Source organism: Proteus sp. PR00224 (genome assembly GCF_016238105.1).
In the GTDB taxonomy this organism is placed as follows: Bacteria; Pseudomonadota; Gammaproteobacteria; order Enterobacterales; family Enterobacteriaceae; genus Proteus.
Genome location: NZ_JAEHQU010000001.1, coordinates 288,357 through 519,042, shown reverse-complemented (window position 1 = coordinate 519,042; position 230,686 = coordinate 288,357). Strand labels below are relative to the sequence as shown.

Sequence of the window (230,686 nt, the reverse complement as noted above, 5' to 3'; positions counted from 1 at the left end):
AATCAGTTAACTGGGTCGCATTACTGGCTGTTGCAATTGGTATTGCCGCGGGGCACTGGTTACCAGGTATCGTACCTGTTAACGCAGTATTAGGTGGTGCAATTAGTTACGCTGTGTTAAATCCAATATTAAATCGTCGTACAGCTCGACAAGCGGAGATAAGTCATGCTGGGTAAGAATATCGAACAAATTAATCATGCTCGTCTCGTTGGAAAAGAGGGTTTGTGGCGCATTACGCTTAAAAACAATAAAATTGAAGCGATAGAGCCACAACCTGAGAATAACTTTCATTCTGAAGCATTAGATGCGCAAGGTGGTTTAGTTCATGCTCCTTTTGTTGAGCCTCATATTCATTTAGATACAACACAAACAGCAGGGCAACCGAATTGGAATCAATCGGGAACATTATTTGAGGGTATCGAGCGTTGGGCTGAAAGAAAAGCGCTGTTAACTCATGATGATGTTAAACAACGTGCATGGCAAACGCTTCAATGGCAAATTGCTAATGGTATTCAACATGTTAGAACCCATGTTGATGTTTCGGATCCATCGCTGACAGCATTAAAAGCCATGCTGGAAGTGAAAGAAGAAATTAAACCTTGGATTGATTTGCAAATTGTTGCTTTTCCACAAGAAGGTATTTTGTCTTACCCTAATGGTGAAGCTTTATTAGAAGAAGCATTAAAATTAGGCGCTGATGTTGTCGGTGCTATTCCTCACTTTGAATTTACGCGTGAATATGGTGTTGAATCACTGCATAAAACCTTTGCATTAGCACAAAAATATGATCGCTTAATTGATGTTCATTGTGATGAAATTGATGATGAACAATCTCGCTTTGTTGAAACTGTTGCCGCTTTAGCACATAAAGAAAATATGGGCTCAAAAGTAACAGCAAGTCATACAACCGCAATGCATTCTTATAATGGGGCTTATACTTCGCGTTTATTCCGTTTATTAAGAATGTCTGGTATTAACTTTGTGGCGAATCCTTTAGTTAATATTCACTTGCAAGGTCGTTTTGATACTTATCCAAAGCGTCGCGGTATTACTCGTGTAAAAGAGATGCTAGAAAGTAATATTAATGTTTGCTTTGGTCATGATGATGTTTTTGATCCTTGGTATCCATTAGGCACAGCAAATATGCTTCAAGTCTTACATATGGGACTGCATGTTTGCCAATTAATGGGCTATGGTCAAATTGATAATGGGTTACAGTTAATTAGTCATAATAGTGCGAAAACATTGGTCTTAACGGATTACGGTGTTGAAATAGGAAATAGTGCAAACTTTATTATTTTGCCCGCAGATAATGGATTTGATGCCTTACGCCGTCAAGTACCTGTACGTTATTCAATTCGCCACGGTAAAGTGATTGCACAAACAGAGCCAGCGAAAACAGAAATTATGTTAGATAAGCCAACAGCGATTAATTATAAATAATCTAACAAGTTGGATTTTCGAATAACAGATAAAACGGATAAGTCGATTAATCACTTATCCGTTATTTTTTTATAAAGATTTAATACCTGTTTTCTTTTTATTATCGGCTATTTTTTCTGATCAACGCTGCTAATTGTGCAAGTTCTTCATCACTCGCACGTTCAAAATCATGCGATGAAAGATATCCGGGGTATTTCTCAAAGAAAATCTTTTGTTTATTTTCAATAGGCGCCCATTTTGTCATATCACCTGTGCCGTGCATCGGGCTAAGTTTACTATGAACATGATCAACCCCAAACCCTTCAAAAAACATTCCTGAGCGTGAAACATCGGGGAATGTTTTATCTAAGATTTTTGCTACTTTTTTTGTCGCGATAACCAATAATGCTAAAGCTTCATCGTTTAAATCAAACGCATAACTCGGGTAGTGCTTTTTGGGAATAACAACGGTAAAACCTTTGGTATTGGGAAAAATAGAGAGGAAAGCAAGATGATGATCATCCTCCCAAATTTTATGGCAAGGCGCTTTACCCGCAACGATTTGGCAGAAAATACAGTTATCCATAGTCGTAGCCTCATATCTATATTCTACATACTTCAACTTATTGAATTATTTAGCGTATAAGGTGATTAAAGTAGATTTCTTTCTGCTAAATCAAGTGCGAAGTAAGATAGAATTAAATCTGCACCTGCACGTTTAATTGAGCCTAAAGTCTCCATTACCACACGATCTTCATCGATTGCACCCGCTAATGCCGCAAATTTAATTTGCGCATATTCACCGCTGATTTGATAAGCCGCTAAAGGTAATAAAGTACGTTCACGCACATCGCGAATAATATCTAAATAAGCACCCGCTGGTTTTACCATCAGCATATCAGCGCCTTCTTGCTCATCAATTAATGATTCACGGATCGCTTCACGGCGGTTCATTGGATTCATTTGATAAGTTTTACGATCACCAATTAAGCGAGAGCCTGCTGCATCGCGGAAAGGACCATATAAGGCAGAAGCAAATTTAGTCGAGTAAGAAACAATACCTGTGCCGCTAAATCCTGCTTTATCAAGTGCGGCACGAATAGCAGCAACTTGGCCATCCATTGCCGCTGATGGCGCGATAAAATCAGCACCCGCTTGTGCGGCAGCAACAGCTTGAAGCCCTAAATTATAGATAGTTTCATCATTATCAACATGTTCACCATGTAAAACACCACAGTGACCATGTGATGTGTATTCACAAAAACAGGTATCAGACATGACAATCATTTCTGGTACGGCATCTTTACAAATACGAGACATGCGAGAAACTAAACCGTCACTTTTCCAAGCATCACTTCCTGTTTCATCAAGGTGATGTGATACGCCAAAAGTCATAACAGTTTTAATGCCTGCTTTTGCAATGCGTTCAATTTCATAAGCAAGGCGTTTTTCAGGAATACGAACAACACCTGGCATGCTTTTAATCGGTTGGTAATCATCAAGCCCTTCTTCTACAAAGATAGGCAGAGCGAGATCATTTTTAGTCAGAGTTGTTTCTTGAAAGAGCGCGCGCAGGTTTTCTGACTGGCGTAGTCTTCTTAAACGCTGGATGGATTGTTCGTTGCTCACAATATCTCCTTTTTATGGCCAGTACTAACAAGTATTTACCGAGGTATTATAAACCTTAATATTGATACATAGATACTCTATAATTCATACTCGTCATACTTCAAGCTGTAGCGTTGTTGGCTGCGTAGTCACTACTTATGTATGCTCCTAGCGACTCATTCACTTGTCGCCTAGCTACATCTTGAATTATTTAGAGTATAGAACGTTAATTATAGAGAAAAGAGAAAAGAGAAAAGAGGAGAGGAATAAGTGATAGGTGAGGGGAAAATAAAAAAGAGCAGGATAATTTCTACTCTTTATATTGATTTTTACCCATTCTTTAATGAGAAGATTATTTTTTTGGCTCTTCTAATGCTGCAACCATTTGAACTTTACAAGCCGCAACAATTTGAGTTAAACCATCTTGGAACTCTGCGCGAGAACCAATTTCAGATTTGGCTTCACGTAAAGAATTAACAACCTCAATAGCACCTTCAGTGAATTGTGCTTCAGTTGCTTCCAGTTTTGCAAAATCAAATTTCTTTGCACTCAGAGAGGCCATTGCATCTTTAGCAATTTTCTCTGCTGGCTCTTTTGTATCATAAGCTTTAATTGAGATATCTTTAAAAGTATCGCAGTAATCATCAGCCATTTTTGTTGGGTTTGCAAAAGCAACAGCAGGTAATAATAGCAGAGATAAGAGAAGTGGTTTCATTTTAGCCTCATGTTTATTTTTTAGTACATATTTATTGAGTGTAACATATAAACAGGAGTGACGATAAATCAGAAAAAGTGTAAAAATATAAATAGTTAATATTTTTAATCCTATTGGTTTTAGCTGCTTTCGCTATAATTGTGTTTAGGGACAATAAGCTAGCAAATTTTGACTTAATAAAACCTTACAATTTACAATATATAAAATAACTCAAAATACAATAATATTAGGATTTATCTTTATTTACATTTTATACGATTAATTTTTATTTGTGTTAAAAGTAACAAAATGTGCGCTTTAAATATAAAAAACAGAATAAAAAAGTTAAGTGATTATCAGTTATCATTGAGATAATTTTAATACATTGTATTTAATAAGTTAATTTATGTTCGTGTTGGCAATGATGGCAAGATTTCTAATTCTATTATTTAATCCAAATAACATTAAAAATTTTAAACAAAAATAAGTTTTGATAGTGACTATTGGTTAAATACACCAAAAGAAAACAAACTCATTATCATTTGGATGATATGAAAAGAATTTGAATAGAAATATTGAGGCGGGTAAAAGAAAAAAATCCCCTCTATAAAGATAGAGGGGTAGCTAAATGAATAAAGAATGGTTTATTTCGAGATTGAGTATATAGGAAATTTGAAATCAAAATTTGTTTATTTGTGCAGCACAAAAAGATTAGAAAATAGAATAAAAATATGTGCGAGTACTCAATTCGAAAATAAATGTATTATTGACGATAGGCTGTCTTAATTTGGCTAATCGTATTACGGAATGTTTCTGCTTGTTTTTCATCATCAACTTCTGCAATAGCACGTTCAATGTTTAAAATAACACGTCCAGCATCTGCTTGACCTAATGCTTTTAACATATAGGTGACTAGTGTTTTTAAGCAAGCCACTTCTTCTGCTAATGTTTCTACATCTGCTTGTGTTTTAAACTTCTCGTTCATTATCTACGTTCCTTTGTCTTTAATTTATAAATCATATCAGGCTAGGTCATTAGAATAGCAAAGTCTCAGCAAGGTATGAATAGCGATAATAAAAGCATTTTATCATATTGAATTTGTTAGCATGATAAAAAGACAAAATAGCCAGTGATCCCATTTATTAGTCGAAATCAGGCTATACTTTGAACGTTATGCTTTTAACGTTAATACAAACAAAATGTGGTAGAGCAACCATTGCGAGCAATAAGAAAAATGCAGAAAAAGGGAAAATAATATGAATGAAGAACAATTATTACAGGCTATCACTCATTATCCCGCACTTTATCAGCGCAAATCAGGAAATACACATAAAGGAACATTCGGCACATTAGGTATTGTAGGCAGCTCAGAAGGAATGAGCGGTGCTATTGTGTTAGCAGGCAAAAGTGCATTGAAAGCAGGGTGTGGAAAGGTATTTCTTGGTTTTGCTCAATCGCAACTTCCTATCCCTTTTATTGATAGTGGACCAGAGCTTATGCTTAAAACAGCCCAAGCGTTGATAAATCAGCAAGATATTTCTGCTTGGGCGATTGGGTGTGGATTAGGATTATCTGCAAATTCTGAAGAAATCTTATCAATAGCTTTAGCACAGCGTAATGAAAATAGACCTTATGTTTTTGATGCGGATGCATTAGTGTTAATGGCTAATCTTAAATCAGAACTCTCACTTAATCAGCACTGTGTATTAACACCACACCCTAAAGAAGCGTCTATTTTGCTTAATTGCACGCTAAATGATATTCAAAATAATAGAGAAGAAGCGGCGAAAGAAATTGCGAAGATTTATCATTGCTGGGCAATTATCAAAGGTCAACATACCGTAGTGACTTCTCCGAAAGGGGAAATCACAATTAATACAACTGGTAATAGTGGATTATCAACCGCGGGGAGTGGTGATGTGCTAACAGGCGTTATGGGAAGTTTTTTAGCACAAGGAATGACAATGGCGGATGCGGTGAGAAGTGCTGTTTGGATACATGGAATGTCGGCGGATATTTTAGTTAAAAAAGGTATTGGACCAATCGGATTAACTGCATCAGAATTGATTGATACTATCCGGAATATTCGCAATCAAATATGGACATTATCACAGCAACATAATGCAAACTATTTTGAATAATCGCTTTTATTTTTTAGCTTAACGTATTAATAATTAAAGTAGGTTTATATTAAGATTAGGTTGTTTTTAGTTAATTCACTCACAGTAATCTTTGGGTTATTGCGATAGGATTAAGGCAAATGGAGAGTTAAGAGGAGTTATTATGTATAAAACGATTTTAGTGCCTATTGATATTGTGGAAGAAGAGTTAACCAGTAAAGCGGTACGACATGCTGTGTATTTAGCCAAAGAAACAGGAGCTAATTTACATTTAATTCATGTTCTTCCTATCTCTTCAGCAATCATTAATGCTTATTCATTGGGTTATCCAGAAATTAAAGATAAAGCGACAGTGAAAGCAGAGAATGATATGCAAATGTTGGTAGATTCGGTGGATTTGCCTGCTGAAAAGGTCGCTTATACGGTTACTTTTGGCTCACCTCGTGATGAAATTTTGGTCACAGCAAAAGATATTCAAGCAGACTTAATTGTGATTGGTTCACGTAGACCTAATATTAGTACTCATTTATTAGGTTCAACGGCAGCGGGTGTTGTTCGCTATGCTGAAATTTCAGTGTTAGTTGTTCGTTAATATATTACTAATATGCTATGAGCATCCCTCATAGCATATATTTTAGTTTTTTTGCGTAGCTTATCTTATTTATTCAATAAGCAGTTTATTGAATAAACAGTCTAGAAAGTGGATAAGAATGGAAAAATTTACCGAAGAACTTTTAAGGCTCGATCATTTTATTCTACGCATCTTACGCTATTATGTAATAGGCTCTATTTTCTTTTTCTTAGGATTATTACCTGGTGTATTAGGGTTTTATTTAATTGAAGGGCATACCTTTATGGAATCTTCATTAAATGCAATCTCTATGTTAAGTGGTCAGCCAGTAGAGCCAGCACCTGCAACCCCAACAGGGCGCTTTTTTATTGCAATCTATGGTTTATTTCTTCAGTGTGTTTTTATTTTATCGATTGGGCTTGTAGTGACACCTTTTATTCATCGACAATTGCATAAATGGCATCTTGAGGAAGATTAAATAAGCAAGCTGTGGGTTTAACGCTACAATAATAAACAGACAATAATCTGATAATGAGGAGTTGCTATGTACAAGACAATTCTAGTACCTGTTGATATTTCAGAAGATGAGTTAACGACTAAAGCCTTACAACACGCTGTTTATATTGCTAAATTAGAAGGCGCAAAACTGCATCTTTTCCATGCTATTCCTGATATTTCACGTTTCTCTATTAGTTATAGTTACCATTATGACATGCTCAGTTCTTTTGCAAATAAAGCACTTGAGCGTGTACAAGAACAACTGCAAGAATTAGCTAATGGTATTGATTTGCCAAATGAACAAGTTGAATTTTCAGCTGTATTTGGTTCTGCAAGAGATAAAGTTTTAGAGCTGGCTGAAAAAATTAATGCTGATTTAATCGTGATTGGCTCACGCCGCCCAAGTATTTCGACACACCTATTAGGCTCCAATGCATCAGGTATTGTCGCTTATGCTAAACAATCTGTTTTAGTTGTTCGCTAAAATTTTTTATAAAAGTTAAAAAATAGCCTAAAACCCCTAGATTTTTTATTTAGGGGTTTTTTATTTTTGCATTTAAGCATTGCCATTTTAAATTGATTTGTGCGTGTGATTGCTTATTAAAATAGTGATAGCTATTTGATGATGCGATTTAAAAACAAGAATGGATATTTATCATTGTATTGTACTTTCCTATGCCAATATTTATGGCTATCCATCGATAAAATTGATCTACTTACTGCCTAAAATATTTTATTTGTTCATAATAGTATTGAAAGATAATAGAGCGAGAAACGAGCTATGCTGATAAACTTTATATTAGCAATGGCTCGTTTTTGATTAAAACTAAGGCATAGTATGGATAATGAGATAATGGCAGAGTGCACAGCCATTTCACAAGATAAACAGCGTGAAATTACCAAGTTATGTATTCAAACTGCGTTGTTGCTATTGCAACATGGCGCAGAAAGTATGCTGGTTGAACAGCTTTCAACCCGTCTAGGTTTAGCTTTAGGTGTACATCAAGTCGAAAGCGCAATTTCTGCTAATGCAGTTGTATTAACCACGATTGTTAACGGGCATTGCCAAACATCAACACGAAAGATAGTCGACCGTGGCATTAATATGCATGTTGTGACAGAAGTTCAGCATATTGTTATTTTGGTTGAACATCATCTTGCAGATATTCATGAAGCCAGAAAACGCTTTGAGCATATAAAACCATTACGTTATCCTCGTTGGGCGATTATTTTTATGGTTGCCTTATCTTGTGGTTGTTTCTCTAAATTGAATGGTGGTAACTGGGATGGCTTTTTAGTTTCTGCCATTGGTGGTGGTTTTGGTATGTTTGTACGCCAAGCATTAACACATCGCCAAATGAATCCATTAATTAATTTCTGTATTACGGCATTTGTAGCAACTTCAGTTTCAGGTCTATTATTAAAGCTCTCTTATTTTCAAACTACAGCGACTATTTCAATGGCTGCCAGCGTCTTATTGTTGGTTCCCGGATTTCCTTTAATTAATGCTGTCGCTGATATGTTTAAAGGGCATGTTAATACTGGCTTAGCGCGTTGGGCAATGGCAACAATGTTAACATTGGCAACCTGTCTAGGTGTTATTTTAGCCATGGCAGTATGGGGGTTAAGAGATTGGGCATAATAACGATAATTCTTACCCTGATTGAAGATATGATTTTAGCTGCTATTCCTGCGGTCGGTTTTGCAATGGTATTTAATGTACCTTCAAGGGCATTAAAATATTGCGCATTATTAGGTGCAATAGGCCACGGCTCTCGTACTATTTTAGTGATGAGTGGTATGAACATTGAGTGGTCAAGTTTTTGTGCTGCTATTTTAGTGGGGTGCATAGGTATTCAATGGTCACGCTGGTGGCTTGCACACCCTAAAGTCTTTACTGTTGCAGCGGTTATTCCTATGTTCCCTGGAATAAATGCATATATAGCGATGATCTCAGTGGTGAAGTTAACGCAAATTGGTTATAGCGCGGAAATTTTTGAAGCTTTAGTTACTAATTTCCTTAAAGCTTCATTTATTGTCGGTGCGCTCTCTATCGGGCTATCCTTGCCGGGATTATGGTTGTATCGCAAGCGTCCGAGTGTATAAAAGCTTATACGGCGTGTTGTAGCGAATTTAATGTAATATCTAGCTCATTTTTGTCGGAAATAATAATTTGAATTCGTAATTTATTCTCAGATTCTAAACTGGCATGCGCTTTAACATCTTCGTTATTCGCATGCTTTTTTGTTATCTCGACTAATTCGTCCATCAAATTCAGCATATTCTCATTCATTTTTAAATTTCTCCAAATCATTGATGGAGTAAACCATAGCAAATCCCTTTTGCGTTAATGTCGAGAATAACGGCTTTTTCTATCACCATTCACGCTTATTGTTTTATTTTTTATACAAAAAATAGCAAGAAAGATTGCCCAAAATAAATCAAAAAAAGGTAATATTAGGCAAAATAAAAATAAGATTATCAGTTGGTTATTAAAGATAATTCTTATTGGGTTTAATAAAATAAAGAGTAAGGCAGATACCACTTTGAGAAAAATATTACACTATACCGCGGTTGTGTTGGGTTTATTTGTTATTGCGCTAAATGTTCAAGCACAAGCCCCTGAAAATTTCACCAAAGCGAAAGAGATAGCAAAAGAACGTATTTATTATGATCAAAATCAAAAATCGCAAGGAACGATTTATTGTGGTTGTGATTGGGAATGGGTAGGGAAATCGGGAGGTCGCGTTGATTTAGCCAGTTGTGGTTATCAAGTGAGAACACAGCAAACAAGAGCGGCTCGTATTGAGTGGGAACATATTGTTCCAGCATGGGTTTTTGGGCATCAACGTCAATGTTGGCAAAATGGAGGTCGAACTAACTGTGTGAAAAACGATCCTGTTTTTGGCAAAATCGAAGCCGATTTACATAACTTAGCGCCATCTATTGGTGAAGTTAACGGTGATCGTAGCAATTTTAGTTTTGGACAATTACCCGCTCAAGCACCTTATCAATATGGGCAATGCCGTAGTCGTGTTGACTTTGCTTCTCGCACTTTTGAACCTCGGAATGAAGTCAAAGGCCAAGTGGCAAGAGTTTATTTCTATTTACACGACCGTTATAACCTCTCAATGTCACGTCAGCAACAACAGTTATTAATGGCTTGGGATAATGCTTATCCACCAACCGCATGGGAAAAAGAACGTGATAGCCGTATTGCTCGTATTGTTGGATATCATAATCCTTTTGTAACGGGTGAAATGAAATGGCAATTAGGGCATAAAAATAGTGGTGCAGGATTATCTGCAACAAATAGTACGCCAGTGACTAGAGCCAAAGTGGAAACACCGAAACAAGCCAGTACACCACAATCGGGAGACATTAAGGGTAATGTAAATAGCAAGATCTACCATTTTGCACATTGCTCAGGTTATAAAACAATGTCAGATAAAAATGCGGTTTTATTTAAAACAGAGAGTGAGGCCATTAAGGCAGGTTACCGTTTAGCTAATAACTGTAAACAGCCTTAATCGTAATTATTTAGATTACATCCAACGACGAACGTGGCGACAATATTGTTGCCACGCTTGTGGAAATAATTCACTTAAGATTTTCTCTTCACGCACTATCGTATAGCGATCAGTAATAAAGTAAAACGCAATTGCCGCGCCCAAAAATCCCCAATTACCAAAAATAAAAAATAACCCAATACTAATATCTAAGAAACCGAGATACATAGGATTGCGACTTATTTTATAAGGGCCACTTATTACTAATTGTCGAGGGGTGTGATTGGGGTTAGGAGAGGTTTTTTGTTTAATAAAAAATGAGAGGCAATAAAAAAGCCAGATCCCTGAAGTCGTAATGGTGAGCAAACCGAGGTAAAAAAAGAAGCCCATTTTGAGAGAGCCAGAGTGAAGTTCAAAACCAATAAATGGAATTAGGTTAAGTAATAACCAATAAACAAAAGGTAATCGCAAGAAACTCATTTACTTCCCCCTAAAATAACACTTAATTGTTGTTTTTATGTTAAGTCCATCTCGTTATAAATCATTTCAGTATTGAAAATATTTTTCTTTTGTCATTATACTGTCATAAAGCTTCGTTAATTTTCACTCTAACTCCATGATGGGGAATATGAATGACAGAAGCAATGGAAATATCTCGTTACTCACAGAAAACCGGCAACAACCGTTCATTGATGTTTAATGTTCAGGATTGTGACCGGTTTTTTTGTTTTTTGCGACTAAACAGGGTCTGAAGGGGACTCATCGGTAAGTGAATGGAATATAAACAGAGATGTCGATGACTTTTTGAAGACTAACAAGGATAAATTCCACTATGAGTAGACAAAAAGCAGCAACACGTTTACGCCGAGAAAATAAACGCACCTCACGTAAAGAGCAACGTAATGGGGCACATCGAGATAATGTTATGGTCTTACCAGGATTTGGGGATATCAATACAATTGGTATGGCCAGAGAAAAGCGTGATGAGAGGGTGTTATCTCCTCGCAACGAAGCACAACGCCAATATATAAATGCAATTAAACATCAGAATCTTATTTTTGCCACAGGGGAAGCGGGCTGTGGTAAAACCTTTCTCAGCGCTGCAATGGCTGCCGATGCTTTAATTAATAAAGAAATAGAACGTATCATTGTTACTCGACCTGTGTTGCAAGCTGATGAGGATCTTGGTTTCTTACCTGGTGATATTGCTGAAAAGTTTGCACCCTATTTTCGTCCTGTCTACGACGTATTAGTCAAACGTTTAGGCGCTTCATTTTTACAATACTGTTTAAGACCTGAAATCGGTAAAGTCGAAATTGCGCCTTTCGCTTATATGCGAGGCCGTACTTTTGAAAATGCATTTGTTATTTTAGATGAAGCGCAAAATGTGACGGTAAATCAAATGAAGTTATTTCTAACTCGTATGGGTGAAAATGTTACCGTGATTGTCAATGGAGATATTACCCAGTGTGATTTACCCTCAAATGTAAATTCAGGATTAGCAGATGCTCTTATTCGATTTGAAGCCAATAATCGTGTAGGCGTGATTAAATTTATGCAAGAAGATTGTGTACGCTCTACATTATGCCAACATGTATTAGCTGCTTATAATGATTAAATAGAGCATGGGAATTTTTGTATACATTTAAAAAGGCTGCATACTAATGTGGCCTTTTTATTTGTTGATTTTCCTTGATGTGATTTATCTTTTTTATTAATTGTGGAATATTTAATTTGAATAAAAAATTCCAAAATAAATTAATTCATTTATAGATATTCTTTTTATGACTTGTTATTAATAAATTAATTGTTATTGTTCTTTTGTTTATGATTTTTTAATTAGATAGTAATGCTAAATATTAATACATTTACATATTAACTAAGTATGGTTATGAATCTAATTTGACTTAAGTCACAAATTTAAAAAAGCGGATAAATTCATTTGTTGGTTTTTTAAATTATGGCTAATATCAAATTGACTAGGGTCTAATTTCATCACCTTTAGTTAATGATGGCAATAATAGTAGCTTATTTTTGCTAATTAAATATTTGTCTATTCTTGGGGTTATATATGCTTAAAAATAAACTCCCACTGTCATTATTATCAGTGGCTATATTGTCGACGTCGGCATTTGCTGCAACCAACAGCGCTGGTGGAATAATCTCTTTCTCTGGTGCTATTAGTGATACCACCTGTACAATTAATGGAGGAAATAGTGCGGACTTTTCTATTTTATTAGATCCTATTACCGTAACGGATGCTGGAACAACGGCGAGTACTGTTATTGCCAAAAACCAAAAAGAGTTTGCTTTGACATTCTCTGATTGTGCTCCTGCATCTACGCCAAGTGGAAGTAATTTAAAGATACATTTCTCATCTGCAAATACCATTTCCACCAGTGGATTATATTTAGTCAATGATACCGCTAATGAAAATGATCCATTAGTGGCAAAGAATGTTGGCTTTAGTTTATCAACACCTGCGGCTCCAACAGTTGCTATACCACTGAACGCAACCTTTGATACAGGTATTAAAGGCGATAAAACAGCGCCAGATTCAGATACTCTGCGTTTAATTGCCAGTTACTATAAAACAAATGCGACAGCCGCTAAAACAGGGCCAGTACACTCTAACGTTATCTATACTGTTTCTTATTTATAATATAAAAAAACCAGACTCAATATTGGGTCTGGTTTTTTAGGATGTTTATAATGAAAAAGTTAATCGTTTTTTTAATGGCATTGATATTACCAACGAGTGTATTTGCTAATATTATTATTAATGGTACACGAGTTATTTATTATGAAGGAACCGATAGTGTTAATCTTCAGTTAACCAACAATGGTGATTTAGCTTCACTTGTGCAAAGTTGGATAGATGATGGTGATATAAACTCCACACCTGAAGATGCAAACTCTCCTTTTTATTTATATCCACCAATTGTAAAAATAGCAGGTAGGCAAGGTCAGACATTAAGAATAAAAAATTCTAATGAAAAATTATCAGGAAATGTTGAACGGGTATACTATTTAAATATTCTCGATATTCCAGAAAATGCCGAAGCATTAAAAGGAAAAAGCTATTTGCAATTAGCGATGAAAACACGAATTAAAGTTTTTTATCGTCCTAAAGATTTAACTGATAAGCCAGAACTTGTTAATGAGAAAATAACTTATCAATTAAATGGTGATAAAGTTTTAGTTAAAAATAACTCACAGTATCATTTCACGATAGCCTCGATTTCTACACAAGAGACACCTCGTGTTACGCTTGTCGATTCTGAAATGATCCCTCCGTTATCTTCTCGTGAGTTACCTTTAATTAATAAATTAAAAAGTAATTCCGCTGTTGTTATTTATGTTGATGATTTTGGTGTTTATAAATCACAGAATATTAAACTCTAATAGAGATAACATCGTGAATAATTCAAAATACCTCTCAGTTCTTATTTTTTTAGGAATACAAAATTATACTCAAAATCTGTATGCAGAGGGATTTGACACATCTTTATTAGTTGGAAAATCAAAGCATGGCGATATTTCACGATTTTATATTGATGATAAAGTACCTGAAGGAAAGCAACTTGTTGATGTGTATGTCAATCAGGTGTGGAAAGGGCAATTTGAAGTCAATGTGCTAGGAAATAATACAGGGATTAGTTTTGAGTCGGATGATGTAAATAAGTTAGGTTTAAATCTATCTTTGTCGGCAAAGCAAAAAATAGCACAGCAAAAAACAATTTTATCTAATGAATTGGCGACGGGAGTTGCTTCAACATTAGATATTAATAAATTAAGACTGGATATCACAGCACCTCAGATTTCTGTTAAACAATCAGAAGTGGGATATGTTGATCCCAGTTATTGGGAACAAGGTATTTCAGCACTGATTTTATCTTATAATTTAAATTACTATAACTATAAAGAGAAAAAAGGGAATAAGAGTAATAACGAGAGCTTTTTTGCCAATATTAATTCAGGAATTAACTTTGGGGCATGGCAGTTTAGAGACGAGTCTAACTACACTTATTATTCTCATGGTAAAAGCCAATGGAAAAATAATACTCGCTATATCTATAAAGCATTAAGCCAGATAACAGCAGGATTAACGATAGGTGATTTTTATACACCAGCCGCACTCTTTACCAGTATTTCATTTAGAGGCGCTTCATTGGCAACCGAAATGGGAATGCTACCTAATTCAAGTCAAGGGTTTGCACCTATTATTCGTGGCGTTGCACAAACAAACGCATTAGTGAGTGTTTATCAAAACGAAAACTTAGTTTTTCAAGAGAATGTGCCCCCTGGTGAATTTTCTTTTCGTGATATTCAGCCAACAGCTGGTGGTGGTGATCTGTTAGTGGTGGTTCAAGAAGCGGATGGCAGAAGAGAGTCATTTACTGTGCCATTTTCAGCCGTTCCCGATATGCTAAAAGAAGGTGTATATCGCTATAACGTGATGGTGGGGGAATCACGTATTAATAATACCGATTACCGACCTAAATTTGCGCAAGGTGAATTTCATTATGGACTAAATAACCTTGTTACGCTTTATGCAGGAGGAATTGCCAGTGAAGACTATTATTCGGCATTGATTGGTAGTGGTTGGAATTTCAAATTTGGGGCGATTTCTGCCGATATAACTCATGCAAGTGCAGATCTACAAACAGGCAAAAAAACAGGGCAAAGTTTTCGTCTTGCATATAGCAAATATATGGATGCCACACTAACTAATTTAACACTGGCGGCTTATCGTTACTCTACCCGTGATTATTATAGCTTTGTGGACTCAATTTACTCTCATGATAATTACCAAGCTTGGAAAGATTATCAAAATGATCTTGCTCAACAGCAGGGAAATAATAATGCTGCATCTGATTTAGATCTCACAACATTTGATGCACTACGCGGCTCTAGAGCAAAAAATACGTTTACCATAAACCTTAATCAATATTTAGGCGGCCAGCGAGGTGTTATTTTCCTTTCAGGAACGCATCGAAATTATTGGAATACTGATGAGAGTAATCGAGAGTATCAATTAGGTTATTCAAATAACTATAAAGATATTGCTTATAATCTTTCGGTATCAAAATTAAGAAATTACGATAATAAAGAAGAAACTCGTTATTATTTAAACGTCAGTGTGCCCATTTCATTCTTTGATAAAAGAGCAAATATTAATACTTCGGTTTATGCCACTGATTCACGCTATCAGCAATCTACATTGAGTATGAGCGGAACAGCAGGTAAAGATGACTTGGTTAATTATACCTTAACAGGCTCTAATCAGACGGGTGGGAATAATTTAGTCGGTGCTAATGTGAGCTATCGCCATCCTTATAGCACTTTATCTGCCTCTTATACTGAAGCAAATAATTATCGTCAAGGTGGACTGGGAACCCGAGGAACTATTGTTGCTATACCTAGTCATATTGCGTTTTCTGGGGATACTGGAAAAACTTATACTATTATTGAAGCGCCTATGGCGAATAATATGATGGTTAATGGGAATAAAGCGACATTAACCAATAATCAAGGTGTTGTTTTAGTCGCGAATACGATCCCTTATCGAACGAATACTTATATATTAACAAATACAGAATACCCATCGAATGCAGAAGTTTTAGGAAATATAACGCATGTTACGCCTTATTTAGGTGCTGTTAATCATCTCACATTAACCACGGATCAGCGCAAAACGTTCATTATCAGAGCTTCTTTAGAAAATGATGAAAGCTTACCTTTTGGTACTGAAGTTTTAAATAATAAGAAACAGAGTATCGGTTATGTTGGGCAATCGAGTGTACTTTATTTAAAAAGTGATGCGTTACCTTCTTCTGTCTCGATTAAATTAAATGAGGCAGGAAAAACAGAGTGTGTGATTAATCATTTAGTTAATACGATGGATAAAAATAGTAATATCTGTCGATAAAGGAAAGTCTTATGAAATCATCTGCCTTTATATTTTTAATGCTATTAGGAACAATAAGCCAGCAGGCAATCGCTAACTGTAAACCCGATAGCACTATTACTGCACCCAACGTTAATTTTGATTTATCTGCGGATTTAAATAGTACTTCAACAACGATCACAAAATCGAGTAGAACAACATTTCCAGGTACATATAAATGTACAGCAAGAGGATTATTATTTCCTAATACAGTAGGTATCGCTTCACCTTTTAATGATGGACGGACGGGAACAATTGGTTTTAATGGTGGTAAGCAGTTTGTTTCTATTACGTTAACGTCATTAGAAAAAGATAACGTAACGAATATTCCAGCGGGAACACATCCTGCTTCAGATTTAGATACTAACTTTACATTGAAATTTACGTTATTAAGTAGTAAACCTTCGACCAACTACACTGAAGTCAGTGGCAGTACAGCAATTGTTACACCCGTTATTTTAGCCTCTGATGCATCAAGTTTGGGGCTTGTTCAATGGTTATTGAATATTGTCACTAAATTAGTTCAATTTTTATTAACGTGGCAGTGGCCGGTTGATCAAAACGATATTTTCTTACAACCAATGCAAATTACATATAATCCTGTAATGACAACATGTAATTTTTCTAATGCAGGTTTAATTGTTTCATTGCCGTTAATTAGCGTAAAAGATGCAAAAACGGTAGATAAAGCAGGATATACCCCTTTTACATTAAATTTTACATGCCAAGATTTTTTGAGCGGTTCAAAAGCATCACGTAATATTAATATGTTTTTATCAAGCCAGAATTTATTGGCAACGGATAAAACCGTATTAACCAACACAACAGCACAAGGTGCAGGTGGTGTTGGATTCCGTGTCGTAAAAAGTGATAACACCGCAAGCCCGCTTATTTTATCTGACAATATTAATACACAAGGTAGTGCGACTAGTATTTTTAGTGTTAATCAAGGTGGCACCATATCCTCTGCATTTTCGATAAATATGGGCGCTTATTATTATCCTTATAATATTAATTCAGTCACTCAAGGAAAAATGACAAGTGCGGCAACACTTGTGATGTCTTACGATTAATAAGCCATAAAAAATGGAAGCGAAAATGAAAGGTGTTTTAATTCTATTATCCATGTTGATAACACATTTTACTTATGCAAGTGTGGTGCTTGAGCGCACTCGTTTAATACTTTCTGCCGATAAATCGATAATATCGTTGCAAGTTTTTAATCGAAGTGAACAGCCGACATTAATACAGAGTTGGGTAGATGAAGGGAATATTGCGTCCACACCAGAAACGACAACAGCACCTTTTATTGTTATTCCACCTATGGCAAAAATAACTGCAAATGGTGGATTACAATTAAAAATACAACAATTAGAAAACAGGTTACCCAAAGATAGAGAATCTGTTTTTTATTTAAATGTATTAGATATTGCACCTAAACCAGAAAATAAAGAAAACCTCAGTACATTACAATTAGCATTGCAAACACGAATTAAACTTTTTTATCGTCCAGCACAACTTAAGTTAACCACCGAGGATGTTTTTAAAAAAATAGGGATAACTCATAATGGAGAATATTTAGAAATAAATAACCCTACAGCTTATTACTTTACAATTTCGAAGATGTATTTTAATGATAAAGAAGCACTATTAACAAATGCCATTATGGTTGCTCCTTTTGCAAAACAGCACATTCAATATCAAAAGCAAACTGATATGAACCAAGTAATTACTGTTATCTATATCGATGATGATGGAAACTATCAGCAAGATAAGAAGAATATACATTAATTATATTTGTATAATAAAAAAGGCCGCATATTATTAATGAAATTAATATGCAGCCTGTACAGTCAACGATTAGCCTTTAATTTATCGCTTAGCTTACATCTTCGTTATCCATAACATGGTGACGTTCAGCATGATAGCCTTCTTCGTCATAACCAAAACGCCAATAAGGAACGGCATAAATCAAGCTACGATCGTAACCATTATCACGACGAATATGGCGTCTTAATGCACGAATAATTTTGTCTTCACCTGCAATCCAAAATGCCACATCTTCAGCAGGTAATTCCCACGACATAAATTCATTAATTAAGTTTTGAGTTTGTTCTTCAACAGAACCAATTAACCAGATTATCTCTAAGCCACTAGGACGTTTAATTTCTTGGCGATGCGTTTCGTCTTCTACTCGTATAACGACTTTCCCTTGAACATTAGGCTGCATGGCTTCAATTAAAGCCATTAAAGCAGGTAATGAACTTGGATCTGCTGCCATATAGTAATGTGACGCTGGTGCTAATAAAGGCTCAGGGCCACCTGGATTAGTGATCCCAATATAGTCGCCTTGCTTAGCATTTAGCGCAAAATGAATAGCGGGGCCTGCATCGTTATGTACTGCAAATTCAATATCTAACTCTTTTTGTTCAGGGCGAATAGCGCGAACACTATAAGTACGTACAATCGATCTTGGTTCACCTTCAGGCCATTTAGGGCCTTTTTCAGAAAAGCCTGGGACTGTTGGTTTAACTTGGCCTTCTAAAGGTAAGAATATTTTTAAATGTGCCCCCGCAGTATCTGCTGGGTAAGTATTTAAATCATCACTCGTAAAGGTGATACAACGCATTCCCGGTGTAACATCAGTAATGCGCTTTACTTGAACTAGGCGAGGAGGCGCTGGTTTATAAATACTCTTTTCTTGAGGTGTTTTTTTGTTACTCACGTTTTTTTACCTGACTCATTTAATTGTTTTATTGACGTAGATATTATCATTTTCAATTAATAATGATAGTCATTATCAAAATTAACGTTGATTTAGTAAACGAATGCGTATTTTTTACTTATGTCTAGTGATTAGGTTCAAATTAACAATAAAGAAAAAAACTTAAAAATCAATGTAATAAGCTTAATGTAATAACTCTAAGGCATTAATTAAAAAGTCAGAGATAAATAAAAATACTAAATTACAATACAGAGGGCGGTGAATTGGTGCTCTTTTTTTAACGAAGGAATATTTTCAGATGGTTGTAACAAAGGAAGGAAAATCAATTAATACAGTGAGTAAACTTAATAGTAGGTATACTCACTGTATTGTCATATTAATTCAGCACTAGATTAAGCTTTTGGATCTGGACCAAATCTGTTGTCACCTTTAGTACCCTCAAGGCACATAAAGACAAAAACAATTAATCCACCAACAGCAGGAATAAATGCAAGTAAGAACATCCAACCTGATTTATCTTGATCGTGGAAACGACGAATAGTCACTGCAAGACTAGGTATGATAATTGCTAAAGAATAAATACCTATAATAATACCTGCAATTGAACCTAGTGAACTCATTTCACCTGTATTCATATCTACTGATGAAATTAAAATAGCGTATAGAACAGTAATAATAATGGTATTTACTAGAGTAAACATCCAATATTCTTTTCTGCGAGCTCGGCCTGAAAAGTTAGCGTAATTATTTTTAATGACTTCCAAATACCAATTCATGACTTCATCCTTAATTTAGTAGCAACAATACGTAAGCCTAGTGTAAGAGATCTTTCTTAGCAATTAAGATAAATCTAAATTATCAAAATATGTATTTTGAACAGATATTATCCATATCCACACTTTTAATAGGGTGTGGATTTAATTCTTGAATTAATCATATGAGCATACCTGAATGACACATTCAGCGTGTCTTTATAGAATAATACAGATATGGATCCTCTAGGCGCCGATATCATAATTACTTTGGAAGCCTAATTCAACATTCATTCTATCTTATTTCTAGAGAAGAAGGCTTTTTATAGGATTATTTATATTTTTATTTATCGTAATACATGCATAAAAAAGATTTTATCTCTTATTGTTAATCAAAAATGATGTATTTAAAATGATTTTATCAAGGAGTTTGATTTAAATTTAGTTAATCATGGAAGAATAAAAATATTTGTTTTTGTATTTTCTTTTATAAAAAAATTATTTATATAAAATTAGCTGTTAAAAGAGCATTCTAATAAGAATAGGTTAAGTTTTAATGACATTACACGGTAACCCACTATCTTAAGTAAAGAAAGGGCTGAAGATAACTTCAGCCCTTTCTTTACTTCATTTCTATTTTATAGCTTACCGTATTCGGCGCTAGTTAATTATATTGCTGTATGTACTTTGCCTTTACTTGACTTTCATTCCGGCTAACGTCATTAAAAAACGGAAGAGGGAAGACACAGCAAATAAGGCTAAAACACTACAAAACCAAATTGTAATCAACCATCCCCATTTTTTTAATAATGAGGGTTTACTTTGTATTTGTGGATCAGTGATAACCTTCTTCATAATTTGTTTTTCCTCTGAAAACGTAATAACTCCAGAATGTGTAAACGAGAATAATTGGAATAATAAACAATGCGCCAACTAGCATAAACCCTTGACTTTCTGGTGGTGCAGATGCTTCTACAAAACCAATTGCAGGTGGAATAATGTTAGGCCAAATGCTTATCCCTAATCCTGCAAAGCCTAAGAAAATTAAAGCCAGCGCACCAAAGAAAGGAAGGTAATGTCCTTGTTTTTTCACTGAGCGTAAAATTAACCAAGTGCTGTACAACACTAAAAGAGGAACAGGTAAAAAGAAGAACAGATTTGGTAATGTGAACCAACGTTCAGCAATTGCAGGTTGCGCTAATGGTGTCCATGCACTGACGGCTGCAATGACTGCAAGCATAATGAGTGTGAGAGGTTTAGCGACCTTATATAGACTCTGTTGTAAATGACCTTCGGTTTTCATAATCAGCCAGCCACATCCTAATAATGAATAGGCGATAACTAATCCAAATCCACAAAAGAGTGCAAAAGGGGATAACCAGTCAAAATAGCTACCCGCAAAGGCGCGATTAACAACCGGCAAACCTTGAACAACGCTACCCACGACAACACCTTGCATAAAGGTGGCTAAGATAGAGCCAAAGATAAATGCTTTATTCCAAAAGCCTTTATGACTGTCATCTGCTTTAAAACGAAATTCAAAAGCGACACCACGGAAAATTAATGCGACAAGCATTAAGGTTAAAGGCATTGCCAAGGCATCAAGAATAACCGCGTAAGCTAATGGGAAGGCACCAAATAATGAAGCTCCACCTAGGACTAACCATGTTTCGTTACCATCCCATACAGGGGCAACAGTATTCATCATTAAGTCACGATCTTGGTCACTTTTAATAAATGGATAAAGCATACCGATACCAAGATCGAAACCATCCATTACGATATACATTAACGTACTAAATACGATAATGATGAACCAAATAACTGGTAAATCAATTCCCATGATGAACCTCCGGTGTACCTTTACGGATTAGTTTTAACATATAGGCATATCCAATACCGAATACAGACCCATAAACAACTAAGAAGATCAGCAGGCTTATACTCATATGCATTTCGCCATGTGCAGATACGGCATCTCGTGTTCGTTGTACGCCATAAACAACCCAAGGTTGACGTCCTACTTCTGTTGTAAACCAACCAGCAAGAATAGCGATAAGACCCGAAGGCGCCATTAAGAAAGTTAAGCGTAAGAAAGCTTTAGATTCATAAAGTTTCTTTTTATATCGCAGCCAAGTTCCCCATACACCAACTAAAATCATTAACATCCCAAGGCCAACCATAATGCGGAAAGACCAGAAGACGATAAGTGAGTTTGGTCGATCTTCTTTAGGAAACTCTTTTAATGCCGGAACTTGTTTTTCTAAGCTGTGAGTTAAGATCATGCTGCCAAGATAAGGAATTTCTATCTTATATTTCGTTTCTTCAGCATCCATATCAGGCACACCAAAGAGAATTAACGGTGTTGCTTCTCCTGGTTCATTTTCCCAGTGACCTTCAATAGCGGCGATTTTAGCGGGTTGATGTTTTAAGGTGTTTAAACCATGAACATCTCCAATGAGTGCTTGAATTGGTGCTAAAATTAAAATTATCCATAAAGACATTGAAAGCATTTTTTTCATTGCAGATGTTTTATGGCCTTTGAGCAGATGCCATGAAGCAGATGCAGCAATAAAGAAGGCGGAAGCAAGGAAAGCTGCAACACCCATATGAGCAAGGCGATAAGGGAACGATGGGTTAAAAATAACGGCGATCCAATCTACCGGAACGACTTGATTATTTATAATTTCAAATCCTTGCGGTGTTTGCATCCAGCTATTTGAAGCCAAGATCCAAAACGTAGACATTAATGTACCTAATGCCACCATACAGGTTGCGAAAAAGTGAAGTTTTTCACCTACTTTATTCCAGCCAAACAGCATCACACCTAAGAAACCAGCTTCTAAGAAGAAAGCGGTAAGTACTTCATAAGTGAGTAGAGGGCCTGTAATTGAGCCAGCAAAATCAGAGAAAAAGCTCCAGTTGGTTCCAAATTGATAGGCCATAACCAAACCAGAGACAACGCCCATAGCAAAGTTAACAGCGAATATTTTTGACCAAAAATGGAATAGCGCTAAATAATCCTTATTGCGAGTTTTTAACCATAAACCTTCCAATACGGCTAAAAAGCTAGCCAGTCCGATCGTAATTGCGGGAAAGATAATATGGAAAGAAACTGTGAACGCAAACTGGATACGCGCCAAATCAAAGGCACTTAACCCAAGCATAAAAACCTCGTTTTATTGATATAAAAATGTAAATTGCAGGTAAAACGTGTGGATTAGTAGACCATATGACAGTAAGCTATAATAGTGACAATAAGTTTAAAAATGACTATAACAGTTTTGAGGTAAACAGTTTTATATGACTCGATATGAACAGCTTGCATCGCAAATACGCCAACAAATTGAAGATAATATCTGGCAATCTGGCGACCGTTTACCTTCATTGCGGGATACGGTGAAACAATCAGGTTTAAGTTTAATGACTGTTTTACAATCGTACCAGTTATTAGAAAGCCAAGGATGGATAACAGCGCGACCACAATCAGGTTATTACGTTGCACATCGTAATAACCGTTTCGGTCAAGTAACCGCTAGCAAAGGGCTACACATGAGTGAAAATGTTGAAATTAGCACCTCTATTTTCAATGTACTTCAAGCGTGTAAAGATCCTGAAATTATTCCTTTTGGTTCCGCTTTCCCCGATCCCAGCCTATTTATTCAGCCTAAATTAAGTAGCGCATTGGCTTCTGCTGCAAGGCATTTAGCGCCTCAAAGTTCAGTGATCAATCTACCACCGGGAAATGAAAAGTTACGCCGTAACATTGCGCAACGCTATGCATTACAAGGAATTCATGTCTCTCCAGATGAAATTGTGATTACTGCTGGTGCAATGGAATCACTCAGTTTTAGTTTGCAAGCCGTTACCGAACCGGGTGACTGGGTCGTGATTGAATCACCTGCATTTTATGGTGCATTACAAGCCATCGAGCGTTTACGATTAAAAGCGATTGCCATTAGAACAGATCCAGTAACAGGAATTTGTTTAGATGAACTCGAAAAAGTGGTTGAGCAATACGATATTAAAGCCTGTTGGTTGATGAGTCATTGTCAAAATCCATTAGGTGGAACAATGCCTGATGAAAATAAAATAAAGCTGGTGGATATATTAGCGAAGAAACAGATAACGCTAATCGAAGACGATGTCTATGGCGAACTCTATAACAGCCAGAAAGCACCTATGCCAGTAAAAGGTTTTGATAAAACAAATAGCGTTTTACATTGCGCTTCTTTTTCTAAATGCCTTGCACCGGGATTTCGTGTGGGTTGGGTTGCAGCTGGAAAACATGCAACAAAAATACAGCAGTTGCAAATGATGAGTACAGTATCTGCGAGTATGCCAACACAACAAGCTATTGCCGATTATTTGTCACAAGGTGGCTATGATACGCATCTTCGCCGATTAAGATTATTATTAGAACAAAGGCGTTATCGTATGTTACAAGCGATACAAACGCATTTATCAGAAGATGTAAAAGTGAATATTCCATCAGGAGGATATTTTCTCTGGTTAGAATTTGAATCAACATTTGATGCGAATAAACTCTATCATTTTGCATTAGAGCGAGGTGTCAGTATTGCGCCAGGTTCAATGTTTTCCACCAGCTCTCAATTTAATCATGCATTTCGTTTAAACTCTTCTTTTCAATGGAATAGTCGTACTGAAAAAGGAATGGAAATTATTGGAGAAGGGTGCAGAAAATTACGACGTAAATAGCTGACGCCAGCGCACATTTTTAAAAGTTAACTATTGATTTATTGACGGTAATCTCCAATGATTGATCCCTAACCTCATTATCAGACTGATAGCCAGATATTGAAGGAGGATACAATGAAGCTACGTTGTTTTGATCAACAAGAGTTACCGTTTATATCATGGAATAATCAAAAAGGCACAACGCAAGAAATTGTGTGCTGGCCAGTTAATAATGATTTTTCATGGCGAGCGTGTTTAACCTCTATCGAAGAGAATAGCTCATTAGGACAGTTTCCTGACATTGAACGGCAAATAGTGCTATTAGAAGGTAATGGCATCAATTTAAATAGCCCTGGTTTTCTTAATCATTCCGTTACTGACTCTTATCAGCCTTTTGATTTTTCAGGTGATATTCCTGTTAAATCTGAACTTATTAAAGGCAGCGTAAAGTGTCTAAATATTATGGTGCGTCGGACATGTTGGAAAGCAGAGACGACCTTAATAACACAACCGCTTATTTTACCTAGTTCTCATGCAGGGTTAATTTATGTCACTCAAGGTGAATGGACTTTAATTGGCGCGACTTGCCAGAGTTTATCAAAAGGACAGGGGGCTTGGTGGTTACCTGATATTCGAGAAGGTGAAATAAGACCGTTAACCGCAAACTGTCAATTATTATGGGCAGATATTCGACCACTTAAATAGAGGGCATTCTTGTGGTCAAATTCTGATTAGAATAATAAATAGTGCTTAGGATTAAGGCTAATTTAAAGCCAGATTAATTGCTGCAAATGTGAGTAATCCACCCGCGATGCCATCGTTATAGCGGCGACGTTTTTCACTTAAACCGCCTTTTAAGCCAATATAAGCAAAAAAGGTGCCGAGCAAACCATAAATAATTAAGCAAGTCGTGATAAATATCCCAGATAACAGCAATGATTGTGTTGCGATATCATTATGATTATCAATAAAGTTTGGTAAAATAGCGAGATAAACTAATAGTCCTTTAGGATTAAGAAAACTGGTTAAAAAACCTTTACGAAATAAGTGTGAGGTTTTTGAGGCATTGAGGGCTAATTGACCTTTTTTGCAGGCGGATATCAACATTTTGACTGCAAGATAACTGATATAAAACACACCAACCCATTTGAGTAAATGAAATAAAATGGGTGGTGCTGACACTAAGGCGGCAAGCCCTAATGCGCTTAGTAATGCATGGGTTAAATAGCCTGATATAACGCCAGCGTTGGCAACCCATGCAGATTTCATACCGCCTGATAGCCCTTGAGATGAGATAAAAAGAATATCGGGCCCAGGTGTGCAGATAAGCGGTAGAACCGTTAATGCGAATAATAATAAAGTGTTAAATTCCATCTTTTCACCTGATAGAGATAGTTTAAGAGAAATATCGTTTTTGCTGTGAAATTTAGCGGAAAGATTATATGATGTTTTCGAAAAAATCGGGTTGCTTTGTTGCTAACAAAAAGAATTAATTGGCAATAAAATTCCATAAATAGAATTAAGGTTAATCTTTGATGTCAATAAAATTAGATAAGATAGATAAACATATTTTGCAGGTGCTTCAACGTGATGGCAAAATCCAGAACATTGAGCTGGCAAAAGAGGTTGGACTCTCACCTTCTCCTTGTCTTCGTCGCGTGCGTTTACTTGAAGAATCTGGTGTGATCACTCGTTATGTTGCTGTATTAGATGGTAGTAAGGTTGATGCAGGGTTATCTTTATTTGCAAGAATTTGGTTTAGAGCACAAGATGCTGAAACTATTGAAGAATTTGTAAAGGCTATCAAGGTATTACCTGAAGTGGTTGAGTGTCATTTAATGGCAGGCGAATGCGATGCGCTAATTCGAATTGTGACGAAAGATTTAGCAACGTATCGTCGCTTCCATGCCGATTATTTAACACAAATTCCAAGCATCCAAAGTATAAAAACAGAAGTACCAATGGAAACGGTAAAAGTGAGTTTTGCTTTGCCACTTTAATTTTCTAAACAGTTAGGTTTAGTTGATTTTAAATTATCACACGATATTCTTAGTCGAGAAAGCCTCTAGTTAAAGTTAACGGAGGCTTTTTTATAACTATAAGTTAAATTATCCAGCTTTTAATAAAACGATATATTTCTGGTGTATAAAGCAACATACAAATAAATAATGATGCACCAATAAAATAGATATCAAATGACCAAGTACATAAAGAGACGATAATTAACATTAATATTGTAAGAGTGACGATACAAAGTCTGATCTGTGTAAGAGTTATTTGACCTGCACACGATAATAACTCACCAATTAACTCAAAAAAATCGGACATCTTACTTCCTTAAAATAAATCCATTTAATAGAATTAAGTATATTAGGCTTATTTATTACAGTCTAATTTTTTATCTTTAAGTTATTTTACTTATATTGTTCCGTGTACTCTTGTAATAATAGAGCTAATAAGTAGCTCTATTATATTTAATTTCCTGTTTAGATTATCAATAAAGAAATTTATTTTTTTTGAGATAAATTGGAAAATTCTTTTGTTACAATCTCTGTGGCTTTCACAATAATATCTTTACGGTATTTTGCATCTTGTTCTTGTTGTGTGAAATAGACCACTAAAATTAATGGTGCATGGTTTTTAGGCCAAATAACGGCGATATCATTAGTCGTACCATAATCACCACTGCCAGTTTTATCCCCAACAATCCAGTGTTTTGGTAAACCCGCTTTAATACTGTGATCACCTGTTGTATTGCCTTTTAACCAAGTAACAAGCTGTTGACGTTGAGATTGACCTAATGCGTCACCTAATGTCAATGCTTGAAGGCTTTTAGCCATAGCAATTGGAGAAGTCGTATCACGAGGATCACCATGAATTGCTGTATTTAATTCAGGCTCTTTACGATCTAGGCGATAAGTTACATCATTAATTGAACGTGCAAATTGAGTGACTTTGGCTGGACCACCTAAATAATCTAAGATTTTATTCATTGCTGTATTATCGCTATATTGCAACGTAGCAGCACTTAATTGAGCTAAAGACATTCCTGTTACTAAATGTTTTTCTGTAATAGGGCTGTAAGCAACTAAGTCGGATTTTTTAATTGTAATATTCTTATCTAATAATCCCGCTTGTTTTTCACTCTCTTTTAAAACTGCCGCAACAGCCATAACCTTACTTGTACTTGCCATCGCAAAACGTTCTTCACCGCGATATGTTATTTGTGAATTATCTTCCGTGTTGATTAAAGCAACACCTAAACGACCTTGGCTATATTTTTCAAGCGTACTTAATTGCTCTTCAATCGTATTATTGGTGTTAGCCCATAACATTGGAGATGCCAATAGAGATATTAATGAAACTGCAATCGTCGCTGTTTGGCGAAATGTTGTTTTAAACATAGTCATTGTTGCTCATATTAAGTTAATAAAGAAAATATCAATATAAATAGACAGTTATTGAGTAGATATAGAGCCGTTTATTTATGAGGTGCAATATCCTATTTAATTGATTTATTGACAATCGATAATAAATCACCTTAGCCTATAGAAAATCTAATGGCTAAAAATATTATGCGAACTCATCTTCCCCTAAATGCATTACGTGCATTTGAAGCTTCAGCAAGGCACCTTAATTTCACCAAAGCGGCATTAGAGCTGTATGTCACTCAAGGTGCTGTTAGCCAACAAGTGAGAATGTTAGAAGAGCGACTTGGCGTTATTCTTTTTAAGCGTTTACCCCGTGGCTTAGAAATGACGGATGATGCCCAGATTTTATTTTCTGTGTTAACAACGGCTTTTAGTGATATTGAGCGTGTATTTAAGCAATTTGAACGTGGTGAATATCGCGATGTTGTTTCAATTGCGGCTGTTGGCACATTTGCGGTGGGATGGTTATTACCTAGATTAGCTGAATTTAGGCAGTTATATCCAAGAATCGAATTAAATTTAAGAACAAATAATAATGTGGTTAATTTGGCTACTGAAGGATTAGATTTTGCGATTCGATTCGGTGAAGGTTTATGGCCATTGACACATAATAAAGCGTTATTTTCTGCGCCATTAACGGTGTTATGTTCATCAGATACAGCGAAACGTTTACAACATCCGACAGATTTAATAAATGAAAACTTATATCGCTCTTATCGAGAAGATGAGTGGTTACAATGGTTTGAAAAAGCAAAGATGCCGCCGATAAAAATAACAGGCTCTATTTTTGACTCTTCACGCTTAATGATTGAAAGCGCAATTTATGAAGGGGGTGTTGCATTAGCACCCGCAAAAATGTTTTCAAGAGAAATTAAAAATGGTCAGTTAGTACAACCCTTTAACATAGAAGTTGAATTGGGAAAATATTGGCTAACATATTTAAAATCAAAGCCAATGACAGCATCAATGGAAATATTTCAGCAATGGCTAATGAATGAAGCGCTAAAAGAAATCAGTGAATGATATAAAAATAAAAAAGCACTGATTAATCTCAGTGCCATTTGTTGTTTTTACTTGCATATATTTTTTCAATTACAAAGAAAAATGCTCTTTTACTATTTCTCTGCCTATTTCAATAGATGCGGTTGCAGCAGGTGATGGAGCATTACAAACATGCAGCGAGCGTTTGCCTTTTACAAAATGAAAATCATCTACTAATTTCCCTTCACGAGTTAACGCTTGGGCTCTAACACCCGCAGGACCTGGATGAATATCTGCTTCACGTAAATCAGGAATGAGTTTCTGTGCATTTGCAGTAAATAATTTACGTGAATATGAGCGGCGAAGCTCTGCCATTCCTTCACCTAAATAATTTCCAGCAATTTTCCAAAATCCTTTATAAGTCAGCACTTCAGTGAGATCTTTTAAGTTAATATCACTTTTTTTATAGCCTTCACGCTTAAATGCTAATACTGCGTTAGGTCCAACATCACGATGCCCGTTATACATACGCGTAAAGTGTACACCTAAGAAAGGAAAATCAGGATTAGGAACAGGGTAGATAAGATGGTTTACTAAGTAGTTTTTATTAGCATTAATCATAAAATATTCACCACGGAATGGGACTATTTTCATTCCTGTGTCATAACCTGCCATTTTAGCAATACGATCACTAAATAAGCCGGCGCAATTAATCAACCATTTACCTGTAAATTGATTATTGAATGTTGTGGCAGTAACAGTATCATCGGTTTCATTAATTGCTGTCACCGTTTGTCCAAATGCAAATTCACCGCCTCGTGATTGAATAATTTCAACGTGTTTTGCTGCAATTTCAGGGTAATTCACAATACCTGCATCAGGAACTAATAGAGCCGCGATACCATTGACATAAGGTTCTCTGACTTTAAGTTCAGATTCAGTCATTTTGATAACTTCAAGCCCGTTTTCAATGCCACGTTGATAGATATTTTCTAACGCTTTTAACTCTTTTTCATTGGTAGCAACAATAACTTTGCCACAACGATCATAATAGAGATTATGTTGTTGGCAAAACGCATATGTCGTAATGTTGCCTTGTTTTGCCAGCCTTGCTTTAAGGCTCCCTGGTGTGTAATAAATACCGGAATGAACAACATTACTGTTATGCCCACTTTGGTGAGCAGCAGGGCCTGACTCTTTATCAATCACTAGCAATTTCAGCTCAGGTTGACTCTCTTGTAGCGCACTTGCAACCCCTAATCCAACTAATCCCGCACCAATAATAATCACGTCATAAGCCATAATATTATCCATTTTATAAATTTTAAATTAACAGGGTTCTTGTTGTAATCGCTTTAATTTGCCACGTACATTGGTTAAATGAAGACGCATTCTATGGCTTGTTTCATCGTGATCTTGTTGGCGTATTGATTCGACAATTGCCTCATGTTCCGCAATCACTCGCTCAATTTCAGTATCTCGTCCTTTGTTTTTACTTAGCGAATACATTAATACGCCAAGGTAGAGTTCGTGTAAGTTATCTAAGATCTGGACAAAAAAAGAATTATGAGAGGCAACCATAATAGAACGATGAAATTGATAGTCCTCTTTATGACCAATACTTTTGTTCTGTCTTGTTGCTAAAACAAAGGCATCGTGGGCGTTTTCGATAGCGCGTAATTCTTCTGGTGTTCGACGTAAAGCGGCAATAGCTGCCGCTTCATGTTCAATGACCTCACGCATTTCGAGCAGTGAATCTATCTCTTCAGGGCAAGCAATTTCCATTACCAATGGTTCATATTTACTGAGTATAGAATGGTCAATTACACGGCGACCACCCCCTTGGCGTGAAGTTACTATGCCACTGGCTTCTAAGACACCTAATGCTTCTCTGATGGGAACTCGACTGACACCAAAGGCGTCAGCAAGTACATTTTCAGAGGGTAACTTTTCACCAATAGGGTAAGTCCCGTTACTAATATTTTGCTTTATCTGCTCAAGAATTTGATGCGACGCTTTTTGGCGTGAGATCTTTTGTATCATCTAGTTTTCTCCAGATGCATGCTCCATATTGGCTAACTGTTTTTTAGACCGTAATAAATGGAATGCACCCGTTAATAGGATCAAGGCGACACCTAAAAGGTCGGTATATAAGCCCGGTTTAATCATTAGAATTGCCGCTGCTGCAAATGCAATACGCTCAAACCATGTTGTTTTAATCATCCAGAAGTTTGCCGTTGCGATACTGAGTGCATAAATTCCGATTAATGCACTAATAATCATTAATCCAATTGAAAGTACACCTAAATTATCACCTTGCATCAGTAAAGCAGGGTTATAGACTAAAATAAACGGAATAATAAAACCGGGAAGTGCTAAACGAACCGCATCCCATGATGTTTGCATTGGATCAGCTCTAGCAATACTGGCCGCGGTATAACTTGCTAATGCTACGGGTGGTGTAATATTGGATAAAGCTCCGAACCAGAAAACAAAGAAGTGAGCCGCTAAAGGCATAACACCCGCTTTAATTAAGATAGGTGACACTGTAACGGCTACGACAATATATAACGCCGTTGAAGGTAAACCCATACTTAATACAATGCACACTAGCATAACGACTAATAAGATCATCCATAATGTGTTATCTGTCATTGAGACGATATTGAATGCCAATGTTGCACCGATACCTGTCATTGTCACAACACAGATGATGACACCGATTGCAGCACAAGCGACAGTCACTTGAACAGATCCACGAGCCGCTTCCGCTAAGGCGTCAGCTACTTTAGTTAATGTCATACGGACTGATTTATCAGGCGTTATCCAACTTGCGACAATAATGGTCAGAATACCTAAGAAGCCTGCATAAATAGGTGTTTTACCCACTAATAAAGTGCCAATAACAATAACTAAAGGTAGTAATAATAAACCACGCGCTTTTAATACCGCTTTAACTTGTGGAATATTCTCTTTACTTAAACCTTTTAATCCTTGTTTTTTGGCTTCGATATCAATCGCCATAATTAAAGCTGCGTAATATAACAACGCTGGAATAATCGCTGCAATAACAATAGTGGTATAAGAAATGCCTAAAAAGCCCGCCATAATAAATGCGGCAGCACCCATAATAGGTGGCATTATCATACCGCCTGTTGATGCTGTTGCTTCTACGGCACCCGCAAAGCGAGGCGTTAATCCAATGCTTTTCATTAAAGGAATGGTAAAAGTCCCCGTTGTTGCTACGTTGGCGACAGCACTTCCACTTAATGAACCTGTTAATGCGGATGAAATAACAGCGACTTGAGCAGGACCACCTCGGCGACGACCCGCAAGAGCAAGTGCTAAGTCATTAAACAGGGCTGTTGCGCCACTGACACTTAAGAACGATCCAAAAAGAATAAAGACAACAATCGCTGTCGAGGCTGTTGAAAGGGTGATCCCAAAAATACCTTCACTGGTCATAAATAAACGGTATAACAATCTTTCTACAGAAAATCCGGCATGACCGAAAATACCCATAAAATACTGACCAAATAAAGCATAGATAATGGCAAAAGTTGCAAGCCCTGGAATGAAATACCCAGTGGTTCTTCTTGCTGCTTCAAACAGTACAATAATACCCAGTATTGCCATGACATAATCGGTAGTGTTGGGAATACTTTTTCTTACAACATGAAGATCGACGTAATTAAAGAAAAAATATCCATAACTGATTAATGTTAAAGCAATAAAAAGATAATCCCATCCATTAAATTTAGGCGTTGAAAAACGCTTAGAGAATGGAAACAGAATAAAGCCTAAAATTAAAATACCACTAAGAAAAATAGTATTACGGTAAAATTCTTGAGTATTTGATAATGCGTTGGAATAAATAGCGTAAAGCGAAATTAATATTGCAAGAGTCGTGGTAATTTTCAGGTAAATACCTGCAAGTTGGCGATTGCCGGAGCTTGCTTCTTTATCTAATGCAGGTGGCTCTACCGGAGTTAGGTGGTCATTATTAGTCATAACTCACTCCTGTTATTTATTATTAGTCTGCGTTTGAGCTTCTGGTGGAATAAGATAATCAGGGATCTCTAATCCGATTTCTTTGTAGTAGCGGTAAGCCCCTAAATGTAATGGTACAGAAACACCTTTTAATGCATTTTCTGTGGTGATGTACTTGGCTGCGCTGTGAACTTGGTGAACCTCTGGAAGGTTCTCAAACATAGTTTTTGTCAACTCATAAACCAGATCATTATCAATGCTGGTTGTGGTCATTAAGATATTAGGTTGAGCAATCGTATTGACCATTTCAGTTTGACGAGGGTAGGTGTTGGCGGGGATTTCAAAACGAAACCATGAATTCGCTACATGATTGATATCATCAAGTTGCTTATCCGTGACTTCGAGTAATTTTGCACTGACACCACTTGCGTACATATCAGTTACCGCAGAAGCTGGCACCCCAGCAGGTAATGCACCACCATCAAGGCGGCCATCTCGCATGGCAGAAACGGTATCGCCATATCCAAGATATTCAGGTGTGATATCTTTTTTAGTTAAATTCACGCCTTGAAGAATAATAATCGTGGATTGTTCAGTACCACTGGCTTGAGGACCCACAGAAAAGCTAGTCGCGCGAATATCTTCTAATGTGCCCGTTTTTACTTTGTTATCCATTAAAACAAAGTGCTCAACATTAGGCCATAACATAGAAATTGAACGCAGATCTTTTTCTGGTTTGCCTTCAAAATTACGCACCCCTTCATAAGCCTCTACGGCTAAAAGGCTTTGTAAAATTGAAAGTTGAGCTTCATTTTTCTGCATTAAATAGATATTTTCTATTGATCCCGCTGAAGATTGTCCTGTTACTTGAACACCTCTGTCCTTAAGATGTGTACTCCATACGTTTGCTAAACCCACTCCCATCGGATAATACGTTCCTCCTGTTGAAGCGGTTGCTACAGAGAGAAATTGTTTATTCGCATTCTCTTTTTTGCCGATTACTGCTAATGAGACAACAGCAATAACAGCAACAATACCGATGGCAAGCTTTGTTTTTCTTATTCTCATGATGTTGTTCCTGTACATAAAAACGCAGGTGAATGTTTCACACTAACTTGTATACAACATGACAACTTTTATAGAAAACAAGAAAGTTAAAGAATTGTGAGGTGGCGTAATGAAATTTAAACAAGAAAATAACAATTTGTGATCAACATAGTAATTATGCAATTTTTAATCATAATTATGGTGATAGTCATAAAACACAAAAGAAAATATCAATAACTTGCTAGGGAAACGATAAATGAGCTAAAAAATAGCCTATTTATCGATAATAAAAAATAAAATGAAAAAAAGAGAAGTTGGTAGAAATTTAAACAATTTTGCGAAAAAAAGTGAAAATAGATGAGTTTGAGAATTAAGAAAATAAGTAAAATTAAGGATTAATCAGTATTCCTATAATGCAATAGAGAGCACTCCTGTTGCAATTAGAATAAACATTGCAGACCACACCAATGCAGAAATAGCGCTAGTGATATAAATACCATAAGCAGGTAATTTTAATAAGCCTGCACTAAAGGGTGTTAAATAACGAAAGACAGCTAAGAATCGAGAAATAAACAAAATATAGTACGTTTTATTTTTTAATAACTGTTGAACTCGATTTATTTTTGATTGATAACGCTTAACCCACAATTTAAGACGAGGAAAACGATAAATTGAACACCCCAATTCATAGCTTAAAATTGAACCTAATAAGGCACCAAGACTGGTTGCTAACCAAAGAAATATCGGGGAGTAAAGTGGTAAACAGGCACCGAAAATAAAGAACAACATCAAAGATGCTGGTGGCAAAAATGAAGAAATACCGATGGTCGATTTTCCAGCCGTGATTAAGATAATAGATAAGAATAGGGTAATAGGAGATAAGTGACTCAATGAGTCTAATACCATGTGAAAGATTTCCATTTAATTATCTCCAGCAGCAAAATAAATGATAATAATAGAGATAAGTCTTAAGATTATTATGAGCTAATATTATGATTTCTATTTATTCTTAATTAACATTTTAGCCCATTCAACAGGGCTGTTTTTTATTGGTAATTTTAATTTCTGACTTAATGAGTATAACGTAGGTGCGGGTATATCTGAAAGGGATTGCAACGTTGAGCTCATTAATACACTTTCAGGAGCACCATCAGCAATTAATTTTCCTGATGATAAATGGATAACCCGCTGAAAATGACGTGCCGTAAAATCAAGATCATGGCTAATCGCAAGAACAGATGTACCTAATGTTTTTTGTATCTGAAGCCAGTTCTCAAAACATGTTAGCCAATGTGCATCGAAATCGCGAGTCGGCTCATCAAGTAGTAATATTTTGGGGGATAGAATACTCAAACTTGCAACGGCAACCATTCTACGTTGACCTGCGTGTAAATCTAAAGGATGAACATCAGCGACATTGCTTAAACCGCAAAGCATTAATGTTTCATCCAAACGTTTTTTAATCTCTTCTTTAGAAAACTTGCGTTGTTTCAAGCCAAAAGAAACTTCTTTTTCTACGGTGTTATGAAATATTTGTCGTTCAGGCTCTTGGAATAATACACCAATATATTGAGCACGTTGCTGTGCTTTCATTTGAGATAATAACTGATTATTGAGTTTTATCTCACCTTCATTAGGCGTTAACAATCCTGCAATTAAACGTAATAGTGTTGATTTACCCGCACCATTATCACCAACGAGTGTTATCCATTCACCTTGATTTAATGTTAAAGATAATTGAGAAATACACGGTGGAACATCTTCACTCCAACGATAAGTCACTTTATCAAGCTGTAACATAAAACTCCTTAAAAGCCTTAAGTAAGGCCTTATCGTTATTTACAATATTTTTTTTCCAATGATGGTTTTCGACTAACCAATTTAAAGCTAACCATGCATCAGGAGCATTAATTGTTGTAAATAAGAAAGGAAATATATCTTTTAAAGCACCTGCTGCTTTTATTGTTCCTGCTTCTAACAATAAAAATTGTTCACTAAGTGTTATTGCAGGCAATAAATTGCGTTCAAAAATAATCACACTACATGTGTGCTCTTGTGCGTACCGTTTAATGCGTTGCTGTAATTGTTGTGTTGCATTTGGTGTTAAACGACTAAATGCTTCATCAAGCAATAATAATTTAGGGTGCATGGCAAGAGCGCTTGCAATGACTACACGCTGCGCTTCTCCGCCTGACAGTGTAGAAGGGTGGCGGAAACGAAGGCTGTCACATTGCGTTAATATCATTGCTTCTTTTACGCGAAATCGAACTTCATTATCACTTAACCCCAAATTTTCAGGGCCAAAAGCAATCTCTTGCTCTACTGTAAAAGCACAACCTGAAAGTTGTAATTGAGGAGATTGTTGAACGAGTTGTCTACCGGGGGCTAGTGATACTAATCGGCTTTTATCCAGAGCAATATTTTGTACAATTCCCAAGCCTTGCACTGAGCCTGTTAATAAATCGGGATGCCAACCTGCTAGTAGTTGGGCAAGAAGGCTTTTTCCACTGCCATTTCCTCCCAAAACAACAAGCCATTCTCCTTGCTTTAATTGTAGATCAATAGGGCCAATAATAGGTTGCTCATCGTCTTTAGGAGTAAAACTAAATTGCTGAAGATTTATTACCATAGCCAAATAGCTCCTTCAACAAAGATAAGCAGTAAAATAAAATAGCGTAACATCTCTTGTAGTGGTGTATCGACAGGGGGAGAAAGCGTGGTACGTTTTGCAATAATACGAAATCCTCGCATATCTAATGCAGCGCTACGAATAGTTAAATCACTTAATACATGGCTAATAAGTGGCAAGACAATAGCAGGCAATGTTATTAGACGTTGCCAGAATGAACCATCAAGAGGTACACCTCGTGCTAATTGTGCTTCTCTTATATTGTGTAACTGTTGGCGTAATTGTTCTACAAGTAACAAAGGCCCTGCTAATAAATAGGAAAGACTCATAGGTAGACGGCTAGCAAATAAGGCTCTAATAAATTGTTCGGTTGAAGTGTACTGCAACCACAATTGAGCACCGCTTATTATTGCTAATAATCTTAGCCATAGCGTTATTGCCATAGCTTGTTTACTGGTATCTAAAATGCCACCTGTTAACCAATAAGCAAACCAACCGCTATGAACTAACCATAGGCCTATCGCCATAGGGATCATCAACCATGCAATAAGGCGCCAACGCCAGCGAGAGGCTTTCCAAAGTAATAAGCTAATAAAAGTACCACTGCTAATTATCAGCAGTGGTAAGCTTAATGATAAAAACAGCACACTGGCACTTAGCCAAAGCCATAATGCCAATGAGGTAAAGGGATGCATTATTAGCGAACCTTAGCCATTGCAGGGAAGTTGCGTTGTGTTTTTTGTGGTAATTGACGTACTAATAACCAAGCAATAATTGCTGATAATATTTTATCGGCGAGATTTGCACCTAAAACAGTAATTGCAACAGATTCAATAAGCCCTTCACCAACCGCATGAAAATAAGCGACAAAGAAATCTGCGCCACTGCCTGTGGCACCACCAAATAAATAAGTCCGAATTGGAACAGCGACAATCATTAACGCTAAAGTAATAATAATACCTGAGCCAATAACTCGAGTTAATGAACGAAAACCACCAGCACGCGCTAATAAACCTGCACTTAATCCTATCATCATGGCAACAGGTGCAAATGCAGCAGCCATTGGGCCACTAATTAATCCCCATAACAGGTTGGTTAATAATCCAGTAAATAATGCAACCCATGGACCACCTAATAAGGCACAGATAAGCGTGCCGATGGAGTCTAAAAAGATAGGAAGTTTGACCATTGAGGTGATTTGACCACCGATCATATTTATTGCAATAGAAACAACAATGAGCACAAGAGTACGGCTCGAAATTAGAGGAGTTGTAGACATAGTTTAAAAACCTTTACAAAGGATAGTGACTATTGGTTTTATTATTCTGCATCAATAACGCTCTTTTTATAAAAAGGCTATTTACGCGGTGTGATGACCAACTCCTCATAACCAGAGTGTTCACAAGGCTGACGGCTAAAAGTCACTTGCTCTAACTCACCAATAACGAGTTCTAGCGTTGTGCGCACTGTACAACCTGGCATCATATGTCCACCACACATTAATCCATTTTCATCTGAAACCGCTAAATGCAAATGTTCACCTTGGTCATCTAATGTTCCAATTAGTGAAACAATTTCAAATTTACCCGTAAGATAGCGATTTTCTTCACGTCCTGCAAAGCGTAATACCACATCTGTTAAACTGCCCACACAACCTGCAATAAATGCCGATTTCAGGTTTTGTTCTTTAATCATCTGTCGTAATGCCATAATCACATCTTCATTAGGGAGAAGGCGAAGTGGAATAAATCGAGAATTGGAATAAAGTAATGAGGTGTGTGGCATGGTGATTATCCTAATAACTGAATGTCTATATTTAATTTATTATGGTTATTGTAAGCACTAAAATGACCGTTTCAGATAAGATAAGACTTAGTTTATTTTTATTATCTACTTTCATTTTTATGCACAAAACTCGCATAATGTATTATTAATAAAAAAAACGAAAGAGGAAATAGATAATAACTTTTTATTAACAATGAAATTGTTTTGTATCAAAAGAATAAAATATGGAAAAACAAAGAAGGGCATAAGGATGAAAGGAGAATGTTCATCCTTATTTTTCTAAATAGGGCGTTTAAGTAAGATAACTAAATAATCAAATTATAATCAATATGTTCCATTAATTTAGCGTTATCACTATAATCGACAGGAATAGCAAGAACAGCAGGGCCATCAACAGCCATTGCTTCATGTAAAACGCTACGTAATTGAGAAGCACATTCAACAGAAAACCCTTTAGCTCCGAAGGATTCCGCGTAACGTTTAAAATCAATTGCGCCAAATTTCACGCCAGAATAACGACCATATTTTTCCTTTTCTTGCATTTCGACCATATTATAAGCGTTATCCACCCAGATTATATGTAGGATATTTGTATTTAAACGAACCGCAGTTTCTAATTCCATTGAAGATTGCATAAAGCCACCATCACCAGAAACAGAAATAATTTTGTCAGAAGGACGAACAAAAGAGGCACCAATTCCCCACGGCAATGCAACACCCATAGTTTGTTGACCATTAGAAATCAGCATTTGTCTTGCTCTAAAACTATAAAGATAACGAGCTAACCAGATATGAAAACTCCCCATATCAATACACAGTGTTACATCGTTATCAATAATATCTTGCATCTCATGAATAATGGTTAAAGGGTGAATAGGACTACCTTGCCTAAAATAACTATTTTGTTGCAGCGTTTCTCTTTGCTGGCGAATTTTTTCTAAAACCTGACGAGTGTTATTTGAGAGTGTAATTTGAGATGTGGATTGTTTAGCGAAACGCTGAGTTAAATTATCAAGAGTTAATTTGATATTGCCGGTTAATTCTAAATCAGGGCAATAAGCTAGATCTATTTCAGCTGGAATTTCATCAATATGAATAATATTGGCATTGTTGTGATTCCATAATGAAGGTTCATATTCGATTGGACTATAACCTAACGTAATGACTAAATCAGCATGGGAAAGTAATTCATCGCCTGGCTGATTATTAAATAAACCTATGCGACCAGCAAATAAAGGAAAATGGCGTTGAGCGATAGCGCCTGCTGATTGATAAGTTCCCACAATTGGGAGAGGGCAAATATCGAGTAGTTTTTGCAGTGATAATGCATTATCAGGATAACTCGCCTGCAAACCTAATAAAATGACAGGGTTTTTTGCCATTAATAATAAGGTAACCGCTTCTTTTATTGCATCATTGTTTGCTCCACCCAGATTAGATTTAGATTTAGGCACTAATATTGGGCTATCAACAGCATTATTTAAAATGTCCATTGGAAATGTTAAGAAAGCAGAGCCAGGTCTTCCTGATTCTGCATGACGAAACGCATTGACCATTGTTTCAGAGATTGATTTTGAGGAATCAATTTCAGCACAAAATTTAGTGATAGGATTAAACATGGTAACGGTATCCATGCTTTGATGAACCAATTTTAATCTATCCGCCGATTTTACTGAACCGCCTAATGCCACTAATGGATCACCTTCAGATGTTGCTGTTGCGATGCCAGTTGCAAGATTAGAACATCCTGGCCCTGATGTAGCGATAGCGACTCCCGCTTTACCCGTTAAGCGTCCGACTGCCGCAGCCATAAATGCCGCATTCGCTTCATGACGAACAACCACAGTTTCAATATTTGAATCAACAAGCGAATCGAATACACGATCGATTTTTGCACCTGGAATACCAAATACTTGTTTGATGCCATGTTGCTCTAATTGTTTGACGACTAAATCTGCACCACATTTCCAATGATGAGTGTTCATATAACCTTCTTTGAGTTTGCAAGTGAATAAAATACAAGCGGGTAATAAAGCTAAGAGGCTTCTAGATTAATTTTCAGCTTTTTCTATTGCCTGATGCAGATTGTCTGGCATTAAGTTAGCTTGCAGAAACGTAGCTTGGCAGGGTAAGTCGATGGTAAGGCGAGAAATAACACCGATTTTTAAGGTGCCATATTTTAAATAGTAATCAAGAACATGACCACCACCTTGACGTTGTTGATTAATATAATGTTCATGAAATCCAGCAACATTCATGCCTTGCGTAAATTGTGGTGAACGAAAGCCTGCAATAATACCGGTTTCGTTATGAAACGTGAAAATAGGTTGATTTTTTATTGCCTCTAACATGGGAAGGTAAGGAGGCTCTTGGCGAGGAACAGTACGTGTTTTGACTAATTCAAATTCGCCTTCAATTTTAATTGCACAAAAAAGATTATCGGAAGGAACATACTGATTGATTGTATTATGTATTTCTTGTTGTGAGGCGCTGTAAGAAAACGAATGTTCAATATCAGAATTAAAAAAGGTCATCACAGCAAAAGGGGATTTTTGAGAGTCTAATGCCTTACGGGCACTGCCATCAGAACGTAATTGGAAAACGTTGTTATCAAAAGCAACTAATTCACCATCAAGTTGATTAAAGGTGCCCAAACCAAAATCACCCTGTTTTAATAAATCAGTAATAGTAACATCACTATCATAAACGCCGGCAATTAAGCTGCTCATTAATGAATTCTGATAAATAGTACATTCGGGATGATTATTAATATAATTATTTAGATTGGTTACTATCTCTTGGCTACATTGACAACTACTATTTTTATTATGGGCTATATCGCTATTATCTCGCATATTATGGCTTAAATTATAATTCATAATGCAACTGATCCTTATTTGATAAAGATGGTCATTAATTGACTATCAATTTAATTATTAGTCTCGTGAATAAAAAATTCAAATGTTTTTATTGTTATTAAAATATTAATGATAATTTACTATTTTTTAGATGTGTGTGGTGATTATTTTATAAAGTTATTTGAATGGTTTTTTTTAAGTTATTTGAATGGTGGTTACTTTATTAAAGTAGAAATCATAAATGCTTGTTATCGTCACTTACGATACATAGTTAATTATATAGGCTACTATTATGAATATAGTTTTTACATATCTAAAGGCTCATTTAGCTAAGGATACTACAGCCGCTGTTGATCTGGCAGATTATCATCCTTCTTTTAAGAACTTATCTTTCGCAAGAAAGATATTGAATATAAAGTTAACAACTGTTGAGTGTAATTTCTGTTATAAAAAGAAGGATCAAGAACTTAATATAAATAAAGCCATTAAATACAAAAAACTGCTTGGAAAATTAGCTGGAATTGAGCAAAGAAAAACATATCAAGATAAAGATATTAGGCATAAAGGTTTTGAAACTTTAAAAAAATTTCATTATGAATTCTCTAAAGTAAATATGGATTTTTCAAATTATGATCTTTCCAATGTTGATTTAAGTAGTTATTTTTTGGAGGGATCGAAATTTACAAATAGTGATTTGAGTGGAACTAAAATCAAGGCAAATGATGCTGATTTTTCGAATGCCAAGCTTGATGGTGCGCAAATAAAATTTAAAAAAATAAAATATATGGATAGAGCGTGTGTAGGTGAAAAAATAATTGATGATCCGGCTAAGAAAGCAATACTTAATACTCTCAGAAGTATTGATGATAAATATTCTGATATTAAAATAAATCTCGTCAAGAAATTAATCAAAGCAGTGCATTTTTGGGATAAAAATTATGTAAATGTACAACATATTGACTCATTTCTGGATTACATTTTTTCAAAAGAATATTATTTGGAAGATAAAGAGATTAGAGATTCTGTTAAATCTTTGCTTGATCAATTAACTCTAACTAATAATAATGAAAAACATATAGCACTAAAGCACGTATCGTTATATCTGGATATTATTTCCAAGTTTTTTAATGATCAAGAACAGGATGATTTCCTATTGAAAAATAATAAAAAATTTATTAATTTAATGGCAGTCGCTCTTTATCATAAAGAATTAGATATTCAAGAAAAATCTAGAACTTTATATGATAAATATCTTAAATTAGAAAGGGTAAGATCCTTTTATGAAAAGCATAAAACTGTTAATGATGAAAAGGTTGATTGGGATAATAAAGACGCTAATAATATAATTATTATTAATGAAAATAAAACGATGGTGACAAGCTATAACGAATTAAATAAAATGCTATTTGCCGACCTTAAAAAAGCGGATACACAGTGGAATTCATTTTATCTTTATAACGATAAAATATTGCAGAAGGTTAACGAAAGCAATCTTTATGTTTTATTTAATAAAGATTTTAAGATCTTTAAAGAGAATTATTATGATTTTGCTCTGAGTGAGAAATTTAAGAAACTAGCATCAAATTTTGATAGTTACGCTGAAGGATTCAATTCTGCTTTCATTGGTAATCATATTCAGGTTAATGACAAATTAATTGAACGTGATCAGAAAGAGCAAACTAAAATATATTTGGTTTTAAAAGAATTAATAGATATCCCAGAAACCAATATTTCAATGACATCACTCAAAAATAAACATTATCAACAAATATGTGACATTTTTGAATTGAACGGGTTAAAGGATAAAGAAAAGTCTAAATACTTACTGTGCCTTGCAATTATATTTGTTAAATATGCATCTAACGATGTATTTGGCTTGGGAAATAAGTCACCTCAAGTATTGAAACTTTATGCTTATGCATTAATAGATAAAGCTAATAAATTAAATGCAGAATTAATGGGCTATGATTATTATGATTTTATGTCTGATTTAGTGGGAAGCGGTAAAGAGACCACTGAAACAACTGGTCTTTATTTCCGAATGAGTGCATATGGAAAAATGCGCTGTGCTTCTATTTTTAATAAGATGATACCACCACAGTGGAGATAATACTTATTTAATGCAAAAGCATAAAAAACCCCAAAAGCTGGAGATCAACTTTTGGGGCTTAATTAAGAAAATGTATTTTTTGTAATAACGAGAATTACACGTTAAACAAGAAGTTCATCACATCGCCGTCTTGAACAATATACTCTTTACCTTCTGCACGCATTTTACCCGCTTCTTTTGCACCTTGCTCACCACCGTAAGTGATAAAATCGTTATAAGCGATAGTTTGAGCGCGAATAAAGCCTTTTTCAAAGTCAGTGTGGATTTTACCTGCGGCTTGTGGCGCAGTTGCACCTACTGGTATTGTCCATGCACGTACTTCTTTAACGCCCGCAGTGAAGTAAGTTTGTAAGTTCAGTAATGCGTAACCCGCACGGATAACACGGTTTAAACCGGGCTCTTCGATGCCTAAATCTTGCATAAACTCTTCACGCTCAGCATCTTCTAATTCAGCAATGTCTGCTTCAATCGCAGCACAAACAGGAACAACCACAGAGCCTTCTGCTTCTGCGATTTTGCGAACGGTTTCAAGGTAAGGGTTATTTTCAAAACCATCTTCATTAACGTTTGCAATATACATTGTTGGTTTTAACGTTAAGAAGCTTAAATAACGAATAGTCGCTTTTTCTTCTTCAGTTAAATCTAAAGCACGTAACATGCCCGCGTTTTCTAAATGCGGTAAGCATTTTTCTAACACTTCCATTTCTGCTTTAGCAATTTTATCGCCACCTTTCGCTTTTTTCTGATTACGGTGCATTGCACGTTCACAGGTATCTAAGTCAGAAAGGGCAAGTTCAGTATTGATAGTTTCGATATCTTCAGCAGGATCAACTTTGCCCGCAACGTGAATGATATTGTCGTTTTCAAAACAACGAACCACATGGCCAATCGCTTCAGTTTCACGAATATTAGTTAGGAATTGGTTACCTAAACCTTCGCCTTTAGATGCGCCTTTTACTAAACCCGCAATATCAACGAATTCCATTGTTGTAGGTAAAATACGCTGTGGCTTAACAATTTCAGCTAATTTATCTAAGCGAGGATCAGGCATTGGAACAACACCTGTGTTTGGCTCAATAGTACAGAATGGGAAGTTGGCTGCCTCAATACCTGCCTTAGTTAAGGCATTAAACAGTGTAGATTTCCCTACGTTAGGCAGACCGACGATACCACATTTAAATCCCATAAACGTTCACCTTGTCACATAAAAACAACAGGAGGGAGTGTTCCTGTTGTGTGCTGTTAAAAAAATTTGGCGCTATTATAGAGCAAATCCCCGATTGATTAAATCATCAGGGATTAATCGCGCAAAAGAAGAGGGTGATTTACCCACTTAATAACTTGAAAGTAATTGAGTTTGCTTACTAATGCTGATTAAGCTTTAAAACTATGTAAGCGGTTTATGGCTTTTTCATAGCCGTCACGCATGAGAATCTCTGTGCATGAAAGTGCTTCATCAATAGCGTCATCAATTAATTTTTGTTCACTCATGGGTGGTTTGCCTAATACAAAACCAACCACTTTATTTTTATCACCAGGGTGACCAATACCAATGCGTAAACGATAGAAGTTCGGATTATTAGCAAACTTACTTTGAATATCTTTTAATCCGTTATGACCGCCATTGCCACCACCTAGCTTCATTTTGACAACACCGGGTGGTAAATCGAGTTCATCATGTGCAACTAAAATTTCATCAAGCTCAATGCGATAGAAATTTGCCATTGCTTGTACCGCTTTACCACTTAAATTCATAAAAGTGGTAGGCACTAATAATCGAACATCATTACCATTCAAATTAATACGCGCAGTGTAACCAAAGAATTTACTCTCTTCTTTTAGAGATTGTTGATGGCGTTGAGCCAATAAATCAACATACCAAGCACCCGCATTATGACGAGTCTGGGCATAATCTGCACCGGGGTTTGCTAACCCGACGATAAGTTTAATTTTACTCACAATAGCCTTTCACTGTTATCGTCTTAAAAGAAAGCCCATAGTTTACCTGTCTAAGCTCAGAAGCACAAAATAGATTACATAGAATGTTTTTTGAAATGATAAGCAGAGGAAATGTTAATTTTTTGATTTAACAAAAAGAGCGAAAATAACAAAATCGGCGCTGTTTTATTCTTTTGAAAGAAAAAAACACATTTTTTGTTAAGAATTGTCAATAAATTTCGGAGCGATGTGATCCCTTCGACAATAACTTCTTAGTATTTATGGCTATAATAACTGCAAAGAATAAAAGGTTATTCGATGTATTTTGTTGTTGAATCGTCTGACGACGCGCTTGGAGGTGCAACATGAAATATAAACATGCATTTGCAGTCGGTAATTTATGTATGGCTACGGGGATGGTTGTGATGCTCGGTAGTCTTGGTTATACGCTTCTTAGCCATATTTTCCCATTAGGGCTCCCTGAATTTCTAGCGGATATCTCTTTAATGGGGATCTTTATTGGTGCTCTAGTTTGGTTAGCTGGCGCCCGTATTGGTGGTAGAGAAACAATAGCAGAAAGATATTGGTGGTTACGTAACCATGATGAACGTTATCGTCGTCATGACAATCACCGTTATCCATAATGTTATTATTACAAATGAATATCAGAATAGATAAAAATAACAAGAAATTAAAAACTGATGTTAAGTGAATAATAGTTGTCATTATGCGTTGTAATACACACCTATAGACCCGTTTAATGATAACGGGTTTTTTGTTGCCTAAAATTCTCTTAATCTAGAAAAAAACATCAAAAAACCCGCTATAACAAATGCTATAGCGGGTTTAGTTATCTCAAATTGCAATGAATGTTATAACAAATTAATGTTCAAACATCGCAGAGATTGACTCTTCATTGCTAATGCGACGAATTGCTTCAGCCAGCATGCCAGAAAGGGTCAATGAGCGGACTTTATTTAATGCTTTGATTTCTGCTGATAACGGAATTGTATCGCAGACAACCACTTCATCAATAACAGAGCTTTTGATGTTCTCAACAGCATTACCAGAGAAGATTGGGTGAGTCGCGTAAGCAAATACACGTTTAGCACCACGTTCTTTCAGCGCTTCAGCTGCTTTACACAATGTACCGCCTGTGTCGATCATATCGTCAACAAGGATACAGTCGCGGTTAGCAACGTCACCAATAATGTGCATAACTTGAGAAACGTTAGCGCGAGGGCGACGTTTATCAATGATAGCCATATCAGTGTCATTCAGAAGTTTAGCGATAGCACGAGCGCGAACAACACCGCCAATATCTGGAGAAACAACAATAGGGTTGTCCAAATCTTTTTGAAGCATATCTTCTAAAAGAATTGGGCTGCCGAAGACATTGTCAACCGGTACATCAAAGAACCCTTGGATTTGTTCTGCGTGTAAGTCACAGGTTAAAACACGATCTACGCCTACACTAGATAAGAAATCCGCAACAACTTTTGCCGTAATAGGAACACGGGCTGAACGAACACGGCGATCCTGACGGGCATAACCGAAGTAAGGAATAACAGCAGTGATACGACCAGCGGAAGCTCGACGTAATGCGTCAACCATGACCACTAATTCCATTAAATTATCATTAGTAGGTGCGCAGGTTGATTGAATGATAAATACATCACCACCACGTACGTTTTCGTTGATTTGCACACTGACTTCACCGTCGCTAAAACGACCTACAGCCGCGTCTCCTAGGCTAGTGTAGAGTCGGTTGGCAACACGTTGAGCCAGTTCCGGGGTTGCGTTACCAGCAAAAAGCTTCATATCGGGCACGAGAAAAACCTCAGGCTTGCGTCCAGAGAGAGATATTGTTGACCTGTAAAGAACGTGTTTATGAACATAGGGTTTGTAAACATCATCTTACGGGTGCAATAACACAGGTATCCTTGAGCGGAATAAATGCAGAGGAGAAATGTTGACGCCTTGCGCTACAAATCCATGCACCCACTCAGGGGCGTTAATTAACGCTTCACTGGCGGCAACTTGTGAGTCGAACTCGCCGAACACACAGGCACCTGTCCCAGTTAAGCGTGACGGTGCATATTCTAACAGCCACGAAAGCAGATATTCAACCTCACGAAAACGTTTTCTTGCGATCATTTCACAGTCATTTGCAAACGGAGCCTTTAATAATGCGCCAAGAGAGCGAATAGGAGAATTACGTTTTAATTCTGGATCTGTGAAGATTGTCGGTGTTGGAATGGAAATTCCGGGATGTGCGACTAAATACCATTGCTCTTTTGGCTCTGCGGGGGTCAAAATTTCACCAACGCCTTCGGCGAACGCTGCATGACCTTTTACAAAAACAGGGACGTCTGCACCTAAACTAACGCCTAATTCAGCTAACGTTTCATCACTTAAACCGGCTTGCCAATGGTAATTAAGTGCAATTAATGTGGTTGCCGCGTTAGAGGAGCCTCCACCTAAACCACCTCCCATAGGCAGTTTTTTATCAACACTGATATCTGCACCGTGATACTGCAAAGAAATATTATGTTGTTGACAATAATCACGCAGTAATTTAGCGGCTTTAATAATTAAATTATCTTTATCTTCTACGCCATCAATCGGCGTCAAGATAGTTAACTGGGTATCATCACGAGGTGTAATGGTTAATGTATCGCCATAATCTAAAAACTGAAATAACGTTTGCAGATTGTGATAACCATCAGGGCGTTTTCCCGTAATGTAGAGAAAAAGATTTAATTTGGCAGGAGAAGGCCAACTTAGTGTCATTGCTGTATATCCCAGTTATCCATTTTTAATTTGATAGTGCGTTCACCTTGTTTTAGTTCAAGGCGTTGTGGCAGGTTGGGTGTGGTACTTGAATCATAAGCTTGGTAAGTCACAATCCAATCGCCTTCAGGTGCAGGTAATGTGACAGATTTTAATAAATGATTAGCATCTAACTCGAAATCAGTTGCATCACCTGGTAAACCCACAAGCCAAGCACGCAGATTTTTCAGTGGAATAACCATTCCTGTAAGTTGGTAGATCATTTCAGCAGGGTTATCGCTATAATATTTTTTTCCTTTATTATCAGTAACTTCAATTACACCAGGCATAACATTTAAATCGAGTTCTGTTGTACCTAAAGGATTGGTTAACAATAAGCGATAACGCTCATCCGCTTTGTCTTGCCAATAGAATCGGGCATAGGTTTTATTGGTATCTTCAATATAGGCAAAAGCGCCTCGGGTTTCGTATTGTGAAATTTTCTTTAATGCTTGTTGGCGAGCTTGCCATTGCACATCATTATCAGATGCCGAACCTTGAGTCTTTATCTGATTTAGATTACAGGCACTCAGCAACAACGCCGTTAGCGGGATAAGGCGCAGGAGTTGTTTGGTTGAAAAAAAGCGTGAACGCATAGCTGAGACATTCCTTTAATTCGTTATTAGTTAAAAAAAAGAGTATCATAAACCTTATGATATAACGATATTTCGTTAAATTGTGTATAGAAATCTCCTATCACTCAAGTAAGCTCTTTTATTGAATCTGTTCATCAAGTAGAATGTCGGAAATGAAGAGTCCATACTAAATGCGCTGTTTTAGGTTTACACTAAGTCAAGTCGCGAGGCGGTATTTATTCATAACTCGATATAGTTGATATGACGTTATTAGCATTAGGTATTAATCATAAAACAGCCCCCGTTGCTTTACGCGAGAAAGTCTCTTTTTCTCCCGATACCATGGGTGATGCCTTAAATAACCTCTTACAGCAACCCGCTGTTAGAGGCGGTGTTGTGCTGTCTACTTGTAACCGTACTGAGCTCTATCTTAGTATGGAAGACAAAGAAAATAGTCATGAACAGCTTATTCGCTGGTTATGTCAATATCACCAAATAGAGCCAAATGAACTGAAAAGCAGTGTTTATTGGCATCAAGATAATCAAGCTGTCAGCCATTTAATGCGAGTGGCAAGTGGCTTAGATTCTCTAGTATTAGGTGAACCTCAAATATTAGGGCAAGTTAAAAAAGCCTTTGCCGATTCTCAAAGCTATCACTCGCTCTCTTCAGAGCTGGAACGTTTGTTTCAGAAATCTTTTTCAGTTGCGAAAAGAGTGAGAACAGAGACACAAATCGGTGCCAATGCGGTTTCTGTCGCTTTTGCAGCTTGTACGCTAGCGCGTCAAATCTTTGAATCGTTATCTTCTTTGACTATTTTGTTAGTGGGCGCTGGCGAGACAATAGAGTTAGTCGCTCGTCATCTGCGTGAACATCAAGTCAAAAAAATCATCATTGCGAATCGAACAAAAGAGCGTGCTCAACGTTTAGCTAATGAAGTTGATGCCGAAGTGATTACATTATCAGAGATTGATGAATGTCTTTCACAAGCGGATATTGTCATTAGTTCTACGGCAAGCCCATTACCCATTATTGGTAAAGGAATGGTTGAAAGGGCGCTTAAAAAACGTCGTAATCAGCCAATGTTGCTGGTGGATATTGCAGTTCCTCGTGATATTGAACAAGATGTTGAAAAGCTAAATAACGTTTATCTTTATAGCGTTGATGATTTAGAAGCGATTATTCAACATAACCGAGAACAACGCCAAGCAGCAGCAATTCAAGCAGAACATATTGTCCAGCAAGAAAGTGGGCAATTTATGGATTGGCTACGGGCACAAGGTGCCGTGGGTGCGATTCGAGAATATCGAGACAGCGCTGAAATGTTACGTGCAGAAATGACAGAAAAAGCTATCACATTGATACAAAACGGAGCGGATGCAGAAAAAGTTATCCAACAGCTCTCTCATCAATTGATGAATCGCCTTATTCACACACCAACAAAATCTCTTCAACAGGCTGCCAGTGATGGTGATATTGAACGCCTGAATCTATTACGTGAAAGTTTGGGTATTACCCATAATTAACTTTGTCTAACAGGATCTTAATCTACGAATGAAGCCTTCTATTGTCGCTAAGTTGGAAGCTCTACAAGAGCGTTATGAAGAAATTCAGGCACTTCTGTCAGAAGCTGATGTTATTGCCTCTCAGGAGCGTTTTCGTGCGCTTTCAAAAGAATACTCTCAATTAACTGACGTCACGGCTTGTTTTAGCCAATGGCGACAAGTGCAAGACGACATCGAAGCAGCAGAAATGATGCTTGATGATCCTGAAATGAAAGAGATGGCACAAGAAGAGCTGAAAGAAGCGCGAGCATTAAATGATGATTTAGAACAACAGTTACAAGTACTGTTGTTACCTAAAGATCCTGATGATGAATTTAACTGTTTCCTTGAAATTCGTGCAGGAACAGGCGGCGATGAAGCTGCATTATTTGCGGGTGATTTATTCCGTATGTATAGCCGTTATGCAGAATCACGTCGCTGGCGTATTGAAGTCATGAATGCTAACGAAGGTGAGCATGGTGGCTATAAAGAAGTTATTGCAAAAGTCGTGGGTGATGGCGCTTATGGTGTATTGAAATTTGAATCAGGCGGTCACCGTGTTCAACGTGTACCAGAAACAGAATCTCAAGGCCGTATTCATACTTCTGCTTGTACGGTTGCCGTATTAGCTGAAGTGCCAGAAGCTGAATTACCTGAAATCAGTCCAAGTGACTTACGTATAGATACATTCCGTTCTTCAGGGGCGGGTGGTCAGCACGTTAACACCACTGATTCTGCTATCCGTATTACGCATATTCCAACAGGAATTGTGGTGGAATGTCAGGATGAACGTTCACAGCACAAAAATAAAGCTAAAGCGATGTCTGTATTAGGTGCACGTATTCGTGCGGCTGAAATGCAAAAACGCCAAGAAGCAGAAGCTTCTGAACGTCGTAACTTATTGGGTTCTGGTGACCGTTCTGACCGAATCAGAACGTACAACTTCCCGCAAGGTCGTGTAACTGATCACCGTATCAACCTCACATTTTATCGCTTAGATGAAGTGATGGAAGGAAAGTTAGATCCATTAATTCAGCCTATCGTGACCGAATATCAAGCGGATCAGCTTTCTGCACTTTCTGAGTTGAATTAATGAATTATGAACAATGGTTGCGTGAAGCAGCCTTGCAATTAATTGAAAGTGACAGCCCTAAACGCGATGCTGAGATTTTACTTGGGTACGTAACACAACGTACCCGTACTTATTTAATTGCCTTTAATGAAACGGTACTTTCGTCAGACGAGTTAGCGCAATTGTCACAATTACTTGCTCGACGCATTAAAGGTGAGCCCATCGCGTATTTAGTGGGTGAAAGAGAGTTTTGGTCATTGCCGTTAAAAGTGTCACCCGCAACATTAATCCCCCGTCCTGATACCGAATGTCTTGTTGAAAAAGCGTTAGAAAAACTCCCATTGGAACCAACAAAAATTCTTGATTTAGGAACAGGAACAGGTGCTATTGCGCTCGCAATGGCATCTGAGCGCCCAGATTGTCATATTATTGGTGTGGATTTTCAAACTGAAGCCGTGGCATTAGCACAAGAGAATGCGACCAATTTAGCATTAACCAACACAGAATTTATGGAAAGTTGTTGGTTTAGTTCACTCTCTGGGTATCAATTTGGTATGATAATCAGTAATCCTCCTTACATAGATGAAAATGATGAGCATATTCATCAAGGGGATGTTCGTTTTGAACCTTTAACTGCATTAGTTGCTGGCAAAAATGGGTTTGCTGATATCGAAATTATCATTGAAACTGCTCGACAGTTTTTAACTGATAATGGATGGGTATTACTGGAACACGGTTGGCAACAAGGCGAAGGTGTACGCAATATTTTTATTGATAAGGGTTACTGCTGTGTGGAAACTTTCCGTGATTATGGCGGTAATGAGCGAGTGACAGTAGGTCGTTGGAATTATGATAGAAACCATAGCTGATTACGAATTTAATAAAGCCCCTTTAGTTAAGGGCATGATCCTTATCTCTCAGGCTATTCGACCTGATTTTCCAACCACTTCTGTTGGTTATCAACTGGAGCAGTTAGTTGAACAAGCAGAAGCTGAAATTCCTCAACAAGGAAATACTAAAGAGCAGATAGAAGCACTGCTAAAACTGTTTTATAAGCAGTGGCACTTTAGTGGTGCAAGTGGCAAATATTGCCTTTCTGATACTTTATGGTTAGATAAAGTATTAGCGACTCATGTAGGCTCTCCTGTTTCACTGGGTTCGATTCTTATTTATATCGCACAAGCGTTAAATTTACCGTTAGTACCAGTTATCTTTCCTACACAACTTATTATCAGAATAGATATTCCTAATGAACAACCGCTATTTTTAAACCCAATAAATGGTGAATATCTATCGCAACATACCTTAGAAGTTTGGTTAAAAGGGAATGTAGGTAGCTCTTCTGTACTATTAGAGGCAGATTTAGAAGAATCAGAATACAGTTCTATTATTCGTAAACTTTTGGATACATTGAAAGTTTCTTTAATGGAAGAAAAGAATATGGAGCAAGCATTAAAAGCCAGTGAAACGGTATTAATGTTTGATCCTGAAGATCCTTACGAAATACGTGATCGCGGACTTATTTTTGCTCAGTTAGAGTGCAACCATGTGGCAATATCTGACCTAAACTATTTTGTTGAGCAATGCCCTGAAGATCCTATTTCAGAGATGATCAAAATCCAAATTCATTCGATAGAACAAAATCCTATTGTTCTCCATTAAAAATTTAAGAAACGTACTTAATTAACACAGTACATTACAAACAGTATAGGGATAAATATGCAACATAAAGTGGTGAATATTGGTGATATCAAGGTAGCAAACGACCTGCCATTTGTGCTTTTTGGTGGCATGAATGTATTAGAATCGCGCGATTTAGCCATGCGTATTTGTGAGCATTACGTCACTGTCACTCAAAAACTGAATATTCCTTATGTATTCAAAGCCTCTTTTGATAAAGCAAACCGTTCTTCAATCCACTCTTACCGTGGTCCGGGCTTAGAAGAAGGGATGAAAATTTTCCAAGAGTTAAAAGAAACTTTTGGCGTTAAAATTATTACTGACGTTCATGAAGTGGCACAAGCTCAGCCTGTATCAGAAGTTGTCGATGTTATTCAATTACCTGCATTTTTAGCTCGTCAAACTGATCTTGTTGAAGCGATGGCAAAAACGGGTGCTGTGATTAACGTGAAAAAACCTCAGTTTGTAAGCCCTGGTCAAATGGGGAATATCGTCGATAAATTTAAAGAAGGCGGCAACGACCAAGTTATTCTATGTGATCGCGGCAGTAACTTTGGCTACGATAACTTAGTAGTTGATATGTTAGGTTTCCACGTTATGATGCAGGCTTCTCAAGGCGCACCCGTTATTTTTGACGTAACACATTCACTGCAATGCCGTGACCCATTTGGTGCAGCATCAGGTGGACGCCGTGCACAAGTTGCAGAACTAGCTCGTGCAGGTATGGCGGTTGGTCTTGCAGGTCTATTCCTTGAAGCTCATCCAGATCCAGATAATGCTCGTTGTGATGGCCCATCAGCGTTACCACTGGCTAAATTAGAGCCTTTCCTAGCGCAAATTAAAGCGATTGATGAAGTGGTAAAAAGTTTCCCAGAGCTAGATACCAGCAAATAAAATGCATTATGCAACTTCATACGGTTGTTAATATGTTCGGCGCTGATCTTCAGCGCCGTTATCACGAAAAAATTCATAAAATCACCCTTCATGGCGGTTTCAACTGTCCTAATCGAGATGGCACATTGGGGCGAGGTGGCTGTACTTTTTGTAATGTCTCTTCTTTTGCTGATGAGCAAACGCAATATCACTCTCCATTGAAGAACAAATTGCATTACAAGCTAAAAATATTAACCGCGCACACCGTTATCTTGCTTATTTTCAAGCCTATACCAGTACTTATGCCGAAGTAGAATACTTACGTACCTTATATGAAACCGCATTATTACAAGCAGATATGGTGGGGTTATGTGTGGGAACTCGACCAGATTGTGTTCCTGTTAGCGTATTAGATTTATTACAAGGTTATCGTGATAAAGGCTATGAAGTATGGTTAGAACTCGGTTTACAAACGGCTCATGATAAAACATTAAAGCATATTAATCGTGGACATGATTTTCAATGTTATCAAGCGACGACTCGCGAAGCTCGCCGTCGTGGTTTAAAAGTATGCACACATCTTATTGTTGGACTGCCACGAGAAGATCATCTGCTTAATATGCAAACATTAGAGCGTGTGGTTGAGACAGGTACTGATGGGCTTAAATTGCATCCTTTACATATTGTCGAAGGCAGTACGATAGCTAAAGCGTGGAAAGCGGGGCGAATAAACGCATTAACACAAGAACAATATGTTTATACCGCGGGTGAGATGATCCGCCATACTCCTCCTGAGATTATTTATCACCGCGTATGTGCCAGTGCCAGAAAACCCACTTTATTAGCCCCAGAGTGGTGTGAAAACCATTGGTTGGGTATGAATGCACTTTATCAAGATTTATTAAAAAAAGGTGTGCAAGGAAGTGGAATAGGTAAAGCATTTATTCCTTATTAAGTGAATTACTCATAATTAAAAACGCCCTTAATCTTTATTTAATATTGATTAAAGGCGTTAATTTTTTATCTTAAAAATATAAACAACTACTGAATTAATTCCAGATCATCCAATGCTTTTTGCAATGAAGGATAAAAATTCAGTGTACCTTCAATTGGCGTGACTCTTGCTCTAGCCAGTGTCTTTAATGGCTGGAAAGGTATATCACACACAATCACATGGGTATCGTGTTTTACATCAGTAACGAAATGCTGGAACGCATGTAATCCCCCTGCATCTAATACAGGAACAGCATCCCATTGCATAATAACGGTTTTATAACCTTTACTACGTTCACGTAACTCATTAAAGATACGTTCAGCGGCGGCAAAGAATAATGGACCATTAACACGCACAACTAATAACTGCTTATCATCATCAGTATAAGGGGATTCAGTTATTTTGGTCATATTGGCAATACGACGCATAAATAACAGTGACGCCAACACAATACCGATAGTAATTGCAATCACCATGTCAAAGAGAACGGTGAGCGATAAGCATAATACTAAGACAATAATATCGTCTTTAGGGGCATGTCGAATAAGATCAATAACTTTACGTGCTTCGCTCATATTCCATGCAACAATTAACAGCAATGCTGACATTGCGGCTAAAGGTAAATAAGAAAGAAAAGGAGCTAATACAAGTAAAGTTAGCAACACCAACAACGAGTGAACAATAGCAGAAACTGGCGATGTTGCGCCCGCACGCACGTTAGCTGCTGAACGAGCAATAGCGGCAGTCGCTGTAATACCACCAAAGAAAGGTGCGACAATATTACCAATCCCTTGTCCCACTAATTCACCATTAGAGTGATGTTTTTTGCCTGTCATGCCATCAAGTACAACCGCACATAATAACGATTCAATTGCACCTAACATTGCCATTGAAAAGGCTGCGGGTAATAAAGCAGAGACAGTGCTCCAATTTAATTCAAGTGATGAACCTGAGCTTGGTAAATTCCAAGGTAAAACAAATTGGGGCAAAATAGGTGGAATACCTTGCCCTGTTGTACCATTAGGAAGCATATAGCTAAATTGCGAGCCAATTGTTGCAACGTCATGACCGAACATATTCACAATACCCATTACCGCAGTACCTGCGATTAAAGCAGGTAGGTGCCCAGGTAAACGTAAATTCAGCTTAGGCCAATAAATTAAAACAAACAGAGTTGTCAGACCAATAAGCGTATCACCAATATGAATAGTCGGTAATGCAGAGCCTAAAGCAATAACTTTATCTATATAGGTTTCTGGCACATGTGCTAATTCAAGACCAAAAAAGTCTTTTACTTGCATCGTGGCAATTGTAATAGCAATCCCTGAGGTAAATCCAAGTGTTACAGAAACAGGAATATACTCGATAAGCTTACCAAAACGAGCTAATCCCATAACCACTAAGATCACGCCAGACATAAGCGTAGCAATCAATAAGCCACTTAAACCAAATTGTTGTGATACAGGATAAAGGATCACAACAAATGCGGCAGTAGGGCCTGAAACGCTGTATCGTGAGCCACCAGAAACAGCAATAACTATACCGGCAATAGCTGCGGTATAAAGACCGTATTGCGGAGGAACACCGCTACCAATTGCCAGAGCCATGGCTAAAGGTATCGCGATAATTCCGACGGTGATCCCTGCAATAATATCTTTTAATAAACGCGCAAAAGAGTAAGGCTCTTTTACACATGCATCAATAAATGCACTAAAGGGGCGAACCCGGTTAACTTTATGAGTTTTCATTTAGGATTAAACCAAAATAAGAAGTCAGATGCCGAATAACGGCGATAAGGAAAAGAGAGGATATCGCTTTTATTCGCTGATAATAATGTGATACATCAAATTATTAATGCATATCTTAAGGCTTAGTAGAAATAAAATCAATTAAACTAATAAGTTAACATAAATAGATAATGTAATGTATCTTATTGTATTTATTCTGTTGCTTGCTTGAAAATAAAGTTTAAATTTATTTTAAAACTATAAAAAGCGTTTTATTTTAGAATAAATGTCGTTTATAGATAGGATAATAAAAACCTTTTTATGTCATAAAAATCGGATAGACATAAATAACAACTAGATAAGTTGTTTTGATTCATTAAAATTAATTATCAGAGATTATTAAGTGATAAGGAATTATTAAATAAAACGATTAAGCAAAAAAGTAAAATAAAAAATGCTTTGTATACTAACCATAATCTAATCAAAAAAAGAAGAGTGATGGATATAAATAACTCAGTGAAGAAAAACGAGACTAAAAGTGTATGTTTTTAGAACAAAAAAATAGAGCCTAGCTAAAAAACTAGGCTCTATCTTAGAATATGGCGGTGAGAGAGGGATTCGAACCCTCGATACGTTGCCGTATACACACTTTCCAGGCGTGCTCCTTCAGCCTCTCGGACATCTCACCGTATTGTTTGTTGGATATGTACTTAACATCTCTCAACGGGGCGCTACTATAGGGAAAAGGAGCATAAGCGTCAACAGCTAAATGCATTTTTCCTTTAACTTTTCTATTAAGCAGTCAAATAAAAAACAATATGCACAAATGCTAGACAAATTATACAGTAAACCAATACACGTATAGATTGGCGTATTGAAAAAAGAATGGATATTTTCGTTAACTGGTTAACATTCTCAACATTTTTATTAACAACTTATACAAAGAGACTTGAAATAAGAACGCAACCCTCGCACCCTATGATAAAAATGCTGGAGGAAGGCAAAATGAATATTATTTATTATCATCCTTTTTTTGACGCAGAAACATGGATCAACGGTATGAAGGCGCGTTTGCCTGATGCCAATATACGCATTTGGGAACCTAGCGATAATCAACCTGCTGATTACGCCATGGTTTGGCTTCCTCCTTATGAAATGCTTGCAAGTCGTAATCACCTTAAAGGTATTTTTGCGTTAGGGGCAGGTGTTGATGCTATTTTAAAACAAGAACAGCAAAAGCCCGGCACATTGCCAACAGGTGTTCCTGTTATGCGTTTAGAAGACACTGGTATGGGGCTTCAAATGCAAGAATATGCCATTGCTAAAGTGATGTATTACTTTCGCCGTATGGATGATTATAAACGCCAACAATCACAACGTTTATGGAAACAGCTTCCTGCACATTCTTATGATAATTTTGTGATTGGTGTTTTAGGTGCTGGCGCTTTAGGCGGTAGTGTCGCAACTAAACTTGCGGAATTAGGTTTTAAAGTTCGCAGTTGGAGTCGAAGTAAAAAACAGATCAACAATGTTGAAAGTTTTTATGGCAAAGAGCAACTCAGTAATTTTCTCAAAGAGTGTAATTTGCTGATTAACTTATTGCCTTATACGCCTGAAACGCATGGTATCTTGAATTTTTCACTCTTTGAGCAATTAAAACCGTCTTCTTATTTAATTAATCTTGCTCGAGGTGCGCATTTAGTCGATCAAGATTTATTAGAAGCCATAGATCAAGGCTATATTGCTGATGCAACACTTGATGTTTTTGCTCAGGAGCCTTTAGCGGGTATGCACCCATTCTGGACTCATCCTCGTATTTCTATTACGCCACATATTGCGGCTTTCACCATTCCGAATATTGCTATGGATACGATTGTTGAAAATATTCAGAGAATTGAAAATGGAGAAGCACCTTTTGGTGTTGTTGATATGAAGAGTGGTTACTAAGTCTATTTTATTTATATTTTAATTTTAGATAATAGGCAGCAAACTTTAGTTTGTTGCCTATTTTTTTGTCTGAGCTTTCAAAAAAAGTACTTTTTTTGATTATTATATAATGTCATAAAAATCTGGTTGTAAAAAGATATCGTTTGCAGATTATCTTATTAATTATTACCTCATGATTTGAATGTAATGAGGTCGACATGATTAATAAAATAAATGCGATACCCAGTAAATTAATGCCAATGGGTACTTTTTATGGGAAAAAAGAGAAACCTTCAATAAAAGGGCTAGCTAATAGTAATAGTACCTACCACAAAAATCATGATAAACAGAAAAGAGGAAAGCAATTTAGCTTAAATAATGCTAATAACTATGTATATTTAGGATCAACAAATACACCTTTATTTAATAATATGGGGATCACACTTTCAGATGATGGTTCCTTAATTTTAATTAAAGGTAAAACACATGACTTATTTACAGGATTATATCAAAAACACTTTAAAGGAGGGTTTAAATATAATGTTTTTAATATAGAATCTCAAAGTGGTGATAATATGAAGTTCAAAGAGCTTTATGTTGATCCTAATGGTTTTTTGATTGGAAATAAATATAGCAATATAGATAATAGTAGTGACCTTTATAAAATTAAATTTAACAGAGTCGAAAATGAATATAGTTTAAATGATGTCTCATCAAATACTATTGGGAGTAGCTTTATCGTTGAGTATGAAAAATATATAGTTGACGATAACCTAAAGCCAGAATTATCAAGTATAAATAATATTGCGGAATCAAAAGAGAATAATATATTAAAAATTAATCGTGAAGGTCTAAATATTACAATTGAAGTTAAAGATAACCAACTTTTTACATCTGGATTGCCTGCGATATTAAAATCAATAGATGATCAAACTGACAGTGCTAAAACTGAACATGATATTAAAATTGAAAAGCATAAAATAAAAATTCCATTAAAGAATACAGATAAAATATTAGCAATAAAACCAATATTAAATCAAATCCAACTCGTTGTGGATAAAGGTAATAAAATAAAAATATACTACCTTGACCCTTTGAATATTTTTGCGGTTAAAGATTATCAGTATGAGGTTACTCGTTTAAAACAGGAGCCACCTTTATCATTTTACTCAATGGTAGGTGAGAATAATTATAATAATTATCATTCTGGGCAGCCATTTTCTACTCAAACAATAGGTAATTTCAGTAGCCAACATATTCCTTTTTTCTCTTCTTTTATTGATAATTCTAGATTACATATTAGTAAAGCTAAAGAGCAATATGCATTAAAAAAATATAAAGCAATGATGAAAAATATTGCAAAAGCTGTTGATCCTGGTTTTAGAGGATTATTTTGTAATATAAAACAGCTTATTAATTCTTCAACCTCTGCATATAACAGCAAGCCAATGGCATTATATGGTATTAAAGAAAATATAGGAAAAAGCTATGATGTGTTAAATCGTATAGTTAAAGGTGTCAAAAATGGTGTAACACAAGGTGATGTGATTTATTCATTAGTAAAAGACCTTAAAGAGAAAGAAAATATTACAATTAACCACCATAATGATGTTAAAGCTTTTTTTGGTATTAATGCTTTTCAACTGCCAAATAATATAGGGATTAACGCCTTTCTATTAGCTTCTTATGTAAAGTCGCACTCTATCACATTATCAAAAAGTGAAGATAATAAGATCACTTTTTCTTTTATTAATAATAATAAGAATCTTTTTGTTGCAGGCTTATCTGCGGGTATTGGTGGGTATGAAAAAAGATGGGATTTAGAAAATGTTGACTATGGCTTTGTTACTCCAGTCATGGCAAGTGCTTTATTAAGTGCCACTTATACTAAAAAATCTAATTTTTCATTTAGCCTTGATATTAATAATATTTCAGAATTTATTAATCAAGGGTTAAATCAAAGTGAAAATGAATTAATCGATAAATCTACCCTTGAAATTGATCAAGGCATAAGTATCTCAATGGGAGTTGAGGGAAGAAGTGACGTGAGTTTTGATGTTGATGTCATGGTTAATCCCAATATGGAACTAACCGTGCCCAGAAATGCTATTGGTATAAACTTTATTTTCAATTTATTAAAGTTAAATTTAAATATTAATAAATTTATCGATTATGGTAAAACAGATATTACAAAAAAAACAAAAAGACTTGATCTCAACTTATTAGAACTTGGTGTTGATATTTATCGTGATTTGAAGTTTACGCCTTCTACAACGAATGCTGATAATGTTATTCAGTGGTATCCATTAACGTCCGTAAAAGATTTCGAATTAATGGTGAAAAAAAGAATAAATAGCTTATTAAGTTTTACACTTTTTAAAAGCGAAAAATTAATAAGCGCAGAAAAATTGGATCAAGATAAAAAAGATATAAAAGGAATTTATAAAAAAGTATTAAAAATAAATAGATTATTAGAAAAATATCCAGAGGGATATCATCTTTCTAATAGTATATCTAAATTGGATAGCATCTATTTAAATTTATCATCAGATAAAAAAGCAATTAATAAATTAAAAGATGATAGTAATAAAAAATCTATTACTGTTCTATCTCAAAGTAAAGAAGATATTTTTCAGGATCAAATAACAAAAGAAAATAGACAATATAACATTGATCGTTTTTTATCCTCATTAAAGGAAAGAAAAGAGACATTGTCTTCTCAAACAAAAGATAATATGAATGAAAAATTTAAGCCTTATTTTACAGCAAATTATCAGCTAAATAGACAGGGGCGCTCACTGCGTTCTGATTTACAAAATGAAATAAATCAATTTGTTGAAGAGAGTAGAAATTCTGAACAGATTGATTTAAATAAAATCAAAGAAAAACTGGATGATTTATATACTAGATATAAACAGCAGTTTACTCAGGTTGAATATCAAATTGCCTCTACAGATATTATGTCTGTTAGTGAGCTTTCGTACAAAAAGAAGACATTGCCGACAGGGTTTGTGCGATTAGGAAATAAAAAAGCGATTATACATACTCAAGTTAAAGGGAATATTAATTATATTTATAATGAAGATGAAGAGCGAATGGATAAAATATCAACTAGTTATTATTACTAAGTAAATCATTCATTTTGTTTATTATTAGTGTAATGTAACTTATAAAATCACCCTTGAAAAAATGAGGGTTTGAAAAAGATAAGCAGTGTTAAGTTTTGTTTGATCTATTATTTTTGATTTTTATGAGATTTATCTCTAATTAATTGATGTTATCGAAAAGATAAGTTTATTAAATTGTCATTTTGCTTAACTTGGTGATATAAGGTAGTTTCCCATGTTTATCAGACAATATACTTAATGAATATAGCAGAACTTCTTGAGCAAATAGCAGAGAAAGGATGGTGTGTATGGGATGATTTCCTCACACCAGAGGCTGTTCAACAATTGCGCGCTTGTTTTGATGGCAATGCACAACAAGCGCGTATTGGTCGTCATGAGAATCGACTTGCAGAAACAACAATTCGAAGTGATAAAATACGTTGGCTAGAACCTGAAATGGGAATACCCGTTCAGCATTACTTAATGCAAATGGAGTCTATTCAGCGTGCCGTTAACCGAGAGTTTTATTTAGGTCTTTTTGAATACGAAGCACATTTTGCCTGTTATGAGAAAGGCGCTTTTTATAAAAAACACCTCGATGCATTTAAAGAAAATGTCACTCGCCGTTTAACTACCGTGTTGTATCTTAATGAGGCTTGGACAAAAGAAGACGGTGGTGAGTTAGTTATTTATGATTTGGAAGATAAAGAACTGGCAACTGTGGCACCAAAGGGTGGGCGTTTGGTTGTTTTTCTTTCGGAGCAGTTTCCTCATGAAGTCCTTCCTACTAATAAAGAGAGAGTCAGTATTGCTGGTTGGTTTAGAGTAAATGGCGTGCGAGATAACTTTTTAGATATCGCCAGCTAATTAATTGGCAAAATAATTGCTGTTGGAAAATAGCATGGGATTAGGCGCGTTTCTTATATTAAGTAAAAGACTTAATAATAAGAGCGCGCTTTTCTGTTTTAAGTGATTAGAGATAGTAAGATTAATATTAACAATAAAAGAGATATGACGAAAAAAGTTGATTTTCTTACTATTAAAAGCACAATAACGCCAAACTTTATAGGGTAAAAATAAAATGAATGAGTTTTCGATTGTTTGTCGTCTTTTAGGTACATTATTTCAACGTGAACCCAATGATCCAATCTTAGCGCCAATTATAAAAATGATTAGTGAAGGGAAACTGAGTCAGCTGTGGCCATTAGAGCAAGATGAACTCTTTAATACGTTAAAAAATAGCGTCAAAGATTTGGCTATTGTTGAAGCTGATTATCAATCTCTTTTTGGTGGTGAAGCACCAACGGTGTCTGTTTATGCCCATGATTATGAAGAGATCAAAGAAGACGATATTCGCCAATTCTTAGTCACAAGAGGGATGCCTGTTGCTGAAAGTGCAACAGACAGTTTTGGCGCTTTATTGCTTGCTGCTTCATGGCTTGAAGATAACTCTGCGGAAGATGAAGTATTAGCACAAATACAATTATTTGATGAATACCTGCTACCTTGGGCTGGAACATTTTTAGGTAAAGTAGAAGCTCATACAACAAGTGGTTTTTATCGCACATTAGCAGGTATTGCGCGTGGTGCATTATCAGCATTACGCGAAGAACTCTCTGATGATGAAGATAGTGATGAGATAGATGCAGAGTAATATAAATATTTCTTTGTAAAAGTATTTTATTATTCATAAAAAAGGCAAACCATTAGGTTTGCCTTTCTCATTAATCACGATAAATATTTTTAATCAACTCGCGTAACTATTAGAGTTGGATCACAAATTTACCTGGTTTAACTTCAATTCCTTTAGCCAGTTTAAACGCGGCTGCTTCAGCACTGTTTTTTTCTGGATTAAGAACATAAACAGGTTGATTATCAAAGTAAGTTGCGATGGTTGTCTCTAAATAAGGTTTTAATGCTACAACCACTGCATCCATTTTTTCTGGAGAGACTTTGTAACTATCAATAGCCATTGATTTTATGTATATCGCTCCTTTATCAGCTTGATAAGAAGGTTGGCCTGATAACGTAAGCTCAACTTTAGCGTTTGTCTTGCCAAAGAATGAATTAATTGTTAGGTCGGTTGTACCAGAAAGACTAATTTTACCCGGTTCAGTACGACCAATTTGAATGGAAAGATTGCTCAATTTAATATCAGCGGATACAACTTCATCTTCACCAATATGTTTCTGGAGATTTATTTTTTGGCTGATATAGTCATTAATAAGATTTTCACTTACATCAAATTGCTTGAGCTGATCACACCCTGTGACTAAGCTTGTTAATACTAATATAGCTGTTAGAAAAATTACTTTCATAAACACTCCTTGATCATTGATAACTAAGAGTTTACCCGATCTTTAGGGAGTAAGCATGGCTGTTTCTATTTTTTTACGATTAAATTGGCGATGTAATGCATAAAGTGTTATTAAACCTACGGTTCCTAGTAAGAACCAAGGCAATTCAGGCATATCAAATTGATTACCTAAATCATACATCCATCCACCACCGGTATATCCAATTGCACCACCAAATGCTAAGCCTAATCGGCTAAAGCCCATATAACTACCACGAGCGCGAGGATCAGCAAGTGATGCACTTAATGTTTCGCGAGCAGGCTCTGCGGTAATAGTACCAAGATAGAACAGGCCAATAATCAAGAAGATGCTTTGTAATGAATGGATCATACCAACAGGGAACATGCTGATGCTCATTAAAAATAAGCCCGCCATTAAACGTTGTTCTAATTTAAAGCGTTTCTCACTCCAGCGCGCAATAGGATAAAGCAATGTTAAAGAAAGCAGGGCTTCAATAGCATACATCCATTTTACGGCAGTTGGCGTACCCGCAATATCATTGACGATAATAGGAAACATCAACATGACTTGAACGGATAATACAAAATAACCTGTCAGCGTTAAGACATAACTGACAAAGCGTTTATCAAGAAATACGCGTTTTAATCCTTCTTTAATTGGTGTTCGGGTTGTGGATATACGGTAAGCGGGTAATAACCAAGCATTAAATAAGGCGGCGATAACAAAAACACCAGCACCGACCCAGCAGACTAAATGAAAATCATACTGTAATAACCAGCTACCGATGAGTGCACCAATAACGGCACCGGCGCTATCTTGCATTAATAATAAAGAGTAAAAACGACCGCGTTCATAAGGACGGGTTAATTTGATAACTAGCGCTGTGCGAGGTGGATCAAATAAAGTCCCACCTAATGCAGATAAAATGCAAGATAACCAAAGTATCCAAGGTTGATCTGCCATTGCCATTAAAGCAAAACCTGAAGCTCGTAATAACATGCCTGTTATTATCATTGGTTTTGCACCAAAACGGTCTGCAATAGCACCACCAAAAATACCAAGGCCTTGTTGTACTAATTGTCTAAGCCCTAAAGCAAAGCCGACAATAACACCAGCCCAACCTAATTGTTCGACGAAACGAATAGAAATAAGCGGAAAAACGACGAAAAAACCTAAGACAACTAACATATTGTCAACGAGGAGAAAGTATTTACCCAAAGTACGGGCTTGTGTTACCAGCGCCATTACTCACCATCAATAAGCAAATAATTTAAATAAAATAAGGGGGGAATGAAATAATTTATTTCTTCGACTATTCTGTCTCTAAATGTACATAATTCCTAGTAAATTAAAGATGATATTTTTTTATTAAGGTTAGTGGCAGAATAAGAAGAGTTGCTTCAGAATTAGGCTTATTTATATCAAAGGATAATGAGATCGTAATGTTTGGTTATCGTGGCGGAATTCCTAAAATTCGTTTTGAAACACAAAGAATGGTAATTCGTTTAGCATATGAGAGAGATGCTGAAAGACTGGCCGATTATTATACATTAAATCGTCGCTTTTTAATTCCGTGGGAACCCGTAAGAGATAAAACACATTACCTACCCTCTGGTTGGGAACACCGCTTACAATATATGAACGAACTGCACCGACAAGAAAGTGCTTTTCATTTTCTGCTATTAACACAAAATGAAGATGAAATTATTGGTGTTGCTAATTACAGCAATGTTATGCGCGGCGCTTTTAATGCCTGCTTTCTGGGGTATTCAGTGGGTGAAAAATGGCAAGGTCAGGGCTATATGTCGGAAGCCTTAACGGAAACACTTCGTTATATGCAACGACAGCAAGGGATGCATCGTATTATGGCGAATTATATGCCTCATAATTTACGCAGTGGAAACCTATTAGCTAAACATGGTTTTGAACGGGAAGGGTACGCCAAAAACTATCTACAAATTAATCAAGAGTGGCGAGATCACGTATTAACTGCATTAACAACGCGAACTTATTTTAAACGTTAATATTGGTCATCATGGAAGAAAAGCACTGTTTATAATTATATTAAAAATGCCTTATGTCAGTGCTTTTAGCCACTCTTTAATGATAATAGAGATATTTAATAGGTCATTAAGTCGGTTTTTTTCAACATATAGTACCAATGTTGAATATGGAAAATAGACTGTGTTAAGCGTGATGATTCCTCTTTTTCAATATAAAACCCATTCTTTTGATACAAATAAAGTGCACCTTCATGATGAATATCGACATAAAGTGATAAAAACGCTTTTCTCAGAACATCTTTACTATATTGGGTTATCCAATCAAGTATAGCGTAAGCAATACCATGTCCTTGATATGATGATAAAACGGCAATATGAGCCAAATAAGCCTCATTTTCATTTGGTATATAATCAAATAAAGAAAAGAAAATCTTTTGCTTAATATAATGAGCGATACCAAAACGCCAATGATCCAAGAAAGGTGTTTTAATAAAGGGATTTGAAATAAAGTCGTTTTCTTTTATCACCACACAAAATGTTGCAATTATCTTTCCATCATCAGTGACAACAAATTGTTGGCTATTTTTTTTACATGCTAATGAATTCCAAATAGCCTCTAATTGCCGACGTTGGTTAGGATTAGTGCTATCAATATTAAATGCGTTCAATTTAAAACGAAATGCTTGTGCAAATAATTGAATAATTTCAGGAGTATCTGAAGGTTCTGCAACACGAAGCTGATAGTGTTCATTAAGTAATTGCATGATATCGTTACTCTGCAATAATAGGGTTAACTTTTTAGACTGTTTAGTCTAGTTAATTGTAGACTAATCAGTCTAATTTATTTTGTCCAGAGATTTTTAATGTTATGAACAAGACTGTTACTGAAAAACAAAAAGCGAAAATGAAGCATATTATTGATGCTGCAATACGCTGCTTTGCTGTAAAAGGTTTTCACTCCACATCAACAGCAGAAATTTGTCATGAAGCAGGTATGAGCCCTGGGAATGTATTTCATTACTTTCCGAATAAGAATTCGATTATTGAGGCGATTGCATTAGAAGATGCACAACTGTTTGACGATATCTTTTGTCGCTATGAAGCCGAAGAAGAGTGTATTCAAGCAATCATCGATTTAATGAAGGAAATTATAGCGCTTTATAATCACCCCGAATATGCGCGCATTAGTATTGAAATTTTTGCTGAAGCATCGCGTAATGCGAGCATTCACGAGATTTTTATTGAAAATGAAAGAAACAACAAACAGCGTTTGATTGCGATGCTGAAAAACGGTATTAAAAAAGGGCAGATAGATTCAACACTTGAGCCAGAGAAAATTGCAACATGGCTGTTAGTCATCGCAGATGGCTCTATGGGAAGAAATATTATCGATCCTGAATTTAATGAGGGTGAGGATCACGTTATGTTGGAATCGATGTTGAGAAAAATGCTGACAAAGCCATAAATAGCTATTTTTTAATCGCTTGGATTAGTCGAAGATAAGCAGAGTCAGCATATTCTTAGCTAATTGAAGATTGATTTTTCGATGTTAGAGACGGAGTATAGTCCCTTTCTTTTTATTCCATTCAACAAAAATTAGAATGACTTTATGAATTTACTTAAATCACTTGCTGCGGTGAGTTCTATGACCTTATTTTCACGGGTACTGGGATTTATTCGTGATGCAATTATTGCGCGTATTTTTGGCGCAGGTATGGCAACAGATGCCTTTTTTGTTGCTTTTAAATTGCCAAACTTATTGCGGCGTATTTTTGCAGAAGGGGCATTTTCTCAAGCATTTGTTCCAATCTTGGCAGAATATAAAAATCAGCAAGGTGAGGAGGCAACGCGTACCTTTATTGCTTACGTTTCGGGTATGCTGACGCTTATTTTAGCCGTGGTCACCGTGATTGGTATTATTGCTGCGCCTTGGGTGATTTATGTTACAGCACCGGGTTTTAGTAGTTCACCTGATAAATTTCAATTAACGACCGATCTATTACGGATCACCTTTCCTTATATTTTTCTTATTTCACTGGCTTCATTGACGGGCTCTATTTTAAATACTTGGAATCGTTTTTCAGTACCCGCTTTTGCACCAACGCTACTCAATGTCAGCATGATCTTTTTCGCTTTAGTGGTCGCACCTTATTGTAATCCTCCTATTATGGCATTGGCGTGGGCGGTTGTTGCTGGGGGAATATTACAACTGGGTTATCAATTACCGCATTTGAAAAAAATCGGTATGCTTGTTTTGCCACGTATTTCATTTAAAAATAGCGGTGTTTGGCGCGTGATGAAGCTGATGGGACCTGCTATTTTAGGGGTTTCGGTTAGCCAAATATCGTTAATTATCAATACTATTTTTGCTTCCTTCTTAGTCTCTGGTTCAGTTTCTTGGATGTATTACGCAGATCGTTTGATGGAACTACCGACAGGGGTATTAGGCGTTGCATTAGGTACAATCTTACTTCCTTCATTATCTAAGAGTTTTGCCAGTGGTAATACTGAAGAATATAGAAAATTAATGGATTGGGGATTAAGACTGTGCTTCTTATTAGCACTGCCTTGTACTATTGGTTTAGCGATATTATCTGGGCCTTTAACAGCGTCTTTATTCCAGTATGGTAATTTCAATGCTCATGATGCACTAATGACACAACAAGCGCTAATCGCTTACTGTGTTGGGTTAATGGGACTGATTATCATAAAAATCTTAGCACCAGGGTTTTATTCTCGTCAGGATATTAAAACACCAGTAAAAATTGCGATTGCGACATTAATTCTCACACAATTAATGAACCTTGCATTCATTGGTAGCTTGAAACATGTGGGGCTTGCACTTTCAATAGGTATTGCGGCTTGTTTTAATGCCTCTATGTTGTTTTGGCAGATCCGTAAGAAAAATATCTATCAGCCTTTGGCTGGCTGGCCAGTGTTCTTATTAAAACTTGTTATTGCGCTTGCCGTAATGGGGGCAGTATTAGTTGGAATGTTGTGGATCATGCCAAGTTGGGATACTGGCAATATGCTAATGCGCATCTTACGCTTGTTGTTAGTTGTAGTAGCTGGAGCAGGAAGTTATTTTGTTGCGCTGTATGCACTAGGGTTTAGACCTCGCCATTTCTCACTACGTGCTTTATAACTGATAACATGGACTCCTCGTTTTTGTATAAAAGCGAGGAGTTGCAAAATTAACAATATTTTTATCAATGTAATTCTCTTCATTTAGATCCTTTCTCTATTTTTAGACTATTTATAATGTTATATAGATCACACTTCTCGCATTTAGTTACGCGGATCTGGCTACCCTTAAAAAGAAAAAATAGTGAGAAAAAAAGCAAAAATCTTTTTTCTCACTATTTTTTTTATTAAATTTTTTTTCCAATTTCTAAATGATTTATACAGTTTTTCGGCATCTGAAAGTGTTTTTTAATCGTTATTGATAAGTTTATCTAAACATTAATCATATCGAATATCTTTAGACAATTTGTTTACTAGCAGTGGGATTCTACATAAAGTAAAAAAATAGACACTATATTCTAAGCACTTACGGTTTGACGAATTATCTTTTTTTAGATAAACTCTCTTATGTCGTATAGGTTTAAAAATTGACACATCTGTTAAATATTTCTTACTTAATGATGAGATATTGCAAATATTTCAAAATATTGCAGTATATTTTAAAACATTTAATTTTTTTGATTTAAGACATATTATTATTTCTTTATTCAGGTAGATTAACCGTGACTGTAAAGTTATTTGCTTGTTATCGTTCAGTACTACTGAAAGTGATCATATCTATTTTGTCTGCGCTTCAAATAGGTAACACGATTGCTGGGGATAAGCAGTAAACAATAAGTCGCGTGAATAATGAAATTAATGCTAAATCTATTATTAATAGATAATTAGATTACTGAAAATTCAGTATGGTACACTAATTATTATTTTCATTTATCCGCCGTTGTTTTCTGTTTTTCCCTCTCTTTTCTAGTCCTTCTCAATATCTCTTATTTTTTTATTAATAGCTCAATAACTCAAATATTTCTCTATTTATTCGTTATACTCAAAGCAGTTATAAATCATTAGGTATTTCTAGTTTAAAGACCACTAAATAATCACTGCGTGATTTTTGGTAAAAATAAAAATAAGAGTGTCAAGGAGCTACTATGAAAAAAGCAATTATCATTTCTGTATCACTAGCTACGTTATTTCTTGCAGGTTGTACTGCTGACGGAAAAATTAATACCTCAAGACTCACTCCAGTTAACTGTATTGGCGTATTCGACAAAACTAATGAGAAGCTTGCTTTCACCGCTAAAGACGTCAATGACCGCTTATACAGCCCTAGTAAGCCAATAGACAGTGTCGATGGTTGGATTGAGGTAAAAGATATTAGAGGGCTATTGTGTCAGGATGTTATAACTGCTAACGAAGATTAATGATTAAATAGCATTGGAAGTTTTATTAAACCATTGTTTGTAATGTTTTTAGCTATCTTGAATTAAAATTTAACGCATAATAAAAAACCGATGGTTAATACCATCGGTTTTTTTATCACTACTATTTGAAAATAGAGATAAATTACATTCTATCTACTGTTTCAATACCTAAAGTATCCAAACCTTGTTTTAAGGTTCTTGCGGTTAAACGAGCTAGTTTTAGACGACTTTGGCGAGTGTTTTCATCTTCAGCAGATAAGATAGGGCAGTTTTCATAAAAGCCAGAGAAAGCTTGTGCCAGATCGTAAAGATAAGCACACATAACGTGAGGCGTTCCTTCACGAGAAACTTGCATAATCGTCTCATCAAACTGGACTAAACGTAATGCAAGCTGTCTTTCATGAGATTGGGTTAGTGCGATAGGTTGCGTTAACGCATTTTCATCAATTTCTGCACGTTTGAAGATTGAAGCAACACGAGTATAAGCATATTGCATATACGGTGCTGTGTTACCTTCAAAACTTAACATCAGATCCCAATCAAAGATGTAATCTGTGGTACGGTTTTTAGATAAATCAGCGTATTTAACAGCACCAATACCCACAACGCGAGCAACATTATTTAATTCGTCTTTATCCATATCTGGATTTTTTTCAGCGATTAATGCGCGGGCTCTTTCTTGAGCTTCGTCCAGCAAGTCGGTTAAACGAATAGTGCCGCCAGAACGAGTTTTAAACGGACGACCATCTTTACCTAACATCATACCGAACATATGGTGTTCGAGTGACATTGAATCAGGGATGTAGCCTGCTTTACGAACGATTGTCCAAGCTTGCATTAAATGCTGGTGCTGACGAGAGTCGATATAATAAAGCACACGGTCAGCATGTAATGTATCGTGACGGTATTTTGCACAAGCAATATCTGTCGTTGTATATAGGTAGCCACCGTCTTTTTTCTGAACGATAACACCCATAGGTTCGCCTTCCTTGTTTTTATATTCGTCAAGGAAAACAACCGTTGCGCCTTCACTTTCTACTGCAAGACCTTTTGCTTTTAAATCGGCAACAATACCTGCCAACATTGGGTTATAAAGACTTTCACCCATAATGTCGTCTTCGGTTAATGTGACGTTAAGACGTTGATAAGTCACTTGGTTTTGTTGCATGGTGATATCAACTAATTTACGCCACATTGTACGGCAGTATTCATCACCACTTTGTAATTTCACAACGTAATTACGGGCACGCTCTGCGAATACTTCATCTTCATCATAGTGTTTTTTCGCTTCACGATAGAACTCTTCGAGATCAGATAACGCCATATCAGCGGCATTTTCATTCTGTTTTTTTTCTAAATACGCAATCAACATACCAAATTGCGTACCCCAATCACCAAGGTGATTAGCACGAATAACATTATGACCTAAGAAAGATAAAGTACGCGCACTTGCATCACCAATAATGGTTGAGCGTAAGTGACCAACGTGCATCTGTTTTGCAACGTTCGGAGATGAATAGTCGATAACAATAGTTTGAGGTTCGACGGGTGTTACGTTCAGATGTTCATCTGCTAATGCGTCTTCAGCTTGCTTTGCAACCCATTGTGGAGATAAAAAGATATTGATGAAACCTGGGCCTGCGATTTCAACTTTATCTGCAACATCTGTAATATCGAGCTTTTCTAGGATCTTTTCTGCGAGTTGTCGGGGTGGGATCCCCATTTTTTTTGCAGCTCCCATGACACCATTTGCCTGATAGTCACCAAATTGTACTTTGGCTGACTGACGGACAAGAGGTTCGCTATCAGCGGGTGCGCCAGCAGCACACATTGCCACACTGATTTTTTCTGAAAGAAAAGCCTGAATATTCACCGGGTTACCTTAAATTATTGAGAAAATAAAACCTGACGACAAAAGTCTGACAGGTTTCTTATAAAGAATTAGGATTAACCTTGAATTTATAACATATTCCGGCTAGAACATGCTACCATCTAGGCCTTATCTTTAAGGTTTTTTCTCTGTTTTTTCATTAAGGTTATTCAAAATGGTGTTATTTTCTTCAATTCCTCAATTAAATGATTTAACTCACGAGCTTTCTTTGTTTGAAGAAAATATGACACTATTTGTCAATAGTTTGGGCATAGATTTATCCATCTATCACACTGATCACGTATCGTTACGTTGTCACGATTTAGCATTAGCGGAGCAGTGGCGAACAGGATTAAGCCAGTGTGGAAAGTGTATTTCTGATAATGTGATTAATGGGCGTCCAATATATCTATTTCAATTAGAAATACCGCTAACTATTCTAAATCAATCTGTTTCGATTGTTGAATTGCCTTTTCCCACAAATAAAAAATATGAATACCAAGGTTGGGAGCATATTGAGCAAGTGATCTCCGTTGAACCCGCTTTTTTAGTGGATAAAGTGATGTCTTTTTTACCCCAAACGTTACCTGAGAGTGTTAGCCTAAAAATCAGCGAACCTAAAGGTGAGAAAGAACGTTTACCCAATCCAACGGTGGCTATTTCTAATGGAAAAGTCACAGTGAAGTATCATCCTTATTCGTTACTTGAAATCGTTGAAAGTGAGTGTTGTTCGACACTTTCAGAAAATAGTTTGCTTGTGTCAGCACAAAATTCTGATGGCAGAATTGAATGAATTACAAGATTCGACAACTATTGTTAGTAATCGCTAAGAAATGATATTTATTTTCTGATTACTTTCTTTATTAAGGATGGAGAGGGATGATATGGCTACATTGGAGATTTGTTGTTTTGGCGCTGAATGTGCGTTGGTAGCAGAACGAGCAGGCGCAGACAGAATAGAGCTGTGCACGAGTCCAGCAGAAGGTGGTATTACACCAAGCTTTGGAATGCTACGACAAGTCAGGGATCTGGTTCGTATTCCCGTTCATCCTATCGTTCGCCCGCGTGGTGGTGATTTTTGTTATACACAAGCTGATTTTTCAGCAATGAAAAATGATATTAGTTTGATCCGTGATATGGGATTTTCAGGTGCCGTTGTTGGTCTTTTAAATGAAGAAGGGCATATTGATTTGCCTAAAATGGAAATTTTAATGGAGCTTGCAGGTCCATTAGCCATTACTTTTCATCGTGCTTTTGATATGTGCATTAATCCATTATTAGCGCTAGAACAACTGACTCAGCTAGGTGTTGCTCGTATTTTAACCTCAGGACAGCAGGCGAATGCAGAATTAGGTTTGCCATTATTACGCACGTTAAATGAAAAAACACAAGGCCCTATAATTATGGCGGGCGCTGGTGTAAGACTCAGCAATATCCAAAAATTCCTAGATGCAGGATTGAAAGAAATTCATAGCTCAGCAGGAAAAGTGGCACCTTCAACCATGATTTATCGAAAAGCGGGGGTAACTATGAGCTCTGACAGTGAGGTTGATGAGTTTACGCATTACTGTGTGGATGAAGATACAGTTGAAGCGATGAAAGATATTATGAGTATTTATGCGCCATTAGCATCTTGATTGATACGGATTAAATATTTTAAAACTGCGCCTTTTATGGCGCAGTTTTTTTATATAAGTTCGCCTAATAACAGCGTATGTGTAATACCACAGCGTTCAACAAAGGCTTCATCATGCGAAACCAGTAACAATGTGCCTTGATATTCAACAAGTAGATTTTCCAATAGTTGTTTGGATTCGATATCAAGGTGATTATCTGGCTCATCAAGTAATAATACTGCTGGTGGTTTTGGGCTGTGTGTTAAAGCCAATAACGTTGCTTTTAATTGCTCGCCACCACTGAGTTTTTCAAGTGGTAGTAAAGATTTATCACCTCTAATTCTCAACATTCCAAGACGAGTTCGCCATTGCTCGACAGAAATCGCGGGTTGATATTGGTGTAGTGCTTGTGCAACTGGCAATGTTTTATCAAGTAAAGCAAGATGTTGGTCAAGGTAACAATAGTCTTTGTTGAGACGAAACTCACCAGAAAGTGGTACAAATTGTTCGATCAAGCATTTTAGTAATGTTGATTTTCCACAGCCATTTTTACCTTTAATATGCCAATGCTCATTGCCGTAAGCTGAAAATGAAATAGGGTGCTGATAACCATATGGAAGTTGAAGATTATTAACAAATACATTTAAACGATGGCCATCACTTTGATAATTCAATACCATTTTTTGCTGATGAACATGTGCTTTTTCCTCATCGATATCTTGCTTTTGAGATTGCATATCATCAATTACGCGTTGATGTCGTTTTGCTACGGCAGATTGGCGTTGTTCTGCTCTGTTTTTTTGCATATCCAGTAAAAGTAGGCACTGAGAGCCACTTTGCCTAATTGATTCGCCTTGTCGTTTCCGTTGCGCTGTTTTTTGCAATGTTGCTTGTTGCTGGCGTTTCTCATTTTTAATTTGGCTGTTTAGTCGATCACTTGCGGCTTCCAATGATGTTATTTCCGCACTTTTTTGTGCCTCATATAACGTATAATTTCCACCATATTCTGATAAGCCTTTCTCACTTAACTCAAGAATGGTATCAGCATACGAAAGCAGGTTTCGATTGTGGCTAACAATAAGAGAGCCAGCTTTGTGCTGAGCTAATTGTTTTATTAGCCATTGTTGTCCTTGATAATCAAGATGGTTATCTGGCTCATCTAACAGTAGAAAGCTCTCTTCACATAAAAAAGCGCGACAAAGTGCTAAACGTGTTTGTTCTCCACCACTTAGATGCGCAATAGGGGTATCTAATGCGACGGGAAGTTGTGCTGAATCTAATAAATTCTGCCACATGACAGGGAGTTGCCATTTGCCATCGAGTAACTCAATATCTTCTAATGTGGCAATACCGTCATCAACGCGTTGGAATGCTTGATAAATTTCATGAACATCTAACGCTTGAGCAAGTGTATCACCCTGTAATCGCGTTAATTGATCAACGTGAACAAAAGGCATATTCCAATTAATTTGACCCGAAGTCGGTAATATTTTTTGTGCTAATAATCTTAATAGTACAGACTTTCCTTTACCGTTATGGCCAATTAATGCATTTTGCTGACAAGTCAGTGAGCGAGTTAATGGTGGAAAAAGAGCTTGTTGATTAAATTCGACAGTAAGTTGTGAAAAATGACTGGCTATTGTCATCATCGACCTCCTAAGAGAAATAGGTGGCAGACAGCCGAGATCTTTTTTCTAGATGCGACGAAATAAATTATTGTCTGCCAGTAACAGAAAATGAATACCTAAAAGGTATTTGAAATAATTTTCTGGCAGAATTTAGTTCATCGTAGGGAAGTGCCTTCTTAAAAAGAGAAATAATTGGAGTGATAACGCGCGTATTTAAACATGAATAAAGATAAACAACAAGCGCCGAATAAGGTTATCTTTGTGTGGTTCTTATTTTATGTGCTTTTATTCTAAACATTATACGTTTATAAATCGATGATATATTAATATAGGCAATGCAAGCTAAAGGAATACCGTAGAATAATGTGCCGTAAGCCATACCAATATGTGGAACATTAAAATAATCGCTGTGCTGTGGAATTAAATAGAGATAGTTAATTTCATTTAAATATTGGGGCGTTAATCCACCGTAAGGGACTAGAAACTTAAAAATCATGACAGAAAAAAGGCACAGCATAAAATTTAAAACTAATAGTGCAGAATAGAATAAATTCTTTCCCATTTCTTCTTTAGTTTTCACTTGATAACCACTGATAATTCGATTAGCAACAATTACAGCATAAAGCCAAATAATCAGGTTTTCATCACCCATAATCATACTATTGATAATAAGAGCAAATATCCCATAAAAAGGAATAAGAGCAAAAACAAGCTTAGTACGAGCAAATGCAGCCATAAAAACACCTGAATGCACGAGAATAAATTCAAATAAAAATAAAGCGGTTAGATTATAAATTGTTTGAACTGAGAAATGTTCAGGAAACCACCAAACGGTAATAATAAAAGCGATATATAAAAGTTGTGTGGCATAGTCAAATAATGAAAAAAAGAGTTGTACCCCTTGTTGTAATGGAGTTAGTGGAGGGCGTTTTGCTGATGTGGTTTCTATAAAGGACGAAAAAATAGGATCATCATATTGCTGACGCTTATTTTTTTGCAAAAGAGCGTGTTGTTTTTTTTGTGTTATTTCCTTTTGGGTAGCAACTTTGCTCTTTGGTGTCTTTGCCATAATTTTCTTTAATCGTTCATCTGCAAATAAGGGGCGTATAAAGTGTCTTTAATAAAAAACAAGATGAATATTATGAAAGAAAGGGATATTTAATAACTTGATATCCCTTTAAATTTAGATAAAAAATTAAGGCTTAGTGGCAATTAATATGGCACGTTTTGGTGCGGGATAACCTTCAACAGTTTTTGTTTTATCATCAGCATCTAAAAAAGCATCTAATGAATCTGTTACCATCCAATCTGTTTTACGTTGCTCATCAAGTGATGTCGTATTTTCATCAACAATACGCACATCTTTAAAACCACATTTTTCTAGCCAAACCTTTAGCATTTTTGCAGATGGAATAAAGTACACGTTACGCATTTGTGCATAACGCTCACCAGGGATCAGGCATTGAAATTCATCACCATCAACAACAAGGCTTTCTAACACTAATTCGCCACCAGAAACTAATTGGTTTTTTAATTGCCATAAATGATCAAGTGGTGAACGGCGATGATAAAGTACACCCATTGAGAATACAGTATCGAAGGCATTTAATTCTGGCATTTGCTCAATACCAACAGGAATTAAATGTGCGCGTTGGTCATTACCTAATAATTTTCTGACAGCTTCAAATTGGCATAAGAAAAGTTGAGTAGGATCGATCCCTACAACAAATTCTGCGCCTTCACCTAACATCCGCCACATATGATAGCCACTGCCACAACCCACATCTAATACTAAACGGCCTTCAAGCGGTGAAAGATGGGGTAAAACACGATCCCATTTCCAATCAGAGCGCCATTCTGTATCGATATTGACGCCATAAAGTGAAAATGGACCTTTACGCCACGGCATTAAATTTTTTAAAACGTTACTTAATCCTAGTTGCTCGCCAGCACTTAATGCTGGAGTGTGTTGAGCAATCACACCATTTTTCAAATCAATCTCAGTAGGCGTAATTTCTGGCAAACCATCGAGCATTCTTTCCCAAGAAGAAAAGTGACCGTGTAACGCATTTGATCGCCATTCTGATAATTGAGCCGGTAATGTATCTAACCAATGAAATAAGCGCTCATCTTGCGCAATAAGTTGATAAAACGAGCCAAAATTAATCATTAATTATTGCCTTTAATCGCTAAAAGAGAGCCGAAATTAAAACATTGGAACCAAACTTCTGTATGTGGAAAACCTGCATTATGTAAGCGAGCTTTATGCGTTTCAACAGAATCGGTCAGCATAACATTTTCTAACATGCTACGTTTTTGGCTAATTTCTAATTCGCTGTAACCGTTAGCACGTTTGAAATCATGGTGCATATTAAACAACAACTCACCAATTTCTTTATCTTCAAAACTGAATTTTTCAGAAAGCACTAACACGCCACCGGGATTAAGACCTTGGTAAATTCGGTTTAATAATATTTGGCGATCGTTCGGCGCTAAGAATTGTAAGGTGAAATTAAGCACTACCATTGAGGCATTATTAATTTCGATATCAAGAATATCACCTTCAATAATATCAACGGGTGTATCTGCTTTATAGGCATCAATATGGCGCTGACAGCGTTCTACCATGGCAGGTGAATTATCAACACCAATAATTTTACAGCCAGCAGCATCAATATTACGACGCATGGAAAGGGTTGCTGCACCTAAAGAACAGCCTAAATCATAGACTTGGCTATTGGGCGTAACAAAGCGACCTGCAAGCATACCAATCATGGAGATGATATTAGAATAACCTGGTACTGAGCGTTTTATCATATCAGGAAACACTTCAGCGACTTTTTCATCAAAGCGCCAGTCACCAAGGTTAGCAATAGGTGTCGCAAATAAGCTGTCTTGTTGTGATGATTTTGAATTCGACATAACTAAAATAGGTTTAAGGAATAAAAGAAGCAAGCATTCTACCAGAAGCGACGGTGCTCACAAAGTTGCATTATTTAGAAAGAAATTGGAAAAAATAAATAAACCTTTTTGATACCTTGCCGTTATTAGACACAACAGCAAGGATGTCGGTTTTGATCATGGATGATCATGTTATTCCCGCGAGGACTTAGTAATAAAAGGAAAAGATTTGTATCCAAGGAAGGAAATAAATATTAGCAATGATCATCAATACCATCGATAAATAAGTGGCTGCCATACCTGAACGGCGCCAGCGAAGTTCACGGTGTTTTAATCCATAAGAGTGTAAAAAGCGACCTGCGATTAAAATTGAGCCACAGATGTGCACCATCCAAACAAAAGCACCATTCATTTCCATGACCAGTAATAAGATCATGGAAATCGGAATATATTCTACCGCATTGCCGTGAACACGGATGGCTGTTTGTAATTCATAAAAGCCACCATCGCCATAAGCAACCCGATATTGTGTTCTGAGTTTTACGACATTGAGGGACAATTTAATCAATAATAGTGCGCCCAGTACGATGTAAAGCGAGCTAACCATCTTTTCTCCATTGCCAAAGCCAAAAAACGGCGAATTTAATGATAAACCTCAAAGCGACTTCTGTCGCTATAAATAATTATTATTAATTAATTGTTTGGGGATTAGCAAATCCTTGAAAAGATGTATCATATAAACTAGGTCTATACTCTTATCTCCAGGAAGAATTTTCGTTATAATGTCTGCCTTTTTTTTGACACTACTCGAAAAAGACTATTGCCAAAATTTCCGCAGCAGAAAGCACAACAAGCTGAGTAAAAGGATATTGTATGCGTACTAATTATTGTGGGCAGTTGAATAGCGCCCATGTGGGCCAAAAAGTGACTCTTTGTGGTTGGGTTAACCGTCGCCGTGACTTAGGTGGACTTATCTTTATTGATATGCGAGATCGCGAAGGTATTGTTCAAGTCTTCTTTGACCCAGAGCAGAAAGAGGCATTTTCTCAGGCTTCAGAACTGCGTAATGAATTTTGTATTCAAGTCACAGGAACAGTACGCGCTCGTCCTGATAGCCAAGTTAATAAAAATATGGCAACAGGTGAAATTGAGTTAGCGGCAGAATCTCTGTCTATTTTTAACCGTTCAGAGCCATTACCGTTAGATAGCAATCAAACAAATACCGAAGAGCGTCGTTTAACATATCGTTATTTAGACCTGCGTCGCCCTGAAATGTCAGATCGCTTAAAAACCCGTGCTAAAATCACAAGCTTTGTTCGCCGTTTTATGGATGGTGAAGGTTTCCTTGATGTTGAAACCCCTATGCTGACTAAAGCGACACCAGAAGGTGCGCGTGACTATTTAGTGCCAAGTCGTGTACATAAAGGTAAATTCTACGCATTACCTCAATCACCACAGCTTTTTAAACAGCTGTTAATGATGTCTGGCTTTGATCGTTACTATCAAATCGTAAAATGCTTCCGCGATGAAGACTTACGTGCTGACCGTCAGCCTGAATTTACCCAGATCGATGTTGAAACCTCTTTCATGAGTGCAGATCAAGTGCGCGAAGTGATGGAGCGTATGATCCATGCATTATGGTTAGATATTCTTAATGTCGATTTAGGTGCGTTCCCAGTAATGACTTTTGCTGAAGCAATGCGTCGTTATGGTTCAGACAAACCAGATTTACGTAACCCAATGGAACTTAAAGACATCGCTGATTTAGTCAAAGATGTTGAGTTTAGCGTATTTGCACAAGCTGCCAACGATGAAAAATGCCGTGTTATCGCATTGCGTGTACCGGGTGGTGCAGCATTAACCCGTAAAAATATTGACGAATATACACAGTTTGTTGGTATTTACGGCGCTAAAGGTCTTGCGTGGATGAAAGTCAACGAAAGCGCGAAAGGCATTGAAGGTGTACAAAGCCCTATCGCTAAATTCCTGACTAACGATGTTGTTAAGGCTATTTTGGAAACAACTGGCGCAACAGATGGCGATTTAATCTTCTTTGGTGCGGGTCGTAAAGGCACAATGAGTGATGCGATGGGCGCTCTGCGTCTAAAAGTCGGTCGTGATCTTGAACTGACTGATTTAAATGCATGGAAACCATTGTGGGTCATCGACTTCCCAATGTTTGAAGAAGATGAAGAAACTGGTAGCTTAAGTGCGATGCACCATCCATTTACTTCACCAAAAGACTTATCACCAGCTGAATTGACTGCACATCCGGTAGGTGCTGTGGCAAATGCTTATGATATGGTGATTAATGGTTATGAAGTGGGTGGCGGTTCAGTGCGTATTCACCGTAATGAAATGCAGCAAGCGGTATTTAGCATTTTAGGTATTACACCGAATGAGCAACAAGAGAAATTTGGTTTCTTATTAGATGCACTTAAATTTGGTACTCCACCACATGCAGGTTTAGCATTTGGTTTAGACCGTTTAGTGATGTTGTTGACAGGTACTGATAACATCCGTGATGTTATTGCTTTCCCTAAAACAACAGCCGCTGCGTGTTTAATGACTAATGCACCAAGCTTTGCTAATGAAGATTCTTTAAAAGAGTTAGCGATTGCAGTCACTCAAAAAGAAGTTAGCGAAGATAAAGAGTAAATGATGAAATATAAGCGCCCGATATCCGTTTTAGTTGTTATTTATGCAAAAAAGACCAAACGGGTGCTTATGCTAAAGCGTCGAGATGATCCTGATTTCTGGCAATCTGTGACTGGCAGTTTAGAAGAGGGTGAAACGCCTTTTCAAACGGCGTTGCGTGAAGTGCAAGAAGAAGTTGGAATTGATATCATAAAAGAAAATCTTGAGCTGGTGGATTGCCATCGCTCAATTCTTTTTGAAATTTTTGCACATTTTCGGCATCGTTATGCACCAGATGTTACTCATTGTCAGGAACATTGGTTTACGTTAGCACTGCCCGCAGAGCGAGATATTGTGCTAACTGAGCATTCGCAATACCAATGGTTAGACGCGTCACTGGCGGCAAAATTAACAAAATCCGCCAGTAATCAGCAAGCGATTGAAGAATTTGTTATTTAATGATTAGACCACGTTTGGAGATATTTCATGGCAGGTCATAGTAAATGGGCCAATACAAAACACCGTAAAGCAGCGCAAGATGCGAAACGCGGTAAAATTTTCACTAAAATCATCCGTGAACTAGTTACAGCAGCACGTTTAGGTGGTGGTGATCCTGCAACTAACCCGCGTTTACGTGCGGCAGTTGATAAAGCATTATCGAACAACATGACTCGTGACACCTTAAATCGTGCAATTGCACGAGGTGTGGGTAATGATGAAAACGATAATATGGAAACCATCATTTATGAAGGCTATGGCCCAGCAGGTACTGCTGTGATGGTTGAATGCTTAAGTGATAATCGTAACCGTACTGTTTCCGATGTTCGCCATGCATTTACCAAAACAGGTGGTAACTTAGGAACTGATGGTTCTGTATCTTATCTGTTTACCAAAAAAGGTGTAATTTCATACGCACCAGGTGTTGATGAAGATGCCGTTATGGAAGCTGCGTTAGAAGCAGGTGCTGACGACGTTGAAACCTTTGATGATGGCGCTATTGATGTTTACACTACACCAGAATCTTTTGGTGAAGTAAAAGATGCAATGGATGCAGCAGGTTTTGTTGCTGAATCAGCAGAAGTTTCAATGATCCCATCGACTAAAGCTGAATTAGATATTGAAACTGCACCAAAATTAATGCGTCTTATCGATATGTTAGAAGACAGTGATGACGTGCAAGAAGTATATCACAACGGTGATATCTCAGACGAAGTTGCAAAACAACTGGAAGATATCCTGTAATCGTTCTAACGATTATCGAAAATAACGGTGTTTAACGCTGTTATTAAAAGTGCGAAGAGAAGAGCAGAGCAGATTTTTTTGCTCTTTTCTCTCGCCATCGACCATATCGGCAACAGGAATTGATATGGCTATCATTCTAGGTATAGACCCCGGTTCGCGTGTTACAGGCTATGGCGTAATTCGACAGCAAGGGCGTCAACTTATCTATTTGGGAAGCGGTTGTATTCGTACACAAGTTCCCGATCTCCCCAATCGACTTAAGCGCATTTATGCTGGTGTTAGCGAAATTATTACTCAGTTTTCGCCGGATGTGTTTGCCGTTGAACAAGTGTTTATGGCTAAAAATGCTGACTCCGCATTAAAACTGGGGCAAGCGCGAGGTGTAGCGATACTCGCAGCCGTAAACAATGATTTACCTGTTTTTGAATATGCGGCTCGCCAAGTTAAACAAACCGTTGTGGGTACGGGTGCCGCTGAAAAAAGCCAAGTACAACATATGGTGCGCTCAATACTAAAACTATCTGCGGCACCACAATCAGATGCTGCTGATGCTTTGGCGATTGCTATCACGCATTGTCATTTTAACCAAAATTTATTACGTGTGGGTGATCCTCGATTAGTGTTAACACGAGGTCGGTTAAGATAAGTTGTTATCTTGGTAAATGTCTTTGGTTTTTTACAGGCTGGATATACGTCCAGCTTTTTTTATGTTATAAACTTGACGTAATTATATTTGCGGAGGCGTTAGGGTGATAGGTCGTATCAGAGGAATTATTCTTGAAAAACAGCCACCAGTGGTGCTGATCGAGGCAGGTAATGGTGTGGGTTATGAAATCAATATGCCAATGACCTGTTTTTATGAATTGCCTGATATTGGTCAAGAAGCCATTATCTACACGCAATTTATCGTACGTGAAGATGCTCAATTACTCTATGGTTTTAACCAAAAACAAGAGCGCGCACTCTTTCGTGAATTAATTAAAGTGAATGGTGTAGGGCCTAAACTCGCATTAGCCATTCTATCTGGCATGTCTGCTCGCCAATTTGTAACCGCGATTGAAAATGAATCTATCACTTCACTAGTGAAATTACCGGGTGTAGGTAAGAAAACAGCTGAGCGTTTAGTTGTTGAAATGAAAGATCGCTTTAAAGGTCTTAATGGTGATTTATTCGAAAATAATGACATCGAATTACCAGAAAGTACTTCACCTAAAGCACCAAAAGCGGCAGATATTGAAGCCGAAGCCTCTGCTGCATTAATCGCATTAGGCTATAAACCACAAGAAGCTGCAAAAATGATCAGCAAAGTGGCAAAACTGGGTACAGATAGCGAGACGCTTATCAAAGAAGCGTTGCGCGCGGCTATTTAGGAGTAACACATTGTGATTGAAGCAGATCGCCTGATTTCAGCAGAAATTCAACAACCTGAAGAAGAAATTATTGATAGGGCGATACGTCCTAAATCTCTTGCCGAATATGTTGGGCAACCGCAAGTTCGTGAACAAATGGAGATTTTTATTCAGGCGGCTAAATTGCGTCATGATGCGCTCGATCATTTGCTTATCTTTGGACCTCCTGGATTAGGTAAAACCACATTGGCAAATATCATTGCTAATGAAATGGGGGTTAATTTACGCACGACATCAGGTCCTGTGCTTGAAAAAGCGGGTGATCTAGCTGCAATGCTAACTAATCTTGAGCCTCACGACGTATTATTTATTGATGAAATTCATCGTCTTTCACCCGTTGTTGAAGAAATTCTTTATCCAGCAATGGAAGATTATCAACTTGATATCATGATTGGTGAAGGGCCTGCGGCTCGTTCAATTAAAATTGACCTACCTCCATTTACCTTAGTGGGTGCAACCACAAGAGCTGGCTCTTTAACATCGCCATTGCGTGACCGTTTTGGTATTGTTCAACGTCTTGAGTTTTATAATGTTGACGATCTTCAACATATTGTTTCTCGTAGTGCCAGTTTTATGGGATTAGAGATGACAGACGAAGGTGCTCGTCAAATTGCGATGCGTTCACGAGGCACACCGCGTATTACTAACCGATTATTGCGCCGTGTGAGAGACTTTGCCCAAGTAAAGGGTAATGGTGCCATTGATGAAGAGATTGCTTCTAAAGCGCTTGATATGTTGAATGTGGATGCGGCAGGCTTTGATTATTTAGATCGTAAACTCCTTTTTGCCATCATTGATAAATTTATGGGTGGCCCCGTAGGATTAGATAACCTTGCAGCCGCTATTGGTGAAGAGCGTGAAACCATAGAAGATGTATTAGAGCCTTATTTAATTCAGCAAGGTTTTATTCAGCGCACACCACGAGGCCGTGTTGCCACTAATCATGCCTATCGTCATTTTAATCGAATTATGGAAGATTAATTTCTTATCATCATTAGAAAATAGATAAAAAATACCCCTCGGTGAAATAATTAACAACGAGGGGTATTTTTTTATCCAAACTTAATTTGTTATCTTACTGTTTAGTAGGTGAAAATAAACTCAAGATAAATAGGCAACTCGCTGCTAAAACTACAGACGGGCCAGCTGGAGTGTCATAGAAAGCTGAGAAGGTTAAACCGCCTGTAATGGCTAACATACCAACCGCGATTGCAATCAGAGCCATTTGTTCTGGAGAACGAGCAAAACGACGTGCTGTTGCAGCAGGGATGATCAGTAACGAGGTAATGATCAGCGCACCGACAAACTTCATGGCTAAACCAATGGTTAATGCGGTGATCATCATTAGCTTTAAGCGTTCTCGTTGAATATTCACACCATCAACAAATGCCATATCTTGATTAATTGTCATGGAAAGTAGTGGACGCCATGAGCGAATAATCACAAATAAAACAATCACAACACCAATAAAAATACTGATAACGTCTTGATAGTTTACAGACAGCAAATCACCAAACAGATAAGCCATTAAATCAACACGTACATTCGACATTAAACTAACAACCACAAGCCCTAAAGAAAGCGCACTGTGTGCCATGATCCCTAAAAGAGTATCAACAGAAAGTTGAGGTTTTAATTCTAACCAGACCAACAAAATAGCGAGGAGAAGCGTGACTGCAATCACAGCATAAAAAGGCTCGATGTTAAACAGCAAACCAAAAGCAACACCAAGTAGTGAGGCGTGAGCTAAAGTATCACCAAAATAAGACATACGACGCCAAACGACAAAAGAGCCCAAAGGGCCCGCCGCCATTGCTAAGAGCATACCGGCAATCCAACCCGGTAACAGCAACTCAATCATGACGACACTCCTTACTATGCTGGTGATGATGACGATAAATACCAAGTTGTTCAGCACCACGGCTTCCAAACATGGCAATAAATTCAGGGTGAGAAGAAACAACGTCAGGTGTACCCGAACAGCAAATATGACCATTTAAACAGAGGACTTCGTCTGTTTTTGCCATCACAAGATGAAGATCATGAGAAACCATCAATATGGCACAACCTAATTCATGACGAAGCTGATTAATTAAATCATAAAGTGCTAATTGACCATTAACATCAACACCTTGAGTGGGTTCATCTAAAACTAAAAGTTGGGGCTGATTAAGCAACGCTCTTGCTAACAATACACGTTGAGACTCACCACCAGAAAGTTTCTGCATAGGTTGATCGATTAATTTAGCCGCATTAACGCGTTCTAAAGCAGGGAGAATATCTTTATCATGAACACCCGGTTTTAGTGTCATAAACCGTTTAACGGTGAGTGGCATTGTGGGATCAAGATAAAGTTTTTGTGGTACATAGCCCACTCGTAGCGCGTTTTGACGCTCAACTTTTCCTGAGGTTGGATTTAATAAACCAAGAACTAAACGGATAACCGTAGATTTACCTGCACCATTAGGGCCAAGTAAAGTAAGAATACGGCCTGCTTTTAGATCAAAAGAGATATCTTTTAAAATTTCTCTTTCACCAAAAGAAACACAAACCGATTTTAAACAAATCAAGTCAGACATAAAATTAGCACTTGCAGAATCATTGAAACGTTATAATATAACATTTCCAATGATGATTCACGAGAATTCTTCCTATGTTACATAAAAACAACAAATTTGCGCATCGTTTTTTATTGAAATCATTTTTAACGACAGCGATGATAAGCTCATTCAGTGCTTCAGTGCAGGCTGATGTTGTCGTTTCCATCAGACCACTAGGATTTATTGCTGCGGCTATCGCTGATGGAGTAACACCAACGGAGGTTTTATTACCAGATGGGGCATCTCCACACGATTATGCATTAAAACCCTCTGATTTGAAAAAAATTACTTCCGCAGACCTGATGGTATGGGTGGGGCCTGATATGGAAGTATTTTTAGATAAGCCATTAAACAGACTTACTGACAATCATAAGTTGGCTTTAGCGGAAACTGACGAAATAAAGTCACTTTTATTGAAAGATGATGATGACAATGTGCATAAACATGAGGAAAATCACGAACATCATTCTCACGGTGATTATAATATGCACATCTGGTTATCACCAGAAATTGCGTTGTCGTCTGCAAAACAGATCCACCAAAGGTTAATTACACTCTATCCAGATAAAAAAGAACTTCTGGACGTAAACCTAGGTAAATTCAGCGAACAACTCAAGCAAACTGATAAGAATCTTGTTAATATTCTGTCGCCTGTGAGAAATAAGGGTTATTTTGTCTTTCATGATGCTTATGGCTACTTCGAAAAACATTATAATTTAAAGCCGTTAGGTCATTTTACGATCAACCCTGAAATACAGCCAGGTGCGCAGAAATTACATCAAATACGAACACAGTTGGTTGAGCAAAAAGCAACCTGCATTTTTGCTGAGCCACAATTTAGGCCGACAGTAATAGAAACAGTGGCGAAAGGCACTGGGGTTAAAATGGGTGTATTAGACCCCCTAGGAAGTGGGATTGCTCTAACTCAAGAGAGCTATGTAAAATTCCTTACCCAACTAGCTAACCAATATGCGAGCTGCCTGAATGAAACACAATAAGGAATTAAGAGCGTGCAGCAGAAGAAATCCATTGCACAGGTATATTTAAGTTTACCACTCCCACATAAGATCATGCTTGGTTCGTTAACTGCAGCAACCTTGGCCGTCGCAATTTGGCGGCCTGTGGTACTTCAAAATGAGCAAAGCCGAGAAGTTCCAGTCAGCATTCAAATGCCTCTTGCCAATCAAGGCGAAAATACCGATGACATTATCACTGATAGTAGTGATCAGCTTACCAATGAAGGATTAGTTGATACTGATGATGGCACTGATACAAGCACTGCGGTTGCGCAAGTTCCCCATACTTATATTGTTTCTAGTGGCGATTCATTAAGTTCAATTCTGACTCAGTTTGGTATTGATTCTGCGGATATCGCGACTATCTCTAATCAAAATAAAGATCTTAGAAACCTCAAAATAGGGCAACCTATTAGCTGGGAACTTGATGATAATGGATTGCTTCAAGAATTAAGCTGGGGTGTTTCTCGTCGCGAAACTCGCGTTTATACCCGTACCGAAACGGGTTTTAAAGAAACAAAAGAGTTTCAAAAAGGTGAATGGAAGAACAGTGTAACCACAGGTGTTATTCGTGGGAGTTTTTCTGTCAGTGCAACAAATGCAGGTTTAACCAATGCTGAAGCACGCGCCGTTACCAAAGCATTACAGTGGCAAGTGGACTTTAAAAAATTACAAAGTGGTGACCAATTTGCGGCACTATTTTCTCGTGAAGTGCTTGATGGGCGTACCGAGCAAAGTGAGCTAGTTGGTGTCCGTTTACGTAGTGCGGGTAAAGATTATTATGCGTTCCTTGCTGAAGATGGTCGTTTCTACGATAGCCAAGCGGGTGGATTAGAACGTGGATTTATGCGTTTCCCAACTGTGAAGCAATTTAGAGTTTCCTCTCAATTTAACCCTCGTCGTATTAACCCTGTTACGGGGCGTTTAGCTGCACATAAAGGTGTTGATTTTGCGATGCCAGTAGGTACTCCAGTATTAGCAACAGGAGATGGTGAAGTTATTGTGGCTAAATACAGTGGTGCTGCAGGTAACTTTATCGCTATTCGTCATGGTAGCCAATACACAACACGTTATATGCACTTACGTCAATTATTGGTAAAACCAGGACAGCGTGTTAAGCGTGGCGATAGAATTGCGTTATCAGGAAATACAGGGCGTTCTACGGGGCCTCATTTACATTATGAAATGTGGATCAACCAACAAGCAGTCAATCCATTAACGGCAACATTGCCTCGCGCTGACGGTTTAACAGGTAAAGATAAACAAGAATATCTTGCTAAAGTAAAAGAGATTAAACCTCAGTTAGTGCTAGCCGATTGACAATAAACACGATTTTAAAGACATAAAAGCGGATGATTGATATCATCCGTTTTTGTTTTAATGTTTTTTACGCCTATTAGGGGTATCAATTCAGAGAATTATCTGATGAATAAAGAAAAAGATACAGATAGCAAAGCGGGTTATGTGCCCACTTTTCACCGTGCGTATTTGCATCCTCGTCATTGGGGAACTTGGCTAGGTGCAGGTGTATTAAGTGTATTGGCTTATATGCCAGTAAAATGGCGTGATCCCTTTCTTGCTTCTATTGGCCGTTTTGTTGGACGTAAAGCGAAAAGCGCAAGACGTCGTGCAGATATCAACTTGAGATACTGTTTTCCAACATGGAATAAAACGCAACGTGAAAATGTACTCGACAGTATGTTTGAAACTGCCCCCCAATCCTTTGTGATGTTAGCAGAGCTTTGTTTAAGAGGCCCTGAGCGTATATTAAAACGCACATCTTGGCAGGGGCTAGAAATTATTGAGCGTTTTAAAGCGCAAGGCCGTAATGTCATTTTTATGGTGCCTCATGGCTGGGCAGTTGATATCCCTGCAATGCTATTAGCATCAACAGGTCAGAAGATGGCCGCGATGTTTCACCACCAAAAAGATCCTGTTGCTGATTATTTATGGAATAAAGCACGTCATCATTTTGATGGTCGATTACATTCACGCGAAGCAGGTATTAAGCCTTTTATTTCTTCTGTGCGACAAGGTTACTGGGGCTATTATCTGCCCGACCAAGATCACGGTGCAGAGCATAGCCAATTTGTCGATTTTTTCGGTACTTATAAAGCGACATTACCCGCGATTGGGCGGTTAATGAAAGTATGCCGAGCTGCTATCGTACCGTTGTTCCCAGTGTATTGTCATAAAACACATCAGCTTAGTATTATTGTTCGTGAACCAATGGATGATATTGAAGATAAAGATGATGCGTACATTGCACGCAGAATGAATGAAGAGTTAGAAGCACTAGTGACACCAACGCCAGAGCAATATACGTGGATCTTAAAATTACTTAAGACACGTAAAGAGGGTGAAATAGAGCCTTATGCACGTGAGAATATCCTAGACTAGTTCTTGCACAAGAAATAACCAAATAAAAAATGGGCACTTAATAAAGTGCCCATTTTGTTATTAATATTTAAGACTCTGAGTTATTCAACAGTCAAAATACGGCATGTATTGGTGCTACCGACTGTGCCCATTTGGTCACCTTGAGTGACTAGCACTAAATCACCTGAAACTAAGAAACCTTTATCGCGCAAACGACCAATTGCTTCATTAGCAGCGGCAATACCGTCAGTGTGAGTACTGCAATAAACGGGGGTTACGCCACGATAAAGTGCAGTCTGATTCAATGTTTTCTCATGACGAGACATTGAGAAAATAGGTAAGCCTGTACTGATACGAGACATCATGCGTGCAGTACGACCTGATTCAGTCATCGCAATAATCGCATTAACGCCTTTCATATGGTTAGCTGCATACATTGTAGACATTGCAATGGCTTCTTCCACTGTATCAAACACCATATCTAAACGGTGCTTAGAAACATTGGCAGCTGGCATTTTCTCAGCACCTAAGCAGACTTGCGCCATTGAAGCGACTGTTTCTGCTGGATATTGTCCAGCAGCTGTTTCTGCTGAAAGCATAACAGCATCAGTACCATCCAATACGGCGTTAGCAACGTCCATTACTTCGGCACGAGTTGGCATTGGATTTGTTATCATGGACTCCATCATTTGAGTCGCAGTGATAACGACACGATTAAGCTGACGAGCACGACGAATTAATTTTTTCTGTACGCCAACCAACTCAGGATCACCAATTTCAACGCCTAAATCGCCACGAGCAACCATCACCACATCTGAAGCTAGAATGATTTCATCAATGATTTCATCATTAGCAACCGCTTCAGCTCGTTCTACTTTTGAAACAATTTGGCATTCACAGCCAGCATCACGGGCTAAACGGCGGGCAAGGTTAAGATCTTCGCCAGTTCTTGGGAATGAAACGGCAAGGTAATCAACACCAATTTTTGCAGCAGTGATGATATCTTGCTTATCTTTTTCTGTTAACGCATCAGCGGAGAGACCACCACCCAGTTTGTTAATCCCTTTATTGTTAGATAAAGGACCGCCCACAGTCACTTCAGTAAAGACTTTTAAACCATCCACTTTAAGGACTTTTAACTGAACGCGACCATCATCAAGAAGTAAAATATCGCCTGGAACCACATCGGCTGGTAAGCCTTTATAATCAATACCCACTTGATTTTGATTGCCTTCGCCTTTTTCTAGCGCCGCATCAAGCAAGAATTTATCACCGACATTCAGGAAAACTTTTCCGTCTTTAAAGGTAGATACACGGATTTTAGGGCCTTGTAAATCCCCGAGAATAGCAACATGGCGACCTAATCTTGCTGCAATTTCACGCGTACGATTAGCACGAGCAAGATGATCTTCCGCAGAACCATGAGAGAAATTTAATCGAACAACATTCGCGCCAGCAATAATAATTTTTTCTAAGTTATTATCACGATCTGTTGCTGGGCCTAAGGTGGTAACAATTTTTGTTCTTCTGAGCCGTCTGGACATGTATTACTCCGTTGACCTTGAACGAAAGGTGTTGGCAATTGGATAAAACAGAAATTAGACTGTGTTTTACCCAATATGTTAAGTGAAACGCTTCAAGCTAATTGCAACATACACTACTGTTTTCATTATATGCGAGAGTTAGCTCGCAGATATGCTACCATTTTTCAAAAACTTATCTAGTCAGGGGCACAATTGGAAGTGTGACTATACTAACAGAATAATTAAAAACGGTTACTTATCAAACCGTGAATCACGTAAAGCTTCTTTGACGCGCTTCAAGTTATCTCTGAATTTTGGTCCTCGGCGTAAAATAAATCCTGTTGCAAGAACATCAATAATAGTGAGTTGTGCAAGGCGGGAGATCATTGGCATGTAGATATCAGTATCTTCAGGCACATCAAGCAAGATGGGAAGGGTTGCTTCAGAGGCTAAAAGAGAGCCCGGAGTTGTAATAGCAATAACCGCTGCATCGTTTTCGCGTGCGATTTTGGCAATTTCAACTAAATTTTTAGTACGTCCTGTATGTGAAATAATAACGACCACATCACCATCAGTACTATTTATGCAACTCATACGTTGCATAACAACATCATCAAAATAAGTGACAGGAATATTAAAACGAGAAAACTTATTCATGGCATCGTGAGCAACGGCTGCTGATGCACCTAAACCAAAAAAAGAGATTTTTTTAGCTTGCGTCAAAATATCAACTGCACGATTGATCGCTGCGATATCAATATTGTTTTTAACGTTTTCAAGTCCTGCCATTGCGGATTCAAAAATTTTATTGGTATAAGAAGAGACAGTATCGGAATCATCAATATTACGATTTACATAAGGCGTACCGTTGGCAATGCTTTGTGCTAATTGTAATTTGAAATCAGGAAATCCTTTTGTTGCCATACGTCGGCAAAATCGATTAACAGTCGGCTCACTGACATCAGCCGTTTTAGCCATTAAGGCAATGCTTGAATGGATAACTGTTTGTGGCGCAGTTAAAACAGCCTCTGCGACTTTTTTTTCTGATTTACTCAAGATGTCCAGATTAGACTGAACCCTTTCCAATATATTCATTAAATATACAGATCCTTGGCTTTGCCAATTTCAATAAAAGGAGAAATCTATAACGGTTTTATGAAAATATACTACGCAAAGAACAAGGCTTGCAGTGTAAACCATCGGTAAACAGGGCTTTTTTCGTTAAAGTATGACGTGTGTCTAACTTTCAAAGCTGAAAACAAGAAACAAAACTGTTGTAAAGTTACAAGAAAGGATAAAACGCTAGGCATAAAATGAAGCATTACAATATGTGTGGTAAGTTAAAGACTAATATGTGCAAGTGTATTTACTGAATACATCCAAAAGAGTACATTAATACAAAATTCTGTAACAAAATTACAAAATCTCATCATGAGGAGACGTTCTATGGCAGCGATATCGACTGCTCAGGCCTGTGATCTGGTTATCTTCGGTACGAAAGGGGATCTAGCACGCCGTAAGCTCATTCCATCATTATATCAATTGGAGAAAGCAGGATATATTCACCCTGACTCTCGCATTATTGGTGTCGGTCGTGCTGATTGGGATGTTGAGGCATATAAAAATGTCGCTCATGAAGCGTTAAAAACCTTTTTAAAAGAAGAAATTAACCCTGAAATTTGGCAGCGTTTAAGTGATCGCTTAGATTTTTGTAATCTTGATGTTAATGAAACCGACCATTTCATTGAGTTATCAAAGCATCTAAAACAAGATAAATTACCCGCTATCTATTATTTTGCTATGCCTCCAAGTACCTTTAGCGCAATGTGTCAGGGACTAGGTCATGCAAAATTAAATAAAGAGCCTAATCGTGTCGTAATGGAAAAACCATTAGGGACAGATTTAGCGTCTTCTGTTTCTATTAACGATAGCGTGGCGAAATACTTTAAAGAGACTCAAATTTATCGTATTGACCACTATTTAGGTAAAGAAACCGTTTTAAACCTATTAGCATTGCGCTTTGCAAACTCACTGTTTGTTAACAACTGGGACAATAAAACGATTGATCATGTCCAAATTACGGTTGCAGAAGAAGTGGGCATTGAAGGGCGTTGGGGATACTTCGATCAAGCAGGTCAAATGCGAGATATGGTGCAAAATCACCTATTACAAATCCTGACTATGATTGCAATGTCCCCGCCAGCTGACTTAACAGCTGACAGTATTCGTCAAGAAAAAGTGAAAGTTTTACGTTCACTGCGTCGTATTGATAACACAAATATTCGCGAAAAAACAGTTCGTGGACAATATACGGGTGGTTTTGTACAAGGTAAAAAAGTACCTGGTTATCTTGATGAAGAAGGTGCCAATAAAACCAGCAATACAGAAACATTTGTGGCAATCCGCGCTGATATCGATAATTGGCGTTGGGCAGGTGTTCCGTTCTATTTAAGAACAGGTAAACGCCTACCAAGTAAATGTTCAGAAGTTGTGGTTTATTTTAAAAAGCCTGCGCTGAATATTTTCAGTGAGACTTATCAAGAGTTACCTCAAAATAAGCTGACTATCCGTTTACAGCCAGATGAAGGTATCGATATTGAAGTGCTAAACAAAGCACCTGGTCTTGATCATAAACACCGTTTACAAACAACTAAGCTGGACTTGAGTTTCTCTGAAACATTCAACCAAACGCATTTAGCGGATGCTTATGAGCGTTTATTGTTAGAAGCCATGCGTGGCATTCAAGCGCTATTCGTGCGTCGTGACGAAGTGGAAGAAGCATGGAAATGGGTTGATTCAATTATCAATGCATGGGAATGCGATAATGAGCTACCTAAACCCTATCAAGCTGGTACATGGGGGCCTGTTGCATCTGTTGCAATGATCACTCGTGATGGTCGTTCTTGGAATGAAATTGAATAATCAATAATGTCTTTATTGTTTATTCGACGATTAAGATACCCAGCTTTGCTGGGTATTTTTTACCTCTAAGCATAGATACAGCGCTTTAGATGAATAAAACCGCTGAAGGATCGTAAAACTACTGATTAACTATGCAATCTAATTTAAGTTGGAAATTAAAACTTAAACAAAACCAACCAATTAACTAAAAAATTTTCCTCAAAAGCATTGCTTTAAATAATTTGGCGTGATAGAAATATCATGTAACATTTAACCATCTTATATGAGGGTTCGGAGTATATCGTGCGGATGGTCTGTGCGATGAAAGAATAAATAATCATGACTAGCGCCAAAAGCGTCAAAGTTAAACGTTCTACCTATAAGTTATTCCTTTCTGCTATTTTATCCAGCGAACACTACTGGTGTGGCGCATTATAGAAATCTCTCATCTTAATTCCTGAGTTATCAGGAAATGACGTTGCCTTAACGTTTGGCTACTATTGCCGCCAGAAAGACTATCTACATATTCTCTATCTTCTGCGCAAGAAACGTTTCGGCGTATTTCAAATGTGTATGAGAGATGAAAAAATGATTTATTGGATATTTTTAGCATTAGCTATTGTTTGTGAAGTTATCGGTACTTTATCGATGAAGTACGCCAGTGTAAGCGGTGGTTACACCGGTATGATAGTGATGTGGTTAATGATTGCCACTTCCTATATCTTTTTAGCCATAGCCGTTAAAAAAGTGGCATTAGGTGTAGCATATGCACTGTGGGAAGGTATTGGAATTGTCATTATTACGACATTCAGCGTTCTGTGGTTTGGTGAATCACTTTCACCATTAAAATTAGGTGGTCTAGCAATGTTAATTGCAGGGATCACGCTTATAAAATCAGGTACTAAAAAATCGGCTGTTGCTAAGAAAACAACAGAATCGGTAAAAAGTATTGCCGGTAAAGCCAAGCACGTTGCCAGTGCTGTAAAAGGAGCGAATAAGCCAATTCCTGCCAATATCAAGGAGGCTTAATTATGTTAGCTCAATTTGAATGGTGGCATGGTGCGTTTCTGATACTTGCCGTAGTGCTCGAGATTGTCGCGAATATATTCTTAAAAATGTCTAACGGTTTTAGCCGAATGGGATTAGGAATATTATCACTGTTTTGTGTATTAGGTGCCTTTAGTGCACTGGCAATGGCAGTCAAAGGGATAGAGCTTTCTGTTGCTTATGCACTTTGGGGAGCATTCGGAATTATTGCAACCATTGCCGCGGGTTGGATCTTATTTAATCAACGACTCAATTATAAAGGATGGGGTGGAATTATATTATTACTGGTTGGTATGATAATGATTAAATTTGCCTAAATCTAATTAACTTAATAAATGAGATATTGATAAAACAAAAAATCTAATTATTACAGCAAATAAGTGACATTAAAAAGCTGAGTTCTTATGAATTCAGCTTTTTTATATAAACGTAACAGGTCAATAAATAATACCTATTTACATAGCCGCAATAATCTTAATTTCAACTTTATATTCAGGGTGCATTAATTGTGCTTGTACAGTACAACGCACTGGTGCACTACCTTTGGCAACCCATGCATCCCACGCTTGATTCATTCCTGCAAAATCCTCTTTATTAGCTAAAAAAATTGTTGCATCAAGAATTTTAGTTTTATCAGAACCTACACGTTGTAACAAAACGTCAATTGCCGCTAATGTGTTTGCTGTTTGTTCAATAATATCGCCCGATAAATTTTCTGGCACCGCAGTGTAATAAATTGTGTCGTTATGAATAACAGCTTCAGACCAGCGATCTTCAGGGTCGATACGTTTAATTGTCATTATGAGTTCTCCTTTGTATTAACGGCATAGGTGGTACTTTTGGTTATCCACTGGCATAATTTACGTCTTATTTTATAAAAAGAGTATGCCTGTGTCAGACGATTTTGCAGAAAACGGGATTTTAACCCGAACTATTCCAGGATTTCATCCCCGTGAAGCTCAACGACAAATGGCGAAATCAATAGAGGAAACTATTGATAAGCAAGGTGTACTTATCGCTGAAGCGGGTACAGGGACAGGAAAAACGTATGCTTATCTTGTGCCCGCGTTGCGTTCGGGTAAAAAAACGATTATTTCAACAGGCTCTAAAGCCTTGCAAGATCAATTATATAGTCGAGATTTACCCACGATCATTGAAGCGATTAATTATGATGGTAATACGGCGTTATTAAAAGGGCGTTCTAACTATCTTTGCTTGGAAAGGCTTGATCAGCAAATGCTGAGCGGTGGTGATCTCGAGGCTGAAGTTTTGTCTGATGTAATGTATGTGCGTCAATGGTCAACGCAGACAGAAGATGGTGATGTGAGCCGTTGTCATAGCGTGGCTGAAGACAGTCGTGTTTGGCCTTTAGTCACAAGTACTAACGATAACTGTTTAGGCAGTGATTGCCCTCGCTATAAAGAGTGTTATGTTTTAAGTGCACGTAAAAAAGCAATGGATGCGGATATTGTGGTGGTTAATCACCATTTATTTATGGCGGATACTGTCGTTAAAGATACTGGTTTTGGTGAGCTAATTCCGGAAGCTGAAATTATGATCTTTGATGAAGCCCATCAAATTCCAGATATCGCTAGTCACTATTTTGGTCAACAACTTACCAGTAGACAGCTTTTTGATCTCGCCAGAGACATGACAGTTGCTTATCGCACAGAAGTCCGTGATCAAGTTCAGTTGCAAAAAAGCGCTGATAGATTAACGCAAATGGTGATGGATTTTCGCTTAGCGTTAGGTGATACGGGGTATCGTGGAAATTTACGTGAGCTATTGCAAGGTGGTGAAACAAAACGTTTTCTTACGTTACTGGATGATGCCTTAGAACTGAGTTATGACGTAATGAAACTTTCGTTAGGGCGAAGCCAATTACTTGATAGTGCTTTTGAACGCGCCACCGTTTATCGCAATCGCTTAAAACGCCTGATTGATACCACAATTCCGGGTTATAGCTACTGGTTTGAAAGTTATGGTCGCCATTTTTTACTGGCCATTACGCCACTTTCTGTGGCCGATAAATTTCGTGAGCTTATCAAATCACATAAAAGTAGTTGGGTGTTTACCTCTGCAACACTTTCTGTAAATGAACAGATGTCTTATTACACAGACAGGCTCGGTTTAGAAAATGCGACAACACTGATTTTAAACAGTCCGTTTGATTATCAACATCAGACATTACTCTGTGTACCACGTTATTTGCCACCATTAAATCAATCTTATACGGCGAAACGTTTAGCTACTATGCTCACGCCTGTTATTTTAAAAAACCAAGGTCGCTGTTTTTTCCTCTGTACTTCACATGCCATGATGCGTGGACTTGCCGAAGAATTCAAAGCCAGTTTGCCATTACCCGTATTGATGCAAGGAGAGATGAGTAAAACGCAATTACTGCAAAAATTTATCTCATCAGGAAATGCGCTTTTAGTGGCGACTCAAAGTTTTTGGGAAGGTGTTGATGTGCGTGGAGATACATTGTCTTGTGTGATTATTGATAAATTACCCTTTACAGCACCTGATGATCCTTTATTAAGAGCACGTATTGAAGATTGTGAGTTGCGGGGCGGAGATGCCTTTAAAGATGTCCAAATTCCTGATGCTGTTATTAGTTTAAAACAAGGTGTCGGGCGATTAATTCGTGATGTACACGATTATGGTGCAATTATAGTTTGTGATGATAGATTGGTTTCTCGTGCATATGGCGAGGTTTTTTTAAGTAGTCTGCCACCATCACCACGAACGCGTTCACTCGATAAAACAATGAAATTTTTGAGCCAACGCGCACAGCAGAATGAAATACAAGAAATATCGGATTCATAATAGCGATCGCACAGAATGTGTGTTTATTCTGTTGAACACTATTATGATATTATTATTCCTCTTTTAATTATCGAATTTGCCGGAGTTATGGCGTGTCACTGCGAATTTTAGCAATTGATACTGCAACAGAATCTTGTTCAGTTGCAGTTTGGAATGAAGGCGTTGTTGCTTCACGTTTTGAAATCTCACCTCGTGAACATACACAAAAGATTTTACCTATGGTGAAAAGCGCCTTAGAAGAAGCAAACATCACATTGCAATCATTAGATGCACTTGCTTTTGGACGAGGCCCAGGGAGCTTTACTGGCGTTCGTATTGGTGTTGGTGTTGCACAAGGTATTGCGTTAGGTGCTGAGTTGCCCATGATTGGTATTTCATCACTTGCCACAATGGCTGAAGGTGTCTTTAGAACAACGGGTATTAAACAAGTTCTCGTGGCAATCGATGCGCGTATGGGTGAAATCTATTGCGCTCAATATCAGCGTAATGATGCAGGTGCTTGGGTGGGGGAAGACACTGAAGCGGTGATGAAACCTGAGCAGTTTATTGAAGCATTACAATCAACAACAGGAACATGGGCAATGGCAGGTACAGGCTGGCAAGCTTATCCTGATTTAAAAAAAGCGTTGTCTTTCACTGTTGTTGAAACTGAGATTACATTACCTGCTGCACAAGATATGTTACCCCTTGCTGTAACCGCTTGGCATGAAGGTAAAGCAACCAAAGTTGAAGACGCTGAGCCTGTGTATTTACGTAATGAAGTGACGTGGAAAAAATTGCCCGGTCGTGAATAGATTTGTGAGTATCTATTAGAAATCGAAGAGTAAAGCTATAATAGTACTATAGAGTAACGTCAATAATGACTTGCAATGAGGTGGTTTATGAACAGACAATTAAACTACCGTTTGGTAAGCAAAGCGCTATTTCTATCTGGTGCTTTGTTTCTGGCGGGATGCGTCTCTATACCTGAATCAATAAAAGGTACATCAGCAACGCCTGTTACTGATTTAAATGGAGTTTTTGTTGCACCTGAGCTTTATATTGGCCAAGAAGGGCGTTTTGGTGGACGTGTGATTGATGTTAAAAATCTTCAATCATCAACACAGCTAGAAATTGCTGTTATGCCTCTTTCTCAATATGATGCTGCGCCCGAATTGCAACAGCCTTCTATTGGTCGTCTCTATGCGAATGTTATGCATTTCTTAGATCCTACCGATTATAAAAATCAGTATGTAACAGTAGTTGGTACTATTAAAGGTGTTGAAACTGGCAAAGTCGGTGAAGCGAGTTATCCATTTTTACGTATTGATGTGACGGGCATGAAACGTTGGACGCTGACACAACAAGTCATTATGCCAGCACCTGTTATGACATGGGGATATTATGGAGATGGCCCATATTGGGGTTATCATCATGGATATGGCGGTTACGGTGGATATCCATATGGAACCGGTCAGGTTGTGCCCGTTTTAGAATAAAAAATGGGTATTAGATTCCATGACAAAATAATATTTTATCTCCATTTGTGAGAAACGGTGTATAATCAATATCTATAATATATTAGGTAACTATCTAATAGAGTTATTAAAGTTGAATAAAAATAAAAGAGAGGGCGGTTTTGACCGCCTTCTTTTTTGTTAATCTAAAAATAAAATATTTAGTGACACACTTCGCATCTTCACAACAGAAAATTGTTTGTGCTGGTAGGATGAGTTAATACTTTGTTAAAAATGAAACATAATATTAACCCAAGAAGTGCGATTAATCAGGAGTACTACTTTGGAAAAAGTCTGGCTTAAACGTTATCCGGCAGATGTTCCGGCTGAAATTGACCCGGACCGTTTTGCATCCCTTGCTGAGATGCTTGAAAACGCTGTCGCAAATTACGCAGATCAACCCGCCTTTATCAATATGGGCGAGGTCATGACTTATCGCAAACTTGAAGAGCGTAGCCGTGCTTTTGCAGCATACTTGCAAAACGGCTTAGGATTAAAAAAAGGTGATCGTGTTGCCTTAATGATGCCTAATTTACTGCAATATCCTATCGCGCTTTTCGGTATTCTTCGTGCAGGCATGGTTGTCGTAAACGTAAACCCACTTTACACACCAAGAGAACTTGAACATCAATTAAATGACAGTGGTGCAAATGCCATTGTAATAGTCTCTAACTTTGCGCATACGCTCGAAAAAATCGTATTTAATACCAGTATTAAACACGTTATTTTAACCCGAATGGGTGATCAGCTATCTCGTCCTAAAGCAACATTAGTCGACTTTGTTGTTAAATATATCAAACGATTAGTGCCTAAATATAACTTGCCTGATGCCATTTCATTCCGTAGAGCAATGCATTTTGGTTATCGTATGCAATATATCAAACCTGAAATTACAGGAAGTGACCTAGCTTTCTTGCAATACACAGGGGGAACAACAGGTATTGCTAAAGGTGCTATGTTAACGCACCGCAATATGTTGGCAAATCTTGAGCAAGCAAAAGCGGCTTATGTACCTGCACTAAATGTAGGTAAAGAGCTGGTGGTTACAGCGTTACCGCTATATCACGTTTTTGCTTTAACCGTAAACTGTCTGCTCTTTATTGAAATTGGTGGTAAAAATTTACTTATTACCAACCCTCGTGATGTGAAAGGCACAATTAAAGAGCTAGGACGTTACCCTGTCACGGCAATTACTGGCGTAAATACTTTATTTAATGCTTGGTTACAAAATCCAGAATTCCGTCAGCTTGATTTTTCCAAACTAAACCTCTCTGTTGGCGGTGGTATGCCCGTTCAAAGTAGTGTTGCTAAAGAGTGGGAAGAGTTAACGGGTAAACATTTGTTAGAAGGTTATGGTTTGACTGAATGTTCTCCTTTAGTCACTGGTAACCCTTATAATTTGAAAAAATACAGTGGTAGTATTGGCTTACCTGTACCTTCAACGGATGTGAAGTTTATGGATGATGAAGGTAACGAAGTTGACCGCACTGTAGGCGGTGAAATGTGGGTTCGTGGTCCTCAAGTAATGAAAGGTTATTGGAATCGTCCTGATGCAACTGATGAAGTTTTACATGATGGTTGGGTTGCAACTGGTGATATTGCTACAATGGATGACGAAGGCTTTATTCGTATCATTGATCGCAAAAAAGATATGATCTTAGTTTCAGGCTTTAATGTATACCCTAATGAAGTCGAAGAAGTTGTCACGGCGCATCCTAAGGTTTTAGAATCAGCTGCAATTGGCGTACCGAGTAAAAACTCAGGTGAAGCAGTTAAAGTTTTCATTGTGAAAAAAGATCCATCATTAACAGAAGATGAGATAAAAACACACTGTCGTCGTTACCTAACAGGTTATAAAGTACCTAAAATTATTGAGTTCCGCGATGAATTACCAAAATCAAATGTTGGTAAAATTTTACGCAGAGAGTTAAGAAATGAAGAAAAAGAGTTGAAAACCTCAACTGAATCTTGATACAACACTCAATAACCTTTTTCAATTTCGCCGGTTTATACCGGCGTTTTTGTGATTACATAAAAAAGTCATTAGACATAAAAATAAGAGAAACCTGTTTTGAATTATCAATTGATTACGACAGACACTGCATTAGATACCGCCTGTAAAGCCGCTTCTGAGGCTTCACAAATAGCTTTAGATACAGAGTTTGTCCGCATACGAACCTATTACCCACATCTTGGTTTGATCCAGATGTATGACGGTAAGCAGATCTCTCTTATTGATCCGTTAGCAATTAAGGATTGGGCTCCTTTTGTTGAGCTACTAACAAACTCAGACATTATGAAGTTTCTCCATGCGGGAAGTGAAGATCTCGAAGTCTTTTCTCACCAGTTTGGCTGTGTTCCAACACCTATGATTGACACTCAAGTCGTTGCTGCATTCTTAGGTCATCCCATTTCTTGTGGTTTTGCGACATTAGTTGAGAAATATGAAAATGTTGCACTCGATAAAAGTGAATCTCGAACAGATTGGCTAGCGCGACCTTTAACTGAAAAACAGTGCCAATATGCCAGCGGTGATGTTTTCTATTTGCTACCTTTAGCTGAAAAATTAATTAAAGAAGCTGAAGAAGCAGGCTATATGGATGCCATTGCAGATGAATGCAACATGATTGCAGAACGTCGACAAGAAACGGTTGTACCAGAGCTTGCCTATCGTGATATTAGCAATGCATGGCAATTAAAAGGCCAACAGCTAGCATGCTTACAAATGCTTGCTCAGTGGCGTTTAAATCAAGCTAAATCTCGTGATATGGCATTAAACTTCGTTGTAAGAGAAGAACATTTATGGTCTGTTGCTCGTTATTTTCCTTCATCACTAGCAGAATTAGATGCGTTATCGCTTTCTGGTCAAGAAATTCGTTGTCATGGTCGTCGCTTATTAGATTTTGTTGCTAAGGCAAAAGAAATTAAAGATGAAGATTGCCCAGAGCCTATTGGCAATTTAATTGAACAACCAAACTATAAAAAAGCGTTTAAAGCAATCAAATCGGTTATTCAAGAAATTAGTGAAGACAAGCGTTATAACCCTGAATTATTAGCCTCAAGAAGACAAATAAATCAATTATTGAGTGTTCATTGGAAAATAAGAGAAGGGCAACCTGAGCTTACTTCACGCTGGCGTAAAGCCTTATTAGAAGAAAAAGTCACTGAAATTTTGGCACAATATTCCTAAATTTGTTAACGGCTTATTTTCTAATAGCAAATACTTGAAATGAAGTCGGTATCATTAGTTCAATAAATAGGAGTCTCTTTTGAGGCTCTTATTTTTTGCGCACAAAAAAATCGCCTATAAAAAATAGGTGATACGGATTAATAAGCTAAATAAACAGGGCGTAAAATAAACGTTATAACGGAATAAAAAAACTCCTTTGACTTATCACCAATGATCAAAATAGCAACGAGATATAGCGCTATTTGCGCATTCAGGTGTATTCAATTTGTATATAATTAAACACAGAGCCAATCAAATTAATTATAGTTCATGGCTGGCTCTGTGAATAATGACTTATATAAAGCGTAAAATATGATTTACTTTGTAGGTTCTTCACTCTCAGGTAAAGTCACATTTAGCTCTAATACAGAGATATCATCACCTTTTTGTTCAAATTGAACTGAAAGCATCTCTGGATCTATCTGCACATATTTGCAGATGACACCTAATAAATCTCTTTTCATATCAGGTAAATAAGCTGGCTCGCTATCACCACGGCGGCGTTCTGCTACGATAATTTGTAGACGCTCCTTGGCAATATTAGCTGTCGACTTTTTACGCGACAGGAAAAAATCTAGTAAAGCCATCTTTTACCCCCCAAAAAGGCGTTTCAGAAAGCCTTTTTTCTCTTCTTCAATAAAACGGAATGGATGTTCTTCACCTAACAAACGATTTACTGTATCTGAATAGGCTTTACCCGCATCAGACTCGCTATCTAAAATAACAGGTTCACCTTGGTTAGATGAACGTAAAACAGATTGATCTTCTGGAATAACACCCAAGAGTGGAATGCATAGAATTTCAAGGACATCTTCCATACTTAACATATCACCACGGTTAACACGACCGGGGTTATAACGTGTTAATAGCAGATGTTCTTTAATTGGTTCTTCACCACGTTCAGCACGACGTGATTTCGAGGCAAGAATGCCTAAAATACGGTCGGAGTCACGTACTGATGACACTTCAGGGTTTGTGGTGATAACAGCTTCATCTGCGAAATAAAGAGCCATCAAAGCGCCACTTTCGATACCCGCAGGTGAGTCACAGATAATAAAATCAAAACCCATTTCATCAAGTTCATCTAATACTTGTTCGACACCATCACGAGTGAGCGCGTCTTTATCTCTTGTTTGTGAAGCAGGGAGAATAAATAGATTTTCTGTACGCTTATCTTTAATCAATGCTTGATTTAAAGAAGCATCACCCTGAATAACATTAACAAAATCATAAACAACTCTACGTTCACAACCCATGATAAGGTCTAGATTACGCAACCCAATGTCAAAGTCGATAACAACCGTCTTATGACCTTTTTGAGCGAGGCCGGTAGAAATGGCCGCGCTGGAAGTTGTTTTACCAACCCCACCTTTACCTGACGTAACAACAATAATGCGTGCCATGGAGTGATTCCTTGTCGATGCTCTAAATTAAGTTCTCGATTGTTAATTCATTCTCTTGCAAACTCAGTTGTACTGATTTACCAACAAAGTCTGTAGGAATTTGGTCGCTTAGCCAATATTGACCAGCAATAGAAACAAGTTCAGCAGACAGATGTGTACAAAAAATATGACTCTCTTGATCACCCGATGCTCCTGCAAGCACACGTCCACGTAACACACCGTAGACATGAACATTACCATCAGCAATTAATTCAGCGCCTGCACTTACATTACTGATAACGACTAAATCGCTATTTTGAGCATAAATACGCTGACCTGAACGCACAGGTGTATGGATGATTTTTGTTTTTTGACGAACAACTGTCGGTGCTTCATTCGTTTTATCGTTATTTGCCTGAGTGCTTGGCTTAACTATTTTACCTTCATTTAAGATAGGTAACTGTGCGGCAATTATCGCTTCTTTCTGTTGAGCGTTTGAACTACCACTAATTCCCACGACTCGTAAGCCAGCATCTTCTACAATTCGCCTCAGTTTTTTAAAATCAATATTTTCATCTGCTAAAGCAGAGACATTGATAACCACAGGTGCGTTTTTCAGAAATTGAGGCGCTTGTGCAATTTTTTCTGAAATAGCCTGACGAATAACTTTCGGTGTTCCATCGTTTAAATGGAGTACTGAAAGGGTAAAATTACTGCCTTTTAACTCAATGGGCGTGTTTGACATCTATCTGACTCAGTAAATTTTTTATAATCTGGCACAAAAAACCAGAGACGATATTACGAAAGTATATAAGCATGTTATATTTACTAAAATATTCAGGCAAGTCGCTTATTTTAATAATTAGAGTTTAATGAAAATGATTTGTGCAATTTACCGTAGTACCAAACGTGATCAAACTTATTTATACATCGAAAAAAAGGATGATTTCTCTCGAATTCCGGACGAATTATTACAAAGTTTTGGCGAACCACAATTTTCAATGTTGCTTAATCTCGCGGATAGACAGCGTTTAGCGCATGCTGACATTGAAAAAGTCAAAAAAGCATTAGTTGAGCAGGGTTTTTACTTACAAGTTCCACCCCCTGTCGAAAGTATGTTAAATGCTTATTTAGATGAATTAAAAAAATCAGAAAAAACTGAATAAATCATCGAGATAAAAGGAGCATAAATGTTCAAATATTCATTCATCGCTGTGATTGTTTCCGGTTTAATGTTATCTGCGTGTACTCATAGCCAACAAAAATTGGCTGAAAGGCAAATTACTGCACCAGAGGAAAAGGCAGTTGAAGCACAAAAAATGCCTCGATGGAAACAAGTGAATGTTGCATCGTTAGAACAAGCGTTTCCTAAAGACACTCGCACTTCTGCACAATTTCCTGCTTATGTTGAAGCGTTAAAATTGAAAGCAGCTCAATTGGGATATAAACAAGAAACAATAGATTTTGCTTTTTCAGAAGCACATTTTATTGAACGAGTGATTAAATCAGACCGTAATCAACCGGAAAAGAAAATCACACTCGATGTTTATTTACCGCGCATTGTCACCAATGGGCGTTTAAACCAAGGGGCTAAGCTTTATCAAGAGAATCAAGATACCCTAGAACAAATCAGCAAAAAATATGGTGTGCCTGCAAACTATATTGTTGCGTTATGGGGACTTGAGAGTGGCTTTGGTAAGGTGCAAGGCAAAGAAGATGTTGTCTCTGCACTTGCAACGCTTGCGTTTGAAGGCCGTCGAGAAGAACTTTTTGCTCGTCAATTGATGGCAGCATTAGAGATTATTGAAGAAGGACATATCCCTCAAGGACAGCGTCTCAAAGGCTCTTGGGCGGGGGCTATGGGGCAAACTCAGTTTATGCCATCTTCCTTCCTAACTTATGCCGCAGATGGCAATGGTGATGGAAAAATCGATATTTGGAATACTCAAGAAGACGCATTTGCTTCGGCTGCTAACTATTTAGCGACTGAAGGTTGGAAAAGTGGACTTCCTTGGGGAGAACAGGTTACTTTATCGGTAGATTTTAACCAACAGCTTGAAGGCATTAAGACCGAACAGAAAAAAACGGTCGCTCAATGGAAAGCGTTGGGTGTTCAATTACCTGTAAATAGCCAATTGAACGATGCTATGACTGTATGGTTAATCATTCCTGATGATGATTTGCACAGAAGCTATTTAGTAACACAGAACTTCCGTACGATTATGCATTGGAACAGCTCTTACTTTTTTGCCCTCAGTATTGTCACAATGGCTGATGGCGTTGCTAATAAAATAAATTCACTACCTAACGCGAGCTAATCGCGTTTTTATAGTGAAATAAAACACAGCAATTTACCTAAAAGGAACACATTATGTATCAACATCGTGATTGGGAAGGTGCGTTACTTGATTTTCCTGTCAATAAAGTGATTTGCGTTGGCAGTAACTATGCAAATCACATTAAAGAGATGGGGTCCGTTCGCTCAGAAGAGCCTGTGATTTTTATCAAACCAGAAACAGCAATGTGTGATATTCGCCAACCTATTGCTATCCCAAAAGATATGGGAGCGGTTCATCACGAAATTGAATTAGCGGTACTTATCGGTCAGCCACTTAAGCAAGCTAATGAAGATAGGGTTGATCGTGCAATTGCGGGTTTCGGTCTTGGTCTTGATCTCACATTACGTGACTTACAAGGTAAATTGAAAAAAGCAGGGCAACCATGGGAAAAAAGTAAAGCGTTTGATGGCTCTGCACCATTATCAGGTTTTATCCCTGTCAATTCATTTGGCGACCCGCAAAATGCGGATTTAATGTTACGTGTTAATGACGAGATTCGTCAGCAGGGTAACAGTCGTGATATGCTAACCCCTGTTTTACCCCTTATCAGCTATATGTCTCGCTTTTTTACTCTACGTCCTGGTGATGTGATTTTAACGGGGACACCTGAAGGTGTTGGTCCTCTAGAGTCAGGCGATATGTTGGTATTAAGTGTTAATGAACATCAGCTGACAACGCGGGTTATTTAATTCGTATTAGATGAGCAATAAGGTAATAACGTAGAGATGACACAGGCTTTTTGGCAGACTAAAACATTAGATGAAATGAGTGATGATGAGTGGGAATCGCTCTGTGACGGGTGTGGACAGTGTTGTTTACACAAGTTAATGGATGACGATACTGATGAGATATATTTTACCAATGTCGCTTGTAATCAGCTAAATATTAAAACTTGCCAATGCAGTAATTACGAAGATCGTTTCCGTTATGAGCCAGATTGTATCAAACTTACACGGTATAATTTACCAACATTTGAGTGGCTACCAATGACATGTGCGTATCGCCTGTTAGCAGAGGGTAAGACGTTACAAAGTTGGCATCCACTTATTGCAGGTAATAAAGCAAAAATGCACCAAGGCAATATTTCCGTAAGATATATTGCGGTACCAGAAACGGAAGTTGAAGATTGGGAAGATCATATTCTTAATCGTCCGAAAGGGCGTGGTTAATTACTTCTTTTCATTAAAAAGCGCCTTTATAGGCACTTTTTGTTAAAGGAGCTAAGTAATGACAATAGATATTGCTGGGTCAGCTATACCGATTGACATGATGTCAATGATAAAAAATTCCTGATTTGATGCCAATAAGAGAAAAAATATTCATCAAATAATCTTTTTAAGAAAATCTATTGACGAGATGGGAAATATAGTCCATGATTATTCTCATGGTGGGAAATTTGAATTTCACCAACTAAATGAATAAATGCCTCGCTTATGCGGGGCTTTTTGCATTTTAGTGCTGTGAAAATTCCCTCCATATTTTATAGCAAAATTCTGAGTCGTATTCAGTCATTGAAAAGCACATCAATATTAAAATGATGCGCTTTTCTTTATCGTTTATTACCAGAATTCACTAAAAGAGAAGAATGGATTTTCTCTTATCTAAAACATCAAAACTCGCTTCGGCGAGTTTTTTTGTTTCTTCATTTTATAAAAAGGAATTTTATATGAAACGTATTACCCCGATTATTTTATCACTTCTTATGGTTTCAACTAGCTATGCCAATTCAGAGACGATGGTAGGGCCTGATCTTGAAACACAACCATCTGCCGTTGCGCGTGATACTTCAATGCGTGCAATGAATGATGAAAACTGTGGTATTGGTTGTCCATTAGGAGGCAGTGAAACCACAATTCAACGTGATGTTTATACATTAAATAATAATAGCGAAACCAAGTTTGCGGACTGGGTTGCTTATTTAGTGACTAAAGACAGTATTGGTAGTGGTAAAGCACGTAACTGGAAAAAAGACCCAGCTTTAGGTAATGATGAAACCTTATCGCCAACGGATTACAAAAATGCCAATGCCACATTAAAAGTTGACCGTGGTCATCAGGCGCCTTTAGCTTCATTGGCTGCGTTGCCTGGTTGGAATGCACTTAACTATCTTTCGAATATCACACCACAAAAAGCAGATTTAAACCAAGGTGCGTGGGTGCGATTAGAAGATCAAGAGCGTAATTTGGCAAAAGAAGGTCATAAAGTCTTTACAGTTACTGGTCCTATCTATGAAAGAGATATGGGTAAATTGCCAAGTACAGATAAAGATCACACAATTCCAAGTGCTTATTTTAAAGTGGTTTTTCTAAATGATTCACCTGAAAACTCCTCTTATGCAGCGTTTATTATGGATCAACAAACACCGAAAAAAGCAAATTTCTGTGAATTCCAAGTAACTGCGGCAGAAGTGGAAGCACGTACAGGTCTAACACTTTGGAGTCAATTACCTGAAAGCGCTCAAGGTGTGAAATCTCAATCTGGTGAGTTAGTCAAAAAAATGGGATGTACGGTATTAAAATAAGATTTTAAACCGATTTCTTAGTAAGTAATAAAAAAGGTCACTCAATTGAGTGACCTTTATCAATATAGTTAAATGGCTATAATTTAGCGGTTTTCAAGATTAATAAGCTGGTGTCGCTGATTAAAAAACTTCTTATAGGTTAAATAGCAAGCAATAATGGTTGAAATACTGGCTGTTGCCATCAACATAAAAGTCACCATAATTTGATATTTAACAGCTTGTAATGGATCAACACCGGCAAAAATAAGCCCTGACATCATACCCGGTAAACTCACAATACCCACAGTTTTTGCTGCATCAACGGTCGGGATCAATGAAGATTTAATGCTATCTCGAATAATACTCATTGAGGCTAATTTAGGTGTCGCACCAAGGCTTAACATCTCTTGCAATTGCTGTTGTTGATTTTGAAAACGTTGACCCAAATTATTATAACAAAGCCCTGTTGCTATCATCGCATTACCCGCAATCATCCCCGTAATAGGAATAATTTGAATTGGTGTAAAAGCAATAGAACTGGTGAGCAATAAAATAGTTAAAGTTAATAGTGCCCCAGTTGTAATAGCAGTAAATGAGATCAGAAAAATATCTTTAACGTATTTACTTCGCTTTTTGGCATTATGAGCTGCGTTATAGCAGATAAATAACACCATTAAGAAGGTGAGAATAAAATGGTCAACATGGAAAATATAGGTCAAGACATAGCCAACAATTAATAGTTGAATAATGGCTCTTGCTGTACTCCAAATAATATCTTTTTCTAAAGCTAGTTTTTCTTTGCGACTAATAAAAATAGCCACGAGAACTAATAAAAGCGAGAAAATTAGAGATTCATTGCTTATCGTATGTTCGTTCATAATATTATGTTCGCTCATAACAAAAGGATGACTGAGAAAGAAATAAAAAATCAGGCATCATTGTGAGAAGGTAATAAAATCACATCATCAGCGTGTTTTATTTCATTTTGATCGTGAGTAACCCACAACACAGCAAGATTTTGATCTTTAACGTACTGGTGAATAACATCATTCACTTTTGTTTTATTATCTTCATCTAATGCACTTGTTATCTCATCAAGTAATAAGATTTTTGGCATAAATTGCAGATTTCTTATCAGTGAAATACGCTGCTTTTCACCGCCAGAAAGTTCATTAATTCCTTTTTTCATAATGGATTCAGGTAAACAAAAATAATCCAAATCATGTGCTAGTTTCTTATCATCCACTGAGAGTTTTCGTAAGAAATAAGGAAATTTAAGGTTATCGTAAACAGTTTCACCAAATAACATAGGTGTTTGAGTGCAATAAGAAACTTGTTGACGATATTCTTCGGGTGACAACGTTAAATAGTCTTTATTTTCAAAGAAAATTGAACCCTTGGTAGGTGATAATAGAGAAGCGACAATCTTGAGTAAGGTACTTTTACCACAACCTGAAGGGCCTGTGATAAGTTTAAATTCAGAAGGTTGAAGTTCAAAATTGATATCATCGAGGATAGTTTTGTTATCGACTCGATAACTTATTTTATCAAGACGTAAAAGTGCAGTCGTGCTTTCCATTCTTATCCCAAACTTAAAAGAGAGAATAATAATTATTATACAGAATTAACGATATAAAGATCCTGCTTTAAATCAGTTAGTAAGCAAATTTGTTACTATTGAAGTATAGGATAATAAGAATGCGAGCCTATAAAAAAGATAAAATTATTTTGTATATTGAGAGTACCACTGCTGTATATCGCTGATTATTTCATTCGTTAAACGCTCGCCTTGTTCATTATAAAACCCATGATCTAGTTTATTGTATTTAATAAATTTCACATTAGGCTGATTGATATCTTGGCTTAATTGATGAAATGCATCGACATTTACATTAGTGTCATTAAGTGTCTGAATAATTAATACAGGGGTGTGTTGATTACTTTTAATGACTTTGAGTAAATCGATAGTAAAAAATTGTTGCCACCATATTTTACTGTGTTCGCTTATAAATTGTTCATCATCTATTTGATTATTTTTTATTGCGTCAGCAAATTGCTGAAAGCCATTTAGAGCATCTTCAACGTGTTCTTTCGGTGTGGTATGGCGGATATTATAAAGAACATCATCAAGAAAAAAACGACCCCCGCCATTTAACGCAATAGCTGCTTTAATATCATTGCGCTTAGTTACCACTAAATGCACCATCGTGGCGCCTTCACTTCCACCAATTAAAATAATATTCGGATACTGTGAGGATAATTTATCTAACACAGCTTCATAATCTTCGATTCGTTGCTTGGGATTATCATGACGCTTATAGATTTTAGGGCAATCAACACGTTCACCATCATATTGTGAATACGGTAATAGGGCGGTAATACCGTATTTTTCCACCATGAGAACATCACTATTTGGTAACCACTGACCAAAGGTTTCTTGGATAAACATGTTATTTTTAATGCTGTTACAGTCAGAGCCTTGCATTAATACTAATAGAGTTTGGTTTTTTTCAGCTCGTTTATCCAAGTAATAGCTAATTTCACTACCATCTTTCCGTGGGAGTAGATGTGTCGATATTTTTGCATAACTTTCAAAAGAAGGAAGCAAAAAAGTAGAGAGTAAAAATAGAAGTGAAATGCGCATGATCACCTTATTTGTTTTTGTAGGGAGGTAATACGAAATTTTATTTTAATAATAAGTAAACAGCTAATTTAGTGAATTATTGTACAGAAACAAGTGATGAAAAATTTATCGCACAGATAGCCACTATGAAATTAATCTGCTCTTAATAAAATAGCCTGAAAATTCAAGCTATTTGAGGATCATCAATGGATGGGAACGAAATAATCAATCTCTAAGGTTTTTGGTAATTCCATTAAATCAACATCAGTTTCTATACTGACATACCTTTCAATATCAGCGCCTAAGCGACGACATAAACCTAATGCAGGTAGCGTATAAAAATAAATTTTCATCGCAAACTGCTTATATTCTTCTAATGTTCCCTTAAATTGAAATCGGACATAACGTCCTCCTTCTATCACTCTTTTTCTAAAACCACTGGTTTTTGTAAAATGATCTAAGTTATTCAAGCCAATTTCATAATCAATTTGGATTTTATTTTTACGTAAAGTATTGGGTTGATATGAGATAAGCACCGTACTTTCCGTAAAATTTTTATCAGTATACAGTAAAAAATCATTCCAAAATTGATGACGAATATCTTCATGTAATTTGCCAATATCTTCTATAGAGCAAAAATATTGATATTGCATGCCGTAAACATAACTGTCTGGTAATTCCATAATCTTAGGAATAGGCAAATCAATAACATCAAAATTAATGGGGGGCTGGAAATTATTACCACAAAGATTATCAAGTTTACGATATTCCGTTGGTGTAACACCAAATGTTGCTTTAAAGCGACGAGTAAATGACTGTTGAGAATCAAATTGATAACGCAATGCAACAGTGAGAATAGGTAACTTTGTTAACCGTAACTCTGTTGCAGCTTTTGTTAAACGTCTTCCTCGAATATACGAAGCAAGCGTTAAACCCGTTGCTTGTTTAAATACACGTTGTAAGTGCCACTTTGTGTAACCTGATTTAATTGCCACATCATCAAGTAACAACGGTTTTTCCAGATTCACCTCAATCCAGAGAAGGAGTTCTTTGATAATTTCTATATTAAATGAGGATAAGGTATTGGAGGGGATAAGCCCATTGTACTGAGATGACATGATGATTTCCTGAAAATATTTTGTTCAGTTTACACGAAACTGATACCCATATATTATTACATACTTATGGTATGTTTTAAGGGTTTTATCATGAAAATAAAATCACGGCAACAAGAGAATTCAGAGCAAACGCGCTCTGCGTTACGTGAAGCTGCACAAGAACTATTTATAAATCAAAACTATTGTGATGTTTCTGTTGATGAAATATCACGTCACGCAAGAGTAACGAAAGGGGCGTTTTATCACCACTTTAGTAATAAGAAAGCCTTATTAAAAGAGTGCTATCTTTTTCAGGTTGATAAGGTTGTTGAAAAACTGGTTCAAATTCCTACCTATGATGATCAATGGCAAGAGTTAGAGGCTATTTTTAGTTTCTGTGTTGATCATATTTATCAACATAAAGATAAGCTTATTCCCCTACAAGAAATAATTTCCGTTTTAGGTTGGAAGGAATGGGATGAAATTGATTCACAAATTCTTATTCCTCGAATAAAAAAATGTGTAGATACGCTTTATGATAAACAAGAAATTTGTACCTATTCTCCTGATATTGTCGTTAATTTAATTTATGGATTTGTTACGCATATTGCGATTAATTTAAAAAATGAAACTACATTACCTGAAAATGCTTGTAAGGATTTTAAAACGATATTTTCTGATTTTTTAATGGGAATGAAACAATCTTCAATAAATGTGAAAGACCATAAATAGCACAAAAATAATGATAGGTGTGATGTACATTGGGTAAAAATAAATAGAGTAAAGGATCAGAATATTATGACAATAGAAGTGCCTAAGAGTCATTTCACCGCAACGGGCATTGTATTCAATGAACAGGGCAAATTCCTTCTCCATTTACACTCTAAAATAGGTTGTTGGTTACCACCTGGTGGTCATATAGAAGAAAATGAAGAGCCACAAGATGCAGTATTAAGAGAAATAGAAGAAGAAACAGGCTTACTGTGTGAGTGTCTTTGCTATCAACCTGAATTTAGCCTTAACCTCAATAACAATGATGTTATTGAGCTTGTAAAACCTCTCGCCATTTTAAAAGAACCCATCCACGATAAAAAACAAGGATTTCATTATCACATTGATATGATTTACCTTTGCAAGCCGCTAAAAAATAGCCGATTAACAAATAATTCTTTCCAATGGCTTTCTTTGGAAGAAGTTAGAAAAATAGAAACCCCATTAAATGTGATAAGACTTATTGAACTAACTGAAAAACTATTAATAGAAAAAATTATTTAAATTTCTTAATAAAGCTAAATTACTCATAATAAATAAACAATAAAAGCGGTTTTTAGAAACTGCTTTATTTTTATTGGAAATAAAACACTTTTAAAACTCACTGTAAATTAATCTCAGAATTAAATTAATTAATGTTAATAGGTAAATATACCTATTAAAACTTAATATGAAAATACATAAATAAAATCAAAAAAACTAAAATATAATTAATAAATTATCTTTTTCTGAGTAAAATCACCTTCATTGCGGGATATTATATAGTTAATTTGTATCTTGGTGGCTAAAACAATCGTTTATTTCATAAATGAAAAATGGTTTTCACTATACTCTAAAGTTTTCTCTCATTATTACCGACATTATAAACAAAGGTAGATCCTACGTGCCTTTATATTCTAATGAATAAATCTTAGCCTTATTTTATTGACACTAGGGAATATGCTCTTTATCAGAGAAAGAGTGCATTCTGATATCTTACAAATGTACAGATAACAAACTCTGTATATTTTGATGGAATATGACCATGTTTAAAAATATCAGTATAGAAAAGACCGTTAAGGTCATGCTGGCCATTTTGTTTGCGTTGATTATGAGCATTATTTATTTTAGTTATGATGCTTCCACTCGCTCCTACAATAATTTCGTTTCATCAAATAGCCTCAGTCAGCAAATGTTACTTATGGGCAAAGCGCGATATCAAATGGCGGTGATCAGGGCAAATATTAATGGGTTAGATGGACAATTACGCGTTAATGAAAAACCCTCAGCAAAATACTTTCACCAAACTGCGGAATATATTGAAATAACGCGTGAAGAGATCCATCGTTGGTCAGATACGGAAAAACTCACCCAAGAAGGGCGAGAATTAGCCGATGATATGACAAAGCGTTTTGATGAACTGCTGGATATCTTCACTGGCGCGCTAGATAAACTGCGTAAAGGTGAGCTAACAACACACTCTGCCAGTGTTAAAATGGATGAGCTAAATGATATTACTATGCAATATTATGCTGTTGCTAATGGCATTGAGAATAGCTATATCGATATTGCAAAAACATCCCAAGAACGCTTGATGTTGGTGTCGATTTCTATTGGCACTGTCGTTATTCTCTTATTTATCTTTATATTACGTTGGTTCTCTCATACGTTTATTGGCAATATTAAAATCTTAATCAACATATTTAGTAAGATGAGCCAAGGCGATTTAAGTATGCGTGTAGAGAATCATGGTACTAATGAATTTGGTCAGTTATTCAATGAAATGAATAAGATGAAAAATTCATTAAGCCATATGATCGCATCTGTCAAAAATGCAGTGAATACCATCAGTGTAAGTGCAAGTGAAATTGCGACAGGAAATACTGATTTATCTTCCCGTACTGAGGAGCAGGCTAGTGCATTACAAGAAACTGTTGCGAGCATGGAGCAAATTAAAACAACAGTTGAGAAAAATGCGGATAACTCGCGTGAAGCTAGCAAATTAGCACTAACAGCAACGGCATCTGCTCAAAATGGCGAAAATGTGATGGATAGCGTGGTAGAGACCATGTCTTCAATCTCTGAAAGTGCGAAAAAAATTGCAGATATCAATGATATTATTAACAGCATAGCCAATCAAACGAATATTTTGTCACTGAATGCGGCAGTTGAAGCAGCAAGAGCAGGTGAGCAAGGTAGAGGATTTACCGTTGTTGCGTCTGAAGTGCGCAGTTTAGCTAGCCGCAGTGCCGAAGCTGCAAAAGAGATCAATGAGTTGATTACGCACTCTGTTAATAAAGTGCATGTTGGTTCGCAACAGGTTGCTCAAGCTGGACGTTCAATGTCAGAGATCGTTACAACCATTAATCAGGTAAATGACTTTATGCAACAGATTGCCCTTGCTTCTAATGAACAAAGCATGGGTATTAACCAAATCGCGTTGGCCGTCAGTGAAATGGATACCGTTACTCAGCAAAATGCAGCATTGGTTGAAGAATCAGCAGCTATCACAGCAAATATGGATGATGAAGCTCATCAATTAGCTAAATTGGTTTCACAATTTACAGTAGATGAAGAGAACGAAATTCTTTCACGTTTTGATTCAACACAATCAACAGAAGTTATCGACACTCAAGGAAAATAAGTGTCGTATCGATGATAAATAAAATAAGCCCCCTTGGCTAATCTATGGCGAAGGGGGCTTTTTATTACATTTATTCTTAATGCCTAGAATTAAGCTTTGATCTGATTAACGCACTCATTACCTGAAGCAATCTCTTTAATATTGTGCAGAGTTGTTTCACTAATACTGATTAAGGCTTCTTCTGTTAAAAATGCTTGATGCCCAGTAAATAACACGTTATGGCAAGAAGAAAGACGACGGAAAATATCATCCTGAATAACGTCATTTGATTTATCTTCAAAGAAAAGATCGCGTTCATTTTCATAAACGTCCATTCCCAGTGCACCAATTTTGCCTTGTTTCAATGCATTAATCGCAGCCGCAGAGTCAATCAATGCACCACGACTGGTGTTAATAATCATCACACCATCTTTCATCTGTGAAAAAGCAGTTTCATTTAATAGATGATGATTATCTGCGGTTAATGGGCAATGTAATGAAATTACATGGGAGTTTGCGTAAATCGTCGCCAAATCAACATATTCGGCACCTAAATCAAGTACAGCTTGGTTTGGGTAAGGATCATAGGCAAGTAACTTCATGCCAAAACCCTTTAATATGCGTAATGTTGCTAATCCTATTTTACCTGTACCAATAATACCGGCAGTACGATTATGCATATTAAAGCCAGTTAAGCCTTCTAATGAGAAGTTAGCATCACGAGTACGTTGATAAGCTCTGTGTATACGACGATTAAGTGACAGCATCATACCAACAGCATGTTCTGCAATAGCCTCTGGTGAGTAAGCAGGAACACGAACAACAGTAATGCCTAATTCAGCGGCGGCTTCTAAGTCAACATTATTAAAGCCCGCGCAACGTAATGCGAGAATACGTATATTAAGGCTAGCAAGTTCTTGTAAAACCGCACGATTTGCATCGTCATTGACGAAAATACAGACAGCATCAGCGCCAACGGCATTTTTTGCAGTTTGTTCTGTTAAATTAAAATCGAAATATTCAATATCATAATGATATCCATTATGTTGATTGACCCATTCCATGTGCTTACGATCATAATGTTTAGTACTATAGGAAACGATTTTCATCCAGTCTTCTCTACTCTCGATTAAATTTTTATTCAGAGGCTAGAAAAACAAGAATTATCCAGCCCCAATATGAAAGAAATTAATACTATCATTATAAACAATTTAACGAGGTAAGTGGATGATTCAGGTTTGTTTAAAAGGAATATAATGTGTTGTTAAGAAAAACAATCAAATGGACAGGGACGATACTACTAGGCGCCGGCCTAATAGGCACTGCTTTATGGGTGTCTATTCCTCGTTGGTTACCTGTTGTTGCTCATTATTACTTACCTGAAGGTGTAACTCTTTCTTTATCACAGCCCAAATTACAGCGTATGGGTGTTTCAATTGAAAACATCGTATTAAAGACAGAGAGTTGCACTTTAGCTAATCTTGATAACTTTGTTTTCTCTTATCAAAAAGAACAGATTGATAAACTGCAATTTAATAGCCAGCAACTTGCCATTGATGAACAATGTTTTTCAATGATGCCTGTAAGTAAGCAAGAAGAAACTGCAACCGTTCCTCTTGAGATAAATTCACTACTGACTTCAATACCTCATTTATTTGTCAACATCGAAAATGTACTCTTAAAAGAAAATGCGCGTTATCAAGGTTCTTTGCAATTAAGAACACAAAATAATGGAAGATTAATGACTTACCAAGGAGAAAATGTACAACTTGGTATTTTTATTAGAGATAACCAATGGCTTGATATTAAACGGTTCAAAGTTAATTTGCCTGATAACAATAACATTGAACTTGCTGCTGAAATAGCGCTTCCTCTTGATGTTGCTTCATTACCAGAAAAAGGAACCATTGATGCGACACTATTGACGTCTCACTACGCTCACCCATTGGTTATTATTCTTGAATGGGTAGGAAAATCTGGCACGATTTCGCTTGCTGAACAAGGTGGTGGCCATGCATTGGCTTTATTACCTTGGAAAGTGACATCCGAAAATATAGTGATTGAACAAGGTCGTTGGGAATGGTTTGGATTGGATCAACCTTTGCGAGGCGGTGTAAATATTAATATCGCTCAATGGCAAAAAGGATTGGCGGATTTAAGACTAACTGCACGATTAAACGTGATGACAGAAGGCAAAGCGGGAAAAGGGAATTTAGTGATATCGATTCCTGAAACCGCAGTAAATTGGTTAGATGCACAAATCCCTATTCAAATCACTGGTATTGTTAATAAAGAATTAATGCAAGCCAGTGCGCAATTACCTGTTAAAGTCACTGGCATGTTGACCGATCCTACTGTTGAATTTCAATCTGGCTCTTTGTTTCGTTTTAAAGGACCACTCACTGAAACGCTTACCATCACAGATGCTCGTTTACCTTTAGCTGGAACCACACTTTCATCAAATGGTTTTAATGGTCGTTTAAATGCGATAGTCGTTGCCCAAGATAGCATTTGGGGGGATTACCGTATTCATTTTCAAGGTAAGGCGATTGATTTTTTACCTGACAATGGGACTTGGCAATGGCGCTATTGGGGAGAAGGGGATTTATTACCTTTAAAAGCACGTTGGGATATCGCAGGAACAGGGTACTGGGCTGATAAAGTGGTTAGTTTTGAGAAACTCAATACAGGTTTTGATGTTTTAAAATATCAAAATACTACGATGACTGCTCCTCGATTATCTTTAGAAAGTCCGTTTCGTTGGGTAAGAGATGATAAAAAGCCTGTATTTAATGGAAAACTAAAATTAACGAGTCAACGTATTGATTTTCCTGCTGGTGGTTTTTTAGATAAGGCCGATTTTATTGCCACAGTTAATGGTGATTCCCCTTTTAATTTTAATGTAAAAGGCGAATTAAGTGCTAAACCCAATATAGGACCTATTGCAATAAATACGCGTTGGGATGGCGCAAGATTAAGAGGTCAAATGCGTTGGCCTTCACAACCTATTAATGTTTTTCAATCGCTCTTGCCTGAAGATTTAGGGATCACTCTTGATAAAGGTGAACTCTACACACAAGCAGATTTTTCTATTGCACCAGAACAAGGATTAATAGCAGGAGGGCATCTTGTTGTTAAACAAGGTGGAATGTGGCTTAAAGATGGTGTTTTAGAAGGTTTAGATTTTATTTTGCCTTGGCGTTTAAATGGCGACGAATGGCAATTAGGTGTTAAACAGCCTGTCCAGTTACGGATAAAGCGTGTTAATAATCTTTTTGACATGACGGATATTACGGCTGATCTTCAAGGTTTTTACCCTGCAACAGAAAATAAACCGTTAGTTCTATCTAATGTGAATGTTGCTATGCTTGATGGAACCATTTCATTGGCAAAACTCACAATTCCACAACATGATGCAGCGATTATTTCTCTTGATAACATTCAATTAAGTCATCTTTTTACTTTGTTAAAAGTGACGCAGTTTGCGGCATCAGGTAAAGTTAGTGGTGAATTTCCGTTTTTTATTAATAATAACCAATGGATTATTAAAGATGGTTGGCTGGCTAATTCATCTTATTTAACGTTAAGACTTGATAAGGATTTTGTGGATTCTATTGATGAAAATAATATGTCTGCGGGCGTTGCTATGGCATGGTTGCGCTATTTAGAGATCAGCCGTTCTTGGACTCGCGTTAATTTAAGTAATTTGGGTGAGTTGGTATTAGAAGCAGAAATCAATGGAACGAATCCTCTAGAAGATAAACGTCGACAAGTTAATTTAAATTATCGACATGAAGAAAATGTCTTCCAATTATGGCGAAGTTTACGATTTGGTTCACAATTGGAAGAGTGGTTAGAAAAGAGCTTATCAGATTTAGGGAGTGAGTCAGAGTGAAACCATTATTCTTAAGAAAACTATTCTTACTAACAGCTTTGATGATGGGAATATCAGCATTAACAGGATGTATTCGGTTAGAAGTCGCCACACCGGATAAGCCCATTAACATTAATATGAATGTAAAAATTGAACATGAAATTAATGTAAAAATAGACCGACAAGTTGAAGATCTCTTAAAAAATAACAGCGCCATTTTTTAAAGGATAAATGATGAATTATAAAAAATATTTCTTAAGTTTTGCGCTAATGATAGCTTTAGGCAGTGCAAATGCCATAGCATTAACGCTTGATGAAGCAAGATCACAAGGATTAGTAGGGGAAACCTTTAGTGGTTATATTGAGCTTGTGCAAACTAATAATAAGCAGGCTCAACAACTTGCTGATGAAATAAATCAAGCAAGAAAAGCAAAATATGCTGAAATTGCTAAAACTAACCAAGTAACACCTGATTCTGTTGCTCGACTAGCAGGTGAAAAATTAGTCGCAAGAGCTAATGAAGGTGAGTTTGTAAAGGGGATTAATGGAAAATGGGTAAAGAAGTAGTTAAATCTTAAATACAGACTTAACCTCATTTTATTTTTAAAGCACGATATATTATAAATTTCTATCGTGCTTTTTTGTAGCTAATTTTTATGACTAATTAATCATTACCACTAAAATTAACAATATCGTCATTGATCATGACAATGAAATTAATGTTTGAGCGTATATAACCGGATGCAGGAGGCATATTATCTTTTTTAACATAGTTAACTAAAAAATAAAATTCAGCTTCTCCATCAGTCAGTTCTTCAGTAAATTCGCTCTTTTTATTAAGATTGATGGGTCTTTCTTCCTCATTGTACAATAATTGAAAAGCAATATTATTACTTGCATCGGGAGCACTAATCATATTTTTCAAGTAACCTGTTGTATTATCAATACTCGTATTTTCAATTTTTAAGCGAATATTCCCATTACTCTTAGAACAATCTTTTATATTAATAAGGATAATGTGAGGATCAATATTCGCTAATTCTCCTTTCTCATATGAAGAAAAGTCATTTCCGTTAATAGAAAATCTATCACTTGTATTTTCATAAATATGATCTATATCACAGCTTAGAGGAATATCGTGATCACCACGTCTTGGTATTGATGAAAATGAAAATGATGAATAGAGTAAAATTATAATTAAATAGAAGAAATGTTTTTTATTTTTCATATTTAGTACTTTTGTTTTGAATTAAAGACAATTAACTTCTTTTTTTATCAGGTTTTTTTTCTTTTCATCGGAACTCAAATTATAATTAAATTGACACTGTTTATCTTCTCCCCATTTTACTTTTATTAATCCATGATCAGGAATACCAGAAAGAAAAATAACATTATTTTCTGTCACCAATCCTTGGGAAATAATATTATCCTCTTTATCTAGTACGGTAACTGTTGAAGCAAAAGGAAGTGGAGTTATTGATTTGAAAATAATACGATAACCTGTTTTCATTGGAAAAGTAATTTTAGATATTGCACCTAATGTAGGAATAATACTCTTACTGTAATATTCGGTTTCAACGGATTGGGGGAGTGTAGTCGCATTTAGTTTGATTTTATTTATTCGATAAGGCGTGATGTTATTTAAAATTAGGTTACCAAAGATATCTGTTTCTAAATTAGATGAAAATGATGTTTTAATACCAGTAATACCCTGTGTACTCACTAATGCAAAAGTTTTTCCTAAACGGGGTGTCAGAGTAATACCTTCGGAATGAAGTACTAATGCACCATTAATTGAAAAATTAAGATTGTAATTATTCTCTGATTTATTTCCAGAGAAACTATAAGATTGATAATTATTTTGATAGCGTGTATTAGCAGAAAATTGATTATATTTTCTTTTAGGATGATGTGTATGTTGATAGTTTATTGAATATCCTAAATTATTATTAAGCAATGCTCCTCCTAGATTTGTACTATTTGTATAACGTTTATTATTGACTTGATAGCTTGTTTGATTGTTCATCCAATGATGATGTTCAATATTACCTATAGGAATATGAAAATTAAATGAAAAATAATGATCCGAAAAATATTTCTCTTTTTTGAAATCATACTTTAAATGATAATTTACCCTATTAAATGAGGATGAAAAGGATGCTCCAATTTCAAATTCTTTCGATGAATCATGGTATGTTTTACCGTGGTAATGCAAAGAGAAGTAGCCTAACTCATTAATATTTTGAGATAAAGATAGTGAATGGTTTTTTTTAATGTTGTTTTTTGATAATGAATTACCTAAATAATGATAGAAAGACATTCCCGAAGTAAAGTGAGTTTGTGTCATGGGAATACTTTTCTGATAACGAAATTGATATTTAATTTTATTATTGTTATTTTTTTCATAACTTATATTTGTCGCTAAACCACCTAAAATACCTAAATCTAGAGATAGTCCAGATAAATAGGTTTGTCTTTTATCATGTTTTTTTATTGCACTGTAAGAAGTGATTTTTTGGCTTAGACCATATGAAAATTCGCCTAAAAGAAAAAGAGATTTTTTGTTATTTGGATGATCAGGTAATGTGCCTGAGATGATATTATATTGATAACTTCCTTTATTTAATTTATTCGGTAATGATGCAAAATAGTGTGTCGAAATTTTTACTCTTCCATCTGCTTCTTTGATCTCCAAAGTGAGTTTTTCACTTCCTATTGAAGGTAATGAATTTAAAAGAAAGGGGCCAGGAGGAACCGTTGTTTCATAGATGATCTTATCACCCTGTTTTATGATAATTTGAGCTTGTGTATCAGCAATACCTTCAATAATCGGGCTATTAGCATAAAGACTTTTGTTCGAAATTAAATTATTGGATATTAATTGAAAGCCAATAATTTTATCATTTGATAATATTCGTGTCGTAGGTGAAAATTTACCTCCATAAAAAAGAGAAGAAAAAGAATTAATTTGTCGATAGGTGTAAATTGATGAAAGCTTAGATTGATAACGATCTTTATTCCAATTAAATCCACTTTGACTACGTACACGCCAAGCTCCCATGTTAATACCTGAGTGTAAATTAAGTTTTTGCTCAGTCGATTTTTTTTGGTGATATTTAATCCAATAGGAATATTGAGTGAATAATGCGGTAATTCCGTCATCCCAATCTTGTTCATTGATGACATAGTCTGTTTTTTTTATTAATGCTTTTTGCGGAATGATTAAATTTAATTTTTGATTGGAAAATTGGTATTTAAAATCTATCGAATAATCGCTTAAAGGAGTTATTTCCTGATTTTCTTTTGTTATTTTATAAAAATAAGTATCAATACCAAGAGAAGTTAAATCATTGATAGAAAGACAAGGAGTTAACTTGTTATCTACATTTTTAAAATAAAGGAGCTTTGCCATTTTCTTTCTATTATTAATATGAATAATAGAATGATAAAACCCTTCAGGTTTTTTATCTTCAAGAAGTAGTTTAATCGTTTCATCATTAATATTAGAAAATGAATTAGAATAAAGAGAGAGGAAATTATTCTGAGCGATAGCATCTTTGGTGCAAATAATTATAAAAATAAAGAAAGTGAACTCCATTTTTTTATATTTAATCTTCATTTATTATGGCCTTATCTGTTGCATTTATTTCCACGCCATATTGATTAATTGTTTTCCATTTAATTAATCCATCTTCTTTAATTATATTTTTTGTATTGTATTTTTTTAATGGAGGTATGGTTTTGCTTTTATTCATCAGTAGTACACCATTGTAACTAACATTAAGCAAAGTAATAAAGTAGGGTGTGGGATTGTTTATAATAAATTCATTATTTTTATTTTTTAAAAACTCAATTCTTTTATAAGCATCTTTTGCACCTTTTTCTATTGATATTGGTCTATATATTAAATTATAGACAGAATTCATTGATATATGTAATAAATTTCTATTTTCATCTGAATTAGATAGCAATGGTATTCTCTTAATGTTTATTTTATATAGTGTTTCTTGGTCCTTTTTTTCTATCTCATCTGTTTTAAAAATTTTTAAAGAATAGTTTTCATTTTTTTCTATTTTAAAAAGTGGGGGGGTGATAATAAAAGGTAATTCAGTATCATTATTTTCATCATAATGCGAAATCCAGCTTTGTATAAAATAATCATTAGTTGTGTTATTTTTTATTTCAATAATCTCCTGACCTTTGCTTTCAATAAAAATAAATTTATCCTTATTTATTTCTATTGATGCGTAACCATAAGTAGGGATGATTATAAATAGAGATAGTGTGGTGGTTATTATTTTTTTAATCATTTTCTATTGTTATATAGTAATATTATATTATTATTTATAAATAAGGAATGTTAAAACAAAGCTGGATAACCAGCTTTGTTTACTTTTTGAATTTTAATTTAGGTCTTCAATATCAGAATAAATAACATCAAAACTTAAGCTAGCCGTTACTTGGCCAGGTGTTGCGCTTGCATTGTCTGGTTTTTTATAATTGGCTAGAAATTCATAACTTGCCGTATTATCATCACCATCAATATTTACTTTAAATGCTGGATTTTCTGCTATTGATAAGTCTATTTCATTTCCATCTGCATTTAAAATAGCAACAGATACATTACTACCATCTTTTGCTGTATTTTTTAATATACTTTCTCCGTTATTTTTAACTCTTAATTTTATATTCTGAAGGCCATCAGAACAATTTGTAAAATTAATGTTAATTGGTAGTGCGTCCACGTTTGCCAAATGGGTATCTGCAAAATTATTTGCTTGAACGTCATGTAATTTAATTGGTGCTATATTTTGTAACTCACAGCGAAGATTTGGTGTTACTAAGCCACTAATTTCAACTGAACCTATACCATTTTCTACATATTCAACTGCATTTGATTGGGTCGATAAAAAACTTGTAGATAAAATGAGCATTGAGAGTAAATTCTTTTTCATTTAAAATTCCATTTATTGAATTAATAAAATTATTTAATAATCTTCTTATCTCTAGAAGCAAAAAAATATTATTAATTTATCTTTTTAAAATCAAATTTAATTCAATCCTATATATCTATTTTTAGCGTGAATAATAGAATAAATTCTTTTTTTAAAACTAATTCTTAAATTATTTTTTTAATAAATCAGGTTATTTCGGAATTATCTTCTTTTAAGGTTTTTTAGTTATAACTCAATAAGGTCTTTTTTATAAAAAATTAAGTGATATTGATATATCTTTAATATTTAGATATAAAAAAAGCACCTAGTTAGGTGCTTTTATAAAAAGATAAAATTAATTATTTTGCGGTGATATTTTTTGTACTAATTACAGTATCAATTTCTTTTTGTGCTTGCAGATGAGATTGCTGTGCATATTCTTCACCAAATGCAGTACCCTCAGCCATAATAAATTGTACGTCATTGATACCGATAAAAGCTAAAAACTGTGTAAGGAATGGAACAATCAAATCAGAAGGCTTATCTTTATGAACACCACCACGACTGGTTAATACAACAGCTTGTTTGTTTTCGAGTAAACCAACAGCACCCGCTTCTGTATAAGTAAATGTTTCGCCTGCGCGAGCAATAAAATCGATATAATGTTTTAATTGCGCTGAAATTGAGAAGTTATACATTGGTGCAGCAATCACAATCATATCGTGTGCTTTTAATTCATTAATCAGTTCATCTGATAAAGCTCTAGCTGATTTTTGCTCATCAGAGAGTATGGAAACATCTTTGCCAAAGGCAAATAAGGTGGCTTGATCTAGAGCTGGTATAGGATCTTTAGCGAGATCACGTACAGTAATCAGGTCGTCTTTATGGTTTTTTTGCCAATTTTCAATTAAGTAATCGGTCATTTTATTACTGTGTGAATAGCTATCTAAAATGCTGGATTTCAGTACAAGGATCTTTTTCATTATTTTCTCGTGGTCTATAAAATGTTCTATTTATTTAAATTTATTGGTTAATAGTAGTTTACCCAATCTTTAAAATATCACATCACAATCCTTTGAATATGCTATTCAAAATTATTGATTATATGAAATCATATACTAAGAAATTTAATCAAGCCTTTATGTGCAAATAGCCTGTTGTGATATTATGAACTCAATAGTTTTGATTAGAATAACCTCAAAAAGGATAATAAAAGGTGACATTATCATCTGCCACGCTCTATCAAGAAATAGAGCAATTATCGTTGCGGGAGCAGCAGCGATTAAGAAAACGTCTACGTGGCGTCGCTAAAATTAATAATGAAGAGTCTAAACAAGCGGTATTAAGTGCAATTAAAGAAGATATTAATACGGCACAACAGATGATAATTCGCCGTCGTGCTAATTGTCCTGAAATTACTTACCCAGAAAACCTGCCTGTTAGTCAAAAGAAAGATGCTATTTATAATGCAATAAAAGATAACCAAGTCGTTATTATTGCAGGGGAAACTGGCTCTGGTAAAACAACACAGATCCCTAAAATTTGTCTTGAATTAGGACGAGGGATCAAGGGGTTTATTGGACATACTCAGCCTCGTCGTTTAGCTGCACGTTCAGTAGCTGAACGTATCGCTCATGAATTAAAAAGTACGTTAGGCGGATCTGTAGGTTATAAGGTTCGCTTTAGTGATCATGTTGGCGATAATACCCTCGTTAAGCTAATGACAGATGGTATTTTATTGGCGGAATTACAGCAAGATAAGCTGTTACTACAATATGACACTATCATTATTGATGAAGCCCATGAACGTAGTTTAAATATCGACTTTATTCTTGGCTATTTAAAGCAGTTATTACCTAAGCGCCCTGATTTAAAAATCATTATTACTTCTGCAACCATCGATCCTGAACGTTTTTCCAAGCATTTCAATCAAGCACCGATTATTGAAGTATCTGGTCGAACTTATCCTGTTGAAGTGAGATATCGTCCTATTGGTGGTGACGAACTTGACAGTGATAAGGATATGACCGATGGCATTGTTGATGCTATTGATGAATTAAGCAGAGAAAGTGCGGGTGATATTCTTATTTTTATGAGCGGTGAGCGAGAAATTCGTGACACTGCTGATGCGCTGAATAAATTACAACTTCGCCATACTGAAGTATTGCCTTTATTTGCCCGTTTATCTAACAGTGAACAAAACCGAATTTTTCATCCTCATAATGGCAGGCGCATTATTTTAGCCACTAACGTTGCCGAAACTTCATTAACTGTGCCGGGTATTAAGTACGTTATTGATACCGGTTTTGCGCGTGTTAGTCGTTATAGTTATCGCACTAAAGTACAACGACTTCCAATAGAGCCTATTTCTCAAGCTTCAGCAAATCAGAGAAAAGGGCGTTGTGGTCGTGTTTCCGATGGTATTTGTATTCGTCTTTATTCAGAAGATGATTTTATTTCTCGTTCTGAATTTACTGATCCAGAAATATTAAGAACTAACCTTGCATCTGTTATTTTGCAAATGACGTCGATAGGGTTAGGTGATATTAGTGCTTTCCCATTTATACAGCCACCTGATAAACGCAATATTCAGGATGGTGTCCGTTTATTAGAAGAACTAGGCGCGTTACAAGACGAAACCGACCACAATGGTGCTTATCGTTTAACCCCAATGGGGAAACAACTTGCACAACTTCCTATTGATCCTCGTTTGGCGAGAATGGTACTTGAAGCACGTAAATATGGTGCAGTAAAAGAGTTGATGGTTATTACATCCGCACTTTCAATTCAAGATCCTCGTGAAAGACCGATGGATAAACAACAAGCTTCTGATGAAAAGCATCGACGCTTCCAAGATAAAGATTCTGATTTCTTGTCTTTTTTAAATATGTGGGATTATTTAAAAACTCAACAAAAAGAGTTGAGCCATTCCCAATTTAGAAAGCTATGTCGCCAAGAATTTTTAAACTTTATGCGTGTTCGAGAATGGCAAGATGTTTATACGCAATTGCGACAAGTTGTTAAAGAATTAGGTTTTCCTGTTAATAGCGAACCCGCTGATTTTAGAAGTATTCACGTTGCTCTACTCAGTGGCTTGTTGTCACATATTGGTCAAAAAGATGCCGATAAACAAGAATTTACAGGTGCGAGAAATGCTCGTTTTTCTATTTATCCTGGCTCTGGTTTATTTAAAAAACCACCAAAATGGACTATGGTGGCAGAGTTAGTCGAGACGTCTCGTTTATGGGGACGAATCGCAGCGCGCGTTGAACCTGAATGGATTGAACCTATCGCCGAACATCTAGTGAAACATCACTATAGCGAACCACATTGGTCAAAAGCGCAAGGCGCTGTAATGGCTAATGAAAAAGTTACGTTATATGGTTTACCTATTGTTGCCTCTCGACCTATTAATTATAGCCAAATTGATCCGTTATTATGTCGTGAGCTATTTATCCGCCATGCGTTAGTAGAAGGTGATTGGCAAACTCGTCATGCATTCTTCCGTGAAAATTTAAAATTACGGACTGAAGTGGAAGAGTTAGAGCATAAATCTCGTCGTCGTGACATTCTTGTCGATGATGAAACAATGTTTACTTTCTACGATCAGCGAATACCACAAGACGTTGTTTCATCACGTCATTTTGATAAATGGTGGAAAGAAGCACAAAAAGCATCACCTGATCTGCTTAACTTTGAAAAAAGTATGCTTATCAAGGATGATGCCAAACGTGTTAGCGCACTAGATTATCCAAATTATTGGCATCAAGATAATTTAAAATTACGCTTAACTTATCAATTTGAACCGGGTACAGCGGCTGATGGTGTCACTGTTCATATTCCATTACCGATTTTAAATCAGGTAAAAGACGAAGGTTTTGATTGGCAAATTCCAGGTATTCGTCATGAATTGATAGTGGCCTTAATTAAGTCATTACCAAAGCCTATCCGTCGTAATTTTGTACCAGCACCTAATTATGCTTCTGCTTTTTTAGAACGTGTTCCTCAAGTTGAAGGCGGCTTACTCGATAAACTCGAAAACGAATTACGCCGAATGACAGGAGTGACCGTTGATAGAGAGAGTTGGCAACTTGATCAAGTTGCTGATCACTTAAAAATGACATTCCGTGTTGTTGGCGATAAAAATAAAACGCTGGCAGAAAGTAAAGATCTCAATAAATTAAAAGAGAACTTAAAGGAAAAAGTGCAAGAAACATTATCAGCAGTAGCGGATGATGGTATCGAACAACAAGATTTACATATTTGGAGTTTTGGTGATTTGCCTCAGCGTTATGAGCAAAAACGGGGTGGCTATTCAGTGAAAGCTTATCCAGCACTCGTTGATGAAAAAAACAGTGTGGGTATTAAGCTTTTTGAAACAGAATCTGAACAGCAAGCTTCAATGTGGGAAGGAGTAAGACGACTATTATTATTAAATATTCCGTCACCGATAAAATACCTACATGAGAAATTACCAAATAAAGCAAAACTTGGTCTTTACTTTAACCCTTATGGTAAAGTGTTAGAGTTGATTGATGATTGTATTGCTTGTGGTGTTGATAAACTAATGGCGTCTTATGGTGGTTTAGTTTGGCAAGAAGGCGAGTATCAAAAACTGCAAGAATATGTCAGAGCTGAACTAAACGATGCTGTAGTCGAAATAGCAAAACAAGTTGAATCTATTTTGACTCAAGTTTTTGCCATCAATAAACGTTTAAAAGGGCGGGTGGATATTAGCGTTGCTTTTGCATTGTCTGATATTAAAGCTCAACTTAGTCAGTTAGTTTTTCCTGGTTTTGTTACCTCTCATGGATGGAAACGTCTTGCGGATATTCCTCGTTATTTGAGTGCAATTGAAAAACGAATGGAAAAACTGGCCATTGATCCTAATCGCGATCGCGCTCAAATGAGCAGAGTTGAAAATGTTATTCAACAGTGGCAACAGTGGTTAGGTAAGCTAACAGAGAAACAAAAGCAGCAAGAGGAAGTGCAAAATATTCGTTGGATGATAGAGGAACTGAGAGTAAGCCTGTTCGCTCAACAGATAGGTACACCGTATCCAATATCAGATAAACGTATATTGCAGGCGATGGAACAAGTTAGTTTTAACTAATTTAATAGTGACATTTTTAAACCCACGGGAACTCATGCTTCTTGTGGGTTTTTTATTGCCTAGCTAATAAATAGCTAACTATTTATTAGTTACAACATACAATGTGTTTCTTAATTTATAACTACCTAACCATCGATATTAAAAAAAACAGCTTAGCAGGGGAATTTTTTTGACTTAAGTGAAATTGATTTTTGGAGAGAAGGAAGGGAAAGGTAAGAGAGGCACTGTTTTTCGAGTACCTCTCAGATTGTCTTTAGTAAATAGTTAAGTAGCCTAATGCCGGAATAGCGCCAAATAAGACTAGTGCTAACAGAATTCGCTCACTTATATGCAATGGTTTTTTATCTTTATACTGCTTGCGTGTATATAAAAACATTAGGATACCTGGTGCATACAGAACGACAGAGAGTAATAAATTAATAACACCTGATGCATAAAGTAGCCATAAACCGTAAAGACTTGCAGGTATGGCTATTAATAATAAGGCACGGCTACTGCGTGCAATTGCCACTTTAAATAAAAATGCACCGACGAGAAAGTAAGGAACAAGGATCATCTCTGATGCAATGGTCAGTAATGTATTGTAGTTACTTCCCGTCAACCAAATTAAAACTAAAGAGAATTGGACTGCACAATTGGTAAACCATAATGAAGATGAAGGCGCATCATTTTTATTCTGCTTCCCTAATTGTTTAGGGAAAGAGTGATGTAGTGCGGCAATATAAGGCACTTCTGCCGCCATAATTGTCCAACTTAAATATGCACCACATACAGAGAGAATAAGACCCGCTGCAATAATTATCTCGCCTATGTTACCAATAAGCTGAACAAGTAACGGCGCCATTGACGGGTTTTTCATCGCTGCTAATTCTGCTTGGCTAACTAAACCTTGCGATAATAAAGTGACAAGAATATAGATAACTAATGCGATGACAACGGCGAGTACTGTTGCTAAACCAACATCACGACGATTTTTAGCTCTTGCGGAAACTACGACCGCGCCTTCAATACCAATAAATACCCACAGTGTAATCAACATGGTATTTTTGACTTGATCCCAAACAGGGACACCCAGATTTACACCTTTAAAATCAAGGGTAAATATATCCATATTGAAAGCTAATAGGGCGACAATAACAAATAACCCTAAAGGAAGGAGTTTTGCCATTGTCGCCATTAAATTAATGCTGGCTGCAGTTTGAACACCACGTAATACAAGAAAATGGACAACCCAAAGTAAGATTGACTCTCCAATTAATGCTTGCCATGTATTCCCATCACCAAAAATAACGTTCTCTGATGTATCTGTAAAAAAACTAAAGGCAGCAAAAACAATAACAAGATAAGAAACGTTAGCAACAACAGCGCAGACCCAATAACCCCATGCTGAACAAAAACCAATAAATTCACCAAATCCTTCTTTCGCATAGGTAAAAATGCCACCATCAAGATCAGGTCGAAGGCGCGAGAGGAGTAATAAAGATGTAGCAAGAAAGAGGATGCCAATGCCAGTTATCACCCAGCCAATAATCAATGCGGCAGGGCTGGCAACTTCGGCCATATTTTGAGGCAAACTGAATACACCTGCACCAACCATTGAGCTTAATACTAACGCGGTGAGTGATATTAAGCCAAGTTTCTTATTCAAGGATAATTACCTACGTGATTAAAATTGTAAATAAATAGCGTATTTTCTTGTTTTTTGGTCAGTAAATAGAATAAATATGAATATCTCAAATTTAAATAAAGATAAAAACACTAAAAAACAGCGAGATTTTACGGAGAGTTGACTTGGTTGTCTATGCATTAAATCATAAAAATTATGCACTTTTACAAAATGAGGTTGGTTTTGATGATATTTTGAGTAAAAAAAACCTCGCATCAGCAAGGTTTTTTTAATTAGGACGCTTTATTACTTGAATAGGTCAGCGGTAATAGTGACTGTACCACCATCACTTTGCCATTCATTTGTAATATGGTAATACTTGGCACCTTTTGCAGCTGCACGTTTAGCAACTTGATAAGAAATCTCTGGTGAGTTTACAAAGTATCCGCTAAATGTAATGGTATCAAATGGATCCATTAATGCAGCAGCTGCTTTGTTGACTTCTTGGATTTCAGTACCATCAGGTAATGTGACAGTGTAACGACCACTAGCACCCGAAGTTTGTGTATCAGCAAATGTTCCTACACTTCTATCAAAATCAGTGTTTGATGCAAGACCTGGTTTCTCAACTTTATTGGCAGCGGCTCCGCCTTCTGCAATAAGTGCGCGACCTGCATCTGAGTCATAAGGAACGACAGCCTCTGGTGCTTGAATTGCACGTTTAGGCGCATCTTTTTTGTAGATATAAGCTGTTACTTCTTGGTTACCACCATCATTTGTTGATACGTTACGTACAATAAAGAATGATGCAGCACCTTTTTTAGCAGCTGCTTTTGCAATTGCGTCGTTAATATCAGGGGTTGTAGGGTAGTAACCGCGGATAGAAACTGTATCAAATGGTTGTAGCAGAATTGCTTCAGGTTTTGGTAGTTCTTTCACGCCATGAAAGACGCGATAGCTTTCTTGATCTGCTTTGGGTGCATCTTTATGGTATAGATCAGCAGTAACACTCATGTTGCCGCTATCACTAATATCATCTAGGCCTTGAATATAGAAACTATCAGCACCGACTTTATCCGCACGACGAGATACCGCATCAGCGGCTTCATAAATAGCGTTAAAACGACCGATAACTGTAATTCTTTCAAATGGTTTTAGTTCTGCAGCTTGTTCGGGTGTTAATTCCTGAGCAGCCTGCGCAACAGTGATATTAGTTAAAGACAACATCGCTGCTGCGATGACTGAGGTTTTCAGCTTCATACAAAATCCTTCCGCCTTGCGCAATTAATATTGGTCATGTGCTGAACGTCGTGGTTTATCACATAGGGATTAATTATTACATGTAATAATAGCATTTGTCGCATTATTTTATTTAGCGAATCACCACAGAGTCAAATGACCAGTATATGTTACCAGATATTTACCTGAATATAGTGAATAATTCATAAATATGCCTTTTCGACTAAAATGATCTAATTAAGTTCAATTTTAGCTTTACACAGATATAGATTATTGGTTTTATTTTCAGTAGGTTATTAGAACTCCGATTAATGGCATGCATATTATTATTTTTAACATTTTTTTTGCATGAATGTGAAGTTAACGGAGAAGTTTTAACAGAACTCTATGGATAAGAAGGGAAAATTATGCGAATTGGTATACCCAAAGAGCGACTTTCTAATGAAACAAGGGTTGCAGCTACACCAGCTACAGTGACTCAACTCATAAAATTAGGATTTACAGTCGCAGTTGAAAATGGCGCAGGTATTGCCTCAAGCTTTGAAGATAAAGCTTATCAGGACGCCGGTGCCGAGATCCTCGCTCTTCAAAATGTTTGGGAATCAGACATTATTTTGAAGGTAAATGCACCTCTGGATAATGAAATTACGTTGCTACAAGATGGCGCGACACTGGTAAGTTTTATTTGGCCAGCTCAAAATGCGGCATTACTCGAAAAGTTAGCTGAAAAGAATATTAACGTGATGGCAATGGATAGTGTGCCACGTATTTCTCGTGCACAATCTCTTGATGCGTTAAGTTCAATGGCAAATATTGCAGGCTACCGTGCTGTTGTAGAAGCTGCCCATGAATTCGGAAGATTCTTTACTGGACAAATTACCGCCGCAGGTAAAGTACCACCAGCTAAAGTGATGGTTATTGGTGCTGGAGTTGCAGGTCTTGCTGCGATTGGTGCCGCAGGAAGTCTTGGTGCAATTGTTCGCGCATTTGATACTCGCCCTGAAGTTAAAGAGCAAGTTCAAAGCATGGGTGCTGAATTCCTTGAGCTTGATTTTAAAGAAGAAGCGGGCAGTGGTGATGGCTATGCTAAGGTAATGTCAAAAGCATTTATTGATGCTGAAATGGCATTATTTGCAGAACAAGCAAAAGATGTTGATATCATCATTACAACGGCATTAATTCCAGGAAAACCCGCTCCTCGTTTAATTACGAAAGAGATGGTCGATTCAATGAAGCCAGGAAGTGTTGTAGTCGACCTTGCGGCTCAAAATGGTGGCAACTGCGAATATACCGTGCCTAATGAAGTCTTTACGACAGAACATGGTGTAAAAATCATTGGTTACACTGATTTAGCTGCTCGTTTACCAGCACAGTCATCTCAACTTTATGGTACTAACTTAGTTAATCTATTGAAATTATTGTGTAAAGAAAAAGACGGTAATATCAATATTGATTTTGATGATGTTGTCATCCGTGGTGTGACTGTAATTCGTGCGGGTGAAGTAACATGGCCTGCGCCACCAATTCAAGTTTCAGCACAACCTAAAGTTACTCCTGCTGCAAAACCACAAGAAAAACCCGTTGCTAAACCGGTTTCACCTTGGAAGAAATACAGTTTATTAGCGATAGCCTTTTTATTGTTTGCATGGCTTGCAAATGTTGCACCGAAAGAGTTTTTATCTCACTTTACGGTATTCGCACTTTCTTGTGTTGTAGGTTATTACGTTGTTTGGAATGTAAGTCATTCATTGCACACGCCATTAATGTCAGTAACAAATGCAATTTCAGGCATTATTGTCGTTGGTGCTTTACTCCAAATTGGTAGTGGTGGCTGGGTTAGCCTATTTTCGTTTATCGCAATATTGATTGCGAGTATTAATATTTTTGGTGGATTTACTGTTACTCAACGTATGTTGAAAATGTTCCGTAAAGGATAAGGGAGACAATTATGTCCAGCGGAGTTGTTACAGCGGCATATATTGTCGCCGCAATATTATTTATTTTCAGCCTTGCCGGCTTATCAAAGCATGAAACCTCTAAACAAGGTAACTACTTTGGTATTGCAGGGATGGCAATTGCATTGTTCGCAACCATTTTCGGGCCTTATGCTGGCAATGTGAGTTGGATCATTATTGCAATGGTAATCGGTGCCGTTATTGGTATTCGTTTAGCTAAAAAAGTCGAAATGACTCAAATGCCAGAATTGGTCGCAATCTTGCACAGCTTTGTAGGTTTAGCGGCAGTTTTAGTGGGCTTTAACAGTTATCTTGACCACAATACAGCAATGGATCCTGTCATGGTGAATATCCACCTAACAGAAGTCTTTTTAGGGATCTTCATTGGTGCTGTTACATTTACGGGTTCGATTGTCGCTTATGGTAAATTAAGTGGGAAAATGTCATCTAAACCGATGATGTTACCTAATCGTCATAAATTAAATCTTGCAGCTTTAGTGGTTTCTTTTTTATTGATGGTTTGGTTTGTTAAAACTGACAGTGTTGGTTTACAAGTTTTCTTAATCATCATAATGACTGTGATTGCCTTGGCATTTGGTTGGCATTTAGTTGCGTCAATTGGTGGTGCGGATATGCCAGTTGTTGTTTCGATGCTGAACTCTTACTCAGGATGGGCAGCAGCAGCAGCAGGCTTTATGTTAAGCAATGACTTGTTAATTGTAACGGGTGCATTAGTGGGTTCTTCAGGTGCTATCCTTTCTTATATTATGTGTAAGGCGATGAATCGCTCTTTTATTAGCGTAATAGCGGGCGGATTTGGTACTGATGGCTCAGCCTCAACAGAAGAAGGTGAAATGGGTGAGTACCGCGAAACAACCGCGGAAGAAGTGGCTGATATGCTGAAAAATTCAACCTCAGTCATTATCACTCCAGGTTATGGATTAGCGGTTGCTCAAGCACAATACCCTGTTCATGATATTACTGAAAAATTACGCCAGCATGGTGTGAAAGTGCGTTTTGGTATTCACCCAGTAGCAGGGCGTTTACCGGGTCACATGAATGTGTTGTTAGCAGAGGCTAAAGTGCCTTATGACGTTGTATTAGAAATGGATGAAATCAATGATGATTTCTCCGACACTGATACAGTCTTGGTTATTGGCGCTAACGATACAGTAAACCCAGCGGCACAAGATGATCCAAATAGCCCAATTGCAGGTATGCCAGTATTAGAAGTGTGGAAAGCGCAAAATGTTATTGTGTTTAAACGCTCAATGAATACAGGTTATGCAGGGGTTCAGAATCCACTATTCTTTAAAGAGAATACACAGATGTTGTTTGGCGATGCTAAAGCCAGTGTGGATGCAATTTTAAAAGCACTGTAATAGATACAGATAGCGAATAGCAAAAAGCCAGTCAAAATTTTGACTGGCTTTTTTATTTAGTATACAGAGCGTTTAATCGTGATCACTATCAACAGTAATAGGGCAGGTAAAACCATCAGGTTTGATAGCCAATAAATCACATTTGATATGATCAATCAGTTGCTCCGCAGTATTTCCTAAGAATGCGGCTGAAAGCCCCGTCCTTCCTAAAATACCCAAAACAACAATGCCAGCATTTAACTCTTCACAAACTTGAGGGATCACTTGTTCTGGCAATCCTTCTTTAACATGTGTTTTCTCTTCGGGAATGCTGAATTTCTGGCGAAGTTCCTTCATCGCAATAAGGTGTTGACCACGTAGTGCATTGTTATAAAGATTAGGATCAAAATCAGGTAGCTCAATCGCAATATTAATCGGCGCAACGGGATAAGCGCTAAGTAAATGAACATCAGGATCTTTTTGTATGCGATGAGATAAGTCGGTTGTTAGCTCAATCAGTTTCAGATTAAGGGCATCATGATAAGATTCTTCATTCGATAAATTTGCGGCGACAACGATAGTACCGTATTCAGGCCACTCTTTATCTTTGACCATCCAAACAGGGCAAGGACATTTTCTAAGCAATTGCCAATCCAGAGGCGTAAAAATGAGTGAACCTAATTTATCATGTTGGTGAGCCATTTTTATGAGTAAGTCATGTTGATGTGCAACAACTTCTTCAATAATGGCTTCATAGGGGCGATTATGCCAAATGACTTTTATATCAATCTCTATGCCCGCTTCAAGGTAATAGCGTGCTTGCTGTTTGATCCAAGCTGCCTTTTGGCTGATAACACCTTTACGCATTGCATTACGTTCATCGGGAGATAAAAGGGTTGTCATGTCATAAGAGAGATCATAAACAGGTAGAAAAGCTTTTATCCGCCCACCATTACGCTGAACGATATAGACAGCACGGCGAAGTGCTGGTTGGTCATCTTGGTTAGGATCAATGACAACGAGAAGGTTTTGATATTTTTCCATTGTAATATCCTCTTTAGGGCTGGATTTATCCATCTACAATTTAAAGATAACCCAAGAAGATAAAATGCAATAGTACAAAATAGAAAACGGGGCACAAATTTGTGTGCCCCGTTATAAAATTAGCGTGTGAAATGTAACAGATTAAACTTCAACTGATGAAGGAAGTTTGCCTGCAAGTTCACTTAACAGTGTACTATCTTCGATAGTAATGTATTTGCCTTTAACGCTTAACATGCCACTTTTCTGGAAGCGACCCAGTAAGCGACTAATTGTTTCGACAGTTAAACCTAAGTAATTACCGATATCACCACGAGTCATGGTTAAACGGAATTCGCGAGGAGAAAAACCACGCTGTGCGAAACGGCGTGAGAGGTTATAAATAAAAGCAGCCAGACGTTCTTCTGCATTCTTTTTCGATAGCAGTAAGATCATTTCTTGGTCACCTTTGATTTCACCACTCATTAGGCGCATCATTTGTTGACGTAAGTTAGGCATTTTGCCTGACAGGTCATCCAAAGTTTCGAATGGAATTTCACAGACCATAGATGTTTCTAAAGCTTGTGCGAAACTTGGATGTTCAGTATTAATAATGGCGTCAAAGCCAACCAAATCACCAGCAAGATGAAATCCTGTTATTTGCTCGTCGCCTTCTTCCGTGATGGTATAACTTTTAATTGTACCGGAACGTATGGCATAAAGTGATTTCAGCTCATCACCTGCTTTAAACAAGGTTTGACCTTTCTGGATGGGCTTTTTACGCTCGATAATATTATCGAGTTGATCAAGCTCATGCTCGTTTAAAGTAAACGGGATGCAGAGCTGGCTAATACTGCAATCCTGACAATGGATTGCACAACCGCCAGATTGGATTCGGCGAACGACGCGTTTTTCTGGGATCATAAGCTTGCTCATTACAAATAAAAATATTGATATGCGTCAATTTTAACACATATTGCAGTAATTAGTAAGGGGAATAACGGTACGTGTGGAAATAATTCTGAATGTAACAAAACATGTATCTTGATAAAATCAATGTTTTGCTTAAAGGTCTATTTAGAACAATTTGCGCTAACCCTATACTCAATTGGTATATTATTCGATTTTCTAACGAAGTCATAGTGCTATTACTAAATTATCCTTGTCAAAAGCCAAAAATGAAGAGGCGCTTCAATATTTTTTACCTTTATATTGACATTTTATTTACGGCTCTACCTTAAATTCGTATTTTTTATGCATAACTCTTTATTTTTATAACAAAAGATTAGGTAAAGTTAACTAGATGTATTTTTGATACAACTTAATGCTACCTTGAAGCAGTCATTTCAACAAATGATGCAATAACGTTCCCTCACACGCCTATCATTGCGTATAATGAAACATTCGGATTAAGAATATCTGCATAGCTTATGTCAGTTCTTGATATTTTAATGATGGGATACAGTGTATGGAAATATCGTAATGCTGTATTTACTTCAGGATTGCGTATGGTGTTAGCAAGTAGCGCAATAATACTGATTGCAGAAATTCTTAATCGTTTTGCATTTTTTATTGTTAAGTAGTGGAGTAGTGATGTATGAGGCGTTTTATTAAGGTAGATCTTCCTCCTGAACCGATTATTAATGATAAATGTGTTAGAAAACGCCTCAAACAAAGCCTATGTGATAGTTGTTCCAAAGTTTGCCCTGTGGGCGCTATCACTTTTGCTCACTTAGATGTAAAAATAGACAATGAACTCTGTTTTCAATGTGGTAATTGTCTATTTACCTGTCCCGTTGACGCGATAGAAAATATCGCGCCTCACGAAAGAACACACCAAGATAATTACCTTGTTGTTAATCATGATGAACCGTTAGCAAGTACAGAAGAATTATTAGTGTGGCATCGCCAATATCAAATTAGAGGAATGAAGATAGCACAGCCTTTAGTGGATAAATGGCTTCCTGTTTTAGCAAACTTAAATCTTCAACTAAAAACATTACAAGAGCCTATTTGGCAATTAATTATCACAGAGCCTACTGATATTGATAGCGGACGTCGTTTTATGCTTTTTCGTCAAAAATTAGATGAAAAACCGCTCAATAAAAATCAAGTAAGAACAGGATTAAATGCAAGAAAACAACTTTATCCTGAAGATAGTTGGTTCCAAATTCAGTTAGACAAAGACAGCTGTATTCTTTGCTCTGCCTGCGCCAAAGTGTGTGATGAAGGTGCGATTAAACTTGAAAACAATATGTTCATGCTTGATGAAAAGCGTTGTACGGGTTGCATGAATTGTGAAGTGGTTTGTTTTCCTAAATCTATCCATGTTAATGAACAAGTTGCTAAAAATAACGAACCAACACATTACCATTATTATAATGCCCACTGTGAAAAATGTCGTTTAGCCTTCTTATCTTGGACTCCAGATGCAAAATTGTGCCCGATTTGCATACAACATCAGAAGCAAGGTTGGTTATAATCTCTCTCAAATAGACTTAAGTTATTTATTGCTTAATAAGCTCACATCCTTATTAAAGTGAGAGATAACATGTTAATTTTATTTATTATTAAGTTTTGAGAGTGGCAAAATAAAATGGGAGCATATGATGAAAACAACTGTTTTACCTGCGGATATGTTAGAAATTGCCATTATAGAGCCTGGTGGTATAGATAAATTACAACCCCAACTATCACCGATACCGCCACTTCCTCCACATTATCTTTTGATCAAAGTTGCAGCTTCTGGTGTGAATCGCCCTGATATTTTTCAACGTCAAGGCAGTTATCCGCCACCAGCAGATGCTTCACCTATTCCAGGTCTTGAAGTTGCTGGAGAGGTTGTTGCATTAGGGGAAAGTTGCACTAAATGGCAGTTGGGCGATAGAGTCTGTGCTTTAGTTGCTGGTGGTGGTTACGCTCAATATTGTATTGCGCATGAAGATATCGCATTACCGTCAATGAATTTAACGGACATTGAAGCAGCAGCATTGCCTGAGAATTTCTTTACTGTCTGGGCTAATTTATTTCAGTTAGGAAAACTAAAACAAGGTGAATCTGTTCTTATTCATGGTGGAACATCGGGAATAGGATCAACTGCCATCATGCTTGCTCACACAATAGGTGCGACAGTTTATACAACAGTTGGCTCTGAAGAAAAAGCTGCCACAGCCCGCGCACTCGGCGCTGATTATGTCATCAATTACAAACAGGCCGATTTTGCTAAAGAAATTCCTATTTTAACTGAAGGGAAAGGCGTTGATGTTATTCTCGATATTATTGGTGGGGATTACGTAGAAAAAAATTATCAAGTTGCCAGCAAGTTTGGGCGCGTTATACAAGTGGGCATGATGAAAGGAATGCCTAAAAATTTAAATATGATGCCAATGATGATTAAGCGTTTAATTCATACTGGTTCAACGATGCGATCTCGCTCAATAGAAGAGAAAGCACAAATAGCGCAAGAATTAAAACAGCAAGTGTGGCCACTTATTGCTGAAGGAAAAATTAAACCAATCATTAATGCTATTTTTCCATTAAAAGAAGTGGGTAAAGCACATGAGTTAATGGAGTCTGGTGATTTAATTGGTAAGGTAATGCTTGAAATCTTATCTTATAACGGAAAAGAGTAAAAATAAGAGTGCTTAAAACGTATTTGATATAAGAGTAAGCACTTCTGTTACTTTCTAAAAAGCGAATATTCCGAAAAACACATGTTAAATATTTCATGTGTTTTTTTATGTATTGAAGAAAAAATGAATAACATTTAAATAAATAAATTCTTATTTTAGATAAGTAATTTAATATCTATTCTTTTTAATAGATATTAAGCAATAGAAATATTCATTAATTCTGATTAAGGTAGATTTAAATATTGACCTTATCAAAAATAATATCACATTTACAGAAATATAACTTAAATCAAAATTAATAGTGAATTTAGTAAACTAACAAATAAAGCTAAATCATTTATCATTAAAGTATCTTTTGCTTAAATCAAACTAGAAAAATGTTAACTGATATCAATAAAATAAAGAAGATTCTTACTCATCATGTAGTATATCATTTGAATAAAGATTAATTATTGACGATTAATAAACACAAATTTCATTAAAACAGATAATAAAAATTTATATATAGGTGCGATGATGGCAAATTACAAACAAACCTGTCTGAGTGCTACAGAGCGTGTATACCATACCCGAACCATTGATATTCTTACATGTTATCATCGAGAGATGGCAAAAATACTAATGAATAGTGAGTATTCTTTTCCTAAAGCAAATAAAATGAAAAGAAATAATAGCGAGAGTTTAGACGCTAAAATAAAAAGTAACACTATTGAAAAAAAAGCAGTAGATAATGCTTATGAACGTATTTTAGAAACTTTAAAACAACAAAATAATTATAATCAATCTGATATTGAACCTTATTTTTCCCATCATCATTCACAAGTGATGCAATTGGCGAAATTTGGTTATCTTTCTGCATTAGCATGCAACTCAGATAATGTTTTTAATAATCATTCCCCCTTACTAAAAGAACAAGAAAAGAAAATTACAGATGATCTCTGTAAATTAATCGGTTTCTCATCAGAAGATGCATTTGGTCATATCACAACAAGCCATACTCTTGCTTGCTATGAAATATTATGGGCACTTAGAAATTTAAAAACATTACCAATGGCAATTGCTCGTCATCCAAAATCACGGGATTTGGTTGCAGATAAAAAAGCCTTTGAGTTATTCAATATGTCTGTCACAGATATTTTAGCAATAAGCGAACAACTCAATGAGCGTGGGATTTTTGATGATGTTAGTCATTTAACATGCCGAGGAACAGGCATGACAAAAACAATGCATTTAGGAAAACTGCTTGTTCCTGTTTCCCGTTTTGAATTTTGGAAAAAAGCAATGGATATCCTTGGGTTGGGATATGACAATCTTATTGCATTGCCTATTGATGAAACATTTAAAACCGATATTGAAAAAACACGCAGTATTGTTTTTCGCCTGATTGAACAAGGCGAGCCTATTCTTGGCGTTATAGGAATATTAGGCACACCGTCTTATGGTTGTGTTGATAAGTTAAAACCACTTTTTGAACTAAGAAAAGAGTGTGAGGAAAAATACAACAATTCATTTTATATCCATATTGATGCATCGCAATTTGGTTATATGAAAAGCTTATTTCTTGATGACAATTATGATCTTATTCCTTATCAGATTTTATGTAAGAAATTAAAGAAAGAAGCACCACTACTGCAATTGACATCTGAAATATATGAAAGCATCACACAACTTTCTTTCGCTGATTCAGTCTCTTTTGAACCATTTCAAGCTGGATTTTCACCATATCCAACTGGTGTAGTATGTATTAAAGATGCGCGTCTTAGTCGTTTTTTAACAAATCCCCCTAGATTATGTCCAGATCAAGCAGATAACGTTCCTGAAATTGATGGTATTCAATCCGCACCGGCAGTGGCGTCGATGTGGAGTGTGCATCAACTCTATCCTTTTACTTCATCTGGATATGGAAAATATGCACAAATACAATGGGAAACGCGTGTCAAACTTGAGCAGTTTTTTAATCAAGCCGCAGCTTTCGAAAAAGAAGGTGATCACTATTATATTCGTATTTTATCTGTATCTGACTTTAATAAACTAAATTTTGCGATTGTAAAGAAAGGAAATAAGGACTTAGAAACGCAAAATGATCTGAATAAAACAATCTATGAAAACTTGGTTATAAAAAGTCATCATAAACAAGATTTAAGTTTATTAACGTTTTGTGCTCGTAATAGCGATGATGCACCAGCGCAGTTTTGTTCTGAGTGCGGTTTTGATAACAATGAGTGGGAAACTATCAAATACTTAAATTTGTTGCAGCTTACTATAAAAAGTACTGAAATTTGTGATGATCAACAAATTGAAGCTGGATATCAATATATTAAGAAAGTAGTTTTATCCGCATTAGACCAGTAGCAATATCTCTTTTTTATATTTCCTACAATTAAAATAAATTTTGTTAAAAAGCGAAGTAGTGGGTTGTTACTCATTATCTTCGCTTTTTTTAAATGAATCAAAGGTGACAGTGTCACTCCTTGTATTGTAAATATGTTCTTTTTTGTGTGCATCTAAAGCTAAAGGTGTCTGCTTTTTATTCATTATTGTTAATTATCTTCTTTTATTTTTATTGATAGCACGTAAAAGCAAGCCAGAGAATGATAATCATTCATAATTAAGGCTACGTTTGAAAGATATAATCATAGATAAATCATATTGTTAATAAGAAAGAGAATTTAGATGTGTATTTAGATATATCTAAAACTTGATCATTTAGATATATCGGATTATATTACACCCCATGAATTCGATATATCTAAAACAATGAGGGAATATTTATGATGATTCGAGCATTAAACTCACTTTATCAACAACGTGCTGAAAATGGCGGACATGGTCACGGAAAAGGGCGTTGTGGTGGTAAAGGCAAACATAGCCAGCACCAAGAAAATCATGGTGAGCATTGCTGTCATGGTGAACACAGTCATGGACACGAAGGTCGTGGCGAATGCTGTCATGGTGAACACGGTCATGGACACGAAGGTCGTGGCGAATGCCGTCATGGTGAACACAGTCATGGACATGAAGGTCGTAGCGAATGCCGTCATGGTGAACACGGTCATGGACATGAAGGTCGTGGTGAGTGTTGTCATGGTGAGCATGGTTCTGAAGGGCATGGAAAACAACGTGGTCGTGGATGCGGTGGCAGAGGTAAAGGCCAAGGTCGCCAGTTAAAACGTATGTTTGATCATGGTGATTTACGCGTTCTGCTACTTAGCATGATCTCGAAAAAACCAAGCCATGGTTATGAAATTATTAGAGAAATAGATGAGGCATCTTCAGGATTATATGTACCTAGCCCAGGTGTTATTTATCCAACGCTAACACTACTTGAAGAGCAAGATCTATTAGTTGCGACGATTGCTGAAAAAGGCCGTAAAAACTACAGCATTACACCTGAAGGCACTGCATTTTTAGCAGAACATCAGGATATAGATGCCAATATTCAAAAGAAACTGGCTTATGCGAGAGATTTATCTCAAAACGCAGGTGGTGTTTCTGAGGAAATTGAATCTGCTGTTGGTAAATTAAAAGCAGTTTTACGCCATAAATTAGTATTAAAAGAGCTCTCTGTGGAAAGAGCAGGACGTATTGCTTCTATTCTTAATGAAGCAGTTGAGAAAATTGAAGCTATCAATGAGGCATTGATCTCAGAGGAAAGGGAAGATGAATAAAACAGATACTCAGCTACAAAATTCAAGAAGAAATAATGAAATAGACAAAGATGATTTGGAAAATAATCCAGCAGTAAAAGAACAAATTTGCCCTAAAATGCCAGTTTCTTATTTTCGTAGAGCGTTACGTAAACCTGGCAGAATATGATAATGATGGACGGAGGTTATAATGATATGACCTCTGTTATTTTCCCTTCAATCAAGCTATTCCTACCCACTTGTTATCATTATAAATGGTTTCTAAATATCAAAGCCGCCTAATTCCTGATAAAACTCTCTTTATCTTCTATCGCTATCTAAGTTAATCCTTAACTTCATTTATTTGTAAATCATCATTTTTTGATGAGGATTACATCGTTTTTCTTAGGTTATTGTACTAACCTCAAAAAAATCACAAATGATTGTGGAAATGTTCCATATTAACTATTATTTTATTTAGCTAGTGAACCCATTATAAAATTTGAAAACTTAAACCAGAGATATGCTTGAAATAATAAATTAAATACTGAATCAAAATAATAAGCGTTTGTAAGTACTTAAACGAGAATAAGTACCTTAGTTCAAACGTAGCCTTACTTATGATGTAGGACGCTAGTCAGCATAAATAATGGCAAAGTGATGAGGTATCGGTTTATTTATTGTTAAGAATAGAAATAATGATGCGAATAACTGATTGATATTTATAAAAATATTATCGAATAAAAATAACAATACGCTCACTAGATAGAACAATCAATCAACTAAATTGATTGTTATGTATTTGCCGTACCTGTTAAACCAACATTTGCTAATTTAGGAATATTCGAATGAAAGTAAAAGCATTATCTGTTGTGATAAGTTTAATACTCGCTACGCCATTATGTGCAAATGCACAAACTGATATAAGTGCTATTGAAGCAAGATTAAATGCACTTGAACAACGTGCAACTGCTGCTGAAGCTAGAGCCGCTGCCGCAGAACAAAAAGCGGCTCGCCTTGAGCAATTAATTAATTCCAACAGCCTATCTAAAACGGATCATGTTACAACCGTCGGCATGGAGCAACGCGTTGCTATATTAGAAAAGCAATCTGATGGGGCTCAAGCAAAAGTAAACATTGCACAAACTCAGCTTAATGAAATCCAACAAAAACAATCGGCTCAGCTTGCTAGTACGAAAAATAAAGAAGGTACGGGCTTTTTCTCTACCAATACAAATTGGGGTGATCTCAAATTGTATGGTGACGTTGAATATAATATCGATGCGGCGAGTAAAAAAGGGCAACTAACCTCGATGAGAATGATGCCCGGTAATCAAAAAGACTTTGATGATAATGAAAAATGGTCACTTAACGGGCGCATTTTAATTGGTGTGGATGGTGAACGAGAATTAAAAAACGGCAATTATGCTGGTTTTCGTGCTCAGCCTATGGCTGACATGACAGGTAAAATGAATCTAGATGATGCTGTTTTCTACTTTGGTCAACGCGATAAATGGCAATATAAAATTGGTCGTTATGAAGCTTACGACATGTTCCCTCTAAACCAAGATACATTTGTTGAGTATTCAGGTAATACAGCAAATGATTTATATGGTGATGGTTTTGGCTATATCTATATGATGAAAGAAGGGCGAGGTCGTAGTAGTGACGGTGGTAGTATGATGGTTAATACACACTATAACGACTGGTATTTTGAGCTAAATGCTTTAGTTGAAGATGGAACTTCTGTTTTTAAAGACAATGAATATCATGGACGTAAACTTGATAATCACAAAAATGTTATTTATATGCGTCCTGTTGTTGCATGGCAGAAAGATAATTTAACTATTGCAGGAGCAATAGATGCAAATGTGATAAACAAAGCCTATGGCTATGATGATGAAAATGGAAAATTCCAAGATCAATCGCGACGTACAGGTTATGGCTTAACTGTAAAATGGGACACTTTAGCTGATGATCCTATTAACGGTATTGTTGCAAATTTAAGTGCTGCTTATCTCGACGCTAAAGATGAAAATGATTTTTCTATTGGTAGTAATGTGTTGTGGCGTAAATTTCAACTTGGTTATATTTATGCTCATAATGATATTAAAACTTACTATCACAAAAACGGGAATAGCAGTGGTCAAAATGACACCTATTTAACGCTCAATCCTGGTAAGTACAATATCAACACTGTATTTGCTTCTTATGAACTGCCTAATATTTTAGATATGGATAATTTTAAAACCTATTTAGGTGCTTATTATTCACGTATAGATGGTAAAGACGACATTAATGTAAATAGCAGTGATAAAGATCGTTATGGTGCCCGTATTCGCTTTAAGTATCTATTTTAACTTTATTTTTAGTACTTCTTGTTAGAGATTGATTTTATATAAAGACTTCAAGATACAGCGTATTGTTGGCTAATTGAGGTCTTTATATTTTTATATAGTTTGCTCAGTGTTGGGACATAAAACATCAGATACCCGATAAGAAAAAAGCCTTAACTAACTTTTCAGCTGACCACTCTTTAATGTCTGAAACTTGCCCATCACCAATTTCAACTAAACGTAATTCTCCTACTGCATTTTTGACTACATCAATGGAATAGAAGGGTGTGTTTACATGCTGCGCTACTTTTTTTACAAACTCAGGAATTTCATCATCCGCAGAGAATATTTTCTTATTTAAAACAAAATATCTGCGCTCACTATCATTAATAAATTCCTCAACATAGCGAAGACTTACACCACCTTCAATGTTTCCCCTAAACTGTGCAATAAGTTTTAGTATTTCTCTAATTTCATCTGCATTTTTAGCGATGGAACCTCTCGTGGTTGTTAAAGATTTTACATAGTCTTTTACAAAGTAAGCTGGTCATTGAAGTTGGTTAGTTAAGCTTTCAAAGTCAGTATCCATAGTTGTGATAACTGTTCTTGGTGTGAACTCTTTACAATTTTCATACCAACCCGTTATATGATGGTTACGGATATAATCTTCAGAAGTTTCAAGCATTTGACCACCATGAGTATTCACAGCATGGTATAGCTGTTGATATTCGTCTTTATTTAGCATCCATCCACGCCAAATAACAGGAGAGTCTGATTTAAAAGGATGTGAAAACTTATATTTGCCCAATGCCATATCTTCTGATGAGAGTAACAAACAATGAATATTTAGCATTTGAGCGCAACGATATTCTTGTTCAAAGGCCTCATCAGGTTTTCCTGTTTTTGAATAGTCATCAGGGTAAATTATTTGCATAAGTAATTCCTTTTAATTAAATAGGTTTGATGAAGAAATATCCTAACGTTTTATTTAACGACTTGAACCTTTTTTCTCTTAATTACATGTTCTCTTTTCTAAGTTGTGAGATCTCTCGATTTTTTGATCTTTTTCGACTAGGTATCTGATTTTACTCGTGCCATTGTTTTATTTCCTGCCATAATCGGTTTAATGTTTACAGACGCTGACTAGCGTATTAAGTGCAGATGATATTTATCAGGAAACAATTCAATGCCTTTCTATATACAACGCAGTAATTCAAATAACGACAAGACCTATAAGAAAAATAGAACAAAACCACTATTAATAGGCTTAACCTTAATTCCTTCATTTGTGTTTGCTAATGATCTTTCTCAATTACCGCAAAAAGAACGTGTCGCTTACTTTACGCAAGCTCAGCAAGCGGGGATCACTGGTGTTGCAATTAAAACAAAGCCTGTCCTAGCAAGACCAGCCAAAGAAGGTGAGATCATTACAACGATAATTAAAGGTGAAGGGATTGAAACAGTTTCAGAACCTGCAAAAGCAGGAGATTGGGTAGTACAAAATATTTGCCCAGAAACAGGTAATGAGGAAATCCTGGTAAGGAAAAACAAATTTATTCAGCGTTATAGCGAAACAGATAAAAATAAGATCAAAATCAATATAACGTCTTATCCCGATAATTATCAGCCTTTTATCCCTAAAGGTATCGAAATGAATTATTTTATTGTGCCTGAATCTACACCCGCGTTTGCAATGAAGGCTCCTTGGGGAGAATTACAACGTTTTCAATCGGGCGATGCCGTTGTGCAATCCACAACAGATAGCCAAGATGTTTATCGTATTCAAAAGGCAGCATTTGAATGTACTTATACTATTCTTAAACCTGCCAAATTAGCGCAATAATATTGAATCTATCTATGCTGGATTGAATATTAATTTTATAATTCATAATGTTATAATCATTTCGTTGCTGAAGCTAAGGATATTAAACAGAGAGTAGGCTAATAGAAAGTAGGCGTAATTGACTTGTTGTCCATTTGCTTTAATAGCTACATTTCGTTAACCTATCTCTATCAATTTCTTCAACTCATTAGGTAAAACCTATTGAACTGATAGCAGGAATGTATTAGCTATTCTCAAATGGAATAGGTACATTAGTCCCATACCAAACAGGAGGAAATACAATGTCTTTAATTAATACCCCAATCAAACCATTCAAAAACATGGCATTTAAAGACGGTCAATTCGTTGAAGTGACTGAAAAGGACGTCGAAGGCAAATGGAGCGTTTTCTTCTTTTACCCTGCAGACTTCACTTTTGTGTGCCCAACTGAATTAGGTGACTTAGCTGATCATTATGCTGAGTTCCAAAAAATGGGCGTAGAAATTTACTCAGTTTCTACTGACACACATTTTACCCATAAAGCATGGCATAGCAGCTCAGAAACTATCGGTAAAATCAAATATGGCATGATTGGCGATCCAACTGGCGCATTAACTCGTAACTTCGAAAATATGCGTGAGAACGAAGGTCTTGCAGACCGTGGTACTTTCGTTGTTGACCCACAAGGTATCATCCAAGCAATTGAAATCACAGCTGAAGGTATTGGCCGTGATGCATCAGACCTGCTGCGTAAAGTTAAAGCTGCTCAGTATGTAGCTAGCCACCCAGGCGAAGTTTGCCCAGCAAAATGGAAAGAAGGTGATGCAACTTTAGCTCCATCACTGGATTTAGTTGGCAAAATCTAAATAAGAATTAAGCCACTAAAAAGTTATTTATCGGGTGTTTCGGCACCCGATTTTATTGAGGGTGCAAAAATGTTAGATAATAATTTAAAAGCTCAATTGAAAGCTTATTTAGAACGATTAACCCAGCCAGTTGAATTAGTAGCAACATTAGACGACAGTAAACATTCTGCTGATATCCAAGCGCTATTAAAAGAAATCGAACCATTATCCGATAAAGTCACTTATCGTGAAGATAATAACGCAAATGTACGTAAACCATCTTTTCTTATTACCAACCCAGGGAAAGAAACTGGTGTTCGTTTTGCAGGTTCACCATTAGGTCATGAATTTACTTCATTAGTTTTAGCATTACTGCAAACTGGTGGACACCCATCAAAAGAAGCACAAGAATTACTTGAACAAATTCGTCAGTTAGACGGTGAGTTTCATTTCGAAACCTATTATTCGCTCTCTTGTCATAACTGCCCTGATGTTGTTCAGGCATTAAACTTAATGGCGATTTTAAATCCGAAGATCACACATACTGCGATTGACGGAGGCATGTTCCAAAATGAAATTCAGGAACGTAATATCATGGGCGTTCCTGCTGTATTCTTAAATGGTAACGAGTTTGGTCAAGGCCGTATGACCTTAGCTGAAATCGTTAACAAAGTAGATAGCAATGCAGAAAAACGTACTGCAGAATTGTTGAATCAAAAAGCTGCATTTGATGTATTAATTGTGGGTAGTGGTCCTGCGGGTGCATCTGCAGCTGTTTATTCCGCTCGTAAAGGTTTAAATACAGGCCTTATTGGCGAACGTTTTGGTGGTCAAGTTCTTGATACTGTTGATATTGAAAACTACATCTCAGTACCAAAAACTGAAGGTGCAAAACTTGCAGGTGCATTAAAAGCTCACGTTGATGATTACCAAGTGGATGTGATTGATAGCCAAACTGTTAGTCGCTTAATTCCGGGTGCATCAGAAGGGGAATTACATCAAATTGAAACAGCATCAGGTGCAATTTTAAAAACTCGTAGCCTAATTATTGCAACAGGTGCTCGCTGGAGAAATATGAATGTTCCCGGTGAAAATGAATACCGCACTCGTGGTGTAACTTATTGCCCACATTGTGATGGCCCTCTGTTTAAAGGTAAAAGAGTTGCTGTTATTGGTGGTGGTAACTCAGGTGTTGAAGCTGCAATTGACTTAGCTGGCTTAGTTGAACATGTAACAGTATTAGAATTTGCTCCAGAAATGAGAGCAGATGCAGTATTACAGAAAAAATTACGTAGCTTAAGCAATGTAGAAGTTATCTTAAATGCGCAAACTACAGAAGTATATGGTGATGGCACTAAGTTAACCGGTCTAAAATATAAAGATCGTACTAATGATTCTATGCATGATATTGCATTAGCAGGTATTTTCGTTCAAATCGGTTTATTACCTAATACACAGTGGTTAGAAGGTACTGTTGAGCGTAATAAGATGGGCGAAATTATTGTTGATGCTCGTGGCGAAACTAATATCAAAGGTGTATTTGCTGCCGGCGACTGTACAACCGTACCTTATAAGCAAATCATCATTGCAGCTGGTGAAGGTGCAAAAGCCTCACTTAGCGCTTTTGATTACTTGATTCGTACAAGTGCAAAATAAGTAAATCAACGTTAAAAAATTTAATTATTTTATATCGTTTAAAGCATCTCAATCGAGATGCTTTTTTCTGCATTAATTTCCACTTACCTTAAAAATCCTATTCATAAACCCCAAATAACCTATGCTATTATCACGCAAAATTAATAATTTATAGGGAAGTTGATATGAATATAAATAAAATGTGTTTTAGACAAGTTGTACCTGCGCTATTTTTTTCCCTGCTATGTGCTAGTTCTTTTTCTGTCAACGCAGATATTGAAGTGCGTGATGAAACTTTATATGAAGCGCATCAACGCTTTAAAACAGAAATTATAAACGACAGTTTTGATAATATTGATCCGCCTTGGGAAGCGCCGCCTGAAATATTTAATGTGATTAAATATCCGGCAAAACCAGGAGATATGTATGCCTATTTAACACCACCTCCAGCAAATAAAAAAATGAAATTACCTGCTGTAATTTGGTTAAATGGAGGCTACGGCGGAATTGGTGGTGATGATTATTTTTGGCAACCTAAACCAGTTGATAATGACCAAACAGGTGCAACTTTCCGTGATCCCAATATGGTGTTGATGATCCCGTCTTTCCGAGGTGAAAATACTAACCCAGGTCGTTATGAAATGTTTTATGGCGAATTAGAAGATTTAGAATCAGCGAGAGAATATTTAGCATCACTGCCTTATATTGACTCTAAGCGTATCTATGTCGTTGGACATAGTACGGGGGGAACTAGAGCATTATTAGCGAGTGAATATAGTGACAAATTTAGAGCTATTTTCTCCTTGGGCGGAATACCTGATCTTAAATTAAGAGCTGAAGGAGATATGATAGTTGAATTGCCTTTTGATAGAAATAACGAAGAAGAGTTTAATGTTCGCTCTGTATATCGCTATATTAAATCAATAAAAACACCAACTTTCTATTTTGAAGGGCGTGATTATTTTTGGAATGAGTTTAATGAGCTACGAGCGGTTGCAATGGTGCATGATATTCCATTAAAAATATATAACATTAAAAATGGTGACCATTTCAATATCATTGTACCTGTCAGTAAATTAATTAAAGATAAAATCTTGTTAGATACTGATACAACTAAAGAAAGCAATATTCGATTCACTAATGAAGAGATTAAGTGGATCAATAAGCAGGTTAGATGATTATTGATAATTTAATTTTTCTTTCAAGTGGAATATTTTAATTTTTAATAATGATATACGCTCTTTTATTTAATCGATTAAAGAGCAGTATTTTTTAAACTAATACATTATTTTGATAAAAATATTAAGTGTATTATGATTAAAAGGATTAAAAGGATTAAAAGGATTAAAAGGATTAAAAGGATTAAAAGGATTAAAAGGATTAAAAGGATTAAAAGGATTAAAAGGATTAAAAGGATTAAAAGGATTAAATTATCATTTAAAAATGAAGGGATTTGTTATGCAAGCTAAACTTGCTTATCAATGGAAACAACAAAGACGTGGGAGACTCTCTTTTTTAGGTCTAGAAATTGCTTGGACAATTTTCTTTTCTATTGCAGAAAACTTAGCTGATCGATGGTATATAGAACTTTACCCCGAAAAAATGGAGTCAATTACTGAAAGTTATTTTTACTATCACTTTTCTTTTACACCATATGGCCTAATAGAAATGGTGTTTTTAATAGTACAAGTCTACATATTTACACTTATTTTATCTCAACGAATAAGAGATATAGGTATAGGCTATCCTATTATTATTTCAATTATTTTAACGGCTAGTCCTATTTTATTAACACCATACTTATTATTTAATGCACCATCTATGTTAATGGTATTGCTTTCTATATTATTAATCGCTGGGTTGGTTGCTTTATTTGCACCATCAGCTTATAAAGTCGATATTGATACTAATAAAGACGCCAAAGAGAGTAAAAAATAAAATAATCAGTTAAAAGACAGATTGATAGTATGAAAAATAGAAAAAACATCTGAAAAGATGCTTTTTCTGCTTAATAGGCATTATTGATCTAATAATTAAGATAAGATTTCTATAATACCTTTTTGTCCATCAACCCTTACTTTTTGCCCATTTTTTAAAATATTTAAGATATTGCGAACACCCATTACTGTGGGTAATCCCAATTCTCTAGCAGTAACCGCACCATGAGATAATGGCCCACCACTTTCTGTAATAATGCCAGATGCACGGTAAAAAAGTGCTGTCCAAGCAGGGTTAGTTGTTCTTGCAACTAAAATGGCATTCTGCGGAAATTCGGCAAAATTCTCTGGACCATAAACAAGATAAACTTCACCTTCAACAATACCTGCACTACCAGCTAGTCCCTTTAATTGATGCTCATTTGTATTTAGTGCATTACAACTATCCTCACCATAGATCCATTGTGGTGTGACTGATTTTGCTTTTAGATATCCCGCCTTATTTTGGTATATATGATGACGTAACTGATTCCACTCAGTAGGGTTATCTGCAAGAATTGCATCAGCTAAAGGTTTTTCATTAGCAAAATAAATATCCATTGGGCAATCTAAGACGCTACGAATAACCAATCGCTCTCCTAATGCTTTTAATGCCACATAACCATCAAATGCACTGTTCCGATGACTACATAGAATTAACTTTGGATGTGTATTTTCAGCTTGAGATCTACTAGGGTAAATAAGTGAAATTTTGGAAAAGTAGATTTCTCTAATTGCACTCGAGATGAATCGATAATAAAAAGGAAGTGGAGAACCAGCAACAAAAGAGGAGGTTTTTTTATTGATGAAGGCAATGTTGAATTAGGCATAAGATTTCCTTACATTATTCCTTCTTCAAAAACATATCACGCTCTTAAAAAAGTAACACTAAAAAATTAAAATTTAAAAAGCATTATTAGAATAAATTGTTTCACTAATTTGAGGCTGTTAATTCTAATGAATAAGATGGAAATAAGTATGATTCAACTTAGACTCGCTGAACCACAAGAAGCCAGAAGGTTATGGTATTTACGAAATCAAGCGTTGCGATTTGGTTGTGAGAATGTTTATCCATCAGAGATTTTAGCCGCTTGGACTCCAGATAAAATGCCTGAAGGATATCGGCAGGCTATTATTGAAAATCCATTTTATGTGATTGATTATCAAGAATACAATATTCCTGTTGCTTCAGGTTTTTTAGATGTTAAAACTGGTTTTGCTGAGGCCATTTTTACATTACCTGAATACATGGGAAAAGGATTTGCAGGACTAATTTTAAAACAGCTGAAACATGAGGCAATTAAGAGAGGTCAATCCAAGTTGTTTTTAGATGCCACACCTAATGCAGTATTATTTTATTTAAAACAGGGTTTTAAAGTATTAGAAGAACGTGATTACTATTCTGATTTAGCAAAAGCAAATTTACCTTGTTACCGCATGTGCATTGATTTAGATTAGTTGTTTGTATTTTAACCATCTTAAAAAGATGTTTTGTAATGGACTAATAATAAAAAAAGCTATACTTAAAATGCGGTATAAATTTATTTTTATCATTTTTTGAATTAGCTTTTATATTAAATAACATGAAATAGCAATTTGCATAATGTTGCGATATTGTAAAGTATCACAATATCTCTAGGATAAATATTATGCAAAATGTGTTATTAACGTTATGGCCGTTATTTGCGTTAATTGCGCTAGGTGCAATTTTAAGAAGAAATAAAACGTTTGAGCCTGCGTTTTGGGTGGGGGCTGAAAAATTAAATTATTTTTTACTTTTTCCTGCTTTACTAATTAATAGTTTGGCAAATGCACCTTTATCTGATCCTCAATTACCTCACCTTGCTGTAGCTATTTTTTCTGTAGTCATTATTGTCACTATTTTGTGTGTTATTTTGAAAAAAATCACAGGTTGGCCAGCTGGACGTTTTGGAGCAATCGTTCAAGGCAATATTCGATTTAACACCTATTTAGGTTTAGCTATTGTCGCTGATTTATTTGGTGTTGAAGGATTAGGAATAGCCGCCTTGATATTAGCAACACTGGTTCCTTTATCAAATGTCACTTCAGTACTTTGTTTAACCGCAGGGCAAAATGTGACATTGCGTCAACTAATATTACCTATCATAAAAAACCCTTTAATTATCTCTTGTATTCTTGGGATCATAATAAATCTATCAGGAATTGGTCTTCCTTTTGGTAGTGATCAATTTCTCAAGTTGTTATCAGCAACCAGTTTACCTTTGGGGCTTATTTGTATAGGTGCTGCATTACACCTTTCGACGCTAAAAGCAGAAAGTAAAATGATTAGTATTAATACTGTTACTCGTTTACTTATTGTACCGATAGTAGCATATAGCGTTGCTTATTTTTTAGCTTTGTCTCCGTTAGTCATGATGCTTTTGGTTATTTTCTTTTCGATACCAACGGCACCCACGTCTTATATTCTAACCAGACAATTAGGTGGGGACTCTGAACTCATGGCAGGGATTATTACATCTCAAACGATATTTGCAGTAATAACATTGCCTATAATATTGAGTATATTAGCAATTTAAATTTTTATTTAATAGAAATAAATTTCTTAATTTAAAGGTGTTTTTTTTATATCTATTTTTTTAGTTCAAAATTATCCTTTTTATAAAATAAAGAAAAAGGGATACAGGATAAATATGAAAGTAAATGTAGGTGGTGTGGAGATTACAAATCAAAAAATAGAAAAAATAAAAAAAACTGATGAAGTATCTGCAGCATTAACGATATGGGAAAAAATACAAAAATTCTTCCATATAGGTAATATTGAAGAAAAAGAAAAAATATTATCTTTAATTAAAGAGGTTTTTATTAATAAAGAACCAAGTTTATATCAAAGAATAGAAAGTTTTGAGGCTATGAAAGAATTATCAAAAAATAATAATTCAAGTGATGATTTTAAAATAAAAGTAGTAGATGATTTACTGTGCTTATCTATTGGTAAAGTGGATGTTAAATATGAATTTACTAAAGAAGAAGATGTAATAGAAATAGAAAAAATAAAAAAAATACAAGAAAACCTTATTGAGATAAAGTTACCTAAAACTTGCGAGTTAGATAATGAGGTATTTAAATACTTAATATTAGAACTCATTAATAAAGAAAATACTAATTATTTTGACGAAAAAGGAATGATAAATATAGATAACATTGATAAAAAGAAGACAAAAGAAAATGTAATGAAATCCATTATTAATGAAATGAAAAGAAAAATAAATGCTGAAGTTATCGATGAATCTATTTTCTATAGTGAAAATATAAAATATCTTGAAAAAAAGACTGAGAGGTTAAAGGTTAATGCCAATGAGTTTATACTAAATTTAAATAATTTAATTAAAAATAATGCAATTTCTGTAACGCTTGACGAAATTACTAATACACTTCATAAAGATTTATTAAGAATGGATTATCATCTATTGGGTAAAGAGTTAATTGACAAAAATATACTAAAATTAGAGATAAAAAAAATTTATGAAAGTAATGAAAATGAAGAGACGAAAGAAAATAAAATTGAATATCTAAAGTTTAACTTGATGAATGAAGGCTTAAATAAAATACAAAAAATATTTGAAGATGTTGATGTTGATAAAAAGATTATCATTTATAATTTAATATCTCAAGGTGTATTCAATATAGTAAAAGATTCTTTTCATGGTATAGATCCTTTATTTTTATTGGGTTTTTCTCCGATTGATGGAAAATCTACAATAATGATTGATGAAGATAAAGATGAAAACCTAGTAATTACTGTATCTAATAAAAAAACATTAAACGAAAAAGACGAGTTAGGTAAAAAAAATGCTGATTCTTTTTTTTCTAAATATATAAATCAAGGTCTAACATCTTATACCAAAAGTAAAATTAATTTATTGCATTTTTTATGTGATAATGCACTCAATAAGCCGTCTAATTTAACAGAGGTTTTTAATATATTGGATGAAAATGATGTTTATCAGGAACTTGATCCCTCTAAGAGCATACCTCTTTTAGAAGAAAATATACAATTAGTTTTTACCTATAACGTTAAAAATAAAAATATCAGCGTAGATCCACAGAAAAGTTATTATGAATATTCCTATCTAAATATTTAGCACTATGGCATAGAGAAGCTTCTTGCTATTATGGTTATAAACCAATAATAAATAAGAGGCTCTTTTATGCCACAACCTCATAACCTAGAAATTCAAAGAATTATTAATGAGTTAAAACAACAATATCAAAATGCTGTTGATGCATTACGCAATGCCATTATTGATTATGTTCAAGATGGAAAATTACCAGATATAAAACAAAGAGCTGAAGGAATATTTGCTTACCCTCAATTAACTGTACATTGGTATGGTGAAGTTAAAACAGAAGATAAAACGCGTGCTTATGGTAGATTATCAAAATCAGGTAATTATTCTACCACGATTACTAATCCGGCTTTATTTGAAAATTATCTGTCAGAACAACTGCAACTTATTGCTGATGCTTACCATGCTACTTTTGAAGTAACTGCTTCAAAACAAGAAATTCCTTATCCTTTTGTCATTGATGGTACAGGCATTGGTTTTGATAGAAAGATGAGTGCCTCTTTAGCAAAATACTTTCCTACTACTGATTTGTCTAAAATTGGTGATGAAATTACCGATGGTTTAATCAGTGATAGGGATATTTTACCTCTTTCTCATTTTGATGCATTGCGTACTGATTTTTCACTGGCGCGTTTAAAACATTATACGGGTACATTACCTGAAGACGTTCAGCCCTATATTTTATACACAAATTATAATCGTTATGTTGATGAGTTTGTTCGTTGGGCTTGCGAACAAGTTGCAGATAAGAATAGCGCATATTGCGCACTCTCTTGTGCGGGATTTCAGCAAATTACGGCGGAAACCGTTGATCCTGAAAAGTTAATTTCTGATTTAACTTGGAAGAAATATCAAATGCCTGCCTATCATTTAATTGCTAAAGAAGGTCCCGGAATAACATTAGTGAATATTGGTGTTGGCCCTTCAAATGCGAAAACAATTTGCGATCACTTAGCGGTTTTACGCCCTCATGTTTGGTTAATGATTGGTCATTGTGGCGGGCTACGTGAAAGCCAGCAACTTGGTGATTATGTTTTGGCTCATGCTTATTTACGTGATGATCATATTTTAGATGACGTTTTACCTCCTGATATTCCTATCCCCAATATTGCGGAAGTACAACGTGCACTTTATGATGCGACGAAAATGATTAGTGGTAAACCAGGACATGAAATAAAACAGAGATTAAGAACGGGAACTGTTGTTACAACGGATGATCGCAACTGGGAATTACGTTTTTCCGTTTCAGCGAGAAGATTTAACTTAAGTCGCGCCGTCGCTGTTGATATGGAAAGTGCCACAATTGCTGCACAAGGTTATCGTTTTCGCGTTCCTTATGGCACCTTATTGTGTGTATCAGATAAACCGTTACATGGTGAAATTAAATTGCCTGGTCAGGCTAATCATTTTTATGAAGGTGCGGTATCAGAACATCTGCAAATTGGTATTCAAGCGATTGAGCTATTAAAAGAAGAAGAAGATAAATTACATTCTCGTAAGTTAAGAACGTTTAACGAACCACCTTTCAGATAAAATACAATAAAATAACAGCAAAATAGCATGTTATAAAAATAAGCTTAATTTAAATACCCAATTTAATTTATTAAATTGGGTATTTTTCAGACTAAAAACGTAAATGTCGAGCCGCTTTTCTTAGTCGATCATCTCCACGTCTATCATAACGCTGAGTTGTCATAATACTGGCATGTCCCATAGCATCTTTTACCGTGACAATATCTTCACCGTTATCAAGCATTGCTGAAGCAAAGGTTCTTCTCAAATCATGGGGAGCAAATTTATCAATACCACTTTCTTGTTGGCGTATTTCTAAAATATAGTAAATGGCTTGGTCTGTTATTCGCTCATCAGTAACATCATCGAACCGACGAATTCGAGTAAAAAGGGCGCCATCTTGAGTACCTCTTATTTCATCGATCCATAATTGAACACGATCCCAAGTATCATCAGGCATATAAGACATGCGTTCTTTATTACCTTTACCCCTGACAATAAAGGCTTGATCACGAAACTGAATATGTTCGTAATTTAGAGCCACAATTTCTGAGCGACGTAATCCACAACCTAATAGCACGCTTAATATTGCGGCATCTCTTAAACCTTTCGATGAATTGTCTTTTTCACAACTTCTAAATAAAGCACGGATTTCACTGCTAGTTAGTGCACGCCCTTTGGGTAACCGACTTCCTCTTACCGATTTAACTTGGCGGATATGCTGATAACTTTCAGTATCCATTTGTTTCATTGCCCAAGCTTCTAAAGCAACACCTTTTAAGGCAGCAAGATAAGTATTGATAGTGGCGGGGGCTTTATTGGCATCAGACAACATATCAATAATTGCTTGAATATGATGACGACGAAGTGCTCCCCATTGGCAATTTTTAAGAGATGAGAAACCGATCATTTTGGCAACAATAGTTAGAAACGATCCCATTGTTTGACGACTACGTTTTGAACCTAAACTCATTAAATATGCCATTGCAGGGTTAGTATGAGCAGGCGAGGTGAATGTTGCATTCAGATCCAATATTGCTTGTTTTTCAGACAACACTAGCGATGTTTCGGGTGTTAAATCCTGATCGTCGTGGTGAAATTCCACTGTGATTTCCTTATTAAATCAACATAACCATGATGAATATTCTAACAGATCCAAAAAAGAAAAAAGCTACTTTTTCAAAGGATCATTTTAATAAGTAGAATCGATCTTGTATGCTTTACCATCATATCGTTTATTAAATGAGCTTTTTTTGGGGGGTAATAATCGGAGCGCGTTAATGATAAAAATAATGTTAAATAGATTTAAGATAGAATGCAGGAAATAAGGGGGGAATAGGCTTATATTATGGGTTTCGTACCCAATGTTTTTATCTTTTTTCTTTTTAGAAAAGGAGAAGATCAAACATAAATATTGGGTACGAAATAGAAAAATAACCGTTTAAATTTACTCTTTATAAATGGCAACAACTGGCTTTCCATCATTACCAATCGTGCCACGATACATACCTTCAGAATTAAAACTCATTGTGTAGTTACCTGTTTTATCTAATACGATAACACCGCCACTACCATCAATCGCTTTAACTTCATCAAGTGCATTTTGAGCAGCTTCTTCTAAAGGTAAATTTTTATATTTAACTTGGGCTGCGATATTAAATGCCGTTAATGTTCTGATAAACATTTCACCAGATCCTGTTGCAGATACAGCAACGGTTTCATTATCAGCATAATTACCCGCACCAATAATTGGGGAATCACCAACTCGGCCATAACGCTTGTTTGTCATGCCTCCCGTCGAAGTTCCCGCTGCCAAGTTGCCATGTTGGTCAAGAGCAACTGCACCAACAGTGCCATATTTATAATCGTACATCATAGGATCAACAAAAAGAGCAGCTGTTTTACCATCATGGTCTAAAACGACTTGTTCTTTCTCTATTGCTTTTTGAAGTTGTTGCCAACGATGTTCAGTCCTAAAATAGGAAGGATCAACAATTGTAAGCCCTTGTTCTTTAGCAAAAAGATCAGCACCATTAGAAACCATCATAACATGTGGACTTTTTTCCATCACTGCAATAGCTGCGTTAATTGGATTTTTAACCGTAGTTACACCCGCAACAGCGCCAGCTTTACGGGTTTTACCATCCATAATAGAAGCATCAAGTTCATTACGACCATCATGGGTAAAAACGGCACCTTTCCCTGCATTAAATAAGGGGGAATCTTCCATCACATTAATGGATTTTTGAACAGCTTCTATGCTGGTACCTCCACTATTTAAAACAGCATATCCAGCATTTAATGCTTCAGTTAGTTTTTCTTTATATTCTTTTTCTTGTTCTGGTGTGATGGTGTCTTTAGTAATTGTTCCTGCACCACCATGAATTACAAGGCGAATAGGGGTATCAGTATTTGCGAAAACAGAGGTAGCAAACAGTGTGCAAAGTGTTATTGTAGCGAGTTTATACTTAATATTATTCATATAACCCTTCTTGTTTTTAATTAAAATTGACGTGGTATCATCATATGGATTTTACGATCTTGATCTTAAATTCTAATTAACTACATCAAAGTACTTTGATAACTAACTGCAATAATCACTATATAAAAAGTTTAAAGTGTAAGTGGTCTGAACACTCAACTTTCTTTTTAAATTATCGATCTTCATCATGTAATAGACTGATTTCGTTATTTTTTAAATGGAAAAGTTAATGGGGTGTATATTTTTAATGTTTCTTTGTTTAATTAAGATAATAAATATAAGACGTAGCTAATAGTATTTTTTTAAGAATAAAAATAATAATGTTATTTTTACTTTTTGTTTTTATTTTATATTATGAAATTTAAAATATAAAATTTATTAAATAATATAATAAATACAATTTTTGATAATTTTAAATTAGGGATAATTCGGTTATTAATTGGGGTTTTATCAAAAAATTAAGTTTTATTTTAATATTGATTAATATTTGATAACGTTTTGTTATTATTTCATTTGTATTTTAATGTAACGAAAACTAACTTTCTATATACAATTTGTGTGTTTCCTCGAATAATCAAAAATAGATGGTAGATTATGTGATAAAAGTACTACATTAATTTGGGTTAAGGCTCTATTATAATGACATAACATTTATAATTCATAAGGTTAGCTTTTAATATTTTATTTTTTTATAGTGAGTGCGTTAGCTTTATCAATACAAATGAACTATTTTTAAATATAAATAAAAAATAAAAATTAATACGTCTCATTATTTAACTATTTTCTTACATACAGCGGATAAACATATTTTTGGTATTCTTTTATGGCTAAAGGAAGGTTAAATAATTTATATGAAAAATCAAAAAAAGAGTCGTTTTTTTATTTATAGCATCATTCTTGTCGCGGTTGTTGCTGCGGGAATTTTTTGGTGGAAATCTCAAGCACCAACACTTCCTTCAGGATTTGCTCAAAGTAATGGGAGAATAGAAGCAACAGAAATCGATATTTCAACAAAGAGTCCGGGAAGAATAGACTCTATTTTAGTTCAAGAAGGTGATTTTGTTAAAGCGGGTGAAGTGTTAGCAAATATGGACACTCGAACACTTAAAGAACAACTTCATGAAGTTCAAGCTCAATTAAACCAAGCAAAAAGCAGTGTGGTCACTGCACAATCTGCATTATCACAACGTAAAAGTGAACAACTTGCAGCTCAGGCAGTTGTTCGTCAACGTATTGCGGAGCTTGATGCTGCACAAAAAAGACTTAATCGTTCTCGTGCATTAGTAAAAACTAATGCTATTTCTATTCAACAATTAGATGATGATATTGCAAGAACAGAAGGAGCAAGAGCGGCGGTTGAAGCAGCTAAGGCTCAAGAAACCGCAACCATTGCTGCAATAGAATCGGCAAAAGCGGGGATCATTCAAGCTAATACAAAAGTGGATGCTGCAACGGCAACCGAAAGACGCATCTTAGCAGAATTGGATGACAGTATTTTAAAAGCACCGCGTAATGGTCGTGTTCAGTATCGTGTCGCAGAGCCTGGTGAAGTTTTAGGCGCTGGCGGCCGTGTATTAAATATGGTCGATTTAAGTGATGTTTATATGACGTTCTTTTTACCAACAGAAGCCGCTGGTAAAGCTGCATTAGGAAGTGAAGTTCACATTATTTTAGATGCGGCACCTCATATCGTTATTCCTGCAAAAACAACCTACGTTGCTAGTGTCGCTCAATTTACACCAAAAACTGTTGAAACTGATAATGAACGATTAAAACTCATGTTTCGTGTAAGAGCGCGTATTGCACCTGAATTACTTGAAAAACACCTTGAATATGTCAAAACAGGATTACCGGGTCGTGCTTATATTAGATTAGATAATAACCAATCTTGGCCAACTGATTTAGAGGTGAAATTACCGCAATGAGTCAAACAATGAGAACGCAAAGTCATTCTCATATCATTGAATTGACTCATGTATCCCAACATTATGGCGATACCAAAGCGCTTGATGATGTGACATTGGCTATTCCTGCTGGAAAAATGGTCGGGCTAATTGGCCCTGATGGTGTAGGGAAATCGAGCTTGATCTCTCTTATTGCTGGTGCGAGAGAAATCCAAACTGGGCAAATAATTGTTTTAAACGGTGATATGAATGATGTTGAACACCGAAGAGCTGTTTGTCCTCGTATTGCTTATATGCCTCAAGGATTAGGTAAAAATCTTTATCACACACTTTCTGTTTTTGAAAATGTGGATTTTTTTGGTCGTTTATTTGGTCAATCAAAACAAGAGCGGGCAGAACGCATAAATGATTTACTTGAAAGTACGGGTTTAGCCCCATTCCGTGATAGGCCTGCGGGTAAACTTTCTGGAGGAATGAAACAAAAACTGGGTTTATGTTGTGCGCTTATTCACGATCCAGAGTTACTTATTCTCGATGAACCCACTACTGGGGTTGACCCGTTATCCCGCGCGCAATTTTGGGAATTAATTAATCGTATACGTAAGCGTCAAAAAAATATGAGCGTATTAGTAGCGACCGCTTATATGGAAGAAGCTGAACGTTTTGATTGGTTGGTTGCTATGGATGCCGGAAAAATATTAGCAACAGGCCATGCCGATGAATTAAAAGCCCAAACTCATACTGATGAACTAGAAGCTGCTTTTATCGAGTTATTGCCAGAAGAGAAAAAGAAAGATCATCAAAAAGTGATTATCCCTCCAAGAGATAAAAGTGACGATGATACTATCGCCATTGAAGCACAAGATTTAACCATGCGTTTTGGGCAATTTGTTGCAGTAGACCATGTAAGCTTTCGTATTCCTAAAGGAGAAATTTTTGGATTCTTAGGATCGAATGGTTGTGGTAAATCAACTACTATGAAAATGCTGACAGGTTTACTCGAAGCGAGTGAAGGGCGAGCTTGGTTATTTGGTCAAGAAGTTGATCCTAAAGATATTGAAACACGTCGTCGTGTTGGCTATATGTCTCAAGCATTTTCACTTTACAGTGAATTGACTGTACGACAAAACCTTGAATTACACGCCAAGCTTTTTCATATTCCAGAAGAGGAAATTCCTCAACGTGTTAGGGAAATGAGTGAGCGTTTTAATTTAACGGATGTTGAAGAAATAATGCCTGATGGTTTGCCATTAGGCATTCGTCAGCGTTTGTCGCTCGCCGTTGCTGTTATCCATAAACCTGAAATGTTGATATTGGATGAACCAACTTCAGGGGTTGATCCCATTGCGCGAGATATGTTCTGGAATTTGATGGTTGACCTATCAAGACGTGACGGTGTCACTATTTTTATCTCAACTCACTTTATGAATGAAGCGGCACGTTGTGACCGAATGTCGCTGATGCATGCTGGTAAAGTATTAGTCACAGATACACCTGAAAATTTAGTTAAAAATAGCCAATTTGATACGCTTGAAGAAGTCTTTATTGATTACCTTAAAAAGGCATCAGGTGAACAAGAGGCACCTGAACTTGATGAAAAAAGCCTACAACTTCCAGCATCTAGTCATGAAAGTGCAGAAAAAGCGTTAAAGCAACGATTTAGTTTACGGCGTTTATTTAGCTATAGTATTCGTGAAGGTATGGAATTACGCCGAGATCCGGTACGCCTTACTTTAGCGCTATTAGGTACGGTGATCTTGATGTTTATTATGGGTTACGGTATTAGTCTAGATGTAGAAAATCTACGCTTCGGTATTATGGATAGAGATAAAACAGGGTTAAGTCAGGCATATAGCCAAAACCTTTCAGGCTCTCGTTATTTTATTGAAAAGGCACCTATCACCGATTATGACCAACTGGAAAAGCGGTTGCGTAGTGGTGATATTACGGTTGCGATTGAAATTCCTCCTAACTTTGCGCGAGATGTTGCCAAAGGCCATACTGTAAAAATAGGTGTCTGGATTGATGGCGCAATGCCTAATCGGGCTGAAACTGTTCGCGGTTATATTCAGGCAATGCATACAACATGGATGCTTGATATGGCTATGCGTCAACCAACTAATGTGGTTGATAAATTATCACCTATTAATATAGAAACCCGTTATCGCTATAATCCTGATGTAAAAAGTTTACCCGCCATTGTACCAGCAGTTATTCCACTGTTATTGATGATGATCCCTGCAATGTTAAGTGCATTGAGTGTCGTTCGTGAAAAAGAGCTGGGTTCTATTATTAATCTTTATGTTACACCTATCACCAAAGCAGAATTTTTGCTAGGCAAGCAATTTCCTTACATCTTGTTGGGTATGTTTAACTTTTTTATGCTCTGTGCGCTTTCTGTCTTTGTGTTTGGGGTAAGTTTTAAAGGGAGTATGTTAACGCTTTCTTTAGGTGCATTACTCTATATCACCATTGCTACTGGAATGGGATTACTCATTTCTTGCTTTATGAAAAGTCAGATTGCAGCCATTTTTGGTACTTCAATTATTACCTTAATTCCAGCAACACAATTTTCAGGAATGATTGATCCTGTTTCGTCACTGGAAGGTATAGGTAAATGGATAGGGCATATTTATCCTACATCTCACTTTTTAACTATCTCAAGAGGAACATTCTCTAAGGGATTAAACCTTTTTGATTTACCTTGGTCTTTTATTCCTTTGCTTATCACTATCCCAATTGTTATTGGGTTGAGTATCTTTTTCTTGAAAAAGCAGGAGGCTTAAATGTGGCGCACAATTCAAAATGTGTTTAATTTAGGCGTAAAAGAGCTACGTAGTCTCTCTCGTGATAAAGCGATGTTGGCGTTAATTGTGTTTGCTTTTACTGTGTCTATTTATTCATCAGCAACTGTTACACCCGGTTCGTTGCATCACGCGCCGATTGCTGTTGCTGATCAAGATAAATCTCAGCTATCTGCACGTATTGTAAATAGTTTTTATATGCCTTATTTCTTACCTCCAGCTGAGATTACTCCTGAGCAAATTGATGGTTTATTAGATAGAGGAGCTTATACCTTTGCACTCGATATTCCGCCTAATTTTCAGCGTGATCTCTTAGCAGGTCGAAAACCTGAAATACAAGTTAATATTGATGCAACGAGAATGAGCCAAGCTTTTTTAGGTAATAGCTATATTCAAAATATTGTAATGGGTGAAGCAAAAACCTTTTTAGCGAAAAATAGAACCAACGATCCACTGCCTGTTGATTTGGAAGTTAGAATGAGTTTCAACCCGAATCTGACACAATCTTGGTTTGGTTCTGTTATGGCAATTATCAATAATATCACTATGTTATCGATAGTATTAACAGGAGCAGCATTAATAAGAGAGCGAGAGCATGGCACCATTGAGCACTTACTGGTTATGCCTGTAACTCCCTTTGAAATCATGCTTTCTAAGATATGGTCAATGGGATTGGTTGTATTATTGGCATCAGCTATGTCGCTGGTCTTAGTCGTGAAATCTTTACTTCATGTTCCTATCGAAGGTTCTGTTCTACTGTTTATGTGTGGTGTTGCTTTAAGCTTATTTGCGACAACCTCAATAGGCATTTTTTTAGGAACAATGGCTCGCTCAATGCCTCAATTTGGTTTATTGATGATTATGGTATTGTTGCCATTAAATATGTTATCAGGAGGGATGACATCACGAGAAAGTATGCCCCAGTTTGTACAGGATGTAATGCAAACAATGCCAACTACACACTTTGTTAGCTTAGCTCAGGCTATTTTATATCGTGGTGCTGACTTCTCGATTGTGTGGCCACAATTCATTATCTTAATTGTTATTGGCTCTGTGTTTTTTTCATTAGCATTATTACGTTTTAGAAAAACCATTTCGGCAATGGCTTAATGTCATTATGTTATAGAAAATATTAAGGCATAAATCGATAGCCGATCCCCGTTTCTGTCATTAAATGCACTGGACATGCGGGATCGGTTTCTAGTTTTTGGCGTAAATGTCCCATATAAATGCGCAAATAGTGACTGTGTTCAACGAAATTTGGTCCCCAAACATGTTGCATTAAATGCCGTTGAGTAAGCACTTTACCGCTGTTATTAACCAATTCGCTTAGCAAACGAAATTCTGTTGGTGTTAAATGAACGGGTTCATTTTGACGAGTAACAATACGATTAACCCAATCAATTGTAATATCGCCAAACGTAAATTGTGTGCTCTGTGTTTCTTGTTTAACAAAACGGCGTAGTGATGCTCTGACTCTGGCGAGTAGTTCACTGATGCCAAAGGGTTTAGTCAGATAGTCGTCCGCTCCTGCATCAAGCGCTTTCACTTTATCTTGTTCCGAATCTCGCGCTGAAAGTACGATAACGGGTGTACTACTCCATTGGCGAAAGTCTTGAATAAAACACAGCCCATCTTTATCAGGTAAACCCAGATCAAGAATGACTAAATCAGGTTTTCTTGATGCGGCTTCAATTAACCCACGTTGACATTCATTGGCTTCATAAACACGAAATCCTTCGTTCTCTAAAGCAAGCCGAACAAAGCGTAAGATCTCTTTTTCATCTTCAATAATTAAAATGTTATATGGAGTCACTGTTTTATTTCAATCTCATCAATATCAGGGAGTGATTTTAAAGGTAAAACAAAGTGGAAACTTGCTCCACCTTTTTTATGGTTTTCCGACAAATTAAGGTTTTCAGCCCAGATTTCACCTTCATGTAAGCGAATAATCGCGCTACATATTGCTAGACCTAATCCAACACCAGGAATTGCGGATTCTTTTACTGCGCGTGAAAATTTATTAAAAATAAGTTGTAGTTGGTCAGTTGGAATACCATCGCCTTCATCCCACACTTCAACATGAATTTTAGAAGCTTCAATATAGGCTCTTACTCCAATCTTTGTGCTTGATGTCGTATATTTCACTGCATTTTCAAGTAAGTTCGTGATAACTCGTTCAATTAAATTACCATCGCAATAGAGCAATAAATCAGCGGAAATATCAATTTCTAATGGATGTTTTTCAAGTAAATAAGAGAGAGAACGAATGGCACTTCCTGTAATTTCTTGCAACGAATTCCATTGTAAATTCACTTGAATGCCGCCAGATTGAATACGTGCCATATCAAGTAAATTATTGACCAAGCGTGAGGTGGTAAGGATCTGTTGTCGAATTTGGCTAACTTGTTCTGTATGAGATGAACCTTCAGCGCTTAAATCGAGAAGTAAAATCTCTGATTGTCCAAAAAGAACAGTAAGCGGTGTTTTTAAATCATGAGAAAGCGCAGCCAATAATGCATTTCTTAATTGTTCTCGTTCGATGTTAATTCGAGATTGTTCTGCAATTTCAGCCTGTTGTAATCTCTCGAGTGCATTAGCAATCAAACCATTAAAAGTTTGCAATAGCTGCTGTTGTTCAGGTATCAGCAGTTGGCGAAGATTATTCGGTTCAATCGCTAAAATAGCTAAAACTTGTTGAGATGCTGTAATCGGATGCAATTGATAAGGCACACTTGGCAGAGTATCTGTGCCTGCACCAGCAATTTGGTCTTTATCACAACACCAACGTGCAATTGCATTATCAATAGGTAAATGCCCCATACCTTGCGCATAAAAAGGTGTTAATTCACCTTGTTTGTTGGGAAGCAATAAGCAAACTTTGGCATCAAACGCACTTGATAAAAAATGGTAACTGGTACGAACAACGTCTTGTAACGTTACCGCTCGACCCAGTTCTCTTGTCATTTCAAATAAGTGGCGAGTGCGTTGTTCTCGATAACGGGCGACACGAGTTTGATAACGCATACCCGCAGTTAAATTACCGACCACTAATCCTACAATAAGCATGACGGTGAAAGTGATCAAATATTGCATGTCGAGTACAGCGAGTGAAAAGTGGGGCTGTACAAAAAATAAGTCAAAACTAATAACGTTGATTAATGCTGCAAAAATAGAAGGACGACGACCAAAAAAGAGTGCAATTAATACAACACCCAATAAATAGAGTGTCACTAAGTTGGCTTTATCAAGGGCTAATAGAAATGTGCGAGAGAATAAGGTTATCGCTAAACATAATCCAATCGCTGTTAAATAGCCTTTTATCTCTTGTCGCCATTTATCATTTTGCAGTGGTGCTGTTTTGGTTTTATAACGAATGTCCTCATCATTGAGAGCAACACTAATAACATGGAGGTCGGGTGCATAACGTGCTAATTTTTCTGCAAAACGCATCCGTATCCAACGTTTTAACCATTGCCATTTTTGGTAAGCACGTTGACCAATAATCACTTTTCCAAGATTATGCTCTCTGGCGTAGCGGATCACCGCTTTTTCAGCTTGATTATCAGAAAGGATCGCGGTTCTTGCACCTAGATGTTGTGCCAGTTTTAGCGAGTGTAAAATAGCTCGACGTTTATGCTCTCCAATTTGATGAAGCTTAGGGGTTTCAACATAAATAGCATGCCATTGGCAACCAAAAGCGGCAGCATAACGCGCTGCCGTGCGAACTAATTTGTCGTTACCGCCATGAGCACCAAGGCATACCATCAGACTATCTGTGGTGTGCCAAACAGGAGCCGTTCCTTGGCTATCTCGAAACTCTTTAACTTGTGTATCAACTCTATCTGCCATACGGCGTAAAGCTAATTCTCGTAGTGCGATTAAATTACCTTTACGAAAAAAGTGTTCGATGGCCCGTTCTGCTTGTCCAGCTAGATATACTTTGCCTTCATGCAACCGTTGTTGTAGATCATCAGGCGGTAAATCCACCATAACCACTTCATCAGCACTATCAAAAATATAGTCAGGGATCGTCTCTTGGACACGAATTCCTGTAATACTTCCCACGATATCATTAAGACTTTCAATGTGTTGCACATTTATTGTGGCAAGTACATCAATACCTGCATCCAACAGCTCTTCCACATCTTGCCAACGCTTAGGATGCCGGCATTTATGAGGGTTACTAAATGCCAGCTCATCCATTAAGATCACCGCTGGGTGTCTGGCTAATGCGGCATCTAAATCAAATGCGACAAGCTTTCTACCATGATGATGAATACGTTGTGGCGGCAATAAAGGTAATCCGTGAAGTAATGCCGCCGTTTCTTGTCTTTGGTGCGTTTCGACAACACCAGCAAGCACATCAATACCTTGCTGGTGGAGGCGTTGAGCTTCTTGCAACATGGTGTAAGTTTTCCCTACACCTGCACAAGCCCCAAAAAATATTTTTAGTCGTCCACGAGTTGTTGTTCGCGTTGAAGCGAGTAAATCATCGGGTGAGGGACGTTGCCATTGTTGGTCATGTTCCATTTTATTGAACACTCACTCTTTTATGTTTTTCTGCACTTAATCTATCAAGTGCCTGATTAAGCTTAAAGACATTAATCACAGGCTCACCTAAAAATGAGATTAATGGTGTTGTCGTATTCTCTTTTATTAATTGCTTAATCTCATCCTTAGTGAGTTGACGAGAATGTGCAATATTTTCAACTTGGTAATAGGCCGCTTGTAATGAAATATGAGGATCAAGTCCACTCCCTGATGCGGTCACTAAATCAACAGGAACAGCCTGATCATTATCAACCGCTTTTTGCCACATTTGAACGCGTTTCGTGACCTCATTAAGCAATAATGGATTTGAAGATGCTAATTGGCTAGCGCCTGAAGCCATGCTGTTATAGGGCATTTCTGACGTCATTGATGGACGACTTTTAAAATAATCATCCCGTGTAAATTGTTGCCCAATAAATTCAGATCCAATGAGCTTGTTATCTTGATAAACCAATGAACCATTCGCTTGCCATGGGAAAATAAGATTGGCTAATCCTGTAACAAGCAAAGGATAGGCGAGTCCGGTTATTAATGTGAGTAATAATAACATTACTAAGGATGAACGAAATAGATGCATATAGAGCTCCTTAAAACCCAATAAACGCTAAGATCATATCGATGATTTTAATGCCAATAAAAGGGACTAATAATCCGCTGATCCCATATAAAGAGAGGTTACGGCGCAATAATGAATGCGCAGAAACAGGGCGATAATGCACACCTTTAAGGGCAAGAGGGATCAAAAAGACAATGATTAAGGCATTAAAAATAACCGCAGATAGCATGGCAGATGCTGGTGAGTGTAAGTTCATGACATTAAGCATGTTGAGCTGTGGGTAGGTGACAGCGAAAGCCGCAGGAATAATGGCGAAGTATTTGGCGATATCGTTGGAAATACTAAATGTGGTTAAAGCGCCCCGTGTCATTAGCATTTGTTTACCAATATGCACAACTTCGATTAATTTTGTTGGATTAGAGTCTAAATCGACCATATTTCCCGCTTCTTTGGCAGCTTGAGTGCCTGAATTCATGGCAACAGCGACATCCGCTTGCGCCAAAGCTGGAGCATCATTAGTACCGTCACCCGTCATTGCGACTAATCGACCTTCTGATTGATATTGGCGAATTAATGCCAGTTTTGCTTCAGGTGTTGCTTCAGCCAGAAAATCATCAACACCAGATTCTGCTGCGATAGCCGCCGCCGTAAGATGATTATCACCGGTGATCATGACGGTTTTTATACCCATTTGGCGAAGTTGAGCAAAGCGCTCTTTAATTCCACCTTTCACAATATCTTTAAGTTCAACAACACCTAAAATTTTCTGATTTTCCACTACCACCAGCGGTGTTCCTCCGGATCTCGCTACTTGCTCAACTATCGCGGTGACTTCATCAGGAAAATGGCCGTGACTGACTTCAATATGGCGACGAATAGCATCAACGGAACCTTTGCGGATCAAGCGCTCTCCTAAATTGACACCACTCATTCTTGTCATTGCAGAGAAGGGAATAAAAGAAGCTCCAATTGATGCTAAATCACGTTCGCGCAAATTAAAACGCTGTTTAGCGAGGATCACAATACTTCTGCCTTCGGGCGTTTCATCTGCAAGCGAGCTTAATTGTGCTGCATCAGCAAGTTGTTTTTCGCTAATACCCGAAAGAGGGATAAAACGAGAAGCTTGACGGTTACCGAGTGTAATCGTGCCTGTTTTATCAAGAAGTAAGACATCAACATCACCGGCGGCTTCAACAGCACGCCCACTGGTTGCAATCACATTGGCATCTAACATGCGGCTCATTCCCGCCACACCAATTGATGAAAGCAAGCCGCCAATCGTTGTGGGAATAAGACACACCAACAAAGCAATTAAAGTGACAACAGAAATAACCTCACCATGACCTTGAAATTCGACAGCAAACACACTAAATGGATAAAGTGTTATACAAGCCAATAAGAAAATCAGCGTCAGTGCAGTTAATAAGATGGTCAAAGCAACTTCATTCGGCGTCTTTCTACGCTTTGCACCTTCTACCATTCCAATCATGCGGTCGAGAAATGAATTACCTGCCTCAGCAGTGCAGCGAATAATCAGCCAATCTGACAATACTCGAGTGCCACCAGTCACAGAAGAAAAATCGCCACCTGATTCACGAATAACAGGTGCTGATTCACCCGTAATCGCACTTTCATCAACAGAAGCACCACCTTCAATGACTTCACCATCACAAGGAATAGTTTCGCCAGCGTTGACTAAAACGATATCACCTTTATGCAATGAGAAAGAGTCAACGGTTTCTTTCGAGGCATTAATGTCTGCATGATGTAAACGTATCGCTTTGGATTGTTGTTTAGCACCTCGTAAGCTAGCAGCTTGTGCTTTGCTTCGACTTTCTGCTAATGATTCAGCGAAATTGGCAAATAGCAATGTCACCCATAACCAAAACATGACTTGTGAAGTAAAGTGATTATCATCAGGAAGATAACCTAACAGTGAAGCAATCCAAATTCCGGTAGTTAAGAGCGCACCCACATAAACAATAAACATAACGGGGTTACGCCATTGTGCTTGAGGCGTACATTTTTTTATCGCATCAAAGAAAGCCGATATCACAGTTTTTCTGTCAAATAGTTGAGTTTTTTTCATGATACGTTTCCTTATTTAGCCCAGAACAGCTGTAGGTGTTCTGCAATAGGGCCAAGTGCTAATGCCGGAACAAAAGTTAAAGCGCCGATCATTAATACAGTGAGGATCAATAACAAAATAAATAGCGGTGAAGTGGTAGAGAGTGTTGCCAAGCTTTCTGGCTGACGCTTTTTCACGGCTAAACTACCTGCGATAGCTAAAACAGGTAACATGACACCAAAGCGACCAATCAACATGGAAAGCCCTAATAATAGATTGTAAAAAGGTGAGGTGGCATTAAGCCCAGCAAAAGCACTACCGTTATTATTAGCAGCAGAAGTAAAGGCATATAACACTTCACTAAAGCCATGAGGACCTGGATTTAAAATGGCTTCACGACCAACATCAGTAAATAAGGCGAGGGTTGTACCTAATAAAACAACGGCAGGAGAAATTAAAATAGCAACCGCTACCCATTTCATTTCGGCAACACCAATCTTTTTACCAAGGTATTCAGGTGCTCGACCAACCATTAATCCAGCGATAAACACCGCTAATAATACATAGAGGATCATGCCGTAAAATCCTGATCCTACACCACCAAATACCACTTCTCCTGTTTGCATTAACCACATTGGCACCATGCCACCTAAAGCGGTTAATGAGTCATGCATGGCATTAACTGCACCACAAGATGCTGCTGTTGTGACAGCAACAAAAATAGCGCTACCTATTATGCCAAAGCGCGTTTCTTTGCCTTCCATATTCAGCGAGCTATCTGTACCAGCAAAGATAAATTCTGGATTTCCTTGCCATTCAGCCCAAGTGACCACAATAACAGCAACAATAAAAATTAACGTCATAGCCCAAAGTAAGGTATGACCTTGGCGTTGTGCTCCACTTAAACGACCAAAAGCAAAACATAAGGCAGTAGGAATAAGAAATATGGCAAGTATCTGCAAGAAGTTACTTAATGATGTTGGATTTTCGTAAGGATGGGCAGAGTTTGCCGCGAAATAGCCACCGCCATTTGTTCCTAATAATTTAATGGCTTCTTGAGAAGCAACTGGCCCCATAGGTAACCATTGCTGTTGACCATCAAGACCTTGGCTTAATACCGCTGGGTGAAAGTTTTGTATTACCCCTTGGCTGACAAATAACAGTGACCAAACAATTGATAAAGGGAGTAGGACATATAATGTAATGCGCCCAATATCGACCCATGCATTCCCTAATGAGGAACAAGAGGACTGTGTTAGCGCTCTAATTAAAACAAAAGCGACAGCAATACCCGTTGTTGCAGATAAGAAGTTTTGCACCGCAAGCCCTGTCATTTGGCTTAAATAACTCACTGCGGTTTCACCGCTGTAAGCTTGCCAATTAGTATTAGTGATAAAGCTAATTGTGGTATTTAACGCTAAGTCCCAATTCATATTAGATGCAAATTGAGGGTTTAAAGGTAAATACCCTTGGTTAAGCAGTATGACAAATAATAGAATTGCGCCCATTAAGTTAAAAATAAGTAGGGCAAGCATATAGTGATACCAGCTCATCGGCTGGATTGCTTTTCCCGCGGGCTTAAAACCACAACAACGCCAAATAACATGTTCGGTTTGAGTAACCCAATGAGGTAAGTCACCTTCAATAAGGCGAGCTAAATAATGTCCAAGCATTTTCCCCATCACTAATAATGTGATCAGAAAAACAGCAAGATAGATCAACATCGTTGTTGCCATTTTTAAAATGCCTCTGCGTGGAATAACACATAGATAAGATAAGCAGTGAGCAAAACAACTAACGTCACAGCACCGAATATCAGCATCAGAACAATCCTTTTACTATTTAGATTGAGTGAGCGTACTGAATGGGCTGTAAAGATGTTGATAAAAGAGAGGTGAGAAGTGTAAAAAAAGTATAAAAATAGCTATTAATAAAACACATTAATAACTGTCATAACATGACAAGTTAAACTGTCAACTAATGACAATACTTTGAACTTTATGTATGCTTTATATACAGAAATAGGAGGAGTTATGAGGATCAATATTGCACATTCAGTGCGTCAATATGTTACCCATCAACGATTCGGAAAAGTATTTACTTTTGAGCAAATTATTGATCGTAAAAAATTGATATCTAAAGCTAATGCAGTTTCTGCAGAGATGGTTAGGCTAATGTCTGAAGGTGTTGTTAAGCGAGTGGGTAAAGGAACTTATTATCGCCCTAAAGTATCACGTTTTGGCGAAATTCCCGTAGATCCTGAAGAGGTTATTAAAACAATAACATCAACCAAAAAAGCAGAGTATGTATTGGCATCAACTTCAGCAATGAATGCTTTAGGTTTAAGTACACAATTACCTATGGTGTATAAATATTTTGTCACAGCGAGAATAAGAACAGATTTTTATCATCTACCAATAAAACTTGAATACAAAGAATCTTTGGGTAAATTTACTAAGCACCTTCATATTCAAAATATTGACGATCGTAAAAATGCATTACTGTTATGGTCATGTTTAACTGGCCTTAATGCAAACAATTTTGAAAAATATGAAGATAAGATCCACTATATATTTATTTCATTATTATCGTTAGATGCTCAGCAAGCATTCTTGCAAGCACTTCCTAAATCTATGGAATGGATTACGGTAAAATTAGAAAATAAAAATGAATCAATTTATTCAATTAAGTAATAAAGAGCGAGAAGAGGCATTATTAGCAGCATCCTTATCTCATTCAGAAAAATTACCAGCATTTATCATTGAAAAGGATTTTTGGATATGTCAAATATTAAAAATCATCTTTACTGTCATTGAGCCTAAATTAGGATGTGTAGAACCTGCATTAATATTTAAAGGTGGAACGAGTTTATCAAAATGCTTTAATCTAATAAATAGAATGTCTGAAGATATTGATCTCTCTTTTTCATTAGAGCTATTAGAGTGTAGCAATACTGTTCCAAACAATAATGCAAAGAATAAGATTATCGATTCATTTATTTCCTATATGGCTAGGAAATCTAAAATGTTTGTTGAGGAAATATTAACTCCAGAATTAAAAAATAACCTTAGTTTATTAGATAATAATATTAGAATTGAAATAGAGAGTCAGTTTCCTCTTAACCTAGCTATTTATTATCCACAGAGTTTGCCAAAAGAACATTATGCTAATACCTCGCGTTCTATTAGAAACAGGCGGTCGTTCAAATAATCATCCAATTGAACATATACATATTAACCATATGCTGGGTGATTGTATAAGTTTTTTTAAAGAAGAGAAATTTAATGTTATTGCATTAAAACCAGAAAGAACAGTTGTAGAAAAAATGTATGCTACTCATGAACTCATTCTTAAAAGTGAAAAACGAAATGGCGTTAAATTAGCTAATAAATATGCGCGTCATCTTTACGATATTTGGATGATTTATGAAAACGATAAAGAAAATTGCTTTAATATAAAGCTACATAGAGATAATTTAATTTTCCAAAGGCTATTTTACAGAAAAAGCCAAGATGCATGTTGTCCTAAATTTAGTGGGAAATTTAGATTAGTGCCTACAGGTGAGCTATATAAATTATATAAAAAAGATTGGAATAATATGGACGATCTTTTTCCAAATGCTCAGTTGCCTTGGGGGTTTGATGAAATGATAGAAAAAATGACAGTGATTGAATTAGAATTAAATAAAAGATTAAATAAATTTCTATAGCTCTTAAAATAATAAACCAGCCATTAAGGCTGGTCTATCTATTAATAACGCTATTTTGTTATTAGTAAAACAGTTATTAGCAAAATAACTGTTTTTCAGCAGGGGTGATATTTAGCAGAGATTGCCAGTTTTTTAGCGTTAATGTCGCCAGCATAGCTAAACCTTCATAATAAGGGAATGCACCTTGCAGAGATAACTTCTCTAAATAACGATAAGCCCACGGCAGAAGGTGTTCTGCTAATAGCTCATTTAATTTTTCAGGACGAGTTTCTGCAATCCATGCCACCATCATCACCATTAAACCAAAATGATCTTCAGGTTCATTTTGAGTTAACGCAATATCAATGCCATTTTCTAGCATCCATTCACGTAGATCTAATGTTGAATTACCGAATAATACATTTTCATGATCAAGGTAAACAGAGCCCCAAGGTGGCGCAGGCAGTGCGTAAGGGCCAACAAATAAACGTTGATATGCCTGTGCTAAAGTTTCTTCCGCTAATGCGGTTTGTGAAAGAAGGTTAGCAATGCGTTGCTTTTCTTCATCACTGCCATAAGGCCATTCTTCAACCCACTTTTGACTAGACAGCAGCTCGACAATGTCACTTTTCTCAGTAGGTGCATAATAAAAAGCCGCGCCTAAAATACGGGCAGTGAGAGAAATATCAGTAATAAGTTGTTGTTCCATAATATTTTTATAATCCGCTTAGATTTATTGTCTTTACTATATGCGATTTTCTATCTAAACATAATGACGAAGATTAAAAAAGAGCGATACCGTAATATAAAAGGAAAACCGCCATAACAGATAAAAAGAGTGTGCTTTTTAACTATTACAGCGGTTTAGATGGGTGAGAAATTAATTAACCCACTACTGCCATGCCGACAGTCATATGTAAACCATAGAACACGCCGCGTCCTATAAACTCACCAGCAAACACTAAAATAAAGCCCAATGCTAACAAAGCAATCGAAGGGTTATTTTTACGTAACAGTGGGGCAATCCAACAACTCAAGCCTAAGACTAAAGCCACTAATTTAATCCCCATCAAAGCTCCATAGTTAGGGACTAAATCCACCGCTTTTTGCACAGAGGTTTGAATAGAACCTAATTCAAAACCTTGTGATGTTGCCACAATAGCACTCACAAGAATGGCGATAACACTGAGTAATGGCAATGCACTGACACAGTTTAGATTAAAACCTGCAATACGCATTAAGAGTGCCGCTAAAACAGGACCACAGATAAAGGCCGTTAGCACAAAATTAAATGTGGTATAGCTGTTATACCAAGTCGGAACAGTATCAATTTGGTATACACGAGAGATAGCCGTAATAAATAATGCAGCTAATACCATAACCAGTGCGACCCATAATTTGCCTAATGCAACAGGCATTTTATTAAGTACAGCCAGTAACCAGTAAATACCTCCCAGCGCAAAGAAAATTGAACCGCTAGCAATTTCATTACTTAATGATGAGTGACCCAAACGAAGTAATGAGTTAAATGCGCGTAATGGGGTTCCCATATGCATCATGGATAATAAGAAGCCAATACCCATTAATGCCCAGAGTCCAAACATGCTGTAATGCACTTTTCGGTTCATTTCTGCGGAAAGCTTACCCGAAAGGATAGCGCACCCCATAATAATAAAGGCACCCGCAACACTTTGGCCGATAACAGTAAAAAACATTAGTGGCCATTCATGCAATCCCACCATCTTACACCTCCTCTGGGTTTGCCAAATGACCAGTGGTATCACCCACAGGACGGCTATTGGCATTTAATTTAAGGACAATATTTGGTTTGGTGTATTTTGCTGAAGGAAGTGGTGCAATTTCAGCTAAATCACCATATTTAGCGCGTAACTCTTCAATAGGTGCCATATCTAATGCACGCAGTGGACAAGATTCGACACAAATAGGTTTTTTGCCTTCAGCCACACGTTCATAGCAACCATCACATTTGGTCATATGACCTTTGACTTCATCAAATTGCGGTGCGCCGTAAGGGCAAGCCATATGACAATAACGACAACCGATACAAATATCTTCATTAACAACAACAAAGCCGTCTTCACGTTTATGCATCGCGCCACTTGGGCAAACTTTGGCACAAGCTGGATCGTCACAGTGGTTACACGAAATAGATAGGTAATAAGCAAACACGTTTTGTGTATAAACGCCATCTTGCTCAGTCCAATCACCACCCGCATATTCATAAATACGGCGGAAATTCACTTCAGGGGATAAATTTTTAAAATCCTTGCACGCCAGTTCACAGGTTTTGCAGCCGGTGCAACGACTTGAATCAATATAAAAACCATATTGCGTTGACATAACCAGACTCCTTACGCCTTGACGACTTCAACAAGATTACTGTGAGAAGGATTACCCTTAGCGAGAGGTGAAGGGCGTTGTGTCGTTAACACGTTAATACTACCTGCGTGATCAATTCGATTACTGTCTGGGTTATACCAAGCACCTTCGCTTAAGCCGACCACGCCCGGTAAAATACGAGGTGTGACTTTCGCATTGATCCGAACTTCACCACGATCGTTATAAATACGCACTAAATCACCGTGTTTGATACCGCGTTTAGTAGCATCAACAGGGTTGATCCATATTTCTTGAGGGCAAGCTGCCTTTAAGACATCAACGTTGCCATACGTTGAGTGAGTGCGTGATTTATAGTGGAATCCTGTCATTTGTAATGGATATTTTTCCATTGCTGGATCGCCATAGCTTTCAAAACCAGCAGAGTAGATAGGCAGTGGATCAATCACATCGTCAGACGCGAGTTCCCATGTCGCTTTAATGTCGGCAAGTTGAGAAGAATAAATCTCAATTTTACCTGATGGCGTTGTTAATGGGTTGTTTTCAGGATCTTCACGGAATTTACGATAAGCAACGTGATGACCTTCAGGATCGCGTTTTTTGAAGATACCTTGAGCACGGAATTCTTCAAAAGTCGGCAATTCAGGTAAGTTTTGACGAGATTGCTCATAAAGGTGACGTAGCCACTCTTCTTGTGTTCGGTTTTCAGTGAATTTTTCACCCACACCCATGCGTTTTGCAATTTCGCTTGTCATTTCATAGATATTACGGCTTTCAAAGCGAGGTTTGATTGCCTGATCAGCGAAAATAACATAAGCCATATTACCTGCTGATGCATCCATACAGAAATCCATTTGTTCTGATGCTGTGCAATCAGGAAGCAGAATGTCGGCATACTTAGCAGATGCTGTCATATGGTTATCGATCACCACAATCATTTCGCATTTTTTATCGTCTTGCAAAATGTCATGAGTACGATTGATTTCAGAATGTTGGTTTACTAAGCAGTTGCCCGCGTAGTTCCATACCATTTTGATTGGTACATCAAGTTTGTCTTTACCACGAACACCGTCACGGGTTGCCGTCATTTCTGGACCACGTAAAATGGCATCTGTCCACATAAACATAGAAATGCTGGTGGTAACAGGGTTAGTAAAGGTTGGCATACGAACAAAAGGAATACTGTAAGAGCCTTCACGAGCGCCAGTATTACCGCCGTTAATTCCCACATTACCTGTTAAAATAGAGAGCATTGCGATAGCACGAGAAGCAAGCTCACCGTTAGAACGACGTTGAGGACCCCAGCCTTGTGTAATATAAGCAGGTTTCGCTGTTGCGATTTCACGGGCTAATTTAACAATGCGTGAAGCAGGAATACCAGTGATCTGCGCCGCCCACTCAGGCGTTTTTGGCTGACCATCTGCACCATTACCTAAAATATAGGCTTTATAGTGGCCATTTTTTGGCGCACCCTCTGGCATAGTGGTTTCATCGTAACCAACACAATATTTATCTAAGAAAGGCTTATCAACTAAGTCTTCTTTAATCATGACATAAGCTAATGCATTAACTAATGCAGCATCTGTTCCTGGACGAATTGGGATCCATTCATCTTCACGACCAGCACCCGTATCGGTATAGCGTGGATCGATGATAATCATTCGTGCATCAGATTTTTCACGAGCTTGTTCAACGTAATAGGTGACACCGCCACCACTCATACGGGTTTCACCCGGATTATTACCGAACATCACGACAAGTTTGGTGTTTTCAATATCTGAAGGGCTATTACCATCTGCCCAACCACCATAAGTATAATTTAAGCCCGCTGCGATTTGCGCCGTACTATAGTCACCATAATGATTCAGATAACCGCCACAACAATTCATTAAACGTGCAATTAATGTTGCACCTGGTGGCCAAGACTTCGTCATGGTGCCACCTAATGTTCCTGTACCGTAGTTTAGATAAATAGATTCATTACCATAATCTTTGATTAAACGTTTCATGGTATCTGAAATAGTATCAAACGCTTCATCCCATGAAATACGTTCAAATTTACCCTCACCACGTTTACCTACACGTTTCATTGGATAACGTAAACGGTCTGGGTTGTAAACACGGCGACGCATAGAACGACCACGTAAACAAGCACGCACTTGATGTAATTCTTCGTAGACATCATTGCCCGTGTTGTCGGTTTCAACGTATTTAATTTCACCATCAATCACATGCATACGTAATGGGCAACGACTACCGCAGTTTACAGTACATGCGCTCCACACGACTTTTTCGCTATTCGTTGTTGGTTTTGTTTCCGAGGCAATGGCTTGATGAAAGGGGAGTGATAATCCACCTGCGGTTATCGCTAAACCACCCGCTGCACCTGTTTTTACAAAACGACGGCGAGATAAGGGAGTGGAAAGTAACGCCATCTCTTTGATGTTTTTCATACATTACTCACTTGATTATTAAAATTTTAAGAAAAAACAGCAGCTAATAAGCTTATAAAGAAATAATGATTGTTATTGTTGTTAAAAAATAAGCACTTTAACGTAGGCAATAAAACCCAACTGTTAATGTGGATACTACGTATTTCCTGAAAGTTGTAGTTGCTTTACATCAAAGAAAAGTGATTTATTACAAGCGTTACCAGTTTTTAAGGTTATCTTAAGTTTTTGTATTGGTTGTATTTAATCATTTGATTAACAACCTTTATATAAATAAATATATAACGATTAGTTAAGTGTTTGGATGTTATCAGTAACATTTATTAAGCCTGCTTACTTGTTTATATCTATATGATTTTGTTGGTTCAATAGTCATTTTTATTCATGCTTAACTATCATTTTTAGGGGCTATAATTATCTAACAACTAATTAACCCATTTAGCTAAACAAAAATTAAAGATAGTTTAGCTTTTCGTTGTTTTTAATTATTTAAAAGAGTCAAAACATGATTAATAAACGTGCTTTTTTGTAATTAAGATCACAATTAAACGACCTTTACCTGAGTTTTTATTGCTATCTTGAATTGATTTTTATTTAATCCAATTGTTAGCTAAACCGTTTTAGTTTTCAATTAAACTAAATACTCGCTACATAAATAAAAAAGAATGACAGAGGCTATGATGAATATTGAAAAAGTTGCTCACCAGCTTGTGCCTTTATTAGGTGGTGCTGAAAATATCGCAAGTGCAGCACATTGCGCTACGCGCTTAAGACTTGTTCTTGTTGATGACTCAAAAGCAGATAAAGAGGCAATAAATAAATTAGAGGGTGTAAAAGGGTGTTTTAGTAACGCTGGGCAAATTCAGGTCATTTTCGGCACAGGGTTAGTTAATAAAGTACATGCTGCATTTATTGCTGCCGCAGGTATTAGTAAATCTAGTAAATCTGAGGCTGCAAATATTGCGGCTAAAAAGCTCAATCCATTTCAACGAATAGCTAGACTGCTTTCCAATATCTTTGTCCCTATTATTCCTGCCATTGTAGCGTCAGGCTTATTAATGGGATTGCTGGGATTAATGAAAACTAACCAGTGGGTAAGTCCCGATAATGCACTCTATATCATGCTTGATATGTGTAGCTCCGCGGCTTTTATTATTTTGCCCATTCTTATTGGTTTTACTGCTGCAAAAGAATTTGGCGGAAATCCTTATCTTGGCGCGACATTAGGCGGAATTTTAACGCATCCAGCCTTAACTAACGCGTGGGGGGTTGCGGCTGGATTTAATACCATGAATTTTTTTGGGTTAGAAGTCGCCATGATTGGCTATCAAGGAACTGTTTTCCCAGTATTACTGGCAGTTTGGTTTATGAGTGTACTGGAAAAACAATTACGTAAAGTTGTTCCTAATGCACTTGATTTAATTATCACGCCATTTTTAACCGTTATTATTTCAGGCTTTGTTGCGTTATTAGTGATTGGACCTGTCGGTCGTCTTTTAGGTGATGGTATTTCATTAATACTAAGTACGTTAATTACGCAGGCAGGTTGGATTGCAGGGCTTATTTTTGGTGGTCTTTATTCTGTTATTGTTATTACAGGAATACACCATAGTTTCCATGCAGTCGAAGCTGGATTATTAGGGAATCCGAATATTGGCGTAAATTTCTTATTACCTATTTGGGCGATGGCTAATATTGCACAAGGAGGAGCCTGTATTGCCGTTTGGTTTAAAACCAACGATGCGAAAATTAAAGCTATTACGATCCCATCGGGTTTCTCCGCGATGTTAGGTATTACAGAGGCGGCAATTTTCGGGATTAATTTGCGTTATGGTAAACCTTTTATTGCTGCACTAATTGGAGGTGCTGCTGGAGGCGCTTGGGTTGTTGGCTCTCACGTTTATATGACCGCTGTTGGTCTTACCGCTATTCCGGGTATTGCGATTGTACAAGCGGGTTCAATTATTAATTATGTTATTGGTTTAGTGATCGCATTCTTAACAGCTTTTGTTCTTTCTCTTTTACTGAAATATAAAGTGGAGTCTGCATAAATGACAAAAAGCGAAGGATTATCTGCAATTTTACAAGCGGTTATGCGTAATAGTGCTAAAGCTGCAAAAGATAAATACTATCCGCGTTGGCATTTAGCGCCAATAACTGGGTTATTAAATGATCCCAATGGGTTTTGTTTTGATGGTAAGTATTATCATCTTTTCTATCAATGGGCGCCTCTGTCTTGTGAGCATAAAAATAAATGTTGGGGGCATTGGCGTTCAAAGGATCTTATTACTTGGCAACATCAACCTATTGCTTTATTGCCTGATGAATTTTATGACAAAGATGGCTGTTATTCTGGCAGTGCTGTGATCAATCAAGGACAATTAACGCTTTGTTATACCGGAAATGTAAAATTTGATGATGGTTCTCGTACTGCATGGCAGTGTTTAGCAGTTGAAAACCAGCAGGGTGGTTTTGATAAGTTAGGGCCTGTTTTAGGGCTTCCTGAAGGTTATAGCGGACATGTTCGTGATCCTAAAATTTGGCAACACAACGATAAATGGTACATGGTGTTAGGGGCGCAAACGTTAGATAAACAGGGTAAGGTTTTACTTTATCGCGCATCTCACTTATATCAATGGCAATTAATAGGCGAGTTAGCAGGAAGTCATTTAGGTGGATTAGATGATGTGGGTTATATGTGGGAATGCCCAGATCTCTTTGAACTTAGTGGACACTTTATTTTATTAACCTGTCCTCAAGGAATAAAAAAAGAGCAATATCGATTTTTAAATTCGCACTCTAGTGCTTATTTAATGGGCAGTTTTGATTATTCAACATTGCAGTTTCAACATGGTGATTTAATCGAACTTGATGCAGGTTTTGAGTTTTATGCGCCGCAAACCACACAAGTTAATGGTAGGCGTTTATTATTTGGTTGGATGGGGGTTCCTGATGGAGAGGAAATGTATCAACCGACCATTGCTAATGGCTGGATACATCAAATGACCTGTCCTCGTGAATTACAAATAAGCGAAGGGCAACTTTATCAGCAACCCGTAAAAGAATTACAGCAACTCAGACAAAATGTACAATATTGGCAAGGCATTGCAGATGATGCGCCTGAAATTAACGGGTTTTGTGTTGAATTAGAGGTGGAATTAATAGACTCTCTCTTAATTCAATTCTCTGATTCACTTGAATTAACCATTGAGAATAATCAAGCAATATTAAAACGTCGTAGTGTTAAAAATGGTGAATGGCAATCACGTTTCTGGTCTGGTGATATAAAACATCTTCAAATATTATGTGACAGTTCGAGCGTGGAGATTTTCTTTAATCATGGTTTGGGTGTGATGAGTAGTCGTTTTTTCCCTTCAGCAAAACAGATCATTAATTTTTCGGGTAAAAACACAATAAAGCTAACAACTTGGCAATTAAATGATGCATTGTTTAGTTAAATAAGATTAGATAAACAATAAATTAATTTAAATTCAGCAAATGCAGCCTTAAGTAAAATAATAGTGAAAAAACAAAAGCGTACGACTATTACAGATATTGCAAAACTAGCAGGTGTATCAAAAACAACAGCTAGTTTGGTATTGAATGGCCGAGGTAAAGAGATGCGTGTTGCTGATGACACCATTGCGCGTATTACCTCTATTGCCCAACAATATCAGTATCAACCTAACATTCATGCTCGCTCTTTACGTGATAATCGCAGTTATGCATTGGGATTGGTTATTCCTGATATTACTAACTACGGATTTGCCTCAGTGGCTTATGAACTAGAAATATTATGTAGAGAAGCGGGTATTCAGCTACTTATTTCCTGTACGGATGAAAATGCGGCTCAAGAGACTCTCGCAATAGAACATTTGTTATCACGACAAATCGATGGTTTGATTGTGGCTTCTTGTTTACAAAATGATTTTGAATATCAGCGCTTAAGTAAACAAATTCCCGTTGTGTTATTTGACCGTTATTTTGACGGTACAACATTACCTTTTGTTGTCACAGATTCAACTACCACGACACAACAACTTATTGCGGAGATTGCTTCAACAAAAGGCATTGATGAATTTTACTTTTTAGGTGGACAATCAACGATTTCACCCACAAAAGATCGTCTTTTAGGTTTTACGCAAGGGCTTTCTCAAGCCAATATTAATTTGAAAACAGAGTGGATCATTCACGGGCACTATCATCCAAGTTCAGGCTATGAAATGTTCGGCTCTTTATGTGCGTCTTTAGGTCGTCCACCCAAGTTTGTTTTTACTTCAGCCTGCGGTTTGCTAGAGGGTGTATTACGGTATTTAAGCCAAAATAAAATCATGCAAGATGATGTTTATTTAGCGGGTTTTGATGATCACTATCTTTATGATTCATTATCGATACCAATAGATACTATTGCACAAAATAATCCTGAATTAGCCTCTCACTGCTTTCGACTCATTATGGGATTAATTAACCAAGCAAATTTAGAAACTCACCAAATTTTTGTTCCAGCAAAAATACACCAACGACATAAATAAGATTGAGCAATTTTATGCAATATCATTTATCTTTACTGACTGATAATTATTCTCTATAGAATTAATGTATTAAAAGTGAAGACAGGTAAATGGAAAAAATCAAAAATAATAATGAAGATAGGCAAGTAATGCGTGCTTTTGGCCTTGGTGCTTTGCATGTTTTACCTTTATGCCTTGCGGTTATTCCTTGGGGAATATTAGCGGGATCAATGGCCGTTGATGCAGGATTAACCTTTGCACAAAGTGTCGGAATGTCTGCAATTATATTTGCAGGGGCGGCGCAATTGGTGACATTAGGATTAGTGGTTTCTGGTGCGGGAATGCTGACCATTATTGTTTCTGTCTTTTTTATTACAGCTCAGCATCTTTTATACGGACTAACCTTACGTCCTCATGTTGCCCATTTAAAATGGTATCAACGCATTACAATAGGTTTTTTATTAACGGATGAACTTTTTGCTGTTTCAGCACAACCTAAAGTAAAACTCACACCCGCTTATATGATAGGTGCGGGATTATGTTTTTATTTAGCGTGGGTTGCCGTTAGTATTGTTGGTATTATTATGGCAAGCCAAGTTTCTGATTTATCTCGTTATCATCTTGATTTTTCTATTGTTGCCACGTTATTGGCAATTGTTATTCCGTTAATAAAAACATTTAGTACATTAGTAGGCGTTATTGTCTCTTTTTGCCTATCTATTATTTTCAGCTGGTTGAATATAGAAGGTGGCGTAGTGATTGGTGGATTAACAGGCATGTTTATTGCTGTTTGTGTTGCTAGAGCCAGAGGGGAACAAAAATGACATGGTCGTTATTATTAATTTTGGCACTCGTCATTTTTATGTTGCGTTATTTCTTTCTTGAACCGGCGATCCCCGTCAAATTACCGTCTGTGATCAGACAGGCATTAGGATATTCTGCACCTTGTTTATTAACTGCAATTTGTGCACCCATTGTGCTGTTAGAAAAAGGCGAATTTAAAGGTATTCTAGATAATCCTTATCTTTGGGGAACCTTATTATGTGTAGGATTAGCGCTTAAAATACGTAATACCTTAGTGGTCGTGTTGCTGACATTAGTGGGCTTTTATCTGCTTAATGCTTTGTTAAATTAAATACCAAGGTGATTTTATTTAACATGGTATTTACATTTTAAAACTATCACATCTGTAATAATCTAAGTTATTATTTTATCAGCCGTTCTTGAACGGCTGATTCTACCTCTCTTTTCTAAATCTCCATTCATTATTCGACTCGTTTCACCTCTCATTTTTAACGTATGCCAATTGATGTTGTGTTAAAAAAATGTGATCTAAATTGCTTTGATTTGGTTTTGCTTCTGTTTTTGGTTTTTTGTTTTGAATACCATCGCAGAATCACTGACCTAATCTCCTTATTCTCGTTATCAATGATACGGAGGCACTTTATATGTTTTCAGAAGAACGGCGACAGGAAATTTACACCATCATCAGAGAACAAAAGAAAGTTAAAGTGGCTCAGCTTGCGGAAAAATTCAGTGTCACATTGGAAACTATTCGCAGTGATTTGAAATACCTCGAAGGAGAAGGGTTGATCAAACGTTGTCATGGTGGCGCCATACTAGGGAAACAAGAAATTAAAAAAATAAGTAAATTTAGTGATAGTTTTGATATTTCATGTTTATTGCACGATTTATTAATCGTGAGAGAACGTAAAGATAGAAAGCCAGAAGGTAAAGTCTGTGTGCTTGGGTCATTTGTGGTAGATATTATTGCCAATGTCGATTCTTTTCCAAAAGTCGGAGAGTTAATTAACTCTAAAAGCAATTCGATAGGTCCTGGTGGTAAAGGAACAAATCAGGCAATGGCTGCCAGTTTTTCTGATGCGAAAGTGCATTTAATAACAAAAGTTGGTGAAGATCATTTTAGTAAATATGCATATAAATATTTACAAGAAAGTGGAATTGATTCTTTCACTATTTTTCAAACAGAAATAGAGCCAACAGGCAGTTCAATTAGTTATTTAGCAGATAAAACACAAAACAATATTACAGCGACTTATTTAGGTGCGAACAATACATTCTCTGAGCAGGAGATTGATATTTCTTTGCCTTATGTAAGTGAGGCAGATGTGTTATTGCTCCAAGGTGAAATTAATATAGAAGCCAATATTAAAGCAGCGATGTTTGCAAAGTCTGTTAATAAAATTATCGTACTTAATGTTGCACCTTATAGCGAAGATTTAAAGCAACTTTATTCCACTCTTGATTTTATTACGTTAAATGCAAATCAAGCATCACACTGGGCTGACATTGAAATAAACGATATTAAAGACGCAACACAAGCGATTAACGTTATTTCAGGTGATGAAAATAAGAAAGTCATTATCTATATGGATGAGCTTGGTGTGGTCTATTTTGACGGACGCGCCACTTTTCATATTCCCCCTATGCCATCGTTACGAGTGGATACGATGGCAGCCACGGATGCTTTTAATGGCGCATTTGCTTCAAAAATAGCGGCAGGAGGCACAATGCATGAGAGTGTATTATTTGCCAGTGCTTTCCTCTCTGCATTTATAGAACAAAAAGGCGTAACAGCAATGCCTGTACTTTCTCAGGTTCAGGCTCGCCTTAAATCAAGGCTCGAAGATATTCGACCACAAATAATCTGCAATGAGAAAAGGTGCATATAATGAAAAAAACACTTCTGGCATTTACCCTATGCAGTTCCATTTTTACACTTCCAGCTTTTGCTCAATATCCAGAAAAGCCGATTACTATTATTGTTCCTTGGGCTGCGGGCGGTAATACTGATACTGTTGCACGCCTAGCGGCTAAAGGGCTACAAGAAGAATTAGGCGTGACCGTTAATGTGGTAAATAAAACTGGAGGTAGTGGTGTTGTAGGTCATGATGCCATTAAAAATGCAAAACCCGATGGTTACACATTAGGTATTGCAACGGTTGAAATTACCATGATGCATCATCAAGGAATGACAAATTTAACTTATCAAGATTACACACCGATTACACGTCTTGCCGTTATTTATGGTGGATTACAGGTTGGGAAATCTTCACCATTTAAAAATGCACAGGAAATTATTGATTACGCAAAAGCAAATCCGGGTAAATTAAAAGCATCTGGCAGTGGGTTAAATTCAATCTGGCATCTCAATACTATTGGTATGTTGCGTGCTGCAGGATTGCCTGATAACGCCATTCGCTTTATCCCATCTCAAGGTGCAAGTGCTGCATTACAAGAGCTTGCTTCTGGTGGTGTTGATATTGTGACCTCTTCATTAGGTGAGGCAGACAGTATGGTAAAGGCAGGATTAGTGAAGCATATGGCAATTATGTCAAATGAGAAATCGGCTTTTTATCCTGATGTACCATTATTTAAAGAAGCCACACCTTATAACTGGGATTTGCAAGCATGGAATATGCTAGTTGCGCCAAAAGGGCTAGATAAAGAAGTGCAAGATAAACTCACGGCTGCAATGAAAAAAGTGTATGCATCTGGTGAATTAGCCGAGTTTGCAAATAAACAAGGATTTGAAGTGATCGAGCTATATGGAGATGATGCCACTCAATTTATGGCCAATGAAGATAAAAAGTTTGGTGAAATTATAAAGAAATAACTGAGGAAACGGCTGAACAACAGCCGTTTTTATGCCTATGCTAAATCGTCATATTCTATCGCTAATATTTTGCTGCTTTGGTTTATTTCTTATTGTTTATAGTGCGTATTCATTAGGTGATTTTAGTGAATATGGCGCCGCATTTATGCCTTCTATTATTGGCGGTGGCATGATTATATTTTCATTAATAGATATATTTTCACGCAATCAAGAAAGTGATATTCCATTAGTTTCATGGCATGAAATAAAATTTGTTTTATTAATTATTGGAATTATTCTTTTTTATGTTTTTGTATCAGATTATCTAGGTTTTATTTTAACAGGATTAATTATTACCGCCCCGTTAATGATAAAGTATGCAACAACAAAACCTATATACAGTTTTATTATTTCAGCCAGTGTGGTGTTAGGTGTGTATTACTTATTTACCGCTGTACTGTTAGTACCGCTACCTCAGCTATTTTCATAAATAGAGAACAACAGTATGGATATATTAATTAGCGCACTTGCTTATATTGATTACACAACAATACTTGTCGTTATTGGTGCTTGTTTATTTGGCTTATTTGTTGGTGCAATTCCTGGATTAACATCAACAATGGCTATCGCATTAATGGTGCCATTTACTTTTTTTCTTGATCCCATTCTTGCATTAGCCTTAATGATTTCTGTTGGCGCGTCTTCTATATTTGCAGGTGATATTCCTGGTGCTTTATTAAATATTCCGGGTACACCTGCATCAGCGGCTTATACCAATGATGCACACAGCTTAGTTAAAGAAGGTAAAACCAACCGTGTATTAGGTATGTCGTTAACAAGCTCTGTGATTGGTGGCGTTATTGGTACAATTATATTGGCGTCAACAGCGCCAGTTTTAGCTGAGTTTGCTTTAAAATTTAGTTCTTATGAATATATGTGGCTGTCTTTAATTGGGCTTAGCTGTGCAACTATTGTTTCAGGTTCACATATTAGAAAAAGCTTATTAGCACTGTTCTTTGGTATTGCATTATCCACCATTGGTTATGATGAATTTACAGGGCAAGCACGCTTTACTTTCGGTGAAGTCTCTTTAATGCAAGGTGTAAGTTTTATTCCAGCAATGATAGGATTATTTGCAATTTCCGGTGCAATTAAATATTACGTTGAGCGTTGGAAAGAAAAGCAAATCACGCTAAGTGAAGTGAATGCTGAAAATAATTCTTACAATATTTTTAAAGGGATTGGTGGTGTTGTTCGCCAGCGTAAAGGCGGCATTTTCCGTAGCGGAATAATAGGAACATTAATTGGTGCTTTACCCGGTGCGGGTGCCGATATTGCGGCATGGATCTCTTATGCCGTTTCAAAGAAACTCTCTAAAAACCCAGAAAAATATGGTCATGGTTCTGAAGAAGGTATTGTTGATGCTTCAGCAAGTAATAATGCAAGTTTAGCGGGAAGTTGGATCCCATCTTTAGTATTTGGAATTCCGGGCGATTCTGCTGCTGCAATTATTATCGGTGTCTTGTATATGAAAGATATGCAACCAGGACCAACACTATTTTTATTCAACCCAGATAAATTGTATGCTGTCTTTATTATTTTCTTTATTGCTAATTTAATTTTATTACCGATTGCTTTTATTGTTGTCAATTTATTGAAGAAAATCGTTGCTATTGATAATGCAATTATTTATCCAGCAATTATCTTATTTAGTCTCGTAGGCTCTTACGCAATTACTAATACGATGTCTTCTATTGTTGTTATGTTAGTAATGGGTGTTATCGGCTATTTCCTTCAAGAACGAAAATTCCCAATATCACCCATTATTTTGGGCATGATTTTAGGGGCAATGTTAGAAAAGAATTTACTTTCATCATTAATGAAGTCAGATGGTGATTTTATTAATTTTGTTAATAGACCTATTTCGATGATATTAGCCAGTGTGTTTTTATTCATTGTTATTATGCAAATTAGAGGTGCGTTTAAAGCTAAATAAAGCCTCGTTTATTTATAAACAATTATTTAAATAAAGATGCTTTTTAAGTATCAGGGAAAACTCATCTTAAATAAATGAAATGATTTTTTTAAGATGATAAAAATCAGCAGATAAATAAAAATATCGGGTGATCACATGAAAAAAATATTAAATAAGCCAGAAAATTATGTCGATGAAACATTAGCAGGCTTATGCCTTGCTCATGGTGATATTTATCGTCAACCACAGCCAAGATTGATTACTCGTTCGAAAAAAGCCAATAAGCCCAAAGTGGGTATTGTAACGGGGGGCGGGTCGGGTCACTTACCTGTATTTACAGGATATGTCGGTGAGGGCTTATTAGATGCAGCCGCCGTAGGCGATGTTTTTGCTTCACCTTCAGCCGATTTAATGGCAGATGCCATTCGTGAAGCAAACAGTGGCTTAGGTGTATTGTTACTTTATGGCAATTATGGTGGCGATATCATGAATTTTGATATGGCGACCGAAACTGTCGATTTTGAAGATGATATTCGTTGTACAACCGTTTTAGCTACTGACGATGTGGCTTCAGCAAAACCAGAAGAAGCGCACAAACGCCGTGGTGTTGCTGGAATGATCTATGGTTTTAAAATGGCGGGCGCCAAAGCCGAAGAAGGTGCAACACTTGATGAAGTCACGCGTGTTGCTCAAAAAACCATGGAAAATACTCGAACCATTGGTTGTGCGCTGACATCTTGCACCTTACCCGCAGTAGGACATCCTACTTTTGAAATTGGTGACGATGAAATGGAAATGGGGATGGGTATTCACGGTGAACCGGGAATTTGGCGTGATAAATTACGCAACGCAGATGATATTGCACAAGAGATGTTTGATCGCTTACAGACAGAATTATCATTAAAAACAGGAGATAAAGTCTCTGTATTAGTTAACTCTTTAGGCGCAACACCATTAGAAGAGCTTTATATTCTGTACAACAAAATTGCACAGCTGATTGATAAAACAGGTGCAACAATTGTGCATCCGTTAGTTGGACGTTATGCCACATCCATGGAAATGACCGGTGCAAGTTTAACATTATGCAAATTGGATGATGAGCTAGAAGCCTTGATGAATGCACCGGCTCATTGTGCATTCTGGAGGGTATAGCGATGAATATTACGCTTGATATGCTCAAACAAGCGGTGATCCGTATCGCTATTGCTTGCGAGCAATCTCAATCAATGCTGTGTGAAGCAGATAGTCGTCTAGGTGATGGGGATTTAGGGATCACCATGCAAAAAGGCTGGCGACAAATTGCAGATGACTCACAAGATTGGCCTGATGATTTAAGCAAAGCGCTTTTTCAATGCAGCAAATCATTACAAAAAGCCTGTGCTTCTTCTTTTGGTACATTGCAAGCAACCGCTTTTATGGCAATGGCCAAATACTGCAAAGAAAACCAACTTCAAGAAATATCGTCCTCCGACATTTCATCGCTATTAACTATTGCATACCAAAGCATGATGGCAAGGGGAAAAGGGGAGTTAGGGCAAAAATCCGTACTCGATATTCTTTACCATTTATCTGAAGCGCTAAAACCAACTTTAGCTATCGATAATTTAAAAGCAGCAGCCTTACAAAGCGTCGATAGTACGCTTAATGAATTTCGCCAAAAACCTAATTTATTAGGTCGAGCCCGTATGTTCCCAGAAAAATCTATTGGTTTAGATGATCCGGGTATGTTGGCAATTAAAGTTATTGTTGAAGCAATCTGATTTAATAAAGGTCTTTATATGAAAAAATTATTTGGCGTTACAGTGGCAATGGTTACTCCGTTTGATTCGAACGATCAAGTAGATATTAAAGCGTTATCTGCATTAACTGAAATGCTAGTAACCAAGGGCGTTGATTGCCTTTATCCTTGTGGCACAACGGGTGAGATGTTGCGTTTATCTGCATTAGAACGTAAAAATGTTGCGAAAACCGTTGTTGAAACAGCGAATAAGCGTTTACCTGTCTTTATTCATGTTGGTGCAATGACATTAACTGAAACCATTGAATTAGCCAAACACGCAGTTGAAATTGGTGCCGATGGTATTGGTGTGGTGACGCCACAATTTTTTGGTGTGACAGACAGAGAATTAGAAAACTATTTTGTGACAGTGGCAAATAGTGTGCCGGATAATTTCCCTGTTTATCTGTATAACATTCCGCAATGTGCGGCAAATAATATAAAACCTGAATTAGCGACAAAAGTACAACAACAGTGTAAAAATGTAATTGGTATTAAATACAGTTTTGCTGATAACAATACAACATTAAGCTACCTTGATGTAGCCGATAATTTTTCCGTCCTTCATGGCTACGATAAATTATTCCTAGGTTTATTAGATGCGGGCTGTGATGGTACGGTTTCTGGTTGTGCTTGCGTATTCCCTGAGCCTTTTGTGAATATGTATAAAGCTTATATCGCAGGTAATTACCAAGAAGCGAAACAGTGGCAACAATTTTGTGTGAAATTTAGTGATGCACTTAAGTCTGGCGCGAATATGGCAATATTTAAATCGGCATTAACCATGCGTGGTTTAGAAGGTGGTCATATGCGTTTGCCACAACTCGATTTATTGCCTGAAGAAAATCAACAATTAAAAGAAAATCTGACTCAATTATGTAAAAAAGCAGGTATCACTTTTTCACTTAATTAAAATTTGTTAAACAAACGCCCCCGTTATTTTAGTTGATTGGTTGTATGTTGGTGTTTTTAAGCAGTATAGGTTTTTCTATACTGCTTTTTTTCATATTAGAACATGCAAGTTTATTGCGCTAAAAATAGACCATATTGCGCGATATCGACATTGCCACCGCTGATAATAATACCAATTTTTTTTCCTTTTAACTTATCTCCAAATTGACGAGCAGCCGCTAAACTTAAACAGCCAGTTGGCTCTACAATTATTTTCATTCGCTGAGCGTAAAACTGCATAGCCAAAATTAATTCTTCATCTGTTGCCGTTAAAATATCGTTCACATGGTTACGAATAATCTCAAAAGTATAATTGCCTAAGTGCTGAGTTTGCGCACCGTCTGCAATTGTTTTCGGTGTATCAATATGAATGATTTCGTCTTTGCGTAATGATTGTTGTCCGTCATTTCCGGCTAAAGGCTCCACGCCAAATATTTTACAATCTGGTGAGAGAGCTTTGGTTGATAATAAAGAGCCAGAAAGTAAGCCACCACCACCTAATGGAACAAATAGCATATCTAATGCACCCACTTCATCAAACAGCTCTTTTGCCGCAGTACCTTGTCCAGCAATAATATGAGGATGATCGTAAGGTGGAATTAATGTTAGGCCTTCCTTTTGTGCCAGTTGTTGCCCAATTTCTTCACGATCTTCTGTATAACGGTTATAGGTGATCACGCGACCACGATAGCCTTTTGTGGCTTCCATTTTTGCCTTTGGTGCATCTTCAGGCATGATAATTGTTGCAGGAATACCTAATAGCTTTGCCGATAAAGCTATAGCTTGTGCATGGTTGCCTGATGAGAAAGTCACGACACCATTTTTACGTTGTTCTGCGGTAAATTGAGATAACGCATTCATCGCACCACGAAATTTAAATGCACCCATTCGCTGAAAGTTTTCACATTTAAAATAAAATTGCGCCCCTGTTAGCTCATTAATAGTGCGAGAGGTTAAAACCGGTGTTTTATTAAGATATGGCAGAATGCGTTGATGAGCTTCAGTAACATCTTTATAAGTGGGAGCAAGTAACTTATTCATAAGATTATTCCTTAATAACAACAGCTTCAATTTCAATTTTACTCCCAAAATGTAGCTCTTTTATACCCGCCACTAATCTTGCTGGTCTATGCTCGCCAATCCATTTTGCATATAACTCATTAACGATAGGCCATTCATTAATATCTGTCACATAGACTTTAACTTGAGCAATATCGGTTTTCTTTGCATTTATTCCGATAAGGCAAGCTTGTAAATTTTCAAGGACTTGTGTGATTTGTACTTCAACAGGTTTGTCTGCTAAAGGTTTACCTTGTTTATCTAAGGGTAATAACCCTGAAATAAACGACATATTGTTTGCAGTCACGACATGAGAGTAATGCCCACCAGGTAAAGAGAGTGCTTCAATATTTTGTTGGATAAGATGTGAGGTCATTGTGTTTTCCTATTTCACTTAAGTTAGATAAAATGTACATCTGCTTATACATAATGTCTATCATTAGATCAATAGTTTACTTTTTTATAAAAAAATAAGAGTACGCGTAGAATAAGGAGAAGCTAATTTATCTTCAGGAGTAACTAAATTTCGTTCAGCGATTTCTTTCACTGCATCTTTTATTTTAGAAAAATCAACTTTATTTTCTGATAAAATATTGTAAATATATTCAGCTATTAAACAATAAGTTTCATATTTTGAATGTGAATCATTAGCAATTCCTAATTCATCTATTGCTTTTACAACTTCAGGGATATCTTGTAAATGTTGGATTATCGTGCTTTGAGCCGCATTATTATCTAAATCTAGATTAAATTTTTTAGAAATTAAAAAAAATAAAATTTTTTTAGTCTCTTTGTTCATAATAAATTTTTCATCATGATATAGATTGTCAATTTCTCGATTAATTCTTGAAGAAGGAAAAATTTTTATTTCATTTTCCCACCAGTCTGAAATATATCCATCTATTTTTCCATAAGCTTTATTTAATAATTTTATTGATTTTTCTCTGTTTTCGGTATTAATTTTGTAAGAGGATATTTTGGTGGGTGTATAAAGTTTTAGTATTTTTGATAGTAATTCACGACTAATTTCTGCAATATTTACACTAACCTTTTTTCCATTACAACCACAAGATATGTCTTTTAAAGGGGTGTTTTTAATATCTTTAATATTATTAAAAAGTTTCGTATAACCTTTTAAATTATAGTCATTAAAAAAAGCTCCTGTATTTTTCTTTTTAATTACAAAGCTATTGGAAATATTTTTCATAAAAACTCCTTTTGTCATTAAAGGAAATTTTGACAGAATAAATGATAAAATCTTTCATAAATAAAACAAATAAATCTAATAAGAAACAGGTAAAAACATATCACTACTTTTTTATAATATTAAGTATAAGGTTTAATAAGAACAACGTGTTATTTTCCACGCTGTATAAATCGCCATTAATGGTGCTAATGCTAAAAATAAAAAGAATTTTGTCTTAAACGATAAAAGCAGTAACCGCGCAATAAAGCGCGGTTACTGTTCTGTCCTTAGAAGTTTAGCTTAGTTTTTACAATGTAATCGCAGAAGCTTTCCAAATTCGTTGCATATATTCTGTTACCGCACGATCCGCAGAAAAATAACCCATTTGGCAGATATTTAACGCAGATTTTCTCAACCAAGCATCTTCATCTTGATAGAGAACATCAACACTATCTTGAGTATCAACATAACTACGATAATCGGCTAATACCTGATAATGATCGCCAAATTCAATTAAGCTATCGAAAATTGATTTGTACTTATCAGGATCCGTTGGGTTAAAGAAACCATTAGCGATTTGATTAAGCACAGTGTGTAACTCAATATCTTCATCGTAATAACGCCGAGGGGAATAACGCTGTCTTAATTCCGCCACTTCTTGTGCATTGTGGCCAAAGATAAACATATTATCGAAACCAACATGTTCGCCAATTTCAATATTCGCGCCATCAAGTGTACCGATGGTTAATGCACCATTTAGAGCAAATTTCATATTTCCTGTACCAGAAGCTTCTGTTCCTGCTAATGATATTTGTTCAGATAAATCTGCCGCAGGGATAATATGTTGCGCTAAACTTACGCCGTAATTAGGAATAAAGATCACTTTTAGTTTATCTTTAATACGCTCGTCATTATTAATCTTACTTGCAATATCGTTGATAAGATTGATAATTTTCTTCGCATTATAATAGGCTGATGCAGCCTTACCGCCAAAAATAAATACGCGAGGTACCCAGTTTTTCTCTGGATTTTCTAAAATGCGATTATAACGAGTGATAATGCCTAACATATTCAGGAGTTGACGTTTATATTCATGAATACGTTTGATTTGTACATCAAACAGTGCATCAGGATTAATATCAATATTTAAATCTTCCTTAATGATCTGAGCAAGATTTTGTTTATTGATACGTTTTGAATCTTTTAATTGGTGCAAGAAATTTTTATCTTTTACCAATGGCATTAATTCACCCAATTGCTCTAAATTAGTTCGCCAGTTTGTACCAATATGGCTATCAATTACTTTAGAGAGAGAAGGGTTTGCTAATGCCAACCAACGACGTGGTGTGATCCCATTGGTAATATTGCAGAATTTCTTAGGATAGATCATCGCAAAATCAGCAAATAAAGATTGCACCATTAGTTGGCTATGAAGTTCAGAAACACCATTAACCTGATGACTAATAATAACCGCTAACCATGCCATACGAACATTACGGCCATTCTCTTCATCAATAATGGAAACACGACGCAATAAATCGTTGTCGTTAGGGAATTGTGCTCTGACTTGTTTCAAGAATTTATCATTGATTTGGAAAATGATTTGTAAATGGCGAGGAAGCGAACGGCCTAGCATGTCAACAGACCAAGTCTCTAATGCTTCACCCATTAAAGTATGGTTGGTGTATGAGAATATATGAATAGTTTGTTCCCATGCCTCATCCCAGCTAAATCCATGATTATCAATCAGCTGACGCATTAACTCAGGAATAGCAAGAACAGGGTGAGTATCATTAAGATGAATTGCAATAAAATCTTTTAAATTATCAAAGCGTTGATGCAGATGATAATGACGTTGCAAAATATCTTGAACAGAAGCACTCACTAAGAAATATTCTTGCTGTAAACGCAACATTTTACCTGACATTGTTGAATCATCAGGATAGAGAATACGAGAGATATTTTCAGAGCGATCTTTTGCTTCTGTTGCTTCTAGATATTCACCTTTATTAAATTTACCTAAGTTAAACGCAACATTTGATTTGGCTGACCACAAACGAATGGTATCTGTCGCTTGGGTGTTATAACCAGGAACAATAGAATCATAAGGTTGTGCCATAACATTAAAGGTATCGACCCAATAATTTTTCTCACCTTCTTGTTGCAAACGTCCGCCAAAATCCACTTCAAATTGCAGATCATGACGAGGGAATTCCCAAGGATTACCTTTTTCAAGCCAGTTATCCGCAACTTCATGTTGTTCGCCATTTTTAATTTGTTGGCGGAACATTCCGTATTCATAACGAATACCATAACCTGTAACGGGATAACCTAGTGTGGCACAAGAATCAAGGAAGCATGCAGCCAATCGACCTAAACCCCCATTACCTAAACCTGGATCGGGCTCGAGTTCGATTTGTTTTTCAAGATCAAGACCTAACTCTTTTAATGCCTCTTTGACTTCGTGATAAACACCTAAAGAGAGCATGGCGTTTGTCAAAAAACGCCCCATGAGAAACTCCATCGAAATGTAATAAACTTGTTTTACTTTCGGTGAAAGCTCTGCTTTGGTCGATTTTAACCAACGCTCTACTAAACGGTCTCTAATAGCGTAAGAGGTTGCATTTAACCAATCTGTTGGTGTTGCATATTTTGGCGACGTACCAACGATAAACATAAGTTTATAAACAATGGAACGCTTTAATGATTCAATATCCTTATCGGGTGATAAATAATCAAATTCACATAAATTTTTCATTATAAATCTCTTTTTGTTATCCACTGGTTCAAATAGACTTCATGTCTATAAATTTTGATACAGTGTCGCATACGTTTTTGCCGCGGTTTCCCAACTAAAAATAGTTTGATTCATGCCATCAGTTTGAGCTTGTTGCCACTGTTTAGGCATACCCCATAAGGTAAAGGCTCGGTTTATAGCTTGACGCAGAGAGTCAGGAGTCGCTTCATAGAAAACAAAACCAGTCGCTTGGTGATGCGCTAAATTTTCTAATGAACAATCATTAACCGTATCGGCTAATCCACCTGTGTGTCTTACTAAAGGTAGGGCTCCATATTTCAAGCCATATAACTGAGTTAACCCACAAGGTTCAAAACGACTAGGCACCATAATCACATCAGCACCTGCGACAACTTGGTGTGAAAAACTCTCGTCATAGCCAATATGTACCGCTACATTTTGCGGATACTGTTGTTGTGCATGTAAAAATGCCGCTTCAAGGTGACTATCGCCAGTACCTAATAAAATAAACTGACCGCCTTGTTCAACGATATCAGGGAGCGTTTCAATCACTAAATCGAGCCCTTTTTGCGAAGTTAAACGACTGACAGCTGCAAAAAGTGGGGCGCTATTGTTAACAGGTAAACCACATTTTTTCTGTAATGCGGTTTTATTTTCTAAACGCTTATTCAGGTTTTTAACATCGTAACGACGCGTAATTAAGCCGTCTGTTGCAGGATCCCAAACGGCCTCATCAATACCATTTAAGATGCCACTTAATCGCTGTTCATAAGCGCGTTGGCGTAATAATCCCTCTAAACCGTAACCAAACTCGTGAGTGGTTATCTCTTTGGCATAAGTGGGGCTGACTGTCGTAATATGGTTAGCATAAAAAAGACCTGCTTTTAGGAATGAAATTTGCCCGTAATATTCCAGCCCATTAATTGAAAAACTGTAATCAGGTAATTCAAGCTGATGCAGATGATAGGGTGAAAACTCGCCTTTATAAGCCAGATTATGAACAGTAAAAACAGATTTTGCGGAGTAATGTTTAACCGCGAGATAAGCACAAGCTAGTCCTGCATGCCAATCATGAGCATGAACAACATCCGCTCGCCATAAAGGATCTAATCCCGCTGATAGCTCACTTGCCACCCAACCTAACAGGGCAAAACGAAAAACATTATCACCATAAGGATGTTGATGTTGATCGTGATAAGGACTACCTGTACGTTGATAAAGATGAGGTGCATCAATAAGATAAATATCAACACCGTGGTATTGTCCGTAAAGCAGAGAAACATTACCTGCAAACGTATCGATATTAGTCACTAATTTGAGAGCGGGAATATTATCTTTGATAGCAGGAAACGCGGGAATAACCACCCGCGCATCTAAGCCTATTTTTTTCTGAGCTAAAGGCAAAGAGCCCATAACATCAGCTAATCCCCCTGTTTTTAGCAGAGGGAATAATTCAGAACAACAGTGAAGGACATTCACGAAAATGCCTCCTCATTTTGAGGTTTTTGTTCTGCACTTGTTTCAGTTGGATTTTCTTTTTCTTTACGTGCTAGTTGCTCAAGCATTTCTCTTGTTACAAGCACGATGCCTTCTTCAGTGCGGTGGAAACGCGCAGCATCTTCTTCTGCATTCATCCCAATCACTGTGCCTTCTGGAATTGTACAGCTGCGTTCAATAATACAGCGTTTTAAGTAGCAATGATGGCTCACCGTCACATCAGGTAAAATCACAGAATCTTCAATATGGCAGAAAGATTCAACACGAACTAATGGGAATAGAATAGATGAATAGAGCGTGGAACCATTGATAATACAGCCGTCAGCAATCAGCGAGTTCATCATTTGTCCATGTTCACCATGATTATCTTGAACAAACTTGGCTGGTGGTAAAGGTGTCATAAAGGTGCGGATTGGCCAATCTTTCGCATACATATCAAGCTCTGGTGTTACAGAGGCTAAGTCGAGGTTAGCTGCCCAATATGCTTCAATAGTACCTACATCGCGCCAGTATGGTGGTACTGAAGGATCTGAGCTGACACAAGAGAGTTCAAATGGGTGGGCAAGAACATCACCACGTTCTGTGATCTTAGGAATGATATCTTGGCCAAAGTCATGATGTGAATTTGGATCGCTGCTATCTTCTTCCAATAAATCAAAGAGATAATCTCTATCTACCACATAAATACCCATACTTGCTAATGAGTGTTCTGGATCATCAGGAATACAAGGTGGGTTTGATGGTTTTTCTAAGAAATTGAGCACTCTACGATTTTCATCGATATCCATAATACCAAATTGGAATGCATCGTCTTTAGGAACACGAATACAAGCTACGGTGAATTTTGATTTGTTTTCAACGTGATCAAGTAATAAACGCGCATAGTTCATTTTATAAATATGGTCGCCAGCTAAAATCACGACATATTTTGCTTTGTAACTACGAAGAATATCGAGGTTTTGATAGATAGCATCAGCTGTACCCATATACCAATGTTCGGTATTACGACGTTGCTGAGCGGGTAATAAATCAACGAACTCATTCATATCTTCGTTAAAGAATGACCAACCACGTTGAATATGTTGAACCAAAGAGTGCGATTGATATTGGGTGATTACACCAATACGACGAATTCCTGAGTTAAGACAGTTTGATAGCGTAAAGTCAATAATTCGAAATTTCCCACCAAAGAAAACCGCCGGTTTTGCACGTTTTGAAGTCAATGCTTTTAAGCGTGTACCACGACCTCCCGCTAAAACGAGTGCAATTGCCTCTTTAGGAAGTTGTTGTGCCAACATTAATTTTTGGCCTTGTTCTGTTGTCATCATAGTTATAGCACTCCAATCAAATTACTTAACTTGGGAGGAAATAATGGGTAATTTTTCAGTAGAAGACTGAGTATAAAAAACGCTATTTCGCCAAAGAGTGATACTGTTAGGTTGTATTTCACAATGCTGAGATTGTGTCGGGTGACAATCAGGCCAGCTAACCGTATCAAGCAAGCAAGACCAAGACCCTTCAGGTAAAGAAAAAACAGCGCTGTTTCTTAATGGGTTAAACATTAAGATCCATTGTTGCGCTAAAAGAAGTTGTAATGGTGAGGGGGGAAGTTGTTGCCATTCTTCATGACTCATAGGTTGAGCATTCTGATTTAACCAAACCACGTTTTGGCTATCTTCTTCCCACCACTTAAGCGAACTTAAAGGTGTAATTTGGTGACGTAATTCAATAAGGTGGCGAATGTAATCAGTTAAATCATAAGGTTGTTGAAACCATTTGATCCAACTGACTTTATTATCCTGACAATAAGCGTTGTTATTACCATATTGCGTATTACCCACTTCATCACCGGCGAGTAAATGAGGTGTTCCTCTAGAAAGCAGTAAGGTTGCAAGCATATTCCGAGTTGCAAGCAATCTGTGTTGACTTATTTTTTCGTTGACTATCAAACCTTCTTCACCAAAATTCACACTGTAATTGGTGTTATGTCCATCTAGGTTTGATTCTCCATTCTCCTCGTTATGCTTATTCTGATAACTCACTAAATCCCGTAGTGTAAAGCCGTCGTGGCTTGTTATCATATTGACGCTAGAATAGGGAGGTCTGCCATTTTTGTGATACAGCTTTGCAGAGCCCGTAATATTGTCTGCAAATGTCGCAATAGCCACATCACGCCATAACCAAAAACGACGAATAACATCGCGATAGCCATCATTCCATTCTGTAAATGGAACAGGGAAATTACCGACTTGATAACCATCAGAGCCTAAGTCCCAAGGCTCTGCGATAAGTTTGATACGTGACAGCAGCGGATCTTGTCGTATCGCTGTCAGTAGTGGTGATTGAGTATCAAAATAAGGAACTCGACCAAGACTTGTCGCTAAATCAAAACGAAAACCATCGATATGAAATTCTGTCACCCAATAACGCAGGCAATCCATAACCCACTGCACTGTTTCAGGGCGACTTAAATTTAGAGTATTGCCACAGCCAGTCCAATTTTGTGCTTTATTTTCGTCGTTTAGCCAATAATAGCTTTGATTATCAATACCGCGCTGCGAAACAATATAACCTTCATATTGATCACTTAATTCTGCTGTGTGGTTGAATACCACATCTAAAATCACTTCAATATTGGCTTTGTGTAAACACCTTACTGCTTCTCGGAATTCATCCATAATATTCCGACCTGTGTTGGAATAATATTGTGTCGATAAAGCAAAGGGCGCTAATACGTTATAACCCCAATAATTTTTTAATCCGATTTTATGAAGATGTGGCTCTGTTAAATGGTATTGAACGGGTAACAGTTCTAATGCTGTAATACCTAATTTTTGCAAATGCGTAATAAAGGCAGGATGCCCTAATGCTGCATAAGTGCCCGCAATTTTCTCGGGTATTTCAGGATGAAGCTTTGTCAGCCCTTTTACATGTCCTTCGTAAATAATGGTTTCTGACCACGGCGTATTTAAACGCTGATACGTGCCTTTTTCTTTATAAGAATGGCAAAAACAACCACTATCATCTGTGATAACTGCTTTAGGTGTAATCGCACTATCATCATGCTCTAATGCATTAAAAACAGGGGAGGTGTAAGGCAATGTATTATCAACAATACCTGTCACCTGTTTTGCATAGGGATCTAATAATAGTTGCTGAGGTTGATAGAACAATCCTTGCTCTGGGTTCCATTCGCCTTCTACACGATAACCATAATGTAAACCTGGCCCTGCACCAGGCAAATATCCATGCCAAATTGCGCCCGTTTTACCTGGTAATGGGTAGCGGATCTCTTTGCCTGCTTTATCAAACAGGCAAAGAATGACTTTAGTGGCATTTTCACTAAAGAGTGTAAAGTTTACTCCATAGCCATCATAATGACTGCCCATAGGAAAAGGGCGACCATAATCTAAAGACATATTAATCCTTCAATCTTAAATACAGCGTCGCAAGCGGAGGCAGTGACAATGACAAGGAGTGAGGTTTGCCATTAAATGTACTTGCGGTTGCTTCTATTTCACCTAAATTTCCTACATTACTGCCGTTATAAAACTCAGAATCACTGTTAAGAATTTCCTGATAAGCACCTGCTTTATTTACACCGACAACGTAATTGTGATGAACAACAGGCGTGAAATTACTGATAATAATAATTTCATTGCCTTGCGCATCTTTACGGCAAAAAGCAAAGACAGAGTTATCGTGATCATCAACGGTAAGCCATTCAAAGCCTTCGCGTTCAAAATCACATTCATAAAGCGGAGCATTAGCTTGATAGGAAAGATTCAAATCACGTACAAAGTGTTGAACACCTTGATGTGGGCTATTTGGTTCTTCGAGAAGATGCCAATCTAAGCTGCTGTCGTGGTTCCATTCACGCCATTGTGCAAACTCACATCCCATAAATAGCAGTTTTTTGCCGGGATAAGCCCACATAAAACCGAGATATGCACGTAAATTGGCAAATTTTTGCCAATCATCGCCCACCATGCGGCCAATCAACGAACCTTTACCATGCACAAATTCATCATGAGAAAGAGGCAGAACAAAGTTTTCGTTATAGGCATAGAGCATGCCAAAGGTCATTTGATTGTGGTGAAATTTACGGTAGATAGGATCACGTTGCATATAAGCTAACGTGTCATGCATCCAACCCATATTCCATTTGTAATTAAAACCTAAGCCACCATCATCAGGCGGTAAGGTAACACCCGGGAAATCAGTAGATTCTTCTGCAATTGTGACAGTACCGGGGCAAGTTGTGCACAGTAATTTATTGGTATGGCGAATAAAATCAATGGCTTCTAAATTCTCACGTCCACCGTGTTTATTGGGTATCCATTCGCCTTCTTTTCGGCTGTAATCACGATAAAGCATGGAGGCAACAGCATCGAAACGGAAACCATCTAGTGCAAAATGCTCATGCCAATACAATAAATTACCAGAAAGGTAATTCAGTACTTCATTGCGTCCATAGTTATAAATCAAAGTATTCCAATCGGGATGAAAGCCTTCACGTCTATCCGCATATTCATAGAGTGATGTGCCATCAAAATTACGTAAACCGTAATCATCTTCAGGGAAATGACCAGGAACCCAATCTAAAATAACGTTAATTTCTGCTTGATGTGCTGCTTCAATAAAGTCACGGAAATCCATTGGGGAGCCAAAGCGACGAGTTGGTGAATATAACCCTAATGGTTGATATCCCCATGAGCCATCAAAAGGATGCTCATTAATAGGGAGCAACTCAATATGAGTAAAACCCATTTCTTTAACATATGGAATTAACTGTTCAGCTAATTCGCGATAGCTTAACCAGCTTTGATCGTCAGTATGTCTACGCCATGAACCTAAATGAACTTCATAAATAGACATAGGTGCATTACGCTGATTCGCTTGCTGACGCGATAATGGCATTGGTTTGATTGGTGGTAATGTATTGATAATTGATGCGGTTTCAGGGCGTATTTGTGTTTCAAAAGCATAAGGATCGGCTTTTAATCGACGTTCACCATTCGCATCAAGAATAGAATATTTATAACAATCACCTAGATGAGCTTGTGGAAGGAAGAGCTCCCATATTCCACTTTCACGGCGTAATCGCATTGGAAAACGACGTTCATCCCAGAATGAGAAATCGCCTACAACACTTACGCTTTTTGCGTTGGGCGCCCATACAGCAAAAGTAATACCATCGATATCATCCAGTTTTGCAGGGTGTGCGCCTAAACATTGGTAAGGGCGGGAGTGATGGCCTTGCGCTAAAAACCAAATATCCATTTCTTGCAATAAAATGCCAAATTGATAGGGATCATCAACGACACCTTGTGCATTTTCCCACGTTACATCTAAACAGTAACTAAAACGGCGTTTACGTCGGGGGATAGCACCACAGAAAAAACCACTAGGGTGTTTACGCTCTAGTGTTGCTACTTTTCGGCCATTTTTTCTATCGATGACACTGACTGCAACTGCATCTGGTAAAAAAGCACGAACCTCTAAACCTGCCGATGTTTCATGCATACCAAGAAGTGCAAAAGGATCAGACTCATACCCATTAATTAGTTTTTCTATTGCTTTTTTTGTCACAGCTACAGACATCTTATCGTCCTTCGTTGCTAGCAAATAAATTAATAAATTTTATATATAAATATCAGCATAGAACGTTAATTTAAGTTAAACAATAAGTGTTTATAACAGATTATTTAAAATCAAAATAATTTAAATAAGTTAATTTACTTATTTCTTTAGCTTAATATATTGAGTTTAAATAAATTTAATAATATGACAGAGAAAGATCGCGAATTATAAAAACAGCACGATTAGCGTTTTTACCTATTCACAAAAAGAAGATAATCATTAGATGTTTTTAATAAAATGGCTGTAAATTAGTTGTAAAAAGTATAATGCATAGGATTGAAATCGCTATTTCTATGAAAAAAAATCACTTATTTCATTAGTGAAATTAACTTTTTTGTTGGGTGAGCCATTGTTCAAAATCAAGATGTGTTTTGGTTTTTTGTACACCCAATGGTGTTAAAGCGTAGTAGCTTATCGGTACAATTTGGATATTTGGAAATAACACTTTTAAAGTACCGCTATTTATTTCATTCGACAAAATCGAAACAGGGCCAATACCGAGGCCTAATCCTTCAATAATGGCTTGAAGAGAAATATGAAAGTGATCAAAGCGATAGTGACGTGAGAATGAACGCTGAGTATTAAGATGAGTCGCCATTAACCATTGTTGCCAATGACCAGGGCGGGTAAGTGTATCAATAACGGGGCAGTCAAAAACATCTTCAAATCTAGTGACGTTGTAACGTTTTAAGAATTTTTCAGAAGCAATTAAACAATGTTTATCCTCTAAAAAAACAACGGATGAATACTCTTGTTGCTGAGGTTGAGGGCGAATAATCAGATCATCATGACTAATCAAATGAAATCGCTCGCTATTTGCAGAAGCAACTTGGATATTTGCATTAGGATATTGAAGATAAAAATCCTCCATTCGCGGAATAAGCCATTTTAAACAAAGTGTTGTAGGAACACTGATATTTAAAATATCGTTTTTTCCACCATTACCATAACGAAAACCAATATCATTTAATTTATCAAAAACGTCACTTAACTCTTGCGCTAGCGTCAATGCATAAGGAGTGGGTACGCGGCGTAAACCTTGTTTATTGAATAAGGTGACACCAAACCATTTTTCTATAACTTGGATATGACGACTGATCGCACCATGAGTGACACATAATGTCTGTGCGGCTTCAGTATAACTTTGGCTATGGCAAGCGACTAAGAAAGCACGCAATGAAGGTAATGGAGGAAGGTTTCTCATCATAATTTTCTCATTATAGTTTATTCATCATAAATAAAGCGGCTTTCTGATTAAAACTCACAATACCGTGACATTTTATCACAGGTAAAAATAAAGAAGACGGGTATGATACAACGTCTTTAACTTATTGAACTTAAAGGATGATAATGAGTTTTATCGCGGTTATTTTATTGGCAGTATTGTCTGGTGTAATCAGTGGCGTTGTAGGAACGGGCTCTTCTATTTTATTAATTCCCGCTTTGACTTATGTATTTGGTGCTAAGGAAGCCGTACCGATTATGGCATTAGCGTCAGTGATGGGAAATTTATCACGTATTTATTTATGGCGTCACAGTATTCGCTTTAAAGCACTATTTTATTATCTATTACCCAGTATTCCAGCCGTTATTCTTGGTGCTAATACATTATGGATAATGTCTGAAAAATGGCTAAATATTGGTATGGGAATATTTTTTATATTGATGATCCCCGTGATCCACTTATTACGCAAACATCAAATCAAAATGAAAACTTACCAAGTTATTATTGCGGGTGCAGTTATCGGCTATTTAACAGGGATTGTGTTTTCTACAGGACCATTAACTATTCCAATATTCTCTGCATATGGTCTGACATTAGGGCCATTACTTGCAACTGAAGCAGCTGCCTCATTTGTTATTTATCTCACTAAAGCCCTGACATTTAGCCAACTAGGTGCAGTTAATAGCTTTATCTTTATTAGTGGAGTGTTAGTAGGTTGTGGCTTAACCGTAGGAAATTACTTTGGTAAAAAACTGGTATTAAAACTGACACCAAAACTTTTTCAATGGTTATTAGATGCCATGCTAATTTTTGCTGGTGGCTCACTGCTATTTAATGGCATTTATTCTTAATAAAATGTGAGCCGCACTTAATGGACTTAAAAAACACCGCTAATTTAAGTCAATTAACGCTAGAATAAGAAAATCAATATTGACGTTTATCTAAACTGTTTTATTTCAAATTTGGAGTATCACAATGACGGAATACGAAAAAATGGTATCAGGTCATCTTTATCATGCTAGTAAAGATGATAGTTTAGAACCACTTAGAGTAAAAGCGCGTGAAATTATTTATGATTTTAATATGACGCGTCCTTCTGACGTTGAAAAGAGAAAGACATATTTAAAACAGCTTTTAGGAAAAACGGGCAATAATTTTACTATTGAGCCACCATTTCATTGTGACTATGGTCAGTTAATTGAAATTGGTGAATCATTTTACGCTAATTTTAATCTAACGATATTAGATTGTGCTCCAGTAAAAATTGGACACAATGTGATGTGTGCGCCAAATGTCAGTATTTTAACTGCAACTCATCCGATTGATCCTGAAATACGCAACAGTGAATTAGAATATGCATTACCGATTACTATCGGTAATTCAGTATGGTTAGGTGCAGGGTGTATTATCTTACCTGGTGTGACTATTGGTGATAATTGCGTTATAGGTGCCGGCAGTGTAGTCACAAAATCTATTCCAGCTAATTGCGTTGCTGTTGGAAATCCTTGTCGAGTGATAAGACAAATTAGCGATAAAGATAAACAAGATGCTGAGAAAAAGCTTAGTCTTTATTAATATTTAAAAAATAGGCTCAACAAACATGATTGAGCCTATTCATATAGCTGCTTTTATTCTTTAATAAAACTAAGATAGTTAAAGAGCGATTTAAAACCAAACTTACGGTATAGCGCTAAACCATCTGCTGATGCATCTAAGAAGCAACGTTCAACGCCTTGCTCACGGCAAAACTCTAAAACATGCTTAATCAAATGTGTCGCATAACCATTACCTTGATAGGCAATATCTGTCCCAATATCATCAAAACGCGCTAATTTATCGTGTATTGTTAACGTTAATGAAGAGACTGGCTGACCATCAACTAATAACGCGTAATGGAAAATAGCTGCGCCATTATCTAATGCTTTCTGATGATAGCGAATATATTCATTAACAATCGTATCATCACTATCATCTCCTACTGGAAACGCCGTTTTTAATGGGTGTGCCCACTGTTCAAGGTTGTGATTGGTTAAAATGATATCACAAGGATTATTTCTATAAGATGGAAATACCGCTTCCGATAATGTTAAATACATTGCGGTTGTCATACCATCACCGGTATAACCTGCATTTTTTATTATTTCTTCAAACTCAGGCAACAATGACTCGGGTAATACCAAAATATGATTTTTTTTCTGCGAAGTAAAAAGGGTGCTGGCTTGCTGGAATGAACTTTCTGTTGCGCCTTGGCGCAAATAAATAAAGTTAAAAATGGCAGCATCCATTGGTGTCATAAAGCAGTGAGTATGATCACCAATACGAATATTATTTTCACAAATTTCTGACCAAAAGGCTTTTTCTACTATTTTAAATTCTTTATACAGTTGTGCATCCATAATGGTTCTCTAGCTGAATCGTGATACGCGATAAGGCGTTAATAGAGGTTCCGCTTTTTCGTAAATAAGTTCTTGTGCAACTAATTCACATAATAAAGGTGACAGTGTCACGGCGGCGTGCATAGTAACAAGATATAATCTCTGATAAGGAGATATTTCTCCAATAATTGGCATTTCATCTTTAGGCATAGGCCTTTCACCGACAGCAATCTGTTTTATTGTTAGTTTACCTGTTTGTGTAAAATTATCATAAAAAGTCGCTTGTGCTTGGCATGCAATACGCTCAGGGTGATGTACATCACTATTATCAATGTAATCTTCAGCTGCAATAGTCTCATTTTGAGCAAAATGGCGTAACTCCATCTCTGGTGTGAAGATAAATGCAAGATAAAGGTAAAAATGAAAAACAACTTAGAGTAATGGTTTTGGTAAATATAATCTTTTTTATTCCCTCGCTTTTCGTGCTAATTAACTCACCGAATATCAATAAAAACACTTATTTTTCATAAAATTAATGAGTAAGGCTGTTTTAATGTTAAAAATAAAATATCGCCTAAGATCACAAAAAGAATAATGCACCATAACATAAAACAAACAATAGGGTATTGCATCTGAATTTAATTCACTATGCAGTTTATAATCCCATACATGTGACTTTAATTAGATACTAAGTCTGTATAAATTTTAATTTCAGCATCATACTATAACACACATTTAAATTGGTTTTTTAATCCAAAATTAATTGTAAAAAAAGAATTATAAACTGCTTTTTACATACAAAAGCAGAGCAACTAACTTATCTTTAGATTGTATAAAGATTATTGTTTTACAAAAAAAATATTGTAGATATGATAGCTCACATATTCAGCATGTTATTTTTTTAAAAAAGGCGTCGTATGTTAGAAAGTATCGGTATTTCAAATATTTGGACATACCTTTTAGGCGTTATTTTTATTACTTTAGTACCAGGTCCAAACTCGATTTTCGTCCTTACTTCCAGTGCGAAGCATGGCGTAAAAGGGGGGTATAAAGCCGCTCTTGGTGTTTTTACGGGTGATGCATTATTAATCTTTTTGGCATTTTTGGGGGTTGCTTCATTAGTCAAGACTTCACCCGTCTTCTTTATTGTCATTAAATATGCTGGTGCACTTTATTTAACCTATTTAGGGTTAAAAACGTTATATGCAACGTTCCAAAAGAAAAAAGAGACGCCAGAGCAAGTGTCTGAAGTAACTGTAAAAACAAAAGATGGTCTTTATGTTAAGGCGTTATTTTTGAGTATGCTTAACCCAAAAATGATCATTTTTTATGTTTCTTTCTTTATTCAGTTTATCGATCCTAAGTATGAAAATGCGGGTGTTCCATTCTTTGTATTAGGTGCGATTTTAGAAACATGCAGTATGCTTTATTTATCAGTTCTTATATTTGGCGGTGTTGCTATTACTAATAAAGTAAAACATAACAAACGGTTAGCTTCATTATCAAATAGTTGTATTGGTGCAGTGTTCTTACTTTTTGGTGCCAAGCTGGCGTTAACTGCATAATCTTTTTTTAACTTAAAAAGCCACTTTTGAAAGTGGCTTTTTTTGCTACAAATAAATGGCTATTCCAATAGATTATTTAATAACAACTTCTAGTATTGAGTTATATGTTCCTGTTTTAATCACTTTATTGATTTTCAAATCTGCTTGATCTAATAAAGCAATAAATTCATCTTCTGTACGTTCACCTGATTCAGGAAATGCAGACATGCATAGAAGATCCATATATTTAGCCATATCAGGTACATTCTTTTTAAAAATAACCGGTTCAATAATAAGTATTTTTGAATTAGGCTTCATTGCGTTACGGAAGTTTTTAAAAAATTTAATGACGCTTTCATCATCCCAATCATGAATAATATATTTTATTAAATAAATATCAGATTCTGGATACTCTCCAAATAAATCACCTGATATTAATTTCCAGCGACTATCGTCATTTAATTCAGTCAATAACGTTCTTTCCAACACATGTGGCCTATCAAATAATTGTCCCTTCAGAGTCGGATTTTCTTTTAATACGTTTAATAACAGCCCACCCAATCCGCCAGCAATATCTGTGATAGTTATATCTTCAGGAAATTCGTAATGCTTAATAATAAAATAATTTTCTATCTTTGAAAGTGAGTTCATACCTGCTTGAAAATCATGATCATCTCTTACATTATCTTGCCAATATTGATAAAAAGGCATGCCATATAAGTTTTCAAAAGCGGGGTTGCCCTGAACTGACTCAATAACATCACCTACTGGGCGCCATAACGTTTCATTTGTTAACATTAATACGGCATCACGCAAGCTATATTCATGGTCGCTTAATAAAAAGTATCCCGCAGGAGCAAGAGAATAGCGAGATCCTTCTGACTCAGAGAATATACCTTCAGAAGCTAACATTCTTAATATTCTATTTAAAACAACAGGGATGGAGTTTGTTTTTTCTGCAAGTTCATTAATATTCTTAGAACCTTCTTTTAATAAATCTGCGATATTTAATTTAGCAGCAACTCTTAATGCAGCAGGAATAGTAAAGCTTATTGCTTTTTTCATTACTGCCAGCGCATCAGCTTTGTTTTGTAAATTGAGTGCATAATTTTTCATATTAAATCCTGAAATTACAGAATAACTAAGAATTGACCTAAGTAAAAATTCAAAAAATCAAATAAAGTATAGACGGTAATTTAAATTTTATATTTTTTTATAACTTTTAATATGAAACTATAGTTTTTAAATGTGATGATATTTTTGATTGACTAACTTCTTCTAAAAAAACAATTAAACTCTTTTGCCAAATATTATCTTCTTTGTCTACGATAAAAGGTAGAAGGTTCAATTCAAAAAAAAGCAAGAAATAGAGTGCGTAATACACTTATCTTCACGTTATACTGACATAAATATTTTATTTAAATTAAGTTAAATTATGCACTTTCAGTATGGCGAAACAGAGATAAACACATTAAAAAAACGTGATAAGCGCTTAGCCAAACTCATTGAAAGAATAGGAGAAATTAAACGTCCATTAACACCTGATTTATTTACAGCATTAGTTAAAAACATTATTGAACAACAAATTTCGGTTTCTGCTGCCATAACCGTTAATCAGCGGTTACTCAATTTATGTGACGGTATTTACACACCAGAACGTATCGCAAAATTATCAGAACAAGAGATACAACAGTGTGGAATGACTATGCGCAAAGCTAGTTATATTATCGGTATTGCTGACGCCGTTATTTCAGAAAGATTAGATTTAAATAAAATTCCTGAGATGACAGATAAAGAGGTTATCGATACTTTAATTCAACTAAAAGGTATAGGGGTTTGGACTGCAGAAATGCTATTAATTTCTTCGCTTAATCGGCCAGATATTTTAAGTTGGGGAGACTTGGCTATTCAACGTGGAATTATGCGTCTATATCGCCATAAAACATTAGATAAAGTACGCTTCGAACGTTACCGAAAACGCTATTCACCTTATGGCTCCACGGCATCGCTTTATCTATGGGCATTATCTAAAGAATCAGAGTGATTGAGCAATAAACGGAGTTCTTTATTCATTATGTTTGTCAATAATAGCCATAATCCCGCATTTAAAGGACTACCATAATGGAAAGTAAACATAATCAACTTATTGAGCGAGCCTGCCGTTTTATTGAAGAAAATAACGGTGACGTGTCGCTTACCTGTATTGCAGAGCATGTTATGGCAAGCCCATATCATTTCCATCGCTTATTTAAATCAACGATGGGGATCACACCAAAAGATTATGCTAATGCTTATCGTCAAAAATTAATAAAAAAAGCGTTAGTTCAAGATGGCAGTATTACAGATGCGATTTATCAATCAGGATTCAATGCGAATAGCCGTTTCTATGAAAATGCAACAGCGATATTAGGAATGACGCCAACAAATTGGCGTACAGGTGGTAAGAATATTGCTATCTTTTTTGCTATCGCTCAGTGCTCTTTGGGAAGTATCCTTGTGGCGCAAAGTGAAAAGGGGATTTGTGCCATTATGTTGGGGGATGATGCAGAGCTATTATTAGAAGATTTGCAAAAACAATTCCCTTTGGCTGAATTAATTGGTGCCAATGAAGAGTTTGAGCAAGTCATTGCACAAGTCATCGGCTTTATTGAATTACCCAAACAACCCTTATCTTTACCTCTTGATATCCAAGGTACGGTATTTCAGCAAAAAGTTTGGCAGGCATTATTAGATATCCCTTTTGGTAGCACGATGACTTACCAAGAAATCGCCGACAAAATTGGAGCACCTAAGGCATATCGCGCTGTCGCTAATGCTTGTGCAGCTAATAAGCTAGCAGTTGCTATTCCATGTCATCGTGTTATTCGACAAAATGGTGAATTATCTGGTTATCGTTGGGGCATTGAACGTAAGGCTAAGTTGCTTCAGACGGAGGCTTTAAATAATACCCTTGCGGGCAAAAAAGAATAAAAAGTAGTTATTGCATGATAAGATAATCAGTAATTTATCAATAAATTTATGAGTCAATATTATGTCGGCAATACCAACAGAAATTACTTTTTTTGAACGTTTGATCCCTTCCATTCTTGAAGAAAAAAAAGTGATTACTATCAGAGATGAAAGTGAAAGTAATTACAAACCAGGAAGCATTGTTGAATTATTTGCTAATGAACATCGTACTCATTATGGAAAATTGAAAATCATAGCGGTATCTCCTTTACGTTATGATGATATCAATGAGTATCACGCACAACAGGAAGGCATGACACTTCCAGTGTTGAAAGCGCTTATCAAAGATATTTATCCGACAACGAAATCTTTATATCTTATTGAATATCAATTAGTAAAATAAGAATAAATAAAAAAGGATCACAGCGTGATCCTTTTTGCTTAAACAAAATCTTATCTATCTTAAATCAAATTAAGTGCTTGCTTTAGCTGGTTAATCTCTAATTTCCATTGTGCTTGCAAAGCAGGTTTTTGATGGTTAATTTTACGTGCTAAATCGGCCTCTAATTTTTCTTCTAGCTCAATTAACTTAAAGAGTTTTTCATCATCATCATGATGTGAAACTAATGGAACTGATGAGATATTCTGCAAATTATTGAGTTTATCCACTAGCAGAGTTTCTGGCATTTCTTCTTCAGCAATAAGCTGATAAATCGCTTCAATATCATGATGTTCTGTTAAAACACCATTATGAATATACCAAAAACGATTACAGCTATTTTCAATCAATTCCCTATCATGGCTAACTAATAAAACACCACCGGGAAATTGACTAATTTGTTCAGATAATGCCTTTTTGCCTTCCATATCAATATGGTTTGTTGGCTCATCCAACATTAATAAAGAATAGTTTGCTAAACTCAGGCCAACAAACAATAAACGCGCTCGTTCACCACCACTTAATGTACTCACTTTCTGCCCGTGGCGCGTATAAACAAAGCCAGCACTAATAAGCGCCATTTTTCTCTGTTCATCCGTTAATGGTGCAAAAGGTTTTAATGCATCAGAAAGGGTATCATTATCAACTAATTGAGCAATTTTTTGATCGTAATAACCCAATTCAACTCGGGGATGCAGCTTTATTGCATTTTGTTCATTTATCTCAACTAAACTAAGTGACCAAATCATTTTTAATAATGATGATTTACCTGTTCCATTAGCCCCAATTATTGCTACTCGATCACCACTTTTTATACGCTGATTTTCAACAGTATATAAAACGGGTGTATTTTCAGCAGGAATAACAGCAAGTTGATTTAATTCGCAGAGCCTATCAGCACGTAATGCCGTACCAGAAAACTGTAATACCCATTGATTTCCAGACGTCACTTCAGTTTGCTCATCTTTTAAACGAACAATATGCTTTTCCATCTGTTTAGCTTTACGAGATAAATTCTCGTTATCATAAACGTGCCCCCATATTGCGAGTTGTTTCGCACTTTGGGCTATTCTATCTATCTCTTTTTGTTGTGCATCATAGCGATGTTGTGCACTGATATCTTGCTCTTCTTGTGCAACTCGAGCTTGAGAGCAGGGTAACCGAAATATAGATAGCGATTTATCACGAATAATCCATGTGCAATTCGTTACGTTGTCTAATAACGTATTATCATGTGAAACTAGAATGAAGCTACCACGCCACTGTTTTAAAAATGTTTCCAACCATAAAATAGTGGGTAAATCGAGGTGGTTACTTGGTTCATCAAGTAATAATAAATCAGGCTCAATAATTAACGCTCTCGCTAATAATAAACGAGTGTGTTGACCACCACTTAATTGCGAAACAAGGAGATCTTTTTCGTGAAGTTTAAATCCCATTTCACTTAGCAATAATTCAGCTCGCCAGCCTTCAGATGATCTGTATTCTTCAGGTAATTTATGAAGTACAGCATCCATTAAAGTCATTGACTGTAATTCAGTGGGTAAGTGTTGTTCTATATACGCCATAACCGTTTGATTAGCGATAGAAATAACACCCGAACTTGGTGATAATTGATGTGAAAGTAATTTTAATAAAGTACTTTTCCCACAACCGTTATAACCAATTAAACCAATCTTCTCACCTTTAATCAGTGCTAAAGAAATATCGTTTAATAATAAACCGTGATTATTATGGAAAGACAGATTTTGTGTAGATAATAATGTGCTCATAGCTTACTCATTCTTTAGGCGTAAAAACGCCTTGGGCAATATCAAGCGATAACCCTGTAAGCTGAGGAGAGGTAATAGTTAACGTCGCTCAGGCAGGTTAACGCAGTAAATTACTGTGAAAGCCTGAGCTGTGGCGATTACCAAAGAAGTGTGAGTATTCAATAAGATCACACAAAAACATAATTAGCCTCCTTCTCTAAGTTTAAAAGTTAATCGGTAGTGTGATTCTATCAAGATAGAGTTACAACATACAATCTTATAAAAGAGGTAAAAGGTGTCATTTTGTGTGAAAACCCGCTATTTAAGCGGGTTTAAGATAATTATGAATAAATAAAGGATCGTTTTATCTACTCTAATTTGCAGGTTTTAACATGGTTGTTCTATTGTGTTGTAACAGGTAAGTACTTTCGTAGTTTTATCGCAATCAATAAAATAATGACGCTAATGACAATACTGATGATATTCGTATTTTGCCAACCGATGAGATAAAAGGCGACACCTCCCGTAATGCTTCCAACTGCACCAAAGAAGAAAATCAGAAAATCATTAGTTCCTTGTACTTTTGCTCGCTCATGAGGTAGGTAAGTATTGGATAATAAATGTGTTGAACTAATCAAATTTAGATTCCACGAAATTCCAACAAGAACAAAGCTGATAAAATAGTGATAAAAACTTATTCCCGTTAAATTAATCACTAATGCGATGATAAGTAAAATAATTGCAGAGAAAAAGAATTTCTTTACACCAAATCGATGGATCAGTTGACCTGTAATAAATGAAGGCGCAAACATTCCCAAAATATGGCATTGAAATACAAAAGCAATGGTGGCAAATTCAAATCCATTTTGCTTCATAGATAGCGGGATCGCAGCCATCATATAAACTAAAATACCATAACCACATGCACTTACTATTGTGACTAGAAATAACAGTGGCTGGCGATAAAGTTGCAAATAACTTCTGGATTTTTCCTTATGTGTTGCTACTAATTTAACTACTTTTTTTAATGGAATTTTCCACAACAGAATAAACGCTAAAATATAAATAACCGTAAGTGAAAGGAAAGGACCAATAAAAGGATAATTAGCAAAGAATTGACGAGTAACAACCGCTAAGGTAGGGCCAATAATAGCAGCAATAATACCGCCACTCATGACTAATCCAATCGCTTTTGCGTGCATATTAGGGGGTGTTTCTTCAATAGCCGCAAATCGATATTGTTGTGCTGTACCAATCGCAACACCCGTAAATAATGTGCCTACCGAAAATAAAATTAAATTTTGATAATATATTCCAGCAATAGCAAATAAAGCACCAATTAAACCGGCAAGATTACCAATAATAAAGCCCGCTTTACGTGAATATTTCATCATAAAGTAGGCCATAGGAATGGTGGCTGAAATAATACCAATATATTGGCTTAATAATGGAACTGTTGAATAAATAGGATCTTTAGCAAGTTGTTCACCAATAACAACGGCGACAGAAAGGACTAATGCATTGCCTGTAATAAAAAGTGCTAAAGAAAATGCCAACCACCAAACTGATTTAGGCATAAAAGGTCTCCACTGATACAAATAAAGAAAGAATTTGTATCATACAACTTGAAGTTAACTTCAAGTCAATAGAAAGGCAGTTTGATCAAAGTTGTTTTTAATATATTGTTTTTATTATTAAAAATGAAAATTGTGTCGATTATTCAAGCAGTCGTTTCTTATTCTTTTCTAAACTTAATGCGAGATCATCTTGAAAATGCTTGCACTGAAAGTGATTCTTTTCAGGACAAAATAAAATATGCTCTAATCCATCTCGTAACTGAATTAATTCACTAATTTTAATATCAATTTCTTCAATTTTTGAGCGCACCATATTTCTATCAATTTCAGGTACTTTTTGATTAAGACTCAGTTGGGCTATTTCATCTAAAGAAAAATGAGCTTGTTGTGCCAAAGAGATTAACGCTAAACGAGTCAGAACATCTCTATGATATACGCGCTTAAGTCCTTTGCGACCTATCGAATGAATAAGCCCTTTTTTCTCATAATAACGGATCGCGGAAGAGGCGAGTCCCGTTGCTTTTGCAACTTCAGTAATATCCATCTCAATCGGTTGTTTTATATCAGTCATGGCATTACTCTTTTTCTATAGCATGGTCATCGTTAGAGAAACTCTATAACTTGAAATAGTGATGTTTTAACACTCTAAATCATAGAATCTCATCATTTTATCGTAATTTTTCGCAGATAAGAACTATCCACCTACATTGGGGGTTTTTATCATGATATATTGCTACCTATTCGCTATAGCTGTCCTATAAAAGGTTAGAAAATGAGTAAATTAAGAGTCGCTATTATTTTTGGTGGTAAATCCACAGAACATCAAGTTTCATTACAGTCAGCAAAAAACATTATTAATGAATTAGATCGAACGAAATTCGACCTTTGCTTAATCGGTATTAATGAACAAGGTCAGTGGCATGAATATTCAGAAACTGATTATTTACTAAATAGCGATAATCCTAAAACTATTTCATTAAGCAAACCTTTAAGAGCGGTTGCTATTATTCCTGGTAGTGTAAAAAATCAATTTATTTCACTTGAAGATGGCCAGGCATTACCTCAAATTGATGTTGTATTCCCAATTGTCCATGGTGCGTACGGTGAAGATGGAACGCTCCAAGGCTTATTACACATGATTGATATGCCTTATGTAGGACCAAATATCATGAGTTCAGCTGCTTGTATGGACAAAGATATTACTAAACGCCTACTTGATGGTGCCGGATTAGAGGTTGCGCCATTTATTACTATTATGGCGCATCAAATTAATGATATTCCTTACAACGAAATGGTTCGTCAATTAGGACTTCCTTTATTTATTAAGCCTGCAAACCTAGGTTCTTCTGTAGGAATTAGCAAAGTTAATAATGAAGAAGAATTCAACGCTGCATTAGCAATGGCTTTTGAATACGATCTTAAAGTGATTGTTGAAAGTGCTATTGTAGGTCGTGAAATAGAGTGTGCTGTTTTAGGTAATGAGGATCCAGAAGTTAGCCCTTGTGGTGAAATCGTATTAAACGATGCTTTCTATGCCTATAATACAAAATATATCGATGAAGACGGTGCTAGAGTCGTTGTCCCAGCGGTAATGGAAGAAAATACGAGTGTGAATATTCGCCAAGTTGCATTAAAAGCATACCGTGTTCTTAATTGCTTAGGTATGGCTCGTGTAGATGTGTTCTTAACTCAAGATAATCGTGTTGTGATCAATGAAATAAACACACTACCTGGTTTTACCAATATTAGTATGTATCCAAAATTATGGCAGAGTGCAGGTTTAGGCTATCAATCATTAATTACTAAATTAATTGAGTTAGCACTAGATCACCATAGAAAAACGGCTGTTTTAAAAACGAAGTGTGAACTTTAATTGATGTATAAAAAGTGAGAGCTTGATGAAAATTACACACCTTGATCATTTGGTATTAACGGTTGCTGATATTCAGATGACCTGTGATTTTTATCACCGCGTATTAGGCTTTAACGTTATTACGTTTAAAGAAGGACGCAAAGCACTCACTTTTGGTTCTCAAAAAATAAATCTTCATCAATTAGGAAAGGAATTTCTTCCCAAAGCAGCAAAACCAACCGCAGGTTCGGCTGATTTGTGTTTTTTAACACAAACACCGTTATCAGAGATTATTGAGCATTTAAATCAGCAAGGTGTAGAGATAGAAGAAGGGCCAGTTCCTAGAACGGGTGCAACTGGCGCTATTATATCGGTTTATTTACGTGATCCTGATAATAACTTGCTTGAAGTTGCCAATTTAATTGAAGAATAAAACACGCTAAATAACCCTATTTAGCGTGTTTTTTAGTTTTTTAAAGCAAGCTTTAATTAAGCATATTTTCTTGAGCCAGCGACACAAAAAATAACACCAATGGTGACTAACAACATCAATAAATTGACAGATTCATGAAGTAATACAGCGGCTAAACCTAAGCCAAAGAATGGTTGTAATAATTGAAGTTGTCCTACTGCCGCGATACCACCTTGTGATAATCCTTTGTACCAAAATATAAAGCCAATCAACATACTAAAAAGCGAGACATAGCCTAAGCCTACCCATGCTGAAACACTAATATTACAAATATCTGTTGCAACCGCTGAGCCTTATGCCACAACGACCAATATTCCTCATGCAATTCGTATTGCACTAGCTTCAATTGATATTAATTTATTGCGTGATGCATTAATAAAAATCAGAGAAATCATTGAGTATCAAATTGATTTATAATATATTTTTACACTTTAACGCCTAAGGAGAAACTCTCATTTAGGCGTTATTTACATTTTATTTTAAATTTGTATTCCTATTTTCACATTTAAAATCAATGTAATCAGAAGATATTGTCGTCTCTTCAGTGATCCACGATGTTAAGTAATTTAAAGCATCTGGGGAATAACTATCTTGTCCTTGATAAATGAAAAGCATCTGCTTCCACCAAGGCCATTGATTATCTAACTGGTAATTAAAGAAAGGCGCTTTTAATAAACCATGAGAAGCATTGGGGAATAGGGTGACTGTTTTATCTACATGATTTCCTAATAGTGTTCTATATAAACATGCGTTTTTTGGAGCATCGACATTAAGATCTAACTCACCAAACATAGCCAGTACCCGCCCATTCATGTGCGGTAAATATTGAGATGAATCACTTAAATAGTTTTGAACAACAAAATAGAAACGATCGTCAGACATATCTCCTTGCGCTGAAATATCATGGTTACCATTAATACCAAACACACGATCATTTTGTTGCAGTTGCTCTGAGACTCTTCGAGAAATTTCATTATCATCAATATTGTCGGCTTTTAAACGTACTTGCTGATAATAAACGCCTTGAGCTCGCCAATTCACAGCTCCACCAATAATAACGGAAAAATCAGGTTTAGATTGCGTCGCTGCAATAGGGATAACCCATCCAGCCTGTGAAAATCCTAAATAACCAACTTTAATATCTGTATGAGTAAATTTTTTTTGAATAATTTTTAATGCTATTTGTGCTTCATCTGCTCTATCTTGCATAGATTGAAGCAACCAATTTCCTTGGCTCTCTCCTACACCGGCTTTATCCCATGTATACACACCAATGCCAGAATCCAGCAAGCTATTAATTAATGGCAAATATCCACTATTTGAAAAGCGATCTTGAGCACCATCACCATGAACAAAAATAGCAACTGCTTTTATATTATTCTGATTAGGTAAAATTAATGTTCCAGATAAAGTATCTGTTTTAGAAGTAAAATTAATCGGGGTTATCGCTAAGGCATGATCATCCAATTCAAAATCAGAATACTGGCCACGACTAATGATAATCACAAAAAGAAGTACAATAAATCCTAAATAAAACCAAATTGATTTGAAACATTTTTTCATATCTTGAAAAATCCACTATGGGTGTAGACCCGTGAGTAATATAAATAAATCATTTATGTCTCTATTTCATATAATATGTACCAATTAGACTGGTTAGTCTAATTAATTAAAATTATTTTATTAAAATTTGCTTAAATAGAAACTGGTAAGACGAGTTACTTATTAAAGTAAAATTGATTAGATATTTTCAATAACCGTGATTCACTACAAAAAAACAAACAATAGAATATAACTACTGTTTTACTTAGTTTTTTTACAAATGACATTTATTGTTAAAGAAAAGAGATATTGAGTTATCATTTTTTTAAATTTTTATTAAATAGATATTCTCTCTAAACAAAATATCAGTATAATTACTCAAGGTTAAATATTGTTGTCTAAATCGGATTATCTAAAATAGAGTATTTTTGCGTTATCTTCACGTAATTGTCATGTAAGAAATATTGCTAAAATGATAAATGGCTTACTTTGTTTTTATCTTTTAAATTAAGTAGTAAAGGAATGAAGTAAATATCTTTAGCGATATTTTTAATCAAAAAACGGACGGTGTGATGAAAAAACTTATCCTATTCGGTGCAATATCTGGCGGTATACTATTTTGGTCTATACATTTACAAGCAGATAATTTTGATTGTCGAAATGCGGCAACTCAAACTGAAATTAATCAATGTGTACATCAAGATTTTCAGCAAAAAGATGAAGAACTTAACCATATTTATCAACAATATTACGCTAAATTAGACGGTGTTCGAAAAGATCAGCTTAAACAAGCCCAGTTGGTTTGGATTAATTTTAGAGACCTCTCTTGCCAATATGAAGCTGACTATTATCAAGGTGGTAGTTTAGCACCAATGGTATATAGCAGTTGTTTAAAAGATAAAACAAAAGAAAGAATTAGCGACCTTAAAAATTATATTGCTCTATATTAAAGAAAAATGTTCAATCTAAAAAAATATAACCACTAAAAATATATTCTTTTTATAATAGTCAAATAAGTATAGTGGTTATCATGAAAATAGTTTATAAATAATATAAATGTAAATTTTGTATTATTTTGAAACATAAAACCCCTTGACTAATCACTGTTACAAAGTAGTCTGATGTGCAAGTAATAAGCAAAAAAAGAAGTGAATTCAATGAATAATATATTAAAACTTGGGCTAGGATTACTTTTTTTATCGTTGCCATTTGCTTCAACAGCAGTAGATATTAAACTTGAATATGGAGTAAATCTTATCGATTTTAATGGTGATGGTGTTCCTGATGTTGTCGTTAAATCTAGACGAGCATTAAATGATTCAACCTCTGTTGATCTGGCAACGGTTTATATCAAAGGAAGTGATCAAAAGGTTTATATTGTTCCGTCCATATATGCTAATGCTTTGAGTCTTTTTAACAATAAGATTAAAGGTACAGATATCACCATCTCTGATTTCAAATTTATTGAGAAAAAAAATCACGTTGTATTGTTAAGTGCTGAAAAAATAGGAAACAACCTACAAAAAGCCACTCCAATCCGCTTTTCAAGTTATTCTATTTTAGAAAATAAAAAAGGTGATGAAATTCAATTTAAATGGCAATTTAATAGTTATTGTGTAACTGAATCATCTTATCTTAGTGTAGAAGATGCGTATTCTGATAATTGTATAAAAAAAATTATTAATGAATAAATCTACAATTAAATAACAAACACATCATATTATGATGTGTTGTTTTTTGTTTTATAAAACAACACATTGTGTAAATATAAATAATATTCCTTTCTTTATATGCATTGGGTACTTGTATCATTTCTTGTTCCTTGTTATTAATCTACTGTTAGGATATTTCTTAATCAAAATGATTTTTATGGCGCTGTTTTATCAAAGTCTGTTTAAGAGGAAGATATGAAGGAAATTATTACAGGTTTACTTCTAGCCTCAATATCACTATTTACTGTATCTTGCTCACAAGAAGATACACATAAAGTAAAAGTGGCAATTAATACAGGGCCTGATCAAGTGATTTGGGATGAAGTAATTCGTTTAGCGAAATTAACTGAAGGGTTAGATGTTGAGATTGTTGCTTTTAATGATTATGTTCAGCCTAATAAGGCATTGAACGATAAAGAAGTTGATGCGAATGTATTTCAATCAATTCCTTATCTTCAAGCTCAAATAAAAGAACATGGCTACCAATTTCATATTGCCAGCAAAACGTATATCTTTCCTTTAGCCGCATACTCTAAAAAAATTAGCGATATAAATGAATTAAAGTCTGGTGATGTCGTTGCAATTTCAAATGAAGTCAGCATGAAAGGGCGTGCCCTTTTATTACTCGCAGAAAATCATCTCATTACTCTTAATGATGATGTTGGTTTCACGCCAACAGTAGATGACATTATCTATAACGCAAAAGAAATCACTTTTGTTGAAGTCGACACACCTAAGCTGACTGAAGCATTAAATGATCCAAATATCACAATGGCTATAATCAACAATAATTTTTCATCTCAAGTTGGGCTCATTGCGACTCGTGATGGGCTGATCTTAGAAACTAAAAATTCACCTTATGCTAATGTTGTTGTTACGCGTGAAGATAACAAAAATGATGAAAATATAAAAAAACTGGTTTCAGTTCTGCATTCAAGACAAATCGAGTTAAAATTCAAAGAAATGTATAAAGGTGATGCGGTAAGAGCTTGGTAACCGCCCTTAACTTAAAGGTAAAAAGAGGCACTCATTCTTTTTATCTTTAAGTTTATCCTACTGTTTTTTCCTTCTTTTTAACTAGAATAATCAACTTTTATCTAGTCAAATTACCTTGATTAAATATCACTCAACAAATAGAACCTTTTATTTAACGTTATTTTTATGTTTAAACGCGTTATGTTTATATAACTACTGGTTTTTATTCTATATAAAACATTCTAACAACATGAATTTTTTTCAGTATGATAAAGATCCTTCATTAAACATAAGAAATAAAAAAATGACTGACTCTCAACTGAAAAAACAATATATCGGCGAGCATAAACTATCACCAGAAACACTAATGATGAGTTATGGCTATGATCCATTACTCTCTGAAGGCTCAGTTAAACCACCTGTATTTTTAACATCCACCTTTATTTTTAAAAGTGCTGAAGAGGGTAAAGCTTTTTTTGATACCGTAAGTGGTAGAAAACCTTTACCAGAAGGTGAAAAAGCCGGTTTAGTTTATTCTCGCTTTAATCAACCTAATAGTGAAATTGTTGAAGACAGACTGGCGGTTTATGAAAATACGCAATCTTGTGTATTATTTTCATCAGGAATGTCCGCAATTACCACAACATTAATGGCATTAACGCAGCCCGGTGATGTTATTTTACATTCACAGCCACTTTATGGCGGAACTGAAACGTTAATTGCCAAAACACTTGCTAAATTTGGGATCCAAGCCACACCATTTACTGATGGGCTAAACCGTTCACTTATTCAAGAACAAGCAGATAAAGCCTGTCAAAAAGGGCGTGTATCCGTTATTTTTGCAGAAACTCCCGCAAACCCAACTAATTCATTAGTCGATATTGAAGCATTAAAAAACGTTGCTGATCAATTAGAAAAAGTGCAAGGCTATCGTCCTATTATTGTCTGCGATAACACATTACTTGGCCCTGTATATCAACATCCGATAGAACAAGGTGCTGATATCTCAGTCTATTCTTTAACTAAATATGTTGGTGGGCATTCAGATTTAGTCGCTGGTGCCGCAATGGGCTCTCGTGAACTTATTAATCAAATCAGATTGGACACAACTGGATCCGCATTCTTGCTGGATGCTAGGCCGTTCTTTAGAAACGTTACAAATTAGAATGGAAAAAGCCAATCAGAATGCATTATTAGTTGCAGAGTTTCTGCGTGATCATGAAAAAGTAAAAACAATTCATTATTTACCTTTTGCTGATAAAAATTCTGTTGAAGCCCAGCTTTTTGCTAAACAATGTACAGGTGCGGGATCAACTTTCTCATTTGATATTGTAGGTGGAGAAAGTGAAGCTTTCCGTTTTCTTAATGCAATGAAAATTTTTAAACTTGCAGTAAGTCTGGGGGGAACGGAATCTCTAGCATGTCATCCAGGTTCAACAACGCATTCGGGTGTACCAATAACATTACGACATAGCATTGGCATTCAAGACACCACTATTCGTTTATCTATTGGGATAGAAAATCCACAAGATTTAATTGCTGATTTATCCCAAGCATTAGCAAGTGCTTAATTAAATTGCCCTGTTAATATTAAAAAACACCAGATAATGTGAATTTCACACTCTGGTGTTTTGTTTTAATAGACTTGTTTTTGGATTTCAATCCACTCATCTTTAGTTAAGCGGCAAATATTTTCAATTTTCACTTCATCTAAAAATTCTGCGTACTGTTCTTCAATGACGTGATGGAATTTAAATCCACATTTTTCTTGTGTTTTTTGTGATTTCTCATTATCAGCGAAATAGCCACACCATAAATTATCTAATTCCAGTGTTTCAAAGCTATACCGACTGATTTCTTTTACGGCTTCTGGTATTAAACCTTTGCCCCAAAATGGAACACCAATCCAATAAGAAACTTCAGCATCATTATCCCCAATAGGGAAATTACTCTCATTTGCGAAAGATAATCCAACTAAGCCTATGACAAGATCATCATCAATTAACGTAACGGCATAAACATCATCACGCATAAATATAGTACGAATAATTTCGGCACTTTCTTCAACACTTCTATGCACTGGCCAACCTGCAATTGGGCCAACGCGTTCATCTTTTGCATATTGATACAAACTTGACGCATCAGAAAGTTTCCATGGTCGTAATATAAGTCTCTCTGTTTTTAATATTTTCATTTCAATAACTTCTCTTAGTTTTCAAATATTCTGCAAATTATCTTACGTCTTTAAGATGTATGTATTCTAAAGAAAACAACTAAAAAACCGAATGTCATAAAAGAGGTAAAATCGGTACTTTTGACAACTAAATGAGAGGGGATACTTGTTATTACGTTCAATATCGTCAAATATAAAAACATAAAGTGGGTTAAGTCAGGAGCAAAAGAGGTAATGGATTTATGCTGAACCAAGTATTGTCACAACTTAATACTTCACCGCAATATGCCATTATGGGTGAAAGTAATATGATGAATGAAATAGGTTATCCTTTACCATTATCCTATATCGTAGTCATGATTTGCTTAGAAGGGAGGGCGGTAATCAATATTAGTTTTCAAAAACAGGTGATCAAAGCGAATGATATTCTTATTTTAGGCGATGATATGATGGCGGTTTTGAGTCGAAAATCAGCGAATTTTCGCTTATTCTATTGTTTTCTCGATAAATCTTTTGCTTCAGAAATTGCTTATTCTCTTTCAAATACTTTATTTGCTTTTCTCCATGACAACCCTATTTGCCATCCACATAAAGAACAATATGAAGCCTTAAATAGATGGATTCAACAATTAACACATATAGATAGCAGTTATTCTGAACACAGAAAATTAATGTTAAAAAACCACTTACAAAATCTCTTTTTTGCTATTACTGAATCAATACCCGCTCATTTCTCTATCGCCAAAAAAGAATTTAGTCGTAAAGAAAAGCTCTGCTGGCAGTTTTGGGAATTGATTGGCAAGCATTGTTTAGCACATAGGGAGGTGGCTTTTTATGCAAATCAGCTTAACATTACACCGTTTTATTTATCTCAAATAACAAAGCAATTCTTTAATGATGCGCCTAAGGCTTTGATTAATCGTCAAGTTATCCTTGAAATAAAGGCGTTATTAATGCGCACTTCGCTGTCGGTAAATGAATTATCAGTGAAGCTCCATTTTGATGATCCCTCTTATTTATGCCGATACTTTAAAAGAGAAACGGGTAATTCTTTATCTGGTTACCGTAAACAACACCAACGACAATAAAACTATTATTTAATTCATTGTTAAATAACAATTTTATTTATTTGCCAATGTTGACTAAAATCATCTAATTGGCAAATAAATCGCTCTTGAGCCACAAATACGATAATTCCTTGTAATTAATTTCTGCTAATTTCAAAAGCATAAGAAAAAAGATCAACAACAAAGGTAATTATTGTGAGTTATAAACTGCACCCTTATATCACAACAGATGCTAACCAAGCTGTTGCTTCTATCGCTTATCGCTTAAATGAAGTTATTGCTATTTATCCCATAACACCTAGCTCGACGATGGCGGAATATGCTGATCGTTGGGCAGTTGCTCACCAGCCCAATCTTTGGGGGGATATACCTCGATTAATGGAAATGCAATCCGAAGGCGGTGCGATAGCAACGGTTCATGGTGCATTACAAACAGGTGCGTTAGCCACCACATTTACTTCATCTCAGGGATTATTATTAATGATCCCATCACTTTATAAAATAGCAGGGGAATTAACGCCTTTTGTATTGCATGTCGCTGCACGTACTGTCGCAACACATGCTTTGTCTATTTTTGGTGATCATTCGGATGTAATGGCAATACGACAAACGGGCTGTGCGCTACTTTGTGCCAATAGTGTGCAAGAAGCGCAAGACTTTGCGGTGATTGCGCAGATAGCAACGCTCAATAGCCGTATTCCATTTGTTCATTTTTTTGATGGATTTAGAACATCACATGAAATGAATAAAATAATGTCTATTTCTGATGATGAACTCAAACAGCTTATCCCATACTCTGCGATTGAAGCTCATCGCCAACGTGCATTATCGCCAGAATCGCCTGTGATAAGAGGAACTTCCGCCAATCCTGATACTTATTTTCAAGCTAGAGAAGCCTCGAACCCTTGGTATAACAGTGGTTATCAACATGTTGAAGAGGCAATGAATTTATTTGCCAAAGTGACTGGGCGTACTTATCAGCCATTTGAATATTATGGGCATCCTCAAGCTACACGAATTATTGTTCTAATGGGTTCAGCCGCGGGTCCTTGTAAAGAAGTTATTGATATGCTCAATACGCAAGGCGAGAAACTCGGCTTACTTTGTGTACACCTTTATCGCCCATTTTCGGCGCGTCATTTTCTTGATGCTATTCCAAATTCAGTTGAGTCTATTGCTGTTCTTGATAGAACTAAAGAGCCAGGCGCACAGGCTGAACCTCTCTATCTTGATGTTATTACGGCATTTGCCGAAGCCTATCATCAAGGTGAACGTGAAATATTGCCTCTGACTATTTCTGGTCGTTATGGATTATCTTCAAAAGAATTCGATCCAGATTGTGTTATGGCTGTGTTTAAAGAATTACAGCAATCTAAACCTAAACGTCGGTTCACTGTTGGTATTTATGATGATGTAACACATTTATCAATTATGCCTATGGATGCCAAATTACCTGAACATCATAAACTTAGCGCACTCTTTTATGGATTAGGTAGTGATGGTTCTGTTTCTGCGACTAAGAATAATATTAATATTATTGGTAGCAACACACCGTTATATGCCCAAGGCTATTTTGTTTATGACTCAAAAAAAGCGGGTGGATTAACTGTTTCTCATTTAAGGATCAGTCAAACGCCTATTAACTCAACTTACCTCATTAAACAGGCTGATTTTATTGGTTGTCACCAATGGCAGTTTATTGATAAATACCAAATTGTTGAGAAATTAAAAGTAGGGGGCACACTTCTATTAAATACCCCTTATTCAGCGCCAACCGTTTGGGCTAAATTACCGCAAGAAGTTCAAGCGCTACTTATTGAAAAAGAAGCGCGCATCTATGTTATTAATGCTTATAAGATTGCGCGTGAATGCCAATTAGGCGCACGAATTAATACCATAATGCAAACAGCATTTTTCCACTTAACATCTCTTTTCCCTGCCGAAAAGATAAATGATTATCTGCATAAGACAATTATTAAAAGTTATCAAAATAAAGGCGAAGCATTGGTCAATGCGAACTTAATGGCGATTTCACAAACATTGTCTGCATTAGAGCGCGTTCCTGTTGGGGCTGTATTAACCGAAAGTCCTTATAAATCCCCGATTGTCGCTGATAATGCGCCTGATTTTGTCAAAACAGTCACCGCCATAATGATAGCAGGGCTTGGTGATAGTTTACCTGTTTCGGCATTTCCACCTGATGGCACATGGCCAACTGGCACAACACAATGGGAAAAACGTAATATTGCTGAATTTATTCCTGTCTGGAAACCGTCTTTATGTACACAGTGCAACTATTGCGTTGCCGCTTGTCCTCATGCTGCTATTCGCGCTAAAGTGACCAAGCCTAGCCTGTTAGAAAATGCACCAATAACCCTTGAAAAACTTCCTGTAAAATCTCGTGAAATGAAAGGGTTAGACTATATTTTACAAGTTGCACCTGAAGATTGTACTGGCTGTAACTTATGCTATGAAGTTTGCCCAGCCAAAGACAGACAAGATCCAAACATCAGGGCGATCAATATGATTGAAAAGCTTGGTGTATTAGAACAAGAAA

Annotated in this window: 208 protein-coding genes, 1 tRNA gene and 3 pseudogenes (2 of these 212 only partly in view); 116 read left to right on the top strand and 96 right to left on the bottom strand. The window is 36.5% G+C overall.

Translation table 11 applies throughout. The features are described 5' to 3' along the window. Both codB and JEP71_RS02440 read left to right on the top strand, forming a co-directional pair. Positions 1 to 176 carry the 3' end of a cytosine permease gene (gene codB, locus JEP71_RS02445; protein WP_198619941.1) on the top strand. The gene continues 1,075 nt to the left of window position 1, outside the view, so 176 of the gene's 1,251 nt are visible here — the last part of the coding sequence; its start codon lies beyond the left edge, outside the window; it ends in the stop codon at positions 174 to 176. Then, positions 166 to 1,443, top strand: coding sequence for a cytosine deaminase (locus tag JEP71_RS02440; protein WP_198625697.1), 1,278 nt, complete (start codon positions 166 to 168; stop codon positions 1,441 to 1,443). Before codB ends, JEP71_RS02440 begins: the two co-directional genes overlap by 11 nt. A 100-nt stretch (positions 1,444 to 1,543) precedes the next feature. Here JEP71_RS02440 and JEP71_RS02435 read toward each other — a convergent pair whose 3' ends face one another. The 4 genes from JEP71_RS02435 to JEP71_RS02420 all read right to left on the bottom strand — a co-directional run bounded on the left by JEP71_RS02435 (position 1,544) and on the right by JEP71_RS02420 (position 4,709). Continuing rightward, positions 1,544 to 2,008, bottom strand: coding sequence for an HIT family protein (locus JEP71_RS02435; RefSeq protein ID WP_198619943.1), 465 nt, complete (start codon positions 2,006 to 2,008; stop codon positions 1,544 to 1,546). A 65-nt stretch (positions 2,009 to 2,073) separates the two neighbouring features. Beyond that, complete coding sequence (gene hemB / locus JEP71_RS02430) at positions 2,074 to 3,051, bottom strand: porphobilinogen synthase (RefSeq protein WP_198625696.1); 978 nt, start codon at positions 3,049 to 3,051, stop codon at positions 2,074 to 2,076. 331 nt (positions 3,052 to 3,382) lie between these two features. Then, complete coding sequence (locus JEP71_RS02425; RefSeq protein ID WP_198619945.1) at positions 3,383 to 3,745, bottom strand: hypothetical protein; 363 nt, start codon at positions 3,743 to 3,745, stop codon at positions 3,383 to 3,385. Between the two features lie 742 nt (positions 3,746 to 4,487). Beyond that, positions 4,488 to 4,709, bottom strand: coding sequence for a DUF2594 family protein (locus JEP71_RS02420; RefSeq protein ID WP_006536484.1), 222 nt, complete (start codon positions 4,707 to 4,709; stop codon positions 4,488 to 4,490). 271 nt (positions 4,710 to 4,980) lie between these two features. Between JEP71_RS02420 and JEP71_RS02415 the strand changes: the two genes are divergently transcribed. From JEP71_RS02415 to JEP71_RS02390, 6 genes are all read left to right on the top strand, one after another. After that, entirely contained in the window at positions 4,981 to 5,865 is an 885-nt protein-coding gene (locus JEP71_RS02415; protein ID WP_198625695.1) for an NAD(P)H-hydrate dehydratase, read from the top strand. Positions 5,866 to 6,007: 142 nt separating this feature from the next. Then, positions 6,008 to 6,436, top strand: a complete 429-nt coding sequence (locus JEP71_RS02410; RefSeq protein WP_036912874.1) for a universal stress protein — start codon at positions 6,008 to 6,010, stop codon at positions 6,434 to 6,436. 118 nt (positions 6,437 to 6,554) lie between these two features. Further along, a complete protein-coding gene (locus JEP71_RS02405; RefSeq protein ID WP_072064066.1) occupies positions 6,555 to 6,893 on the top strand; it encodes a hypothetical protein in 339 nt (112 codons plus the stop codon). 66 nt (positions 6,894 to 6,959) lie between these two features. After that, positions 6,960 to 7,397 carry a universal stress protein gene (locus JEP71_RS02400; protein ID WP_088495397.1) on the top strand — a complete coding sequence of 146 codons (438 nt, stop codon included), beginning with the start codon at positions 6,960 to 6,962 and terminating at the stop codon, positions 7,395 to 7,397. A gap of 354 nt (positions 7,398 to 7,751) precedes the next feature. Then, complete coding sequence (locus JEP71_RS02395) at positions 7,752 to 8,555, top strand: threonine/serine ThrE exporter family protein (protein WP_198619946.1); 804 nt, start codon at positions 7,752 to 7,754, stop codon at positions 8,553 to 8,555. Beyond that, positions 8,546 to 9,019: a threonine/serine exporter gene (locus JEP71_RS02390; RefSeq protein ID WP_198619947.1), complete on the top strand. Its 474-nt coding sequence runs from the start codon at positions 8,546 to 8,548 to the stop codon at positions 9,017 to 9,019. Before JEP71_RS02395 ends, JEP71_RS02390 begins: the two co-directional genes overlap by 10 nt. Positions 9,020 to 9,023: 4 nt before the next feature. On the opposite strand, the gene JEP71_RS02385 is transcribed toward JEP71_RS02390, so the two are convergent. After that, on the bottom strand, positions 9,024 to 9,206 hold the full coding sequence (locus JEP71_RS02385; RefSeq protein ID WP_064720096.1) for a hypothetical protein: 183 nt from the start codon (positions 9,204 to 9,206) through the stop codon (positions 9,024 to 9,026). 253 nt (positions 9,207 to 9,459) lie between these two features. Here JEP71_RS02385 and JEP71_RS02380 point away from each other — a divergent pair, with 253 nt between their 5' ends. Continuing rightward, positions 9,460 to 10,443, top strand: a complete 984-nt coding sequence (locus JEP71_RS02380) for an endonuclease (protein ID WP_232797457.1) — start codon at positions 9,460 to 9,462, stop codon at positions 10,441 to 10,443. 15 nt (positions 10,444 to 10,458) lie between these two features. On the opposite strand, the gene JEP71_RS02375 is transcribed toward JEP71_RS02380, so the two are convergent. Beyond that, a complete protein-coding gene (locus tag JEP71_RS02375) occupies positions 10,459 to 10,902 on the bottom strand; it encodes a methyltransferase family protein (RefSeq protein ID WP_198619948.1) in 444 nt (147 codons plus the stop codon). A 352-nt stretch (positions 10,903 to 11,254) separates the two neighbouring features. On the opposite strand from JEP71_RS02375, the gene phoH reads away from it, so the two are divergent. The 6 genes from phoH to JEP71_RS02345 all read left to right on the top strand — a co-directional run bounded on the left by phoH (position 11,255) and on the right by JEP71_RS02345 (position 18,163). Then, complete coding sequence (phoH, locus tag JEP71_RS02370; RefSeq protein ID WP_198619949.1) at positions 11,255 to 12,040, top strand: phosphate starvation-inducible protein PhoH; 786 nt, start codon at positions 11,255 to 11,257, stop codon at positions 12,038 to 12,040. A 453-nt stretch (positions 12,041 to 12,493) separates the two neighbouring features. Beyond that, complete coding sequence (locus JEP71_RS02365) at positions 12,494 to 13,084, top strand: fimbrial protein (protein ID WP_100160253.1); 591 nt, start codon at positions 12,494 to 12,496, stop codon at positions 13,082 to 13,084. A 50-nt stretch (positions 13,085 to 13,134) separates the two neighbouring features. After that, positions 13,135 to 13,827: a fimbrial biogenesis chaperone gene (locus JEP71_RS02360; RefSeq protein WP_198619950.1), complete on the top strand. Its 693-nt coding sequence runs from the start codon at positions 13,135 to 13,137 to the stop codon at positions 13,825 to 13,827. A gap of 13 nt (positions 13,828 to 13,840) precedes the next feature. Continuing rightward, complete coding sequence (locus JEP71_RS02355; RefSeq protein ID WP_332872258.1) at positions 13,841 to 16,354, top strand: fimbria/pilus outer membrane usher protein; 2,514 nt, start codon at positions 13,841 to 13,843, stop codon at positions 16,352 to 16,354. An 11-nt stretch (positions 16,355 to 16,365) separates the two neighbouring features. After that, positions 16,366 to 17,445, top strand: coding sequence for a fimbrial protein (locus JEP71_RS02350; RefSeq protein ID WP_198619951.1), 1,080 nt, complete (start codon positions 16,366 to 16,368; stop codon positions 17,443 to 17,445). A 25-nt stretch (positions 17,446 to 17,470) separates the two neighbouring features. Further along, positions 17,471 to 18,163: a fimbrial biogenesis chaperone gene (locus JEP71_RS02345; RefSeq protein ID WP_232797456.1), complete on the top strand. Its 693-nt coding sequence runs from the start codon at positions 17,471 to 17,473 to the stop codon at positions 18,161 to 18,163. A gap of 88 nt (positions 18,164 to 18,251) precedes the next feature. Here the strand turns inward: JEP71_RS02345 and JEP71_RS02340 are convergent, their stop codons facing one another. The 5 genes from JEP71_RS02340 to JEP71_RS02320 all read right to left on the bottom strand — a co-directional run bounded on the left by JEP71_RS02340 (position 18,252) and on the right by JEP71_RS02320 (position 23,016). Beyond that, on the bottom strand, positions 18,252 to 19,097 hold the full coding sequence (locus tag JEP71_RS02340; protein WP_198625693.1) for a siderophore-interacting protein: 846 nt from the start codon (positions 19,095 to 19,097) through the stop codon (positions 18,252 to 18,254). 392 nt (positions 19,098 to 19,489) lie between these two features. After that, a complete protein-coding gene (locus tag JEP71_RS02335; protein ID WP_198619954.1) occupies positions 19,490 to 19,873 on the bottom strand; it encodes a DUF805 domain-containing protein in 384 nt (127 codons plus the stop codon). Between the two features lie 669 nt (positions 19,874 to 20,542). Then, a complete protein-coding gene (locus JEP71_RS02330; RefSeq protein ID WP_109372179.1) occupies positions 20,543 to 20,704 on the bottom strand; it encodes a DUF2474 domain-containing protein in 162 nt (53 codons plus the stop codon). Continuing rightward, on the bottom strand, positions 20,685 to 21,692 hold the full coding sequence (cydB, locus tag JEP71_RS02325; protein WP_198625692.1) for a cytochrome d ubiquinol oxidase subunit II: 1,008 nt from the start codon (positions 21,690 to 21,692) through the stop codon (positions 20,685 to 20,687). The genes JEP71_RS02330 and cydB overlap by 20 nt, the downstream gene beginning before the upstream one ends. Beyond that, entirely contained in the window at positions 21,682 to 23,016 is a 1,335-nt protein-coding gene (locus JEP71_RS02320; RefSeq protein WP_198625691.1) for a cytochrome ubiquinol oxidase subunit I, read from the bottom strand. The genes cydB and JEP71_RS02320 overlap by 11 nt, the downstream gene beginning before the upstream one ends. Before the next feature lie 136 nt (positions 23,017 to 23,152). Here JEP71_RS02320 and JEP71_RS02315 point away from each other — a divergent pair, with 136 nt between their 5' ends. Further along, positions 23,153 to 24,568 (top strand): aminotransferase-like domain-containing protein, encoded by a 1,416-nt coding sequence (locus JEP71_RS02315; RefSeq protein ID WP_198619958.1) that lies wholly within the window; start codon positions 23,153 to 23,155, stop codon positions 24,566 to 24,568. Between the two features lie 114 nt (positions 24,569 to 24,682). Continuing rightward, the gene (locus tag JEP71_RS02310) at positions 24,683 to 25,252 is read left to right on the top strand and encodes a HutD/Ves family protein (protein ID WP_198625690.1); all 570 of its coding nucleotides are present in this window, start codon (positions 24,683 to 24,685) and stop codon (positions 25,250 to 25,252) included. A gap of 57 nt (positions 25,253 to 25,309) precedes the next feature. Here JEP71_RS02310 and JEP71_RS02305 read toward each other — a convergent pair whose 3' ends face one another. Beyond that, positions 25,310 to 25,921, bottom strand: coding sequence for a LysE family translocator (locus JEP71_RS02305; RefSeq protein ID WP_198625689.1), 612 nt, complete (start codon positions 25,919 to 25,921; stop codon positions 25,310 to 25,312). A 161-nt stretch (positions 25,922 to 26,082) separates the two neighbouring features. Here JEP71_RS02305 and JEP71_RS02300 point away from each other — a divergent pair, with 161 nt between their 5' ends. Continuing rightward, the gene (locus tag JEP71_RS02300) at positions 26,083 to 26,547 is read left to right on the top strand and encodes an Lrp/AsnC family transcriptional regulator (protein ID WP_023582027.1); all 465 of its coding nucleotides are present in this window, start codon (positions 26,083 to 26,085) and stop codon (positions 26,545 to 26,547) included. A 103-nt stretch (positions 26,548 to 26,650) separates the two neighbouring features. On the opposite strand, the gene JEP71_RS02295 is transcribed toward JEP71_RS02300, so the two are convergent. Both JEP71_RS02295 and bla read right to left on the bottom strand, forming a co-directional pair. Next, positions 26,651 to 26,875 (bottom strand): hypothetical protein, encoded by a 225-nt coding sequence (locus JEP71_RS02295; RefSeq protein ID WP_198625688.1) that lies wholly within the window; start codon positions 26,873 to 26,875, stop codon positions 26,651 to 26,653. A 179-nt stretch (positions 26,876 to 27,054) separates the two neighbouring features. Next, entirely contained in the window at positions 27,055 to 27,951 is an 897-nt protein-coding gene (bla, locus tag JEP71_RS02290) for a class A beta-lactamase (RefSeq protein WP_198620031.1), read from the bottom strand. Between the two features lie 171 nt (positions 27,952 to 28,122). On the opposite strand from bla, the gene JEP71_RS02285 reads away from it, so the two are divergent. Next, positions 28,123 to 29,001 carry a LysR substrate-binding domain-containing protein gene (locus JEP71_RS02285; protein WP_198625762.1) on the top strand — a complete coding sequence of 293 codons (879 nt, stop codon included), beginning with the start codon at positions 28,123 to 28,125 and terminating at the stop codon, positions 28,999 to 29,001. Positions 29,002 to 29,070: 69 nt separating this feature from the next. Here JEP71_RS02285 and lhgO read toward each other — a convergent pair whose 3' ends face one another. From lhgO to budA, 12 genes are all read right to left on the bottom strand, one after another. Further along, positions 29,071 to 30,273, bottom strand: coding sequence for an L-2-hydroxyglutarate oxidase (gene lhgO / locus JEP71_RS02280; protein WP_198625687.1), 1,203 nt, complete (start codon positions 30,271 to 30,273; stop codon positions 29,071 to 29,073). A gap of 15 nt (positions 30,274 to 30,288) precedes the next feature. Then, entirely contained in the window at positions 30,289 to 31,002 is a 714-nt protein-coding gene (locus JEP71_RS02275) for a FadR/GntR family transcriptional regulator (protein WP_109372191.1), read from the bottom strand. Then, the gene (locus JEP71_RS02270; protein WP_109372193.1) at positions 31,003 to 32,970 is read right to left on the bottom strand and encodes a TRAP transporter permease; all 1,968 of its coding nucleotides are present in this window, start codon (positions 32,968 to 32,970) and stop codon (positions 31,003 to 31,005) included. A 12-nt stretch (positions 32,971 to 32,982) separates the two neighbouring features. Next, positions 32,983 to 34,017 carry a TAXI family TRAP transporter solute-binding subunit gene (locus tag JEP71_RS02265; RefSeq protein WP_109372195.1) on the bottom strand — a complete coding sequence of 345 codons (1,035 nt, stop codon included), beginning with the start codon at positions 34,015 to 34,017 and terminating at the stop codon, positions 32,983 to 32,985. 387 nt (positions 34,018 to 34,404) lie between these two features. Beyond that, positions 34,405 to 34,917, bottom strand: a complete 513-nt coding sequence (locus tag JEP71_RS02260) for a DedA family protein (protein ID WP_198625686.1) — start codon at positions 34,915 to 34,917, stop codon at positions 34,405 to 34,407. Between the two features lie 78 nt (positions 34,918 to 34,995). Next, entirely contained in the window at positions 34,996 to 35,796 is an 801-nt protein-coding gene (locus JEP71_RS02255) for an energy-coupling factor ABC transporter ATP-binding protein (protein ID WP_198619964.1), read from the bottom strand. Beyond that, entirely contained in the window at positions 35,783 to 36,625 is an 843-nt protein-coding gene (locus JEP71_RS02250) for an energy-coupling factor ABC transporter ATP-binding protein (RefSeq protein WP_198619965.1), read from the bottom strand. The genes JEP71_RS02255 and JEP71_RS02250 overlap by 14 nt, the downstream gene beginning before the upstream one ends. Further along, positions 36,619 to 37,320, bottom strand: a complete 702-nt coding sequence (locus JEP71_RS02245) for an energy-coupling factor transporter transmembrane component T (protein ID WP_198619966.1) — start codon at positions 37,318 to 37,320, stop codon at positions 36,619 to 36,621. The genes JEP71_RS02250 and JEP71_RS02245 overlap by 7 nt, the downstream gene beginning before the upstream one ends. A gap of 2 nt (positions 37,321 to 37,322) precedes the next feature. Continuing rightward, a complete protein-coding gene (locus tag JEP71_RS02240) occupies positions 37,323 to 37,904 on the bottom strand; it encodes an ECF transporter S component (protein WP_109372201.1) in 582 nt (193 codons plus the stop codon). Between the two features lie 77 nt (positions 37,905 to 37,981). Beyond that, a complete protein-coding gene (locus JEP71_RS02235; RefSeq protein WP_198619967.1) occupies positions 37,982 to 38,410 on the bottom strand; it encodes a PPC domain-containing DNA-binding protein in 429 nt (142 codons plus the stop codon). Positions 38,411 to 38,715: 305 nt separating this feature from the next. Further along, positions 38,716 to 40,395, bottom strand: a complete 1,680-nt coding sequence (alsS, locus tag JEP71_RS02230; protein WP_198625685.1) for an acetolactate synthase AlsS — start codon at positions 40,393 to 40,395, stop codon at positions 38,716 to 38,718. A gap of 66 nt (positions 40,396 to 40,461) precedes the next feature. Next, positions 40,462 to 41,289 carry an acetolactate decarboxylase gene (budA, locus tag JEP71_RS02225; RefSeq protein ID WP_198625684.1) on the bottom strand — a complete coding sequence of 276 codons (828 nt, stop codon included), beginning with the start codon at positions 41,287 to 41,289 and terminating at the stop codon, positions 40,462 to 40,464. Between the two features lie 271 nt (positions 41,290 to 41,560). Here budA and JEP71_RS02220 point away from each other — a divergent pair, with 271 nt between their 5' ends. Continuing rightward, positions 41,561 to 43,378 (top strand): pentapeptide repeat-containing protein, encoded by a 1,818-nt coding sequence (locus JEP71_RS02220; RefSeq protein ID WP_198625683.1) that lies wholly within the window; start codon positions 41,561 to 41,563, stop codon positions 43,376 to 43,378. Positions 43,379 to 43,472: 94 nt separating this feature from the next. Here JEP71_RS02220 and ychF read toward each other — a convergent pair whose 3' ends face one another. Together ychF and pth are read right to left on the bottom strand one after the other, a co-directional pair. Beyond that, positions 43,473 to 44,564 (bottom strand): redox-regulated ATPase YchF, encoded by a 1,092-nt coding sequence (gene ychF / locus JEP71_RS02215; RefSeq protein WP_023582042.1) that lies wholly within the window; start codon positions 44,562 to 44,564, stop codon positions 43,473 to 43,475. 188 nt (positions 44,565 to 44,752) lie between these two features. After that, positions 44,753 to 45,337 carry an aminoacyl-tRNA hydrolase gene (gene pth / locus JEP71_RS02210; RefSeq protein ID WP_198619972.1) on the bottom strand — a complete coding sequence of 195 codons (585 nt, stop codon included), beginning with the start codon at positions 45,335 to 45,337 and terminating at the stop codon, positions 44,753 to 44,755. A gap of 344 nt (positions 45,338 to 45,681) precedes the next feature. Here pth and ychH point away from each other — a divergent pair, with 344 nt between their 5' ends. Further along, positions 45,682 to 45,960: a stress-induced protein YchH gene (gene ychH, locus JEP71_RS02205; RefSeq protein WP_072068239.1), complete on the top strand. Its 279-nt coding sequence runs from the start codon at positions 45,682 to 45,684 to the stop codon at positions 45,958 to 45,960. Between the two features lie 238 nt (positions 45,961 to 46,198). On the opposite strand, the gene prs is transcribed toward ychH, so the two are convergent. The 3 genes from prs to lolB form a co-directional block, all read right to left on the bottom strand. Next, complete coding sequence (prs, locus tag JEP71_RS02200) at positions 46,199 to 47,146, bottom strand: ribose-phosphate diphosphokinase (RefSeq protein WP_036912921.1); 948 nt, start codon at positions 47,144 to 47,146, stop codon at positions 46,199 to 46,201. 87 nt (positions 47,147 to 47,233) lie between these two features. Beyond that, a complete protein-coding gene (gene ispE / locus JEP71_RS02195) occupies positions 47,234 to 48,109 on the bottom strand; it encodes a 4-(cytidine 5'-diphospho)-2-C-methyl-D-erythritol kinase (protein WP_198625682.1) in 876 nt (291 codons plus the stop codon). Next, on the bottom strand, positions 48,106 to 48,744 hold the full coding sequence (gene lolB / locus JEP71_RS02190; protein ID WP_109372209.1) for a lipoprotein insertase outer membrane protein LolB: 639 nt from the start codon (positions 48,742 to 48,744) through the stop codon (positions 48,106 to 48,108). The genes ispE and lolB overlap by 4 nt, the downstream gene beginning before the upstream one ends. Positions 48,745 to 48,984: 240 nt before the next feature. On the opposite strand from lolB, the gene hemA reads away from it, so the two are divergent. From hemA to JEP71_RS02160, 6 genes and pseudogenes are all read left to right on the top strand, one after another. Beyond that, positions 48,985 to 50,247, top strand: a complete 1,263-nt coding sequence (gene hemA, locus JEP71_RS02185) for a glutamyl-tRNA reductase (protein ID WP_109372210.1) — start codon at positions 48,985 to 48,987, stop codon at positions 50,245 to 50,247. A gap of 28 nt (positions 50,248 to 50,275) precedes the next feature. Next, positions 50,276 to 51,358, top strand: coding sequence for a peptide chain release factor 1 (gene prfA / locus JEP71_RS02180; RefSeq protein ID WP_109372211.1), 1,083 nt, complete (start codon positions 50,276 to 50,278; stop codon positions 51,356 to 51,358). Further along, complete coding sequence (gene prmC, locus JEP71_RS02175) at positions 51,358 to 52,206, top strand: peptide chain release factor N(5)-glutamine methyltransferase (protein WP_198625681.1); 849 nt, start codon at positions 51,358 to 51,360, stop codon at positions 52,204 to 52,206. Before prfA ends, prmC begins: the two co-directional genes overlap by 1 nt. Next, positions 52,190 to 52,999, top strand: a complete 810-nt coding sequence (gene sirB1 / locus JEP71_RS02170; RefSeq protein ID WP_198625761.1) for an invasion regulator SirB1 — start codon at positions 52,190 to 52,192, stop codon at positions 52,997 to 52,999. The genes prmC and sirB1 overlap by 17 nt, the downstream gene beginning before the upstream one ends. A gap of 57 nt (positions 53,000 to 53,056) precedes the next feature. Continuing rightward, positions 53,057 to 53,911: a 3-deoxy-8-phosphooctulonate synthase gene (gene kdsA, locus JEP71_RS02165; RefSeq protein WP_198625680.1), complete on the top strand. Its 855-nt coding sequence runs from the start codon at positions 53,057 to 53,059 to the stop codon at positions 53,909 to 53,911. Between the two features lie 8 nt (positions 53,912 to 53,919). Next, positions 53,920 to 54,845, top strand: a pseudogene (locus tag JEP71_RS02160) (TIGR01212 family radical SAM protein). An 86-nt stretch (positions 54,846 to 54,931) separates the two neighbouring features. Here the strand turns inward: JEP71_RS02160 and dauA are convergent. Next, a complete protein-coding gene (dauA, locus tag JEP71_RS02155) occupies positions 54,932 to 56,632 on the bottom strand; it encodes a C4-dicarboxylic acid transporter DauA (protein ID WP_196532601.1) in 1,701 nt (566 codons plus the stop codon). 579 nt (positions 56,633 to 57,211) lie between these two features. Next, positions 57,212 to 57,299: transfer RNA gene (locus JEP71_RS02150), tRNA-Ser, on the bottom strand. Positions 57,300 to 57,616: 317 nt separating this feature from the next. Here JEP71_RS02150 and ghrA point away from each other — a divergent pair. The 4 genes from ghrA to JEP71_RS02130 all read left to right on the top strand — a co-directional run bounded on the left by ghrA (position 57,617) and on the right by JEP71_RS02130 (position 63,298). Continuing rightward, positions 57,617 to 58,558, top strand: coding sequence for a glyoxylate/hydroxypyruvate reductase GhrA (gene ghrA, locus JEP71_RS02145; protein ID WP_198625679.1), 942 nt, complete (start codon positions 57,617 to 57,619; stop codon positions 58,556 to 58,558). A 197-nt stretch (positions 58,559 to 58,755) separates the two neighbouring features. Continuing rightward, positions 58,756 to 61,665, top strand: a complete 2,910-nt coding sequence (locus JEP71_RS02140; RefSeq protein WP_198625678.1) for a hypothetical protein — start codon at positions 58,756 to 58,758, stop codon at positions 61,663 to 61,665. A 237-nt stretch (positions 61,666 to 61,902) separates the two neighbouring features. Further along, entirely contained in the window at positions 61,903 to 62,511 is a 609-nt protein-coding gene (locus JEP71_RS02135) for a 2OG-Fe(II) oxygenase (RefSeq protein WP_198619978.1), read from the top strand. 214 nt (positions 62,512 to 62,725) lie between these two features. After that, positions 62,726 to 63,298, top strand: a complete 573-nt coding sequence (locus JEP71_RS02130; protein ID WP_198625677.1) for a TorD/DmsD family molecular chaperone — start codon at positions 62,726 to 62,728, stop codon at positions 63,296 to 63,298. Between the two features lie 109 nt (positions 63,299 to 63,407). Here the strand turns inward: JEP71_RS02130 and JEP71_RS02125 are convergent, their stop codons facing one another. Next, positions 63,408 to 63,962, bottom strand: coding sequence for a lipoprotein (locus JEP71_RS02125; RefSeq protein ID WP_198619980.1), 555 nt, complete (start codon positions 63,960 to 63,962; stop codon positions 63,408 to 63,410). 42 nt (positions 63,963 to 64,004) lie between these two features. After that, positions 64,005 to 65,207: a multidrug efflux MFS transporter MdtH gene (gene mdtH / locus JEP71_RS02120; protein WP_198619981.1), complete on the bottom strand. Its 1,203-nt coding sequence runs from the start codon at positions 65,205 to 65,207 to the stop codon at positions 64,005 to 64,007. A gap of 197 nt (positions 65,208 to 65,404) precedes the next feature. On the opposite strand from mdtH, the gene rimJ reads away from it, so the two are divergent. Further along, on the top strand, positions 65,405 to 65,986 hold the full coding sequence (gene rimJ, locus JEP71_RS02115) for a ribosomal protein S5-alanine N-acetyltransferase (protein ID WP_109372222.1): 582 nt from the start codon (positions 65,405 to 65,407) through the stop codon (positions 65,984 to 65,986). Positions 65,987 to 66,081: 95 nt separating this feature from the next. On the opposite strand, the gene JEP71_RS02110 is transcribed toward rimJ, so the two are convergent. Further along, positions 66,082 to 66,729 (bottom strand): GNAT family N-acetyltransferase, encoded by a 648-nt coding sequence (locus JEP71_RS02110; RefSeq protein WP_198619982.1) that lies wholly within the window; start codon positions 66,727 to 66,729, stop codon positions 66,082 to 66,084. A 104-nt stretch (positions 66,730 to 66,833) separates the two neighbouring features. Between JEP71_RS02110 and JEP71_RS02105 the strand changes: the two genes are divergently transcribed. The 3 genes from JEP71_RS02105 (at position 66,834) to JEP71_RS02095 (ending at position 70,407) form a co-directional block, all read left to right on the top strand. Beyond that, a complete protein-coding gene (locus JEP71_RS02105; protein ID WP_196532607.1) occupies positions 66,834 to 67,430 on the top strand; it encodes a TetR/AcrR family transcriptional regulator in 597 nt (198 codons plus the stop codon). Between the two features lie 144 nt (positions 67,431 to 67,574). Next, a complete protein-coding gene (gene murJ / locus JEP71_RS02100; RefSeq protein ID WP_198619983.1) occupies positions 67,575 to 69,110 on the top strand; it encodes a murein biosynthesis integral membrane protein MurJ in 1,536 nt (511 codons plus the stop codon). A 1,024-nt stretch (positions 69,111 to 70,134) separates the two neighbouring features. Beyond that, complete coding sequence (locus tag JEP71_RS02095; RefSeq protein WP_198619984.1) at positions 70,135 to 70,407, top strand: hypothetical protein; 273 nt, start codon at positions 70,135 to 70,137, stop codon at positions 70,405 to 70,407. Positions 70,408 to 70,549: 142 nt separating this feature from the next. Here JEP71_RS02095 and argS read toward each other — a convergent pair whose 3' ends face one another. After that, on the bottom strand, positions 70,550 to 72,280 hold the full coding sequence (gene argS, locus JEP71_RS02090) for an arginine--tRNA ligase (RefSeq protein ID WP_198619985.1): 1,731 nt from the start codon (positions 72,278 to 72,280) through the stop codon (positions 70,550 to 70,552). Positions 72,281 to 72,452: 172 nt separating this feature from the next. Here argS and JEP71_RS02085 point away from each other — a divergent pair, with 172 nt between their 5' ends. Further along, complete coding sequence (locus JEP71_RS02085) at positions 72,453 to 73,070, top strand: VOC family protein (protein WP_198625676.1); 618 nt, start codon at positions 72,453 to 72,455, stop codon at positions 73,068 to 73,070. Between the two features lie 91 nt (positions 73,071 to 73,161). Continuing rightward, positions 73,162 to 73,914, top strand: a complete 753-nt coding sequence (gene cutC / locus JEP71_RS02080) for a copper homeostasis protein CutC (protein ID WP_109372229.1) — start codon at positions 73,162 to 73,164, stop codon at positions 73,912 to 73,914. Positions 73,915 to 73,964: 50 nt separating this feature from the next. Here cutC and JEP71_RS02075 read toward each other — a convergent pair whose 3' ends face one another. The 5 genes from JEP71_RS02075 to JEP71_RS02055 form a co-directional block, all read right to left on the bottom strand. Further along, complete coding sequence (locus JEP71_RS02075; protein WP_198625675.1) at positions 73,965 to 75,539, bottom strand: ATP-binding cassette domain-containing protein; 1,575 nt, start codon at positions 75,537 to 75,539, stop codon at positions 73,965 to 73,967. Positions 75,540 to 75,774: 235 nt separating this feature from the next. Then, positions 75,775 to 76,590, bottom strand: coding sequence for a hypothetical protein (locus tag JEP71_RS02070; protein WP_198625674.1), 816 nt, complete (start codon positions 76,588 to 76,590; stop codon positions 75,775 to 75,777). A 126-nt stretch (positions 76,591 to 76,716) separates the two neighbouring features. Further along, the gene (gene cmoB, locus JEP71_RS02065) at positions 76,717 to 77,691 is read right to left on the bottom strand and encodes a tRNA 5-methoxyuridine(34)/uridine 5-oxyacetic acid(34) synthase CmoB (RefSeq protein WP_109372232.1); all 975 of its coding nucleotides are present in this window, start codon (positions 77,689 to 77,691) and stop codon (positions 76,717 to 76,719) included. Further along, complete coding sequence (cmoA, locus tag JEP71_RS02060) at positions 77,691 to 78,443, bottom strand: carboxy-S-adenosyl-L-methionine synthase CmoA (RefSeq protein ID WP_198625673.1); 753 nt, start codon at positions 78,441 to 78,443, stop codon at positions 77,691 to 77,693. The genes cmoB and cmoA overlap by 1 nt, the downstream gene beginning before the upstream one ends. Before the next feature lie 187 nt (positions 78,444 to 78,630). Beyond that, complete coding sequence (locus JEP71_RS02055) at positions 78,631 to 79,029, bottom strand: MAPEG family protein (RefSeq protein ID WP_023582071.1); 399 nt, start codon at positions 79,027 to 79,029, stop codon at positions 78,631 to 78,633. Between the two features lie 266 nt (positions 79,030 to 79,295). On the opposite strand from JEP71_RS02055, the gene aspS reads away from it, so the two are divergent. From aspS to ruvB, 6 genes are all read left to right on the top strand, one after another. Further along, a complete protein-coding gene (gene aspS / locus JEP71_RS02050; RefSeq protein ID WP_198625672.1) occupies positions 79,296 to 81,080 on the top strand; it encodes an aspartate--tRNA ligase in 1,785 nt (594 codons plus the stop codon). A gap of 3 nt (positions 81,081 to 81,083) precedes the next feature. Then, entirely contained in the window at positions 81,084 to 81,518 is a 435-nt protein-coding gene (gene nudB, locus JEP71_RS02045; RefSeq protein WP_196532615.1) for a dihydroneopterin triphosphate diphosphatase, read from the top strand. A gap of 27 nt (positions 81,519 to 81,545) precedes the next feature. Beyond that, a complete protein-coding gene (locus JEP71_RS02040; RefSeq protein WP_023582074.1) occupies positions 81,546 to 82,301 on the top strand; it encodes a YebC/PmpR family DNA-binding transcriptional regulator in 756 nt (251 codons plus the stop codon). 124 nt (positions 82,302 to 82,425) lie between these two features. After that, positions 82,426 to 82,947, top strand: a complete 522-nt coding sequence (ruvC, locus tag JEP71_RS02035) for a crossover junction endodeoxyribonuclease RuvC (RefSeq protein ID WP_006536599.1) — start codon at positions 82,426 to 82,428, stop codon at positions 82,945 to 82,947. A gap of 103 nt (positions 82,948 to 83,050) precedes the next feature. Next, a complete protein-coding gene (gene ruvA, locus JEP71_RS02030; protein ID WP_069369076.1) occupies positions 83,051 to 83,671 on the top strand; it encodes a Holliday junction branch migration protein RuvA in 621 nt (206 codons plus the stop codon). A gap of 12 nt (positions 83,672 to 83,683) precedes the next feature. Next, positions 83,684 to 84,691: a Holliday junction branch migration DNA helicase RuvB gene (gene ruvB, locus JEP71_RS02025; protein WP_099075472.1), complete on the top strand. Its 1,008-nt coding sequence runs from the start codon at positions 83,684 to 83,686 to the stop codon at positions 84,689 to 84,691. 94 nt (positions 84,692 to 84,785) lie between these two features. Here the strand turns inward: ruvB and znuB are convergent, their stop codons facing one another. Both znuB and znuC read right to left on the bottom strand, forming a co-directional pair. Further along, entirely contained in the window at positions 84,786 to 85,571 is a 786-nt protein-coding gene (znuB, locus tag JEP71_RS02020) for a zinc ABC transporter permease subunit ZnuB (RefSeq protein WP_196532616.1), read from the bottom strand. Then, positions 85,564 to 86,289 (bottom strand): zinc ABC transporter ATP-binding protein ZnuC, encoded by a 726-nt coding sequence (gene znuC / locus JEP71_RS02015; RefSeq protein WP_088495457.1) that lies wholly within the window; start codon positions 86,287 to 86,289, stop codon positions 85,564 to 85,566. The genes znuB and znuC overlap by 8 nt, the downstream gene beginning before the upstream one ends. Before the next feature lie 74 nt (positions 86,290 to 86,363). On the opposite strand from znuC, the gene znuA reads away from it, so the two are divergent. The 3 genes from znuA to lpxM all read left to right on the top strand — a co-directional run bounded on the left by znuA (position 86,364) and on the right by lpxM (position 89,726). Next, positions 86,364 to 87,308: a zinc ABC transporter substrate-binding protein ZnuA gene (znuA, locus tag JEP71_RS02010; RefSeq protein WP_198625671.1), complete on the top strand. Its 945-nt coding sequence runs from the start codon at positions 86,364 to 86,366 to the stop codon at positions 87,306 to 87,308. Between the two features lie 12 nt (positions 87,309 to 87,320). Further along, the gene (gene mepM / locus JEP71_RS02005; RefSeq protein ID WP_109372239.1) at positions 87,321 to 88,646 is read left to right on the top strand and encodes a murein DD-endopeptidase MepM; all 1,326 of its coding nucleotides are present in this window, start codon (positions 87,321 to 87,323) and stop codon (positions 88,644 to 88,646) included. A gap of 105 nt (positions 88,647 to 88,751) precedes the next feature. Further along, positions 88,752 to 89,726, top strand: a complete 975-nt coding sequence (gene lpxM / locus JEP71_RS02000) for a lauroyl-Kdo(2)-lipid IV(A) myristoyltransferase (protein ID WP_198619994.1) — start codon at positions 88,752 to 88,754, stop codon at positions 89,724 to 89,726. A gap of 80 nt (positions 89,727 to 89,806) precedes the next feature. Here the strand turns inward: lpxM and pyk are convergent, their stop codons facing one another. Both pyk and JEP71_RS01990 read right to left on the bottom strand, forming a co-directional pair. Continuing rightward, positions 89,807 to 91,249, bottom strand: a complete 1,443-nt coding sequence (gene pyk, locus JEP71_RS01995) for a pyruvate kinase (protein ID WP_088495460.1) — start codon at positions 91,247 to 91,249, stop codon at positions 89,807 to 89,809. 231 nt (positions 91,250 to 91,480) lie between these two features. Further along, positions 91,481 to 92,323, bottom strand: a complete 843-nt coding sequence (locus tag JEP71_RS01990; RefSeq protein ID WP_099075468.1) for a MurR/RpiR family transcriptional regulator — start codon at positions 92,321 to 92,323, stop codon at positions 91,481 to 91,483. A gap of 351 nt (positions 92,324 to 92,674) precedes the next feature. Between JEP71_RS01990 and zwf the strand changes: the two genes are divergently transcribed. From zwf to mdtI, 3 genes are all read left to right on the top strand, one after another. Next, the gene (gene zwf, locus JEP71_RS01985; RefSeq protein WP_088495462.1) at positions 92,675 to 94,150 is read left to right on the top strand and encodes a glucose-6-phosphate dehydrogenase; all 1,476 of its coding nucleotides are present in this window, start codon (positions 92,675 to 92,677) and stop codon (positions 94,148 to 94,150) included. A gap of 567 nt (positions 94,151 to 94,717) precedes the next feature. Next, positions 94,718 to 95,158: a multidrug/spermidine efflux SMR transporter subunit MdtJ gene (gene mdtJ / locus JEP71_RS01980; RefSeq protein ID WP_075671146.1), complete on the top strand. Its 441-nt coding sequence runs from the start codon at positions 94,718 to 94,720 to the stop codon at positions 95,156 to 95,158. A 2-nt stretch (positions 95,159 to 95,160) separates the two neighbouring features. Beyond that, positions 95,161 to 95,493, top strand: coding sequence for a multidrug/spermidine efflux SMR transporter subunit MdtI (mdtI, locus tag JEP71_RS01975; protein WP_198619995.1), 333 nt, complete (start codon positions 95,161 to 95,163; stop codon positions 95,491 to 95,493). 138 nt (positions 95,494 to 95,631) lie between these two features. Here mdtI and JEP71_RS01970 read toward each other — a convergent pair whose 3' ends face one another. Continuing rightward, positions 95,632 to 95,976, bottom strand: a complete 345-nt coding sequence (locus JEP71_RS01970) for a RidA family protein (RefSeq protein WP_109372243.1) — start codon at positions 95,974 to 95,976, stop codon at positions 95,632 to 95,634. An 85-nt stretch (positions 95,977 to 96,061) separates the two neighbouring features. On the opposite strand from JEP71_RS01970, the gene JEP71_RS01965 reads away from it, so the two are divergent. From JEP71_RS01965 to rnd, 5 genes are all read left to right on the top strand, one after another. Then, positions 96,062 to 98,005, top strand: coding sequence for an ATP-dependent DNA helicase (locus JEP71_RS01965; RefSeq protein ID WP_198625670.1), 1,944 nt, complete (start codon positions 96,062 to 96,064; stop codon positions 98,003 to 98,005). Positions 98,006 to 98,097: 92 nt separating this feature from the next. Continuing rightward, positions 98,098 to 98,799, top strand: coding sequence for a tRNA (adenosine(37)-N6)-threonylcarbamoyltransferase complex dimerization subunit type 1 TsaB (gene tsaB / locus JEP71_RS01960; protein WP_109372245.1), 702 nt, complete (start codon positions 98,098 to 98,100; stop codon positions 98,797 to 98,799). Between the two features lie 87 nt (positions 98,800 to 98,886). Further along, positions 98,887 to 99,483 carry a Slp family lipoprotein gene (locus JEP71_RS01955; RefSeq protein WP_198619998.1) on the top strand — a complete coding sequence of 199 codons (597 nt, stop codon included), beginning with the start codon at positions 98,887 to 98,889 and terminating at the stop codon, positions 99,481 to 99,483. A 301-nt stretch (positions 99,484 to 99,784) separates the two neighbouring features. Then, positions 99,785 to 101,473, top strand: a complete 1,689-nt coding sequence (gene fadD, locus JEP71_RS01950; RefSeq protein WP_109372247.1) for a long-chain-fatty-acid--CoA ligase FadD — start codon at positions 99,785 to 99,787, stop codon at positions 101,471 to 101,473. A gap of 99 nt (positions 101,474 to 101,572) precedes the next feature. Further along, positions 101,573 to 102,691 carry a ribonuclease D gene (gene rnd / locus JEP71_RS01945; RefSeq protein ID WP_198619999.1) on the top strand — a complete coding sequence of 373 codons (1,119 nt, stop codon included), beginning with the start codon at positions 101,573 to 101,575 and terminating at the stop codon, positions 102,689 to 102,691. 356 nt (positions 102,692 to 103,047) lie between these two features. Here the strand turns inward: rnd and minE are convergent, their stop codons facing one another. Genes minE through minC form a run of 3 tightly spaced genes read right to left on the bottom strand, consistent with a single transcriptional unit; the run spans position 103,048 to position 104,857 of the window. Beyond that, positions 103,048 to 103,317: a cell division topological specificity factor MinE gene (minE, locus tag JEP71_RS01940; RefSeq protein WP_023582089.1), complete on the bottom strand. Its 270-nt coding sequence runs from the start codon at positions 103,315 to 103,317 to the stop codon at positions 103,048 to 103,050. A 3-nt stretch (positions 103,318 to 103,320) separates the two neighbouring features. Continuing rightward, positions 103,321 to 104,133 (bottom strand): septum site-determining protein MinD, encoded by an 813-nt coding sequence (gene minD, locus JEP71_RS01935; protein WP_109372249.1) that lies wholly within the window; start codon positions 104,131 to 104,133, stop codon positions 103,321 to 103,323. A gap of 22 nt (positions 104,134 to 104,155) precedes the next feature. Continuing rightward, positions 104,156 to 104,857 carry a septum site-determining protein MinC gene (minC, locus tag JEP71_RS01930; RefSeq protein WP_109372250.1) on the bottom strand — a complete coding sequence of 234 codons (702 nt, stop codon included), beginning with the start codon at positions 104,855 to 104,857 and terminating at the stop codon, positions 104,156 to 104,158. A 133-nt stretch (positions 104,858 to 104,990) separates the two neighbouring features. Between minC and JEP71_RS01925 the strand changes: the two genes are divergently transcribed. From JEP71_RS01925 to JEP71_RS01905, 5 genes are all read left to right on the top strand, one after another. After that, positions 104,991 to 105,278 carry a YcgL domain-containing protein gene (locus tag JEP71_RS01925; protein ID WP_069369136.1) on the top strand — a complete coding sequence of 96 codons (288 nt, stop codon included), beginning with the start codon at positions 104,991 to 104,993 and terminating at the stop codon, positions 105,276 to 105,278. Between the two features lie 24 nt (positions 105,279 to 105,302). Continuing rightward, the gene (locus tag JEP71_RS01920) at positions 105,303 to 106,430 is read left to right on the top strand and encodes a lytic murein transglycosylase (RefSeq protein ID WP_198625669.1); all 1,128 of its coding nucleotides are present in this window, start codon (positions 105,303 to 105,305) and stop codon (positions 106,428 to 106,430) included. Positions 106,431 to 106,483: 53 nt separating this feature from the next. Then, positions 106,484 to 107,140: a fumarylacetoacetate hydrolase family protein gene (locus JEP71_RS01915; RefSeq protein ID WP_100159367.1), complete on the top strand. Its 657-nt coding sequence runs from the start codon at positions 106,484 to 106,486 to the stop codon at positions 107,138 to 107,140. Positions 107,141 to 107,176: 36 nt separating this feature from the next. Beyond that, positions 107,177 to 107,620 (top strand): YcgN family cysteine cluster protein, encoded by a 444-nt coding sequence (locus JEP71_RS01910; protein ID WP_088495473.1) that lies wholly within the window; start codon positions 107,177 to 107,179, stop codon positions 107,618 to 107,620. A 620-nt stretch (positions 107,621 to 108,240) separates the two neighbouring features. Further along, positions 108,241 to 108,972, top strand: a complete 732-nt coding sequence (locus tag JEP71_RS01905; RefSeq protein ID WP_232797488.1) for a DNA/RNA non-specific endonuclease — start codon at positions 108,241 to 108,243, stop codon at positions 108,970 to 108,972. 83 nt (positions 108,973 to 109,055) lie between these two features. Here the strand turns inward: JEP71_RS01905 and fetB are convergent, their stop codons facing one another. The 4 genes from fetB to JEP71_RS17640 form a co-directional block, all read right to left on the bottom strand. After that, positions 109,056 to 109,829 carry an iron efflux ABC transporter permease subunit FetB gene (gene fetB / locus JEP71_RS01900; RefSeq protein ID WP_109372253.1) on the bottom strand — a complete coding sequence of 258 codons (774 nt, stop codon included), beginning with the start codon at positions 109,827 to 109,829 and terminating at the stop codon, positions 109,056 to 109,058. 50 nt (positions 109,830 to 109,879) lie between these two features. Then, complete coding sequence (gene fetA, locus JEP71_RS01895) at positions 109,880 to 110,530, bottom strand: iron efflux ABC transporter ATP-binding subunit FetA (protein WP_198625668.1); 651 nt, start codon at positions 110,528 to 110,530, stop codon at positions 109,880 to 109,882. A 144-nt stretch (positions 110,531 to 110,674) separates the two neighbouring features. Next, positions 110,675 to 111,595: an alpha/beta hydrolase family protein gene (locus JEP71_RS01890; RefSeq protein ID WP_198625667.1), complete on the bottom strand. Its 921-nt coding sequence runs from the start codon at positions 111,593 to 111,595 to the stop codon at positions 110,675 to 110,677. Between the two features lie 182 nt (positions 111,596 to 111,777). After that, positions 111,778 to 112,692: a helix-turn-helix domain-containing protein gene (locus JEP71_RS17640; protein WP_109372256.1), complete on the bottom strand. Its 915-nt coding sequence runs from the start codon at positions 112,690 to 112,692 to the stop codon at positions 111,778 to 111,780. Between the two features lie 90 nt (positions 112,693 to 112,782). Here JEP71_RS17640 and JEP71_RS01880 point away from each other — a divergent pair, with 90 nt between their 5' ends. The 3 genes from JEP71_RS01880 (at position 112,783) to JEP71_RS01870 (ending at position 116,065) form a co-directional block, all read left to right on the top strand. Continuing rightward, positions 112,783 to 113,403 carry a TetR family transcriptional regulator gene (locus tag JEP71_RS01880; protein ID WP_198620005.1) on the top strand — a complete coding sequence of 207 codons (621 nt, stop codon included), beginning with the start codon at positions 112,783 to 112,785 and terminating at the stop codon, positions 113,401 to 113,403. 66 nt (positions 113,404 to 113,469) lie between these two features. Continuing rightward, positions 113,470 to 113,946: an NUDIX hydrolase gene (locus JEP71_RS01875; RefSeq protein WP_198620006.1), complete on the top strand. Its 477-nt coding sequence runs from the start codon at positions 113,470 to 113,472 to the stop codon at positions 113,944 to 113,946. A 520-nt stretch (positions 113,947 to 114,466) separates the two neighbouring features. Beyond that, complete coding sequence (locus JEP71_RS01870) at positions 114,467 to 116,065, top strand: methyl-accepting chemotaxis protein (RefSeq protein ID WP_198620007.1); 1,599 nt, start codon at positions 114,467 to 114,469, stop codon at positions 116,063 to 116,065. Between the two features lie 89 nt (positions 116,066 to 116,154). Here JEP71_RS01870 and JEP71_RS01865 read toward each other — a convergent pair whose 3' ends face one another. Further along, the gene (locus tag JEP71_RS01865; RefSeq protein ID WP_109372260.1) at positions 116,155 to 117,153 is read right to left on the bottom strand and encodes a 2-hydroxyacid dehydrogenase; all 999 of its coding nucleotides are present in this window, start codon (positions 117,151 to 117,153) and stop codon (positions 116,155 to 116,157) included. A 149-nt stretch (positions 117,154 to 117,302) separates the two neighbouring features. On the opposite strand from JEP71_RS01865, the gene JEP71_RS01860 reads away from it, so the two are divergent. Genes JEP71_RS01860 through JEP71_RS01850 form a run of 3 tightly spaced genes read left to right on the top strand, consistent with a single transcriptional unit; the run spans position 117,303 to position 120,485 of the window. Then, entirely contained in the window at positions 117,303 to 119,939 is a 2,637-nt protein-coding gene (locus JEP71_RS01860; protein WP_198625666.1) for a YdbH family protein, read from the top strand. Then, positions 119,936 to 120,142, top strand: coding sequence for a YnbE family lipoprotein (locus tag JEP71_RS01855; protein ID WP_100159376.1), 207 nt, complete (start codon positions 119,936 to 119,938; stop codon positions 120,140 to 120,142). The genes JEP71_RS01860 and JEP71_RS01855 overlap by 4 nt, the downstream gene beginning before the upstream one ends. A gap of 10 nt (positions 120,143 to 120,152) precedes the next feature. After that, positions 120,153 to 120,485 (top strand): YdbL family protein, encoded by a 333-nt coding sequence (locus JEP71_RS01850; protein ID WP_198620009.1) that lies wholly within the window; start codon positions 120,153 to 120,155, stop codon positions 120,483 to 120,485. Between the two features lie 97 nt (positions 120,486 to 120,582). Here the strand turns inward: JEP71_RS01850 and JEP71_RS01845 are convergent, their stop codons facing one another. From JEP71_RS01845 to JEP71_RS01825, 5 genes are all read right to left on the bottom strand, one after another. Continuing rightward, positions 120,583 to 121,146 (bottom strand): fimbrial protein, encoded by a 564-nt coding sequence (locus JEP71_RS01845; RefSeq protein WP_198625665.1) that lies wholly within the window; start codon positions 121,144 to 121,146, stop codon positions 120,583 to 120,585. Between the two features lie 21 nt (positions 121,147 to 121,167). Beyond that, positions 121,168 to 123,537 (bottom strand): fimbria/pilus outer membrane usher protein, encoded by a 2,370-nt coding sequence (locus tag JEP71_RS01840; RefSeq protein ID WP_198625664.1) that lies wholly within the window; start codon positions 123,535 to 123,537, stop codon positions 121,168 to 121,170. Continuing rightward, positions 123,527 to 124,228 (bottom strand): fimbrial biogenesis chaperone, encoded by a 702-nt coding sequence (locus tag JEP71_RS01835; RefSeq protein WP_198625663.1) that lies wholly within the window; start codon positions 124,226 to 124,228, stop codon positions 123,527 to 123,529. The genes JEP71_RS01840 and JEP71_RS01835 overlap by 11 nt, the downstream gene beginning before the upstream one ends. Positions 124,229 to 124,321: 93 nt before the next feature. Beyond that, on the bottom strand, positions 124,322 to 124,873 hold the full coding sequence (locus JEP71_RS01830; RefSeq protein WP_198625662.1) for a fimbrial protein: 552 nt from the start codon (positions 124,871 to 124,873) through the stop codon (positions 124,322 to 124,324). Between the two features lie 338 nt (positions 124,874 to 125,211). Further along, complete coding sequence (locus JEP71_RS01825; protein ID WP_198620014.1) at positions 125,212 to 125,835, bottom strand: FMN-dependent NADH-azoreductase; 624 nt, start codon at positions 125,833 to 125,835, stop codon at positions 125,212 to 125,214. A 233-nt stretch (positions 125,836 to 126,068) separates the two neighbouring features. Between JEP71_RS01825 and hrpA the strand changes: the two genes are divergently transcribed. Next, the gene (gene hrpA, locus JEP71_RS01820; RefSeq protein ID WP_198625661.1) at positions 126,069 to 129,965 is read left to right on the top strand and encodes an ATP-dependent RNA helicase HrpA; all 3,897 of its coding nucleotides are present in this window, start codon (positions 126,069 to 126,071) and stop codon (positions 129,963 to 129,965) included. A 253-nt stretch (positions 129,966 to 130,218) separates the two neighbouring features. Here hrpA and JEP71_RS01815 read toward each other — a convergent pair whose 3' ends face one another. Together JEP71_RS01815 and ydgH are read right to left on the bottom strand one after the other, a co-directional pair. After that, the gene (locus JEP71_RS01815) at positions 130,219 to 131,613 is read right to left on the bottom strand and encodes a basic amino acid/polyamine antiporter (RefSeq protein ID WP_198625660.1); all 1,395 of its coding nucleotides are present in this window, start codon (positions 131,611 to 131,613) and stop codon (positions 130,219 to 130,221) included. A 264-nt stretch (positions 131,614 to 131,877) separates the two neighbouring features. Beyond that, positions 131,878 to 132,831: a DUF1471 family protein YdgH gene (gene ydgH, locus JEP71_RS01810; protein ID WP_100158325.1), complete on the bottom strand. Its 954-nt coding sequence runs from the start codon at positions 132,829 to 132,831 to the stop codon at positions 131,878 to 131,880. A 386-nt stretch (positions 132,832 to 133,217) separates the two neighbouring features. Here ydgH and pntA point away from each other — a divergent pair, with 386 nt between their 5' ends. Both pntA and pntB read left to right on the top strand, forming a co-directional pair. Then, positions 133,218 to 134,747: a Re/Si-specific NAD(P)(+) transhydrogenase subunit alpha gene (gene pntA / locus JEP71_RS01805; RefSeq protein ID WP_198620017.1), complete on the top strand. Its 1,530-nt coding sequence runs from the start codon at positions 133,218 to 133,220 to the stop codon at positions 134,745 to 134,747. 11 nt (positions 134,748 to 134,758) lie between these two features. Continuing rightward, complete coding sequence (pntB, locus tag JEP71_RS01800; protein WP_198625659.1) at positions 134,759 to 136,147, top strand: Re/Si-specific NAD(P)(+) transhydrogenase subunit beta; 1,389 nt, start codon at positions 134,759 to 134,761, stop codon at positions 136,145 to 136,147. A gap of 72 nt (positions 136,148 to 136,219) precedes the next feature. Here the strand turns inward: pntB and uspE are convergent, their stop codons facing one another. After that, positions 136,220 to 137,170: a universal stress protein UspE gene (gene uspE, locus JEP71_RS01795; RefSeq protein WP_109372272.1), complete on the bottom strand. Its 951-nt coding sequence runs from the start codon at positions 137,168 to 137,170 to the stop codon at positions 136,220 to 136,222. A gap of 141 nt (positions 137,171 to 137,311) precedes the next feature. After that, positions 137,312 to 138,070 (bottom strand): FNR family transcription factor, encoded by a 759-nt coding sequence (locus tag JEP71_RS01790; protein WP_036912995.1) that lies wholly within the window; start codon positions 138,068 to 138,070, stop codon positions 137,312 to 137,314. 506 nt (positions 138,071 to 138,576) lie between these two features. Between JEP71_RS01790 and JEP71_RS01785 the strand changes: the two genes are divergently transcribed. The 7 genes from JEP71_RS01785 (at position 138,577) to JEP71_RS01755 (ending at position 146,764) form a co-directional block, all read left to right on the top strand. Next, positions 138,577 to 138,729, top strand: a complete 153-nt coding sequence (locus JEP71_RS01785) for a hypothetical protein (RefSeq protein ID WP_198625658.1) — start codon at positions 138,577 to 138,579, stop codon at positions 138,727 to 138,729. Between the two features lie 14 nt (positions 138,730 to 138,743). After that, the gene (locus JEP71_RS01780) at positions 138,744 to 139,628 is read left to right on the top strand and encodes a 4Fe-4S binding protein (RefSeq protein ID WP_198625657.1); all 885 of its coding nucleotides are present in this window, start codon (positions 138,744 to 138,746) and stop codon (positions 139,626 to 139,628) included. A gap of 124 nt (positions 139,629 to 139,752) precedes the next feature. Continuing rightward, positions 139,753 to 140,778 (top strand): NAD(P)H-quinone oxidoreductase, encoded by a 1,026-nt coding sequence (locus tag JEP71_RS01775; protein WP_198620021.1) that lies wholly within the window; start codon positions 139,753 to 139,755, stop codon positions 140,776 to 140,778. A 516-nt stretch (positions 140,779 to 141,294) separates the two neighbouring features. Then, complete coding sequence (locus JEP71_RS01770) at positions 141,295 to 143,130, top strand: pyridoxal-dependent decarboxylase (RefSeq protein WP_198625656.1); 1,836 nt, start codon at positions 141,295 to 141,297, stop codon at positions 143,128 to 143,130. Between the two features lie 419 nt (positions 143,131 to 143,549). Then, a complete protein-coding gene (locus JEP71_RS01765; protein ID WP_198625655.1) occupies positions 143,550 to 144,446 on the top strand; it encodes a PadR family transcriptional regulator in 897 nt (298 codons plus the stop codon). Next, a complete protein-coding gene (locus tag JEP71_RS01760; RefSeq protein WP_164996164.1) occupies positions 144,439 to 144,594 on the top strand; it encodes a hypothetical protein in 156 nt (51 codons plus the stop codon). The genes JEP71_RS01765 and JEP71_RS01760 overlap by 8 nt, the downstream gene beginning before the upstream one ends. A 658-nt stretch (positions 144,595 to 145,252) precedes the next feature. Then, positions 145,253 to 146,764 carry a carbohydrate porin gene (locus JEP71_RS01755; RefSeq protein WP_198625654.1) on the top strand — a complete coding sequence of 504 codons (1,512 nt, stop codon included), beginning with the start codon at positions 145,253 to 145,255 and terminating at the stop codon, positions 146,762 to 146,764. Positions 146,765 to 146,888: 124 nt separating this feature from the next. Here JEP71_RS01755 and JEP71_RS17685 read toward each other — a convergent pair whose 3' ends face one another. Together JEP71_RS17685 and JEP71_RS17475 are read right to left on the bottom strand one after the other, a co-directional pair. Continuing rightward, entirely contained in the window at positions 146,889 to 147,203 is a 315-nt protein-coding gene (locus JEP71_RS17685; protein ID WP_442958804.1) for an ATP-grasp domain-containing protein, read from the bottom strand. Positions 147,204 to 147,287: 84 nt separating this feature from the next. Further along, positions 147,288 to 147,674, bottom strand: a complete 387-nt coding sequence (locus tag JEP71_RS17475; RefSeq protein WP_232797454.1) for a hypothetical protein — start codon at positions 147,672 to 147,674, stop codon at positions 147,288 to 147,290. Between the two features lie 252 nt (positions 147,675 to 147,926). On the opposite strand from JEP71_RS17475, the gene JEP71_RS01745 reads away from it, so the two are divergent. The 5 genes from JEP71_RS01745 to JEP71_RS01725 all read left to right on the top strand — a co-directional run bounded on the left by JEP71_RS01745 (position 147,927) and on the right by JEP71_RS01725 (position 152,980). After that, positions 147,927 to 148,583, top strand: a complete 657-nt coding sequence (locus tag JEP71_RS01745; RefSeq protein WP_232797453.1) for a hypothetical protein — start codon at positions 147,927 to 147,929, stop codon at positions 148,581 to 148,583. Positions 148,584 to 148,864: 281 nt separating this feature from the next. Continuing rightward, a complete protein-coding gene (gene ahpC, locus JEP71_RS01740) occupies positions 148,865 to 149,428 on the top strand; it encodes an alkyl hydroperoxide reductase subunit C (RefSeq protein WP_006536680.1) in 564 nt (187 codons plus the stop codon). Between the two features lie 69 nt (positions 149,429 to 149,497). Beyond that, on the top strand, positions 149,498 to 151,063 hold the full coding sequence (gene ahpF / locus JEP71_RS01735; protein WP_198619452.1) for an alkyl hydroperoxide reductase subunit F: 1,566 nt from the start codon (positions 149,498 to 149,500) through the stop codon (positions 151,061 to 151,063). A 164-nt stretch (positions 151,064 to 151,227) separates the two neighbouring features. Continuing rightward, entirely contained in the window at positions 151,228 to 152,220 is a 993-nt protein-coding gene (locus JEP71_RS01730; RefSeq protein WP_198619477.1) for an alpha/beta hydrolase family protein, read from the top strand. A gap of 280 nt (positions 152,221 to 152,500) precedes the next feature. Beyond that, a complete protein-coding gene (locus JEP71_RS01725) occupies positions 152,501 to 152,980 on the top strand; it encodes a hypothetical protein (RefSeq protein WP_232797452.1) in 480 nt (159 codons plus the stop codon). A 95-nt stretch (positions 152,981 to 153,075) separates the two neighbouring features. Here the strand turns inward: JEP71_RS01725 and JEP71_RS01720 are convergent, their stop codons facing one another. Next, a complete protein-coding gene (locus JEP71_RS01720; protein ID WP_311748453.1) occupies positions 153,076 to 153,636 on the bottom strand; it encodes a PEP-utilizing enzyme in 561 nt (186 codons plus the stop codon). Positions 153,637 to 153,975: 339 nt separating this feature from the next. Here JEP71_RS01720 and JEP71_RS01715 point away from each other — a divergent pair, with 339 nt between their 5' ends. The 4 genes from JEP71_RS01715 to JEP71_RS01700 all read left to right on the top strand — a co-directional run bounded on the left by JEP71_RS01715 (position 153,976) and on the right by JEP71_RS01700 (position 158,660). Then, a complete protein-coding gene (locus JEP71_RS01715) occupies positions 153,976 to 154,476 on the top strand; it encodes a GNAT family N-acetyltransferase (RefSeq protein ID WP_232797451.1) in 501 nt (166 codons plus the stop codon). A gap of 191 nt (positions 154,477 to 154,667) precedes the next feature. Then, a complete protein-coding gene (locus JEP71_RS01710) occupies positions 154,668 to 155,576 on the top strand; it encodes an AEC family transporter (RefSeq protein ID WP_198625652.1) in 909 nt (302 codons plus the stop codon). Positions 155,577 to 155,690: 114 nt separating this feature from the next. Then, positions 155,691 to 157,142, top strand: a complete 1,452-nt coding sequence (locus JEP71_RS01705; protein WP_198625651.1) for a hypothetical protein — start codon at positions 155,691 to 155,693, stop codon at positions 157,140 to 157,142. A gap of 66 nt (positions 157,143 to 157,208) precedes the next feature. Beyond that, positions 157,209 to 158,660, top strand: a complete 1,452-nt coding sequence (locus JEP71_RS01700) for an AMP nucleosidase (RefSeq protein WP_196734528.1) — start codon at positions 157,209 to 157,211, stop codon at positions 158,658 to 158,660. Between the two features lie 91 nt (positions 158,661 to 158,751). Here JEP71_RS01700 and JEP71_RS01695 read toward each other — a convergent pair whose 3' ends face one another. Together JEP71_RS01695 and JEP71_RS01690 are read right to left on the bottom strand one after the other, a co-directional pair. Next, the gene (locus JEP71_RS01695; protein WP_198619482.1) at positions 158,752 to 159,744 is read right to left on the bottom strand and encodes a tyrosine-type recombinase/integrase; all 993 of its coding nucleotides are present in this window, start codon (positions 159,742 to 159,744) and stop codon (positions 158,752 to 158,754) included. Between the two features lie 342 nt (positions 159,745 to 160,086). Next, the gene (locus JEP71_RS01690; RefSeq protein ID WP_102086673.1) at positions 160,087 to 161,121 is read right to left on the bottom strand and encodes an isoaspartyl peptidase/L-asparaginase family protein; all 1,035 of its coding nucleotides are present in this window, start codon (positions 161,119 to 161,121) and stop codon (positions 160,087 to 160,089) included. An 851-nt stretch (positions 161,122 to 161,972) separates the two neighbouring features. Here JEP71_RS01690 and JEP71_RS01685 point away from each other — a divergent pair. The 3 genes from JEP71_RS01685 to JEP71_RS01675 are packed head-to-tail and all read left to right on the top strand — an operon-like array spanning position 161,973 to position 166,939. Continuing rightward, positions 161,973 to 163,046, top strand: a complete 1,074-nt coding sequence (locus tag JEP71_RS01685) for an HlyD family secretion protein (protein WP_102086674.1) — start codon at positions 161,973 to 161,975, stop codon at positions 163,044 to 163,046. An 8-nt stretch (positions 163,047 to 163,054) separates the two neighbouring features. Further along, positions 163,055 to 165,811 (top strand): ribosome-associated ATPase/putative transporter RbbA, encoded by a 2,757-nt coding sequence (gene rbbA, locus JEP71_RS01680; RefSeq protein ID WP_180949084.1) that lies wholly within the window; start codon positions 163,055 to 163,057, stop codon positions 165,809 to 165,811. Beyond that, positions 165,812 to 166,939, top strand: coding sequence for an ABC transporter permease (locus tag JEP71_RS01675; protein WP_102086676.1), 1,128 nt, complete (start codon positions 165,812 to 165,814; stop codon positions 166,937 to 166,939). Between the two features lie 22 nt (positions 166,940 to 166,961). Here the strand turns inward: JEP71_RS01675 and kdpE are convergent, their stop codons facing one another. From kdpE to kdpA, 5 genes are read right to left on the bottom strand one after another with little or no spacing between them, the layout of a single operon-like run. After that, positions 166,962 to 167,645, bottom strand: coding sequence for a two-component system response regulator KdpE (gene kdpE, locus JEP71_RS01670; protein ID WP_100158294.1), 684 nt, complete (start codon positions 167,643 to 167,645; stop codon positions 166,962 to 166,964). Then, positions 167,642 to 170,362: a two-component system sensor histidine kinase KdpD gene (gene kdpD / locus JEP71_RS01665; protein ID WP_198625650.1), complete on the bottom strand. Its 2,721-nt coding sequence runs from the start codon at positions 170,360 to 170,362 to the stop codon at positions 167,642 to 167,644. The genes kdpE and kdpD overlap by 4 nt, the downstream gene beginning before the upstream one ends. A gap of 1 nt (position 170,363) precedes the next feature. Then, positions 170,364 to 170,960, bottom strand: a complete 597-nt coding sequence (gene kdpC / locus JEP71_RS01660; RefSeq protein ID WP_102086679.1) for a potassium-transporting ATPase subunit KdpC — start codon at positions 170,958 to 170,960, stop codon at positions 170,364 to 170,366. A 10-nt stretch (positions 170,961 to 170,970) separates the two neighbouring features. Next, positions 170,971 to 173,028, bottom strand: coding sequence for a potassium-transporting ATPase subunit KdpB (gene kdpB, locus JEP71_RS01655; RefSeq protein WP_102086680.1), 2,058 nt, complete (start codon positions 173,026 to 173,028; stop codon positions 170,971 to 170,973). An 11-nt stretch (positions 173,029 to 173,039) separates the two neighbouring features. Continuing rightward, the gene (gene kdpA, locus JEP71_RS01650) at positions 173,040 to 174,743 is read right to left on the bottom strand and encodes a potassium-transporting ATPase subunit KdpA (protein ID WP_198625649.1); all 1,704 of its coding nucleotides are present in this window, start codon (positions 174,741 to 174,743) and stop codon (positions 173,040 to 173,042) included. Between the two features lie 297 nt (positions 174,744 to 175,040). On the opposite strand from kdpA, the gene JEP71_RS01645 reads away from it, so the two are divergent. Genes JEP71_RS01645 through JEP71_RS01635 form a run of 3 tightly spaced genes read left to right on the top strand, consistent with a single transcriptional unit; the run spans position 175,041 to position 176,716 of the window. Then, complete coding sequence (locus JEP71_RS01645; protein ID WP_102086682.1) at positions 175,041 to 175,700, top strand: DUF6088 family protein; 660 nt, start codon at positions 175,041 to 175,043, stop codon at positions 175,698 to 175,700. Then, positions 175,675 to 176,217: a nucleotidyl transferase AbiEii/AbiGii toxin family protein gene (locus JEP71_RS17635; protein WP_198625648.1), complete on the top strand. Its 543-nt coding sequence runs from the start codon at positions 175,675 to 175,677 to the stop codon at positions 176,215 to 176,217. The genes JEP71_RS01645 and JEP71_RS17635 overlap by 26 nt, the downstream gene beginning before the upstream one ends. Further along, the gene (locus JEP71_RS01635) at positions 176,171 to 176,716 is read left to right on the top strand and encodes a nucleotidyl transferase AbiEii/AbiGii toxin family protein (RefSeq protein WP_198625647.1); all 546 of its coding nucleotides are present in this window, start codon (positions 176,171 to 176,173) and stop codon (positions 176,714 to 176,716) included. The genes JEP71_RS17635 and JEP71_RS01635 overlap by 47 nt, the downstream gene beginning before the upstream one ends. A 76-nt stretch (positions 176,717 to 176,792) precedes the next feature. Here the strand turns inward: JEP71_RS01635 and dmsD are convergent, their stop codons facing one another. From dmsD to dmsA, 4 genes are all read right to left on the bottom strand, one after another. Continuing rightward, on the bottom strand, positions 176,793 to 177,404 hold the full coding sequence (dmsD, locus tag JEP71_RS01630; protein WP_102086684.1) for a Tat proofreading chaperone DmsD: 612 nt from the start codon (positions 177,402 to 177,404) through the stop codon (positions 176,793 to 176,795). 175 nt (positions 177,405 to 177,579) lie between these two features. Next, positions 177,580 to 178,437: a DmsC/YnfH family molybdoenzyme membrane anchor subunit gene (locus tag JEP71_RS01625; RefSeq protein WP_198625646.1), complete on the bottom strand. Its 858-nt coding sequence runs from the start codon at positions 178,435 to 178,437 to the stop codon at positions 177,580 to 177,582. 1 nt (position 178,438) lies between these two features. Further along, positions 178,439 to 179,056, bottom strand: a complete 618-nt coding sequence (locus JEP71_RS01620) for a DMSO/selenate family reductase complex B subunit (protein WP_023582154.1) — start codon at positions 179,054 to 179,056, stop codon at positions 178,439 to 178,441. Between the two features lie 11 nt (positions 179,057 to 179,067). Next, complete coding sequence (dmsA, locus tag JEP71_RS01615; RefSeq protein WP_102086686.1) at positions 179,068 to 181,506, bottom strand: dimethylsulfoxide reductase subunit A; 2,439 nt, start codon at positions 181,504 to 181,506, stop codon at positions 179,068 to 179,070. Between the two features lie 677 nt (positions 181,507 to 182,183). Here dmsA and JEP71_RS01610 point away from each other — a divergent pair. The 12 genes from JEP71_RS01610 (at position 182,184) to JEP71_RS01555 (ending at position 194,295) form a co-directional block, all read left to right on the top strand. Then, complete coding sequence (locus JEP71_RS01610; RefSeq protein ID WP_198625645.1) at positions 182,184 to 183,554, top strand: sucrose-specific PTS transporter subunit IIBC; 1,371 nt, start codon at positions 182,184 to 182,186, stop codon at positions 183,552 to 183,554. Then, complete coding sequence (locus JEP71_RS01605) at positions 183,555 to 184,961, top strand: sucrose-6-phosphate hydrolase (protein ID WP_102086688.1); 1,407 nt, start codon at positions 183,555 to 183,557, stop codon at positions 184,959 to 184,961. It begins immediately after the preceding gene. 63 nt (positions 184,962 to 185,024) lie between these two features. Beyond that, the gene (locus JEP71_RS01600; protein ID WP_198619491.1) at positions 185,025 to 186,035 is read left to right on the top strand and encodes a substrate-binding domain-containing protein; all 1,011 of its coding nucleotides are present in this window, start codon (positions 185,025 to 185,027) and stop codon (positions 186,033 to 186,035) included. Between the two features lie 89 nt (positions 186,036 to 186,124). After that, positions 186,125 to 186,838 carry an AzlC family ABC transporter permease gene (locus tag JEP71_RS01595; RefSeq protein WP_226892290.1) on the top strand — a complete coding sequence of 238 codons (714 nt, stop codon included), beginning with the start codon at positions 186,125 to 186,127 and terminating at the stop codon, positions 186,836 to 186,838. Beyond that, positions 186,835 to 187,149, top strand: a complete 315-nt coding sequence (locus JEP71_RS01590) for an AzlD domain-containing protein (RefSeq protein ID WP_075673103.1) — start codon at positions 186,835 to 186,837, stop codon at positions 187,147 to 187,149. Before JEP71_RS01595 ends, JEP71_RS01590 begins: the two co-directional genes overlap by 4 nt. Before the next feature lie 313 nt (positions 187,150 to 187,462). Then, complete coding sequence (locus JEP71_RS01585) at positions 187,463 to 188,707, top strand: PfkB family carbohydrate kinase (RefSeq protein ID WP_102086690.1); 1,245 nt, start codon at positions 187,463 to 187,465, stop codon at positions 188,705 to 188,707. Then, the gene (locus JEP71_RS01580) at positions 188,707 to 189,651 is read left to right on the top strand and encodes a tripartite tricarboxylate transporter substrate binding protein (protein ID WP_102086691.1); all 945 of its coding nucleotides are present in this window, start codon (positions 188,707 to 188,709) and stop codon (positions 189,649 to 189,651) included. Before JEP71_RS01585 ends, JEP71_RS01580 begins: the two co-directional genes overlap by 1 nt. A gap of 31 nt (positions 189,652 to 189,682) precedes the next feature. After that, positions 189,683 to 190,120: a tripartite tricarboxylate transporter TctB family protein gene (locus JEP71_RS01575; RefSeq protein ID WP_102086692.1), complete on the top strand. Its 438-nt coding sequence runs from the start codon at positions 189,683 to 189,685 to the stop codon at positions 190,118 to 190,120. Positions 190,121 to 190,135: 15 nt separating this feature from the next. Beyond that, positions 190,136 to 191,626 carry a tripartite tricarboxylate transporter permease gene (locus JEP71_RS01570; protein ID WP_198625644.1) on the top strand — a complete coding sequence of 497 codons (1,491 nt, stop codon included), beginning with the start codon at positions 190,136 to 190,138 and terminating at the stop codon, positions 191,624 to 191,626. A gap of 135 nt (positions 191,627 to 191,761) precedes the next feature. Then, positions 191,762 to 192,757, top strand: coding sequence for a dihydroxyacetone kinase subunit DhaK (locus JEP71_RS01565; RefSeq protein WP_198625643.1), 996 nt, complete (start codon positions 191,762 to 191,764; stop codon positions 192,755 to 192,757). A gap of 2 nt (positions 192,758 to 192,759) precedes the next feature. Further along, positions 192,760 to 193,365, top strand: coding sequence for a dihydroxyacetone kinase subunit L (locus tag JEP71_RS01560; RefSeq protein ID WP_232797450.1), 606 nt, complete (start codon positions 192,760 to 192,762; stop codon positions 193,363 to 193,365). Between the two features lie 18 nt (positions 193,366 to 193,383). Then, the gene (locus JEP71_RS01555) at positions 193,384 to 194,295 is read left to right on the top strand and encodes a dihydrodipicolinate synthase family protein (protein ID WP_198625642.1); all 912 of its coding nucleotides are present in this window, start codon (positions 193,384 to 193,386) and stop codon (positions 194,293 to 194,295) included. A 110-nt stretch (positions 194,296 to 194,405) separates the two neighbouring features. Here the strand turns inward: JEP71_RS01555 and JEP71_RS01550 are convergent, their stop codons facing one another. From JEP71_RS01550 to JEP71_RS01510, 9 genes are all read right to left on the bottom strand, one after another. Continuing rightward, positions 194,406 to 195,374, bottom strand: a complete 969-nt coding sequence (locus JEP71_RS01550; protein ID WP_198625641.1) for a threo-3-hydroxy-L-aspartate ammonia-lyase — start codon at positions 195,372 to 195,374, stop codon at positions 194,406 to 194,408. 4 nt (positions 195,375 to 195,378) lie between these two features. Further along, positions 195,379 to 195,768 carry a RidA family protein gene (locus tag JEP71_RS01545; protein ID WP_102086697.1) on the bottom strand — a complete coding sequence of 130 codons (390 nt, stop codon included), beginning with the start codon at positions 195,766 to 195,768 and terminating at the stop codon, positions 195,379 to 195,381. An 84-nt stretch (positions 195,769 to 195,852) separates the two neighbouring features. After that, positions 195,853 to 196,599: a hypothetical protein gene (locus JEP71_RS01540; protein WP_198625640.1), complete on the bottom strand. Its 747-nt coding sequence runs from the start codon at positions 196,597 to 196,599 to the stop codon at positions 195,853 to 195,855. Between the two features lie 286 nt (positions 196,600 to 196,885). Continuing rightward, a complete protein-coding gene (glgP, locus tag JEP71_RS01535; protein ID WP_198625639.1) occupies positions 196,886 to 199,336 on the bottom strand; it encodes a glycogen/starch/alpha-glucan family phosphorylase in 2,451 nt (816 codons plus the stop codon). 45 nt (positions 199,337 to 199,381) lie between these two features. Then, a complete protein-coding gene (gene glgA, locus JEP71_RS01530; RefSeq protein WP_198625638.1) occupies positions 199,382 to 200,815 on the bottom strand; it encodes a glycogen synthase GlgA in 1,434 nt (477 codons plus the stop codon). Continuing rightward, entirely contained in the window at positions 200,812 to 202,161 is a 1,350-nt protein-coding gene (gene glgC / locus JEP71_RS01525) for a glucose-1-phosphate adenylyltransferase (protein WP_198625637.1), read from the bottom strand. The genes glgA and glgC overlap by 4 nt, the downstream gene beginning before the upstream one ends. 21 nt (positions 202,162 to 202,182) lie before the next feature. After that, complete coding sequence (glgX, locus tag JEP71_RS01520; protein ID WP_198625636.1) at positions 202,183 to 204,252, bottom strand: glycogen debranching protein GlgX; 2,070 nt, start codon at positions 204,250 to 204,252, stop codon at positions 202,183 to 202,185. A 1-nt stretch (position 204,253) separates the two neighbouring features. Next, complete coding sequence (gene glgB, locus JEP71_RS01515; RefSeq protein ID WP_198625635.1) at positions 204,254 to 206,437, bottom strand: 1,4-alpha-glucan branching protein GlgB; 2,184 nt, start codon at positions 206,435 to 206,437, stop codon at positions 204,254 to 204,256. 364 nt (positions 206,438 to 206,801) lie between these two features. Beyond that, positions 206,802 to 207,683 carry a LysR substrate-binding domain-containing protein gene (locus JEP71_RS01510; RefSeq protein WP_102086704.1) on the bottom strand — a complete coding sequence of 294 codons (882 nt, stop codon included), beginning with the start codon at positions 207,681 to 207,683 and terminating at the stop codon, positions 206,802 to 206,804. Positions 207,684 to 207,826: 143 nt separating this feature from the next. On the opposite strand from JEP71_RS01510, the gene JEP71_RS01505 reads away from it, so the two are divergent. Both JEP71_RS01505 and JEP71_RS01500 read left to right on the top strand, forming a co-directional pair. Next, positions 207,827 to 208,552 carry a sulfite exporter TauE/SafE family protein gene (locus JEP71_RS01505; RefSeq protein WP_311747732.1) on the top strand — a complete coding sequence of 242 codons (726 nt, stop codon included), beginning with the start codon at positions 207,827 to 207,829 and terminating at the stop codon, positions 208,550 to 208,552. 124 nt (positions 208,553 to 208,676) lie between these two features. Then, positions 208,677 to 209,276, top strand: coding sequence for a sugar O-acetyltransferase (locus JEP71_RS01500; protein ID WP_102086707.1), 600 nt, complete (start codon positions 208,677 to 208,679; stop codon positions 209,274 to 209,276). A gap of 53 nt (positions 209,277 to 209,329) precedes the next feature. On the opposite strand, the gene JEP71_RS01495 is transcribed toward JEP71_RS01500, so the two are convergent. Beyond that, positions 209,330 to 210,097, bottom strand: coding sequence for a GNAT family N-acetyltransferase (locus JEP71_RS01495; protein ID WP_196532695.1), 768 nt, complete (start codon positions 210,095 to 210,097; stop codon positions 209,330 to 209,332). A gap of 9 nt (positions 210,098 to 210,106) precedes the next feature. After that, positions 210,107 to 210,460: an FAD-binding oxidoreductase gene (locus JEP71_RS17470; RefSeq protein ID WP_102086709.1), complete on the bottom strand. Its 354-nt coding sequence runs from the start codon at positions 210,458 to 210,460 to the stop codon at positions 210,107 to 210,109. A 533-nt stretch (positions 210,461 to 210,993) separates the two neighbouring features. On the opposite strand from JEP71_RS17470, the gene leuE reads away from it, so the two are divergent. After that, positions 210,994 to 211,641 (top strand): leucine efflux protein LeuE, encoded by a 648-nt coding sequence (leuE, locus tag JEP71_RS01485; protein ID WP_102086710.1) that lies wholly within the window; start codon positions 210,994 to 210,996, stop codon positions 211,639 to 211,641. A 72-nt stretch (positions 211,642 to 211,713) separates the two neighbouring features. On the opposite strand, the gene JEP71_RS01480 is transcribed toward leuE, so the two are convergent. Further along, positions 211,714 to 212,736 carry a methyltransferase gene (locus JEP71_RS01480; protein ID WP_232797449.1) on the bottom strand — a complete coding sequence of 341 codons (1,023 nt, stop codon included), beginning with the start codon at positions 212,734 to 212,736 and terminating at the stop codon, positions 211,714 to 211,716. Between the two features lie 319 nt (positions 212,737 to 213,055). Between JEP71_RS01480 and JEP71_RS01475 the strand changes: the two genes are divergently transcribed. The 3 genes from JEP71_RS01475 (at position 213,056) to yqfB (ending at position 214,972) form a co-directional block, all read left to right on the top strand. Continuing rightward, a complete protein-coding gene (locus JEP71_RS01475; RefSeq protein WP_102086711.1) occupies positions 213,056 to 213,664 on the top strand; it encodes a DNA-3-methyladenine glycosylase family protein in 609 nt (202 codons plus the stop codon). Positions 213,665 to 213,741: 77 nt separating this feature from the next. Then, positions 213,742 to 214,590, top strand: a complete 849-nt coding sequence (ada, locus tag JEP71_RS01470) for a bifunctional DNA-binding transcriptional regulator/O6-methylguanine-DNA methyltransferase Ada (RefSeq protein WP_198625633.1) — start codon at positions 213,742 to 213,744, stop codon at positions 214,588 to 214,590. A 61-nt stretch (positions 214,591 to 214,651) separates the two neighbouring features. Continuing rightward, positions 214,652 to 214,972 (top strand): N(4)-acetylcytidine aminohydrolase, encoded by a 321-nt coding sequence (gene yqfB / locus JEP71_RS01465; protein WP_196532699.1) that lies wholly within the window; start codon positions 214,652 to 214,654, stop codon positions 214,970 to 214,972. Between the two features lie 59 nt (positions 214,973 to 215,031). On the opposite strand, the gene JEP71_RS01460 is transcribed toward yqfB, so the two are convergent. From JEP71_RS01460 to JEP71_RS01450, 3 genes are all read right to left on the bottom strand, one after another. Further along, a complete protein-coding gene (locus JEP71_RS01460; protein ID WP_198625632.1) occupies positions 215,032 to 216,780 on the bottom strand; it encodes an ABC-F family ATP-binding cassette domain-containing protein in 1,749 nt (582 codons plus the stop codon). A 380-nt stretch (positions 216,781 to 217,160) separates the two neighbouring features. Continuing rightward, positions 217,161 to 218,336 carry an MFS transporter gene (locus tag JEP71_RS01455; protein WP_102086716.1) on the bottom strand — a complete coding sequence of 392 codons (1,176 nt, stop codon included), beginning with the start codon at positions 218,334 to 218,336 and terminating at the stop codon, positions 217,161 to 217,163. 139 nt (positions 218,337 to 218,475) lie between these two features. After that, positions 218,476 to 218,907, bottom strand: coding sequence for a helix-turn-helix domain-containing protein (locus tag JEP71_RS01450; protein ID WP_180949070.1), 432 nt, complete (start codon positions 218,905 to 218,907; stop codon positions 218,476 to 218,478). Between the two features lie 201 nt (positions 218,908 to 219,108). Between JEP71_RS01450 and ddlA the strand changes: the two genes are divergently transcribed. Then, entirely contained in the window at positions 219,109 to 220,209 is a 1,101-nt protein-coding gene (ddlA, locus tag JEP71_RS01445) for a D-alanine--D-alanine ligase (protein ID WP_198625631.1), read from the top strand. A gap of 25 nt (positions 220,210 to 220,234) precedes the next feature. After that, positions 220,235 to 220,621, top strand: a complete 387-nt coding sequence (locus JEP71_RS01440; RefSeq protein ID WP_198625630.1) for a VOC family protein — start codon at positions 220,235 to 220,237, stop codon at positions 220,619 to 220,621. A gap of 56 nt (positions 220,622 to 220,677) precedes the next feature. On the opposite strand, the pseudogene JEP71_RS01435 reads toward JEP71_RS01440, so the two are convergent. Together JEP71_RS01435 and JEP71_RS01430 are read right to left on the bottom strand one after the other, a co-directional pair. Next, positions 220,678 to 220,923, bottom strand: a pseudogene (locus JEP71_RS01435) (EamA family transporter); the annotation flags it as partial. Between the two features lie 211 nt (positions 220,924 to 221,134). Next, a complete protein-coding gene (locus tag JEP71_RS01430) occupies positions 221,135 to 222,223 on the bottom strand; it encodes an alpha/beta hydrolase family protein (RefSeq protein ID WP_102086719.1) in 1,089 nt (362 codons plus the stop codon). Between the two features lie 551 nt (positions 222,224 to 222,774). Between JEP71_RS01430 and JEP71_RS01425 the strand changes: the two genes are divergently transcribed. The 4 genes and pseudogenes from JEP71_RS01425 (at position 222,775) to JEP71_RS01410 (ending at position 226,460) form a co-directional block, all read left to right on the top strand. Continuing rightward, on the top strand, positions 222,775 to 223,152 hold the full coding sequence (locus tag JEP71_RS01425) for a lysozyme inhibitor LprI family protein (RefSeq protein WP_198625629.1): 378 nt from the start codon (positions 222,775 to 222,777) through the stop codon (positions 223,150 to 223,152). 207 nt (positions 223,153 to 223,359) lie between these two features. After that, positions 223,360 to 223,893: a carbapenem self-resistance protein CarG family protein gene (locus tag JEP71_RS01420; protein WP_102086721.1), complete on the top strand. Its 534-nt coding sequence runs from the start codon at positions 223,360 to 223,362 to the stop codon at positions 223,891 to 223,893. A 216-nt stretch (positions 223,894 to 224,109) separates the two neighbouring features. Then, positions 224,110 to 224,910, top strand: coding sequence for a MetQ/NlpA family lipoprotein (locus JEP71_RS01415; protein WP_102086722.1), 801 nt, complete (start codon positions 224,110 to 224,112; stop codon positions 224,908 to 224,910). Between the two features lie 283 nt (positions 224,911 to 225,193). Further along, positions 225,194 to 226,460 (top strand): annotated as a pseudogene (locus tag JEP71_RS01410) (cystathionine gamma-synthase family protein). Between the two features lie 65 nt (positions 226,461 to 226,525). On the opposite strand, the gene JEP71_RS01405 reads toward JEP71_RS01410, so the two are convergent. Further along, positions 226,526 to 227,083, bottom strand: a complete 558-nt coding sequence (locus JEP71_RS01405) for a GNAT family N-acetyltransferase (protein WP_102086725.1) — start codon at positions 227,081 to 227,083, stop codon at positions 226,526 to 226,528. A 287-nt stretch (positions 227,084 to 227,370) separates the two neighbouring features. Here JEP71_RS01405 and JEP71_RS01400 point away from each other — a divergent pair, with 287 nt between their 5' ends. Continuing rightward, positions 227,371 to 228,150 (top strand): helix-turn-helix domain-containing protein, encoded by a 780-nt coding sequence (locus JEP71_RS01400; RefSeq protein WP_232797448.1) that lies wholly within the window; start codon positions 227,371 to 227,373, stop codon positions 228,148 to 228,150. Positions 228,151 to 228,324: 174 nt separating this feature from the next. Continuing rightward, positions 228,325 to 230,686, top strand: the 5' portion of a protein-coding gene (gene nifJ / locus JEP71_RS01395) for a pyruvate:ferredoxin (flavodoxin) oxidoreductase (protein WP_332872257.1). The gene runs 1,193 nt beyond the window's last position; only the first 2,362 of its 3,555 coding nucleotides appear in the window; its start codon is at positions 228,325 to 228,327; its stop codon lies off the right edge, out of view.

Bases quoted from the DNA above. Each gene is read 5' to 3' on its own strand.
- JEP71_RS01730 (WP_198619477.1), top strand. From the start codon at position 151,228: ATGAATATAAATAAAATGTGTTTTAGACAAGTTGTACCTGCGCTATTT.
- JEP71_RS02270 (WP_109372193.1), bottom strand. From the start codon at position 32,970: ATGACTAATAATGACCACCTAACTCCGGTAGAGCCACCTGCATTAGAT.
- JEP71_RS01575 (WP_102086692.1), top strand. From the start codon at position 189,683: ATGCCTATGCTAAATCGTCATATTCTATCGCTAATATTTTGCTGCTTT.
- JEP71_RS01870 (WP_198620007.1), top strand. From the start codon at position 114,467: ATGTTTAAAAATATCAGTATAGAAAAGACCGTTAAGGTCATGCTGGCC.
- JEP71_RS01495 (WP_196532695.1), bottom strand. From the start codon at position 210,097: ATGGATGCACAACTGTATAAAGAATTTAAAATAGTAGAAAAAGCCTTT.
- ispE (WP_198625682.1), bottom strand. From the start codon at position 48,109: ATGACACTAAGTTGGCCTTCTCCTGCCAAATTAAATCTTTTTCTCTAC.
- znuC (WP_088495457.1), bottom strand. From the start codon at position 86,289: ATGTCTGACTTGATTTGTTTAAAATCGGTTTGTGTTTCTTTTGGTGAA.
- JEP71_RS01910 (WP_088495473.1), top strand. From the start codon at position 107,177: ATGACACAGGCTTTTTGGCAGACTAAAACATTAGATGAAATGAGTGAT.
- JEP71_RS01590 (WP_075673103.1), top strand. From the start codon at position 186,835: ATGACATGGTCGTTATTATTAATTTTGGCACTCGTCATTTTTATGTTG.
- JEP71_RS01620 (WP_023582154.1), bottom strand. From the start codon at position 179,056: ATGTCAACGCAATATGGTTTTTATATTGATTCAAGTCGTTGCACCGGC.
- ychF (WP_023582042.1), bottom strand. From the start codon at position 44,564: ATGGGATTTAAATGTGGTATCGTCGGTCTGCCTAACGTAGGGAAATCT.
- JEP71_RS02245 (WP_198619966.1), bottom strand. From the start codon at position 37,320: ATGCATCCCTTTACCTCATTGGCATTATGGCTTTGGCTAAGTGCCAGT.
- phoH (WP_198619949.1), top strand. From the start codon at position 11,255: ATGAGTAGACAAAAAGCAGCAACACGTTTACGCCGAGAAAATAAACGC.
- JEP71_RS02410 (WP_036912874.1), top strand. From the start codon at position 6,008: ATGTATAAAACGATTTTAGTGCCTATTGATATTGTGGAAGAAGAGTTA.
- JEP71_RS01645 (WP_102086682.1), top strand. From the start codon at position 175,041: ATGAGGATCAATATTGCACATTCAGTGCGTCAATATGTTACCCATCAA.
- JEP71_RS01700 (WP_196734528.1), top strand. From the start codon at position 157,209: ATGCCACAACCTCATAACCTAGAAATTCAAAGAATTATTAATGAGTTA.
- cmoA (WP_198625673.1), bottom strand. From the start codon at position 78,443: ATGTCGAATTCAAAATCATCACAACAAGACAGCTTATTTGCGACACCT.
- JEP71_RS01865 (WP_109372260.1), bottom strand. From the start codon at position 117,153: ATGAAAATCGTTTCCTATAGTACTAAACATTATGATCGTAAGCACATG.
- JEP71_RS01965 (WP_198625670.1), top strand. From the start codon at position 96,062: ATGCCTGTGTCAGACGATTTTGCAGAAAACGGGATTTTAACCCGAACT.
- mdtI (WP_198619995.1), top strand. From the start codon at position 95,161: ATGTTAGCTCAATTTGAATGGTGGCATGGTGCGTTTCTGATACTTGCC.
- prfA (WP_109372211.1), top strand. From the start codon at position 50,276: ATGAAGCCTTCTATTGTCGCTAAGTTGGAAGCTCTACAAGAGCGTTAT.
- glgB (WP_198625635.1), bottom strand. From the start codon at position 206,437: ATGTCTGTAGCTGTGACAAAAAAAGCAATAGAAAAACTAATTAATGGG.
- JEP71_RS01545 (WP_102086697.1), bottom strand. From the start codon at position 195,768: ATGACCTCACATCTTATCCAACAAAATATTGAAGCACTCTCTTTACCT.
- JEP71_RS01760 (WP_164996164.1), top strand. From the start codon at position 144,439: ATGAATAAAACAGATACTCAGCTACAAAATTCAAGAAGAAATAATGAA.
- JEP71_RS02220 (WP_198625683.1), top strand. From the start codon at position 41,561: ATGAATATAGTTTTTACATATCTAAAGGCTCATTTAGCTAAGGATACT.
- leuE (WP_102086710.1), top strand. From the start codon at position 210,994: ATGTTAGAAAGTATCGGTATTTCAAATATTTGGACATACCTTTTAGGC.
- JEP71_RS01635 (WP_198625647.1), top strand. From the start codon at position 176,171: ATGCTAATACCTCGCGTTCTATTAGAAACAGGCGGTCGTTCAAATAAT.
- JEP71_RS02125 (WP_198619980.1), bottom strand. From the start codon at position 63,962: ATGAAAGTAATTTTTCTAACAGCTATATTAGTATTAACAAGCTTAGTC.
- JEP71_RS02130 (WP_198625677.1), top strand. From the start codon at position 62,726: ATGAATGAGTTTTCGATTGTTTGTCGTCTTTTAGGTACATTATTTCAA.
- JEP71_RS01955 (WP_198619998.1), top strand. From the start codon at position 98,887: ATGAACAGACAATTAAACTACCGTTTGGTAAGCAAAGCGCTATTTCTA.
- glgX (WP_198625636.1), bottom strand. From the start codon at position 204,252: ATGTCTTTAGATTATGGTCGCCCTTTTCCTATGGGCAGTCATTATGAT.
- JEP71_RS02285 (WP_198625762.1), top strand. From the start codon at position 28,123: ATGCGAACTCATCTTCCCCTAAATGCATTACGTGCATTTGAAGCTTCA.
- JEP71_RS01745 (WP_232797453.1), top strand. From the start codon at position 147,927: ATGCCTTTCTATATACAACGCAGTAATTCAAATAACGACAAGACCTAT.
- ghrA (WP_198625679.1), top strand. From the start codon at position 57,617: ATGAATATTATTTATTATCATCCTTTTTTTGACGCAGAAACATGGATC.
- rbbA (WP_180949084.1), top strand. From the start codon at position 163,055: ATGAGAACGCAAAGTCATTCTCATATCATTGAATTGACTCATGTATCC.
- JEP71_RS01475 (WP_102086711.1), top strand. From the start codon at position 213,056: ATGCACTTTCAGTATGGCGAAACAGAGATAAACACATTAAAAAAACGT.
- lolB (WP_109372209.1), bottom strand. From the start codon at position 48,744: ATGCGTTCACGCTTTTTTTCAACCAAACAACTCCTGCGCCTTATCCCG.
- dauA (WP_196532601.1), bottom strand. From the start codon at position 56,632: ATGAAAACTCATAAAGTTAACCGGGTTCGCCCCTTTAGTGCATTTATT.
- JEP71_RS01625 (WP_198625646.1), bottom strand. From the start codon at position 178,437: ATGGTGGGATTGCATGAATGGCCACTAATGTTTTTTACTGTTATCGGC.
- mdtH (WP_198619981.1), bottom strand. From the start codon at position 65,207: ATGGCGCTGGTAACACAAGCCCGTACTTTGGGTAAATACTTTCTCCTC.
- JEP71_RS01875 (WP_198620006.1), top strand. From the start codon at position 113,470: ATGACAATAGAAGTGCCTAAGAGTCATTTCACCGCAACGGGCATTGTA.
- cydB (WP_198625692.1), bottom strand. From the start codon at position 21,692: ATGGGAATTGATTTACCAGTTATTTGGTTCATCATTATCGTATTTAGT.
- cutC (WP_109372229.1), top strand. From the start codon at position 73,162: ATGGCTACATTGGAGATTTGTTGTTTTGGCGCTGAATGTGCGTTGGTA.
- JEP71_RS17640 (WP_109372256.1), bottom strand. From the start codon at position 112,692: ATGTCATCTCAGTACAATGGGCTTATCCCCTCCAATACCTTATCCTCA.
- JEP71_RS01710 (WP_198625652.1), top strand. From the start codon at position 154,668: ATGCAAAATGTGTTATTAACGTTATGGCCGTTATTTGCGTTAATTGCG.
- JEP71_RS02395 (WP_198619946.1), top strand. From the start codon at position 7,752: ATGGATAATGAGATAATGGCAGAGTGCACAGCCATTTCACAAGATAAA.
- JEP71_RS01715 (WP_232797451.1), top strand. From the start codon at position 153,976: ATGAATAAGATGGAAATAAGTATGATTCAACTTAGACTCGCTGAACCA.
- JEP71_RS02440 (WP_198625697.1), top strand. From the start codon at position 166: ATGCTGGGTAAGAATATCGAACAAATTAATCATGCTCGTCTCGTTGGA.
- alsS (WP_198625685.1), bottom strand. From the start codon at position 40,395: ATGAACACTCATCATTGGAAATGTGGTGCAGATTTAGTCGTCAAACAA.
- pyk (WP_088495460.1), bottom strand. From the start codon at position 91,249: ATGTCCAGACGGCTCAGAAGAACAAAAATTGTTACCACCTTAGGCCCA.
- dmsA (WP_102086686.1), bottom strand. From the start codon at position 181,506: ATGAAAAACATCAAAGAGATGGCGTTACTTTCCACTCCCTTATCTCGC.
- minD (WP_109372249.1), bottom strand. From the start codon at position 104,133: ATGGCACGCATTATTGTTGTTACGTCAGGTAAAGGTGGGGTTGGTAAA.
- JEP71_RS02415 (WP_198625695.1), top strand. From the start codon at position 4,981: ATGAATGAAGAACAATTATTACAGGCTATCACTCATTATCCCGCACTT.
- JEP71_RS02310 (WP_198625690.1), top strand. From the start codon at position 24,683: ATGAAGCTACGTTGTTTTGATCAACAAGAGTTACCGTTTATATCATGG.
- JEP71_RS01570 (WP_198625644.1), top strand. From the start codon at position 190,136: ATGGATATATTAATTAGCGCACTTGCTTATATTGATTACACAACAATA.
- rimJ (WP_109372222.1), top strand. From the start codon at position 65,405: ATGTTTGGTTATCGTGGCGGAATTCCTAAAATTCGTTTTGAAACACAA.
- glgP (WP_198625639.1), bottom strand. From the start codon at position 199,336: ATGAAAAATTTATGTGAATTTGATTATTTATCACCCGATAAGGATATT.
- prmC (WP_198625681.1), top strand. From the start codon at position 51,358: ATGAATTATGAACAATGGTTGCGTGAAGCAGCCTTGCAATTAATTGAA.
- JEP71_RS01580 (WP_102086691.1), top strand. From the start codon at position 188,707: ATGAAAAAAACACTTCTGGCATTTACCCTATGCAGTTCCATTTTTACA.
- JEP71_RS02265 (WP_109372195.1), bottom strand. From the start codon at position 34,017: ATGAGAATAAGAAAAACAAAGCTTGCCATCGGTATTGTTGCTGTTATT.
- JEP71_RS01880 (WP_198620005.1), top strand. From the start codon at position 112,783: ATGAAAATAAAATCACGGCAACAAGAGAATTCAGAGCAAACGCGCTCT.
- kdpA (WP_198625649.1), bottom strand. From the start codon at position 174,743: ATGGCAACAACGATGTTGATCTATCTTGCTGTTTTTCTGATCACATTA.
- JEP71_RS01685 (WP_102086674.1), top strand. From the start codon at position 161,973: ATGAAAAATCAAAAAAAGAGTCGTTTTTTTATTTATAGCATCATTCTT.
- JEP71_RS02055 (WP_023582071.1), bottom strand. From the start codon at position 79,029: ATGGTTAGCTCGCTTTACATCGTACTGGGCGCACTATTATTGATTAAA.
- JEP71_RS01675 (WP_102086676.1), top strand. From the start codon at position 165,812: ATGTGGCGCACAATTCAAAATGTGTTTAATTTAGGCGTAAAAGAGCTA.
- budA (WP_198625684.1), bottom strand. From the start codon at position 41,289: ATGAATTATAATTTAAGCCATAATATGCGAGATAATAGCGATATAGCC.
- ruvC (WP_006536599.1), top strand. From the start codon at position 82,426: ATGGCTATCATTCTAGGTATAGACCCCGGTTCGCGTGTTACAGGCTAT.
- ydgH (WP_100158325.1), bottom strand. From the start codon at position 132,831: ATGAAGCTGAAAACCTCAGTCATCGCAGCAGCGATGTTGTCTTTAACT.
- hemA (WP_109372210.1), top strand. From the start codon at position 48,985: ATGACGTTATTAGCATTAGGTATTAATCATAAAACAGCCCCCGTTGCT.
- JEP71_RS01400 (WP_232797448.1), top strand. From the start codon at position 227,371: ATGATGAATGAAATAGGTTATCCTTTACCATTATCCTATATCGTAGTC.
- ychH (WP_072068239.1), top strand. From the start codon at position 45,682: ATGAAATATAAACATGCATTTGCAGTCGGTAATTTATGTATGGCTACG.
- JEP71_RS01825 (WP_198620014.1), bottom strand. From the start codon at position 125,835: ATGAAAAAGATCCTTGTACTGAAATCCAGCATTTTAGATAGCTATTCA.
- JEP71_RS17635 (WP_198625648.1), top strand. From the start codon at position 175,675: ATGAATCAATTTATTCAATTAAGTAATAAAGAGCGAGAAGAGGCATTA.
- JEP71_RS02305 (WP_198625689.1), bottom strand. From the start codon at position 25,921: ATGGAATTTAACACTTTATTATTATTCGCATTAACGGTTCTACCGCTT.
- JEP71_RS01835 (WP_198625663.1), bottom strand. From the start codon at position 124,228: ATGATTAAAAAAATAATAACCACCACACTATCTCTATTTATAATCATC.
- fetB (WP_109372253.1), bottom strand. From the start codon at position 109,829: ATGAACGAACATACGATAAGCAATGAATCTCTAATTTTCTCGCTTTTA.
- JEP71_RS02235 (WP_198619967.1), bottom strand. From the start codon at position 38,410: ATGCCACACACCTCATTACTTTATTCCAATTCTCGATTTATTCCACTT.
- JEP71_RS01540 (WP_198625640.1), bottom strand. From the start codon at position 196,599: ATGAAAAATATTTCCAATAGCTTTGTAATTAAAAAGAAAAATACAGGA.
- kdpD (WP_198625650.1), bottom strand. From the start codon at position 170,362: ATGGAACATGACCAACAATGGCAACGTCCCTCACCCGATGATTTACTC.
- glgC (WP_198625637.1), bottom strand. From the start codon at position 202,161: ATGATGACAACAGAACAAGGCCAAAAATTAATGTTGGCACAACAACTT.
- minE (WP_023582089.1), bottom strand. From the start codon at position 103,317: ATGGCTTTACTAGATTTTTTCCTGTCGCGTAAAAAGTCGACAGCTAAT.
- fetA (WP_198625668.1), bottom strand. From the start codon at position 110,530: ATGGAAAGCACGACTGCACTTTTACGTCTTGATAAAATAAGTTATCGA.
- ahpF (WP_198619452.1), top strand. From the start codon at position 149,498: ATGTTAGATAATAATTTAAAAGCTCAATTGAAAGCTTATTTAGAACGA.
- JEP71_RS01460 (WP_198625632.1), bottom strand. From the start codon at position 216,780: ATGAGCACATTATTATCTACACAAAATCTGTCTTTCCATAATAATCAC.
- JEP71_RS01890 (WP_198625667.1), bottom strand. From the start codon at position 111,595: ATGCGCATTTCACTTCTATTTTTACTCTCTACTTTTTTGCTTCCTTCT.
- pntB (WP_198625659.1), top strand. From the start codon at position 134,759: ATGTCCAGCGGAGTTGTTACAGCGGCATATATTGTCGCCGCAATATTA.
- JEP71_RS02110 (WP_198619982.1), bottom strand. From the start codon at position 66,729: ATGCAATTACTTAATGAACACTATCAGCTTCGTGTTGCAGAACCTTCA.
- JEP71_RS01455 (WP_102086716.1), bottom strand. From the start codon at position 218,336: ATGCCTAAATCAGTTTGGTGGTTGGCATTTTCTTTAGCACTTTTTATT.
- JEP71_RS02275 (WP_109372191.1), bottom strand. From the start codon at position 31,002: ATGATACAAAAGATCTCACGCCAAAAAGCGTCGCATCAAATTCTTGAG.
- dmsD (WP_102086684.1), bottom strand. From the start codon at position 177,404: ATGGAACAACAACTTATTACTGATATTTCTCTCACTGCCCGTATTTTA.
- lhgO (WP_198625687.1), bottom strand. From the start codon at position 30,273: ATGGATAATATTATGGCTTATGACGTGATTATTATTGGTGCGGGATTA.
- JEP71_RS01415 (WP_102086722.1), top strand. From the start codon at position 224,110: ATGAAGGAAATTATTACAGGTTTACTTCTAGCCTCAATATCACTATTT.
- JEP71_RS01780 (WP_198625657.1), top strand. From the start codon at position 138,744: ATGAGGCGTTTTATTAAGGTAGATCTTCCTCCTGAACCGATTATTAAT.
- kdpB (WP_102086680.1), bottom strand. From the start codon at position 173,028: ATGAAAAAAACTCAACTATTTGACAGAAAAACTGTGATATCGGCTTTC.
- JEP71_RS02105 (WP_196532607.1), top strand. From the start codon at position 66,834: ATGAACAAGACTGTTACTGAAAAACAAAAAGCGAAAATGAAGCATATT.
- bla (WP_198620031.1), bottom strand. From the start codon at position 27,951: ATGTTTAAAACAACATTTCGCCAAACAGCGACGATTGCAGTTTCATTA.
- JEP71_RS01560 (WP_232797450.1), top strand. From the start codon at position 192,760: ATGAATATTACGCTTGATATGCTCAAACAAGCGGTGATCCGTATCGCT.
- JEP71_RS02240 (WP_109372201.1), bottom strand. From the start codon at position 37,904: ATGTCTACAACTCCTCTAATTTCGAGCCGTACTCTTGTGCTCATTGTT.
- JEP71_RS01500 (WP_102086707.1), top strand. From the start codon at position 208,677: ATGACGGAATACGAAAAAATGGTATCAGGTCATCTTTATCATGCTAGT.
- JEP71_RS02345 (WP_232797456.1), top strand. From the start codon at position 17,471: ATGAAAGGTGTTTTAATTCTATTATCCATGTTGATAACACATTTTACT.
- JEP71_RS02315 (WP_198619958.1), top strand. From the start codon at position 23,153: ATGACTCGATATGAACAGCTTGCATCGCAAATACGCCAACAAATTGAA.
- JEP71_RS02330 (WP_109372179.1), bottom strand. From the start codon at position 20,704: ATGAAGAAGGTTATCACTGATCCACAAATACAAAGTAAACCCTCATTA.
- JEP71_RS02255 (WP_198619964.1), bottom strand. From the start codon at position 35,796: ATGTTACAGCTTGATAAAGTGACTTATCGTTGGAGTGAAGATGTTCCA.
- JEP71_RS17470 (WP_102086709.1), bottom strand. From the start codon at position 210,460: ATGGAGTTACGCCATTTTGCTCAAAATGAGACTATTGCAGCTGAAGAT.
- kdsA (WP_198625680.1), top strand. From the start codon at position 53,057: ATGCAACATAAAGTGGTGAATATTGGTGATATCAAGGTAGCAAACGAC.
- JEP71_RS01830 (WP_198625662.1), bottom strand. From the start codon at position 124,873: ATGAAAAAGAATTTACTCTCAATGCTCATTTTATCTACAAGTTTTTTA.
- JEP71_RS02260 (WP_198625686.1), bottom strand. From the start codon at position 34,917: ATGGAAATCTTTCACATGGTATTAGACTCATTGAGTCACTTATCTCCT.
- JEP71_RS02385 (WP_064720096.1), bottom strand. From the start codon at position 9,206: ATGAATGAGAATATGCTGAATTTGATGGACGAATTAGTCGAGATAACA.
- JEP71_RS02070 (WP_198625674.1), bottom strand. From the start codon at position 76,590: ATGGCAAAGACACCAAAGAGCAAAGTTGCTACCCAAAAGGAAATAACA.
- JEP71_RS02420 (WP_006536484.1), bottom strand. From the start codon at position 4,709: ATGAACGAGAAGTTTAAAACACAAGCAGATGTAGAAACATTAGCAGAA.
- kdpC (WP_102086679.1), bottom strand. From the start codon at position 170,960: ATGCATCTATTTCGTTCATCCTTAGTAATGTTATTATTACTCACATTA.
- JEP71_RS02040 (WP_023582074.1), top strand. From the start codon at position 81,546: ATGGCAGGTCATAGTAAATGGGCCAATACAAAACACCGTAAAGCAGCG.
- JEP71_RS02335 (WP_198619954.1), bottom strand. From the start codon at position 19,873: ATGAATTGGTATTTGGAAGTCATTAAAAATAATTACGCTAACTTTTCA.
- JEP71_RS01480 (WP_232797449.1), bottom strand. From the start codon at position 212,736: ATGAAAAATTATGCACTCAATTTACAAAACAAAGCTGATGCGCTGGCA.
- JEP71_RS02075 (WP_198625675.1), bottom strand. From the start codon at position 75,539: ATGACAATAGCCAGTCATTTTTCACAACTTACTGTCGAATTTAATCAA.
- yqfB (WP_196532699.1), top strand. From the start codon at position 214,652: ATGTCGGCAATACCAACAGAAATTACTTTTTTTGAACGTTTGATCCCT.
- zwf (WP_088495462.1), top strand. From the start codon at position 92,675: ATGGCAGCGATATCGACTGCTCAGGCCTGTGATCTGGTTATCTTCGGT.
- cmoB (WP_109372232.1), bottom strand. From the start codon at position 77,691: ATGATTAATTTTGGCTCGTTTTATCAACTTATTGCGCAAGATGAGCGC.
- JEP71_RS01550 (WP_198625641.1), bottom strand. From the start codon at position 195,374: ATGAATAAGTTACTTGCTCCCACTTATAAAGATGTTACTGAAGCTCAT.
- minC (WP_109372250.1), bottom strand. From the start codon at position 104,857: ATGTCAAACACGCCCATTGAGTTAAAAGGCAGTAATTTTACCCTTTCA.
- murJ (WP_198619983.1), top strand. From the start codon at position 67,575: ATGAATTTACTTAAATCACTTGCTGCGGTGAGTTCTATGACCTTATTT.
- JEP71_RS02375 (WP_198619948.1), bottom strand. From the start codon at position 10,902: ATGAGTTTCTTGCGATTACCTTTTGTTTATTGGTTATTACTTAACCTA.
- JEP71_RS01555 (WP_198625642.1), top strand. From the start codon at position 193,384: ATGAAAAAATTATTTGGCGTTACAGTGGCAATGGTTACTCCGTTTGAT.
- JEP71_RS01610 (WP_198625645.1), top strand. From the start codon at position 182,184: ATGAATATTGAAAAAGTTGCTCACCAGCTTGTGCCTTTATTAGGTGGT.
- ahpC (WP_006536680.1), top strand. From the start codon at position 148,865: ATGTCTTTAATTAATACCCCAATCAAACCATTCAAAAACATGGCATTT.
- ada (WP_198625633.1), top strand. From the start codon at position 213,742: ATGGAAAGTAAACATAATCAACTTATTGAGCGAGCCTGCCGTTTTATT.
- JEP71_RS01505 (WP_311747732.1), top strand. From the start codon at position 207,827: ATGAGTTTTATCGCGGTTATTTTATTGGCAGTATTGTCTGGTGTAATC.
- JEP71_RS01840 (WP_198625664.1), bottom strand. From the start codon at position 123,537: ATGAAGATTAAATATAAAAAAATGGAGTTCACTTTCTTTATTTTTATA.
- JEP71_RS02300 (WP_023582027.1), top strand. From the start codon at position 26,083: ATGTCAATAAAATTAGATAAGATAGATAAACATATTTTGCAGGTGCTT.
- znuB (WP_196532616.1), bottom strand. From the start codon at position 85,571: ATGATTGAGTTGCTGTTACCGGGTTGGATTGCCGGTATGCTCTTAGCA.
- JEP71_RS01425 (WP_198625629.1), top strand. From the start codon at position 222,775: ATGAAAAAACTTATCCTATTCGGTGCAATATCTGGCGGTATACTATTT.
- JEP71_RS01765 (WP_198625655.1), top strand. From the start codon at position 143,550: ATGATGATTCGAGCATTAAACTCACTTTATCAACAACGTGCTGAAAAT.
- JEP71_RS01430 (WP_102086719.1), bottom strand. From the start codon at position 222,223: ATGAAAAAATGTTTCAAATCAATTTGGTTTTATTTAGGATTTATTGTA.
- ddlA (WP_198625631.1), top strand. From the start codon at position 219,109: ATGAGTAAATTAAGAGTCGCTATTATTTTTGGTGGTAAATCCACAGAA.
- JEP71_RS01585 (WP_102086690.1), top strand. From the start codon at position 187,463: ATGTTTTCAGAAGAACGGCGACAGGAAATTTACACCATCATCAGAGAA.
- JEP71_RS02350 (WP_198619951.1), top strand. From the start codon at position 16,366: ATGAAATCATCTGCCTTTATATTTTTAATGCTATTAGGAACAATAAGC.
- nudB (WP_196532615.1), top strand. From the start codon at position 81,084: ATGAAATATAAGCGCCCGATATCCGTTTTAGTTGTTATTTATGCAAAA.
- znuA (WP_198625671.1), top strand. From the start codon at position 86,364: ATGTTACATAAAAACAACAAATTTGCGCATCGTTTTTTATTGAAATCA.
- JEP71_RS01785 (WP_198625658.1), top strand. From the start codon at position 138,577: ATGTCAGTTCTTGATATTTTAATGATGGGATACAGTGTATGGAAATAT.
- JEP71_RS01790 (WP_036912995.1), bottom strand. From the start codon at position 138,070: ATGATCCCAGAAAAACGCGTCGTTCGCCGAATCCAATCTGGCGGTTGT.
- JEP71_RS02360 (WP_198619950.1), top strand. From the start codon at position 13,135: ATGAAAAAGTTAATCGTTTTTTTAATGGCATTGATATTACCAACGAGT.
- JEP71_RS02400 (WP_088495397.1), top strand. From the start codon at position 6,960: ATGTACAAGACAATTCTAGTACCTGTTGATATTTCAGAAGATGAGTTA.
- JEP71_RS02250 (WP_198619965.1), bottom strand. From the start codon at position 36,625: ATGGTAATAAATCTTCAGCAATTTAGTTTTACTCCTAAAGACGATGAG.
- JEP71_RS01510 (WP_102086704.1), bottom strand. From the start codon at position 207,683: ATGATGAGAAACCTTCCTCCATTACCTTCATTGCGTGCTTTCTTAGTC.
- JEP71_RS02135 (WP_198619978.1), top strand. From the start codon at position 61,903: ATGAATATAGCAGAACTTCTTGAGCAAATAGCAGAGAAAGGATGGTGT.
- JEP71_RS01845 (WP_198625665.1), bottom strand. From the start codon at position 121,146: ATGAAAAATAAAAAACATTTCTTCTATTTAATTATAATTTTACTCTAT.
- JEP71_RS02365 (WP_100160253.1), top strand. From the start codon at position 12,494: ATGCTTAAAAATAAACTCCCACTGTCATTATTATCAGTGGCTATATTG.
- JEP71_RS01405 (WP_102086725.1), bottom strand. From the start codon at position 227,083: ATGAAAATATTAAAAACAGAGAGACTTATATTACGACCATGGAAACTT.
- JEP71_RS01905 (WP_232797488.1), top strand. From the start codon at position 108,241: ATGCGTGCAATGAATGATGAAAACTGTGGTATTGGTTGTCCATTAGGA.
- JEP71_RS01920 (WP_198625669.1), top strand. From the start codon at position 105,303: ATGTTCAAATATTCATTCATCGCTGTGATTGTTTCCGGTTTAATGTTA.
- JEP71_RS02435 (WP_198619943.1), bottom strand. From the start codon at position 2,008: ATGGATAACTGTATTTTCTGCCAAATCGTTGCGGGTAAAGCGCCTTGC.
- uspE (WP_109372272.1), bottom strand. From the start codon at position 137,170: ATGGAAAAATATCAAAACCTTCTCGTTGTCATTGATCCTAACCAAGAT.
- JEP71_RS01970 (WP_109372243.1), bottom strand. From the start codon at position 95,976: ATGACAATTAAACGTATCGACCCTGAAGATCGCTGGTCTGAAGCTGTT.
- JEP71_RS17475 (WP_232797454.1), bottom strand. From the start codon at position 147,674: ATGCAAATAATTTACCCTGATGACTATTCAAAAACAGGAAAACCTGAT.
- JEP71_RS02295 (WP_198625688.1), bottom strand. From the start codon at position 26,875: ATGTCCGATTTTTTTGAGTTAATTGGTGAGTTATTATCGTGTGCAGGT.
- JEP71_RS01925 (WP_069369136.1), top strand. From the start codon at position 104,991: ATGATTTGTGCAATTTACCGTAGTACCAAACGTGATCAAACTTATTTA.
- JEP71_RS01705 (WP_198625651.1), top strand. From the start codon at position 155,691: ATGAAAGTAAATGTAGGTGGTGTGGAGATTACAAATCAAAAAATAGAA.
- JEP71_RS01850 (WP_198620009.1), top strand. From the start codon at position 120,153: ATGAATTATAAAAAATATTTCTTAAGTTTTGCGCTAATGATAGCTTTA.
- pntA (WP_198620017.1), top strand. From the start codon at position 133,218: ATGCGAATTGGTATACCCAAAGAGCGACTTTCTAATGAAACAAGGGTT.
- JEP71_RS02425 (WP_198619945.1), bottom strand. From the start codon at position 3,745: ATGAAACCACTTCTCTTATCTCTGCTATTATTACCTGCTGTTGCTTTT.
- JEP71_RS01565 (WP_198625643.1), top strand. From the start codon at position 191,762: ATGAAAAAAATATTAAATAAGCCAGAAAATTATGTCGATGAAACATTA.
- JEP71_RS01595 (WP_226892290.1), top strand. From the start codon at position 186,125: ATGGAAAAAATCAAAAATAATAATGAAGATAGGCAAGTAATGCGTGCT.
- JEP71_RS01440 (WP_198625630.1), top strand. From the start codon at position 220,235: ATGAAAATTACACACCTTGATCATTTGGTATTAACGGTTGCTGATATT.
- JEP71_RS01690 (WP_102086673.1), bottom strand. From the start codon at position 161,121: ATGAATAATATTAAGTATAAACTCGCTACAATAACACTTTGCACACTG.
- aspS (WP_198625672.1), top strand. From the start codon at position 79,296: ATGCGTACTAATTATTGTGGGCAGTTGAATAGCGCCCATGTGGGCCAA.
- JEP71_RS02085 (WP_198625676.1), top strand. From the start codon at position 72,453: ATGGTGTTATTTTCTTCAATTCCTCAATTAAATGATTTAACTCACGAG.
- JEP71_RS01755 (WP_198625654.1), top strand. From the start codon at position 145,253: ATGAAAGTAAAAGCATTATCTGTTGTGATAAGTTTAATACTCGCTACG.
- JEP71_RS01770 (WP_198625656.1), top strand. From the start codon at position 141,295: ATGGCAAATTACAAACAAACCTGTCTGAGTGCTACAGAGCGTGTATAC.
- JEP71_RS01990 (WP_099075468.1), bottom strand. From the start codon at position 92,323: ATGAATATATTGGAAAGGGTTCAGTCTAATCTGGACATCTTGAGTAAA.
- JEP71_RS01915 (WP_100159367.1), top strand. From the start codon at position 106,484: ATGTATCAACATCGTGATTGGGAAGGTGCGTTACTTGATTTTCCTGTC.
- JEP71_RS01605 (WP_102086688.1), top strand. From the start codon at position 183,555: ATGACAAAAAGCGAAGGATTATCTGCAATTTTACAAGCGGTTATGCGT.
- mdtJ (WP_075671146.1), top strand. From the start codon at position 94,718: ATGATTTATTGGATATTTTTAGCATTAGCTATTGTTTGTGAAGTTATC.
- lpxM (WP_198619994.1), top strand. From the start codon at position 88,752: ATGAATAAAGAAAAAGATACAGATAGCAAAGCGGGTTATGTGCCCACT.
- JEP71_RS01725 (WP_232797452.1), top strand. From the start codon at position 152,501: ATGCAAGCTAAACTTGCTTATCAATGGAAACAACAAAGACGTGGGAGA.
- JEP71_RS02405 (WP_072064066.1), top strand. From the start codon at position 6,555: ATGGAAAAATTTACCGAAGAACTTTTAAGGCTCGATCATTTTATTCTA.
- JEP71_RS01450 (WP_180949070.1), bottom strand. From the start codon at position 218,907: ATGACTGATATAAAACAACCGATTGAGATGGATATTACTGAAGTTGCA.
- JEP71_RS02140 (WP_198625678.1), top strand. From the start codon at position 58,756: ATGATTAATAAAATAAATGCGATACCCAGTAAATTAATGCCAATGGGT.
- JEP71_RS01420 (WP_102086721.1), top strand. From the start codon at position 223,360: ATGAATAATATATTAAAACTTGGGCTAGGATTACTTTTTTTATCGTTG.
- JEP71_RS02095 (WP_198619984.1), top strand. From the start codon at position 70,135: ATGAAAAAAGCAATTATCATTTCTGTATCACTAGCTACGTTATTTCTT.
- JEP71_RS02320 (WP_198625691.1), bottom strand. From the start codon at position 23,016: ATGCTTGGGTTAAGTGCCTTTGATTTGGCGCGTATCCAGTTTGCGTTC.
- JEP71_RS01775 (WP_198620021.1), top strand. From the start codon at position 139,753: ATGATGAAAACAACTGTTTTACCTGCGGATATGTTAGAAATTGCCATT.